The organism is Vibrio atypicus (assembly GCF_009811315.1).
Lineage (GTDB): Bacteria > Pseudomonadota > Gammaproteobacteria > Enterobacterales > Vibrionaceae > Vibrio > Vibrio atypicus.
The window spans coordinates 57672-234759 of sequence record NZ_BLID01000009.1 but is presented as its reverse complement, the minus strand read 5'-3'; the positions used below and the strand labels follow the sequence as shown (position 1 = coordinate 234759).

The following is a 177088-nucleotide window of genomic DNA, read 5'->3' as shown; positions in this document are numbered from 1 at the left end:
CGACAGCGCAAACCCAGCCAACAGCGCAACGTTCACCACCACGGTGGACGCGAACGGCAACTTCAGTGTGGACGTTGACCTGAGCGACAAAGGCTTGGTGGACGGCAACATTACCGTGACGGCGGACGTGACAGACCAAGCGGGCAACCCAGCGAGTGACACCGAGCAAGCGACATTGGATGCGGACAACGCGGATCTCCCAACCATCGACTTAGTGACGGTGGGCGATGGCAACATCAGCGAAGACGAAGCGGAGGCCGTGACCCTGTCGGGCAGCACGGAGAATGTCGAGCCGGGTCAGACGGTGACCTTAACCGTGATCGACAGCGCAAACCCAGCCAACAGCGCAACGTTCACCACCACGGTGGACGCGAACGGCAACTTCAGTGTGGACGTTGACCTGAGCGACAAAGGCTTGGTGGACGGCAACATTACCGTGACGGCGGACGTGACAGACCAAGCGGGCAACCCAGCGAGTGACACCGAGCAAGCGACATTGGATAGCAAACCAGTAGCACAAGACTTCACGATTCAGACTACGACTGACCAGGGTGTGCAAGTTGGTTTCAACGACCCAACTGGCCCTCATGGTGACAATATTTCTGATATCGAAGATGATGCTGCCAATAACGGCAATGCTGACCTTACAGTGATCATTACAGAACTGCCATCTGACGGTGTACTCATTTACACCGATGGAAATGGCGTTTCACGTGAAATTACCGATAGCGATGTGACAGGTGAAACACAGTTTGCGTCTGACGGTATTACCTACAAGCCAACGGAGAATCTGGGCTTCTTACTAGGAAGTAAAGAGGAATCTGATAGCTCTGACAGAACGGATGGTTTCTTAAATTGGGGTACTCAAGTTGATGCGGATGGTAAAGTTCGTGAATTGACTTTATCTAATGGCGACGTCATTCGTATTTCAAGCAATTCGGACCCACTAAATCAATGGGACAATGAAGAAGGTCATGTAGGTGATGGCGTCGCAGATAATGATGGCAACGGTATTGAGGTTGGTGAAGTCATCTCTGTAGATTTTGTCTCTGATCCAGTCACATCTGTAAATATAGGCTTAGATGGCTTAGGTGGATTGTACGTAGATGGACACTCAAATGCTGCTCTAATTACTATCAAGTACACAGACGGCAGTTCAGAAACGATTGAGTTCCAAAAACCTGCGGGCGTTGAAGGAAATGATGGTCTGTTCCAAGAATTCTCGTTTACTGCGCCAGCTGGAAAAGAAATTGCTGGTTTAGACCTATCAACCAAAGAGCAAGGTAACTGGGAACTTCGTTATGTTGAAGCACTTCCAACAGATGATAGTTTTGATTATAAAGCGGTTGATTCAGAAGGGCAGTACAGTGATGAAGCAACGGTAACTATCGATAACTCTAACCTTGATAGAACACCGGTCGCTGAAGATGCTTATGTAACGACCAATGAGGATCAAGCATACACATTTAGTTGGTCTGATTTTTCTGTTGCTGATGGCGACACGCTTCCAACAGATATGACAATTACATTTGAAAGCCTACCTGCAAATGGTCAGTTGACGCTTAACGGCTCTCCTGTCGTAACTGGTACTGCGATTTCTTACGCTGATATTGTTGACGGAAAGCTTGTCTTTACTCCAGCAGCAGATGAGTCAAGTAGCACTTCAGGCTCTCAAGATGGTGTTGATTCAGGTGACCAACATCAAGATTACGCAGAGTTTGATTTCAATGTGTCAGATGGTAATAGCACGAGTGAGACGCAGACAGTTGTTGTTGACGTAACACCAGTAGCAGACGCACCGACTGTTACCATCACGCTTGGTGAAATGGTTAAATCGGATGCGACTTCAATTCATCATACTGATGTTATTGCTGCTGTTGGTAAGACCGAAGCTGAAAATAATGACCTAGCAGTTGAGATGGGGCTAGACAATTCGCTACCGTCTCACTTAGGTAATAACAATGATTATAGTGATACCGATACTCTATTTGTTGGCGGAAATAACGTCGACACCATGTACGGTGGCGGTGGCGATGATGTCTTTGTTGGTGGCGCGCAAAACGATTCGTTCTACGGAGATGATGCAAGCAGTAATACCGCTCATGATGGTGTAGACACGGTTTACCTAACTGGTAACTTTGAAGATTATGAATTTACCTTCAAGGATAACCACGGTGGCGGTGTACCATATTGGATTGTATTAGATACTAAATCAGTCGATTCAGTTAACGATCATACTGGTCAAGAAGATCGTGGCGACCATTTGTATGAAATTGAGCGTGTGGTATTTGCTGACAAGATTATTGAACTTAATCCTGACGGCACATTCGAAGTACTTCAAGATAGAATGATTGCTGTTGATGTTGACGTTGACCTTGTTGATACAGATGGAAGTGAAAGCTTGGCCCAGACAGTTACGGTAGATGGCCTTCCTGAAGGTATTGAAGTTTATGTTAATGGGCAAGCTATTGATGCGGAAGCTGATGGTATATTCTTGGTTCCAATCGATTCAAATGGTAATGCTTCATTTGATATTAAAGTGCCATTTGACTACGAAGGTAGCCTTGACTTCCCATTGAGCGTTACTGCAACGTCGATAGAGTCTTCTAATAATGACAGCGCTTCTACTACTGAAACTGTCGATGTGACAGCGCGTGAATACGTAATGGAATCCGGTTCTCATGGTGACGACACAGTTACGGGCAGTGCTGATCATGATCTGATTGTTGGTGATGTTCAGGGAATCGAGATTGTTGCTGGTCAAGATTACAATATTGCTTTTGTTCTTGATACGTCAGGCAGTATGGGCCATTGGGTTGGTACCGCTAAAGATGAAATTCTTGATGTCTTTGATGAATTGTTAACTGCAGCTAATCAGGGTTCGGAGCCTGGTACCGTTAACATTATGCTTTCTGAGTTCTCTACTGGAGCATCGCAAGTTATTAGTGTTGATCTGAGTTCGCCTACAGCAAAACAAGATTTTGAGAATGCGCTGAACCAGATCGGTGACAATGGTGAGGGTTGGACTGACTACGAGTCTGGTCTTCAGACTGCTGTAGAGTGGTTTGATTCGTTCCCTGAAGGTGATGCAGAAAACATCACTTACTTCCTAACCGATGGTGCGCCTAACTACATCAACTACTTAGATGAAGCTTCTTTAGATAAAGTACTTATCGATGCGGGTTCAGATAAAGATGTTATCACGCTTGAAGATGTCTTGACTGACGGTAATTATCAGTTAGGAGATGAATTCTATTACAAGGGCCAACGTTTAGTTGATAGCCATGGAAACGTGACATCGCCATTGACTGGACAGAAGCTAGGAACAATCAGTATGGATAATGGCTCATTAGTCTTTACTGACCACAATAGTACAAGCCAGCAATCACAGCACATGTATCAATTGCTTGCACTGATGTCGAGTGTAGAAGCGATTGGTATCGGTAGTAATGTAAGTGAGAGCCTGCTTCAACAATACGACACTGATGGTGTTGTTGAATCAAATATCGATGTGACCAAGTTAGCTGAAACCATCTTAGGTCAAGATATTCCGTTAGAGCAGGGATCTGATATTCTTTCTGGCGGTGACGGTAACGATATTCTATTGGGTGACTTGATTGAGTTTGGTACTAATGAGCAAGGCTTAAGTGCGATTCAATCACATGTTGCTAGCGAAACTGGTCAAGATATATCAACGGTTGACGCAGAAGATATTCATAACTATGTGAAGGAAAATGTACAAGAATTCAACCAAAATCACTCAGGAGATAAATCAGATGTATTATCCGGTGACGATGGAGATGACATCTTGTTTGGCCATGGTGGTAACGATATCCTAATCGGTGGCGATGGCGATGATATTCTAATTGGTGGTGCTGGTAATGATACGCTTACCGGTGGAGCTGGCGAGGACTTATTCGTTATTGGCGAAGCTGATTTCGTTAATTCGCTAGATGTGATAACTGACTTTACGGTAACCGAAGATCATATTGATATTTCTGACTTGCTCCATAACGGTGAGAATATGGATGATCTGCTAGGTGACGTGACAGCTAAAGTTGTCGATAACAATGATGTTGAGCTGCATATTGATCGTGATGGTAAGCATCAAACTATCAAGTTGGAAGATGCCGTAGATCAGTTAGGTTATGTGGACGTTAATTCTGGTGATATTACAGGCCAGGCATTGAGTAATTTACTCAATGATGTCATCTACAAACCGCAAGACTAAAAATAAAAAGGGCCGAAAGGCCCTTTTTTACATTAATGTGTTTTGTAAACAAGCAGTTAGCTGAAACTTAAAGAACCTTACAAGCAAAGCCTTTTAAGTAGAAACCTTCTGGGTAGGCAGAAGCAGTTGGGTGATCTGCTGCTTGTTCGAAACGCTCTACAAATTTCACTTCACGACCTGAATCTAGTGCGGCATCAGCGATCACTTTTTGGAATAGATCTGAGCTCATTAAGCCGGAACAAGAGTAGGTGAGTAGTGTGCCACCAGGCTTTAAGATTTGCATGGCGAGCATGTTGATATCTTTATAGCCGTTAGCACCTGAGGTTAAGTTGTTTTTGCTTGATACAAACTTCGGTGGATCCATGATCACAACATCAAACTTCGTACCTTGGTCACGATATTCTCGAAGTAATTTGAATACATCTGCGTTAAGGAAGACGGCGCGCTTTTTGGATATATCAAATTCATTGAGCTCAGCGTTGTGCTTGGCAATATCGAGTGCAGGTTGCGATACATCGGCATTGATGACGCGCTTCGCTTCACCTTTAAGCGCATACAAACCAAATCCACCTGTGTATGAGAAACAGTTGAGAACTTCTTTGTTCTTAACGTATTTCATCGCTTGTTGGCGGCTGTCGCGTTGATCTAAGTAGAAGCCTGTTTTGTGGCCACCGACAATATCTACACTGATTTTTACACCATTCTCTTCAATAACTACAGATTTAGGTGGCTCGTCACCATGCAGTACGCCAGTAGTTTCTTCTAAGCCTTCTTTCTTTCGAACCGCAACATCCGAACGTTCATAGATACTGCATTCGGGAAAAACCTCAATTAGAGCATCAACGAGCGCCTGTTTTAAATGCTCTGCACCCGCGCTCAATAGTTGGCAAACAAGGTAATCCTGATACTTGTCGATGGTGATACCCGGTAGGCCGTCTGATTCCGCGGCAATTAGGCGGTATCCTGTTAAACCATCACGTTCAATAATGTCTTGACGAAGAAGCTGTGCACCTTGGATACGTTTGACGAAGAAAGATTTGTCGATCTCTTCTTTATCAAATGACCAAACACGAGCGCGAATTTGCGAATGAGGTGAGTACGCTGCTTTAGCCAGCCATTTACCATCGTGAGTAAATACATCAACTGTTTCACCAAGAGCAGGCTCCCCTTCAACTTTACTGATGCCACGAGAGAATACCCAAGGGTGTTTGCGGCGCAGAGATTTATCGCGGCCTTTTACAAGGTAGATAGCTGGAGTCATGTGTTTACTCAATTGATTGTTTCGAAAGGAGAGGTATTGTGGGAGATGTGATTAGGAAAATCAAATAAAAGAGCCGCCAGATTGGGCGGCTCGACTTGTTTAAGCTTTTAGACCGGTTAGCAAGGTTTCCATTGAATCACTTTGCCTGCGTAATTGATCAATGTTGCTGTTAGTTGCACTGATCATTTCACATACTTGGTTAGACTGGCCTCTGATCTCCTCAACACTTGCTGCAATATTGTCTGCAACAACACCTTGTTCTTCCGCTGCTGTCGCGATCTGGATACTGCTGTCAGAGATAGATTGGTTTTTATCTGCAAGAGAAGCGATTTCCGTGTCAACTTCAGCCATTAGAGTTTGACCTTCGTTCGCATTGAGAACCGTCGTTTCCATTAGTTTGGTTAACGATTGGCTATTGCGCTGTAGGGCTTCGATCATGGTTTGAATTTCGACAGTTGCTTGTTGCGTTCTTCCCGCTAGTGCTCGAACTTCATCCGCTACCACCGCAAAACCACGGCCTTGTTCACCAGCGCGCGCCGCTTCAATAGCTGCGTTTAGAGCGAGTAAGTTAGTCTGCTCTGAAATACCATTAATCGTAGTCACAACTTCATCGATTTGCGCAGCATTCGCATCGAGTTCTGCTACTGCTTCGGATGCTGATTGAACCTCACCAGAAAGAAGAGAAATAGAAGACAAAGTATGGCCCACTTTTTGTTGGCCCTGCTGAGCTACGGAGCGTGCATCTTCGGTTTGCGAGCTTGAATCGTGAGCTAAATTGGCTACTTCACGAATTGTGGACGCCATCTGCTCTGTTGCACTCGCTAGAGAATTAAGGTGCTCTTGTTGAGAATTTGAGATTTCGGCACTGTGCTGGTTCGATTGGTTTAAATCTGAGCTGATTTGCTGCATCAGTGCGATAGATTCTTGAATCGATAGCACCATGTTTTGTTCGCGCTCAGCTACCTTGTCGATTGTGATTGCAATTTCACTAAACTCATCTCGAACCTTGAAGAAGTTCATTCGACTAGTCAAATCACCACTTGATAAGGTAGTCAGTGCTTTGTTCATGGTGAACATCGCACCGCCAATGAATGTCATAATGTAGTAAACACCCATTGCGATTAAAAACAAAGTTATAGCAATGATAGTAACGTGCGTCGTAGACAGCGCATTCCAAAGGTTTTGGCTGTGGATTGCAACTAAGCTGAACTCACCATTGTTTACTGAGATTGAACCCATTCCGGAACCTAGCGCTATTGTGTCAGAATTCGCGATTAAGCTTGCAACTTGTGAACGGTTAAGGTCACCCGCTTCAATCAAGTTTCTCATCAGTACTAGTTCATCTTGGTATAGATGATTGAGCATGTTGTCTGCTGCGTTATCTAAGACCAGTGTTAATAAAATGAGTGCGATAACGGGAAGGAAGAAAAGCAAATAGAACTTTTCTTGTATTTTTAGATGAATGAGATATTTATCAATCCAGCGAAATGGTATTTCTTTCATAATTATTATTTCCGTGAGAAAACCCTATTTGTCCATAAGGGTTGAATAGAACAACATGCTAAATATAACACTGTCCGATGAAACGAGGTATCGAATATGATTCAAAAATGTGAGAAGTTCACAGTCTCTGGTCTAGTTCAAGGTGTCGGTTTTCGCTATCACACTTCATACCAAGGAATGAGGCTAGGCTTAGCGGGTTATGCGAAGAACCTGAATAATGGAGATGTGGAAGTAGTGGTTTGTGGGGAGGAAAGTGCAATTCTTTTGATGGCTGACTGGCTTCAAGAGGGCCCTAAGACATCACGTGTGGAGTCAGTTGTCTCAGAGCCAGCCTCATATAAACCCTATAAGGGTTTTAAGATTCTATAGATTTATAGGCACTTCGCAGGTTTTGGTAAACCTGCAAGCTTGGTAGCTTGTTTCGCAGGGCCTTGCTTGAATAGCTTAAATAGATACTTACTATTGCCTTTCTCTGGCCCGTGAGCTTTTTCCATCGCTTTGACGAGCATTCTCACTGCAGGAGAAGTATTAAACTCTTCATAAAATTTTCGTACAAAATGAACCACTTCGATATGAGCATCAGTGAGTTCAATTCCTTCTTGTTCTGCGAGTACTTGAATCATTCCCTCTTCCCATAGGGTAAAATCCAATAGGTAACCTTGGGCATCGGTTTCAATTTGTTTGCCGTTGTATTCGAACATCTTAATAAACCTAAAATCAACGATGGTAATAGGGTAGCGCAGCCCATAGTCATTTCACAATATCCACGAAAAGAAAAAGCCCGAAAGAAGAGTCTTTCGGGCTTTGTTTAACCAATTGCTGACTGAATTAGTCGTCGTTCATAATACCTAAAATGCTTAGTAGGCTAGTGAACAGGTTAAGGATGTTTAGGTACATAGAGATAGTTGCACTAACATAGTTAGTCTCTTCACCACGTACGATGCGGCTTGTGTCATAAAGAATAAAGCCAGAGAACACAAGTGCAGACATGCTACTGATCGCTAGTTGGCCAATTGTTGAGCCAACAAAAATATTGATAATTGCTGCAACGATTACGATGATTAAGCCAGCAATTAGGAAGTTACGCATGAAAGAAAAATCTTTCTTGCTGCTGATTGTGTAAGCCGATAGACCTAGGAACACCATACCAGTCAAACCAAGCGCTTGAGCAATGATAGATGGACCATTCGCGATAGACGCGTAGTAAGTCAGCATTGGGCCAAGAGCGCCACCCATTAGAGTCGTGAAAACGAAAGTCCAAACGATACCCATTGATGAGTTAATGCTGCGTGGTAATGCGAAGAAAAGGATACCAATAGCTGCTACTTGCATAACAATTGCCATCATCGGCGAGATACCGATAGCCATGGTTGCCATTGCTGCTACAGCACTTGTAACAAGTGTCATAGACAATAGGAAATAGGTATTCTTTAGAGTTTTGTTAATCTCAAGTGTATTTTGAGCACTTGTAGATCGGGTAAACATAGGGCTGTTCATGATCTTCCTCGTAAGGTTTTATGTTTATAACTACATTTATGAGGGCGAATGACCAAAAAATCAAGCCCTGAAGCAGTATGCAGCTAATGAAATAATAATAGAATTAGAATGTTAAGTAATTTGAAAGATGTAACACAATATAACACAAATAGAAAAGGCGACCGAAGCCGCCTTTTCATGCGATAAATAAAACCTTAGTGACTCAAAATCTGAGCTAAGAAGTTCTGTGTTCTATCGGATTGCGGGTTCTCAAAGAAGTCGACAGGATTGTTTTCTTCAATAATCTCACCGGCATCCATGAAGATCACTCGATCCGCTACTTCTTTTGCAAAACCCATCTCGTGAGTTACACAAAGCATGGTCATGCCTTCTTCAGCGAGCTCAACCATAACATCCAGAACTTCACGAACCATTTCTGGATCGAGTGCAGATGTCGGTTCATCAAACAACATCACTTGAGGGCTCATGCAAAGAGAGCGAGCAATAGCTACACGCTGCTGCTGACCACCAGATAACTGACCTGGAAACTTATCTGCTTGGTCCGGAATCTTAACGCGCTCTAAATATTGCATCGCCACTTTTTCCGCTTCTTCTTTTGGCATCTTCTTCACCCAAATTGGCGCAAGAGTACAGTTCTCTAGCACAGTAAGGTGAGGGAAGAGGTTGAAGTGTTGGAAACACATACCAACTTCACGGCGAACCGCTTCGATATTTTTTAAGTCTTCAGTCAGTTCATTGCCAGAGACAATGATCTGTCCTTTTTGATGTTCTTCTAGTCGGTTAATACAACGAATCATTGTCGATTTACCTGAGCCAGAAGGGCCACAGATAACAATTTTTTCGCCTTTTTTGACGTCTAGGTTGATATTCTTTAGTACGTGAAACTCACCGTACCACTTGTTCATATCCTTAAGTTGGATCATGTAATCTTGTTGTTGCGTCATAATACGTCCTTGAGCTCTGTGACTATCGTTTGTGACCGGTATGGAGTTTGTTTTCAAGCCATATCGAATATCTCGACATGCCGAAACAAAATACCCAGAACACTAACGCGACAAATACATAACTTTCAGTAGCAAAACCGAGCCATTCAGGGTCTGTGTTTGCTGCTTGGCCAATACCCAGTACATCGAACATACCAATGATGAGTACGAGACTGGTATCTTTAAACAGTCCAATAAAGGTGTTTACGATAGAAGGGATCGTGATCTTCAGTGCCTGAGGCAAAATAATCAGCCCCATCTTTTTCCAATAGCTCAATCCAAGCGCATCGGCTGCTTCATATTGACCTTTTGGTATTGCCTGTAAACCACCGCGCACAACTTCCGCCATGTATGCAGCACTAAACATAACCACACCGATTAAAGCACGGATGAGTTTGTCTGTCTCTGATCCTTCTGAAAGGAATAGAGGAAGCATTACGGATGCCATAAATAGAACGGTGATAAGCGGAACACCACGCCAAACTTCGATGTAAACAGTACAGATACTACGAATGATCGGCATATCTGAACGACGACCCAACGCTAATGCCACGCCAATAGGTAAAGACACGACAATACCGACTAACGCAATGATTAACGTAACGAGTAGTCCGCCCCATTTGTGCGTTTCGACCACTTCTAAGCCAAATACACCACCGTATAGCAAACCCGCAATGATGAAAGGGTATACGTTAACAAAGAATAACCAGATCCATAAACGTTTCGGAGTTTTTTCATACGCCAGTAATGCGGTGAAAATGGCTAAAGTGATGTAAAACAAACGAGGGCGCCATAGTTCTTCTTGTGGATAGAAGCCGTACATGAACTGCTCCCAACGCACACTGATAAACACCCAACAAGCGCCTTCGCGTGAGCAAGCGTCGCGAGTAGTGCCTACCCAATCGGCCTTAAGAAATGCCCAATCAAAAATTGACCAAAGTAACATCCCGCCAAGCACAGCAAGGATGACAGTAATAACGGAGTTTACAGGGCCGTTAAACAGGTTTTTACGTAGCCAGCCTACAACACCAACCGTACTGGCTGGCGGTGGTAGATCAGGCTGAAATTGATGTACTTTCATGCTATCTCTCCACCAATGCAACTTTGCGGTTGTATACGTTCATTAACGCTGAAGTTAATAAGCTTAACGTCAAGTAAACCCCCATAGTCATAGCAATGATTTCTATCGCTTGACCGGTTTGGTTTAACGTTGTGCCGGCAAATACTGAAACTAAGTCAGGGTAACCAATTGCCATCGCCAGGGATGAGTTTTTGGTTAGGTTTAAGTATTGGCTAGTGAGTGGAGGAATAATGATCCGCAGAGCCTGCGGTAAAACAACCAGTTTAAGTGTTCTAGAACGAGGAAGGCCTAAAGACATTGCGGCTTCCGTTTGACCGTGGTTTACCGCGTTAATACCTGAACGCACAATCTCTGCAATGAACGACGCAGTATAGATGCTTAATGCAAGTAATAGTGCGCCTAGCTCAGGAATGATGCTAATGCCACCTCGGAAGTTAAACCCTTTAAGTTCAGGAAGTTCTGCTGAGATAGGTGATCCCATTAGGAAGTAAACCACCACTGGAATGACAACAACCAATCCCAAAACAATACGACCCATTGGAGTCTGTTGCCCGGTCAGACGTTGTTTATTTCTAGCCCATACCCCAATAAAGATTGACGCAATAATACCAATAACAAAACTCGCAACAACAATCCCTGAACCTGCTTCAAACACAGGTGCTGGGAAGTACAAGCCACGAACGTTTAGGAAGATTGCTTCACCTAGACTTAAGCTCTGTCTTGCAGATGGTAACGCTTGAAGTACAGCGAAATACCAAAAGAAAATTTGCAAAAGTAATGGAACGTTACGGAAAATTTCGATGTAAATAGCGGCAAAGCGACTGACTAACCAGTTGTTAGAAAGTCTCGCAATACCCATCGCAAAGCCGACTACCGTCGCCAAAATAATGCCCAAAAAAGACACCAATGCGGTATTTAGTAAACCAATGACGAAAGTTCGACCGTAAGAGTAGGTTTCATCGTATTCAATAAGCGTTAGGCCAATCCCAAAGCCAGCTTCTTGATTGAGGAAACCGAAACCCGTAGCGATGCCACGTGCTTCTAAGTTGGAGAGTGCATTGTTGACAATGGTATAAAAGAAAAAGATCAGTGCGAGTATTGCAATAATTTGGAATATGACTGATCGAAAGGTGGGATTGTAAATAAGGCTAGCACCTGAAGACGGTCCGTTATCCGCTTTAGGCGCAACAGTATTAGTAGGTTTCATACAGCTATAACCTCAAATCCATTTTTGTAAAAAGGGCGGCCAAGACCGCCCATTTTGTTGTTATGTATTGCTTAACGGATTGGCGGAGCGTACATGAAGCCACCCGCATTCCATAGTGCGTTTACACCACGAGAGATTTGTAGTGGAGAGCCTGTACCAACAGTGCGTTCAAAGCTTTCTCCGTAGTTACCAACTTGTTTGACAACTTGGTAACCCCAATCGTCACGAATACCAAGGCCTTTACCTTTAGGACCATCGACACCAAGGATACGTTTGATGTTTGGATCTTTAGACTTAAGCATTTCATCCGCGTTTTTAGAAGAAATACCGTATTCTTCTGCGTTGATCATTGCGTTTAGAGTCCATTTCGCAATGTTAAACCACTGATCATCGCCTTGAAGCACTACTGGGCCAAGAGGCTCTTTCGAAATGATTTCAGGAAGAACTTGCGCAGAGCTAGGATCTTGAAGGTTCAGGCGCAGTGCATATAGGCCAGATTGGTCAGTTGTGAGAACGTCACAACGTCCTGCATCAAAGCCTTTCGATGTTTGTGCTGCTGTATCGAAAACAACTGGTTTGTATGACATGCCGCTGTTACGGAAGTAGTCAGCTAGGTTTAGTTCTGTCGTTGTACCTGATTGAACACAAACTGATGCGCCATCAAGCTCTTTTGCACTCTTAAGGCCAAGATCTTTCTTAACCATGAAGCCTTGACCATCGTAGTAGTTAACGCCAACGAAGTTTAGACCTAGAGCAGTATCACGGTGTAGTGTCCATGTAGTGTTGCGAGATAGAACATCGATTTCACCGGATTGAAGTGCAGTGAATCGTTCTTTCGCGGTTAGTGGTACATATTTAACTTTTGTTTTATCACCTAAAACTGCAGCTGCTAGTGCCTGACAGTACTCAACGTCGATACCTTCCCATTCACCTTTTGAGTTAGGGTTAGAGAAACCTGGAAGACCGGTACTTACACCACAAGTGATGAAGCCTTGTTTAGTCACTTTGTCCAGAGTGCTTTCTGCTGCTGAAGCGCTTGTAGCCATTAGAGCAGTAGATGCAGCTACAACTGAAGCAAGGAGTGTTAGTTTATGTGCCATTTGTATCCTTCCTGTATGATCCATGTTAAACCAGGTGACCCTGATACAACGAATGAAAAAAAGTTGTGTTTCTATATTTATAGGCGACTTACTAAGCTTATTGCTTTTATATAAATCAACCATTTATAAGCGTAGGAAAGGATTTGCGATTTCTCAAAGGTATAATTTAAAAAGAATTATGATTGAACTCACAAACCCGTTCAGTAATTAGAATGACGAAATGTTAACTTAATGTAAATAGCGCAACACTTCACAAAAATGGTGCAATAGGATTTAGTCTCCAAAGTCTGCTATTTACATAGTTGTAACATAATGCGATTGGAACTGGGCACAACAGATAAAACTATAAATAGTATTAAATTTGGTGAAAAATTACTCTGTTAAGCATAGGCTATTTCTGTCTTTGCCCTAACTTTGGTAGTATCAATGATTAGTTAGTTGATTTATTCAAGGAATGAAATGCAGTATTTTCCACTGTTTCTCGATCTTAAAGGTAAAGCTGTACTCGTTGTGGGTGGCGGTGAAGTCGCCAGTCGTAAAGTTGATAGCTTAGTCAGAGCAGGCGCTATCGTGACTATCGTGTCACCTCAGGTTGAACCGTTTTTACAACGATTGATTGACGAGCAAGAGTGCCTCTGGATACAGAATTTTTACTCGAATGAGTTAATGGACTCGAAATACGTTCAAGTGTGGGCGACGACGGACAACCCAGATTTAAACCATCAAGTCCATCACGACGCTAATGCTCGGGGCATATTGGTGAATGTGGTTGATGACCAACCATACTGTGACTTCATCACTCCTTCTATGATTAACCGTGGTAGGATTCAACTGGCTATTTCAAGCGGTGGTGCGTCACCGGTTTTGGTGCGTAATATAAGAGAGAAACTAGAAGCAGCATTGCCGCAAAATCTCTCTTTATTGGCAGACTTTGCCGCTTCAAAACGGACGGATATTAAACAAGCATTGCCAAGTGTCGACTTACGGCGCAAGTTTTGGGAGCGATTCTTTGCTTCGCCTCTTGTTGACCGCGCGAAGAGCCGGAATGAGCTAGAACAACAATACCAAATAATGATTCTTCAAGATGTGGTAGAACAAGGTAGCGTGACTTGGATTGATTTTGGCGATGATGTTGAGCTTCTACCAATGAAAGCGCTTAGAATTATGCAGGAAGCGGAGGTGGTATTATATCCTCCGGAATGCCCATTCGGCTTTATCGATTTGATTCGTCGAGATGCAGAGCGTGAAGCTTTTGGAAATGATGGCGAACTTGCTCGTAAACTACAAACAGCAAGAGAGCAGCAGTTAAGGGTAGTTGTTTTTGTTCCAATGAAGTCAAGTCAGTATAATTTACTGAGACAGCAAGACGTTCATTTGTCGTTGGCGAGTAGTAAGTAATAAAAAACCCGCGAATAGCGGGTTTTTTAATGGTGCGATGAAACTGCCGAGACTTAGTCGCGGAAGTTTTCATACTGAAACGGTTGACCAAGCTCTGCTTCGCGAATTGTTGCGATAGTAGCCTGAAGATCATCTCGTTTTTTACCTGTTACACGCACTTTCTCACCTTGGATAGATGCTTGAACTTTTAGCTTCTTATCTTTGATAAGCTTAACAATTTTCTTCGCCATTGGCGTTTCGATGCCTTGCTTAAATACAACGATTTGATGCCAGTTCTTACCAGAAGCTTCTTCGCCTTTCGCTTCCATTGCATTTGCATCTACACCACGTTTAGTCAGGTGAGAGCGCAACATGTCACGAAGTTGTTTCAACTGGAATTCACCTTCCGCATTCAGGCGTACTGACTCGTCTTTTTGTAATTCAAACGAAGCGTCAACACCACGGAAGTCAAAGCGAGTAGTCAGTTCACGAGATGCGTTGTCTACTGCGTTGCGTAGCTCAACAGTATCGATTTCCGAGACAATATCAAAAGATGGCATTTTAAAGTCCTTAGATTTTAATTAGCGCGATTTAACCGCATCAGCAAGTAGGGCAAGCATTTGTTCTGTATCTTCCCAGCTTAGGCATGGGTCGGTAATAGATTGACCGTAAGTGAGATTATTGATGTCATCCATAGGTTGGTTACCTTCAATAATAAAACTTTCAGCCATGATACCTGCGATCTGGTTTTTACCTGATTTGATCTGCTCACAAAGCGTTTTAGCTACGTCTAACTGTTTGCGATGCTGTTTCTGACAGTTGGCATGGCTGAAGTCAACGATTAGGCGTTGAGGTAGGCCAAATTCAGCTAATTGCTCACAAGCCGCATTGACAGATTCAGCGTCAAAATTCGGCCCTTTATCACCACCACGTAAGATAACGTGACCAAATGGGTTACCACTTGTACGGTAGACCGTCATGCGTCCATTTTTGTCTGGTGAATAGAAATAATGCGAAGCTTGAGATGCGCGAATTGCATCAATAGCGATCTTAATATTACCGTTTGTTGCATTTTTAAAACCAACAGGGCAAGAGAGCGCCGATGCCATTTCACGGTGGATTTGTGACTCTGTCGTACGAGCACCAATCGCGCCCCATGTGATCAGATCGGCAATATACTGGCCTGTAATCATATCAAGGAACTCTGTCGCCGTAGCAAGACCAAGTTTGTTGATATCTAGCAGAAGCTTACGTGCTTTGTTTAAGCCAGCTTCGAGAGCGTAAGAGCCGTCGAGGTTAGGATCGGTAATAAGACCTTTCCAGCCCACAACAGTACGTGGCTTTTCAAAGTAGGTACGCATTACAACAAACAGTTCATCTTTGTACTGTTCTTGAATTTGAGCAAGACGCTCTGCGTAATCTAGAGCTGCTTCTGTATCGTGTACAGAGCAAGGACCAACGATGACAAGCAGACGGTCATCTTGGCCAGTAATGATTCTTTCAATTTGACGACGAGACTCAGCGATGCGCTCTGCTACATCGTCTGTAATAGGGTGTGCGCTTCCAAGTTCTGCCGGAGTTGGCATTGGACCCAAAGGTTGGGTTCTTAATTCATCGGTTTTGAGTGGCATACCATAGCCTGTTCTTTTTATTGCGAAGCGCTAAAGATAACGGAAACGCTGCAAGGAATAAACCACTTATCGATATTCTTCATAGTGGTAAACTGTAAAAGTGAAAAATTATTCACTTTCAAGGACTAAAAATGTTAATTCCTCTTGTACTTATCAATATCAATGGGTATGTTCAGAGAGAACAAACAATAGTAGATAGCACGGAGCAGTAATGAGTTTAGAGACTTCAAGCAGTTTGCATCCAGCATTATCGTTAGGAGATACACTTCCTAGCGAAAATCCTCAAGAAAATGGTTCACATTTGTATGTGTCGATGTCTGAAATGATCATGGAACATATTTTCTATCATCCTGAGTTTAATCAAGTTTTAGATTCTCTAGATAGTGTTCAAACGACCTCGATTCAAGCGATTTTAGGTGACAGTTCTGTTGACGAACATTTTGTATCAACACTTGTTGAACAGATTAAAGCCGCGTCTAGTGACAGTCATACAACAATACGTATTGGGCTAAGTAACGCTGACAGTTATGCATTTAGTTCTCTACTTGGTGGCAGCGCTGATGTCACCGAAGTTAACCCTGCACTTGGTTTGCGAGGCGTGTCTCGTTATGCATCTGCTCAGTTTAGTTTAACGTTTGCGTTAGAATGTAAAGTAATTCAGTCGTTACAAGAGCAAGGCTTGACTGTTGAAATTGTCGTTCCTTTTGTTCGTGCGCTGTCTGATGCGGCCAAAATTATCGACTTATTGGCAGAGCAGGGGCTTCCGCGTGGCTTAAATGGGTTGAAGGTTCTCTATACTGTTGATGTTCCTTCTTCAGCACTGCTTGCTGAGCGATTGCTGCATTATTTCGATGGTGTAGTGATTAATTTAGAGAACTTAGCGCAGTTTACGTTAGGCGTTGATCGTTTAAACGAATCATTAGAATATCTGTTTGACCCGCAAAGTGAAGCGGTGATCGACTTGATTGATATGGCAGTTAAGTCTGCTCAGGCGAGCAATAAGCCTGTCATCATTGTTTCTAGTGGTTTAGCTAACTATAAAAAAATTCAAGAGTATATTGTCGAGAACGGTCAACTAGACGCGGTTGTGACGATGTAACGCACAATACGCTTAGGGTCACTATTGCAAAGGCTGATGTTAACAAAATGTTGACGTTGGCCTTTGTTTATTATGAACTGGTGTAAATATACTAATCGGACCAGTTTATGCTTTCTCCTATTGCCAAAGCAAACCTCTATCTAAAGTGGTTTGGCTTTTTTAAAGTGCCTTTTATTTGGCTTTGTAGACCTAAGATCCTTCAACTTGATGGAGAACGTGTCGAAGTCAAAATTCCCCTCAAACGTAGAACGAAAAACCATCTCAATAGTATGTACTTTGGTGTATTGGCGGTGGGCGCAGATGTCGCTGGCGGATTTATGGCGATGAGTAAGGCCCAAGAAAGGGGCAAGCAAGTCTCATTAGCCTTTAAAGCGGTAGAAGGCCAGTTTTTAAAACGACCGGAAGAGGATGTCCACTTTGTGTGCAACGATGGCAAGTTGATCGATGAGATGTTGGATGAAACGTTTCGTACTGGTGAACGAGTTAACAAGGCGGTAAAAATAACCGCCATTTGCCCATCATTACATGGTGATGAGCCTATGGCGGAGTTTTACCTTACTCTGTCACTGAAGAAAAAGGGTGACTGACCGATTCTACTTCTATCTGTTCAACGGCGACAATTTTGCTCCGGTTAAGAACGATCTTCCAACGGTAGAAGTTTGGTTGGCCATCATGATTGTCTTCTTTTACAATCAAGTTGATAAGGTGGCGTTTTTCGACCGACTCCTTGCTAACTTGGTTGTTGTTAAGCGTGTAAACTTTGTTTGAGCCTTTATCCATTAGACGCATTAAAGGTCTCATACTGATCAAGAGAGATTCACGAGTCTCTTCATAACCACTCATAAATTTCGAGGTCGACATTTCAACACCTGAGCGGTAGTGCAAGATGCTCTCTTCACGCTGCACGACACGCTTTTTACGAATGTTTTTAATCCGATCCGGCAGTTTTTCTAGGCTTGTATAGTCTAACCATTCGAGTTTTTGGCCGACTGCTTTTTTCGTAGTCGGGTCTAGATAGAGCTTACGCCATTTAGGCCGCCCTTTGCGCAGCCAACGCCACAATACATCACGAAGATCGTCTTTGAAAATCTCACGTAACGCGTAGACAAACGACATCAAAACGATGAAAGATACGGTGATTTCTCCCCAGTAATCGCGAGCAACAATGGCGGCAATGGTTACAAATACCATTACGAAACCTGTGGCACCACCTTTGACCATTCGCTGCATATTGCTACCAAGAGATTGGGTTTTCTCCTGTAATACAACTGGGTGCTCAATTAAACGGCGTAATAGTCGCATTTTATTACTGAGTCGCGTTACGTCGTCACGTACGTTTTTCGAGTTGTAGTTGTTGAGTTTACGATGGGCCGCTTCCTTTTCAACAATAGCGAGTAAACTCTCTTTAACTGATTTGTAATCACCTTCTCGTGGCATGTGTGCGACCAAAGACATTAAACGTTGGCCAGTGTACCAAGATAAGTAGTTATCAATGTTGGCGTAGTAACGCTTTAAGCTTTCTTCGTAAGGAGCACCACGACGTAACTTTTTAAGGATATCTAGTGCAAGAACAATAACCTCATCGACTTCTTCAGTTGTGACCGTTTCTTTATTGTGTTTATTGAGTTGATTGACGGCCTTATCTAACGCGATCACATATTGATAGGCGAATAGACTTAAGCTGACACGGTATTGAGTAGAAGAAAGGTGTCCACGTTTTGCAAGTCGGCTGTGCACCAAAGGAAGAAGCGTCTTGTCACTGTAATAGGCACGTTTTTGCACTAACGATTCGTAATAGAATTCGCTTTCTTTTAAAACGTCTGAAGATAAACCGAGTTCGCCAGGGACGAAGAAATAGAGGTCGAGAGTCGACTTTTTAGTCGAAGCCATTGCGTGCGAGACTTTTAAGGCGATGCCGTCGTGCTTATCAACGGTGATCAAGGAGGAAGCTCCTAAAAAAGTAAGAATAACTGGCGCAAGCATAACAGAGATTCGCTATAATCACCGCAAATTTAACAAGAGACAATTGAAATGATTAAAGTTGGTCAGATAAACCACTTAGAAGTAGTAAAGAAAGCAGATTTTGGCGTATTTCTTAATGCTGGTGATTACGGTACGACTTTGTTGCCGAATCGTTTTGTACCAGAAGGGACGGAAGTAGGTAGCTCAATCGATGCTTTTTTATACTTTGACTCTGACAGCCAAATTGTGGCAACAACTGAAACCCCAATCGCACAAGTTGGTGAATGGGGGCTCATGCAGATTGAAGGCGTAAACAGTACAGGTGCATTCGCGAACTGGGGTATCAAAGGCAAAGACTTACTGATTCCATTTAGTGAGCAGCGTTCTCGCTTTAGTGAGGGGCAAAATGTGCTGGTTTACGTATATACAGATAAAGCGTCTGGCCGCATTGTAGGCACAACCAAATTTAATAAGCTGCTTGATAAAACCCCCGCGACTTATACCAAGAATGAGCAGGTTGATTTGATTATCGCTGAGCGTAGTGATCTTGGTTATAAGGCGATTGTTGAAGGCAAACACTGGGGCGTTATCTTTAAGTCGGATGTGTTTGGTAAGCTCTTCATTGGTAAAAAGCTTAAAGGCTACATCAAGAACATTCGTGACGACGGCAAAATCGACCTCTCTTTGCAAAAAGTAGGCGTAGAGAAAATGGATGATTTGAGTGAAAAGATCATGGAGTTGCTAGAGAAAAAAGGTGGCTTCTTACCGCTCAATGATAAATCTTCACCAGAAGCAATTTTTTCAGCATTTCGTACTAGTAAGGGCACGTTTAAGAAATCAATTGGTGGTCTTTATAAGAAAGGCAAGATTGTTATCGACAAAGAAGGCATCCGCCTAGCGTAATGCTTTTTGGTAGAAAGGGTAGGTTGAGTTCGACCTGCCTTTTAATATCAAGCTATAGCGTAAAAAAAGAGGCCCAAAACCTTCCTGTTCTGGGCCTAGGGGAATGGCTCCTACAGAGCCTGCGCTAACTGGTTGCACTGAATTCGCTTTGATACTTAAAAGTCTAGTGCATCATTTTAAGTTAGCCAGATATTTGTAGAATTTCATACTATTGATTTAGTGCTCAAAATAAGTTCTTGTCACGAACTAACTCTCTCGGTAAGCCATTTTTTACTCGGTTTCCGACCCATTTACCTAAGCCAATCACATCGTTATCAAGCTTTACGATGACTTCACCTTTTCCCGGTTGCGCATTTGGTCTTACATCTCGCCCCATAAACCATTCGCGAGCTTCATCAATAGAAAGTGCTACACAGCTTTTCTCATTACCCGTCGCCAATGCGGTCGCGACTTGGTGTTGCCAGCGATACCCTTTTTTATGCGCCTCGGCAATTTTGATTCCCATTCGTGAAAATTTAAATTCGCCTAGCATGGTTTCGAGTGCATTTGGAAATAGCCACACGTCGTTGTCACGTAGCCAAACAGAACTTTCTGCAGGTAAGCCGATATCTAGAGTTTGCTGCAGCTGTTTTTCAATGTCGTCTTGGACTTTGCGCGAGGCTTTTTCGAAAGGAAATTTACCAAGACGTTTTTTAACCTGAGGCGCTTCTACAGCGGCTAATTTGCGTAGGCGAGCAACAAAGAAGCCTTCGCAGTCATAAACTTGTGGGAAAATATGTAAAAAGCCTTCATTTGTAACTGACTTGTCTGCATTTGGGAATAGGTTAGCTAAGCTTTCAAACTCGACGGCGTCACCAAAGGTCTCTTTTAGGTGATGGCAGACTTGTTGGTTCTCTTCGACGCTGAGAGTACATGTCGAGTACACCATGATTCCACCCACTTTTAGCGCGTGGAACGCACTCTCAATGAGATCTTTCTGAGTATCCGATATTTCGATAACGGATGCTTTGGACCAGTTTTTCATTGCATCTGCGTCTTTACGTACAGTACCTTCGCCAGAACAAGGCGCGTCAATGAGTACAGCTTCAAATTGCTCTGGTAACCAACCACTAAATACTCGGCCATCATAGTTACTTAGGGCTGCGTTGCGCACACCGCATCGCTCAATGTTAGCATGCAAAACTTTTACTCGGCTTGCAGAAAACTCGTTGGCAACCAAAATGCCTTCATTGCTCATCTGAGCTGCAATTTGCGTGGTTTTAGAACCTGGTGCTGCAGCCATGTCTAGGACGGCGCTATACTCATCGTCGCTGGTTTGGAAGAGGGCAGATACTGGCATCATCGAGCTGGCTTCTTGAATATAAAAAAGACCAGACATGTGCTCTGCTGTATTACCCAGTGGTACTTCGCTCTCGTCTGCTTCAATCCAAAATCCTTCTGTGCACCAAGGTACCGGGCTTAGCGTCCAGTTTTTTTCTGCTGCGCGTTTTAAAAAAGCTTCTACAGATATTTTGAGCGTGTTCACTCGAATGGATTTGCGTAAAGGGCGTTGGCAGGCTGCGACAAAGTCTTCCATATTGAGTTCTGAAGGAAGAATAGCGGCCATTTCATCAAGGAATTCTTGAGGCAGGTATACGTTAGAGTGCAATGTTCTTTCTCTAAGAGCGATAAAGTGGAGGGGAGTATACCGAATTCGATTAAAAAACGCAGCGTGAAGGCTGCGTTTTTGTTTGAGTAAGGCGTTAAGGTCTAGGGATGGCCGTTCGCCATTCTTTCCACTTATCTTGACCTTGTGGGTAGAGGTAGAAAGATTGCCCACTTTCAGCAATAGGTTGAAGTTGTTTGTCTTCCGGGGTGGAGAAAGTGATCCCACCACGAACTAAGCTGTCTACTGTTCCTGCTTTGATGTTGGCACCACTGATGCCAATAGAGACATCTAAGCCTGACGTGTTCCAGAAAATACTGTTACGTCTGACTAGGTAAGCATATTCAGGTTTAATCTGAATTGTGGTTAGTACGCGATCGGCGAACTCACCGAGCTCAACATTAGAGACATTGCCGACTTCAATTTCTCGATACAGTACAGGCGTACCTTCAGCAACAGAGCCACGAGTTTCACTTTGGAGAACAAATGAAATACCTGATTGTTCTTGTATATCCTCGTATAAAGTAAACTTCGTTTTAGCTTTGCCACTTCCTGGACGTACATTGATTGATTGGCTAAGTAAATTGCCGATGTTTTTTACACCATTTAAACCCACTTCAGCTTTCGCTATCCAGAAGTATGAGCCGGATATAGCAATCTTATCGGCAAACTCTGGCAAGATTCGCGCTTTAACTTCAACGTTATCGCGTGTGAAATCTGGCGTAATGAGCGTCACTTCTCCCACTTTAACGCCGTTGTACTTAATCGCTGTACCTTTAGAAAGCTCACTTTGACCATTTAAGGTGAGAGTAATCACTTGGCCAAATTTGCGAGCGGTTTTGAAGTCTTGATATAAGAGCCATTTGTCATTTTGCTTGTTGTCGACTCCGGGTAGAGAGTCAAAAGCAATGCCACCTTGGATTAGTGTTTTGAGTGGTGCCGCCTTAATACTGACACCTGCCAGCCCTGCATCTACTTCGACGCCAGAACGGTTCCAAAATACCGTTTGGTCGGTGATTAAATACTTGTATTGGTTCTCTACGCTAGCAGTAATGAGCACGCCACCATCAACCAGCTTGAAATTGGAAACGGAACCCACTTGTAAATTGCGATAAAGCAGTGGACTCCCTTTACTCACAGGCGGTAGTTCTGAAGCATATAAAGTGATTTTCGTAGAGCCCGATAGGTTGTATTTCGCTAGCTCTGCGAGTGATTTACTTTGATAGAGCTTGTACTGTTCTTCTGGTGACGCGGCCCCCTCGCTAACGAAACTGATAGAGCCTGTTAATAATTGTTTTGCAGGTGGCACGTTGATGTTGAGCCCGGATTCGGTTAGTTCGGCGCTCGCACTACCTGTAACAAAGAAGCGATTCTGAGATTTGATTAAATGAGCGTATTCGGCATCAACTAAGGTGTCAATATGGACTTCATCGTTCACCAGTTGTACACCTGCAACGGAGCCAACGGTAATACCTTTGTAAAGGATATTGGCGCCCTTATCTAAGCCGAATGAATTGTTTGAAATCAGTTTCACTTCAATCGAACGTGCTTGCTGTCGATCAAAATCGTTTTGTCTGATCGCGGTAAAAGTACGAGCGCGTTTACCTTCTCCCGGCACGATAGTCAGGAAGTTACCTTTCACTAGGTTTGATAGATTCTTCACGCCCGATAGGGATACTTTTGCTTCCTCTAAGATGAATCGAGAGCCAGAGGTTAACATATCGCTAAAGGCAGGCTGGATAGCCGCGGAGGCAATGATACTTTGGCGACCATCACGCAGCTGTAGATCGGTAACCTGACCAATTTCAATACCACGATACATAATAGGGGCACCAGAGGAGCTGATGTTATTGTCGTCTGGAAGTAGAATTTTGACTGCGATACCGCGACCCGCTGTTTTTAAGTCTGGATAAAGCGGGAATAGGGTATTGTCGTCGATGGGTTCTCCGCCATCAGGAGAATCCACTGCGATTGAGCCGCCTATTAGAGCGCTCAAGCTTTCTAAACGGACATCAACCCCATCAAAACCAATTTTGGTACCAATACCACTCACATTCCAAAAACGACTGTCATCAGTGATAATGTGGCGATATTCCTCACGGATAGCTGCTTGAATCAGAACGTTTTTTGAATCGCCATCAAGTTGATAACTGTACACTTCGCCAATAGGGATTTTGCGATAAACGATTTGAGAGCCAATCGAAACGCCGCCAAGATCTCGAGCTTTAAGGGTAATGGATAGACCTTCTTGTGCCAACAAGTCTGAAGGTGCGCGCTCTAGTGCTCTAAACACCGTTTCTGGCTCTGCTTCTTCTTCACTCGGTGCTATTGCGATGTAGTTACCCGAAACAAGCGCGTCTAAGCCAGAAATACCAGATAGGCTGGCGGTGGGCTTTACCATCCAAAAGCGCGTGTTTTCATTGAGCAGTTTTGTCGCTTCTGGGTAAATATCGGCATCTACATAGATACTTTGTAGATCTTCTGCGAGATTAATGTCCTTAACCATGCCGACTTCAAGGCCTTGATAGCGAATCGTTGTACGACCTGCCACCAGCCCTGATGCCTCTGAGAAATAGATCTGGACTCGCTGCCCAGCGTCTTGAATAGCTTTGAAAACCAGCCAACCCGCTAGAATCACCGTTAAGATGGGCAGTAACCAAAGAGGTGAAATACCTCGACTGGCTTTCACCTCTGGTGAGTACGAATTTTGTGATGGGGAAGGGTTACTCATTGATTGACTCTCTACTATCGATTGGGTCTTTGTAATTGTCCCAAATTAAACGCGGATCTATGCTTTCAGCTGCCAACATGGTGAATACGACAACCATACCAAAGGCTACAGCGCCATACCCTGGTGTAAAATCAAGAATTTGGCCACGGTCGACCAAAGTCATCATAATCGAGATAACGAACAAATCCATCATTGACCAGCGGCCGATCCATTTGACTATGAAATAGATAGCCATTCGCTGCCTATGAAAAATGCTTCGCTTGAATTTTATCGCTAACAATATGTATGACAGGCCCAGTATTTTAGCTACAGGGACAACGATACTGGCGACAAAAATGATCACAGCAATTCCCGTCATACCGGTCTTTACAAGGTTTGCTACACCCGAAAATATCGTATCTTCTAAGCGCTGGCCGTTAGTTATCAAAATGGAAATTGGGATTAAGTTAGCCGGGAAAATCGCAATTGTTGCTGCAATAAGGTACGCCCAAGTTTTTTGAATCGAATTGGGTTTTCGGTGATGGATAGGGCTTTTGCAGCGCAGGCAGTGCGTACCTTCTGGTTGAGAAAGGTGGCAGCTGTGACAGTGTAGCGTTTTCTTCTCTAACATGAGAGAGCGCTCAGGCATATAATCTTCCCAATAGCGACGAACACTAACACGGGTTACTAACAATACGGTTGCAACTTGAAGCAAGAGTAATCCGTATAGGCCAGGGCCAACGAAAATATCAGAGTAGTCTTGCAGCTTAAAACACGAAATGGCTAGGCTCACTAAGAAAACGTCAATCATTACCCAAGCTTTGACATGTTGGATGATACTCAAGGAGTGCTTTAAAAGGCGAAACGCGCGTTTTTTCGCTGCAAAATGAGCGACTACAACAGCCCCAGAAACCATTAGCGGGGCAATAGAACTGCAAAAAATAATCAGGAAAGAGAGAAGAACAAACCCTTCTTGAAACAACGACCAAACACCATGAGGCAGAGTGGCTGGAATCATTACACCAAATAATCGAATGCTGATGAAATTAAAAAAATGCGATGGAATGAAAAGTAACAAACAAGTGATGGCAATGGCTAGGTTGCCAGACAATGACGGTGTACCACCACGATACAATTGAGTACCACATCGTGGACAGTATGCATTTTTACCTTTCACCAAAGGGGTATTGTCGACAGGTAATTCGCAGCCTTGGCACAAACGAATGGAGGTCACATCAGCAGGATGCTTGCTAGATTCGATGGATGGAGAGTGACTCATTCACACTCTCCATTAAATTGGGCGTGGATGGTTTTAGCCGTGAGATTGCACACTGCCATAGAGGGTTTGATATAAGCCTTGTTGTTCAACCAACTCACCATGAGTTCCCGCTTGTGTCACTTGCCCATCTTCTAAAACATAGATGAGGTCCGCTTGTTTTACTGCTGAAAGTCTATGTGCAACGATCAAGGTTGTTCGACCTTGCAAAAATTCAGTCAGTGCTTTGTGAAGCGCTGCTTCTGTTGCTGTATCGAGCGCTGAAGTTGCTTCATCCAGTATCACGAACTTAGGATCGCTCAAAATCATACGCGCGATTGCTAAGCGTTGTCGTTGTCCGCCAGACAATCTAATACCGCTTCGACCAATCTGAGTGTCTAATCCATCACTCAGTTGATGAATCACATCTTGCAACTGGGCGACTTCTAATGCATGCCACAGTTTCAAATCATCATACTCAGCGCCGAGTGTCAGATTATGCCTTAAAGTATCATTGAATAGTATAGGCTGTTGTAAAACAACGGCTATTTGTTGCCTAATGATCTCAAAGCTGATGTCATCTGTGGTTTCACCATTGAAACGAATTGTCCCCGAATTGGCTTGATATACGCCAATTAGGAGCTGAATGAGCGTCGATTTACCACCACCACTTGCACCAACTAGGGCCACTTTTTTACCCGCAGGAATATGCAAATTTAGATGGTTAAGTACTTGGTTCTCTTCATTATACGAGAAGCAGACGTTATCAATTTTTATGTCAACGTTATCGCGGTTATTAAACGGGTTGACCTTACTTTTTGGTCGATGCTCTTCTTCAAGGTCGAGAAGGTTATTTATTCGACCTAAAGCTGCTTTGGCACTGTACCAAGCAAATTGAATCCCTAGTAACTCTTGTACAGGAGAGAGCATGAACCACAAGTAACCGAAGACAGCGAAGATTTGCCCGATGGTTAAGTCACTGAACAGTACCATTAGCATCGCAACGGCACGGAATAACTCGAACCCTAGCAAGAATAGAAGAAAGGAGACTCTACCCGCGGCTTCTGATTGCCAAGCGTATTTATCAGCGTCGACACGAATAGAGTCGGCATGACCTTTGAGTTGATTGAGGAACTCTTTTTCACGGTTTGCTGCGCGCAGCTGATAAATACCATCCAGTGTTTCAACTAAGCGATTTTGAAAACGTTCGAAAGATTGGTTTTCGTGTTTTTTGAGATGCTTGACCTTGCTACCGAGCTTTCTAGAGAAGTAAATAACAATAGGGTTGACCAGCAAGATGAATAACCCTAAACGCCAATCTAGCCACAGCAATACTCCGGCAGTACCAATGACAGTGAGCAAACTAATGAGAAATTTACTCAAAGTGGAACCGATGAATTGATCTATGGTCTCAACATCTGTAACCAAATGGGCATTGATGCCACCGCTTCCTCGTGTTTCGTATTGACGAATACTAATGCGGCCAAGCTTATCAATCATCTTGCTACGCATTTGGAAGGTGATGGTTTTAGACACCAGCGTAAATTGACGGCTTTGTAAGATGTTAAGCGCTTGGCTTGCACTGCGCATAATAATGACGAGCAATAAGGTTAAAAATATATAGCCTGTTGGTGTTTGCAAAGAAGCAGGGAGGATAGCATTCATTGCAGCAACACCAGATGCGGGTTGATCAAGCAGAACTTCATCGACCATTAATGGCATGAGTAGTGGAATTGGAACACTGATCAATGTTGCAAGAATGGCGATGAAGTTGGCAAAGACAAGTTTTGACTTGTGCATTTTTACTTGTGTTAATAACCAAGAACGGCTAATAGTGTTGTTACTACGATTCATTATAATGAGAATGCTTACTATTTAATGGTTTATGTGGATTGTACGTAAATTCATTGAGGAAGTCTCTAAATACAAACGGAACAACAGTAACTATGACATTAGAACAGTATCAGCGCTTAACCAAGCAAGCCATTGCGCTATTGGAAGATGAACCCGATCTTATTGCGAACCTTTCAAACTTGAGCGCATTGCTCAATATGGAGCTAGAAAAGCTGAATTGGGTTGGCTTTTATCTAACGCAAGGTGATCAACTTGTGCTTGGCCCATTCCAAGGTAAACCTGCTTGTGTGCGTATTCCGGTTGGTCGAGGCGTATGTGGGACTGCTGTAGCAACAAACAGTGTTCAGCGTATTTACGATGTTCATGAATTTGAAGGGCACATTGCTTGTGATGCAGCGAGCAACTCTGAGATAGTGATTCCATTTTCTATAAATGGAGAAATTGCTGGGGTGTTAGATATTGATAGCCCAGAAGTGGGCCGATTTAGTGAGATTGATGAGCAAGGGCTGACTTTTTTGATGGCAGAAGTAGAAAAGCTGCTTAATTCACACGCTATCAAGGCATAAATTGCTTTTTCACTGTGGTTTTTCCCATGCAGGTCACTATAATACCTGAAATATTTATCTTAATGCTCGCGGACAGTCCGCAATAACCAGGAACCCACATGGAAAACACTGAAAAGTTAAAAAACAGCAAAGAAATTATCGCATATATTGCTGAATGTTTCCCTAAGTGCTTTACTTTAGAAGGTGAAGCAAAGCCACTTAAAATTGGTATTTTTCAAGATCTTGCGGATCGTCTAACTGATGACCCGAAAGTCAGCAAAACACAACTTCGTGCAGCGTTAAGACAGTACACTTCATCATGGCGTTACCTACACGGTGTAAAACCAGGTGCGGTACGTGTGGATTTAGATGGCAACCCAGCAGGTGAGCTTGAAGAAGAACACGTAGAACATGCGAAAACAGCACTAGCTGAGAGCAAAGCGAAAGTACAAGCTCGTCGTAAAGAGCAAGCTCAGAAAGCACGCGAAGAAGGCAAAGCGAAAGCTAAGCCAGCTGCGAAAAAGCCACAAGGCCGTCGCCCACAACAAAACAAAGCGCAAAAAGCCGCTAAGCCAGTGGAAACACGCGCGCTGAATGCTGATGAAATTACAGTTGGCAACTCAGTAAACGTGAACATGGGCAAAGGAAACATGGCTGCGACTATCGTAGAAATCAATAAGGAAGATGTGCGTGTTCAACTGTCTAACGGCCTACAAATGGTTGTGAAAGCGGAGCACCTACGCGCATAAAGGAGATACTCCTACGCATGAAATGCCGTTCAAAATTGTCGCTGATTGCTGCTAGCTTATGGCTAGCAGCGTATTCAGCTCATGCTCTAGAAGCAAATATTGGTCTAGAAGATTTACCGACACTAGCACCAGAAGCTCAGCATGCGACAGCAAGTAAACGTGTCACATCTCGTTTTACTCGTTCCCACTATAAGCACTTTACCTTAAACGACCAGTTCTCTGATGCGATATTTGATCGCTACGTCAGCATGCTCGATTACAATCGCAATATTTTCACTCAATCTGATATCGATGAGATGGAGAAATCGGCTGCTGGTATCGATGATCAATTGAAGTCTGGCGAGAATCAGATAGCGTTTGACGCTTATAACCTCTCTATTAAACGCCGCTATGAACGTTTTCAGTATGCGCTATCTTTGCTTGATACAGAGATGAAGTTCGATACTGATGAAACAATCGAGTTGGATCGAAGTGAAGCCAATTGGCCGAAAGATACTGAGGAATTAGATGAGTTATGGCGCAAGCGTGTTAAATATGACGCTCTTAACCTTAAGATGACCGGCAAAGACTGGGATGAAATCAAAGAGGTATTGGGCAAGCGTTATAACAATGCGTTGAAGCGTTTAAGTCAGACGCATAATGAAGATGCTTTCCAGCTGTACATGAATGCATTTGCGCGTGAAGTTGATCCACACACGAGTTATTTGTCACCTCGCAGTGCTGATCAATTCCAAACAGAGATGAATTTATCGCTGGAAGGGATTGGTGCCGTATTGCAAATGACCGACGATTATACGGTGATTCGCTCGCTTGTTGCTGGTGGCCCAGCGTCGAAAAGCAAACAGTTAGCGGAAGGCGATCGTATTATTGGTGTCGGACAAGACGGTGAAGATGTCGTAGATGTTATTGGTTGGCGTCTTGACGACGTGGTCCAGCTAATCAAAGGTCCGAAAGGAACAAAGGTTAACCTGCAGATCTTGCCTGACGGTAAAGATACTAAAGCTGAAGTGATTACCATTGTTCGAGACAAAATCCGCTTAGAAGATCGCGCTGTGAAATCAGAAGTGATCGAAAAAGATGGTAAAAAAATCGGTGTCCTTGAAGTGCCAAGCTTCTACGTTGGTCTTGCTAAAGATACCGACAAGTTGATCACTGAGCTGAAAGAAAAGGGCGTTGATGGCATTATTGTTGATCTAAGAAACAATGGTGGCGGCGCTTTGACAGAAGCTACTGCTCTATCCGGCTTATTTATTACTAGTGGGCCAGTTGTTCAAGTTCGCGACAGTTATGGTCGAGTGAATGTAAACAGCGACACAGATGGTAAGATCAGCTATGAAGGCCCATTAACCGTTCTTGTTAACCGTTACAGTGCTTCAGCATCTGAGATTTTTGCTGCAGCGCTACAAGATTACGGTCGTGCCATCGTATTGGGTGAAAACTCATTCGGTAAAGGTACTGTTCAGCAGCATCGTTCATTGAATCACATTTATGATTTGTTCGATAAAGAACTTGGCTATGTGCAATACACCATCCAAAAGTTCTACCGCATTGATGGTGGTAGTACTCAAAATAAAGGTGTTGCGCCAGATATCGCATTTCCTACCGCGATTGACCCAAGTGAAACGGGTGAAAGCGTAGAAGATAATGCGTTGCCTTGGGATAGTATCGATAAAGCGAAATATGATGTGTTACAGCGTAACGAAGTATTAATCGGTAAGCTTCAAGCTAAGCACCAAGTTCGTATAGCAAAAGACTTAGAGTTTGGTTTCATTGCTGAAGATATTGAAAAATATAAAGCAGAGAAAGACGACAATACGCTTTCGCTTAACGAGAAAACACGTCAGGCTGAAGCTGATCAAGCAGATGAAAAACGCTTGGCTCGCATTAACCAACGACAGAAAGCCAATGGGGAAGCGGAGTTCAAAACCTTGGACGATGTGCCAAAAGATTATGAAGCACCAGACGCCTATTTGGATGAATCTGTTGCCATCATGGTTGATATGATTAAGTCGTAAAATCAATGTGTTAGAAAAGCGAGCCCAAGTGGCTCGCTTTTTTTATTCCAATAATTAATGTGATTTAGATCTAAAATTTTCGCTAAATAGTATTGACGTGCCTAAGCTTAAAGAAAAAGAGTGAGGATACGTTATGAGATGGATCGGAATAGTTTGCCTTTTTTTTAGTGTTTCGGTGTTTGCCAATTCGGCAAAAGACAACGCTGATTTAACCCAATTTGATCAACCATTTTTACTGGGCGATTGGTACTTAGTTAATCCTACTCCTGAAGATTCTAAAGAAAACTTTTTGGCTATAAAGTTAACCCTAAACTCAAACTATAGTTTCGTTATCGATATTCAGAAGAAAGACTATTCCGTCGATCACTGGGAAGGTTTATACAATGCGAATGACGATACTATTATTCTTGGTTTAAATACCTCCCAACCACAAGTCTATAACTATTCGGCAAATCACAATCTGCTCAACCTAAATGGGGTCACCTTCACTAAGGCGCTTTCCAATTCATTAGCGGGCATGTGGTCTAGCGCGCACCTAGCTGGGGATGATCTGTTAGCGAGTGACATACACCGTATGGATTTAGTCCTTCAACCTGATTTTGTCTTTACTTTCCGTGTCGCCAATGAAAGTGGAGAAGAGGCAATTCATCAAGGTGTTTACTATACAGAAGGTGATCATCTCGTACTGCTTTATGAAGATGGTGAACATGACACCCGATACACGCTCAACAGTGATGTATTAACGCTTGAAGGGGAAGAAGGTGGAATGTACGCAGTGTTGAATAGAATAAGGTAGCACGATACATATGACAGACAGTTAATATGATCAATGACCGTTTTATAGCCAATTTGTTTGATTAGCTTATAAACAATAGAGAAAATGCGAGGGATTTAATGATAATACCTCGTTTTTTTATACGTAGAGTTGTAAGCTAATCTCCAATTTGCGGATGAGACTCTTTTATCATTCGCGGTGCTCATAGAATGTGAGTAACCTCCTCGTATCAATTAGTCAGAAGGATTTCGACATGGCTCCGACTCCACAAGCCAAGTATCGTAAAGATTATTTATCGCCGTCACATACCATTACCGATTTGGATTTGACGTTCGATCTCCATGATAGCAACACCATTGTGACTGCCGTATCTCAAGTTGAGCAACTCGGTGATGAAACGACACTACGCCTCGATGGCGACAGCTTAAAACTAATCAGTGTTTCCGTGAATGGTGAAGCTTGGTCACAATACCAAGAGCTTGAAGGTGCGTTAGAGTTAACGGGTCTACCTGCTAAGTTTGAACTTATTATTGTTACGGAAGTTAACCCGGAAGCAAATACAGCCCTTGAAGGCTTGTATAAATCAGGTGGTGCATTCTGTACTCAGTGTGAAGCGGAAGGTTTCCGTCGTATCACATATTACATGGACCGCCCAGATGTATTGGCTAAATTCACGACTAAAATAATCGCTGATAAAGCAGAAAACCCATTCCTACTCAGCAATGGTAACCGTATCGCAGAAGGCGAGCTTGAAGGTGGACGTCATTGGGTTCAGTGGCAAGATCCGCATCCAAAGCCTGCATATCTTTTCGCTTTAGTTGCTGGCGACTTTGATGTTCTTCGTGATAATTATGTGACTCAATCTGGCCGCAATGTCGCACTAGAAATCTTCGTTGATAAAGGCAACCTTGATCGAGCGCCTCACGCGATGACTTCGTTGATCAACTCGATGAAATGGGATGAAGAGCGTTTTGGTTTAGAGTATGACCTAGACATCTACATGATCGTTGCCGTTGATTTCTTCAACATGGGCGCAATGGAAAACAAAGGCTTAAACATCTTTAACTCTAAATTTGTTTTGGCAAATGAGAAAACGGCTACGGATACGGATTATTTAGGTATTGAAGCGGTTATCGGCCACGAATATTTCCATAACTGGACAGGTAACCGCGTGACTTGTCGCGACTGGTTCCAACTTAGTTTGAAAGAAGGTTTAACCGTTTTCCGTGATCAAGAGTTCTCTTCTGATCTTGGCTCTCGCGCTGTGAATCGTATCAATAACGTACGTATTATTCGAGGCCCACAGTTTGCGGAAGACGCTAGCCCAATGTCTCACCCGATTCGCCCTGAAAAAGTGATCGAAATGAACAACTTCTACACGTTAACTGTGTACGAAAAGGGCAGCGAAGTGATCCGCATGATGCATACCTTACTTGGAGAAGAAGGTTTCCAAGCGGGTATGAAGTTGTACTTTGAACGTCATGATGGTACTGCTGCAACATGTGAAGACTTCGTAGCGGCGATGGAAGATGCATCGGGTGTGGATCTGAAACAGTTCCGCCTTTGGTACAGTCAGTCAGGTACGCCTACAGTTTCAGTGCAAAGCGAATACAACGCGCAAGAACAAACTTACGCGCTAACGATTGAGCAAACAACAGAGCCAACGCACGAACAGCAAGAAAAACAAGCGCTACATATTCCGTTTGATGTTGAGTTGTACGCGGCGAATGGTGATGTAATCGAGTTACGCCGTAACGGTGAGGGCGTAAATAACATTCTTAATGTGACTGAAGCGAAACAAACATTTGTATTTGAAAATGTATCTGAACAACCAGTCCCATCATTATTGAGAGAGTTCTCTGCACCAGTCGTTCTTGAATACGATTACAGTGATGATGAACTGATTTTCTTAATGGTGCATGCTCGCAATGAGTTTGCTCGTTGGGACGCTGGTCAAATGCTTCTTGCTAAGTACATTCGCAGTAATGTGACGGCAGTACAAAATGGTGAAGAGATCCAACTTTCAGAAGCCTTGATTGATGCGTTCCGCGGCGTATTGCTGTCTGATCAATTAGAGCCTGCCTTTATTGCTGAGATGATGGCACTGCCAAGTCACAACGAAGTGAGCGGTTGGTACAAGCAAGTTGATGTTGATGCGGTTGCAAAAGTACTTAAAGCGATCAAAGTGAAACTGGCTGTTGAACTACAAGACGAGTTTTCGGCGCTATACCATAGCTTAAGCCAAGCGGAGTATTCTGTTGATCATCCGGCTATTGGTAAACGTTCTCTTCGCAATACGTCGCTGGCGTTCTTAGCTTATACCGAGCAAGGTAACGACCTGGCGCAAAAGCAGTATTTCGATGCTAACAACATGACTGATACTGTTGCTGCAATGTCAGCGGCGAACGCAGCGCAACTACCATGTCGCGAAACCTTGATGAAAGATTACAGCGATAAGTGGAAACACGATGGTCTAGTCATGGATAAGTGGTTTGCACTGCAAGGTACCAACCCAGCAGAAAACGTGCTTGATGTGATTAAGCAGACAATGAACCATGAAGCATTTAGTCTTAAAAACCCGAATCGAACGCGCAGCCTAGTTGGTTCGTTCTTGAACATGAATCCAGTTCGTTTCCATGCGAAAAGTGGTGAAGGTTATAAGTTTGCTGGCGAAATTTTAAGAGAACTCAACAGCAGTAACCCTCAAGTTGCTTCTCGTTTGATTGACCCACTGCTTAAATTCCGTAAGTATGATGAACATCGTCAGGCTTTGATTAAAGCGGAACTTGAAACACTGAAATCGATGGATGATCTTGCGAAAGACCTATTCGAGAAAGTGACGAAAGCGTTAGAAGCTTAATCGATACGCAGAACAGTAGCACTTTTGAGTGCTACTGTTTATATATACAGTAGTTTTATTTGGTTAGAAAAAACGTTACTTTTTTGAACAATGCACTATTATTTTTTCTCGCTTAACATTTCATATCAAACATTTCTTTCTCACTACAATGGAGCGGCAAGTAACATTTTAGTGGTGACAGACAATGGCTTACGCCTACAATTGCCAGCAACTCGGTTCAGACCTTTTCTTACTCAAATGGGGGTAAAAGGGCGTTTTCGTTTAACAACTGACCAAAATAATAAGTTTCTAAAGTTAGAAGTTCTGTGAGCATCTGATTTTGTAGAAGTTTAAACAGTGCCTCAATCACATTCTCAAACATTTCACCTCCTACCACTCCCAAAAGAATTAACTATTTATCAATAAAGCTTTTACAATAAAGCGGCATTACCCGTGTTAAGCACTATGCTTACAACATCCCTACAAAAACAAACAATTCTAATAGTGGAGTGTGATTATGACCGCGCGTGAAACACTGATGCCGGTTCTGCTTGAAAAGGTCTACAAACTGATTCAAGACAAACTCGAGCTTGCTCATCAACCCCTAGTCACTCAACTTGCACAGCATTTATTTAGCAATATTTCGCAAGACGACCTCGTAGAACGTAACGAATCTGATCTTTATGGCGCTGTGGTTAGCCTTTGGCACCACATTAGCGAAAAGAAAGCGGATGAGGTTTCTGTTCGAGTCTTTAACCCAACGGTTAGCCGCCAAGGCTGGCAATCAACTCACACTATTGTAGAAATCGTTGTCCAGGACAGCCCATTTTTGGTGGACTCGATTAAAATGGCGTTGAGCCGTTTGGACTTAGCATCTCACTTGATGCTGCATGGTCCAACGCAAGTGAACCGCAATAAAAAAGGTGAAATAACCGGAATCAATGAAGGTGAAGGGGCTCTACAGTCACTTTTCCATATTGAAGTCGATCGCTTGAGTGATAAAGATGCAATGGCGTCATTAAAAGCCGAACTTCTCAGTATTCTTAAAGATGCAGGTCTTGTTGTGCAAGATTGGCTTCTAATGGTAGAGAAACTGGAACAGGTCACCAATCAAGTGGCTGCTCAACAAGATAGCGTAAAAGTTGAGAGAGATCGTTATGATGAAACGATCAATTTCTTGCGTTGGTTAGGCAAACACAACTTTACCTTTATGGGCTATAAAGAGTACGACTTGGTCTCTGTTGATGGCGACACAGAATTGCGTCCGACACCAGACAAAGGCTTAGGCTTATTTGCTAATCGCGATCGTGTACGTAGCGTTAAGCTATCTGATTTCCCGGATTCAGCCCGTCTTGAAGCGAAGAAACCTTTCCTTCTTATTCTGACTAAAGGCAATACACCTTCACGTATTCACCGCCCAGCTTATACCGATTACATCGGCATTAAGAAATTTGATAAAAATGGTAAAGTGATCGGCGAGCATCGCTTCACCGGCCTATATACTTCAGCGGTGTACAACCAAAGTGTTGAAGGCATTCCACTGATTCGTGAAAAAGTGGAGCGTATTCTGGAAGCGAGTAGCTACCGCGAAGGCTCATACTCGTACAAAGCGCTGCACAATATTCTTGAAAACTATCCTCGCGATGAACTGCTTCAAGCGAAAGAGGAAGAGTTACTTGAAGTCGGCATGGGTGTGGTGCAAATGCAAGACCGCGACATGCTTCGATTGTTTGTTCGCAAAGACCCGTTTGGGCGTTTCTTTAGTTGTATGGTTTACGTCACCAAAGACCGTTACAACACTGAGCTACGTCGAACTACCCAACGTATTTTAAAACAGTATTTTGGCTGTGATAAAGAAGTGGAGTTCACGACATTCTTCTCTGAAAGCCCATTGGCGAGAACACACTACATCGTTCGTGTAGACAACAACAATTCAGACATTAACGTTAAAACGATTGAGCAAAACTTAATGGAAGCATCTTCAACTTGGGATGATCGTTTATCTGATGCGATCGTGGCGAACTTTGGTGAGAGTAAAGGACTTCCTTTATCGAAAGAATACAACCGCGCTTTCCCACGTTCATACAAAGAAGATGTGATGCCTGGCTCTGCTGTTGCGGACATTGAGCGCCTTGAAGCGTTAAGTGATGACAACAAACTGGGTATGTTGTTCTATCGCCCTCAAGAGTTAGGTTCGGATTCGAAAGCCGTTCGTTTGAAACTCTATCACCAAGACGAGCCAATCCACCTATCTGATGTGATGCCTATGTTGGAAAACCTAGGGTTACGAGTGATAGGAGAATCTCCTTACGAAGTGCGTAAAGCGAATGGACAAGTTTATTGGATCCTTGATTTCTCTATGCTCCATAAGAGTGAGAAAACAGTGGATCTTCGTGAAGCTCGAGATCGTTTCCAACAAGCATTCGCTGCGATTTGGGCAGGGGATCTTGAGAGCGATGGCTTTAACCGCTTAGTTCTCGGAGCTTCGTTATCTGGTCGTGAAATTTCGATTCTTCGTGCGTACGCGCGTTACATGCGTCAAGTTGGCTTCCCATTTAGTCAACAGTACATTGAAGACACACTAAGTCATTATCCAGAATTAGCAAAAGCACTGGTTGGTTTATTTACCAAGCGCTTTGATCCTAAATTCAAAGGCAGCCAGAAAGGCCAAGCCGATCTTGTTAAGAAGATCACTGAACAGCTTGACCATGTAGAAAGCTTGGATGACGATCGTATCATTCGTCGTTACGTAGAAATGATCTCTGCAACGCTTCGCACCAACTACTACCAAGTTGATGAAAACAAGCAATCTAAGCCTTGGTTATCACTTAAGATGAAGCCGAGTGAGATCCCTGAGATCCCACAACCAGTACCTGCGTTTGAAATCTTTGTTTATGCACCAGACATTGAAGGTGTGCATCTACGTGGTGGAAAAGTTGCTCGTGGTGGTCTTCGTTGGTCAGATCGTCAAGAAGATTTCCGTACTGAAATCCTTGGCCTAGTGAAAGCACAGCAAGTTAAGAATACGGTTATCGTACCTGTTGGCGCAAAAGGTGGTTTCGTTTGTAAACGTCAGCACAACTTCAGTGGACGAGATGAGATCTTTGCGGAAGGTCAACGCTGTTATAAACGTTTCATCCGCGCATTATTGGACGTCTCCGATAACATTATTGAAGGTGAAGTAATTCCGCCAAAAAGTGTGGTTCGTCACGATGAAGATGATCCGTATTTGGTTGTTGCAGCCGATAAAGGTACCGCGACCTTCTCAGATCTTGCAAACTCAGTATCTGATGAATACAACTTCTGGTTAGGTGATGCATTTGCCTCTGGTGGTTCCAATGGTTATGACCACAAAGCGATGGGCATTACCGCGAAAGGTGGTTGGGAATCGGTTAAACGTCACTTCCGTGAAATGGGTATTAACTGTCAAACGACAGATTTTACTGCGATTGGTGTGGGTGATATGGCGGGCGACGTATTTGGTAACGGTATGTTGCTTTCGAAGCACATTCGTTTACAAGCTGCGTTTAACCACATGCATATCTTCATTGATCCGAATCCAGATTCTGCTAGTGGTTGGGAAGAACGTAATCGCTTATTTAATCTGCCACGCTCAAGCTGGGAAGATTACAACGCAGACCTGATTTCTCAAGGTGGTGGTATTTTCTCTCGTCGAGCGAAATCTATCAGTCTAACGCCAGAAATTCAGAAAATGCTGGGTACTAAAAAAGCGTCACTTGCGCCAAATGATCTGATCAAAATGATCCTAAAAATGGAAGTTGATCTGCTTTGGAATGGTGGTATCGGTACTTACGTAAAAGCGGCTTCGGAAACTCATACTGATGTAGGCGACCGTGCGAATGATGTATTGCGTATTGATGGCAGAGACTTAAAAGCCAAGGTTGTTGGTGAGGGCGGTAACTTGGGTATGACTCAACTGGGTCGTATCGAATATGCGCTTACGGGCGGCCGCGTAAATACAGACTTTGTCGATAACGTTGGTGGTGTTGATTGTTCAGATAACGAAGTCAACATTAAGATCTTCTTGAATGGTCTAGTCGCTAATGGTGATCTAACGGTTAAGCAACGTAACCAGATCCTTGAATCGATGGAAGATGAAGTTGGTGAGATCGTACTGGATGATGCTTACTGTCAGTCAGAATCGATTTCTGTTACTGAGCAGCAAGGTACTTCACTAGTCAAAGAGCAAATTCGTTTTATTCACACACTAGAGAAAGCAGGGCATCTGGATCGCGCATTGGAATACATCCCTGACGATGAAACCTTGCTAGAGCGTGAAAAGCAAGGCAAGGCGCTTACTCGTCCTGAGTTATCTGTGCTGGTGGCTTACGGGAAAATGGTATTGAAAGAGGAGCTTGTGCATGAAGACATCGCAAATGATGACTTCCACGCTCAGCAACTGACGCAATACTTCCCAACTGCGTTACGTCGTAACTATTCTGCACAGATGGATAACCATCCTCTACGCGCAGAAATCATCGCAACTGCACTTGCTAATCAGATGGTTAATGAGATGGGGTGCAACTATGTTACTCGTCTTCAAGAAGAAACAGGTGCGCATGTTGTCGATATCGCAAACGCGTACGTTGCTTCACGTGAAATCTTTGGTTTAGGCAAAGTGTTTGAAGAGTTACGCTCTTTAGACAATGATGCGACAACAGAAGCTCAGTACGACATGATGTTTTATGTTCGTCGCACGCTTCGTCGATTGTCACGTTGGTTGTTGCGTAACCGTAATGGCCGCCAATGTGTGAAAGCCCTTATCGAACTCTACCAAGCAGATGTCGAAACAATTAAAGCTAACCTAGATGATATGCTGGTGCCAGCGGAAGTTGAAGAACATAACGAGATGGCGAAAGCGTGGATTGAAAAGGGCATTACGCCTGAATTGGCGAGTTATGTCTCGCGTTTGTCTAGCTTATACTCGGTACTGGATATATCTACAGTGTCCCGTGAGAAAGGCAAATCGATTGAGCAAAGTGCGAAATTGTACTTTAACTTGGGCGATCGTTTGTCATTGCACTGGTTCTTGAAACAGATCAATACCCAGGCCGTTGATAACCATTGGCAAGCTCTAGCGCGTGCGGCATTCCGTGAAGATTTGGATTGGCAACAACGTCAGCTTACTGGCCAAGTGCTGAGCTGCGGTTGTGCTCCTGAAGATCTCGATGTGATGCAAGCGTTAGATGAATGGATCGCAAGTAATGAAGTATCACTGCATCGTTGGGAAAATATTCTCAATGAATTCAAAGTGGGTTCAGTTCATGAATTTGCTAAATTCTCGGTTGCATTACGTGAACTTATGCTGCTAAACCTCAATTGTTCAGCAAATGAGTAAACGTTTGCCATAATTAATTGAATTATTCGGTAAAACCCTTAATAATACAGCCCCGTTTATACGGGGCTTTTTTCTTTCGGAGGCACAATGCTTTACCGTCTAGCCAGATCTGGCTTTTTCCAACTTGATGCCGAAAAGGCACATGATTTAGCAATTCAGAATTTCAAGCGTTTCACCGGTACACCGGTTGATCTTCTTTATCGTCAGCAACTTCCTCACCGTCCAGTAGAGTGCATGGGTCTTACTTTCCGTAACCCTGTTGGTCTTGCTGCTGGTTTAGATAAAAACGGCGAGTGTATCGAAGCTTTCGATGCAATGGGGTTCGGCTTTGTTGAAGTAGGTACAGTCACGCCACGTCCTCAATCAGGTAATGATAAACCTCGTCTTTTCCGTTTGGTTGAGGCAGAAGGCATCATTAACCGCATGGGTTTCAACAACCTAGGTGTCGACAACCTGGTTGAAAATGTTAAGAAAGCGAAATATAACTGCGTTCTAGGCATTAATATCGGTAAGAATAAAGATACGCCGATTGAAAAGGGTGCGGAAGATTACCTTATCTGTATGGAAAAGGTTTACGAGTACGCTGGTTATATTGCGGTTAACATTTCTTCTCCAAACACTCCTGGACTTCGCTCTCTACAATATGGCGAAGCGTTAGATGAGCTACTCTCTGAGCTAAAAGAAAAACAATCAGAGCTAGCGGAAAAACACGGTAATTATGTTCCTTTGGCTTTGAAGATCGCGCCGGATCTTAGCAGCGATGAGATCAAACAGATCTGTGAATCTTTGCTTAAGAACAATATCGACGCAGTGATCGCGACAAACACAACATTGGATCGCACGGTTGTAGAAGGCATGAAACATGCGAATGAAGCAGGGGGCTTAAGCGGTCGTCCTGTTCAATCTCGTAGTACAGAAGTGGTTCGTTGTCTGCATGAAGAGCTTGGCGATAAGATCCCAGTGATCGGTGTCGGTGGTGTAGACTCTTACGTTGCAGCAAAAGAGAAGATGATGGCAGGTGCTGAACTTGTCCAGGTCTACTCAGGCTTCATCTACCACGGTCCAAAGTTAGTACGTGATATTGTTAAAAACCTATAGTAGGAACGTAACTTATTGATCACCGTGACAATGTCACACGAGAGTTACTGAGCTAAAATAGAGATTTATGAAGAGGAAATGAGATTTCATTTCCTCTTTTTTTTATTCAACCAGCTTATAGAATTCCAATATTGCTAGGAAAGGTAATTAAGCGTTTTACCTACACCATACAAATTTAGAGATTGGAATGATGCTTAAACCCAGTGACAAATGGACTTGGTATTACGATGACACAGAAGGGCACCTTATGCTCGATCTGGGTGATGGTATGCTTTTTAAGACCAATCTTCCTCGCAAACTTATTGTTGAATGTGCTATTGGTATTAATGAATTCTCTGTTGATGATGCTTCGGCTTATCAAACTTATAAAGAACAAATTGCACATCTTACTCTCTCTGAACCTCGTCAAGCAGAACTGGCTCTTTATTGCGTTGCAGCTAAACGTTTTCACAAACCTGTTCAGCCGAAGAGTTGGTTTTTTGACTCACTCTCAAATGGTGAATTGGGTTTAGAAGAGGGCGACTTTGTTCAGCTCTCCGCCGCCAACAATAATGGCATCTTTATCGTTCTAGAGGTCGGGGAGTGCGCCAGTTTATGCGTTTCAGTCTCATTAGAGGCGTTTGAGCTAAATGGGAGTAAATCTTTAGCGTTTGGCCAAGCGATTAAAGTGATGCATGACAGAATGCTATCAGCGAATCACCAGTTTCAAGTCCAACCGATTGCTTTGGTTGGTTAATTTTTCGTTCCTTTTAACATTTCCCATCGGCCTAATAGGCCGATTTTTTTTGCCTATCTTTTCTCTATCGTTCAAAGAGCACTCAATAATCGGATGATTCCTACTCTCGCAAACGTGAGAATCGTTCGGTTTCTAACCTAAACTTTCACGGCTTTTTCTTCATTTGTTACCGGATTGATAGCGCTGCATTGCCATTTATTCCTCCTTTATCGTATTTTTGTAACTTTATTACGCATTATTTGATTGCTGGTGTAGACCAGATTTGGTGTAAATAAGTATTCACTACTTCTCTAAGCCAAGAAAGTCGTAACACTAAAGATTGAGCGTAAGGCTATGATGAAAGTGGGCAACATTAGGAGGGTTGACTGATTTGTGGTCAGATAACGCGTTTAAAGTGTGATTAAAGCCATTTGCATTAACGGTATTAGTGCGTAGTCAGGTATAATGGGGAGTCATTTCTTAAAGAATAAAAGTTCACTATGCATCAATATCTTGCGGTTACTTCCAATGGTTTGGAAAACCTGTTAGTTGAAGAGTTAACAAAGCTAGGGATTACAAACGCTAAGCCTGTTCAAGCAGGTGTCCGTTTTAAAGCGTCAAATGAGCAGATTTATCGCTGCTGTTTATGGAGCCGCTTAGCGTCTCGATTCGTTCGCGTTTTATCTGAATTTACGTGTAACGATGATATGGACTTGTACTTAGCGACTTCTTCCGTGAATTGGGTTAACCATTTCCACAGTTCGAAGAAGTTTGTTGTCGACTTTAACGGTACTAACCGAGAGATTCGTAATAGCCAATACGGCGCGATGAAAGTTAAAGATGCGGTTGTAGACTGTTTCGAGAAAAAGAACCTCCCACGTCCATCGATCAGTAAAGATCTTGCTGATCTTCGCATTCACGTTCGTTTGCATAAAGACAAGGCCATTCTTGGCGTTGATATGGTCGGCGGTGGCTTACACCAGCGTGGATATCGTCCAGAATCAGGCCGAGCACCACTGCGTGAAACTCTTGCAGCTGCGATTATCCTGCGTAGTGGTTGGGATGAATCCAAACCAATGCTCGATCCGATGTGTGGCTCAGGTACATTGCTGATTGAAGCGGCAATGATGGCGGCGAATATGGCGCCAGGCGTGAACCGAAAGAAATGGGGCTTTGAGTCGTTAGAGGATTTTGAGCCTGAATTATGGGCTGAAATCAAGTCTGAAGCTTCAGTGCAAGCTCGTCGAGGTGTCAAAAAAGTTGACGCTAAATTCTTTGGTTTTGATAACGATGCGCGAGTCATTAAAACGGCGCGAGATAACGCTCGTCGTGCAGGTGTTGATTCGCTCATAGAGTTTGCAGAGGGTGACGCGGCAAAAGTTAAGCGTCCGGCAGGCTTTGAGAATGGTGTTGTTGTTTCAAACCCACCATATGGTGAGCGTCTAGGTACGCACCCAGGTCTTATTGCACTTTACACCGCATTTGGCGCACAGCTAAAAGCAGAGTTTGGCGGTTGCCAGGCGTCTATTTTCTCAAGTTCAGACGAATTGCTTAGCTGTCTTCGCATGCGTGCTGACAAGCAGTTTAAACTGAACAATGGTGCGCTACCTTGTGCACAAAAGAATTACTCAATTTCAGATCGTCCGGTTGAGTCTAAAGGTGACAATGTCACTGAATCTGTGATTGCTCCCGACTTTTCGAACCGTCTTAAGAAGAATATCGGTAAGATTGGTAAGTGGGCACGCAAAGAGCAGCTTGATTGTTACCGAATTTACGATGCTGATCTACCAGAGTACAACGTTGCTATCGATATCTACCTTGATAACCTTGTAATTCAAGAATACGCAGCGCCTAAAGATATTCCAGAAGAGAAGGCGAAACGTCGACTAACCGATATTATTCGAGCTTCTATTCAAGTTACTGGTATTGATGCAAATAAAGTGGTTCTTAAGGTTCGTGAGAAACAAAAAGGTCGCTCTCAATATCAAAAGCTGTCTCAAGAATCTGAAACCATGCACGTTAATGAATACGGCGTTAAGCTGATCGTTAACTTACATGACTACTTAGATACAGGTTTGTTCTTAGACCATAAGATCACTCGTCGTAAAATAGGTGAAATGGCGCAAGGTAAAGATTTCCTTAACTTGTTCGCTTATACGGGCTCTGCAACTGTTCATGCTGCATGTGGTGGTGCAAAGTCGACAACAACGGTCGATATGTCTAAGACGTATTTAGATTGGGCGAAAGAAAACATGCAACTGAATGGTCAAGTGGGTCGTCAGCACCGATTTGAGCAGGCAGATTGTCTTCAATGGTTAGAAACAACGACAGCTCAATTTGATCTTATCTTTATTGATCCACCGACGTTTTCGAATTCAAAACGTATGGAGCAATCATTTGATATCCAGCGTGACCACATTCAATTGATGAAGAACCTTAAACGTCTACTTAGAGCGGGTGGTACGATTGTGTTCTCAAATAACAAGCGTCATTTTAAGATGGATATGGATGCGTTGAGCGAACTTGAGCTAGAAGCGCGCAATATTTCTCATCAAACGTTACCGCTGGATTTCTCGCGTAACAAGCACATCCACAACTGTTGGATTGTGACTCATAAAGGATAAGTAGGTTTTAGTGATCACTTTATATAGTACAGAAGGGTGCCATCTTTGTGAGATGGCCTTTGAACTTTGTCAGCAGATAGGAATAGCCAACAAAGTCGAAACAGTTGATATCGCATTTGATGAAGAGCTGTTTTTACGTTACGGGGTCACTATTCCAGTCCTAAATTATCAAGGCCAAGAGTTAAATTGGCCTTTCGACTTGCAAGAATTACAACATTGGTTAGATAACAATGGCATTACTTACCGTTAATAACGGATTGCTCGCTTACGGCGATCACCCTTTACTTGATCATGCGGACTTTGCTCTGCAAGAAAACGAACGTGTTTGTTTGGTTGGCCGAAATGGTGCTGGCAAATCAACATTAATGAAAGTGCTTGCTCGTGAAGTACAACTTGATGATGGTAAGTTGACGGTAACGCAAGATGTTGTTGTTTCGCGTCTTGAACAAGACCCACCTCGAAATCAAGAAGGTACCGTACTTGATTACGTGGCTGGTGGCCTAGCCGAAGTCGGTGAGCAGCTTAAGATCTATCAAGATCAACTCGATCTGATTGCGATTGATCCATCTGAGAAGAACATCAATAAGCTAGCTCGTATTCAAGAGCAATTAGAGCACTCAGGTGCGTGGCGTTTTGAAGACCGCATTAACAACGTTTTAGCAGCTCTTAAGTTGGATGCTCACACTAAACTGACCGACCTCTCCGGTGGTTGGCAACGTAAAGCAGCATTGGCACGTGCGCTTGTGTGCGATCCTGATGTGTTGTTACTCGATGAACCAACTAACCACTTAGATGTCACTACGATCGAATGGCTTGAGAACTTCCTTAAGGACTTCCGTGGTTCGATTATCTTCATCTCTCACGACCGTGCTTTCATCAAGTCTATGGCAACGCGTATTGTCGATCTTGATCGCGGTAAACTCGCTTCATTCCCAGGTAACTACGATAACTACCTGGTTGAGAAAGAAGAGATGCTGCGCGTAGAAGAAATGCAGAATGCGGAATTTGATAAAAAGCTAGCTCAAGAAGAAGTTTGGATTCGTCAAGGTATCAAGGCGCGTCGTACTCGCAATGAAGGCCGTGTTAGAGCACTGAAAAAGCTTCGCGAAGAGCGTCAAGACCGCCGTGAAGTGCAGGGTAAGGCGAATATCCAAATTGATGATGGTTCTCGCTCTGGTAAGATTGTATTCGAAGCTGAGAATGTGAATTACAGCATCGAAGGTAAGACGCTCGTTAAAGACTTCTCTTTTAATATCATGCGTGGGGATCGAATCGCTCTAGTCGGTCCTAACGGCTGTGGTAAGAGTACGTTGCTTAAATTGTTACTAGACGATCTTAAACCTGACAGCGGTAAGTTGCGTTGTGGTACTAAGCTCGAAGTAGCGTATTTCGACCAATACCGTGAAGTTCTCGATCCTGAAAAGTCCGTTATTGATAACCTGGCGGATGGCAAACAAGAAGTGATGGTAGGCGGTCGTCAGCGTCACGCTCTTAGTTATCTACAAGATTTCTTGTTTGCACCTAAGCGTGCTCGTACACCAGTTAAAGCGTTATCAGGTGGCGAAAAGAACCGTTTACTTCTTGCGCGTATTTTCCTGCGTTCTAATAACTTATTGGTGCTTGATGAACCAACCAACGATTTAGATATCGAAACATTGGAACTTTTGGAAGATTTGCTTGCCAATTATCAGGGTACGCTTTTACTGGTAAGCCACGATCGTCAGTTTGTTGATAACACGGTAACAACAAGTTGGATTTTTGAAGGCAATGGGGTTATCGAAGAGTTCGTCGGCGGTTATCACGATGCTCAGCAGCAAAGAGCTCAAGCTCATAGTGCGAGAGTGGTTGAAAAATCGACGAAAATTGAAAAACAGGTTGAGGAAACTCCCAAAACTGTCGTTGCTAAGAATAAGCCTAAGAAATTATCTTATAAACTGCAGCGAGAACTAGAAGAGTTGCCGGCTAAGCTAGAGCAATTAGAGTCTGATATCGAAAACTTGCAACAGCAAGTGAACGACCCTGAGTTTTTCTCAAAACCAGTAGAGCAGACACAAACGATTTTAGATAAGCTAGCTGCAACTGAGCAGGAGCTTGAAATTGCATTCGAGCGCTGGGAAGAGCTCGAAGCAATGCAACAGGAAAGTTAACGTCTAATGAGTAGTAAGATTTTTAAGATTTCAATGGTTGCGGCAACAGTTGCCGCATCATTCAGTGCAAGTGCTGCGCTTTATAATGTTTATTCTTACCAGCCAGCAAATGGTGGTGAGACGTTTGGTTCAGCAATTGCTCCCGAAACGGCAACAGCAAGTTGTTGGACATCTGATTGTGGTCAAGCTGATTACAAGCTTGCCTATGAAGAGAAAACGTACCAAGAAGGCTTCAACTATCGCAACGAAGCTCCGTTTCTATTGGAAAATGGTTACGAATACTTAGAAGATGGTTACGATGGTTTTAGAAACTACTGTGACCGTTACTTAGACTATTCTGAACAGCTTTGTAAAAAATGGGCTAGCCGCCAATATTCAAGTGGCTATGCACAAGAAGGTTCGTTGAATAACTCCCTAGCTTTTATCGAAGGGACACAAATCCAAAGCGATAAAGACAACGTTATAATCAACCAAATAATAGATCCAGCAACAGACTCAGCTATCGGGACATACTATGGCGGAAGCTTGAAAGAGCGCACGCAACCTTTTGCCGATGTGACTATCGTTGACACTGGTGTTCAAGCTAAAGTGTTCTCTAAACTGCCAAGCCAAGATCTTTATGTAGGTAGTGTCTCCTTCACAACAAGTGATGCCAATGATTTCCGCTCTCAAGCTGCGATCTGGACTGGTGGTGGTGCGACACAAACTTTAATCACATCTGGTGGTAGTACTAGCAGCCGTTCAATTCCGCAGGGTAGTGCGCGAGACGTGGCAGATGTGACTGATCCCGATGTTACAACTCCTGGAGTTTATGCCGTCGGTTATGATGCGAATAGTGACGAATTACCTCAAGCTGCGGTGTTTAAAATTGATGGTACGACAGTCACTAAGACATATGTTTCTAACTATAGTGATGATGATAAGTACCTGAATTCACTGCTTACATCGGTTAATGATAAAGGTGTAGCAATTGGTACCGTTAAATATCGTGAGCCACTTGATGGGTCTTATGCAAACAAGCTTTTTTATGTCGGTGACGTAACAAAATCATCGCTAAGCGCTTCAAGCTTTTCAGGTGATATCTTCTTTACCAGTGCTAACGGCGTTGCTGGTGGGATTAATAACAACAGTGAAGTCGTTGGCCAAGTTGATTTCGAGCGCCACCAAGAATCAAATGGTGGTAAGCCAAGATCAAAACGCGCGTTTATTGCACCGATTTCTGCCGATGATGCAAAAGCGCCATTAGGTAATAAAGCTTGGTATATTGATGATCTTACCTACGGCATTGCATCTAACAACGATTACCGTGTCATTGACGCAAGTGATATTAACGATGCAGGCGTGATATCTGGTACTGCTTATTATTGTGCTGGTGGTTTTGATAGCTCAGCAATCGATGCTTCATGTAACGCAGGCTCTTCATTAGTAGCGGTTAAACTAGTGCCTGTTAATGGTGCTACAACGAGTGATATTCAATCTCGCCCACGTGAAGTAACCAAAGTAGAACGCCAAGGTGCAGGTTTTGGTATTTTGTCTCTGACACTGCTTGGTTTGCTAGGGTTCCGTAGAAAATAGACTAATTTTTAATCTAGGGCACAGGTTCACAGTTTTGGATCTGTGCCTTTTTTTTATCTTGTGAAAGCGCCAATTTTGATCGATTCTTAATTGTGGAGTCACAAAAACTCCACATAAATTTAATAGTAGTACGTTAGAAACACTTTCTTGTATGAGGACGACACTATGAAGAGACAAAAGCGTGACCGCATGGAAAGGGCGCAATCTCAGGGTTATAAGGCTGGTTTAAATGGCCGCTCTATGGAGGCATGTCCATATCAACAGATGGACGCCCGTTCCTATTGGCTTGGTGGTTGGCGCGACGCCAGAGAAGACAAACAATCTGGTCTCTACAAATAAAGACTTACTCTACATATACTGTACAAGGAATTAAGCCCCGAAAGGGGCTTTTACTGTTTTATAGCTCAGAACGTTCTACCACATAGCAACTTAGCTCTTAAACACCTTAGCGCACTATAACTAAATATTTTTATTACAAAAAAACGACTCAGGAGAGTCGCTTTTAAATAACACAGTAGAAATTAGAATGCAGATGTGTCTTGGAACAGACCAACTTTAAGATCTTTTGCTACGTAGATTTCTTTACCATCAACTAAAACGCGACCATCAGCCAGACCCATAACAAGTCTGCGGTTAACTACACGCTTCATGTGGATTTCGTAAGTCACTTTTTTAGCCGTTGGCAAGATTTGGCCAGTGAATTTAACTTCGCCAACACCAAGAGCACGACCTTTACCTTTGCCGCCAACCCAACCAAGATAGAAGCCAACTAGTTGCCACATTGCATCTAGGCCTAGACAGCCAGGCATTACTGGGTCACCAGGGAAGTGGCAATCAAAGAACCATAGATCAGGTGTGATATCTAACTCAGCAAGGATAAGACCTTTACCGAAATCACCTTCAGTTTCAGACATCTTGCTGATGCGATCCATCATAAGCATGTTTGGTGCTGGTAGCTGAGGGTAGCCAGGACCGAACAGCTCACCTTGGCTTGATGCTAGAAGATCTTCACGGTTATATGATTCACGTTTGTTTTGCATTATCAATGACTCCAAATTTTGATAGCAGCATGTTAGTGAACACGTGTACGCTAAACAACTCCAACCAGTCTCTTTCTAATGAAAATTTACATTATAGAAACCAGTTTTTGATGCGCTCCACAAATCCTTGCGGATGTTCATGTTTTTCAAAGTTTTCAATTCGTTCCGCTATTTTACGAATGACACTTTCTTCGTCATCACCGCGGAAAGGCTTACCCATAATTAATGGGATTGCTTCATCAACCGTCGATACAGACCAGATATGGAATTGACCATTCTTAATGCTGTCTACCACGTCTTGATTGAGGGCAAGGTGTTTGAGGTTTGTTTTCGGCAAAATGACGCCTTGCTCACCCGTTAAACCTTGATGCTTACATACGTGATAGAAGCCTTCAATTTTTTCATTTAAACCGCCTACCGCTTGCACACGTCCAAATTGGTCTACTGCACCGGTAACGGCAATTTGTTGATCAATTGGATATTCAGATAGGGCGCTCACAAATGAGCAAAGCTCAGCGAGGGTTGCACTGTCTCCATCAACTTCGCTATACGATTGCTCGAATACAACTGATGCAGAATAAGGCAGGGGCTCATCGAGTTGCAATGCGCTACTCACGAACGCTTGCATGATCATCATACCTTTTGCATGTAAATTACCGCCTAGCTCCGCTTTACGCTCAACGTCAGAGATATCACCATCGCCAAAGTGAATAACGCATGAAATTCGCGCAGGCTCACCGTAAGACATCGGGTGACCCGGAACATCAATAACTGTAAGGCCATTAACTTGCCCAACACTTTCGCCTTGAGTTTCGATAATGACTTGGCCGGCAGTAATATCAGCAAGCGCACGTTCTGGTAAGTATGACTCTCGGTGGTATTTATTGTTTAGCGCCGTATCAATATCTTTTGCTTCTAGCTGTTTTCCGTTGCTTGTTAAAGCGGCTTCTTGGAATAGAGCTAAATACCAAAGAGTTTCAATCGGCATATATTCTTGATCTTCGGTATAACGAGCACCGGCAATTAGTAAGCGGTGTAGGGCATTGAAGCTTAATGTTGGTAGTTGATTTTGTTGAATAATCCAAGAAAGGTAACTAAAGAGACGCTCAGCACTTTCTTCGTTAAAAGCCAATTCGTTCTCTATTTCTGTGTAGAGAGATAAGCCATTATATAGCTCAGAATCTAAATACTCTAAATCTGAAATCTGATGTCGATCGCCAACAATGATCGCTTTTACGTCAAAAGTCTGTGATGGTGTCTCTTTTGGGATACGACGAGGGTTAACATTTACAGGACTGCAGGCTTGGCCTAGTAGGGCTGTTTTCAATGCTTGCCAACTTACCGGATTGGCGAGAACCAAGTTAACAGGAATAATTAGATAGCCACCATTCGCTTTATGTAATAAGCCATCGTTGCGAGTAACTATATCGCCTTGCTCATTACAAAGATATGAACCGAGTAAACTCTCTGCTGTTAGAGATTCAGTAAGGTGTACATTACGCACTGACTCTTGTTGCTCGAGTGCTTGTTTGATGAGATCACGATAGAAAGCATTATCGATAGAATTGATAATGAGAGCTCGCGTGAATCCTTTCAGCTGAGTGAAGGTTGCAAGTGATTGTTTAAGTCTTGGTTGAATTTCAAGGAAATCAACAGGCTTTAACGAGTTAAATTGCTGAAGAAGGCCATCAAATTGAGAGTACTGCGGTGTTACAGAACACCAGCTTTCTTGATTCATCTATACGTATCATTAGTGACAAAATGACGGAAATTATATAGAAAAAGCACTAAATGAGATACTGGTAATTTTATCTAATGATCTTGATCGCTTTTCGATTACAATGGGGATTGTAACCTTTGTGACTTAGGGTTACGCTGTCACCTAGGACGATAACGGAATTTGCTTACTCATGAAATATCAACAGCTTGAAAACTTAGAATGTGGGTGGAAATGGACCTACTTGATCAATAAATGGAAAGCGGGTGAATCGATTACTTGCCATATTGATTCAAGTGAAGCGGATGCCGCGATAGCTGAGTTGCGAAAGATTGAACATGAACCGACTCAGGTGCTTGATTGGATCGAGACTCACATGGCGCCAGAGCTAGATAATAAACTGAAGCAAGCGATTCGTGCTAAACGTAAACGTCACTTTAACGCAGAGCAGATCCATACCAAGAAGAAGTCTATTGACCTTGATTATCGTGTATGGGAAAAGCTTTCTTATCGTGCGAATGAACTTGGCTGTACTTTGTCTGACGCTATCGAATATCTTTTATCAGAAGCCTCCCGCAGTGAAAAAGCCAGTAAAACCGTCAATAGCTTAAAAGAAGATTTATCCAAATTGCTAGACTAAGGAACGCTTATGCTTTATGTCATTCTGATTGCCGCAATCGTTATTTTTTGGCTTGTTGCCATTGATAGGCCCGTATTAAAAGTGAAGTTTGAAGAAGGGAAAATCAGCCAAGAAAAAGGGCACTTCCCGCCAACTTTTAAACACAACGTTATCGATATTGCTTCTCATGCTCCATTTAGCGGTGAACTGAAAGTCTATCAACAGCGTACCGGTGTTAAGTTCGTTTTCTCGAAACAAGTTCCGAAGAAAGTCCAGCAGCGTATCCGTAATGTCTTTCCTCATCAAGGTTTTAAGAGCAAAGGCAATAAAAAAGCCAGTTAAGATGCATATCAGTTTCACCAGAATAATTCTGTCTTCCCGTTTTAACTTTTGATTCCTTTTTATCCTCTGTCGCCTTGCTAAGGTAGCGGCAGAGGTGACCATATGAAATATCCTATTTTCCTATCTATATTGCTTATTTTTCCGTTAAATACCGTTAATGCCGACGACTCTGAACGAAACCCAATTGCCCAACAGATTAAAAAGCAAATTATTCAGCACGTTTCTAAAAAAGATATAAAGGGGTTTTGTAATGTTTTTATTGAGTTGAGTCATTCAAAGAATATTGCAACGGTGAAAAGGGTGACCGGAACAGGTGACTATCGAGTCTGTAAAGCAAGCAAAAAAGCGATTAAAAAAGGGAAGCGGTATAAATACCGTACACCAGAAAAATACTTACGAATACATATTGCAAACTAATCAATAGACCTACAAAATGTGTGCTAAATTAATAGTATAATCAATAGTTAATTAGTGCCCCTTTGTTAGTTACCAATCGTAAATACAACAGTGAAGCGACAGCTCTAGCTCAAAAAGTCGCGAATAAAACTAAAGAGCGCCATGCCAAATGGCTAGTCAGCCATAAATATATTTTAGATCAAAGCGATGTGGATTCTTCACTTAGTCGTCAAAGTGAATTTTGTGACAGTGTCATTTTAAAGGAAGAGGAACGCATTACGGACAATCAACGTTTGCTGTTAGAGTGTGAAAGTGAGCGCGTAGAGGAACGTCGCCAAGCGGCGGAAGATCGTCAGAAGATATACAGTACTGTTGTTGATGACATAGCGCAAGTTGCTGAGCAACTGATCAGCGAAACGCTTCTAAACCAAACAATCATTAAGTTGTTTGGTCGATTTCCAGATCTATCTTATTTTATTAGTTGTGCTTATTCACCATCTTTAACTTACAGCAAGCTTTCAGTCCTTACTACGAATGACAACCAGCTGCGAACAAGTCTATTAACTTTGGTGAACAATGAAAAATTTTGCGCGCGCATTGGGAAGTTAGCACGAGATATTAATGATCCTCTTATTGGTATTGGCACGCTCGGTATCGACAATTGTAAAATCCTGTTCCCAATATTAATGGTTAAACCAATATTGCGTTGGCATAACCCTTTAACGAAAACGATAGCTCCGAAATTGTGGCAACACATGATTTTAACGGCGAATGTGACACGTATGAGACTTGAAGATGCGGGAGTAAAAAATCCGGAACAGGGTATTTTGTTAGGTGTTTTACGCACGATTGGTCAATTTGCTATTGCCAATCAGTTCCCGCAACTATTCGAGGATGCGTTGGTTGATAAAATGCGTTTCTATCGAGAGAATCACCACAAAGATCAATACTATGCGTGTGCAGAGGTTAAACCTAATTTAAATCTATTACCTCAACTTTTGTTAAAGTTAGAGCAATCAATAACTAAACGTGTAATCGAAGAGGTGGAGTGGACACCAAGCACGAAGCATTTAAAACATGCTTTACTTGATGACTTGGAGGGTACTCCAGTCTTAGAAAGAAGTGAATATGGAGCCGCTCTTGCACAAGGTCAAGCTTATTCTATGTATGATATGTTGGACCGGAGTGGTGTATTTGTTGAAAAACACAAACCATTTTGGTTCGCTCACGTACAAATGCCAGCTGACGCTCTTCAGGATATTCGAAAAAAGCATCCTGGAAAAATTGCTTTGGTTAACAGCTAATATACATGATCGGGTTGCCGATTATGTATATTTTAACACACTATAACTAAATTTATTATTCCAAATTGGCATATACGGCAATCAAGAAGTTGATATATTATTAATGAGAATTATTATTACTAACTTGACTAGTTAAACGATGCGGTACAGCCAAATGATTAGTATTGATGTAATGACACCCAAGCATTTTGATGACGTGACGAAATTGAAGGTAAACCCAGACCAAATACCATTTGTGGGCACAACTAAAGAAATTATTGAGAAGATTAACGACCAGGTAATAGGGCACATTATTTATGAAAATAGCATTCTTGTTGGGTGCTTCTTATTAGATAAATCCTATAGTCGTGATTATGACTTTGCACCGAAAGGAACTCTGGGGTTAAGAGCTTATCTTGTTGATCATAAGCAACAAGGTAAAGGCATTGGAACTCGCGCAGTTCAAGTAATCCCAAGTTTTGTTACGTCACATTACCCAGAATTTAGTTCAATATTCTTAACGGTGAATTGCAAAAACCCAACGGCAAAGAAGTGTTATGAAAGCGGCGGATTTGTCGAGACCGAATCACTTTACCACGGTGGATCTGCAGGCCCGCAATATGTCATGAAGTTTGTGTTTTAGCTATTTCATCGAATAGCGTAAATTACGTTGTAACTTTACGTTTCATTTCAAGTTTAGTTACGTTGTAATACTGAAAATCTTCAGCAGTTTGCCTAAAGGAGTAAGACTTTAGGGGTATAGGCAAAGGTTCTTTTCCGTGGTTGTAGATAGTCATGAGTCATAAATTGACTAGCGTTTTTAGCCACAGTGAGTCTGATAAGCGTGCCGAATTCAAAGGCAATTGTAGATTTGATTAGATTGTTTAAACAAAAGCTTCAATGGTCAAAATATCTTTGGGTAGCTAGAGATATATCGGTAGTTAGTTGAAGAAAGTATTTGATTGTATAAAGGTTTTAATGCAATTAAATACGAATTAAAAAAGTTGAGCACTTCTTAAGGAAAATCTGGCGTTTATGATTGCGGAACAAATTGGTGGAGAACAAGAAACGGTTTTAATCTGCTTGGCAACAGATAAAGCGAAGATACCACAAGATCAGGCACTTTGGGCGAACATTGAAAAAGGTATAATGGACGCGGTTTACATGGAATATCAATAGCTTGCGGTGGGATTAGTAGCCCGCCTGATGCTATAGTTAAGTGCGCATTATGCGTCCTTATGTTAAGTGCAATTGATATCACTGAAATCGATAGATTTATAAACTCTCTTGTTTTTAAGAGAGTTGACAATGAAGTATCACGAAATGACCAAAAACTATATTTTTCGTGAATTTGAGTGTGGTTTATCAACAGAGACGACCGCAGAACTTTGTTTTAAAAGTGTGAGGACTATCAAAGAGTGGGATAAAGGAAAGGAGATACCGAAAGAATGCAAAAGGTTGATGCGGAAACATGCACGACTAGAGCTTTCATATGAAGATGAATGGTTTGGTTTTGAAATGCGATCAGGAAAATTACTTTTGCCTACAGGCCAGTTAATATCCCCTCAAGAAATACTCACAGCTGTAGCTTTATTGCAAATACAATCAGAGCTAGAAGTTACAATTAGTAGTGTTCTATTGCGCTATGCTAGAGCTATAGCAAGATTTAAATAGCAGAAAGGCTCCGATAACTGGAGCCTTTTACTTAATGCCCTAATGCGCGAGCTACCATTTTATTTACATTTTCATTCATATTTACAGGTATCAAGTTCATGTTAGGATTTTTATTTGCGTATACTCTAAAAATCTCATCTGCGAATGCTTGACCTACTGATGGAACATCTTCGAAATCAAATACTACATTCGTAAACCTTTCAACTCTTGCTAAAACACGCTTAGCTTGAGAGCGTGAAATTAACTTTTCATTGTCGTAGGTTGCTAATTTTAATGGAATAATTGTTTTATTAAATTGAAAATCATCTGGGCCATCAGTGTAGCTATCGAAAACTTTTTGCATATCTCTATCTGAATCTCGACATACGCGCATGTATACCATAGTTCCTTTTTCATGCGGTGGCATGATTTTAGAATCTAGCATAATGTCAAAAGAATCAGAATCATCATGAATAAAGTTAAGTCCCATAGAATCAATATCGAAGTTATCAAACATACGTGACGTGAAAAATACACCTTCACCAGAATGATTTTCCGGATCTGTCGTTAACTTTCCTTTTGAAAGCTCAAGAATTGACTGTCTCTCATCTACAAGGTCACACAGACGTTTAATACGCTTAAAAATGCCCTCACCATCATCGATAATAATTATGGTGATATGACTTTCTGTCCTAGATACTGAAATAAACACTTCATTACCTTCAGAGTGGTCAATTGCATTGTTAACCATCTCGGTAAAGCCGTAATAACATATTTCATTTACATTTTCTGAAATTCCATCAAGTATAAAGGCGAAGTGATCTCTCCATGCTCTATCCTCTGTAAAATCCTTATCTAGCTTGAATAATTGTTTATGTGCACGCTTATCTCCCAAAAAGTATGCCTTACCTCTACCAGTCCCTGTTGAAGACAAGAAATTCTCTTGCTCTAGTTTCCTAATATGGTTACTTGCGGCTTGAGGAGAAATCTGAAACAAACTAGCTATATGTTTACTAAGATCCCTTGGATGATGTTTTACATCTCTAAGGATTTGCTGGCGTATCAAATCGCCTCTGGTTTTGTTAGAAGCCATTTAGTTACCTATCTAATTCTAGTACTTCGAGGCACAATAATACTCTCTTTAAACAAGAAGAGGAAGTCATTTAAACAAGAACGAGCCACCACTTAAACAAGGATGGAGTGTTGTTTGAGAAAGTATAGAGTTACAAAATACTTTCACCCCGTATTACTATACGGGGCGGTCGAACCACGTGAGGCAGTCACTCGCATTTGCGCTTACAAGTCGTATTCGTCGTACGAATGAAGCAACAAGAAGTAGAGTGAGTATGAATCGCTTCGAGGTACTTCAAACGCACACTATTGATGCTTTTCATACCTAGAACTATCTTGGTACTTTGAGTTCGTATTTTAAGCTCCGCGAATACAACGAATATCTCTATAATTGATTAATGGGGCTCCCTGCAATTTCCATCAATCTGGAATCCACTAAGCCGAATTTCTCATTGGAGTTCGGTTTTCTTTTTGTTTAAGAGCAAGCTTTATCGATACGCACTAATATCAAACACGTTATTGTAGTAACGAGCTGGCTTCTTAGGTATGTAAGGTAAAGAGCGGGGAACCCCCTCAAAGAGAACGACATAGAACTCATTCCATTTAATGACTCCGATAACATAACTATCGGTATCAAAGCTTACCCAGTTGCGGCCCTCATCAGCGCTATACCCCGTAAACCCGAGCAGCTTTACTCTCTGAAACGAATCGCACTCTGTAGCATCAATGAACCCCCTTAATTTCATCAAATAATGTTCACCGTCCTTGAGCAAGCAAGGGACATCTATATGATTGCCCTTGTAATCAACGCCTTTTTCATTGATTACCGTTCCACACTGACTTTTTGTCCAACGAATAAGCATAAATCGAAACCACTGTATATATATACATATATTAGCTGTAAGGGTAGTTTTACTCAATATCTACAACAAAAATTGAACGCCCACACTGCTATGCTCGCTGCTCAGTCTTCGCGACTGCGCCTAGCGTGTGTTGCTATACATCAGGGTTGCAGTAGAACTTAATGGCCACTAGCGCGGTTAGTCTCTGGGAGGCTTGGCCTAGCAGGAAGGAGGGTAATTATCGCGTGGATAGTTGCTCGGATACAAAAAAGGCTTTCCTTTGTAGAAAGCCCGTCTCTTGATCGCTTCGCTCACGCATTCTGTATTGTTCGCACGCTCACAATAGAAACTTAACGGCACTTGAATCTAACTACACCGATGAACCAAAAGACACACGGCAGAGATACAGCGAACAAAAATAAACCCTTGTAAAATTCAATCATTTCAATCTCCATAAACTGATTTAAGTGACTAGAGAGCTAAGGAAAAAAGTAAATTCCCGACATCTAAAAGAGTTGCAAATTGGTACTTTGCACCTCTTTTTCCTTTCTCAATACCTCAAGCGGTTTGCAGGTAATGACTTTGGATTTATCGTCCCTGGTTAACTTCAATAAGCACTCATCCAACACCTGATAGGTGATGTCATAAGCCTTAAAGAAATCTTGGTTGATGCTGTAAATCCCATCACTGGCGACTGCTTCAACAGAAATATAGTGCTCAAAATGACGTTTGTTTGAACGTATTTTGATGGCGTGGTTTACGCCCGTTACAAAGGCTTTTTGTATTCCTTCAAGAGGGAGGATTTCGCCTATATAAACAGACGAAACATAGCCATTGTTATTAACTTGATTGCTATCCCGACCATCACGTAATAAGCCAGCACCTTGATTGCTCGTTTGAGTCCGGCCCTGAGTTTGCTCAAGTGAGGCATTGACCAGTTGCGACGCTTGCGTTTGCGTATTCGTCTCATCAGTACTAACAAAGCGGTTGGATATTTCATTGATTGCCCATCCCATGCATAGAAAAAATAAAAGGAAAACCCCAATTACCTTTGGGTTCCTGAATAGGGTATTCATTGCACCTGCTTTCTTGGCCACACCTGTACTGGTTGACTTGTAAAGTAAGAAAGCATCCAGTGGGATTTTCTGTGTAGTCAGATTAACGTCTTTGGTTTTGGGGATGACAGGCGTGGACACCGACTTATCATGTTTCCAAATAAAAGGTTTACGAACTGCCCAAAAGAATTGGTCGCGGCCTTTGTGGTAGAAGTTCTGCTCACCACATGCTTTGATGCCTGAATCTATTTGCTTCCAGTCAGGGGACAAGAGCTCAATATCCCAATTGTATTTCCTATGACGCATGAATCCCTCATTGAAAGTATGAGGGTAGATAATTCGGCCTTGTTCGTCGTATTCCGCAACGCCTCTGTCATCCGTTTCTGAAGCTTCGAGCGCAGACATATCAGCCGGAACATAGCGAGAATAAAAGAAGTTCTTATATTCCGCAGGAAGTAGACCGTCTTGGCATCCATCTTTTGTAATGAACTCTTCTAGAGGCTTGTACTTGACCTTTTTCATATCAAAGCCAATGTTCTTCGAATAGATGTCCTGACACTCATCAATAACAATCAAAGCGCCCAGAGGACACCAACAGAAAAAGTGAGTCCATAAGAATACGCCAGACTCATCTCGAGAAGTAATGCGGAATAGGCGAGAGGTGCTAGGGAACTCGACCCCCATTAATTTTTCAATTTCAGATAGAGGCTGCATACCTTCAATATTCGTCACCACGACTCGACCCGCTTTCAATGCGTTGTATATCCGAAAGTAGGCCGTATATGCCGATTTATAGGAACCATTGGCCCCCGTTCTTATTGTGATAGCCATTAGCGTGTCATCCTCATAACAAAAGAGGTGGTAAAGAAGTTGGCTAAAATGGAAAGACCTTGAGGGATACCAAACTTAAACGCATAGAAACGCAGTTCACTTGGCATGGCGTTGAATGTAGCGGCGAGAATATCGTTAAAGCCGATTTCCTCAAGGAGGATTTTGGCCGTATTGAATGAGAGTTGGATAAACCGAATTTGAGCATGAATTTTCATCTTAATGATGAACAATTGAATGTAGCTAAATAGGTCTTGTAGCATCAATGGAATCGATTCAAAGAAACTGACGATGATATCCACTTGCAACGATATCCAATTGAAAAAGCTATACAGAGTTTCCATTAATCACCCCCCAACATGCGAATGCCCATTAAAACGAAAATAAACAAAATGACCGCTTTAATGATCTCGGCGTTTTGTACGAGAGCATCAAGAACGCCCGTTTTAAAACTGTGGTTCCCATCCGACAACCTCAAATCAAGTGTGTGCTCTTTGTAGTCACCATCCAGAAACGAGTCTGTATCGATACTGAAAAGCGATTTGATATTGTCCATTTCATCGACCAGCTCAGTTTCTAGCCCTTTGATTTCCTGCTCGATTTGGGCTTTCTTCTCATCACTAAAAAGAAAGTTGTTTTGAAAAAGGTCGGTTTTCTCAGGTACTTGAAATTTACTGTCACCATCCAAAAGCGATTCAATATTAGTAAGGCTTTTTCCAATCCCATCAACATCAGCAGAAAGGCCATCAATAGAACCCTCCAAACTGTTGCCCAAATTATTAATGGCACCTGTAACCCCCGATAAATCAACGCTAGTCCCGTCACCACCACTGAGGTCTAAGTCATTAATCAATTGAGTAAGTGCATCCAGTTTTCCATCCACTGCATTGATTTGGTTTTTAGCCTCTTGGATTTTGGTGGCGTTCCCCTTGGCCGCTGACGCATTTTTCAGTTGGTTGACTTGAGTGCGTTTGAGCTTTACACCTCGGTCGAGTAAATCACTGACAGAGTTTGATACTTGCTGAGATACGTCACCGGGTAAGAACTCAATATTCTGTTTTATTTCTGACGTATCTCTCAGGATTGCACCCAACGCATTAGTATTGATTTGGTCGTTAATTTGCAGGGTAAAGGTATCGTTTTTAATGGCATTTAATGTTGCCTCTTGTTCAGGTGTGAGGCCTTGTGGTGTTTCGCTACCATCAGGAAAATCAATCGCTTTAATAGCTTCAAGCATTTCACCAAGTCGATAGTTGTAGACGCGCTTAGTGTCGTCCATCTCTGCGGTTTGCTGTCGAATTGCCGCCGCTAATTGCTTACTCATACTTTGAATGTCGTCTTTCATAACCGTTCCAGAGACAAACCCTTGAACCATACGTACAAGGTCAGCATTGTTTTTAGCAATATTGGTCATTTGCTGCGTGAGCGTTGCCATATGTTCAGGACATCCGGCAGTTGTACAGTTAACCTCTTGAATGTTGACCTCTGGATTGAGCTCTTGCAGGAAAGGCTCCAATTCATCTGGGATACCGTTTTGGTTTTCGTCAGTAAGGTATTGCACCTTTTGAAAGGGATCATCGTCTACTGAGTTAGGAATACCATCGCCGTCAAAGTCATCAATGTCATCATGAATACCATTGCCATTTAAATCATCACTGATAATAGGAGGCGGTATATAGCCCCCTGGTGTAAAGCTCGTTCCTTCGCATTCTTCACCCGTTCCAACGAAAGAGCTGGCACTGGCCGAATCATTGGACGGAAGTTCAACAATCAGTTGAGGATTGAATCGGCATCCATTTAAGCAAGCTTTTGGTTTAGTGCCGTATAGGCTTAGTTTCCAACTTTTTGCGACATTAAGAGCCTGACCTTGAACGCACTGAGGAGTGTCATCGGCATACGATGAACTCGCGAAGATAAGGCTTGTGAGTAGGTATGCACCGATACTGAAAAGCGGTTTAATGAGTAATTTCATTGTCTTCACGCCTTAAATAAAAAACGCCCCTTTAAGAGGCGTTGATTCCCGTATATACGCCGTATATAAAGGATGAGGCCATGACCACCCCCAAAAGGATGGTCACGACTTGAGACACTAGCTCGCCCATACTAGCCGCGCATCGCGCCCATGATGGCACGCAGACCGAAGCCCAGAGCACCAAGGCCAATCAGACCTACAACCACTAAGCCGTAGTTAGACTGACCGTTATTGATTGCGCCGTTGATGGCGGTAGTAACTGCGTTCTCTTCAGCAAAAGACACTGCTGAAACAAACGCAGTAGAAAGAGCAATGATTTTAGTCTTGACGTTTTTCATAAGATTTACCTTATATAGTGTGTGTGAAAAATGTGCCTAGAATTTACCTAGGCCTTTAAGGATCCGTCCTAGTACATGACCAGAAACGAAAGAAAACAGGAGCCAACCAGAGACCAAAGAGTAGAGTTCTGTATCAATGGTCAGCTCATAATCAGGGTTAGAAGCGGAGAGTGTTAAGCTCTGAAACTCGTTCACGCTAAGGCCATACATGCTGCAATTGGTGTCACCGTTTTGCAGAATGTAGATATCAGACGCGACTTGATTCAGACACTGAGCCATTACCTAATCCTTACGATTTCACTGGCTTAATATCGACGACGATATTACGAGCCGGATTTTGTGGGTCGGCGTCGAGAACCAGCTCGCACTTGCACGGAAATTCGGGTGCCATTTCTATGAACTGAGCGACAAGAGCAGGGTTAGGACTCATCGCGATTTGTTTCTGAGTGAGGCCAGACGCTTTACATTGACCTTTGGCTGATTTCCAACCCTCATTAGACGCAAGGTAATTGACCTGGGCAAAGTTGTAAGGCGTGTCATCTTTCTTTGATAAGCCTTGCGAGTGTTCGCAGCCGATCACGATTACAGTTAATGGCATAATTGATAATCTCCAGTTTTTTCTAGATGTAAGCCCCGTCCGACTGGATAGTTAATGCGGTCGGGAATGTCTGTGATGTCGAGCTCTTGAGTCAGGACATCAATAATCTTTTGGTCTTTGTCGTACACTTGGCGCATCAAGTTGATGAGCTTGCCGTATTGAACGCGCGCATGTTTGATGGCGTTCTCAAGCGTTGTGTTAAATAAGACGCGAACCGTTGAAATTCTTAGGGGTTCGACATCCGTAATCAGAGAGGCAAGGGCAGGGTAAGCACCTGCAAAATATTGGTCAGGATTGACCAACACATCAAAAGGGATCACACGGAATCGGTTACCAATTTGAACTTCAAAACGATTCCAGTTTGGGTATTCATCGCACTTGGTTTGTGCCGCCTTGTCATAAGCTCGGAAAATCTTGCCATTCTCACGAGCGCCTACATAAAACGTATGACCCGCATCAGGGACTAAGCCGCACTTTTTACGGTCTGTTGAGCTCATGCCTTGATAGCCAATAAACTCTCCGGCCTTTGGCGGAGTACCGCGAGTGATGAACTGACCATCAATGTATTTTTGCTTGATGTCTTCAATCGTTACGTTGCCTTCAAAGTCATCAAGGGCAATGTCCACGCGAGTCAACTTTGCGCCGACCATTTGTTTCAATGACTTATTCAAAGCTTCCATGTTGATGGCCTCGCAGCCTTTACCAGAAAACGACACGTAGTAACCAAAGTTCGACGCGCCCCAAGCCACGAGTCCTGCTTGCGTTCCGTTACACAGTAACTTTGCAGAATACTTGTAACCAGAGAAGCCACCGCGACGTTCTAGCGTCCATTCGTTTTTCTCGTAACCAATCTCATGAGTGAGCAATTCTAGAAACGATTCGATTTCGCCATGACAAAGGGTATCAAGCATATCAATCCCAATATTCCCGATAAGGCGTTGATAAGATTCATTAAAAGATAAGTCCGTATCCACAGTGACATCAGCATCAATCAGCTCTTTTTCCAACGCAGCAAAATAAAGATCCTTGTTAGCGAAGTCTTCAGACTCGATACATCCAAGGAGTTGAGCCAAGTTCTCAGCGAAATGTGCAATCTTGGTGTTTTCGCGGTCAGCGATAGCCACCACATTTTGAGATTCAAATGCGCCAACTTGCTCAAAGGCAAAGCGTTGTTTGGCCATTTCTTTGCAGCGTTCTAGCAGAAGTGGTGAGCCTGAAAAGCTCACGTAGTCGATAAGCGTTCTATTCATCATGAAAAATCCTATCGAATGCGCCATTTGAACGAAGTTCAGATTCGTTTTCGTGGGTAATTTCAATCAGCTCACGGTCAGACTCACACGCATATAAATACATTTCGTGTTTGGTTTTGAAGTATTCCGGTAGGCCGTCAATAGAACACCAATAACCATCGGCATGATGTTCAAAGTAAACGGGGCGATTGCGCTCGGGTTTGGAAGCAAAACTCATGATTAAGCTTCCTCCAAAGTTGGGTGAGTTCTAAAGCCCAAAAACTTAGAGAGAGTTTGAATCTGGGTAAAATTGAATGTTGAGAGAGTTACGCCATGACCAAATACAATAAAGTAGGTTTCGGTTAACTCATCAAAGTGAAACGAGATTTGAAAGCGCGTACATTCACAAACAACTTTGTAATTACCTGATTCAAGAGAGGCATTAACAACATTAGCACTAGGTTTTGAAAACGTTACGACGTCACCATGCGTTATAAGCCTTAGTGATTCAGGTTCTTTTTTGGCAGTGCAATGGCTCATGGTTAATCCCGTTGTAGAAATACCGATTTATGGGGATTCTAGTTGCCATTAATGGGGATTGTAAATAGCGCAAAATCGGGATTAACGCGCTAAGATAGTCGTATATGGAGGAGCTTTTATGTACGCCAATGAACTATTAGATGCCTATAAACAGGCCCAAAACTACATACAAGACAAGCAAATAGCACATGATTTAAATCTATCACCACAGAAGCTAAGTAAAATTAGAAAAGGTGTTCGCTATGTCTCTGATGAAGAAGCAATTTTCTTAGCCACAAATGCAGGTATCGACCCAGAGCTAGCTTTATTGGGTTGTCACGCTGATCGCAATGATAATCCGAGCATAAAAGCGATGTGGGAAAGCATTGCAAAAAAGTATAACGGGCTCGGTTTACGTGGAATATCAATGGTTTGCGGTGGATTAGCTATGTGGATTGGCAGCCCTGCTGACGCTATGGCTAAGTGCGCATTATGTACGTTATGTTAAATTGGATTTTGAGTAATATCATGCTGAATGTACCTTTTTCCTCCACTCTGTCCATCGATAAGTGTTCATTAAACATAACCATATTTACCATAAAATACCTAATAAACACATACAATAATCATAGATTAATGTATGTGTTTATTACTAAGAGATCACTGCTTGTATTGAACGTTCAATGTCTTTGCTTCTAATTGGCTTCGTTACAAAATCGTTCATTCCGCAACTTAAACACTGTTGCTTGTCTTGTTCCATAGCATGTGCCGTTAATGCAATCACGGGTATCCTAGGACAAAACTTTCGGATCTCTTTTGTTGCCGTTAACCCATCCATAATGGGCATTGAAATATCCATGAATACAAGATCGATGTGCTCCATGTTTTCTTTGATAAAGTCTACTGACTTAAGGCCATTATCCAGAATGGTAACGGTATGGCCTAACCTTTCAAGTAAGAGCCGGATTACCATTTGATTGGTTTCGGTGTCTTCGACGACAAGAATATTCAGTCCTTGTTTTGAGTTTAATTTGCGCTTTGGCTGTGTGACATTCGGCTGAGAAGAATGTTTAATCGAAATGGGTAACTCGATTGAAAATGTGGAGCCATGTCCTACTATGCTTTCTACTTTAATGGTTCCACTCATTAGTGAAACTAAGTGCTTTGATATCGTTAATCCTAAACCACTGCCACCATATTTGCGTGTAATAGAGTCATCAGCTTGCTTGAACTGAGAAAAAATAGTGTCTAATCGCGACGCTTCAATACCAATACCTGAATCTATTACTACGATTTTCAAACACTTGTTCTCAATCGATACGTTGAGTGTCACGTGACCATGATGAGTAAACTTGAGCGCATTTCCCACTAAGTTAAATACAATTTGCATAACTCTTGCAGAATCGACCCAAATCGATAGCGATTCGTTGAACTCAACATTAACATTGAGCTTCAGATCTTTTGCATCGGCTAGAGTGGTAAAGTGTTCCAGCATAAAGTTGAGTTCATTTTTCAGCTTAACCCATTGATATTTAATCGGGAATTCACCACTTTCAATTCTAGATAGCTCTAGAATATCGTTAATTAAAACTAAAAGTAGTTCAGCAGATGATTCCATTTTTTCGAGAATTTCTAGCTGATGATTGCAATCAACGTCACCAAGAAGAATATCAATATAGCCAAGTACAGCACTCAGCGGTGTTCTCAGTTCGTGGCTCATCATGGCTAAAAATCGAGATTTGGCCTCGTTGGCATTTTCAGCTTTTACTTGAGCGATCTTAAGTTGATGCGTTTTGACATCAACAAGCTGTTGAAGCTGCTCTGTGCGCTCTATGTCGATCAGTGCTCGCTCAAGCAATGGCCTAAAACGTGACAGTGTATCGCGAGATTCTAGATTGAACTGCCCTGCTTTGTGACCAATCATCACGATGACTGAATCAGTAATTGTTGCTCGGACACCGGTTACCAATGCACTTTGAATACAAGATTGAGAGGTAGAAACAACGCTAGAAAATTCTTCTAATTTGTTCGGTTCGAAAAGAATTATGCACTCACCAAGAATAGCGCGAGAAAACTTAGCTTTACTCGGCCAAGTTATATCTAAATAGTTTGGATTCGAAGAGAGTATCGTATTGAAACTGCTTTCGTCGCTATTCTTACTCAGTACGATAAAATCAGAAAAATTGATATAGAGAGATAGAACGTTTTTAAGTTCTTTGAATATTTGTTGTTTGTTCGTCGCCACTGTAATGCTTGAGATCGCGTCAAGAATTGCCCGGTTCTCTGAAAGCAATCTAGCTTCACGTGCTTGGCTTTGTTTCAACTCAATTAAAGCTTCATTAAGCTGCTCTTGTAATTTAAGACTCATAACTTCATCTAGTCTGAATAAAATGTTGCCGAAGAAATCATAAGATTTCCATGGCCATTATCACCATTAACAAAGCGTCCTTGTTCGCCAAAAGTAAACGGGCAAATAAATGGGATGTCTCCCATCTCTTGCTTTATCTTCTCATACACTTGCTCAATATCTTCCTCTAAATGGAGCATTGCTCCGGCACATATCACACAAACGGCACCCGTTACCTTCGCTCGATTGTTCGATTGACGCTTCGACTCCCGAATAACCCGAGATGGTCTGTCAATTAACTGCAATCGGTCACCGGACATAAGCGTAACTCGGTCTCCTTCTTCCATGTCGGTGAATAAGAGAACACCCTCGTTGTCGGTGGCGGTTATTGGGTGTGAGAGTTTGTAGTATGGCTGGTTGTAGAGAGAACCGGCGATTCGCCCTAGCGGGAATTGAGTGACGAGTTGGAATTTAAAATGTTCGGTCACATCTAGACCTGAATGTTGGAGAATCCAATCTCGATAGCGTTGTTGAGCCGGTATATTATCGATTTCAAGTAGCTCACGGCCTTGGCTCTTTGTGACGATTCCAGTCAGTTGCGTCGGAGAATATCCTGCGCTAAACCCAGTAGCCAGTGGTTTGGAAGGAAAAAGCAACTGTATCGCAACGCCTTTATAAGTCGATTCATCTTCATTGAAGATCGACCATTGTCCTTTAATCGCATTATCTGCGGCTGTCGCGCCAATCATGGGAATTGGCGTTTTAAAGACATTATCAAACGAGCGAATCAGTGATTCTTCAACTCCTGGTGTTGTATGAATGATGGCAAAGCTTGGAACCTCACCGGCTCTATCTGCTTTTTTCAATGCAATATCAATAGCTTGTTGAACGGCTTTTTCTGAGTCGCAGTTATCATCGAAGCTAATGAGTCCAGATCCATAAGCTTTGGAGCCTGAATCATAAATAGCGATAATTCCGACGACACTACCAAAATGTAAACCACGCTCGGTCATAATACCTTTGCATGTCGAACATCCTAAAATCGATACTTCTGGTAAGTGTTGCTTGAAAGCTAAACGAAGCTTTTCAACCCCATAGTTTTGAGTGAAATAACAGATCACACTGACTAGATTTGTCTTATCAATTTGGTTAGACAGTTCTGCGACAGCGTTTATTTCATTAAGTTGATTGGATACGTAAGTCTTAAAATCCATTACTCATACTTTTAAGGTGAATTAGTTGAGGCTTTTCATCATTTGAACTTACTTCAATCGATACGAGCAGGTTAGGATTCGAACGGGTTATTATCCACAAATCCCCTACTTTTTCCAATTGGACCTGTTCACTAACGGGCTCTATATCCCAATCATTTTTTTCGGATTTTAAGGTAATCACACCTTTTGAAAACTTGGCAGTAAAAAGCAAGTTATTTACATAAAAAACACAATCTTCATTTTGTTTACAGGCGACGTTTTTTGCAACTTCATTGTTATATGTACGCCAAATAAACGCAGTAATCAGTAGGGTTAACATGATGATTATTTGAACAAAACGACCTTTTGTCAGTTTTTCGGCTGCCATTCTGTGGTGTTCTCCGTGTAACAAACTTCAAAGTTTTAAAATAAAAGGTCAAAACCAGACCGACTGTAAGGTTACTACTCTGTCATTGAATTGTTAAATGCAGTATAGTTGGCGCCTGAAAATGCCACTTTTTTTAAAAACCGGCAAGAAGATTTAACCAACTGATACGGTGAAACTTTCTCAATGGTTTGGGTGGCATTACGACATGAGTCGTGTTGGAAGTAAAGTGTAGTTAATTAGAAATTGGAAGCATGCAAATGAGCCAAGAAAAGCAGCTTGAACAAAACTACAACTATACAGTCGTTCGTCAATTTACCCTCGTTACAATTTTGTGGGGAATTGTCGGTATGGCTGTTGGTGTTTTGATTGCCGCTCAATTAGTTTGGCCACAGCTAAACTTTGATACGCCGTGGTTGACGTATAGTCGCTTACGTCCTCTGCATACTAATGCGGTAATTTTTGCGTTTGGTACAAGTGCTCTGTTCGCAACGTCTTATTACGTTGTTCAGCGTACCTGTCAAACTCGTCTATTTGGTGGCCCTCTTGTTGCCTTCACCTTTTGGGGTTGGCAAGCAATTATTTTAGCCGCCGCAATCACCCTACCACTTGGTTTTACCTCGGGTAAGGAATACGCGGAACTAGAATGGCCGATTGATATTGCAATCGCAGTTGTCTGGGTTTCTTATGCGATCGTGTTCTTTGGGACACTGATTACTCGTAAGACATCTCACATCTACGTAGCAAACTGGTTCTTCGGTGCCTTTATCATCACAGTTGCGGTGTTACACATCGTAAACAGCATGGCAATCCCTGTCTCTATGGGTAAATCATATTCGATTTATTCTGGTGCGGTCGATGCAATGGTTCAGTGGTGGTACGGACACAATGCGGTAGGTTTCCTACTTACAGCCGGTTTCCTAGGCATGATGTACTACTTCGTACCTAAGCAAGCTGAACGTCCTGTTTATTCATACCGTTTGTCTATCGTTCACTTCTGGGCATTAGTTTCTCTATACATTTGGGCTGGTCCTCACCACCTACACTACACGGCGCTTCCTGATTGGACTCAGTCGCTAGGTATGGTGATGTCACTGGTTCTATTCGCTCCTTCTTGGGGTGGTATGATCAACGGTATTATGACGCTTTCTGGTGCTTGGCATAAATTGCGTTATGACCCAATCCTTCGTTTCCTAATCGTTTCTCTATCGTTTTACGGTATGTCTACGTTTGAAGGTCCAATGATGTCTATTAAGACAGTAAACGCGCTGTCTCACTACACTGACTGGACAATTGGCCACGTACACTCCGGTGCATTAGGTTGGGTTGCTATGGTTTCTATCGGTTCGGTATATCACCTAGTCCCTCGCCTATTTGGTCAAGAGCGTATGTACTCTGTTGGCCTAATCAATACGCACTTCTGGCTAGCAACTATTGGTACGGTTCTGTACATCGTTGCAATGTGGATCTCTGGTGTAATGCAAGGCCTAATGTGGCGCGCAGTTAACTCTGACGGTACATTGACTTATAGCTTTGTTGAATCAGTACAAGCGTCTTACCCGTTCTACTTCGTACGTTTCCTAGGTGGCTTTATTTTCCTAGCTGGTATGTTCTTAATGGCATACAACACGTACAAAACGGTAACAGCGCCTAAAGATAGCCTAAAAGCTATCCCACAACCGGCATAAGGAGATTAAAGAATGAGTTCAAATTCTAACAATCGCCACGAAATTGTAGAACGCAATGTCGGTTTACTAGCGATTCTTATCGTTTTTGCAATCAGCTTGGGTGCTCTGGTAGAGATCACGCCACTGATTTTCCAAAAGCAAACCACTGAGCCAGTAGAGAATTTACGTCCTTATACTGCGCTTGAAATGGAAGGTCGTGACGTTTACATCCGTGAAGGTTGTAACGTTTGTCACAGCCAGATGATTCGTCCATTCCGTTCTGAAACAGAGCGTTACGGTCACTACTCTGTTGCTGGTGAAAGTGTATATGAGCACCCATTCCTATGGGGTTCTAAGCGTACAGGTCCTGACCTAGCACGCGTTGGCGGTCGTTACTCTGATGAGTGGCACCGTGTACACCTAATCGATCCACGTGAGTTGGTTCCTGAGTCAAACATGCCTGGTTTCCCATGGCTTGAAGAAAATGTTCTTGATGGTAAGGACACGCAGAAGAAACTAACTATTTTCCGTGATCAATTTGGTGTTCCATACACTGATGAACAGATCGCAAACGCGTCTAAAGATGTAGAAGGTAAAACAGAGATGGATGCCATCATCGCTTACCTTCAGTCTCTTGGTCACGCAATGAAGTAATAAGGGGTAATTATGGATATCGGTACTATTCACAGTATTTGGACCATAGTGCTTTTCGTAAGCTTTCTTGGTGTTGTTTGGTGGGCTTACGGTAAAAGTCGTAAGTCTCGTTTCGACGAAGCCGCTAACCTTGTATTCGCTGATGAAGAGCAAGCACCTTCTAAAGAACAAGGAGTGACTAAGCAATGACTACATTTTGGAGTCTTTGGATAATCATCATTACGGTCGGTACATTAGTCGGCTGTGCGGTGATTCTTCTTTGGTGCCTTAAAGATAAAATGGGCGTTGAAGAAGGTGCAGATATGGGGCACGAATACGATGGTATTCGCGAGCTTAACAACCCACTACCGAAGTGGTGGACATATCTGTTTGTTGGCACATTCATTTTTGCCGCAATCTACTTAACGCTGTACCCAGGTTTGGGTAACTTTAAAGGCGTACTTGGCTGGACCAGTTCTGACCAAACAGTACGTACTGTAGAAGAGTCAAAAGCGTCGATTGCTGCAGCTCAAAGCAACAAGCAGCTAAACCAATTCGCTAAAGAGCTTGATGACGCAGAAACTTACTTTGGTGAAGCGTTCAAAAAGCTAGCTCATGTAGACGGTACAGATCAGCTACGCCCGATTCCTGAAATCGCGGCAGACTCTGAAGCAGTAAAAGTAGGTCAACGTTTGTTCCTACAAAACTGTTCTCAGTGTCACGGCTCTGATGCTCGTGGTCTGAAAGGTTTCCCTAACCTAACAGACGATGCATGGCTATACGGTGGTGAGCCCGCAGCTATCGTTACAACGGTAATGCAAGGTCGTATTGGTCAAATGCCAGCATGGAAAGACGCTCTTGGTGAACAAGGCGTTCAAGAAGTGGTGAGCTACACATTGAGCCTATCTGGTCGTAGTGTTAATGCACGTGAAGCGGAAGCGGGTAAAGCGCGTTTCGTGGTTTGTGCTGCATGTCACGGTACAGACGGTAAAGGTAACCCAGCGGTGGGTGCGCCTGACTTGACGGACCAATATTGGTTGTTCGGTGGCTCTCGTGCTGACGTAACAGAAACTGTTATGAACGGTCGTTCTGGTGTAATGCCGGCTTGGAAAGACATTCTAGGTGAAGACAAAGTTCAGCTTGTTTCTGCATACGTTTGGAGTTTAAGCAACTCGGAACAATAAGTTACATTTCTATAACAGCCCCTTACTTTCTATAGATGGTAATGGGGCTGTCTTTCCTTTAGAGTTAAATTCCTGATTCCATTTATTAATTGAGAACTTTTTTATGGTAAAGCCTTGGTATAAGCAGTTTTGGCCGTGGTTTCTAATAATTCTACCGCTTACTGTTGTTGTATGGACGATTATCACAGTTATCGTTTTCTCTCAGAACTCTGTGTCATTGGTAACCGAGGATTACTATAAAAAAGGTAAAGGCATCAATATTGATATCTCAAAACAAAATGTTGCCAAAGATTTAGGATTGAGTGCATCGGCTTTTTCTGATGGTAATGCCGTTGTAATTCAATTTGAAAAAGGTAAGTTGGAGCACTACCCTGCGATAACCGTCATGTTCGCCCACAGAACTTTACCGGATCGCGATTTTTCTCAACTACTGACTTCTGATGCGAAAGGCCAATACCGCTTGACGCTTGAAGAAGAGTTGCAAGGACCTTGGTTTATTGAGCTAACCCCACATGATCAAAAGTGGTTAGTCCAAGGACGCGTTACCTTCCCGTCTACGACGCCTGTTCAACTAGAAAACTAATCATTGTCTATGTGTAAATCGTGTTATCACTGCGGTGAAGAAGTACCAGTCAGCACGGATTTTAAAGTAGAAATCCTCGGTGAAATCAGAGCGATGTGTTGCCCTGGTTGCGAGACCGTAGCCCAGACGATTGTCGATAGCGGCTTGGTCTCTTACTATCAGTATCGAACGGCACCAGCTGAAAAAGCAGATTTAGTGCCTGAGCAACTTCAAGCTCTGATTCATTATGATAATGAAGAAGTACAATCAGAATTTGTTCGCAATGCCGATGATCGAGCCGAAGTCACTCTTTCACTTGATGGTGTCTCTTGTGCTGCATGTGCGTGGTTGATTGAGAAGCAAGTTTCCAACAAAACTGGCGTACTATCGATTCGAGTCAACACCACAACCAATCGTGCAATATTGGCATGGGATAAAAGTAAAACCCGCTTGAGCGAGTTACTTTCAGCAATTCATCAATTGGGATACAAAGCTGCTCCTTTTGAAGCTGATAAACAAGAAGCTGCTTATCATCAACAGATGAAGCAATACCTCTACCGCTTAGGGATTGCAGGGCTGGCAACCATGCAAGTTATGATGCTTGCGGTGGCACTTTATCTTGAAGTATTTGGTGATCTTGAACCCGAGTTTAAAAACTACTTTCGCTGGGTTAGCTTAATTTTTGCTACCCCGGTTATGCTCTACTCTGCTCTACCATTCTACATTAACGCTTGGCGTAGTATCCGTAGCCGAACCTTGGGTATGGATGTCCCGGTTTCTATTGCGATGATATTTGCTTACTTTGCGAGTTTAGTTGCGACTGTGACAGAGCAAGGTGAAGTCTTTTTCGAGTCCATTTCCATGTTCGCGTTTTTCCTTTTGGTTGGACGATTTTTGGAAATGCGGGCGAGACGAAAAGCGGCCGCGGCAAGTGGTAACCTACTTAAGCTGATACCTGCCATTGCAACTAAGCTCGATGGCGACCAAGTCCCGGTAAAAACTCTAAAGCTTGGCGATCAAATTCGAGTCTTGCCTGGGGAGCATGTTCCCGCTGATGGCAAAATCATTAAAGGTCGCGTGCATATTGATGAATCCATGTTAACGGGGGAATCTGTCCCCGTTGTCAAAACCGTTGATGATCATGTTTATGCGGGCACTTTGAATGGCGAGGAGTCTTTCGAGTTAGAAGTAATGTCGTCGAAAGCGGACTCTATGATTTCGAACATTGTCCGTCTTCAAGACGAAGCTCAATTGTCGAAACCAAAAATCGCAGAGATTGCTGACATTGTAGCGCGCTACTTTGTCGCCGTTCTTTTGGTTATCGCAGCAGGAACTTGGTTCTTCTGGCATCAAGCACGACCGGACGATGCGTTTTGGATCATGTTATCTGTCCTTGTAGCAACTTGTCCTTGTGCTCTTTCTCTTGCAACACCAACCGCGCTCACTTGTGCAACGTCTCGTATGGGTAATTATGGTATCTTGCTTCGTAAGAGCCATGTGTTTGAAACCTTGTGTAAAGTTAATCACCTGATTGTCGACAAGACAGGCACCCTGACTCATGGTGATATCGTAATTAGTCAGGTCAAAACTATGTCTGACTATAGTGAAGAACAAGTGAGCGCTATTGCAGCCTCACTTGAAGCGCACGCGAATCACCCTATCGCACGCGCATTTAAGCCTTATGTGAATCAAGACGTTGTAGTGGACAACGTAGAAAACGTGATTGGTTCAGGTATATCAGGCATTTATAACGGTAAAGAAACCAAGATTGGCAGCGCTAAATATATCTTAGGTAATGATGCCAAAGCAGAGCCTAACTCTGTCTATCTTTCTATCGATGGTATTCACGTAGCGACGTTTAACTATCAAGATCCTATCCGTAAAGAAGCAAAATCTTTCATTGAACGTTTTAAAACTGCGGGAATTAAAATCACCCTATTAACTGGTGATTCTAAAGCTAATGCTGATGTTGTTGCCCAAGAAATTGGTATTGATACCGTCATTGCCAGTGCTAAGCCGCAAGATAAACTTGAATACCTGCAAAGTGTAGATAGCAACGATGTAACCATGATGATTGGTGATGGTATTAACGATGCCCCAACTCTTGCAGGCGCGCATTTATCTGTTGCGATGGGCGGTGGTGCTGACGTTGCAAAAGCTTCTGCGGATATGGTTTTACTAGGTGACCACCTAGAGCGAATTTTGGAAGCGCGAAAACTTGCACTTCAGACTCGTAAAATTATTCGCGAAAACCTAGCATGGTCACTGGGCTACAACCTCCTGATCCTTCCTTTAGCTGTCGCAGGTCTGGTTGCGCCATATTTTGCGGTCGTCGGTATGTCTGCGAGCTCAATTATTGTAGTATCTAACTCTCTTCGTTTGCTAAAAGAGCAAGGTAAATAGATGGAAAGCCTATATATCCTCATCCCTATAGCGATTGTTTTGGTTTGTGTGGCTGTTGCAGTATTCTTGTGGGCAGTGAAAAGTGAACAATTTGAAGATCTTGAACGTCAAGGTCATAACATTTTGTTCGATGAAGATGAAAAGAACAAAGAAGAGAACACGCCTAAATGAGTCCTGACTGGATTGGTGCTTTTGTAATCGGTCTTGTCGGTGCTGGCCACTGCATGGGTATGTGTGGTGGTATTGCTTCTATGTTGACCCTAGGCCAAACGTCACCTTCTAAACTGACTCCCTTGTTCTACAATATTGGCCGCTTGCTCAGCTATGCATTGATAGGAGCGTTAGTTGGCGGTGCTGTTTCTTCTATCTCTGAAGTCACTCAGCTAAATAACATTCTTGTTTGGCTAAGACTAGCAGCGGCAGTTTTCATGGTTCTTCTCGCCTGTTATATAGGGCGTTGGTGGCATGGTCTTCTCTATGTCGAGAAACTGGGTCAGGTGATTTGGCGTCGAGTTTCTCCTGCCGGTAAATCTTTGCTTCCTCTTAAAAAGCCAGTTCACGCCATTCCATTTGGTTTTGTTTGGGGTTGGTTGCCATGTGGATTGGTCTATTCAACATTAACTTGGGCTGCGGTTTCAGGAAGTGCTTTAAATGGAGGCCTAATTATGCTTATGTTTGGCCTGGGTACCCTGCCAGCAATGCTACTTGTCGGCCATAGCGCGACGCTTCTACATAGATTGCAGAATTCTGTCATATTTCGTCATATTGCAGCGTTAATGATCTTAACTTATGGACTACATACTGGCTATACAGCATTAAGTCTCTTATCAATTACTTTTTAGGTTCCTGTTTTTTGGCCTTTTTTTCCACTACCCTTTAGAGTTAAGGAATGCTAAAATATTGATGTATATCAAATAGTGAAAGGTTGTTATGATTTCTGAAAAGCCTGCAACAAAGCGCATTCAATCTGGTGGCTGTGCCATCCATTGTCAAGACTGCAGCATCAGCCAGCTTTGTATTCCGTTTACTCTTAATGAGTCTGAGCTTGATCAGCTTGATCAAATCATCGAGCGTAAAAAGCCAATCCAGAAAGGACAAGAACTGTTTAAAGCCGGTGATGAACTTAAATCACTATATGCTATCCGTTCAGGCACTATCAAAAGCTACACCATTACTGAGCAAGGTGACGAGCAGATTACTGCGTTCCATCTAGCTGGTGATTTGGTTGGTTTTGATGCGATTACTGGTGACGCTCACCCAAGTTTCGCTCAAGCTCTCGAAACTTCAATGGTGTGTGAGATTCCTTACGAGATCCTTGATGACCTATCAGGCAAGATGCCTAAGCTTCGTCAACAAATCATGCGTTTGATGAGTAACGAAATAAAAGGCGATCAAGAGATGATCCTTCTGCTTTCTAAAAAGAACGCTGAAGAACGTCTTGCAGCTTTCCTTTACAACCTATCGACTCGCTTCTCTCAACGTGGTTTTAGCCCTCGTGAGTTTCGTTTAACGATGACGCGCGGTGATATCGGTAACTACCTTGGCCTAACGGTTGAAACGATTTCTCGTCTATTGGGTCGCTTCCAAAAGTCTGAAATCTTAAGTGTAAAAGGTAAATATATCACTATTATCGATCATGATGCGCTAATGACTTTAGCGGGCGTTTCATCAGAATCTTAATAACATCAATGATGTAGCTCACTTTCTACCTGAAATTGAGCTACATCATACTTCTCTCAACATCCTGCACATTTTCCTAAAACTCTTCGCTGAACTAAGCTACATTAATCATATGTTCCTCCTCATGTTAAAGGAGTCTATATGAGCATCTATAACAAAATATTAGTTGTTGCTGACATCAATAAAGATGAACAACCTGCATTGGCCCGTGCCATGCAACTTGCTGCCAAAAGTCGCTCTCCAAGCAAAGTGACCTTCTTTTTATCTATCTACGACTTCTCCTATGACATGACTTCTATGCTCTCTATTGATGAGCGAGATGCAATGCGCCGTGGCGTGATTGGTCAACGCGAACAATGGATGAAGAAAGTTGCAGACGAGTATCTTATAGAAGGTATTGAGTTTGATATCCGAGTGGTTTGGCATAATCGCCCTTACGAAGCCATCATAGCTGAGGTGTATGGTGGAGAGCATGACATTATTATCAAAGGTACTCGTAAACACGACGTCTTAGAGTCCGTCATTTTTACTCCGACAGATTGGCACCTATTGCGCAAATGCCCATGCCCAGTCTTGTTGGTTAAAAATGCCGATTGGCCTGAAAACGCAAGTATTCTTGCTTCTGTTCATGTCGGTTCAGAAAATGAAACCCACCTTGGCCTGAATGATAGCATGGTTGAGCAGTTAAATAGCTTAACGGAACGGCTTGGAGCAAGTCCTTATCTTGTCAACGCCTATCCTGTCACTCCGGCCAATATTACCATTGAGCTGCCAGAGTTCGATCCGGCGACTTATACTGACGCGGTTCGCGGCCATCATTTAACTGCAATGAAAGCATTGAGACAAAAACACGGTTACGATGATGAACAAACCGTTGTAGAGCAAGGATTGCCTGAAGATATTATCCCTGAAGTCGCTGAGCGATTAAATGCGGCAATGGTGATTATCGGTACAACAGGACGAACAGGTTTGTCAGCTGTGTTTATTGGTAATACTGCTGAGCATGTGATTGATAAAATCAATTGTGATGTTCTAGCATTGAAACCACAGGGTTATATCAGCCCTCTCGATCCTAAAACAGCGATCTAACTCCTAAGGCTGTATCTAAATGCGAAAAAGGAAGATAGTGACTATCTTCCTTTTTATTTGAGTGTTTGATGCGGTTTAGATGTTGGTTACATCGATAAACATTGACTCATCGATATTGGTTGAAGAGACAATCGCTTCGCTAAACTCATACTCTTCGCGGTTACCTTCTCGATCAAGAGGAAGGTTTACAAAATCAAATAGATTGCGATCGGCTAGCTGACTTGGACTTACGTTCTGAATTGATTTGAAAATTGCTTCAACGCGACCAGGGGTTTTCTTATCCCATTCAATCAACATTGCTTTGATGGACTGACGTTGCAAGTTCTCTTGCGAACCGCACAAGTTACAAGGAATAATTGGGAATTCTCTGTGCTCTGCGTATTTGATCAGATCTTTCTCACGGCAGTATGTCAGTGGGCGAATGACCACGTTACGGCCGTCATCAGAACGTAGCTTAGGTGGCATTGCTTTTAGACGAGAGCCGTGGAACATGTTCAAGAACATAGTCTCAACGATATCATCTAAATGGTGACCCAGTGCAAGCTTGGTTGCGCCAATCTTTTCAGCAAATGAGTACAGCGTGCCACGACGCAAGCGTGAACACAGGCCACAAGTCGTTTTACCTTCTGGCACCTTCTCTTTTACTACTGAATACGTGTCTTTGTCGACAATGTAGTATGGAATGTTCAAGGTTTCGAAATAGTCAGGAAGAATATGCTCAGGGAAACCTGGCTGCTTCTGATCTAGGTTAACGGCAACCACTTCAAACTTGATTGGTGCTGCTTTTTGTAGATTCAGCAGGATATCAAGCATCGCAAATGAATCTTTACCACCACTAATACATGCCATTACAACATCACCTTCTTCGATCATGTTGTAATCAGTAATGGCATTTCCAACGTTTCTTCTTAGACGTTTCTGAAGTTTGTTGAATTCTAGGGTTTCTTTTCTTGTATCTTTTTCTGTCATTGCGAGCTCTCACATCGTCGACAAGGTCGACTGAAGGACTTCCTAACGTGTTTTATTCGGGGCGAGGATTATACGAGCTTTTTCGCAAGGTTTAAACGGTTGTCGAACAATCGCTGAGGAAAATAATAGCTAGATGACGTTAAACAAGAAAGTGATAAGTGACAGTGTCGCTAAATGAGAGATGCAGGGCCGCTTGCAACGGCCCCATTTAAATTAATTTGCTTTCGGTAAGTAAGGTAAAACTCGAGCGGTTTCAGTTGGCAATGTCATAGAGCCACCCTCACCGATCTCTTCCAATGACACTTGCGCTTTACCGTTGACAATTGGTTTAGAAGTCCCGTTTGAGAATTGAATCATACCATTAAGGTTATCAGGAAACTCTAATGTCACGCCTTCAACATCTGGCGTAAACCAACTCGCAAACATTCCGCCTAGTTGTTCCAAAATTGCCTGCATTTGAGGCAGTAAAACTTTCACATCATCGTAGCTGACTTCACCGTTCATTGGATCTTTAGTCATGACTACCATAGAAAAGTCACAACGCATATCCATAGGTGTATGAACAAAAACCAAAGGATTGGCTGACTTCAAGTTGTTGTCTAGAGGTACAAGCACCTCGTTATACGGCGAAATCTGTAGCTCTTCGTAGTGTTCTTCTTTTTCCATCCACGCTTTTTCAATTTTACACAATTGCTTAGTATTAGCGTTCAAAAAGAAAAAGCCGACTTTGACGTCATCATGCCCTTCTTTGGCATTCTGTTTCATGTGAGAATACAGCTTGGAATAAGTAAACATGTATTCTTGAGCATAAGTTGGCAAAGCCGCAGACATAGAGACTGCTGCGGTTAAAAGTGCTAACGATAATTTCTTCATTGTTTTTATAATCTTATTGTGGAGTTTGAGAGGATTCCCAGAACGACTGATTATGACGGATCATACTTTGTAAATCGTTGACGTATGCCTCACCTCGTTCAGAGTATTTAAGCAATCCGTTGGTCAAAGCCATTGCCGCTTGAGTATCAACCAAACTTTCACCGTTCAAATGACGTTGATAACGAATATCACGCAAGTCTTCGTATGCCTTGTTTCGATTCACGTTCATGAAGTAACCATGAATAGATTGTTGAGCTGAAGAGAACTTCGCTACTTCGTGTGTCATGCCCTCACTTCGTTGCAATGGAACTAAACCACACCCTTGCGAGTAGCACCACTGGCCAAAAAAGTTATTCGCCTGTGTTGCAAAACGAGATGTTCCCCAAGCAGATTCATTGGCCGCTTGAACAAGAACAAGAGCTTCCGGAAGAACATCAACCCGATGAAGCATCTTATCAAGCCAACTCTGTGTCACACCCTCGGTCGTGAGTTTCACATTGTACAATCGCCCTAGTCGCTCAGCATAACTGATGTCTGAGCTTTCAAGTGACTGGGTATTAAACGCCTGTTCAATACTTTCTAATTTGATGCGTTCGTCAGCCACACGTTTATTTTCCAGCGCAATGCCTGGACGTAAATAATCAAAGAAAGCTTGTTTCTTTTGCTTGGTATCTTTAATGGCTGAGAAATCTGGCGCAGTGCCAACGGATTGAGCTGAATCGATGTTGGAAACTTGCGAACTTTTGCGACGCTCGCGTTCTTCAACTCTGTTTTGTTCGTAGCTATAAAAACTACAGCTGGCAATAAGGCCAACTGTAGCGATAGCAATAAATTCACTTTTACGCATTGAACACTTGTGAATTGCTGTCATTGTCGTCTTCATCTTTAGGGCGGTCAGAGGCAATAATCTTCAATTTAATGCCAAACATGTTGCGATAAACTATTCCTTTCACGTGTAAGAAGAAAGGAATTACAAAAATCAAACCGAGTCCGTAAAACATCGCACCGATGGCAAACATAATTACGACAAACGAGTAGATTCCAGCAAGAGGCAATATCTTTTTGTTTACAGCTCTTAGAGAAAGAAGCAGTGATTGCATTGGTGGTACTTTTTTCTCACATATGAGCAAGATTGAGTTGCTGAAAGCTAACGTTAAGTATAAAGACAGAAACGGCAAAATCATTCCAGCAATACCTTGAAGTACAAGGCTCGCAAGAGTAGCGATAATGACAGGTATGGTGAATTGTAAACCTTTACTAATATGGCGCGATTTAGTCGCCAACCCTGCTGCATGGCTCATTGCCATTAAGCTAATACCTGCATAAATAGGCGCACTGACCACTTCATAACTAAAGTTTGCGATCATAATGGCACTGAAAATACTTGGATCAAACTCTCCAGGAGTGATGAATGCATCCAGAACAACGGCAGGATTACCGAGCTGTAGCTTGAGGGCAATAAAAAAGATAGCGAGTTGAATCGCCATCAATAACACGACTGCCGGTGAAAAGGATAAGAAGTTTTTAATGGTATGATTCCACGCTTCTTTTAGGACTTCCCCTGCATTTAATTCATAGTCGCCAGACAATGCACGCTCTATGCTTCCACCTAAATTAAAGTCTTTCTCGATATCGTTATTCATTATTGAATCCGGAGCTTAGTGTTGAGCTAAGCTAACTTGTTGATTAATGCTACGTTGCAATTAAGAGACATTATACTAAAACGTCTCAAATCCTAAAATCAGATCATCGCCATTTGCTTGCTTTCTCGCTTGTATGGTCGATAATTGACCACTAAATACATTTGCGAATGCCTAGACTACTGATTCAGAGACGAAAATACCCTACTTGAAAGGGTGTAAAAGGTATAGAGAGAGTATGGTAAGAAAAGTTTACTTTTACCTACAAAATTATTTCTGTTTCAAGTAAAGAAAATGCTTTGAATTCACACTTTTGGTGATTATGATGCGCGCCTCTATTTTGTGTAACTACGGGTCATTTTCAAAATAAGCGAATAAATGACCAATGTGGGAGAAAAACAGACGTTGAACGCTAAACAACAAGCAGGAAAGCCCGTTATTCAATTGACGGGTATCAGTAAAAGTTTCGATGGTAAGGAAATCATCGGTAATCTGAACCTAGATGTAAACCACGGTGAGTTTCTGACGATTCTTGGTCCATCAGGTTGCGGTAAAACAACCGTACTACGAATGATTGCTGGTTTCGAAACCGCCGATAAGGGTGACATCATCCTTGATGGTCAGAACGTTACTCAAGTTCCTGCTGAACAAAGGCATGTCAACACTGTATTCCAGAGTTACGCACTCTTCCCTCACATGACTGTGTTCGAGAACGTAGCGTTTGGTTTGCGCATGCAAAAAGTGCCTGCTGCAGATATTGAACCTCGTGTATTAGAAGCTTTACGTATGGTTCGACTAGAAAAAATGGCGCAGCGTAAGCCGCACCAACTATCTGGTGGTCAGCAGCAACGTATTGCGATTGCTCGAGCAGTTGTGAACAAACCTAAAGTATTGTTGCTAGACGAATCTCTGTCTGCGTTGGATTACAAACTTCGTAAGCAAATGCAGATCGAACTTAAACAATTGCAACGTCAACTAGGTATTACCTTTATTTTCGTCACTCACGATCAAGAAGAAGCTTTGTCTATGTCTGACCGTATCATCGTTATGCGCGATGGTGTGATTGAACAAGACGGCTCTCCTCGTGAAATTTACGAAGAGCCTAAGAACCTATTTGTGGCTCGCTTCATTGGCGAGATCAACGTGTTTAACACCAAAATGATTGAACGTCTCGACGATAAGCGTATCCGCGCTGAAATCGAAGGTGTTGAGTCTGTGGTTTATTACGACCAAGAAGCACAAGCAGGTGAAAAACTGCAAGTCCTACTCCGCCCTGAAGACTTACGTATCGAAGAGATTAAAGAGTCTGAACATAAAGGCATTGTAGGTCACGTTACAGAGCGTACTTATAAAGGTATGACACTCGATTCTGTGATTGAGTTGGAATCTGGTATGCGCGTGATGGTTAGCGAATTCTTTAACGAAGATGATCCTGATGTGGATCACTCTCTTGGTCAAAAGGTTGCTATCACTTGGGTTGAAAGCTGGGAGGTGGTACTAAATGATAAGCAAGAAGATTAATCTTCAAAACGCGATCATTGCTCTCATTGTTGGATGGTTAACACTGTTTGTTCTAATACCAAACGTGATGATCATCGGTACGAGCTTTCTGACGCGCGATGAAGCTAACCTAATTGAAATGACATTTACGCTGGATAACTACCTGCGTTTAATGGACCCACTGTACGCAAAGGTGTTATGGCACTCTTTCTACATGGCGATTGTGGCTACTTTGCTTTGTTTGGTGATTGGTTATCCATTTGCTTATATTGTTGCGAAAATGCCTGAAAAATGGCGTCCAATCATGCTGTTTTTGGTGATTGTACCGTTTTGGACTAACTCTCTTATCCGAACTTACGGCCTTAAGATTGTATTAGGTACTCAAGGTATTTTGAATAAATCGCTGCTTGCAATGGAAATCATCGATAAGCCAATGCGCTTAATGTATACCGAAACTGCAGTCATGATTGGTTTGGTCTACATTCTGCTACCATTCATGATTCTTCCGCTTTACTCAGCGATTGAAAAATTGGATGAAACGTACACAGAAGCGGCAAAAGATTTAGGTGCAAACAAGTTCCAAATCTTTACTCGAGTAACCCTACCGTTAACCATGCCAGGTATTATTGGCGGTTGTTTATTGGTTCTATTACCTGCACTTGGTATGTTCTATATCTCTGACCTATTGGGCGGCGCGAAGAACCTACTGATTGGTAACGTGATTAAGAGCCAAGTATTGAATGCTCGAGATTGGCCTTTCGGTGCGGCAACCAGTATTGCCCTAACCGTTGCTATGGCCATTATGTTATATGCCTACTATAGAGCGGGTAAGTTATTGAATAAGAAAGTGGAGCTAGACTGATGGGTCGCACAGTTAGATTCAGCTTTATGGCGCTAGTTTACGCGTTCCTATATTTGCCAATAGTTGTTTTGATTGTGAACTCATTTAATGCCAATAAATTTGGTATGAAATGGGGAGGATTCACAACCAAATGGTATGAAACGTTAGTCAATAACGACAGCTTAATGCAAGCTGCGTGGCACTCATTGAATGTTGCAGTATTTTCAGCAACAGCAGCGACGATTATAGGTAGTTTAACTGCAGTTGCCCTATTCCGTTATAGCTTTAAAGGTAAAGGTATAGTTAATGGTATGCTGTTTGTTGTGATGATGTCACCTGATATCGTGATGGCGATTTCATTATTGGCGCTGTTTCTAGTTATGGGTGCTCAGCTTGGTTTCTTCACTTTGCTGGTTGCACATATTACCTTCTGTTTACCGTTTGTTGTGGTTACGGTATACAGCCGCTTGAACGGCTTTGATGTGAAAATGCTTGAAGCTGCGAAAGATTTAGGTGCCAGTGAATGGGTTATCTTAAAACAGATCATCTTGCCATTGGCAAAACCAGCCGTTGCTGCGGGTTGGTTGCTTAGCTTTACCCTATCACTAGACGACGTGATTATTAGTTCGTTTGTGACAGGTCCTACGTATGAAATTTTACCATTGAAGATTTACTCAATGGTTAAAGTGGGCATTTCACCAGAGGTGAATGCGCTCGCAACAGTAATGCTGATTGTTTCTTTATTCCTTGTGATCACTTCTCAGTTGCTTGCAAGGGAGAAAGTGAAGTAGAATCCGCATTCTGAAATGTGATACGGAATGGCATATAGTCATTCCGTTTTTTTATCTAATCTCCGTGATGGAGATACGTTTGGTTTGGAGCTAACGTCAATGAAAAAATGGGCTACTTTATTAGCTGGTAGTGCATGTGCGCTTTCTCTGTTCTCAGGATCAGTTGCAGCGGACGAAAACAAAGAACTTGTATTTATGAACTGGGGTCCTTACATCAACAGTAATATCCTAGAACAATTTACAAAAGAAACTGGCATCAAGGTTATCTACTCAACTTACGAGTCGAACGAAACTCTGTATGCAAAGCTAAAAACTCACAACCAAGGTTATGATTTAGTTGTTCCTTCAACTTACTTCGTGGCAAAAATGCGTGACGAAGGCATGCTGCAAAAAATCGACAAGACTAAGCTGAAAAATTTCGGCAACCTAGATACAAACTACCTAGATAAGCCTTTCGATCCAAAGAACGACTACTCTATTCCACACGTTGTTGCAATCACTGGTCTAGCAGTGAACGCTGATATACACGATCCAAATGACTTCCAAAGCTGGGCTGATTTGTGGAACCCAGAGCTTGAAGGTCAAGTAATGCTGATGGACGATACTCGTGAAGTGTTCCATATCGCACTGCGCAAACTAGGTTACTCTGGCAACACTACAGATCCAAAGCAGATCGATGAAGCATACGCAGAGCTACAAAAGCTAATGCCAAACGTTCTAGTATTCAACTCTGATAACCCAGGTATGCCATATATGTCGGGTGAAGTTAGCGTTGGTATGTTGTGGAACGGCAGTGCAGCAGCAGCTCAAAATGAAGGTATGAACCTGAAACTGGTATTCCCGAAAGAAGGCGGTATTGGCTGGGTTGATAACTTTGCTATCTCTTCAGGCGCAAAAAACGTAGAAGCGGCACACAAGATGATCGACTTCCTATTGCGTCCAGAAATTGCAGAGCAAATCTCTCGTGACACGGGTTATCTGACTGCAGTTGCAGCATCAAATGCTAAGTTCAAAGATGTAGCACCACTCTTCCCTTCTCAAGAAGATCTAGACCGCGTTGAGTGGCAAGATTCTGTTGGTGATATGACTGTTAAGTATGAGGATTACTTCCTTAAACTTAAAGCTGGTCAATAATCCAGAAAGGAATATTTAAAATAGGCAGCCTTGGCTGCCTATTTTCGTAATTGGCTGATATAATTTACCTTTGACTCGCTTGTTTTCGCTGACAAGCAAATAAACTCACGGCTTAATCAGAGTATATGACTTGGAATGGTCTTATGCTGCTTAAGCACATCAAAAACGGAAAAATAATGAAAAGTAAATTCTATGCAAGCGCACTGTGCGCAGCGACGTTGATCGCTTCTCCTGCAATGGCTGCTGATCAAGAACTCTACTTCTACAATTGGTCTGAATACATTCCAAGTGAAGTTCTTGAAGACTTTACAAAAGAAACTGGAATCAAAGTTATCTATTCAACTTACGAGTCTAACGAAAGCATGTATGCAAAGCTTAAGACTCAAGGTTCTGGTTACGATCTAGTAGTACCGTCTACTTACTTTGTATCGAAAATGCGTAAAGAAGGTATGCTTCAGAAAATCGATAAAGAGAAGCTGACTCACTTTGCTGATCTTGATACAAACTTCCTAAATAAACCGTTCGATCCAAACAACAATTATTCTATCCCTTATATTTGGGGCGCAACGGGTATTGGTATCAATTCTGATATGCTGGACAGTTCTTCTGCCACTAAGTGGGATGATTTCTGGGACAGCAAGTGGGAAGGCCAATTAATGCTAATGGACGATTCTCGCGAAGTGTTCCATATCGCATTAACTAAATTAGGTTATTCACCAAATACCACAGATCCAGATGAGATCAAAGCAGCTTATGAAGAGCTTAAGAAACTAATGCCAAATGTATTAGTGTTTAACTCTGACTTCCCTGCTAACCCTTACCTAGCAGGTGAAGTATCACTGGGTATGCTTTGGAACGGTAGCGCTTACATGGCTCGTCAAGAAGGTGCTTCCATTGATATTATCTGGCCAGAGAAAGGCACGATTTTCTGGATGGATAGCTTAGCAATCCCAGCAGAAGCGAAAAACGTTGATGCTGCACACAAGATGATTGACTTCCTGCTTCGTCCAGAAAACGCAGCGAAAATTGCACTAGAGATTGGTTACCCGACACCTGTGGCAACCGCTCATGACTTACTACCTAAAGAGTTTGCTAACGATACTAGCATTTTCCCTCCTCAAGAAGTAATGGATAGCGGTACTTGGCAAGATGAAGTGGGTGAAGCTAGCGTCTTATATGACGAGTATTTCCAAAAGCTTAAAGTAGATAACTAATCATTTTCGATTACACTTAATAAAGCGGCATTCGCCGCTTTATTTTTTAGGCGACTATGTACAGAATCTCGCTATGTTTTATATCACTCTTTATTGGTGCCCACAGTTTACTGTTCACCATTAGCCTCTATTTCCCTGTTGATTCTCGCTACGATCTGTTTTTTGAAACAAATACTCTTATCCTCGTCCTGTATCTCGCTTATGTCTCGTTACGTGCAATTAAATCCCACCCTTTTATCCGCTACGGGATCAATTGTTTAGTTATTAATAGCTTTTATGAAGTCACGACAGAGATAGACTATTTTAATGCGCTCGCTTCTCATTACCCTCTCATTGATTCTTTGATGGAAGATGGTCTCTTGCAGTTGTCTTTCCTATTTCTCGCTTTCGGTATTACCCAACTGATTAAATCAATTCAAGAAAGTGCAACGATTGACGAGCTGACAGGTTTGCACAACCGGACAAAGCTGGATTCTATTTCCCTTGCGGAATTTGATTTAATCTATTTCGATCTCGATGGACTTAAGTTAGTGAATGACACTCAAGGTCACGCCATGGGTGATGTGATGATAATTCGTTTTGCTCATGCACTTTCAGAGTCAGTTTCCTCCGGTGAACAAGCATTTAGAATTGGTGGAGATGAATTCTTGGTTATAGCGACTTTGACCACTGGTCAACAGTTTGTTGATAGAGTAAAGCGCCAATTAAAAGATCAAACCATTGAATTTAGTTACGGTATTGAATCGACAACAAAGCAACAATTTAGAGAAGCGTTAGTAAAAACTGATCAAGCGATGTATAAAATGAAAAATGCCCAGCGTGATAAGCGCTGAGCATTGAATGTTGAGGTGAATTTTTAGGCTTGTTTTACTTTGGGCTCTTGGAGCGCAAGAACCTCTTCTACTAATCTTGGCACTTCGATACTTGCTTTGCCATAGCGCTTTTCTTCAAATTCACTCTCTATTGCACTCGGCTCAAGATTGATTTCTATTGTATGAGCGCCATGCATTTTCGCGTCATGAACAAAGCCTGCAGCAGGATAAACAACGCCAGAGGTACCAATTGAGATAAACAAATCGGCCTCCTCCAATGATTGATATATCTCGCCCATTCTTAATGGCATTTCACCAAACCAAACAACATGTGGCCGCATCTGAGATGGAATTTGACAGCAATGGCACAGATCACCCGTTTTAATCTCACCTAACTCTTCAATGACTTGATTCGATTCACTGCAGCGTGATTTTAGTAGTTCACCATGCATATGGATTACATTGCTACTGCCACCTCGCTCATGCAAGTTATCGATGTTTTGCGTAATGATAGTCACTGACCCTTCCAGCTCTTGTTCTAATCGCCCTAAAGCGGTGTGAGCTGCATTTGGGTGAATCTTAGGGTCTTGGAGTTTGAGACGACGTTGATTATAGAAATCTTGTACCAAATCAGGATCGCGATCGAACCCTTCCGGCGTGGCAACATCTTCAATCTTATGATCTTCCCATAGGCCATCTTGAGCTCTAAATGTTTGAATGCCTGATTCTGCTGAAATGCCAGCACCTGTTAATATGACGACATTGCGATACGGAAATTTCATACCCACATCCTTATTCGGTTTCTTTGTCTGTAGCTTAGCATTTAGGAAATAACATCAGAAGCAATGGGGATTAGACCATAGTCGAAAAATGGCCTATTTATCGACAGGATTGTGATGAGAAACCACAAAGGGCAGCCAGTGCCACCCTTTGCTATTGTTGTTGATAATGATTAGTCATCACTTGTTGAAGATATTTTATGAATAGCTAAGTCAGCGCCATTAAACTCATCTTCTTCAGACATTCTCAGCCCAGTTAGCTGATTGATCACACCGTAAACGATAAGAGCTCCTGCCAAAGCAACGGCTATACCCAGTACAGTGCCTAGGAGTTGAACAGTGAAGCTTACGCCACCTAAACCACCAAGCGCCGTTTGACCAAATATACCCGCAGCAACACCACCCCAAGCGCCACATACGCCGTGTAATGGCCATACGCCCAATACATCGTCAATCTTGGTTTTGTTTTGCAGATAAGTAAACAGGTAAACAAATAGTGCGCCAGCAATGCTACCCGTAATCAATGCACCAATTGGATGCATGAGGTCAGAACCGGCACAAATGGCAACAAGACCCGCTAACGGCCCATTATGGATAAAGCCAGGGTCATTCTTGCCTGCGATAAGCGCAGCGATGATACCGCCAACCATTGCCATCAATGAGTTCATCGCAACAAGACCGCTAATACCATTTAGGGTTTGCGCTGACATAACATTAAATCCAAACCAGCCGACACAAAGAATCCACGCACCTAGCGCCAAGAAAGGAATGTTTGAAGGTGCAAAGTTGGTGTGTTTACCGGCACGTACCCGACCTTTGCGCATACCCAGAAAGAGCACTGCAACCAAAGCAATCCAACCGCCTACGCCGTGAACCACAACAGATCCAGCAAAGTCATGAAACCCATAACCAAATTGCGTTTCAAACCAAGCTTGAACGCCAAAATTGCCATTCCAAATCATACCTTCAAAGATTGGGTAAACGAGTCCAACCGTAAAGAACGTCGCGATGAGCACTGGATAAAAACGAGCCCTTTCTGCTATACCGCCGGAAACAATCGCAGGAATCGCTGCTGCAAATGTCAGTAAGAAGAAGAATTTAACCAGTTCATAGCCATTTCCTTGCGATAGAGTTTCTGCATCTGCAAAGAAATTCGCCCCATAGGCGACCCAATAGCCAATAAAAAAGTAAGCAATAGCTGAAATACCAAAGTCTGCGAGAATCTTTACCAAAGCATTCACTTGGTTTTTATGGCGTACAGTCCCTACTTCTAAAAAAGCAAATCCTGCGTGCATTAAAAACACCATAATGGCACCCAGTAATAGAAAAAGTGTATCGGAACTTTGGGTCAGGGTTTGTACTGCTCCATGTACCTGACTTGCGTCGACGCTCATTGTCTGTCTCCATGTCTTTTGCCCAACGTCTGTGCGTTGAACTTATTATGTCACCATCTTGGTGAATAGATTGTTGAGGCAGATTAATCGCAAGCTTTGTGCCAATTGATAATAGATTTATATAATAGGTGTAAGTGGCTGATATTTAGTAATTTAAATAAGAATTACGCAATGATTTACTGGAGTGAATGGATAGTTTGGTGCATAAAAATGCACTATGGTGGTGAAATCGCACCAATATAATGCGCTTCCTTTATGGTTGATAAAAAGCCCTGCATTGCAGGGCTCATTAGTTTATAGGTTTGGACCTTTAGTCATACTGAATCGCTCATTGGCTTTGAGCTTTTGCATTCCTTGATACATACGAACAAACCATAATAGAATTGCGGCTAAGCCAAACAACATGCCCACATAAGGTATGTAGTAAGCAATCTCATCAATAATATGACTGTTGTACCAGTAGTCATTCACCCCAATTAACACGCCATTTGCAGTGGCCACTGTGATGATCAAAACCACAAAGAAGGTCAGATTTAGAAAGAAAGTACGAATCAAACCATAGTAGTGTGAATCGACGATCTCGCCATCTTCCCCTTTATCTAAGCGATATCCTGCATAGATGATTGCCAGTACACCTGAGATTAAGCAAGTAAACGGAGTGAAGCAACTAAGGATGTATGCGACCCAAATACCATTGTTAGGCTTTTTCATTTGTGTTCGCTCCTTTATCCTCACCAGAAGCAGCCAGCTTTTCTTGGCGCTCCTTCTCCATCATTTCCTGATACCAAATGTCATGGTGTTCTTTCGCCCAAGTCTCATCGACTTCACCGGTCACCATGCCTTCAAGGGCGCCTTCCATACCAAATAGACCGATATAGATATGGAACACAAAACCACAGATAAGGATCAGTGCCGCTAACATATGAACAAGGTTAGACAACTCCATATCGCGGCGGGTCTGGCCGAAGATTGGGAAGTCAAGAACAAGGCCACTTAGTGCAACCACAATACCGACGACAATCAACAACCAGAAAAGTGCTTTCTCACCGGCGTTAGAAAACTCTGCAGAAGGGTGTGAGCCTTTGTGCTTACCGACCATACCGCCAAGTTTCATAAACCAACCAATATCCACCTTCTTGAAGATTGATTTGCGCCACCACTTAACAAGTACGCACATCAATAATACGAAGAAGATCGGGCCAATGTAGTTGTGGTATTGCTTCGCCAACATAATGATGAAGCCCCATAAATCGGATGGGATATACGGCTTCAAAAAGTGTTTACCATAAACGAGCATCAAGCCACTAAAAGCTAGCGTTAAGAATGTAAACGCCATACTCCAGTGCAGCGCCCTATCTAGGCGAGACCAGCGTTTAATCTTCTTACCTGTGCGAGGTGCACTTAACATCAGTGGACCGATGGCGATATACATCATGGTCACGAAAGCAATACTACCGAAAATTGCCACAGCTCCCGCTGGAGACATCCATTTTTCTTTCAATATGTACCAGGTTTGACCTGGAGTACTGATCAGCATTCCGTGCTCTGGGAACTGAGACGTCGTGTAGCCCTCTTCGCCTTGACGAACTTGACGCCAAAAATCGGCACCAGCCAATTGCGTCATTTCACGTTGTGCAACTTCAGACTCTTTTTGCTCAGCATGCGCAGGCAACGACAAAGCAAAAAGCAATGCTGCCATTAAAGACAGCATCGCAAGAGATGCACGTTTATATATTAAAAACATGAATCTCTCCGCTCTTAGCTTTTCGTTGCGTCATAAGACAGATCATTACCGTCTGTCCAACCAGCACCTTTCGCACCACGTTCAACCACACGCTGACGGAAGATATCAGAGACTTTCTCTGCGTCACCGGCAATCAGCGCTTTCGTTGAACAAAGTGACGCACACATTGGAAGTTTGCCTTCAGCAATACGGTTCGCACCGTATTTTTGGCGCTCTTCTAATGAACCAGGTTCTGTTTCAGGGCCGCCTGCACAGAACGTACATTTGTCCATTTTACCGCGCTCACCAAACGATGCTTGTTTAGGGAACTGAGGTGCACCAAATGGGCATGCAAATAAACAGTAACCACAACCGATACAAAGATCTTTGTTGTGTAGTACGATGCCATCTTCGGTATGCTCGAAACAGTCTGCAGGACATACCGCTTTACACGGTGCATCTGTACAGTGCATACAAGCTACAGAGATAGAGTTTTCACCCGGCTCACCATCGTTGAGGGTGACTACGCGACGACGTTGAATACCCCACTCTAGAGCATCATCGTTTTCATTTTTACATGCAGTGACACAGCCGTTACATTCAATACAGCGTTTGGTGTCACAAAGGAATTTCATTCTAGCCATCAGTTGACTCCTTACGCTTTGCGAATGTTACATAGGGTGACTTTGGTTTCCTGCATCTGCGTGACAGGGTCATAACCGTATGTCGTTGCAATGTTTGCAGATTCGCCAATTACGTATGGGTCAGCACCTTCTGGGTATTTTGCTCGTAGGTCTTCACCTTGGAACTTACCGCCGAAGTGGAATGGGATAAATGCAAGACCTGGTTTCACGCGGCGAGTAACCATTGCTTTCACGTGAATGCGGCCTTTCTCAGCACCCTCAACCCAAACCATATCGCCGTCCTTGAAGCCAAGATCGTTCGCATCTTTAGGGTTCACTTCAACGAACATTTCTTGTTGAAGCTCGGCTAGCCATGGGTTCGAACGAGTTTCTTCACCACCACCTTCGTATTCAACCAGACGACCAGAAGTCAGAATGATTGGATACTCGCCAGATTTGTCTTGATCTTGGATAGACTTGTACATGGTCGGCAAGCGGTAGATAGATTCACTATCATCCCAAGTTGGGTAATCTGCCACCAAATCACGGCGAGGTGTGTATAAAGGCTCACGGTGTAGAGGCACGCGATCTGGGAAAGTCCAAACCACTGCACGAGCTTTCGCATTACCGTAAGGAATACAACCGTGCTTAATCGCTACGCGCTGGATACCGCCTGAAAGGTCAGTTTTCCAGTTTTTACCTTCCGCTGCTGCTTTTTCTGCTTCAGTCAGATCATTCCACCAACCTAAATGTTTCAGCAGTTTGTCATTGAATTCAGGGAAACCATCTTCAAGCTCACAGCCTTTTGAGTAGCTGTCTTCAGCAAGTAGGTTTTTGCCTTCAAATTCAACACCAAAACGAGCACGGAAGTTACCGCCACCTTGAGCCACAGGCTTAGATGTATCGTAAAGAATGTGGGTACCTGGGTGTTTCATCTCTGGTGTTCCCCAACATGGCCAAGGCAGACCATAAGTTTCACCATGTGCTGGGCCGCCTTCAGCTTCCAACGATGTTTTGTGGAAAGTGTGCCAGTTTTGTTGGTGATCTTTTAAGCGCTCTGGGCTTTGACCTGTGTAACCAATTGTCCACATACCACGGTTAAATTCGCGAGTAATGTCTTCGATTAATGGTTGGTTGTTTTCTACTTTTACGTTTTTAAATAGCTGATCAGCAAAGCCAAGTTTCTTCGTTAGAAGGTACATGATTTCGTGGTCAGGCTTAGATTCGAATAGAGGCTGAACGACTTGGTCACGCCATTGAATCGAACGGTTTGATGCAGTAACACTACCGTAAGTTTCAAATTGAGTCGTCGCAGGTAGAAGGTAAACACCGTCAGTGCGATCGTTCATTACTGCTGCAACCGTTGGGTAAGGGTCTACGATAACCATCATATCCAGCTTTTGCATCGCCTTCTTCATCTCAACGCCACGAGTCTGCGAGTTAACCGCGTGACCCCAGTAGAACATAGCGCGGATATTATCGTTCTGTTCGATGTTGTCTTTGTTTTCCAACACGCCATCAATCCAACGAGAAACAGGGATACCCATGTTGTTCATTGGTTTCTTACCGCGGTATTCATTTTGGTCGAAGCGGTTTTGTACCCACTCGTGGTCAAGATCCCAAACTTTAGACCAGTGCTTCCACGCGCCGTCAGATAGGCCGTAGTAACCAGGAAGAGTGTGCGAAAGAACGCCAAGGTCAGTTGCGCCCTGTACGTTATCGTGGCCACGGAAGATGTTTGCACCACCACCTGACTTACCCATATTACCGAGAGCAAGTTCAAGGATACAGTAAGCACGAGTGTTGTTGTTGCCGGTTGTATGCTGAGTACCACCCATACACCAAACAACACAGCCAGGACGGTTTTCAGATAGCAGTTTAGCCGTTTGGTATACTTCCGCTTCTGTTACGCCAGTTACGCGCTCAACTTCTGCTGGGTTCCATTTAGCCACCTCTTCACGGATCTCATCCATGCCGAAAACACGTTGGCGGATAAATTCTTTATCTTCCCATTTGTTAGCAAATACATGCCATAAAACGCCCCAAATGAACGCCACGTCTGAACCCGGACGAAGAGAAACATAGTGATCTGACTTAGCCGCTGTACGAGTACGACGAGGATCCGCAACAACGATCTTACAGTTGTTCTTCTCTTTTGCGATTAGGATGTGCTGCATCGCAACTGGGTGCGCTTCTGCAGGGTTTGAACCAATGAATAGCATCGACTTACAGTTGTGCATATCATTGAACGAGTTAGTCATCGCACCGTAGCCCCAGGTATTTGCTACGCCGGCAACAGTTGTTGAGTGACAGATACGCGCTTGGTGATCGACGTTGTTGGTGCCCCAAAGAGACGCCATCTTACGGAACATGTACGCTTGCTCGTTGTTATGTTTCGCACTACCTAGCCAGTACACTGAGTCTGGGCCAGATTCTTTACGAATCTCTAGGGTTTTATTACCGATTTCCTCAATCGCTTGATCCCACGATAATTTTTTCCACTTACCGTTTTCAAGCTTCATTGGGTATTTCAGGCGACGCTCACCATGACCATGTTCACGCAATGCAGCACCTTTCGCACAGTGTCCACCAGCGTTAAATGGGTGGTCAAATGCAGGTTCTTGACCTGTCCAAACACCGTTTTGTACTTCTGCGTAGATACCACAACCTACAGAACAGTGTGAACAGATGGTGCGCTTCATTTCAGTTTTCGCACTAGGATCAACCGTTTTTGCTTCCGCTTTTTTGATCATTCCCGGTGTAAACAAACAAGCACCCGCAACCGCACCACCAGCTGCTAATGAGCTGTTTTTCATGAATGCGCGGCGTGAAATACCCAATTGATTTTGTTCTTTGCTCACAGAATCGGAGCGTTTTACTAATTTCATCACTCAGCTCCTATAGGGTTTCGTAGTAATCGCGGATATGTTCTGTTTCGCGATACCCCGTCTTCTTCACGTCTTTTTCCAATACAACAGTTTCAGAAGCGCTTGCTACTTTTGTTGTACCAGCAATTACGGCTCCAGCCACTGCTGCAGTCGTTAAGCCTTTGAGAAGATCCCTACGGCTTGTGTTTATTTCTTTATTATCTTTCATTTTGCTTCCTTACCTTTACGGTACTTGGAGACTTTTCGTCTCTCTTATCGACGCGAACTCGCTACAGCTGAGTTTGGTCGTACTCAGTGACGTTTTTCACATCAATCTTTAATTTGTTTTTGCTTGTCTGCATGTTTTCACTAAAACGCACTTGCTCTAGTGTTAAAAAAGCATCTAGAAGGTCGGCAACCGCAGCGTAAAAATCTGCATGCTCTGCTTGTCTGATTTGATTCACCAGTGACTTAAACCAAGGCCCAATGTGTTTATTAAAAAAGACTTGTTGTAGCCCTTCTTCTTCATTCGTCATCATCGCCATTACTTCACAAAGGGCGGCAATATGATCTTCAGGTTCTTTAACCTGCTCTTCACGTTCAAAGCCTAGCAGTTGAAGATCATGGCGAATTTCGGCTAAAGGTTTTTCCATCAGTGAGCCAGTGCGATGCCAAGACGCGAAAGGTACGACTTCACCGCGACCAATACCGATCAAAAGCTCTTGGTATTCATCACTAAGGGCTTCTGCTTGCGAATTTTTAGCGGCTGCTGAAATAGCTTGCCACGCTTTTTGCATTTCGCTTTGTTCAGATTCAGTTTCTAAATCAGCCAAAAAATCCAACATTTCTTGATTAGGACATTGGCGAAACAGCGCGGAAATCAACAAGTAAATCTCAGTGCGTAATGTTTGTTGTTCGTTTTCCAATTTGAACTCCTAGTACTTCAGTTGCTGCATCGGGTCTTGAGCCATTGACTCAAACATGTCGACAACACGGCAGTCTTCACACATCGCGATACGATTAATCGCCGCTTCATCAGAAAAATGAGAGTGACCGCGTAACTTATTTTGTAGCATGTCGATCATTGATTGCGGCGCGAATGGTTTACTACAACGGATACATTCCGCTGCTTTTTCTTGATGAAGAACTACAGGATTCTGACGAGTCTTATGATCCCAATTCATACGAGGAATTAGGCTGAGTGCATTTTCAGGACACGCCTTTTCACACAATCCACATTGAACACAATCTTGTTCGATAAATTGAAGTGAAGGTGAATTTCCATCAGTATGCAAAGCTCGAGTTGGACAAACTGCCACACAGCTCATACACAAAGTACAATCTTTGCTTTCACACGAGACCGTACCAAACGGTGCATTTGCTGGAAGGTCGACAATATTTTCGACAGGGATACGGGATTTCGCCATTGCATCTAAAGCCGTAAAGAGACGCTCGCGCTTATTCCCTTCTAGATCGCCCAATGCCAAATCAAAAGATTCAGTACATAGAGTTGGAAGTCCTTCTCTTAGAGATTCTAAGAAAAGAATGTCGATGGTCTCTTTTGCGATACCAAGCTGAGCGAGCAACTCTTGAGCAATCGCGACTTCGTTATTTAACACTCGAATAATTGTCGGCGGCATAAAGCGACTTGCTGCGAATAGTACCTGAGTAGCGTCATTCACTAGCGCAGCCAACCAACTATCAATCCCCACCGAAGGTAATTCTTCAACGACGATAGGGACAACGTTATCGGGTAGCGCTTTCAGAGCCATCACGTTGTATGACTCATGACGAGAGCTACAGATCAAAACGATAGGATTTACACCACCCGCTTGCTCATAGTTTGCCAGCGTGCGTTCAATGAATTTCTGCGTGTCTTGAGGATTAGGAAGAGCGTAATGAATGGCTTCTGTCGGACATGCCGTCGCACAAGTTCCTACACCTTGACAAAGATAAGGATTAATTTCGATACGATGACCGGTTTTCTCGCTACCTTCACTCGATAGCGCTCCAGCAGGACATGCATCAACACATCGCTCACAACCTTTTACACCGCGAGAGCTATGCGCACAAAGATCAGTATCTAAACGGAAGAATTTTGGTTTGTCGAATGTCCCCATCAGAGTAGGAATTTCTTCAAGTGCATCGGCTAACTTAGGATAACCGCGTCCAACAGGGTAATAGCCCGGAACTGGCACTTCTTCATTCATACAGCTATTGAGACAAAGATCGAGAACAATATCGAAGCAATCATGATTAATTGCAACTTTTGCTAGATTAGTTGTAATGCCGTTATTTTCAGTGACCACTTCAAACGTGCCGAGGAAGCCTGAAACTTGAACGCTATTGGCGTAATAAAGATTTGCGTGAGTTCCTTGAGTACCATCTGTTGATAGTAGCGTTAAGCTGTTCATCTGAGAGAGTTGCTCAGCCGCGCTCTCAATGATAGCCGTCGGCCCCACGATAAGAGTGTTACCACCGCTTTCATAACTGACAGTTGGCGGAATAAGGTTCGTCAATTCAACAGTATTCTCAAACGCAAAAAGTCGCGCTTTACCATTGGTCGACGTTGATTCTTGTAATAGTTGTTTAAGCATTGCTCTGTTCCAGTCCTAATCCGATAAGAACATGAATATTCACTCTGCTGAGTATTAGCAAATGCTGTACCAACTTTTAAAGTTCGTAATATCAGGTAGTTAGATGATTATTTCATCATTAAGGTGCAAATAAAAAGCGAGAGAGACAAAATGTCCCACTCGCTTAATCATCAATTTAGTCAAAATGTACCTATTTTTTGTGTGGTATATTTTGTCCCACTTCCTGTTCTAACTGCTCACTGATTTCGGAGGGAGTGGTTTCACTAGCATCCAATGTAGAAAGCTCTTCTTCAACATCTGCTTCAGCTTGCTTCATCTCAGAAACTTGCTCAACTTCAGTGTTCATGTCATCTGAGTTAGCCAGTTCACCATCGACGGGCTCCTCTTCTTGATTCATCCAATCACGCAGTTTTTCGGCGACTTCACTGGACAAGCTTTTTACTGATGCATAGTCGTGGTCATAGTCATTCATTCGATCCACTTCGCTAAACTCACCAGATAAAAACAACTTTCTTAGCGCCGCTTTTTTGATAGAAGAATCCGCTTCTGAAACCAGCAAACTTGCGACGCTTTCCTCTTTTGGTTCAATGACTTTGTTATCATCAACCTGAGGCTCAATTGTTATTGGATCATCAGCTTCAATCGAAGTATCTATCGACGTGAATTCTGAATCATCGAGGCTTTCAGTTTGCTCAGTCGCGCTAACTGCATCAGGTTCTGTATCTTCGCCTTCGAGCTTACGCTTAGACCAGCGACTTAAGAAATTAGTTGCCACTCGCGCGCCCTGCCCCTTTGCGTTTCTTGCGTCTCTGTTCGAGCAATTCTCCGTGACGGCCGATGAAAGCTTCCATCCATGCTTGAACAGGTAATGGCATGTCGTTAGAAAGCACCAAATAGTCTCCGTCCATATATTGGCTAGCAACACTTTGGGCAGCTGTTAGAGTCACGATATTTGGCTCTTCATCACTTTCTATTGAATCAAGCACAAGGAACAGCTTGGGTTGATGCGAACTCAAATTGAATCGATAGTCAGTACGCTCGTCACGATGAAGTTGTAGTGTCGCAACTCGTTGATTATACGACTCAGGAGACAATTCAAACCCAGCCAATTGCCATTGGGTTGTGACCCAAATACCAGTGGTAATCTCGTGAGAAACTAATCCACATTCAATCGACCAAAGCTCTTCGTTTTTTTCCAACTTAATATCAGCAGCCTGTTGTTTTGACATGATTTACCTGCCCAGTGTTATTGTTAACGTTGTCATAAGCAATATTTGTACCTAGCTCAACTCACTGTAGTGGCTTACTTAAGAATAAGGTAATATTTGTCTTGAGAAGTTTGACGTAACCTAAGTAAGGAATGGTATTTGCAAGCTTACTGTTCCAGAAATAATAACCAACTCTATCAATAGGAACGATCGTGGTTAAACCAAACATAATTAAAACCAGCGAAAATCCCCTGCAAACTATCGAAGTTGAAGTTTTTGACGAGTATGGCGAGAAACTTGTTAAGCAGATTGCTTGCGAGCGCCCTCTTACGGTCATGTTGAACTGGAAAGAAGTGGTGACTTTGATGACCTTAGGTTCGAGACCAGAGTCTTTAGTGTTGGGTTATTTGAAAAACCAAAGCTTTATCTCTGATCCAAATGCATTGGAGTCAGTCATTATCGATTGGGAGACTCATAGCGCTGCGGTGATTACCAAGGAAGATACTCAACAAGTAGAAAGTGCATTAAAGAAAAAGACCGTCACTTCTGGTTGTGGTCAAGGCACAATGTACGGAAATGTCATGAAGCAGCTTGAAAATTATCAAGTACCTCAAATTTCAATCAAACAGTCTGAAATCTACTCTGCGCTTGAAGCTCTCACCCATTACAATGACACCTACAAAAAAGCGGGCGCTGTTCATGGGTGCGCGGTATGTAAAGCGAATGAAGTGCTCTCTTTCGTTGAAGATGTCGGCCGTCATAACGCGGTTGATACCTTAGCTGGTGAAATGTGGATCAATGAAGAGAGTGGCGAAGATAAGATCTTCTACACAACTGGTCGTTTAACTTCTGAAATGGTGATTAAAGTTGCTCAGATGGGCATTCCTGTTTTGCTGTCTCGTTCCGGTGTGACCCAAATGGGTTTAGATTTAGCGCAGAAATTTGGCATTACCACGATTGCTCGAGCAAAAGGTCTAAGGTTCCAAGTATTTACTGGAGCTGAAAAGATTGACTTTGATGTAAAGGGCGACAACAAATAACAAGGTTTCTTGCAAAACACCTCTCATAAGCTATTAGTTTTATATCCATTGAAATAAAAGTGTCACAAATCAAAACAACTCAATGGCTATATCACGTCACCGGCTAAATATGGGAGGTGTCCATGAACGGATCACCTGAACACCAGCGCTTTTCGCTGTCTCTCTCGATCAGAATGAAGCTGATCCTTATCAATCTCACTCTTCTGCTTGGTGTAGGCTTATATGCCTACTATGAGCAAGCTAGTCTAAATAGACTCTCTTATTTAGAACATGCTGCCAATGAAAACCTAAGTAGCTCAGTTGATCTGCTCATGTTAAGACGCCACGAAAAAGACTTTCTTGCGCGAAGAGATACCAAGTACCTTACCCGTTTCGATGATACCTTCGAGCAGCTTTCTGGACGTATCAATCATCTTTCTGAAACCTTGAGCCACGAGGAGCTGACCGCAAACATTCAGAATGCAGAAATCGTCTCTACACTTAAACAATACCAACAGCAATTTCATCAACTGGCCAATCAGGTCAATGCAATTAATGGCTTAGGTTCTGATGCAAGCCTAACCGCCTTACTTAACTCATCTCGACAAGAATTAAAAACAGCGGTGTCCGAACAGCAAGACTTCCTACTCAAAGTCGCTTTGTTAGAACTCGTCGAAGCGGACTTGAGTTACCTTGCCTCACCATCAAAAGAAACGATCGAATCTTATCAAGACGCCCTGCAACGATTTAGCAGCTACTCTAGCTTGCCAAATGCTGTTGTGCCTATATTGGCTCGATACCAGACGCGAAGTGATGCCCATGTCGAGGGTATGACGCAGTTGGGTCTAACAGCTAGCGAAGGCCTTAGGGGGTCATTGCGCAGTAATGTGCACAACACAGAGAAAGCAATCACCAGTTTGCAAACTGAAATTAATAGCGCGATTGACGACGCGAGTGCTTCAATCAAAGAGCAACTTCATATGATGGGTGGTGCGATTGTTTTACTGATCTCTGCATTACTGTTTTTGATTGGCCGCAGTATTCTCAGCAGAATTAAAGCCATTAACCGCCTTATGGCACAAATAGCGAGTGGTAACGGCGATCTTACCGTCAGAATGAACGCCAAAGGTAATGATGAGCTAGCAGAGTTAGCAAATTCGTTCGATATGTTTATCTCAACCTTGCATGGCCATATTAAAGATCTCGCTGGCGTCATGGGGGTCTTAAGCGAAAGTTCCTGTAGTTCGGAAAGTGCAGCGGTACAAAGCATGAAGAATGCCGAACAGCAAAAGCTTGAATCTGAATCGGTCGCGACAGCAGTCAACGAACTCGTTATGACCACCAACGAGATTACCGCAAATATTGAGTCAGCTGCACACAACGCTGAGCGAGTCAAAAGTGAAGCAGATAAAGCGCTAGACAAGACTCATGCGACAGGAGATAGAATTGACTCTCTTGCTGTCAGTATTGAAGAATCACAAGCGCAGATCATGTCGCTTGAAGAGCAGAGCCGTGAAATCAATCAAGTCATATCAACCATCCAGAGTATTGCTGAACAAACTAACCTCTTGGCGTTAAATGCCGCCATAGAAGCAGCCCGAGCGGGCGAAAGCGGTCGAGGCTTTGCCGTAGTGGCAGATGAGGTGCGTCAACTCTCCCATATGACCAATGATTCGACACATCAAATAGAATCGACGATCCAAGGGTTAACTCAGGGAATTTCTCAAACAGTTGCTAAAATGGCATCAAGTGCCGATCAAGCACGTACCACCAACAGTCATACGCACGAGGTAGTCACTGCGATTGAAAGCATTAGCGCGCAAATTAGTGAGATGTTTGACATGAATACCCAAATAGCCACCGCGTCAGAAGAACAATCCGCGGTGTCTGCCGAGATCGATCGCAATATTACTGAGATTGCCCACTTAGCAGGTAACACCTATCAGATTGTTTCTGGTTCAGTAAAGTGTAGTGAGCAGGTGTCGGGTGTGAGTCATAAGCTTGAACACATAGTGGCGCAGTTTAAGTACTAGTTCGCTCATTCTCATCCAAATACTCCGGATACAAAAAGAGCCTCAAATCAGAGGCTCTTTTTTATGTTCGTCATCGCTGGAGATTAACCGTTGATGCCACGCGCTTTTAGGAACTCAGCGTACGTACCACGGAAGTCATGGATCTTGCCATCTTTGATTTCTAAGATACGTGTTGCTAGTGAGTCAACAAACACTCGGTCATGAGATACGAAGAACAATGTGCCTTTGTACTGCTCAAGTGCTGAGTTCAATGATTCGATTGATTCCATATCCATGTGGTTAGTTGGTTCATCCATCAATAGCATGTTTGGTTTATGCATTTGGATTTTACCTAGAAGCATACGACCTTGCTCACCACCAGATAGAACTTTTACAGACTTTTTAATGTCGTCTTGAGAGAAAAGCATACGACCAAGGAAACTACGAAGAACTTGCTCATCGTCGCCCTCTTGACGCCATTGTCCCATCCAATCCATTAGGTTCATGTCTTCTTCGAAATCATGAGCGTGGTCTTGAGCATAGTAGCCAATGTTTGAGTTTTCTGACCACTTGTACTCACCCGTACGAGGCTCAAGTACGCCAGCGAGTGTGTTTAGTAGAGTTGTCTTACCTACACCGTTTTCACCGATGATAGCTACACGCTCGCCCACTTCGAAAATCGCATCGAAGTTATTGAATAGATCGTTTTCAAAACCTTGGCTTAGGTTTTCAATCACAAGCGCGTTACGGAATAGTTCTTTTGATTGCTCGAAACGAATGAATGGGTTTTGACGACTTGATGCTTTTACTTCATCAAGTTGGATCTTATCAATCTGTTTTGCACGAGAAGTTGCTTGCTTCGCTTTTGATGCGTTTGCAGAGAATCGAGCAACGAAAGTTTGCAGCTCGGCAATTTGGGCTTTCTTCTTCGCATTGTCAGACAGTAGACGCTCACGAGCTTGTGTCGCTGCTGTCATGTATTCGTCGTAGTTGCCAGGATAAACGCGCAGTTCACCGTAATCTAAGTCAGCCATGTGCGTACATACTGAGTTTAGGAAGTGACGGTCGTGCGAGATGATGATCATCGTGCAGTTACGTTGGTTCAATGTATCTTCTAACCAACGAATAGTATCCATGTCCAAGTTGTTGGTTGGTTCGTCAAGAAGCATGATATGCGGGTCAGCAAAAAGAACCTGTGCCAATAGTACACGCAGCTTCCAACCTGGAGCGACTTCACTCATCAAACCATAGTGCTGTGATTCAGGGATACCTACCGCCAGAAGAAGTTCACCCGCTTTTGAATCTGCCATGTAGCCATCCATTTCAGCGAACTGAACTTCAAGATCAGCAACTAGCATACCTTCTTCTTCACTCATCTCTGGTAGTGAGTAAATACGGTCACGTTCTTGTTTAACTTTCCAAAGCTCTTTGTAACCCATGATAACCGTATCGATTACCGTGAACTCTTCGTAAGCAAACTGGTCCTGGTTCAATTTTGCAACGCGCTCGTTTGGATCGTAGCTAACGTTACCGCCCGATGGCTCTAGCTCACCACTTAGGATTTTCATAAAGGTTGATTTACCACAGCCGTTTGCACCAATCAGGCCGTAACGGTTACCTTCACCAAACTTTACTGAAATATTTTCAAACAGTGGCTTTGCGCCGAATTGTTGTGTGATGTTGTTAGTGGAAATCAATGTCTCGTTACCTATTAAATATGAAAAACCGCGCCACACTACTGTTTACTGCTGTTAACTTCAAGTGTTGTTTTAACTTTGTCACATTTTGAATTAATGACATCGTTATGACACTAGACGCAAAGTTAAGAATATAGTCGTGCGCCTAATATTTGGCGGCGATTCACTCGCTTTCATATCCAAAACAACTAAACTAACTCTAACCTTATAAGTTATAAGAGAATTTTATGCGTTTTTTCCTACGCTTTTTATGTGTGGTTGCTCTTTTTAGTGTGTATCCAGCTTTAGCAAGTTGGCAGTATGACCTTCAAGAGATCCCACAAATTGATACTGTCTCTGCAAGCATTGAACAAGAAGTCTCTGGCCTCCCAGAACCACTCTTTATGACTGACCAAGATAAACGTAAGGTCGGCCAGCTTCTTAATGCAGTGATTAATGAGCAACAAAAGCAGATCGCTTTGTTTGAACAACGTATCAAGCAATACCGTAGTCAAGGTGGTGATACTGCTTGGTTTGAAACTGAATCAAGCTATCTTACGCTGACGAGTTTAGGTCAAAGCAAAGAGCAGCTCATTGCCCTAACCGATAGCGTCAACCGTGACAAGCTTACTGGCTTTGGCCCGTACGGCGTGACTCAATTCAAACAAGAGCTGAAACAAACCCAGTTAAATATAGAGTACTTGGCTTATTTCCAATTGCGCAGCTTTAAATCGCTATTGGGCGAAGTGTTTATTTCTCCTATTCCCGTGATTTGGGCTGGGTTAAAAGTTCTATTTATCTACTTCGGTTTGGTTTGGTGGCTCGCGAACAGTAAACGTTTGATTGGCTTGTTTAAGCAGACTCAGCTTGAGAATAATCCCAAACCCGCTTTGTGGATTCGTCTCGTTTGGTATGTGAGCCGAGCGCATCGTGCGTTGGCGTGGCTGATCGCTATTACACTGTCTCTGCGCGTACTGTCTGAAATCCCTAGCTTGCAGCATTTGATCATTCTCGAGATCTTTACCTGGTGGGTGCTTGGCGGTTCTATTGCTATTAGCTTCTTATTGGAGTTTGCTTATCGCAACAGCAGCAGTTCTAGCCCAGAGGTGATTGCGTTACGTCTCTCAACCATTCGCCGTTATGTATGGAGCGCGATTGTTGCTGGCGTTATTTTGCAGATCTCAATGCGAACCCTAGGCAAAGGCACTATCTACTACTGGATATACAGTGCGCTTTACGCTTGGTTTGTGCTTGTCACCATTTCAGTCCTGAGATTATGGCGTACCAAAGTTTTTGATACGATTGCACACATCACCGATCGCCCTGTTTGGGTTAACTGGGCGGTTAGTCGACAAAATGCTTTCTTACTGAACATTCCTGCAACAGCCATCGCAATTGCTTGGTTGATGGTGCATAACTTTAAGCATCGCACTGTCGCGGCACTTTCAAATTACAGCTTCTTTAGTCAAGCATTGGCTTACTTGTTCCGTATCGAAGTGGCAAAGCAAACCGGCAACAACAACGGCCAGGCTAACTTGGTTCGTGTAAAGGGTAACGATGCCTTTGAATACGTCACTCCGGGCGGCTTCGACAGTACACTCGTTGACTATGCGACGGATGAAGTTAAACAGCTTTCGAAGTACTTGATGACAGACAGCCCTGCTATTTGCGTAGTTTCTGGTGAACGTGGCGTTGGTACCACAACGTTACTAAGATCGCTGCTAAACAAAGTTAAAAACGCAGAGCCAATTTACCTTAATTGTCCTTACGCTGGGTATGCTGAACTGCTCGCTCATTTTGCCGTAAGTCTTGGTTTAGAAGAGGAAGCCACTGAAATTCAGATCCTCTCGCATCTGCGTAAAAGCGAAACGACTTACCTTATTGCCGTGGATAATGCACAGCGTCTAGTCAAACCTATGGTTGGCGGATTAGCTGATTTGATTCGTTTGACCAACCTACTTCGCCGCTCTAAGAAAAATCATCGCGTAGTGATTGCGGTTGAAAAAGCGAGTTGGCGATTTGTCGATCGTGCTCGTGGTGAGCGTCTGCTGTTTGATTTAGTCAGCTTCTTACCGCGTTGGACTGAAAAGCAGATCCACCAACTGCTAGATACTCGCATTAATCAGCCTGAGCAGAAACAAGTCTCTTTTGAAGGCCTCGTGGTGCCGAAGCAGTGGGACCAAGAGGAAGTCACTGAAGAAGAGCGAGCGAAACAAGGTTTCTACCGTATTTTGTGGCATTACTCAGATGGAAACCCAACCGTTGCGTTGCGCTTTTTCCGTTTGTCGTTGAATAGAGATAAAGAAACAGAACAAGTTTATATCCGCTTGTTCCGCGCTCCTGAATCACTAGAACTAGAGAAGATGCCAAAACCGATGCTGGCTGTACTTCGCTCTATCGTACAGCTCGAAATTGCTTCTCCAGAAGTCTTATCTGAATGTACGCAACTAAGTATTGCCGAAGTGACGGGAACTCTGCGTTACTTCCAGAGTCGTGGTTACATTGAATGGTTGGAAGATAAGGCTCGAGTGTCTGATCACTGGTTCCGCCATATTACTAACGTTCTCGATCGTCAGCATTTATTGGTGAAATAACATGAAACGTATTCTATTTATTCTGTTTGCTTTAATTGTTTCGTCACCAGTATTGGCGACGGAAGAAGTTGCTAATGTTGAGAACATCGGCCAGATTGCCAGTCTAATTCGTTGGAGTGGCGTGTTTTTCTCCCTATTGGTCGTAGCGGCCACTTGGTTGCTACTCAAGTTCATTAATTCGATGGTTGAAAGCATCGGCAGCCAGTTTGCTCAATATCGAATGCTGTTGCAAAAGCTGCAATCTTTCATGCAGTTCTTCATCTACATGAGCGCGGGTATTTTGGTGTTTATGATGAGCTTTCGCATCAATGATCAAATCCTTGCTCTTATCGGTGGTACGTTAGCGGTATCGGTCGGTTTCGCATTGAAAGATTTGGCTGCTTCGTTCATCGCAGGTATGACCGTTATGGTTGACCGTCCTTTCCAAGTTGGTGACCGTGTCACTTTTGAAGGGAACTATGGGGATGTGATAGCCATTGGTCTTCGCTCAGTGCGCATGAGAACATTAAATGACGACATCATTACCATTCCAAACAACAAGTTCTTAAATGAAGTAACTGTGAGCGGTAACTATGGCGCCTTAGACATGCAAGTGGTGATTCCGTTTTATGTCGGCCTAGATGAAGACATCACGCTTGCTCGCGATCTGATACAAGAGGCTGCCTCTTCAAGTCGCTATATTCACCTACCAAAGCCAGTCACCGTTTTGGTAAGACAGACAATCACGGACAATTACTTGGCAATTCAGTTAACTTGCAAAGCGTACGTGGTTGATACCGCCTATGAAAAGCTATTTGAAACGGACATTACCTTGCGTGTAATGAAAGAGTTCAAAAAACACGGTATTCGACCGCCAAAAATTGCGGTTAACGCTGGATAACAAAAAGCGGAGCAATGGCTCCGCTTTTTCGTTGTTAGTTTTATTGTGATTACAGGTTTGTAATCTTAAGGTCCGATTCAGCGCGTTGAGGCAGATAGATACTAAAGGTGCTTCCCTCGCCCCAGTTTGATTCAACTTTAAGCTCACCGCCTGTTTGACTCAGGATACTTTGTGACACTGAAAGCCCTAACCCAGTACCTTCGCGCTTAGTGGTATAAAACGGCGAGAAAATTCGTTTCAAGTTTTCTTCTTTAATGCCACAACCTTCATCTTGAATATGAATAATGGCGCCAATACATGTGCCCTGCTCTAACCAATCTTCACTGCTTACCGTTAACTTACCCGCCCCATCCATCGCATGAATGCCATTCATTTGCAGGTTAACCAGAATTTGCAGCAGTTGATGTCGATTCACTTCCACAGAGCTTTTCGCGTGTAGATCAGTCACAAACTCAATATCGCGTTTCTTAGAGCCAGTTTTCACCAAGGTGATACTTTCTTCAATTATTGGGTTCACGTGTTGCCAGGTGATCTCATCTTGAACGCCGCCTTGCCTGCTGTATTGCAATAAGCTTCGAGTGATATTTCGAATACGATCAATCTGACCGTGAATCGCTTCAATTTCTTCTTTAACCCTTTCTGCATCAGGCCCAAGTTCAAATTGAATCAGCTCAACATTACCTAAAATAACCGCTGTCGGGTTGTTGATCTCATGGGCTATGCCGGCGGTCAGTTCCCCTAACGCGGCCAATTTTTCGTTTGTGACCAGTTTGTCGCGAGTCTGGTTAAGAAGCTGAATGTGAAGCTCAAGCTCTTCCGTCTTTTCCATCAAGCTAGCGGTTCGCTCTTCGACTTTGCCTTCAAGAACAATCGCTGAATTTCGAATTTCATTTTTCCGCTGTTTGAGAAGATCCAACATGTTATCGAACTGGCGGGCTAATTGGGCAAGCTCGTGGTTTTCATCCAATCCTAGCTGACCTATACGAGTCTCTTTTCCAATCTGAATCATCTTCACAACTCGGTGAATATGCTCAATTGGGTTAAACAGATCTCTAGAGCCACGGTAAACCATCAAACCAGAGATAAGCAGCAACACAAGCGTCGTAACCGAAATCTCAGCGATGTTGGTCATATAGGCTTTTACGAATGGCCACAGCAAGTAACCGGTATAAAGCATGCCGATGACATTGTCGTATTGGTCGCGTATTGGTTGGTAAGCAGTGATGTACCAAGCATCATATACAAACGCTTTGTTGACCCACTCTTTTCCTTCGAACAATACTGCGCGATTCACTTGAGAAGAAACGCGCGTACCAATCGCTCGCCCGACTCTATCGTTGCTATCTAAAGGCACGTTCGTACTGACGCGAAGATCATCAAGAAAAACGGTCAAAGTGCCTACAGGTCGAAGATTGTCTTCCTTAGATGGATAAATAAGATCGCGAATTTGATCCACCAGCACAGTACTGTTGTTAAGCAGTAAGCCGCCATCCAGAAAACCAATAATGTCATTCTTTTGGTTATAAATGGTAATAACCGTTCGACTCACTAAGCCGCGCTGTTCTAGCTTTTGGCTGTTTAAAATTGGGATTTGTGCGCGTTTAGCAAGATCCTTGTCTAATGAATCAAGTTCGTTTTGGTCAAGTACATCGAAAAATGATTCTTTACGGGTTAAATCAAGATAGCGAAACTTCTGTTCAATGGTATCTACGCGATGAAAGCGAAGAAAATCCAGTTTATAGCGAGACTTTTGTTCAGACACCCAACCCGAAAAATCATCAAAATCTGATAAGTGATTAATGCCGTAGACAAAATCAAACGATTCGGCAAATGCTTTAACGTGGTTTGCCTGCTTCTCTTGAATCAATTCAATACTGTTTTCAGCAACCCCTAAACGCTCAGAAACATCCAATAGCGCACTTTGCCATGTGTAATGGATAGACCAATAAATCGTAATACCGATCAGTGCCATCAAGGTTAAAAAGATTGGCGCTGAGGTAAGGATCATTAGTCGATAGCGCACCATGGTTTTGAACCGGTAGCGCCATTTAGACCAGAGACTGCCGCCGTTATTCGGCATAGCCCGACTCCTCTGTATCCCACTCTTTGTATTTACGTTCTAGCGTTTTACGCGCCACGCCAAGTTCACGCGCTGCCGCAGACTTGTTGCCATCATGCAAATCGACGAGCTGCTGAATATGTGCTTTTTCGACTTCTTTTAAAGTCCAACTATTTGGGTAGCCTTGTTTACTATCCAAACCTTGTGGCAGATCAATCAGCTCACAGCCACTTGATACCGTTACGGAAACATTTTGTTGAGGTGCGGCACCATTGATTTCTCTCCAATAGTGAGCTGGCGGCTTGCCAAGCAAAATGCATCGTTCAATAAGATTCTTTAACTCACGAATATTCCCTGGCCAGTCATAATCATTCATCGCAATGATATCTTCGTGAGCCCATTTAGGATCACCAATTCCTAACTCAGCTGCTAGCATGCGAGTAAAGAAAGGCACCAGATCAATCAAGTCAGTTTTACGTTCACGCAACGGCGCAACGTCAATTTTCAGTACATTGAGACGGTAAAAGAGATCTTGGCGAAAATGACCTTTGTTAACCTCTTCTTGTAAGTTTCTATTGGTTGCAGCGACAATGCGAACGTCAATGCTGATTTCTTTTTCGCTGCCCACAGGTCGAATGGTACGTTGCTCTAACACACGGAGTAGAGCAGATTGCATCGATAGCGGCATTTCACCAATCTCATCAAGGAATAGTGTTCCCCCATTGGCGACACGGAACATACCTTCGCGATTTTTCTTTGCGCCAGTAAACGCACCTGACGTATGACCAAACAATTCACTTTCGAGTAGCTCAGGTGCAATCGCCCCACAGTTGATTGGCACAAATGGGCCGCTACGTTGGCTCGCTTCATGGACTCCACGTGCAACAAGCTCTTTGCCTGTACCTGATTCTCCTTCAATCAACACCGAAGCACGTGAAGGCGCAAATTGAGTGATGAGTTGTTTAAGCTGCTTAGTCCTTTCTGATCCGCCGACAATTTCTGTTTTAATATGACGCTTAAAATCATGATGCAGAGCGTATTGGTGCCTTTCTGCTAACCGCTTATCCATACAACGCTGCACGGCTTGTAGCATCTGTTCAAGGTTAAATGGCTTGAGGATAAAGTCGGATGCCCCTAGCTTGAGCGCTGAGATAGCCGTTTCAAGGTCGGCATAACCCGTCATGAAGATCACGTCCGCTTTACGATCTTCATCAGTGAAAGCTTCTTCCCAATCAATTCCTGAACGCCCTGGTAGATTAATATCAAGAATGATCAAATCGTAATGGTTAGTGGTTCGAAGAATTTCCGCATCTTCGATACTGCCCGCGGTATCAACGCGAGAGAACCATTTACTCAACGCTTTGTTTAAAATCGCTTGCATTCCGACTTCATCATCAACCACCAAAACGGAAAATGCTTGGTACTGCGACACTTTATTAGGATCGAACGTTGGGGACATATTGACTCGTTGAATTGTATTGAGATTGGGACAGAGTGTACCAAGGTTTGCATGGATCAGATAAAACTAAATGCGACAATTTGTCTCAGGTCATATTTTGTTAATGTAAGTCATTGATCTATAGTTCTAAAATGGTGGAAAATTGTTGGCATTAAGCTTGCTTTATATGCGTGTCTATTTATAAAGGCTGAGTACCGTTCATGTTTTGAACGGCTTATACTCATTACCACCATCGAATGGAATGATAATAAAATGAAAGCAATTACAATTTCTCTTGCAACAGCGTCTTTAGCCCTTGTTAGTTATTCAGCGTCTTCTGCTGATGAAAATCCACATATCCGTTTAGCAACCACGACCAGCACTTATCACTCTGGTTTACTTGATTATCTACTTCCACAGTTTGAAAAAGATACAGGTTATAAAGTTGACGTTATTGCCGCAGGTACCGGTAAGTCGCTTAAGATGGGTGAGAACGGCGATGTTGATTTGGTGATGACCCACGCTCCAAAAGCAGAAGCAAATTTCGTTGAAAAAGGCTACGGCGTTCTACCACGTAAACTGATGTACAATGACTTCGTGATTGTAGGTCCTCATAAAGACCCAGCAAAAGTGCATGAGTCTCAGGACGTGGCGCAAGTATTTGAAAAAATCGCCAATATGAACATGACGTTTGTTTCTCGTGGCGATGATTCCGGCACGCACAAGAAAGAAAAAGGCATTTGGGAGCAAACCAAGATTGAACCAAACTTCGGCGGCTACCGCAGTGTTGGCCAAGGCATGGGCCCTACGCTAAATATGGCGAACGAGATGCAAGGCTACACAATGACCGACCGTGGTACTTGGTTAGCTTACAACAACAAACTTGACCTTGAGATCTTGTTCCAAGGTGACAAAAAGCTATTTAACCCATACCAAGTGATCTTGGTTAACCCAGAGCGTTACCCGACCATTAACTATCAAGGTGCAAAAGTATTTAGTGATTGGTTAGTAAATCCAAAGGGGCAAGAATTGATCAACAAGTTTAAGTTAAGCGGTAAGCAGCTGTTTGTTGCTAACGCAAACGAGAAGTAACCCTTCATGAGCCTTTGGCAAACCACCTTAGATGCACTCGCCTTATTGGTGAGTTTAGACCGAGAGCTTTGGGAGATCGTTGCGGTCTCCTTTAGCGTATCATTGACAGCAATTTCTCTTGTCCTACTGCCCTCGATTCTGTTTTCGTTCATTTTGGCGTATACCGATTTTCGAGGTAAATGGATATTCCTGTCGCTAGTAAATACGCTCCAGGCGATTCCTACCGTGGTTATTGGGCTGTTGCTCTATATGCTGCTTTCTCGGGCCGGCCCTATGGGTGATTGGCAAATGCTCTTTACACAAAAAGCGATGATAGTCGGTCAAATGTTGATCGGCTTTCCAGTATTGGTTTCGATGATGCACGGCGCACTACAATCAAGTGATAGACGAGCCATCGAAACCTCTATTACGCTTGGTGCTTCCATGACAAGAATCGCTGCCACTATGATCTGGGAAACGCGTTTTCCTCTGATGGCGGCGACGATAGCTGCGTTTTCTCGTATTGTGACGGAAGTAGGCTGCTCGACCATGGTTGGAGGCAACATAATGGGTATTACCCGTAATATTCCGACCGCTATTGCGATGGAAAGCCACAAAGGTGCTTTCGCACAAGGTGTTGCACTGGGCATGGTATTACTCGCGCTAGCTTTGGCTCTCAACTTTTTCCTTACCAGCATGCGCGGTAAAGGTTATTTAAGAACATAGGGACGCTGTATGACGATAAAAATAAACGCACAGCAATTGTCCATGCGCTTCAAAGAGCGTGTGCTTTTTCATATCCCTGCCCTTTCCATTGGCCCCAATGATGCTATTTATCTAAAAGGCGACAATGGCGTAGGCAAAACAACCCTACTTAAAATTCTTTCTGGATTAATGAAGCCGACTACCGGCAAGGTCAATGCTCCTAACGACAGTTGGTTGCATCGTGCTTTTAGCCGTACTGGCCGAAAAGATGTGATTTACTTGCATCAATCGCCTTACTTATTTGATGGAACCGTCTACCAAAATGTGGTGTATGGCATTCGTTACCAAAAAGAGTCCCCTAAAGATAAGCGAGCTCAAGTTATTACCGCTTTACGCATGGTAGGCTTGGAAACTTTAGCCGATGAGCACATTTCAGTACTCTCTGGCGGAGAAAAACAGCGTGTCGCGATGGCCCGAGCTTGGATTCTTAAACCGTCGATTTTGTTGATGGATGAACCGAGCGCTTCACTTGATCAAGAGTCGATTCAGCGACTGGTTGTCATGGCCAAAGATCTGCTTGAACGAGGTTCGAGCATTGTCATTACCAGCCACCAAAAAAATGCGTTAACCGACTTATGTCGCAAGCAGTGGTGGATAAAAGATACAACTTTGATAGAGTCTCCGCTGTTACAAGTTATTACTGATGCAACACAAGAGAACAGCTATGCTTCTTCCAACGCAAACTAGTTGGGTTATTTTGGCTGGCGGCCAAGCCAGCCGTATGGGCGGAAAAGACAAAGGTCTGATAGAGTTAAATCAAAAACCGCTAATACAACATGTTATTGAGCGCCTTTTGCCTCAAACTCCACAAATTCTGATTAACGCGAACCGAAATCAAGAGGCATACAGCCAATTTGGTGATGTGTTCAGCGATCAATTCGCCGATTACCCAGGCCCTATGGGTGGGATTCATGCCGGCCTTGTCCATGCGAAAACCGATTGGGTTGGTTTTGTTCCTTGTGACAGCCCACAGATCAATCGTGATCTCGTTGAGCGCTTTTGCTCAGAGGTTAACAATGAAACTGATATCTTAGTTGCTCATGACGGAGAGTTTAAACAACCCGTCTTCACGCTTTACCATAAACGTGTATTGCCTAAGCTGACCGCCTTTTTAGAACGTGGCGACCGTAAGATCATTCTACTTTATAAAGAATGCAACACCGCGTACGTCGATTTCAGTGATTCACCTGATTGTTTCCTCAACTTAAATACTCCAGAAGAACTGGCACAATTTGGAACTTTATCCGCATGAATTATTCTCTTCCTATTCCAATTTTGGGCTTTGCTGCGTATTCCGGTACCGGCAAAACGACACTTCTAGAAGCGCTACTACCTAAATTGACGCAAGCTGGATTACGTATTGGCATGCTGAAACACGCGCACCATAATTTCGATGTCGATAAAGAAGGCAAAGATAGCTACCGTCTGCGTAAGGCAGGAGCGTCGCAAATGCTTATCTCCTCCCGAAACCGTTTTGCTTTGATGACAGAAACGCCCGAGTCAGAATCAGAGTTTGACTACCTACTTAGCCGATTTGATACCGATAAGCTTGATGTGATTTTAGTTGAAGGATGTAAGAACATTGCTTTTCCTAAAATTGAACTGCATCGAGATGAAGTGGGTAAACCTTGGCTCTACCCAAATGACGACAACATCATTGCGATTGCTGCAGATAGTGACGTTACAGATACCTCTCTGCCAACAATGAGTATTAATGATCTGGATGCTATCGCTCAATTCGTGATTGATTACGTGAAACCAAAAGCAATAGAGTCAAGTTCGAAAGCTGCTTCGTCGTGTTGCGATATTCTTTCGCCTGCATTCCTTTCAGTCGCGCAAGGTCAAGAAAAGATCCTTTCTTTGGTTGATACCGTTTCAGGTGTAGATTCATGTTCTATTGAGTCAGGCTACGGTCGAGTTCTTGCAGAACGTATTGTTTCTCCTGTTAACGTACCGCAATACACTAATTCAGCGATGGATGGTTACGCCATTCGCGGTGATGATCTTGGACGAGAGCAATATCAAGTTGTCGCAGAAGTATTGGCAGGCCACGCTTATAACCAGCCTCTTGAAAAAGGTCAGGCAGTTAAAATTATGACTGGCGCTCCTACTCCGCTTCATGGCGATACAGTGGTGATGCGCGAGCAAGCGACTCAGACCGGTGACCTTGCCACATTTAATGGTGCGTCAGTCAAGCAGGGACAAAACGTACGTCAAGCAGGCGAAGATTTGGCGATTGGCAGTGACGTATTTGCGCAAGGCCAACGTTTATCTTCCGCTGAGATGGGAATGATAGCGTCACTGGGGTTTGGGGCATGCCCGGTTTATCGCAAACTGAAAGTTGCCGTATTCTCAACCGGTGATGAAGTTCAAGCGCCAGGTAGCGAACAAAAAGTAAACTCTATCTACGACTCTAACCGCTTCACCATTATCGGCATGCTGGAAAAGTTGGGCTGTGAAATCTTAGACTTTGGCATTTTAGAAGACAACGAAGCATTGATGATTAAAGCGCTAGAAGATGCTTCGGCACAAGCTGATATTGTAATTACTTCCGGTGGTGTATCCGTAGGTGATGCCGATTACATTAAACTCGCACTCGACAAGCTGGGACAGATTGATTTCTGGCGTATTAATATGCGCCCTGGCCGCCCACTTGCGTTTGGTCAGATCAATAACAAACCTTTCTTTGGCCTACCCGGTAACCCTGTTGCTGTCATGGTATCGTTTATCAACTTTGTTGAACCTGCACTACGCAAGATGCAAGGTGAGCAAAATTGGCAGCCATTAAAAGTTAACGCGATTGCGACAGAGAACCTACGTTCACGCCAAGGTCGGACTGAGTTCAGCCGAGGTGTCTACGAGCTTGATGCCACTGGTCAATTGACCGTAAGAACCACAGGTAAGCAAGGCTCCGGCATTCTTCGTTCTATGAGCGAGGCGAACTGCCTAATCGAAATCTCACCGGCTGTTGATACAGTAAAATCGGGGGAAAGCGTGACAATTATCCCACTTCAAGGCAGAATCTAGCCCATCACATATAAGGCCAGTGCTCTGGCCTTTATATCTAAGCAAATTTTGAGAGATTTTCATGGCTCGCACTATTCTTTACACCTACAAAGGTGAAGACAAAACGCTGACTTTTTCGTACCAACAGCATCGCAATATTCACGAAGCGGTTGCAGAAGCTGAAGGTATTGATATTTCAGAATTTCTAAAGATGGAACAGCAGATTGAAGCTGTGTCTGATACTAAAGCAATGCGTAACTATCGTGACAATCACTTTAGAAAACTAGGCTTTGAAAAACTTACGCTGAAGCAAAAAGAAAACTTAGGCGTCGGCAAAAAGCAAAAATAATTTTTTAGCGCGCTCGTATGAGCGCGTTCTTTAATTGTTACTCGATTGTGATTGAGTCGCATCCAACGACTTCCTCATGTAAAGCAATTCCCAATTCTCTCCCTCAAAACTTCGCGTTCCTAGCTCTCGCTTTATCTCTTCAAAGCCTAATTGTTGATAGCAACGTATTGCGCTGTCGTTATGAGAAAACACACACAAGTCGAGTGTTTGATAGCCACGAGTGATGGAAATCGTTTCGAGTTGCTCAAGCATCGATTTTGCCGCTCCTCGACCTCGAAACTTGGGTGAGACGAAAACCCGACATACTCTTGCTGTATCAGCACTGGTTTCAAACAGTTCAATGTAACCAATAGCTTCAGATTCATCTCGATATAAATAAGCCGAGACCTGAGAGTTAGACAAATGGTGCTCAATCTGCTGAATCGTCAGCGGAAAGTCATACACGGGTCCACCCCACAAATAATTAAGTTCGGGTGAGCTAATCCAATCAATAAGTTGCTGATAGTCCTGAGGACAAAACGCATCTAACGCCACATCAATTCCTTTTGACGAAAAAAAAGAGCTTACCTAAGCAAACTCTCAAATCTTGTTCATCAAATCAAGGTTATTTGATGTTTAGGAATGCCGCACCGCGCACACCACCGGAATCACCATGTTTTGCTTTGATGATCTTCGGACACTTAGCAACAGACAGTAAGTACTTAGGAATACGTTTAGGCATCTCTTCGTAGATAAGCTCAAAGTTAGACAAACCACCACCTAAAGCCACCACGTGTGGGTCATTACCAGTGAAGATATTGGCAAAACAGATCGCAAGTAGCTCCATGAAACGCTCAACGTGCTCGACAGCCTTCGTTTCGCCTTCCGCATGAGCCTTAATAATGTCGATCGCTTTTTTAGGCTCACCGTAATAGTGTTCGTAAATTAGTTCGAAACCACGGCCAGATAAATAGCTATCTAGGCAGCCCTTTTTACCACAGCCACAGCCCAGTAGTGGCGCGTTATCGCCTAAATGGAACCAAGCGTCAAGTGGTAAGCGCATATGGCCAAGTTCGCCAGCTACATTGTTACGGCCAGAGAAGACTTTGCCTTCATAGATCAAACCGCCACCAAAGCCAGTGCCAAGAATCAAACCCATTACGGATGGCGCGTCTTGTAGTTCTTCGTCCCATGCTTCAGACAGAGCAAAACAGTTCGCATCGTTTTCAATTTTAACTGAACGACCAATTTTAGCTTCAAGATCTGCACGTAGAGGTTTGCCTTTTGCTGCGGGCACATTCACCGTTAGTACAGTTGCGTCGTCGGCGTCTTCCATTCCTGGCAAGCCAAGTCCGATTTTTCCTTCACAACCAAACTCTTGATCATACTTTGCGACTAGGCCACTAATGGTCTCAATCAAAAGTGGATAATCGTCGGTTGGCGTTGGTACACGTTCCGTCGCGACACGTTCAAGTTTGTCATTAAATGCACCAAACTCAATCTTAGTGCCACCAACGTCAAAGCCGTAGTACATTGGTTTTCTCCCATCAATCAAAATTCATAAAATCAACAACTGATTCATTATCCATATAGCTACGCCTACAATCCGTGACCTATGATCGATTTAATTGCCGGCTCGTATTAAATGCTCAGACTATAGCCAACAAGCGATTAACTTTTAGAGGGGACTCTCGTTTTGGCTCATAGTTATGAAATCTTTCAGAGCTATTCTTTGCTCATCTACTTTGCCCCGACTCTTACTCAGCATATAACTTTCTTTGAAAGCTTCGAACCAATAGTGGAGCGTTTGCGCTGCGTTATGCTCTTTTACTTCATCCAAAACTAAACTTGCGACTTCAGCAGTGGCCAAATGTTGTTCGTTGTCTGAGCGGCGCATCATGTAACGAGATAGTGTCGAAGGAGAAATTGACAGTACAGGCAGTGAATCCAAGTAAGGAGATTTTCGGAATACACGCCTCGCTTCACGCCAACTTCCATCTAAGAAGATTAATAGTGGTTTCTTCCCACCACAAAATTCGCGAGCATCACCGAGAACCAAACGAGACTTATCATCGATGTACTCATCAGGGAACACTAAAATAGGTTGATACTGGCTATCTTCGAGTAGTGCCAACATCGCTTTATCAGGCTCGGTACGGTTCCATTGGTAAACGTAGCCTTCTTTAACGGTATCCAAAATTAGTCGCCCAGTGTTACTTGGCTTAAAGACCTCATTTTCAGATACGATCAGCACAACCGCCACATCACTCTCTATGCTTGGTTGATGCTCACAAATGCAATATTTGCTCGACACTTGGCAGTATTGGCAACGCTGGACTTTACAGCCCCTAGCGTTAAACGGCTTGGTCGAATTGTCTAAGCGATATTGGTAGAGGTGGTGAAAAGCGTGGACTCTCATGGAATTTCATTGATAATGACAAAGGCCGCAAAGTTTACCCTCACTAGTCAGAGTTGCAAGTCAATTAGAATGGAAGCCTAATATGCAAAACCCCGATTTTATTCGCTTGAGTTTCTTCCTCGCTGTATTAGTGTTGTGCGCCATTTGGGAATGGGCGACACCGCGCAAGCAACTCACTCAAAATAAAGCTTATCGCTGGATGAATAACTTAGGGCTTATTGCATTTAACTCTCTGTGCCTGAGCTTGTTTATGCCTATCCTTGCGTTTGAAGCCGCATTACAAGCATCTCAACAAAGTATTGGGCTGTTTAATTGGCTGAATTTACCTTGGTGGTTTGAACTCATCTTATGTGTAATTTTGTTGGATCTAGCCATTTACCTTCAACATTTGGTGTTCCACCGTATTCCATTGCTTTGGCGACTTCATCGTATGCATCACGCAGATCAAGACATTGATGTGACAACCGGAACGCGATTCCACCCTATTGAGATCTTGCTATCGATGTGGATAAAAGTGGCATTAATCTTTGTGTTAGGTGTTTCACCTGTCGCCATCGTCGTCTTTGAAATTGTGCTTAATGCCAGTGCGATGTTTAATCACAGTAATGCGAAATTGCCACTTGGATTGGATGCTGCGTTAAGACGCTGGATTGTCACTCCGGACATGCATCGAGTTCATCATTCGGTTAAAGTGAAAGAGACCCACTCCAATTTTGGCTTCTTTTTATCGGTTTGGGATCGCTGGTTTAAAACCTATCGAGCTCAGCCAGAACTTGGGCACGACAAAGTACAAATTGGCATTCCTCTTTTCCAAACTGAAAAAGACCAAAGGCTAGACCAAATGTTGGCGCAACCATTTCGAAACAAATAATTCTAAGCCAAGCGATATTTGTGTAACTGAGTTTGCTGTTGACCAGCAATGCTCGCCACTTGCTGCGAACTTTCGACCATCGATTCCAACTGCTGCTTAGTCTTAACGCCCTGATCCGACACTTCAGCAATAGAGTCACTAACCTCAGCGGTTGCTCGCTCTTGCTCTTGGGTTGCAATGGTGATCTTTTCTACCCTTTGGCGGATTTGGTTCACTGCATATTCAATATCAGCAAACGAGACTTTCACCGACTCACTCGATTTAAGGGCTTGAGTCATTTCAGTTCGCGAGTGATTAACGGCCTCTCTTGAATGCTCTGCGGCGGCCACCAGTTCATTCATACGCTCTCGAATATTGGATGTTTGCTGTGAAGTATCGCTGGCCAGTTTTCGAACTTCATCAGCTACTACTGCAAATCCGCGCCCTTGTTCTCCCGCCCTCGCCGCTTCAATCGCCGCATTCAATGCCAATAGATTGGTGCTTTCGGCGATACCTGCAATCATATCCACCATCTCGCGAATCTGTTTCACGCGGCTATCAAGCTCACTCATGGATTGATCATTGAGATCCAAAGACTGCTCTAAAGATTGCAAGCGTTGCTGATTCTGTTCAATGGCTTTTAAACCACGACTTGAATGTTGCGCCGCTAGCTTGGATTCTGTATAAGATTCATTCGTAACTGTCGCAATTTGATTAATTGACGCTTCCAGCTCAACAATAGTTTCAACCATGTTTGCTAACGATTGGTTTTGCTTGCTTAAACTGTGGTTTGATTCTTCAGCCGCACCATGGCTTATCTCTGCCGTTTGATACAGGGTTTCGCAGTTTCTTGTAACACCTGATATCGAATCTCTAGTGGAAGAGATCACTTGCGTTAACTTATTCGCTATCTCTTTCATTTCATATGGGCCACGAAGTTCGACTTCTCCAGTCATGTCATGCTCAGTCAGCCTATTCAAATGATGTAAGATATTTTTCAATCCTCGGTTGACCCAAATTCTTAAACACAACCAAGAAAATATAATAGCTACAACTAACGCGCTACCGCTGGTCATTGCGATATTGGCAAGATGGGAAATGGTTTTAGTCACTTCACTTTGACTAGTTTGTATTAGCCCTTCAGCGCTGTAGGAGATGGCATTTAGGATCTCGACCGTTTGTTCAGCCGCATCTGCAACCTCAACGGCCAACTCCCTTTGTTGCTCAATGAGTGCCAACTTAGCAAGCATCTGCTTTAGTACGCCTGTATCAGTAAAACCAGCGTTCACCATCTGATATGGCGCGGTTAAACTAGCAAATTCACTAATGTCTGGATGCCACTCTGCATAGTCATCGAAAGCCAATTGAATACCTGCAATCCTATTACGCATCTCTTGATAATCTTGCTGCGCTTTATCAAGTTCCGTCTGCATCATTAACCCTACAAACGTACTTTCCATTGAACTTGCACTGGCAATAAAGCGATTAGCAGCGTCAGCGGATTCGGGGTTATCCCCGGTCAAAAACGAGCTAATTCGATTCATTTCTGGACCTATTGAACTGATACCATAACGAAATTCCGTGACTTGATTGTCGATCACTCGCTGCATATTGATTAACTGCTGCTGATTACCCATTATCGTGTCGGTTAGGTATCTCAGCTTAGCCAGTTTACTTTCCAAACCCGACAAAAGATTGCCGTTAATAACACCATCAAACTCTGACGACGTTGTTAACACTTGCTCTTTTAATCTATCGCTTTGACTCTCAAGTCGTTCAATATTCTGTTTTGCTGTGGTTAGAGCATCGATTGAAGTCGCTTGGCTGCCATAGTTTAATTGTTTGACGTGCTCTAAAATCACCTGAGTCAACTTTGCATTGGTCATCGCCAATGGTAAGGCTTTTCCTGAAAGTGATTCAAATTGCGCACCGATTCTCTCTATGCCTCTAACAGAGGTGACAGATAAGGTGATGACCAGTAAAGTGGTGGTGAAGAAGATGGCGCTAATGGCTTGCAGTAAGGATAACGAACTTTTGGTTGCGGAAGTTTTCATGAAAGTGAAACCGAACTAATACATAAGTTTATGCTTGGATACTATGCAGTCGGCGTTACAAAAATATTTCATAATTAAGTCACTAATATTGCATGAACAACATTACGAGTCAGTTAACACTAGTTACACTTTTGGTCATGTTAAGCGGCTGTTCTTCTGCTCCAAAGAACAATGGCATCAATGAGCTAGTTCAAAACCAGCAAATGACCCCGTTTCACGCTGAAATGAAAGATTCTTTTTTGGATGTTTACCGCACTTGGCAAGGTGCGCCTTATCGTTTAGGTGGGACATCTCTCAATGGCATCGATTGCTCTGCATTTGTACAAGTGGCTTTTCAAGATGCTTTGCAACTCTCATTGCCAAGAACAACCAAACAACAAGTGCGCGTTGGAAGTGAACTAGACTATAGCGAAGCGCAAATTGGTGACTTAGTTTTCTTCAAAACATCTAGAAGCGTGCGTCATGTTGGAGTTTACGTCGGAAGCAAGCAGTTCATGCATGCATCAACGTCAAAAGGAGTGATTATTTCGAGGTTAGATAACCCGTATTGGGCTTCTAAGTTCTGGCATTTCAGACGAGTCATTGCCTCGCCTGAAATCAACTGATCATTTATCAGTCGTATTTAGCTACAGCGGTATCAAATAAGTTTTTTACCAATGCGATATATTCGTCAAGAAACAGTATCTGACCATTAGTCGCAGGTTTTCCCCATACACCAGCAAGGACCTCGCTTAAGTCTTCAACGACAGAGTCGGCCTCTTTCAGCAATTGGAATCGCACACTGGAATGTAACTCTGGATTCTGCTCAAAGATAGACATAATGTTGCTTGCTACCATATCAGTAACAACATCTTCTACACTCTCAGATCCTGTATCTCCTACATCTGATGCAAACACATCCAGATTGAAAGCTAAGTGCTCGATTAAAGCCAAGTAACCATCGGTCTCAACAACCACAGCTTATCTCCATTTATTGTCGTGTCGCCACAGTACTCTTTAATACTACGTCATATCAATGAATTTACACAACTCATCTAATATTGGTTGCTGATAATTTCTACAACAAACACAAAATAACGCACGATAACTAGTATATCCATAATCTATCTCAATTTTTATTGGCACTAATTACACATTATTCTGATTCTGTTAACCCGATTAGAATCACCGCATACATATATAAGCGACTTAGTTCACAGTTTATTCATCTGGTTATGAAAATATGCTAAATGATTGAATTTTTTGTACTCCAGACCAGTTTCATAATTAAGCATCTTCTACAATATGGTTAGTGCTTAACCTGTGAGGATAGAGTATGTGGCAAGCCATTTCTCAACAACTTTCTGACACCCTAATGTTTTCTTTTAATATTGAAGAAAAAGTCCGCGTCCAGGGAGGAGATATCAGTGAGTGTTACATGATATCCGATGGCGAACAGCGATATTTTGTCAAAGTGAACAACCGCAACTTCCTTACCAAATTTGATATTGAAGCGGAAAACATTCGCATAATGCGTGAAAGCAACAGCGTATTTGTTCCTGAAGTCATCCTGACCGGAAAATCAAAAAATAATGCCTTTATTATTCTCAACTATTTACCTGTAAAACAGTTAGACGATAGTAAAAACAGTTATCTATTTGGTCAGCAATTGGCTCGTTTGCACCAATGGGGCGAGCAAAAAGAGTATGGCTTTGATCAAGATAACTATATTGGTTCTACTCTACAGCCGAATAAATGGGATCGTAAATGGGCGCGCTTTTTCTCTGAACAACGTATTGGTTGGCAACTACAACTAGTGAGAGAAAAAGGCGTCGACCTCGTAGACATTAACGACTTTACCCAAGTGGTTCACGACCAGTTGGGTAACCATCAACCGACGCCATCTTTATTACATGGTGATCTTTGGCATGGGAATACCGCCAACTCTGTTTTTGGCCCCATTTGCTACGACCCAGCTTGTTACTGGGGAGATAGAGAGTGCGATATTGCAATGACGGAACTCTTTGGAGGGTTTCAGCCAGAGTTTTATCAAGGCTATGAAAGTATCACGCCAATTGATTATAAATACACTGAGCGAAAAGACATTTACAACCTGTATCACTTACTCAACCATTACAACCAATTTGGTGGCCACTATTTGGAGCAAGCTCAGAAAGTCATTCAGAAAATTCTTTCTTACTGACATACTGCTATACAAATAAACAACTTATCTTACATAGGGTTACAGGTGTGAATGGTAGTATTTGTCAATGGTTTCAAACACAACTATTGATGCATAACTTAGCTAATTGTGATTTTTATTAGCTAATTCAAAGTTTGCACTTAATTCACGTCTCACTCGAACTTATCGTCATAAGATTAAAAATGTCTACAAGGACGTCGTAAATCATAACCAACAGTGATGCTGGTTTGCCGTCATTAATCTCATCATGGTGTAAGGAAGAGAGCTATGCGAAACTATACCGAGAAAGTTGTATCATGCCCCCATTGTGGTCACTCAATCGCTATCACACTGGATGCTTCTAATGGCAGTCAAAATTTCTATGATGACTGCCCTGCTTGCTGTCATGCAATTCATCTAAATATGATGGTCAATGAGCAAATGGATTCTATTGAACTGTTTATTGACGCTGATGATGAACAAATATTCTAACGCTATCTGCTCGTTAACATGGATGTTAACGAGATAGGTTCCAGAAGCAACGTCTCGTACTGGAACCTACTCAATTCAATTAAAGCGCTTTCGCTGCTAACACTCGTTCTACCGTATCTACTATCGCTTGCGTCTGCGGATCAAACTCGACATTAATTTTATCGCCGACTTTACGGGCACCAAATAATGTTCGTTTCAAAGTTTCTGGAATCAAATGTACCGAGAATCGATTCTCTTCTACTTCACCAATCGTTAGTGAGCAACCATCCAAGCCAATATAGCCTTTTGCTAAAACATACTTCATTTCACTCTTTGGCAGTTCAAACCAAATTGCGCGGTTGTTCGGTGTATCGATGATTTCGTCGATGTGACCGACTAAAGAAATATGACCTGACATGCTATGGCCACCGATCTCATCACCAAATTTTGCTGCACGTTCGATGTTGACTGACTGACCGACTTCTAGCAGGCCGAGATTTGTCAGTTTCAATGTCGCTTGCATTAAATCAAACGATACGAGTTCATTTTCAATACTCGTCACTGTCAAGCAGCAGCCATTGTGCGCAACAGATGCACCAATGGTTAAACCTTGATTCATTGATGGGATTAATTTAATTGTATGAGTTTGAAAAGCTTCTTTCTTCTCAATGGCAACAACTTCAGCCATTCCTTGAACAATTCCAGTAAACATAGAAAGATCCGTCAGTTTTTGTTGGTGCTTAGTGTGACATTTAATTATCATGCGGCACAATAGCGCAAGCTTAAAACCTTATCCTCTTTTTGGCCTTAGTTGAAAAGATTTTACTTCTCTCGGAGCTCTTACGTGCATCGTTATAAACAAGAAACCAATACACTTGTGAAACTCGCTACCCCAGTGTTAATCGCCTCTGTCGCACAAACAGGCATGGGATTCGTCGATACCGTTATGGCTGGTGGTGTTAGCGCAACAGACATGGCTGCTGTTTCTATTGCAGCGAGTATTTGGTTACCTTCCATCCTATTTGGTGTTGGTCTTTTAATGGCGCTTGTCCCGGTCGTTGCTCAACTTAACGGATCAGGAAAGCAAGGGAAGATCCCGTTTGAGATCCAGCAAGGTATTGCAATGGCATTGATCATTTCAGTGCCAATTATTGGCGTACTTTTCCAGACTCAAACCATATTAGGATTAATGGATGTTGAGCCCTTAATGGCAGCAAAAACGAACGGTTACATGGATGCCGTTATGTACGCTGTACCCGCGTTTCTTTTATTCCAAGCACTTAGAAGTTTAACTGACGGTATGTCATTGACCAAACCTGCTATGGTGATTGGCTTTATTGGCTTAATGCTCAACATCCCTCTCAACTGGATATTTGTTTACGGTAAGTTTGGAGCGCCTGCGCTTGGTGGTGTTGGCTGTGGTGTCGCTACTGCCATTGTGTACTGGATTATGTTCTTGATGCTGTTGTTCTACGTGATGACCTCAAACCGAGTGGCGCACATCAACTTGTTTGGAGAATTTCATAAACCCCAGCTTAAGCCGTTAACTCGACTGTTTAAACTAGGTTTTCCAGTAGCGGCTGCGATGTTTTTCGAAGTAACGCTGTTTGCCGTCGTTGCCCTACTTGTTGCCCCACTTGGTCCTTTGATTGTGGCTGCCCATCAAGTTGCGATTAACTTCTCGTCTCTTGTATTCATGTTACCGATGAGTATCGGAGCAGCAACAAGTATTCGTGTTGGGCATCGCCTTGGTGAAGGCAACGTTGAAGGAGCCGCAATTGCTGCTCGAGTTGGTTTGATGGTTGCGGTAGCTTTGTCTCTCGTTACTGCACTAATGACAGTACTGCTACGAGAACAAGTAGCGCTGCTTTACACAGATAACCGAGCTGTTATAGAGATTGCTCTACAACTCTTACTATTGGCGGCAATTTACCAAGTCACAGATGCGATTCAAGTTGTTGCTGCAGGCGCGCTTCGTGGTTACAAAGACATGGCGGCAATTTTCAATCGAACCTTTATCGCGTATTGGATTTTAGGTTTACCTATCGGTTATATCCTAGGTATGACGGATTGGATTGTGGAACCAATGGGCGCTCATGGATTCTGGATGGGATTCATTATCGGTCTGTCATCGGCAGCAATCATGCTAGGTGTTAGGCTTCGTTGGATGCATAAACAAACTGACGATGTTCAACTTGCACTAGCGGCAAAATAGAAACCTACTCTTTATCAATAAAAATAAGGCCACTAGTTGGCCTTATTTTCTATTCGCAGTTCTATTTTATACCTTATACAACTACTCAACGCGCTCGCGAACAAATCGTGCAAACTTGGGGACGCCATTTTGCGTATGCCCATTAAAGCGAAAAGTGATGACAGAGCCAAGTGGTGGTGGTTCTCTACGTAGGTTGTCTGTAAACCCTGAACCAATATAAAATTGTAACCCAGATTCCAGTTGAACGAGCAGTGCACCCATTAAACCTTGGTATTTCCCCTTTCCAACTTTGTAGCCCACGACCACGGCTTCCGCATCTTGGTGTTTCTTGAGTTTAAGTAAATCATTGCTGCGGCCTGCTTGATAGCGACTGGTGATCTTACGAAGCATGACACCTTCCCCCTTCGCGGCTTCCACAGCATCTAAATATCCAAACAATTCGCTTTCACTTTTAATGGGTGAATGCTCGATGAACTTAATATGGTCTCTCTGGCTTCGCTGGGCAAAATGAACAACGTTGTAATATCGTTTTTGATAATCACCAGCGGCACTTGGCATATCAAATAACATAAAGTCTATTTTTCGCCATGCCTCATTAATCGGTACCTTATCTAACACTGTTTGCTGAACTAGGTGAAAGTTTCCACGCCCAGCCCACAACTCTCCCTCCAGTGGATGATTTGGTAATGGATTGATAAACCAATCGGGTGCGTGAATTTTATTTCCGTTTCTTGTTACTAAAGATTCGCCAGTCCAAACCGCTCGTATGCCATCTAGCTTTTCGCTTTTCCAATACTCTTCAACTTTGATCTCTTGATGATAGCTATGAGCTAAAGGAACAGAAATCGGTACAGTTTGATTTGAACCCCATTCAGCGTTAACAGGAAAAGTGGCAAATACAGCAATAGCCAAAGTAGATAGACGATAGTTCATAGTGGTAATCCAGAGAGTAGTTGTCGATATTTTGCCCACCATTGAGATTAAGGCAATCCATTCCAGAGCCCCTTTCGAGCTACCTCCTAAACAGGGCTAATCAACAAAACCATCAATTACACATTGGTCCGACACACTTAGAATCTGCAGCGATCGTTTTTCTTAAACATGACTATCAAATTGAGAACAACAGTTTCTCAATTTGAAAAATTAAACAATCAAAATTACAAGCTATTGAATAATAACAATTAAATAGTTGGCACATTCTCTGCTCTAGTTAAAGGAAATTACCGAGGAGATACGATCATGGAACTACGTAAAATTGAAGCGAACGACACAATTCTAACTCTTGTAATCAACGGTAACCTTGATGCAGACGGTAGCCGTAGTGCTCAACCTCATATTGACGAGATCATTGCTGATAAGTCAGATCGAGAAATCGAAATCGACTTTAGCCAAGTTCAATTTCTCGATTCATCTGGTGTTGGTGCGATTGTCTACTTGTACAAACGTTTAATTGAACGCCAACGTTGCATGCGTATTGAGAACGTTTCAGGTCAACCTTTAGAAATTATGAATCTACTACGAATTGACCAAGCTATCCCCGTAAATTCAAACAAGCACTAAACTAAATAATTATAACAACAAGGAAGTTGGCATGGGATCTCTAATCAAACACATAGCCCTAAGTTTATCTATCGCTGTTGTTCTGGGTTGTACTAGTTACCCAGAACACGGAAGCGGAGGGATTGCAGAGGCCTACATTCAATCTAATTTTACTCCTGTGATGCCAGATGAACCTCTTGGGCCAGAGCATGGGCTAAGATTCGATTGGCAATTGGCAAAACTGCATTTGGATTCGTTGATTCGTGAGGGTGCGCGTTGGTGTTTTCCTGCAGCGGTAGTCCAAGCGTTAGAAAAACAAAACAGAATTGCTCGCGAGCTAGAAGGAGGTTTATTACTTGATGCCGCTAACGATATTGTCATTCAACGTAAACGCCTAAACGAACTCGAACTGCAGCTTGATTACGTTACCTCTCAAGCCAAATGTGTGCCTCCTATGGATGAAGGGGCTTTCCAACAACGTTTAGCGATGATTGACCAACTCTTCAACCTACTAAACATTGATAATCAGTTTGCCTTCAACTCAGCTGAAATTAACCCCAAATACATGGGACATCTCGCAAGAGCTGCAAATATCTTGGCCGACCACCCTACTTTAAAATTGAGCGTAACCGGCCACGCCGATTCGGTCGGTGACATTCAATATAACCAGAAACTGGCTATGGATAGAGCCCAACAAGTTAAGCGCTATCTCTCTATTTTTGGTTTGGCCCCTACTCGCATCGACACACATTCCGTTGGCGACACCTTACCCCTTTATGACGGTGACAGTGACGGAGTAAGACTGACCAACCGCCGCGTAAGCATTGAAGTTATTGATACTCAAGAACAAGAAACCAAAATGCAAGGAGGCTATCATGCAATGGACTAAGTTACTGTTAGCACTGGTTTTATTTTTGTCTTTTGGTCAGCTACATGCACAAGAAGTACGCGTACAAGTTGGAGATTTAATTCAAGTTAACTTACCGGGTGAAAGCTCACTGAATAAAGGCTTTCAAGTTGATAAACGTGGTCGCATTACGCTTCCGGAAGTTGGAACTTTATATGTTGCCGGTTATACCGAGGAACAACTCAACAATGCAGTGACAGAAGCACTAGAAAAAGTGTATCGAGATCTCTCGTCTGCTTCGGTATTCATTGCAGAACAGCAAATCCTTATTTCAGTCCAAGGCTACGTTAACTCGCCAGGTGAATACACGTTAAGCAAAAGTGCTGATGTGCAAATGGCTCTACATGCTGCCGGTGGCATTCGTTCAGGCGCTCAACTCAACAACCTATTGATAAAGCGCGGTAAGGAAAAGATCACCTTTAACTACAAATCTTTTCTTGATACAGGCAATGAAACCTTACTGCCGCAACTTCGTTCACTCGATACCATTTTCGTCCCGACTTCGCCACTAGTGGGCAATATTGAGCAAGAGTTTGATTCAAGCAAGCTTGCGAACTCTGGAGACAGTGCCGATGGTCGCACCGCGATAAAAGTCTTTGGAGAGGTTAACGCACCCGGTTCGTTCAGCTATAAAAAGAACACCGATTTAGTGGATATCTTGATGCGCGCTGGCGGTGTAACTCGCTATGCCTCTGTTGAGCAGATTCGCGTTATTATTAACAATTCTCCCCAACTGTTTAATTTAAAAACCTATCTTGATAGCGGCGACGTTTCACTGCTTCCAACGCTTCAACCTGGCGCAACCATCTTTGTTCCTAAGCAAGAAGAAGAGATCAAAGCGGGCGCCAATGTCATCTACATTATGGGTGAAGTTGCCCACCCAGGCGCTTACGAAGGTAAAAAGAATGCGTCATTTATGGACATCTTAGCTAACGCCGGCGGTCCTACTCGTTTTGCTGAATCTCGTCAGATCCGATTAATCAAGAGTAACGGTAAAGTGGTCAAGTTTGACTTAACCGCGTTTACCGAAGGTCTAACAGGTCAACGTCCGCCAAAAATTGAAGCTGGTGACGCGATTTTTGTACCCGAAAAAACGGATATGAACGAAAAATCTTGGCTTAAAATCGCCCCTAATCGCGCCGTCAGCGTAATGGGTGAAGTTGTGCGCCCAGGTCGTATTGAGTGGTCTGATGAAATGAATCTAATTGACTTACTCTCGCATGTAGGAGGACCAACGTTACGCGCAGATACAACTAAAATTGAAGTTGTGACGCAGACTGGCAAGCTCCATGTTTTCAATCTTGACGAGTTTATCCTTAATGGAGCCCGCCCATCTGAGCTGCCTCTTGTGAGCGCAGGTTCTATTGTACGAGTTCACGATCTTCCTCAAGATCCGTCAGACAACAAATCGCAATGGGTGCGTCAAAGCTCCGATGCTTCAATCTATGTATTTGGTCAAGTGAATGCGCCAGGGCGTTATCGATTCACCAAAGACATGCATTTCCTCGATATTCTGTCAGCCGCTGATGGCCCGACAAAAGATGCCGACATTCACAACATCCGAATCACCCATAGAGATAAAAGTTATTCAAAAGTGAGTCGATTGAATCTTTCGCTCTACTTTGAAACTGGAGATGAAAGCCTACTACCTAACGTAACAATGGGCGACACTATCTATATCCCAGAAAAAGACAAGATCTGGCTGGATCGTTCTAAAGAGTCGACCGTCCGTGTGCTTGGCGCCGTTAATAAACCGGGACGATATGTGTTTGATGACAATATGACCATTCTTGATCTATTGGCTGAAGCAGGCGGCCCATCTGAACGCGCTTATCTTGAAAAAATTTCCATCGTCAATATGTCTTGTTGCCAAGGCCAAGCGCGAACCTTCGACCTAATTGACTTTAGTAAAACCGCCAACATTTACCAACTGCCTGTCCTTCGTTCTGGTGACACCATTTATGTGCCAGACAAAGGAGAAAGTTTGCTAGAGAAAGCTCGCGTAGGTCTTGAAGATATTCTGCGCTTAACGACGACGATTGTTTTGATAGGAGCCTTATAATGATTCCTGCAACCCATAGCGAAATTGAACAAATCTACCTCGCCGCAGAAATGAGCCAAAGCCGTGCGCTGTGTATCACGGCCTGCCAATCAGGTGACGGCGTAACATCCGTCACAACTGCATTAGCTGAGCGTTATCTGCTTGCTGGGCTTAAAACGTTAATTGTCGACTTAAACACTTTCCACCCAGCATTTGAATCAGCGGGGCTCAATTTAGGGGCATCACTATCTAAAGAAGAAACCGAATGCGGAATCTTGCTTGAACATAAAGAATCACACCAATTGTTTACTGGTCTAGTGGTTCCCCGTGAACAATCAGAGTTGCTATCTTTTCGTGACCCTACTCAGCTTTCAATGAATGTGACAAGTTGGCTAGAACATTTTGACCGAATCATCTGTGATACTTCCCCTTTACTTCAAGTCAATCGGAGCAATATTCCGGCGCAAGTCGTAGCAAGCGCCTGTGACCACACCATCTTAGTTGTGATGGGAGGCAAAACCACATCAGGCCAATTAGCAAAAGCGACAGAGATGCTGACTAATTCATCCATCCAACTCCTCGGCTCGGTACTAAACCTCAAACAACAAGCAACGCTAGGCCAAGAAATGGTACGCGAAATCAATCGCTTTACCTTTTTACCAAAACGATGGCGTGAACGTCTCACCCAGAAAATTTTACGCAACGAACTATTGGCGCATTCAGCCTAGGAGTTACTTATGAAATTACGTCATTTACTCATCGCACTGATGATCTATACCCCGCTCTCCTTTGCTGAGGTTTACACGTTTGGAATTGTGCCACAGCAATCAGCCAAGAGACTTGCGGCTCAGTGGACTCCCATATTGGATGAAATCAGCCGACAAACCGGCCATACCATAGTGTTTAGCACAGCCGCAGATATCCCGACTTTTGAGCAACGTTTAAAAGAAGGCGAGTATGATTTTGCGTATATGAATCCTTATCACTATACCGTTTATAGCCAGAACCCCGGCTATCGTGCAATGGCTAAAGCAAAAGACAAAAGACTCAAAGGAATTATAGTGGTTAAGAAAGGGAGCAATATTACGTCAGCATCTCAGCTCGAAGGCAAAACCCTCGCCTTCCCCTCACCTGCTGCCTTTGCCGCTTCAATTCTTACACGTAACTACTTAACCCAAGCCTCAGTTGAGTTTGAGCCTGAATACGTCTCCTCTCATGATTCCGTCTATTTAGCAGTTGCAAAAGGCTTCTATCCCGCAGGTGGTGGCATTTATCGAACCTTTAATTCATTGCCTGATGAAACAAAAAAACTACTGACGCCAATTTGGGAAACCAACGGATTTACTCCACATGCTATTGCTGCGCACCCAAGAGTACCAAAGAACATTGTAGAGGCAGTCTCCCTTTCTTTCTCTCAGTTAGGCGAGACCAAAGAGACCCAAAATATTATTAAGCCGCTACGAATTCAGAGCTTTGCTCTCGCTCACGACAGTGACTGGGATGACGTGCGCGAGCTTAATATCAATCTACTCGAATAGAGGTATCGGCTATGTCCTTACGAACCAAAACCGTACTCGGTATCGCCTTAATCGAAATAACTATTCTGATGATACTGACCTTCAGCGCGATGAGTTTTTTATCTGACTCGAATGAACAACAATTGATCAAGCGAGCAAATGCAGCAGCGACCTTATTCAGTCACGCAGCAAAAGACTCAGTTCTTTCGACTGATCTAGCAACGCTTAATGATCTGGTTGATGAATTTGCAGGGCTTGATGATGTGGCATATGTTCGAGTTCTACGTGATGGGAAAGAGATGGCTTGCGCTGGCGACAAAGACCTTTTAGATCGACAAATGCATGAAGATAAGACACTCGATGGTGTCTCTGATGGCGTATTTGACGTTCGAGTACCGATAACCGTCGGGACAACTAACTTTGCCATTGTTGATATAGGTTTCGAAACCACAATGATCAGCTCTATGCTCGCTAATGCACAAAAAGCAATTATCGCTATCGCTTCCATTGAGGTTGTTCTTGTCGCCATCTTTTCCTTCATATTAGGAACTTACTTAACGAGAGGTCTCACTAGGCTCACTACTGCTGCTAATAAACTGGGTCAAAGTGGCCCAGGTTACCAATTGAACCACAACAGTTCCGATGAACTTGGTGATGTCGCAAGAGCCTTTGACTCCATGTCGGCTAAACTCGAAAAAGACTATAGTGATTTAAGCTCGGCTAGAGCGGACGCTGAGCTCGCTTGCGATTCAAAAAGTCGCTTCCTAGCCTCCATGTCCCATGAAATACGTACACCAATGAATGGCGTACTTGGCATACTCAATATCTTAGAAGAAACTAACCTCAACAAGGAGCAAAAAAAGCTCGTTTCGACGGCAACCGAATCAGGCCATTTCCTACTCTCCGTAATCAATGACATTCTCGATTTCACGCGCATGGAGTCCAATACTCTCATCCTAGAAAACAAGGCCTTTAACGTTCATCGCTGTATTGAAAGCGTTGTTGATACTTTTCAGCCATCAGCAAACGCACAAGGGCTTGTACTCCACTGCTATATTGAGCAAGACGTCCCTAAGTACCTAGTCGGCGACGAAAATCGCGTAAAACAAATCTTACTTAACTTAATAGGCAACGCGATTAAATTTACTCAAGAAGGGAGTATTCAAATCAAGGTTGCCGGCCAAACGATTGAGCAAAACAGAGTCTCGCTAAATTGCATTGTGACCGATACTGGTATCGGAATTAGCAAAAATGCGCTCGACTATTTATTCGATGAATTCACCATGGTTGACCAAACCTACTCGCGCAGTAAAGAAGGGTCTGGATTAGGGCTGGCTATTTGTAAGCGACTTTGCACCCTAATGGATGGCGATGTGACGGTACAGAGCCAACCCCAATTAGGCAGCACTTTCTCTTTCAACATAAAACTCGAAGTTGCTTCTCAGGAAAGTGAAACAGAAGAAACATCAACGACACCCGATCTTGTTCGAAACGACCTTTCTATTCTTGTCGCTGAAGACAACCGCGCAAATCAACTAGTGATCAAAGAGATGTTCAAACGACTCGGGATTGATATTGATATTGCAGAGAACGGTTTGGAAGCATTAAAGAGAGTCGAAGAATATCGCTATGACTTAATATTCATGGATATTTCAATGCCACAAATGGACGGAATGCAGGCATGTCATGCGATTAGAGCGCTAGAAGATTCGAACACAGCAAGCACCCCTATTGTTGCTTTAACGGCACATTCTTTAGCGGGAGACAAAGAGAAGTTTCTTGCCGCTGGAATGAATGACTATCTTTCAAAACCGCTGCGATTATCACAACTTATTGAAAAAATTAACTTATTCGTAAGCAAACCATCACCAGAAGCTATGCAAACTTCTTTGGATGAGTCTATAGTAGATATGCAACCAGAGGAAACAAAGCTCACCCAAAATATTGAAGTTGAAACTAAACTTTGGGGTCGTAGAAAGGAAGACAAAGATTTGGAACTAGTAGATGAGAAAATTCTCCAGCAAATGATTGAAGATACCAGTGCTGAAGTGATCCCGCTGCTTATCGACCATTATGTTGAAGAGTCAAACCAGCGTTTAGACAAAATCTACATCGCTATGGATGCATCAGACAAAGAAACCCTAGAGTTCGAAGCGCACACCCTTGGAAGCTCTTCGCTCGCTTTAGGAAATCGCACTCTTTCGAATTTGGCTAGAAAGATTGAACATCTCTGTATTGAAGGACAACAAGAGAGTGCTTTCAAATTAAAAGAAGAATTACAGATCTTAGCAGATAACTCCTTAAACGCATTAGAACAGCGGAAATTAAAAGGATTCACTGAATCTGCAGGGTAAGTGGTAAAAGGAATCACCAATGAAACCAAAAGTATTGCTGATAGAAGATTCAACCTCACTGGCTATATTGTACAAACAGTATGTCAAAGATGAACCTTATGACCTATTTCACGTCGAAACAGGAAGAGAGGCCATCGCTTTTATAGAAAGAAATACCCCTCAACTTGTCATATTGGATCTCAAATTACCGGACATGGATGGCGAAGACATTCTCGACTGGATCAATGAGCAGCAAATACCAACATCCGTTATCGTCGCTACAGCTCATGGCTCAGTCGACGTCGCCGTTAGCCTAGTTCAAAAAGGGGCAAAAGATTTTCTTGAAAAGCCCATCAATGCAGATCGCCTTAAAACTTCTATCGCTTTACATTTGCAACAAGCAAAGCTTGAAAATCTAGTCGAAAATATAGAAAGCAAATTCGATCGAAACCGGTTCCATGGTTTCATTGGTTCTAGCCTTCCTATGCAAGGGGTCTATAAGATCATTGACTCAGTTGCTCCAACGTCTGCCAGCGTATTTATTATTGGTGAAAGTGGAACAGGTAAAGAAGTCTGTGCCGAAGCTATTCACCAAGAGAGTAAACGTAAAGATAAGCCATTCGTTGCGATTAACTGTGGCGCGATTCCAAAAGATTTAATGGAAAGCGAGATTTTTGGCCATGTTAAAGGAGCGTTTACTGGCGCAACGGGAGATCGAAAAGGAGCCGCTTCTCAAGCAAATGGTGGAACACTTTTTCTTGATGAACTGTGCGAAATGGAATTGGAAATGCAGAAAAAGCTTTTGCGATTCTTGCAAACCGGTACCTTTACCCCGCTTGGCGGTAGTAAAGAACTAAAAGTCGATGTCCGCATAATATGTGCGACGAACCGTGAACCGCTCCTTGAAGTCGAAGAAGGCCGATTTCGCGAAGATCTTTACTACCGTGTTCATGTCGTACCCATCGAGATGCCGCCGTTACGCGAACGTGGCAACGATATTGTAACGCTTGCGACACACTTCCTCAGACTCTATGCCAAAGAAGACAATAAAGCCTTTTCGAGTATCCACCGTGAGGCCGAAGCCATTTTAAAACGCTATGCATGGCCTGGTAATGTTCGTCAACTGCAAAATATTATTCGTAATATTGTTGTATTGAATGACGAAACTAAGCTTTCAGCAGCACATTTGCCTGCTCAAATGACCAAAGGTCGTAATCAACCAGCTAAACCTGTCCAGGCTGCACCTACTGCTTTTGAACCTTCAGCGGCTCCAATTTCAGAGATGACTGAAGTACTCGAAACGAATAATCATGATTCACCACCTCTAAAAAATGGAGATCAAATACGCCCAATGTGGCAAATCGAAAGAGAGACCATTCAACAAGCCATAGACTACTGTGATGGCAATGTACTTAACGCTGCCGTATTGCTTGAGCTAAGCCCGTCTACGGTTTATCGCAAGAAACAAGCGTGGGAAGCAGAAGATGAGCAACAATTCACGCAGTGAAATCTGGCTCATTATCGATAGTTTGACCTTTGGTGGGATCGAAAGCTACGTACTCGAACTTGCCAAAGGCCTCAAAAGTCATCAAATTCCGGTATTTGTTTGGCTAGTCAGAGATTATCGAGCATCTCCTCCTCTTTGCGAGTTGCTCGAAAAACATAATATTGACTACGGCTTCCTCAGCCAACGATCGTTTGCCTCTCTCCCTACCCTAATTTACAAGATCCAAAAATACCGTCCACTCGCAATACACGCTCATGGCTACAAAGCCAGTTTGTTAGCAAAGATGGCTAGAATGTTGACTGGCTGTCGTCAAATATCAACCTATCACGCTGGCGAAACAGCAGAGGGAGTGCTGAGAATATATGATGGTCTTGACCGTTACAGCGCTTTTATCTCTTCAGCATCGCTTACGGTCAGCAACCAGATACAAGCGAGAATCCCCTTCTCGACTCAATATCTAAATAACTTTATCGACACGACTCAAGTATCAGAATCATCGGGAAACCAAATTGCATTTGTTGGTCGACTCAGCAAAGAAAAAGCCGCTGATCGATTCCTTCAATTAGCCCAAAAGCACCCGACGAAAAACTTCGACATTTATGGAACAGGCAATGAGGAGCGTACCTTAAAGCAAGCGGCGAGTGACAATGTCACATTTCATGGTCACCAAACCAATATGAACCAAGTATGGGAAAGTGTCGGCTTTTTAATTATTTGTTCTCGCTTCGAAGGATTACCGATGACGGCACTCGAAGCGATGGCAAGAGGAATCATCGTTATTTCACTCGATATTGGCAATCTATCTAAACTCATTAGCCATCAAAAGAATGGGTTTATCTATGATAGTTTTGAGCAATTGTGTCGAGATTTCTCAACAATCCAAACTCTTCCTCACCGTCAACTTATCGAAATAAAACGTAACGCTCAGCAAACCATTCAAGATGACTTTTCACAACAAGCACTGATCCCCCAACTACTCAAAATTTATCATTCCAATTCTGTTCAATCTGACTATCAATTTGACAAATAGCTCCCAACAAAAATAAATCACTTATATTTCAACTAGTTACAATGTAATCTAATTGGCATCCCTTTTGCTCTTATCTCTTTACGTGGGAATTCATGCTCACTTTGATAATTAAGGGGAACGTTATGGCTAAGAATATTCTGTTTGTACACTATGGTGATGATTGGATTCGCGGCAGTGAACGTTGTCTATTGGATTTAATCAAGTATTTAGACTCTCGCGCCTATCGCCCTTTTGTTTGGACCAATAACAGAGAGCTAACGAAACAACTTGGCCTAATGAATGTTCCATCAGAATTGAATCACTTTCCGCTCATCGCAGGTTGGAAAGCTCCTCGATTCGATGTCGCGAGTTGGTTAAATCTCATCGAGTATGGGTGCAAATTGATTGAACGTGAAAATATCGATCTGATACACGTCAATAGCGCCGCGCCTTGTCAGTGGATGGTTGCTGCGGCACGTATCAAGCATATTCCGTTGGTAACTCAGCTGCATTGTGGCTACACCGTCAGAGATCGTCTCACATTAGGTGTTCATGCAAGCCCACACGTTATTTCAGTCAGTCGTCACGTTGCAATGCCATTACTCAGAGATGGTTACCCAGTAGAAAACCTATCTGTTGTCCACAATGGTATCGATGTAAACCTTCTTGAAGCGCAAGAAAAAGTGGATGTACGCCAGACACTCTCTATTTCTGAGCATGATTTTATCTTTGCAACAGTCGGTTCAATGATTCATCGAAAAGGCATCGATCGAATCATGACGGCACTGCGCCACGTAACACTAGAACACCCTAACGCCTGCTTGGTTGTTATCGGAGATGGACCATTAAGAGACAAGCTTGAATCTCAAGCCGATGCACTTCATTTAGGAGACCGAATTCATTTCATCGGAGAACAACATAATGTCGTCGGTTGGCTAAAAGGGTGTGATGCTTTCATTAGTGGTGCACGAAGCGAAGCGTTTGGATTAGTGCTTGCTGAGGCTGCTATTGCGCAAATCCCTATCATCGCTCCTTATGAAGGTGGTATTCCAGAATTCATTCACCACAAAGACACCGGCATTTTATACCCGAATCGTGGGATTGGCGGCATGACCAAAGCGATGCGCATCGTCGTGAATAACCCCAACCTATGCCGAGAACTTGCCACTAGAGCCTATCAATATATTCATACGCATCATGACCTAGAAATAACCTGCCGAAAGATTGAAAAAGTGTATGTGCAACTTTTGTCTCACGAACCTAAAACACAGCTCGGTTTTTTCCGAACATTCTTGCCTCTGAAAACCTTTGTTAGCAATCGCATCACAATGGGAGGTCAACATGGATAATCGACCAATCACGCTCATCTATGATCCAATCACTTTTAAAGGTGGCTCTAAAGTCGCAACAAGCGATGCGTTGGCTCTCTGCCCTACTACCGACCAAAAGTTTGTTGTCATCACCGCAGATAAACAATATTGGGAAAATACCGAATTTTGCCAACAAGATGACACCAGCGTATACCATTTACCTTTGGCTAAATGGCTGACACGCCACCACTACGGAATTCTTTATTGGATAGAACAATACATCGCTTCTTTGCTACTTCTCTTCTTCATCGCTCGCTTTTCTAAAGTGACAAAACTGATTGGTGCATCCGGCCCTGGTATTGATATGCCCCTCTATATTGTTCATCAGTGGCTCAATATTGAGGTTATTCAATGGGTACACGGAAATGTCGGTTGCTCTCGTTCTATTGGTCGCTGTTTAACACTCGCCAGCGCTGTGTTCTACCTGCCTTCTGCAAAAAAAAGCATGAGAATAGCGATTGAACATTATTTTAAAAGCAAGACTGACATTGAAGACATTTCAGCGATCGCAAGCAACTACCTTAGTTGTGACCACTACTATGAAACCATCAATGGTATTGCAGCCAGCCGCTGGCCAACCCGTTGCCAAACAGACTTTCCAGTTGGTTTTTGGGCAGCATCGCTTTTGAAATGGAAAGGGTTAGATACGTTAATTGATGCAATGAGACACGCGCAAATGATTAGGCCGCTGGCTTTGAATGTTTGCTTTATCCGTCCTAAAAACACCGAACTTCCAGTTTCTAAAGCGCCGGTTATTTTAAAATATACTACCTGGCATCAAGATCCTGACAATTTGGATGAAATACGGAGCCAATCCAATATTTTTATTTCCACCAGCCACAGTGAGCCCTTCGGTTTATCGATCTTAGAAGCGTTGGCATCTGGTATGTGCGTTTTGATTCCCGAAGATGGATCATATTGGGATCAAAAGTTAACCCATAATGTTAACTGCGTGAAGTACCAACCCAATGACCCAAACTCACTTTGCAATGCGCTGCTATACACCTTTAACCAACGTGAAGTCATGCAGCAATGCTGTCAAAACGCTCTGATCATCGCACAGACATATCAGGCAGAAAAACAGTACGCCAAATTTGCCCAGTACATGAATAGCCAACTCGTTACCGCTTAACTGGATGGGGACAACGTCATGAATAACACGCCAATAAAAAACATGAGTTTGTATGCTGTCAGTCTGTTTCTAATGAAAGGCGTATCGCTGTTTACCTTGCCGTTAATGGCCCATTATTTGACTCCAACTCAACTAGGTCAGCTTGAGTTCATTGGTGTAACAACGGTTTTCTTCGCTATGGTCGTGGGGTTAGCGATGCATGAAAACTTATATCGATTTATCGGAACGATCGAGTCTAAAAGTCAGAGAAGATTGAAAGCCGCCCAACTCTATTCCGCTTCATTGGTTATTTCCGCAACCTTGGGTATTTTAGCCGTTGTCGTATACAACCTACTCGACACGCCAATTGATGCAATATCGCGAACTCAATCTTTATTAATTGCAATGGTATTGTGTTATGAAGCACCGCTAGCCATTGGTCTTGCTTGGCTTCGATTACATAACCAAGCGGTATTGTTCTTCAAAATATGTGTATGTTCGGTCACGATTCAAGTCATCCTCGTTTTGTTAGCTCTTATCTATCGACCTGATGTTACGCTCATATTCGCCGCCAACGTTTTATGTACATTGGGTCAGTTCATCTTTCTTCATTTTTACCTAGGTTTTCGTATTCAACTACCGAAATTTAGTCAATTCAAAGTGTACCTTCTCTACTCTTCACCCTTGATGCTTTCAGCTATGGTTGCCTTTTGTTTAAGTGGAGCGGAGCGTTGGATTATTGCGGGCTACACAAGCTTAGAAACTCTTGGTATTTATGCGATCGCAGCAAAATTTGCACTTGGGGTCGGTATCTTAATTCAGCCATTTCATATGTGGTGGATGCCGAAACGGTTTCAAGTGCAAGAAACACAAGGCAACTGCAAAGTTGTTCATACTATTCAGCAAGGTACATTACTACTCTGCATGATCGCGGTTGGCACTGCATGGGCAAGCCAACTGTTTATTACCTTCGCACTTCCAAGTATCTATCATGCAGCCGTACAAATGGTAACGATGACCGTGCTGATAATGATGTTTAAGGAGTTGGCAGAGATGGTCAACATGGGCATTCTGTATGCAAAACAAACCTCTAAACTGTTGTTGATCAATCTTGCTTCTATTGCTTTTGCTTTCATCATTGGCGCATTGAACATCCACCTAGGCATTATGGCCATCTTGTCTGCTTTGCTACTTGGCCAAATTTGTCGGTTTTTCCTTGCCCTAATAACAAGTCAATCACTACTGCGTTTACCTTACAATATGGCCGCATTTACCGGACTCATTTTGTTAACGTCTCTTCTAATCTTAAGCGGAACAGTGCAACATTCCGACAATGTCACCTTCCTTATGCTCGTGCTTCAACCGCTCGCTATATTATGCTTTGCCCATCGAACTCAGCTTATCCACATTAAAGAGATCAAAGCGCAGCTATTTCCCACTCACACTGTGATTTCAGCTTCTACCAAACAAGATGTTGAGGAAAAGCATTATGGGTAGCATGGCGGCGCACAAAACAACACTGATACTGATGACCGCTTTGTGTGGCAGTTTGGTCGCTGTATGGTCTTTACTGCCTCATCCGGCACTTATCGCTGTGATCTGCATACTCCCTTTCGCCATTTTGTTTGTCCTTAACCAAACATTTTGGTTCGTAAGCCTATTTGTGCTCTTTTCATTTTTTAGAATACACGAAGCCTTTCCCGTCATTTATTCCTTGAAGATTCCACTGCTTCTTTCGTTAGGCGCGTTATCTGCTTTGATGTGGCACACCTTGATCAGTCAGAAAATGAACACTTACTGGCACCCTAGTATGACCCACTTAGTCATTTTCTGGGGCCTTGTAACCATAGGTTCAATTCTGGCTTCAAACCCCGGCCTATCCATTACCTACTTCAAGAACATTTATTGGAAGATCATTGTCATGACGCTTGCTATTGCCTGGTTGGTCGATAGCGAAGACGCAGTAAAAAAAATCGCCACCTTGATCATCATTTCTGGTGCGTTAATTTCTGGTGTCGCTATTTTTAATTCGCTCAACGGGATTGGACTTGTTGAGGGAACACGTGTGACTATCGGCCGGGATTTGGGGTCAGTATTAGGAGACCCAAACGATCTTTCACTAGTGCTAATGTTCCCACTCGCTTTCGCAATATCGTTCGCAACAACCCAACAGATTGGTATGGCGAGAATACTTGGCGTTGTAGGGGTAATACTCGCGGTATGGGCAGTGCTTGCAACGCAAAGTCGTGGTGGATTACTCGGCTCTTTAGCTGTATTTGGCATGTTTGGCTTGAGGCTCATTCGTTCCAAATCACTATTAATCACGCTTGGTATTATTGCAGCAACGGCTCTTTTCTTTATGGCAGGGATTTCAGATCGCCAATCTGGTGGGGCCGCTGAAGAAGGGATAGATGAGTCCGCGATGGGTCGACTCTACGCATGGGAAGCGGCATTTAAAATGGCTCTCAGTAACCCACTCACCGGCGTTGGTTTAAACAACTTTTATGCGAATTACTTCTTCTACAGTTCACATTGGGATGGGCTTAATCACGCTGTACACAGTACTTGGTTTGGCGTTCTTGCGGAAACCGGATTTCTTGGTCTCGGGGCATTTATCTGGTTGATTCGTGGATTAATCAAAACTAGCCGTGAAACGCTATCTACCCTTGATTCAAACCGAGCCAACTACTCCCCTTACCTTGTCGCGACAGCAATGGCAGTGTATGCCGGAATCGTTGGTACCATTGTCTCCGGGACTTTCCTCACACAAGGTTTTACATGGCCGATTTATATTCTATCAGCCCTTTGTATTGCGATATCTCGTATCACGCAAAACTCCTCTCAAAATGAGAAAACTCGTTAAATACCACTAGCAAAATCTATAACCTACTGTTTTTATTAATTTAAAATTCTGGCACGTAAACTGAAGTAACAAAGCAATACTCTAATAAATGAGGACTGCTTATGTTAGCTCACCAACTCAGTCACCTAAAAATTTGGCTTATAAATCACGAGAACCCGAACTATCGCAAATTGTTTGTCATTTTGAAAAACATGCGTGCATGCGACATTCCCACCCCTCATTGGCTTAATAAGTGCCTGCTTTCTCTCTACTTAATCATCCGCAATACCACTGCATCATTTGCTAGAGTGCTTTTTTTCACGCCTGCTTTTAAAGGCCGACTAAGCCGCTATGGCAAGCGACTGTATTTGTTTGGTGGTATCCCATTTGTCTCTGGACCCTTAGAAATTTCACTTGGTGATGATTGTCGAGTTTCAGGGCAAACAACATTTAGTGGCCGATCACAATCAGATCGCCCTCAACTTATCGTCGGAAGTAATGTTGATATCGGTTGGCAAAGCACCTTTGCCGTAGGGCGACAGATCATTATTGGTGACAATGTCCGCATAGCTGGTAAAGCTTTCTTGTTTGGTTATTCCGGACACTCCATGGATGCCGCATTAAGAGCCCAAGGAGCCGGAGATCGTGAAGAGGATGTAGGAGATATCATTCTCGAAAAAGACGTTTGGCTAGGTACAAATGTTACCGTTTGTCCAAACGTCACCATTGGCCAAGGTACTGTGGTTGGAACAGGGAGCGTTGTAACCAAAAGTCTTCCTCCTTTTGTCGTCGCTGCTGGCAACCCGGCTAAAGTGATTAAGCAACTAAAAGCAGAGGAGAATCATTATGCGTGATTTGATTGTTTTTGGTGAAGACTTTGGCGGCTTACCCTCAAGTACACAGCACCTAATCACCCGATTGGCGGATGATCGTAAAGTTTTATGGGTAAATTCGATAGGTTTACGTCAGCCACGGTTAAACATCCATGATATTAAACGTGCACTTGGCAAGCTAGTTGGTCGAGGAAAAAGCGGTTATCAGGCGGCGCAGCCTTTAAAAGACAATATCACTGTCGTTAACGTTAAAACGATTCCTGCACCAAGATCTATTTTCGCTCGTGCGATGGCGAAATCAATGCTATTGGCGCAGCTTCGCCCAGTTGTTGAAGAGCTTAAAATGGCAAGGCCTATTCTATGGAGCTCACTGCCGACAACGGCTGATTTATGTGGCGGATTTAACGAGTCAGCGGTGGTTTATTACTGTGGGGATGACTTTTCTGCCCTCGCCGGTGTTGATCATCAAGTGGTTAATCAGCACGAGCAAGCATTGGTCGCCCAAGCGGATATCATCCTTGCTGCCAGCCCTAAGCTTTGTCAAAAGTTCCCAATGCATAAAACTCATCTGCTCTCGCACGGGGTTGATCTTTCTCTGTTCCAAACCCCTACGGCACCAGCGAGAGACTTACCCAACAATGGAAAACCAACCGCAGGGTTTTACGGCAGCCTTTCAAATTGGTTAGATTATAATTTGCTGCAACAGTTGTGCACTTTACGCACTGATTGGAATTTCGTATTCATCGGCCCTCAGGAAATATCACCTTGCCCGCTGCCTTCATTGCCAAATGTCTATTATTTAGGGCCTAAGGCGCACAGTGAACTCCCTAGTTACAGTCAGCACTGGCAAGCCAGTTTGCTTCCGTTTGTTGCCAATGACCAAATTGCGTCATGCAGCCCGCTCAAGCTCATGGAATATTTAGCAGCAGGCCAACCTGTTATTTCAAGCTATTTTCCTGCGCTTAAACCTTTTCAAGAAAACATTCATCTCGCCTACGATGTTGCACAATTTAGCGCAGCTCTGACTTCAATCGAACAGAATCAAAGCAACGTATTGCCTGCACATTTAGAACAAGAAAGTTGGGATAACCGAAGTCATCATTTATCAAAATTGCTGGAGTCGTTATGAATGAACTAAAGCTGAGATTCATCGTGTTACTCAATGCAGCGTGGCGTCAACGCTATGTGATCGTTCTACCAATATTAATCTTCCCTTTTGCTGGTTATTTCGTTGGTAAAATGGCTCCGGCTAACTACGTGTCACACACCAGTATGTTGATTCAAGAAACCGCGAAAATGAATCCGTTTCTAGAAGATATTGCAGTATCGACCATGCTAAAAGAACGTTTGAACGCATTAAGTACACTATTAAAAAGTCGTCACGTTTTAACCGCAGTGGCTAAAGAACATCAGCTTATTGATGACACTATGTCTGCGCTAGAAAAAGACAGAGTCATTGGCCGACTCGCATCTAACCTTACCGTTAACCAGCCCGGTAAAGATTTCCTTAAGATTACTTTCTCTTCGTCAACGCCTGATGGAATGAAAGAACTGCTAGAGTCCATTAGTGAGCATTTCATTGAACAATTACTTGCGCCGGAGCGCTCTTCAATTAAGGATTCAGCTGAGTTTTTGGCCATCCACATAGAACAAAGACGTGAAGAGTTAGAAATTGCCGAACTCAAATTAGCTGACTTCAAAAACAGATTTTCAAGTATGACGCCAGAGATGCAGAGCCAAAGCTTAACTCGTCTAGCGGTACTCAAGCAGAGTTTAGCGGAAAAAGACGCTGAACTATCAGGGGTCAAGCGTAGCCTTGGTTCTCTAGATCAACAGCTCTCTAGAACCAACCCAGTTATCGGTAAAATTGAGGATCAGATCATTGAAACCCGAAGTGCATTGACCCTTCTCAGAGCAAAATACACCGATAGCCATAGCGCCGTTCAAGGTAAAGAGCGTGAATTGCGACGCTTGGAAAGTGAAAGATCACAACTGATTAATGTAGAGCAACCGAACGTTAATAGTAACCAGCTTTGGGACATTGCTAGCAGCAACAGCCTTGCTGAGCTTGGAGAAATGCAGCCGCTGCTTGTTACTCAGTTACACAACCTGCAGTTGGTTCGTAGTCGATACGAATCTCTTACTGAAGAGACAAAAAGCTTAAAAACCATGATTACTGAGCTGGAACAAAATGCCAACCAATTTGGTGATCATGCAAGAGCGCTGTACAAATTAGAGCGCGAAGCCAACACCAAACGTCAGCTTTACGATGAACTCGTACAACGCTATGAAATGGCACAACTTACAGGTTCATTAGGCGTCTTTGAGCAGAACAAGCGAGTTAAGATCATCGATTTACCTTATACACCAAGTCACCCTTCCAATTTACCGATCATCTTGTTTGTTATTGCAGGTCTATTCGCTGGTCTGGCTTTAGGTTGTGGTATCGCAACATTTATTGAGTTGTTTAACTCTTCAATTCGTCGAATAGAAGAAATAGAAACGATAACTAAAGCGCCAGTTCTTACTTATCTTCCAAATATAAAAATAAATCCTTCATTCCGCGATTCAATTTGAAACCACAATAGTGCCAAATTGAAATAACCACTTAACACACTGTTTTTATTGACAATATAAACTGGCACAGCCTATGCAATGTTAGATGATAACTAACAAAGTCAGTGATATAGGAGTATGCCATGACAAACAAACTAAAATGCATTGTCCATGTCGTTCAGCACCTCGCCCCCGGCGGATTAGAGTCCTTGGCCCTCAACATGCTTGCCTTTTCGGAGCCTGAGCAACGCGTTCTGATAGTCAGCTTAGAAGGCACTAAACTCGAATCGATAGCGAACTGGCCGAAGCTGGCTCAATACCAAGATCAGCTTATTTTTCTGAATAAACCCGCTGGTTGTAGTTTGAAAACATTGATGCAACTGTACAAATTGTTCAATGTGCTACAGCCTCATACTGTACACACTCATCATATAGGGCCAATGTTATATGGCGCCGTCGCTGCACGACTGGCTGGGGTGAGCAATCGCATTCACACAGAACATGACGCTTGGCACCTAAACTCGCGTAAACATCGCTCTCTACAAAAAGTCGCACTTAATGTCGCAAGCCCTCACCTTGTGGCTGACGCAACACTGGTCGGCGACCAGATTTCTCGACACTTCAATTATAAAAATATCACAGTGATCAAAAATGGTGTGGATTGTCAGCAGTTCAAGCCAGGTTCAAAATTCCTTGCGCGACAAACGCATAAACTCCCGACGAACGTTACCTTGATCGGAACTGCAGGTCGTCTAGAAAAGGTCAAAGGACAGGATGTGTTGATCAACGCAATGCCTTTGCTCAATAGTGACATCCACCTTGTGATTGCAGGGTGCGGAAATGAACGAACTCGCTTAGAACGTCAAGCAAGAGCGCTAGGTGTTTCCCATCGCGTCACTTTCTTAGGGCTAGTAGACGATATGCCCCGTTTTTATCAAAGCCTAGATTTGTTCTGTTTGCCTTCTCGTTCAGAGGGATTTCCACTTTCAACCCTAGAAGCACAAGCTTGTGGCATCGTCACTATTGCAACCAACGTTGGAGCTAGCGGAGAAACGTTAGACCCCGATTCAGGTCTATTAGTTAACAGTGAAAACCACCAAGAGTTAGCATCCGCAATCCAGCAAGCGCTTAAAGATTCTGACAGCGCTAACCCTAGAAGCTTTGTATTAAATCAACATGACATTCGCCAGATGATTGTTGCTTATAACTCACTAACCAAGGAGAAAAGCGCATGATTGATTTACTGTTAATTCTCACCTTCGCGTTAAGTGCTATTTTGATTGTTTACCATCATGTGGGCTATCCAGTCATTTTATCTTGGTATTCGAAGAGCCACCCGTTGAAAGCAATGCGTCATAAGTTGCGAGGCTTTCGCACTGACCTTTCCGACCAAAGTTGTGCCTCCGTAACCATCCTAGTACCGGCTTACAATGAGGAACAGTGGATAGCGGATAAGATTCGTAACCTAGCATCGCTCGATTATCCTAGGAAAAAGCTCAAAGTGATCATTGCCTGTGACGGCTGTACCGACAATACAGTGCTCATTGCTGAGCAAACGATTCAAGAAGCCTTTTGCTGTGATGTTCATTTTGAGATCCGCGCTCTAACACCAAACCGAGGTAAAGTCGCAGTCGTTAATGAACAGATGAAGACCATCGATAGTGACATTACTGCATTGAGCGACGTTTCAGCCATCATTTCACTTGATGCACTGTGGCTTGCAAATAAGCACTTTAAAAACCCAGATGTTGGCGTGGTAAATGGCCGTTATACGCTTTTTGACACGCGAAATACTGGTGAAAGTAATTACTGGCTTTACCAAAGCAATGTAAAAATGCATGAAGCGACACTGGGCTCAACACTTGGTGCACATGGTGCCTTTTATCTGTTCAGAACGGAGCTGTTTGAACCGCTTGCGAGTAATACAATCAATGATGATTTTATTATCCCTATGCGAATAGTGCGTAAAGGCTATCTTTCAGAATACGATAAAGAGATGACGGCATTAGAGCTTGAACCCTCTTCAACCAACGCGGATTTTAAACGTCGTTTACGTATCTCTGCAGGCAATATGCAGCAAGCCATTCGACTATCTGATATGTTTTTACCACGTTATCGCGGTGTCGCTTTTGCCTTTTTGTCAGGTAAAGGGTTAAGGCTCCTAACACCATATTTAATGATCGCATGTTTGATAACTTCAATCTGTTTAAGCCAGTATCCGGTGTTTATGGCAGCGCTCGTCGCACAGCTTGTTGTTTACTGTATTGCTTACCTCGCTTACCTATTCCCCTACATGTTTAGCCATAAAATCTGCAAATTACTGTTATATATCGTGGCAGGACATATCGCGAATTTCATTGGTGGACTTCGTTATTTATTGGGCTTAGAAACTGGAAGATGGTCGCGCGTGAACCATTAAGGAGATAATTATGAGTAACGTATCAACGCCAATGAGTATTTATATCGCTAAACGCCTATTTGATTTTTTGGGCGCCTTGTTTGCTCTGATCGCTTTAGCGCCTATTATGCCCTTCATCGCGATTGCTATTAAGCTGAGCTCGCCTGGTCCCATCTTCTATAAGCAATTGCGTGTCGGCAAATCAACCCCCGACAGAATGCTATTTTTCGACATCATTAAGTTCCGAACCATGTATCAAGATGCTGAACAGAGAACTGGGGCAGTTTGGGCAACGGAAAATGACCCAAGAATTACTCCGGTTGGCCGCTTTCTAAGAAAAACGCGCCTTGATGAAATTCCGCAACTGTTTAACGTAATTAGAGGCGATATGTCATTGATTGGCCCCCGCCCCGAAAGACCAAGCTTTTATAACAAATTGGAGCAAGCCATCCCATATTTTGCCGATCGCACCTATGGCGTCATGCCTGGAATCACTGGCCTTGCTCAGGTTAATCAAGGTTATGACACCTGCATTGATGATGTGCGCAGAAAAGTTGGGTTCGATCATAGCTACGCATTATCACTACGCTCACTAAGATCTTGGGTCGCAATGGACATCGATATTATCACGCGAACTATTGTCGTCATGTTTGATGGTCGAGGACGATAATTTTTCCGGCTAGCCTGATAACAAAGGCTAGCCGTTCCAATCCATCTCGAGTTCAAATAATCATTGTCTCTGGTTCGCGATAACGCTTTAATGAGAAAAACGACAAAAAGCAAAAGCGTATGAAAAACCTCTTTGAACAGTATCCTTTAATAAACCAACTCGTCTCATTAAAAGAGAGCGAGTGGTTTAATCCAAACACCACCACAGTAGACGCTGCCTTACCCTATGTCGGTCTGACTCAAGCAGATGTACAAGACGCATCGGATCGTTTGACTCGATTTGCACCTTATCTAGCCCAAGTTTTCCCTGACACTGCAATTAATGGTGGGATAATCGAATCTCCAATACGTGCCATTGAAGCAATGAAAAGCCAGCTTGAGAGCCAGTACGACCTACCTATTCCAGGCAAGTTGCTGTTAAAAATGGATAGCCATCTACCAATATCAGGCTCTATTAAAGCGAGAGGCGGTATTTATGAAGTGCTAACTCATGCTGAAAAACTCGCCATTCAGCATGGGTTATTGACGTTGACGGATGATTATCGTCAGCTCGATTCTGAAGAGTTTCGCTCCTTTTTCTCTCAATTCAGTATTGCTGTTGGTTCGACAGGTAACCTTGGCCTTTCCATTGGCATTATGAGTGCGAAGCTTGGATTCAATGTATCTGTCCACATGTCAGCAGATGCCAGAGAATGGAAAAAAGCGAAGCTAAGATCCCACGGAGTCAATGTAGTGGAATACCAAAGTGACTACGGTGTCGCCGTCGAACAAGGCCGTAAAGAAGCTGAGCAAGACCCTAATTGTTTTTTTATTGATGACGAGAACTCAAAAACACTGTTTCTCGGCTACTCTGTCGCCGGAGAAAGAGTAAAACATCAACTCGAAGCGCTAGACATTACAGTCAGTAAAGACCAGCCATTGTTTGTCTATCTACCTTGCGGTGTTGGTGGCGGCCCAGGCGGAGTAGCTTTTGGACTAAAGCTCGCATTCGGCGATCATGTTCATTGTATTTTTGCAGAGCCAACCCACTCGCCCTGTATGCTGCTTGGCGTTCATACAGGACTGCATGACCAAATCTCAGTACAAGAGATTGGCATCGACAATAAAACGGCTGCGGACGGGCTTGCTGTTGGTCGAGCCTCAGGTTTTGTTGGTAGAGCAATGGAACGAATGATTGATGGTTACTATACGGTCAGTGACAGTACCTTATTTAGCCAACTTCAAACGTTAGCTAAAACCGAATCTATTCAATTAGAGCCGTCAGCACTTGCCGGAATGAAAGGCCCGTTTGTCATTTACCAGCAAATTGACTACTTGGCGCGACTCAATTATTCAAACAAAGCACTTAAAAATGCGAACCATCTTGTTTGGGCGACTGGCGGCGGTATGGTGCCGCAAACAGAAATGGAAAAATACCTCACTATAAAAACTTGATTTGGCGCACATTTATTATCCTGCACGGTTTAAAAAAGCGCCTTTTTGATTAGATGTAAAGCAAACAGTTTCAAAACCAATAATTTACGCTTGCACGATTGAACAAGTCTCGGTAACATTCGTCACGTTCTTAAGGAATGGGTCCGTAGCTCAGTTGGTTAGAGTACTACCTTGACATGGTAGGGGTCGGCGATTCGAGTTCGCCCGGACCCACCATTCCTTCTGTTGAGTTTGTCACTCAACCTTGATTGATTTAGTCACAATCATGTATAGAAGCTTAAGTACATCGTGCGTCCGTAGCTCAGTTGGTTAGAGTACTACCTTGACATGGTAGGGGTCGGTGATTCGAGTTCACTCGGACGCACCATTATTTAAAAAAAGCCTGCTTAATAGCAGGCTTTTTTGTATCTTCCCTATCCTATTTTCATGTCATACCCACAGGGCTAAACCATCGTTGGGTCAGGGTCTAAGCCCATCAATTGTCTACCAAGAATCTGAGCACAAACATCATAATCCGTGTATGCATGCGCGCCAGTCATGTGTGAATCACGGAACAAACGCTGCCCTTCGTTATCACTAAACCATGCCATACCGCCCATTGCATCAAATAGACGATCTACTGCCGCGATACACATCTTAACCGCATAGGCTTGGTTAGTTCGCCAGTAAACGAGCGTATCTGCATCAGGGTACTCCTTACGCTCTCCATGCTCTTTATGGTCGTTCCATGTTTTCTCTAGTAATGCTCTTGCTGCCGCAACTTGATGGGTCGATTCCGCTAAGCGCATCAATGCTGGTGTTGCAACACCGACATTTGCGCCAGTGTAAGCCCGCACACGATTTTTCTGTTTCTCGGCGAATACAGTTAGCATACGCTCAGCAATGCCTAAGCCAATCGCCGCAAAACCACATGCGAAATAAGGGCGATAAGGAGTGTAGAAAATATCGCTATCCGGATACAAATCGAATCCAGCGGAGTGCCCTTCCATCATACCTTTGGCTGTTTCAATACGGTGCTCTGGAATAAACACATTATCCAATACTAATGTTTTGGTACCGCTTGATTTCATACCCGCCGCATACCAGTCATCAGTGATTTTGTATTCGTGTCTAGGGACCACACCAAAACAGTAAAGTTTATTCCCTGCCTCATCAACACGATTAAAGCCTAAGATTGCCCAATCAGCATGATCACACCCACTACTCCATCTCATATCACCATTAATGATGACGCCGCCTTCCGTTTCTTCAATTTTTCCAAATGGTGCAATGCTTGAACTTGCGGTGCCCTCTGGATTGCTTGCCCAAAACTCCTCTTGTGCTAGCTTAGAAAACATCGCCATCTGGTGGCTATGGGTAGCCAATAAGCTTGCCCCCCAAGCAGTACCGCCACAAGCTCCGGCCAATGCAGCAACACAATCAGTAAATTCTGGTAGTGAGATCTCTAAACCACCGTAAGCTTTTGGTTGGAACGCGCGGAAAAAGCCGATTTCTCGTAGTAGACGTATGTTTTCTTCAGGTGGCGTGCGGTCTTCTTCAGCCTGCAGAGCATTACTAGCAATAGTTGGCAAGATTGCATTTAGTTTTTCAAGTAGCGGATTTTGCTGTTTCATCATCGATTCCTTTTGATATAAACCCTGTTGTTCTGATCGGGATGTAGGGTTCATTATTGCCACACCAGAAAAGATGTTAAATGGATGTTACCTGTATTCACTTGTACTTTTCATGAGTATAGATAATATATTAACTAAAATTTGTTATGCTGAGTTTTAACTGGAATGATGGTTAAGGAAGAGATAGATGACGCAAATGGCGATACCCAATTTAGATATCGGTAAAGTTTATGATTCGCGTTACGATGATAGTGACTTCCATATCGAGCGACTCAATAGCTTGGCACTTTTCTTTGGTCGAAATATGCCAACGCACTACCATGATCGATACTATCAATTACATATTATTCTAGAAGGAACAACCCATGTATTGCTTGATGAGGCACACTACCTAAAAACCGGGACAACACTGTTTTTTACACCACCAACAGTGCCGCACTCTTTTGTTACCGATGATGATGCGAATGGCTACGTCATCACGGCCAGTCAACCTTTGGTATGGCGTCTACTTGATATCGAGATAGGTCGCAACGATGTCGCCTCGACCGCATTACAGCCCTTTTGTACTCAATTAAGCAATCCCTCAAAGTTAGTTTCATTGCTGGAAATGTTGCTCGCCGAGCAAGACAGTAGTGAGTTTATGTGCGATGTCGCCAAACAATCTCTGCTGCAACTGACTCTTATTGAAGTAATACGCCACGCTAACACTCAACCTGTGACGACTCAGTTTCGAAGTGCTGACGTCGCATTGTTTAATCGTTTTAATCAAATGATAGAAGTGAACTACAGACAGCATTTAACCCTTCCTGAATACGCGGAAGAACTAAGCTTAACCACGGCTAGACTTAATGATATATGCCGAAAAATTAGTGGGTTGTCATCCAAACGTTTGGTTGCTGAACGAGTGATGCAAGAAGCGCGTCGATTACTACTCCTCACTCCCATGCCTGTCTCTCAGGTCGCCTATGAACTGGGCTATCAAGATCCTGCCTACTTTGCGCGCTTTTTTAAGAAACAGATTGGTGAGACAGCGTCTGACTTTCGCCAAAATCAAAAAAGAGACAGCAACTAAGTCACTGTCTCTTCGTTTGGATTAAAAGACTCTCCATTATCTGTCGAGTCCCCCCATCAGCATGTATTTTAACTCTAAAAACTCATCCATGCCGTGGCGTGAACCTTCACGACCAAGTCCAGACTCTTTAACTCCACCAAATGGTGCTGCAGCCGTCGAAATTAACCCCTCGTTGATTCCCACCATCCCGACTTCCAACTCATCAGCGACACGCCAGGCGCGCCCAAGCGATTGAGTGTAGAAGTAAGCAGCTAACCCATATTCAGTATCGTTAGCTCGCTCAAGCACCTCTTGTTCATCATGAAATCTAAACAACGGTGCAACTGGGCCAAACGTCTCTTCGGTAGCCATTAACATGTCATCATTCATCTCGGTCAAAACGTAAGGAGCAACGAATAACTTCTCTTCATCCAGCAGACCGCCACACAATATATTCGCCCCTCTCGCCACGGCATCATCAACATGCTCTTGCACTTTTGCTACAGAGGATTGATTGATCAAAGGGCCAATACTGACGCCATCTTCAAAGCCATCCCCTACTTTGAGTTGCATCACGCGTGCAGCCAGTTTTTGAGCGAACTCATCGTATACTGCATCATGGACAAACAAGCGATTTGCACACACACAGGTTTGACCCGCATTCCGAAACTTTGCAATCATGGCGCCTTCTACCGCAGCATCGATATCTGCATCCTCAAAGACAATAAATGGCGCATTACCGCCAAGCTCTAGCGCGAGTTTTTTAATGGTCGAAGCAGACTGGTTCATAAGAATTTTGCCTACATTGGTTGACCCAGTGAACGAGACTTTGCGCACTCGTTTATCTTTAGTAAAAACGTCACCAATCGCATAGGAGTCACCAGTCACTACATTGAACAAACCTTTTGGTAATCCTGCTTCTTGCGCCAACTTGGCTAATGCCAGTGCAGTAAAAGGGGTTTCTTGAGCAGGCTTTAACACCATTGAGCAGCCTGCTGCAAATGCTGGTGCACATTTTCGAGTAATCATCGCTGCTGGAAAGTTCCATGGAGTGATTGCCGCAACCACGCCAATTGGCTCTTTGGTGACCACAATTTTCCCATTCTCACGGTGGCTAGGAACAATCTCACCATAAGCTCGGCGAGCCTCTTCGCTATACCATTGCACAAAGCTTGCAGCATAAGTGATCTCGCCTTTAGCTTCGTTGAATGGTTTTCCTTGCTCTAAGGTCAATATTGTTGCTAAATCATCGATATGTTCAATCATCAAGTCATACCAACGCCGTAGTACATCTGCGCGATGGTTGGCTGTAGTCTTTTTCCACTTTTCATATGCAGTTTGCGCAGCACTTACACACTGCTTAGCTTGCTCCTCACCAAGAAATGGAACTTCGCCAATCACTTGTCCTGTCGACGGGTTGGTCACCGCCTTAGTTTCACCATTTTCAGCAACCCACTCACCGTCAATGTAGCAGGCCTGCTGAAATAGCTCTGGGTAGTTTAACTTCATTCCTTACTCCGTTACTTCGAATACCACATTGACCTGACCAGTTCCTGAACTTGGGAAGTAGTCAGTTACAACGGTGCTTTCACCTTGATATTTGTCCCAGCCCAATGCGCCAAAAAGCATCGCGGTATCATGCATACCACCCTCTCCAGAACAGAGCGCTGCATAATCTGGGAGCATTTCAAGAAAGGTTTTGTAGTCACGGTTTTGCCATAGCTCAAGGACACGTAAGTCCACTTGGCGGTTGAACTCTTTTGAAATGGTAAATGTGCCGTTATTCGCTTCATATTCGTCGTTATCCCAAATACGATGCGATAAAGAGCCTGAAGCAAGCAACATCACCCGGCTTTCGCTCTGTTCAATCGCTTCACGGATCGCTTCACCAAGAATACGTGATGATTCGATGCTGTGTACTGTGCACCAAGCTGCCACTGAAACCACGTTAAAATGATTGTCTTGATTCATAAAGCGCATTGGGACCAAGGTGCCATACTCAAGATCCAATGAGTCCACTTGGTGAGAGAGAGTAAACACGCCCTTTTCCGTTGCCTTTTCTGCGATTAGATCACCCAGTGCGCGATTACCGCGATATTGATATTCAAGGTTTTGGATAAAGTGTGGAAACTCATGACTGGTGTAGTTACCTGAAAATGATTCATTTGAGTTGACGTGATAACCTGCGTTAACCAGCCAGTGGGTGTCTAATACGACAATGGTATCGACCTCCATCTCCTTAGCCATTTTGGCAATCTCTTTGTGACCATCAATAGCAGCTTGACGACAGCCATATAAACGCCCCGGTTGTTCTGACATGATCATGGTCGGGACGTGCGTTATTTTCGCCGCGATACAAAGTTTACCCATTATTAATTTCCTTTTACCTAGTGCATTGATAACTCATCACTTGCACAATGCTTCGTTAGTGTCTTGTACTTATAAAGAACAGATCTTATTGAAATAGTGTCAGAGCGAAGGTTGTCATAACGCTTACCGTCACCATCGCTAATAGAGTCGTAGGTAGCAGCACAGCCGCACACATCCCTCCTAAGTCGTACTTTTGTCCGATAACCGCATAGACGCCAAACATCGGCATGCTGGCGAGTATGACGGCCACTGCACTCATCGTCGGGTCTAATTCAAACCAGCTGATAAAACACAGCATCACCAGTAGTGGGTGCAGCAATAACTTCGCCAGCATCACCAAGCTTATCTCTTGCTTCATCCCTGATAACTTAACGCCAACGAGCCCTCCTCCTATGGTAAAGAGAGCGATACCCGTTACCGTGCTGGCTAACATGTCAATAATGCTCTGGGCCATTTTCGGAGCTCGCCAATCAAGGGCTGAACAAAACATACCGAGAACAATTGCAATCACTATCGGGTTACTGACCAAGCTTTTTGCCGTCTCGACGAGATTTCGCTTCAAGCTGGCTTGGCGGCTCTGATGCGACATGTCAGCGAGAGTCAACAGCAGCGGCAACATAAACAGATTTTCAACCACCAGTGTGAGTGAAAATGGAATCAAGGCTTTGGAACCAAACAAGAAATAGATGATTGGAAAGCCGATCAATAAACTGTTTGAAAAGCTGCCGCCAAGTCCCAAAACCACAGCGTGTGACGGAGATTTTTCGAGCTTAAACATCGCAATCGCCGCGACAATACCGAACGCTAATAATGATCCTAAGGTATAGGCAATGACATAATCCGTGTGCCAAATCTGGTCCAGTGATTTACTGCTCAGCGCACTAAAAATTGCTGCTGGCAAACCAAAATTAAACACAAATGCCGCGAGACTCTTATGACCATTGCGCGGGATGATTTCACGTTTAAACGCAATATAACCAACACCGATGACGACAAACACAGGCAATATCGTCATCACTACGTAGCTAAGTTGTTCCATCAACGATTACCTAATTCACGACTTCGATGCCTGCTGAGCCAGCTTTTGGTGAATATTGTTCTTCTTAAAATTCAGTTGTGGGTGAAGCTCAACCATCTCAAAACCGATGCTGAGATAATGTTTCTCGAAAGCCGGTGCTAAAAACTGGCAATAAACATCAAACACTCGCTGCGCTGCTTGCTGTAAGGTTTCGATGTCACGCCCGACTCCCACCTTTGCCGTAAGATGAATGAAACGATTTTCAGGATCTTCATCAGCAATCAAGTAGTAATCGCATTTAACTGCTCGTGTGCGAATTCCTCCTTTCGGAAAGACTCCGGTATCAATCGCTTCACGATGAATGGCCTGCATCAAGGCTGGGATATCGATATCAGATTCAACGTTCGGCGAATATTCCATGATAAAATGCGGCAATTTTCACTCCTTTCGGGCTCTAATGTAGAGCCCAGCTTTCAATTTTGTTTAATGGCTATCTACCCAGTACAGGGACTTTATGAAGATCATGTGCAATGCAAACGTTCTTCGTTTCCATATAGAAGTCAAAACTCCAATCGCCTCCATCACGGCCGATGCCTGACATCTTCACGCCTCCAAATGGCGAAGGTAAATTGCGATTATTTTCAGAATTTACCCAGATCATGCCTGCTTCTACTTTGCTCGCCATACGCATCGCTCGGCCAGTGTTAGACGTCCAGATATAACCTGACAATCCATAGTCAGTGTCATTCGCGATCTCTAGCGCATCTTCTTCACTATCAAAGCCGATACAAGTTAACACCGGGCCAAAAATTTCCTCACGCGCAATGCGCATCGTATTGTTTGCCTCGGTAAACAGCGTTGGAGTCAAATAATTCCCAGCGCCTTTTTCAGGAAGCTTACGACCACCAACCGCGATAGTTGCGCCGTCTTCCTCCGCCGCAGTCATATAACTCAAGACTTTGTTATAGTGAGATTGATGCACCAGCGGCCCCACTTCTGTTTCTGGGTCTAATGGATGCCCAACTTTCAGTGCTTCAACACGTTGTTTAAGTGCTTCGATGAACTTAGTCTTGATACCGTTTTGGATAAGCAGTCGACTTGAACTGGTACAGCGTTGACCATTTAAGCTGTAAATCATAAACACCACCGCATCGAGCGCGCGTTCAAAGTCCGCATCATCAAATACGATCACTGGGTTTTTGCCTCCAAGTTCAAAGTGCACACGCTTCAATGTTGGGGCTCCTTGAGCTTGAATCATTGAACCTGTTACCGTTTCACCAACAAAAGCGACCGCTTTTATTGCTTTATGCTCTGTTAGCGTTTTACCTGCGACTTCGCCAAAACCATTGACCATGTTCCACACACCATCAGGTAGCCCAGCTTCTTTCGCGCACTCTGCCAATATCGCAGCGGAGAGCGGGCTAAATTCAGCTGGCTTATGCACCACGGTACAACCAGCTGCGAGTGCAGGCGCAATCTTCCATGTTGAAAGCATGAAAGGTGTATTCCATGGTGTGATTACACCAACCGGCCCTATAGGTGTTCGAATGGTGTAATTGGTGTGTGCGTCTTGGTGCAACGACAAGCCATTTTTGGCCTCCGGTGACTTATCAGCAAAGAAGCGAAAATTAGCTGCTCCACGAACCGCGGCTTGACGCATAAATCGCAGTGGCTGACCACAGTCCATAGATTCGACCAGTGCGATCTCTTCTGCGCGCTCTTCTATTTTGTCAGCCAACTTATGCAAAATTTTCTTACGCTCAGATCCCGGCATGTCCGCCCACGCCGGAAATGCTTGCTGCGCAGATTGGCAAGCCGCGTCCACGTCTTCAGCCGTTCCCTTCACGACTTGACCCAGCGAGGTGTTGTCGGTTGGTGTTAAGTTGTCAAAAGTCTCCCCCTCTGAACCCAACGTCCACTCTCCGTTTATGAAGTGACCGGTTGTGTTATCACGAAAGCGCGCAAGATATTTTTGCGCTGTCGCTAGGTTTTGTTCAAGCTGTTGAGTCATGTTACTTCCTTACTGTTTTATAGTGCGGCGCGCATAAAATTCGTCTTCCGACAATACTGGGTTTTCAAGCTTGCCAATGCCTTCAATCGAGCAACAAACCACATCGCCTGGCACAATGTCTTTAAGGCCTTTCGGAGTGCCAGTTGCAATTAAATCCCCTGGTTTTAACGTCATGAAACTGCTGAGATATTCAATCAGAAACGGTATGTCGAAGATCATGTCTGAGGTATTACCCTGCTGAGTAAGCTCACCATTTACATGTGTGGTCAAAGCAAGGTTATTGATATCTTCAATGTCATCACAATCAACAATCCATGGTCCTATAGGGCACAATGAATCTCGGCTTTTAACTCTCAGGTTTGGACGGTAATAGTTTTCTAGGTAGTCCCGAATTGCATAGTCATTACAGATTGTCAGCCCTTGGACATACTCCATCGCCTGCTCACGTTTAACGTTACGTGCTTCCTTACCAATAACGGCAACCAACTCACATTCGTAGTGCATAAACTCAATGTCATTCGGGCGGTATGAAGGCTGTTGATTCGCAGTAAGCGTATTGCCGCCTTTAAGAAATACTAACGGCTCTTTTGGTGGTTCAAACGCCAATTCAGACGCGTGGTCGGCGTAATTCAGACCAAGCGCAAAAATGGTGCCTGGATTCTCTATCGGTGATAACCAGTTGAATTGGCCGGCAGGAATTATGCGACCATCTGAGGTTGTCGCATTGCTATCATCACCAATAGTAACGGACAGCACTTCTCCTAAATATTCGATACGCGCGTGCTTCATACTGCCTCTCCTTTTACCTGATTCTCCAACTCAACTGCTTCACCTAATTTAGAGTGCACAACATCACCAGCTTCAAGGTGGCTTCGCTCTCCAGCAAATCCAATCGCAATAACGTCGCCTTTATCCAATGTCATAATGTGCGAAATGAGTTCAATTAACTGTTCGGCAGCGCGCTCAAGGCGTGTAAGAGGAAAATGCTGTACTTGTTCACCATTCACATAGGTTGTAACCGCTTTCTGAGATAAATCGCCTATATCAGACAGCATGACGACTTGGCTAAGTGTCGCGGAGTTATCAAGACACTTACCTTTAATGTCAGGGCGGTAATAACTGGTTTCAGGTAGCGAAAAATCATGAAACAGCGCCACACCCCCGACATAGTCTAAGGCGGAGTCTGCTTTCACGCGGCAGCAAGGAGCACCAATGATCAAAGCAACACTCGCTCCAACGACCAACTGCTCATTATTAGGAATGTCGATCGGCAGGTGATCATGATTCCAAGTATTATGTGGTTTAAAATAGAGTACCGGTTGAGTCGGTAACGCTTTATATGGCGCTTGTTCAAAGGTAGCGCGCATTGATTGCAGTTGCTCGGCATCATTCAAGGCCACGCACACCACTTTTCCTTGTAGTTGTGTATTCATTTCTATTCTCTAGTTTCTAACTATGATGATCAGTAGACATTGTCGATGAACTTACTTGATTTAACTGACGACTGTTTCAGTGACTCTGCTAGGGATTCCGCACTGGTTCGAAGCAATAACGTATCAACACCAGCACCTATGAATTTCACACCCCGTTTGGCGTATTGCTGCGCCTGAATAGGATCTAAACTCAATATGCCTACTGCTTTACCGCTTGCTTGAATCACATTAATTGCATGATCGATCGCTGCGACCACCTCAGGATGAGAAGGATTACCTATATGACCCATCGAACCGGATAAATCAGATGGGCCAATGAAGATGCCATCAACCCATTCAACCGCTGCAATCTGCTCAATGTTTTCTATCGCTTGCTTAGTTTCCACTTGCAACAAAACACTGATTTGCTCGTTGGCTTGATGTAAGTAATTTGGAATTCGATTCCATTGCGAAGCACGTGCCAATGCGGCTCCTATTCCACGCTCACCAAGTGGTGGGTAGTAAGCCGCGCGTACCGCCTGCTCAGCTTGCTGTTTGGTATTGATCATCGGTAGTAAAAGTGTCTGTGCACCTATATCCAATAGACGTTTAATCAAAATTGGATTGGCTTCTTCTGCACGCACAATCGGTGATGCTGAGTGCGGAGCAAGCGTCTGCAAATGTAATTTGATACTGGTTAAGTCAAACGAAGCATGCTCGCCATCAATCAAGACCCAATCAAAACCAGCGCTCCCACATATTTCTGCGCAGCTAGTATCAGGCAGCCCAAGCCACAAACCCCAAAGAGGATTTGGTTGAGTCAGTTCATGCTTAAATTGATTAATTGGTAACATACCCACCCCTAAACAAAGTTCACTGAGATACCACCTAGTGGACCAAAATCAGCGTGGATCGTGTCGCCTGCTTTTACGGCGACAGGTCTAGTAAATGAACCTGCGAGAATGACTTGTCCAGGTTCAAGTGACACACCGTGAGGAGCAAAACGTTTACATACCCAGCAAATACCATTCGCAGGATGACCAAGAACGCCGGCTGCAAGACCTGTTTCTTCAATTTGGCCATTCAGATAAAGCATTGCCCCTGCCCAACGTAAATCAAACTCGGTTGGCTTTATCGGTCGCCCACCTAGAATGATGCCACCATTGGCAGCGTTATCTGCGATGGTGTCATAGACCTTACGCGTGTAACCTGTATTTGGGTCGGTTCGGTGGCAACGAGCCGCAATCAGTTCTAAAGCCGGCACTACATAATCGGTCGCATTGAGCACATCAAAAATTGTGACATTGTCACCTTCAAGTTTATCCTTAAGAACAAACGCCAATTCGACTTCGATACGCGGATCAAGAAAGTCCGCAGCTTTGATCTGCGCACCATCAGAAAAAAACATATCATCAAGCAATACGCCATAATCCGGCTGATCAATGTTGACAGCCATCTGCATAGCGCGCGAAGTTAGACCGATTTTATATCCCTTAATTTGAGCGCCTTCGCTTACTTTGCGTCCTACCCATTCACTCTGAATTTGATAAGCATCATCCATTGTCATTTCTGGGTATTCCAAAGTTAGCGCGGAGATTTGTTCACGCTGTTTCTCTGCGTGGTACAGTCGTTCAGCCGCATCTTGCAACTGCTCACTTGTTAACATTTCGTTTTCCTTTTTCTATCGACTGACATTCATTCACTAGTTCAGAGCTACTGTTTTTCCAACCAACAGTACGACTAGATGATAAATATATTTAACATGTTAATTACTTTATTTAATATATTAACTAATGTCCAGACCAAGATACAATTCACAATAAACACTTATAATTCAGTAAGTTATTCCAATCAGGATTTAACTGTGCAAATTTTGAAAATTCTCGTTACATGACATTTGTGACGTAAACCTCCAAAAACACCTCCTATGTCGACCATTTAAATAGGCGTTGGCTGCTGAAATCACCCAATGCAGCCAAATTAATTCTCAGAAATTGATCTAATTAACATATTAACTATATTTTCAACACAGAATTAACATTGCGGTTTGTCTTTGTCTCTTTTTAGTTAATATATTAATTAATATTCAATACGACTCACTCAGTGAGCAAACCCACCTAACGTGAACGAAAAAGGACTAACGTCATGCGAGTAAATAAAATCGCTTCTATAGCGACATCAGCACTTTTGCTAATGAGCTCTATGTCGGCACATGCACAACCAGAGAAAGTAATCAAAGTCAGTACTTGGGGGTCGCCAAATCACGGCATCAATAAAGTCGTGTGGCCTACATGGGGCCAATGGATTGAAGAAGCCACCGAGGGCCGTGTGAGTTTAAAAGTGGAGTATGATCTTGCCCCTCCCCACACACAAATTGATGTGGTAACCGATGGCATAGGAGATGTCACTTGGATTTTTCATGGTCACAAGGCCGGTCGTTTTAAACTGACTCAATTGCCAGAAATTCCAAGCTTTTCTGAAGGTAGCAGCTCTGAGCTGATGTCGATGGCGTATTGGCGCACCTTTGATAAGTATCTAAAACAAGGTCGTGAGCACCGTGGCGTAGAAGTGATGGGCCTGAGTGTTCATGGGCCGGGCCAACTTATCACGAAGGATCCTGTGCAATCTCTTAGTGACATTGAAGGTAAGAAAATCCGAGTTGGTGGTGGCGTTATGTCAACCATGGCTAAAGATATGAAAGTTTCACCCGTATTCATCCCTACTAATAAGGTCTACGAATCACTTTCACAAGGAGTTGTCGAAGGTGCGTACCTACCTTTTGAAGCACTCAGCTCATTTCGATTGGCAGAAGTTGCTGACAATACGCTGGTTGTCCCTGGCGGTTTATACCGAGGTAGTTTCGCCATCATCATGAATCGAGATACATTTGCCGATCTCTCTAAGCAAGATCAAGCAGCAATCCGGGCCGTCTCTGGTGAAAAACTTTCTCGCTTATTTGGCCAAATGTGGGATAACGCCGACCAAACTGCTTACCAAGCTGCTCTTAAAGGTGGTCATACATTTACCCCCGCTTCTACAGAGATGATCGCGAAGCTAAAACAAGCCAGTGAACCTTTAGTCGAAGATTGGTATAAGGTCGCTGAAAAACGCAAAGTTAATGGCCCTGAAGCACATCAGTTCTTTAACCAACAGTTAGCGAAAGGAATGTAATTCAATGTCTGGTTTTAGATTTTCTAAAGCCATTGAGCGAGGGCTTGGTTCCCTCGCTGCTTTGAGCTTGTTCTTAATGATGGTCGTGACCTTTGTGGATGTTGCGTCACGAAACCTACTGAATTCCCCAATTATGGGCTCTACAGAAATGGTTGAAATCTTGCTCGCGATTATGGTCTTTATGGCGTTTCCTTTGGTCTCTTGGCAAGAGGAAAACATCTGCGTTGATCTACTCGATAATTACTTCCCGAGTAAATGGGTGAGCGTTCGCCAGATCATCATCAATCTGATATGTGCCTGTTCTTTAATATTAGTCGCGACAACCAACTGGAAGCTTGCAGGTCGCTCATTGGAATATGAAGAAGTCTCTGAAATCCTTGAGATACCTCTTGGATACGTTACATATCTTATTTCTACTACCGGCTTCATTGGTGGACTCTTAACCCTATTCAATGCCTTTTATTACACCAAACAGATGTTCTCCAATAAACCCTCTGAGTCAGACATGAGCATTAAAGGCAAGGAGGCCTAAATGATTGAATCTATAGTTGGTTTTTCGGTACTTATCGCGCTGATATTACTACGCTTACCATTAGCATTCGCCATGGGTGTGATTGGCTTTGTCGGCTTCTGGTATATCAATGATTATAATTGGAACGCGGCTATGTCTATGGCGGCGCGACGTATCATCGACACAGGTCAAGACTACGGGCTTTCCGTTATCCCACTTTTTATTCTGATGGGTAATTTTGTAACCAAAGCGGGCATTTCAAATGAGTTGTACAAAGCGTGCAATGCCTTCGTTGGTCATCGCCGTGGTGGTCTATCGATGTCTACCATTCTTGCCTGCGGAGGCTTTTCGGCCATTTGCGGCTCTAGTCTTGCAACTTCTGCGACCATGTCCAAAGTCGCAATGCCACCAATGCGCAAATATGGATACTCAGATGGGCTTGCCTCAGCGTCTATTGCCGCTGGTGGAACCTTGGGCATATTAATACCACCAAGTGTCATGTTAGTCATATATGGCCTGCTCACTGAAACGAGTATTCGAGAGCTGTTTGCTGCTGGTTTTATCCCGGGACTGCTCGGCATCGCGCTTTATCTACTCGCGGTTCAGTGGGTTGTATCTCGTAAACCGGACAGTGCCCCTCCTGGCGAACGAGTCGATTGGAAAAATCGTCTAATTGCACTCAAAGGCATCTTCTCAACGCTATTGTTGTTTGTTGTTGTAATGGGCGGTATCTATGTTGGAGCATTTACCCCAACCGAAGCTGCGGGAATTGGCGCATGTGGTGCCTTTGCTTTGGCCGCCGCTCGGGGCAAGCTAAATTACTCTGTACTACGTGAAATTCTTATCGACACGGCAAAAACCTCTGCGTCTCTATTTGCCGTCGTTATTTCTGCGTTGATCCTTTCCAACTTCGTCAACCGTGCTGGCCTGCCTACCGCCTTGGTCGAGATAATCCAAACTGCCAATATCACGCCTATGATGGCGCTCGGGCTTATCTTACTCATCTACATTATTCTTGGTTGTGTATTTGAAAGCATGTCGATGATGTTGCTGACGGTACCTATCTTCTACCCCGTCATCGTCGAACTGGGTTTTGACCCAATTTGGTTTGGTATCATTGTCGTCGTTGTAACTGAAATTAGTTTAATTACGCCACCGGTCGGGCTTAATGTTTTCGTTTTATCCGGGCTGATTAAAGATATAAATACCGCAACCATTTTTAAAGGCGTGTTGCCATTTTGGGTTGCAGATATGGTTCGATTAGCATTGATTGTATTGGTGCCAGCTATCGCACTTTATCTACCAAATATGCTTTATTGATATTAGTAAGCTCTTTACTCGTTAAAGAGCTTTTTTTCGTCTAATTGCTCGAATACAACTCCCTAACTATTAGACCAAAGTTGTATCTTGTAATAGCATACAAACAGGGATGAGTCGTATTATCCGCAATGTTGGCTACAAATAAGATGAATAAGGTTAGTTTAGTGACTAAATACGAAAATTCTCTACCACTTCAATTGCTTAAAGCGAGAGATATTGCAATGCACTTCTTTCGCCCTATTTTGGCTCAGAATGACTTAACTGAGCAACAATGGCGCGTATTAAGAGTGATAGATACAAAAGGATCGATCGATTTCTCTACCCTATCAAAAGAGACCTGTATTCTAGGTCCTAGTTTGACTGGGATTATTAATCGCTTAGATAAGCAAGGGCTGGTAACAAAGCAGAAATCGGCACACGATGGTCGTCAATTCTATATTCATATGACAGACGATGCGACTACCTTAGTTGAACAGCTACGCCCACAAATTGAACAGCAATATGTAGCGCTTAAAGAGGCGTTAGGCGAGGCAAAATATGAGCAGCTATCCGATTTACTTAATGAGCTAATTGAGATTCAGACTAAATAACAAACGCCCACATCGAAGTGGGTGTTTGTTGTTATCGATGTGAATCCTCAATGCGGAATTAAGCAACGGCGGCCACGACTTCACGTGTCTCTACACTTTTGAACTCACGATCAAAGTAGATCAAGCCATCTTTACTGGTGGTCGTAATGGTATGCAGCTCAACAAAGAACACCGTATGGGTACCCACTTCCTGGCTTGAAGCAATTTTGCCCTCTAAGGTCGCAAGCGCACCATGCAGAACAGGCACCTGATCAGCGTTGTTTTTCCAGCCTTCTAATACAAAACGTTCTTCCATTGCTAAGCCTGTCATACCCGCAAAATGCATCGACATTTCTTGATGTTCGCCAGCGCAAACATTAATACACATATTGCCATTTTGTTTAAATATCGCATTTGATGCACTACTACGATTCACACACACTAATACCGTTGCAGGTGAATCACTCACTGAACAAACCGCAGTTGCCGTGATGCCGACTGTACCAGCATCACCACCTGTGGTGACGATATTTACCGCTGCGGCTAATTTAGACATAGCGTCACGAAAGTCCTGTTGTAGAGACATAGTAATTCCTTATTTATGTTGAGTACTGACTTATGGTTTTATTTATCGGTTTGCTTAATAGCTGTGATAATAATGCTAAAAAGAGGCTCTGGAATGAATAGACACTTGTTGTAAACGCTTGCACTTTTCGCAGCAGACACGAGGAAAAAAATGAATAAGAAAGAGAGGCTGTTCCAGGCGATTTTAGGCTCGCTTTTCATGGCAATGATGATGTCTGGCGTAATTACACTCAACAAAGTCGGGCTTAACTTACAATGGCTGAGTTTATGGCGAGATTCATTTTTCATCGCTTGGCCGGTCGCTTTTGCGCTCAACTTAACCGTCATGCCGAAGATACGTCAATTTGCCCATTGGCTCGCTCATTTAAGTGACCAGAAATCAAAATAGATTTAGGCGATCCAAGTACAGTACTTATCACCTTGTTTGGGGAATATTTGGGAGAAATAGATACCTTTTATTCAATTAAGCTATAAAAGGCATCTATTTAATTGGCCGGCAGACTACTATTTATTGGTATTCACGACTTGAAGTAGGCTGTTTTCAAGTAAACCTTCTAAGCCAAATTCGACACCAAAGCCCGACATCTTACAGCCTCCAAACGGGGCGTGAGGCAATACTTCAGCATGGCCGTTAATCCATACAGAGCCACATTCTAACTGAGAGGCCAGTTCACTTGCCTGCTCCACGTCTCCCCAGAGAGAACCACCCAAACCAACTTCAACACTGTTTGCTTCGGTGATGGCCTGATCAACGCTTTTGTATTTAATAACGGGCAATACTGGGCCAAATTGTTCTTCTTCGACGACTCGCATGCCACTACGCGCGTTACCGATGATAGTTGGCGGGTAGAAATAGCCAGCTTTATCTAATCTCGCGCCCCCAGAATAGATTACAGCACCCTGCTGTTTTGCCTCGTCTACCATCACAATCACTTTCTCTAGTTGCGCGCTATTTTGCACCGGACCAAAGGTTACACTGTCACCACAACCATCCCCTACCACTTGTTTAGTCGCAATATCAGCGAGTTTCTGACACAACTCATCATGTTGAGATTCATGTACGTAGAGTCGCTTTAAAGCCGCGCAAGTTTGTCCCATATTGATAAAGGCGGTTGCGAATAATCCTTCAGTAATGGCATCCAGATCTACGTTTGGCAAAACAATACCTGCATCGTTTCCACCCAATTCAAGTGTTAAACGTTTTAGGTTTGTCGCCGCCGCTTGCATGATGTTTTGCCCTGTCGGTGTCGAGCCAGTAAACACGAGCTTATTGATCTGTTGATGTTCACTCATTGCACGTCCAATATCGCCACCGCCAGAGATCACATTTAGAACCCCCGCAGGCAGTACGTCTTGCAAAAGTTGCCCAAGTTTAAGCGTGTTAACTGGCGTCAGCTCGGAAGGCTTCAATACCACGGTATTTCCCATTCTCAGAGCAGGAATAATGTGCCAGATCGCAATCATTAATGGCCAGTTCCATGGTGTAATGGATCCCACTACACCAATCGATTTTCGCCTTCCTTCAATGCGTTTATTCTCTGAGTCTTCATACACCTCCACTGGGATTTCAATACTGGCGGTATGCCTTGTCCATGCTACCGCTCCGCCCACTTCCATTTGAGCAAGCTGATTCGGTTTACCTTGCTCTTCCACGATAATACTCGCCAGCACCGATGCATTGAGTTCAATCACATCAGCAATCTTGTTGATGTATTCGTCACGCTTGTTTTGAGTGAGTGAGCTCCAGTTAGGGTACGCAGCTTTGGCGCTTTCAACCGCTTTATTGAGTTGAGCGACAGACGCCATTGGCGCTAAAAATGCTTGTTGCTCGTTGGCTGGATTGAGCACCATACTTGACGGTATTTCACCTTGTACGTCTTTACCGTCAATAGTCATTGCAAATTGATTCATTGTGAGTTCCTTTCGTTTCGACCTTGGTTATTGAATTTTGTGCGACTGTCTCTAGCCATACTAAAAATGAAAATGCCTACAGAAATAACGATCATGCTTAACAAAGCGAGGCTGATTGGCCTGTCCCAAAAAATAGAAAAATCACCATTAGAGACTCCCAACGCCTGTTTAGAACGTGCGAGAAAAACAGGCCCAAGCACTAAACCGAGAATGATTGGCACGGCTGGAATTTGCTCTCGCTTAAGAATGTAACCAAACACGGCAAATCCAAGAGCTATTAACGCATCAGAAAACTGGTAGTTTTGGCTATAGCTACCAATGAAGCCCAGCACCAGAATCAACGCGCCGATGAAACGACCACGAATTCGCGTTAAGTTTGCGATCCATTTGCTGCTCAAAGTAAGGTAGATAAATGCCACGATATTGATTAGAAATAGAGAGATGTATAGGCCAGAAATAAACTCCGGCCGCTCGGCAAATAAGGTTGGGCCCGGCGTATAGTTATGTACCATAAATACAGACAGCAGCATGGCCATCAAGGCATCGGCAGGAATACCAAATGCCAATAAGGGCACCATTACCGAAGCTGTGACCGCATTGTTCGATGTTTCAGACGCGATTAACCCTTCCTCTGCACCTTGTCCGAATTTGTCCGGTTGCTTTGAGAGTTTTTGCGCCAGTGTGTAAGAAAAAAATTGAGAACCAAATTCCCCAACCCCCGGCAATAACCCCATGACCACACCTAAGGATGCTGAGCGAATTGCCGTCCACTTATGCTTGATCACCACCAGCATTCCTGCAAAACGCCCTTTACCTTCATAGGTGACTACTTGAGAGTCATTGCCTTTTTGTGACAGCAAAACGAACGCTTGAGACATAGCAAACAAACCAATTACAGTTGGAACGAGTGGCACGCCAGCAAATAGCCATTCTTGGTTAAATGTATAGGTCATGGTGTTGTACGAACGGTCAATACCAATCGTTCCAAGGAAAATCCCTAAACCGAGCATCATCGCTGCTGCAAATGCTTGCTTGTAATGGGCCATTACGACAAAGATCATGCCGAGCGCAGCTAATATCGCAAACTCAGCGGAGCCAAAGTGCATCGCGATTTGAGATAAAAGAGGCGCGAGTAACACTAGAGACAACACACTAACCATGCCACCAAAGAAAGATGAAGAGTAAGCAATGGATAAAGCGCGCTTACCCTCGCCCTTTTGCGTCATCGGATAGCCATCGTAGGTGGTCAGCACCGCGACAGGTGTTCCTGGCGTGTTCATTAATATCGCTGGGATCGCACCGCCATACCAAGCACCACCATATACACCAAGCAGCAAGGTTATCGCCGGTAAGGGATCAAAACTGAATGTCATTGGTAACAAAATCGCCATGACACCCGCAGGCTCTAATCCTGGAATAGAGCCAATCGACACACCAAGAATCGCCCCAAAGACAATGGCGAGTATCACTTGTATGGTGAGTATTTCATTTAATCCGAGAAAAATTGTGTCCATATCTATACAACATCCAATGACTATAAATACATGTTGGCGAAGTCAGCCATTTCGTTAGGAAGAAACGCGAACAACCAGACATCAGGGAGCCACAGCGCAATAAAGACTCTAAATACCAATACGATGATGGCAATCGAGATAAACGCAGTGATCACCCAGAAACGAGTAAATAGGTTACTTATCCAGAGCATGGTGAGCACCAAAATAAAGCTCGATAGAGCAAAACCTATGATTGATAAACTGAAAATGTAGAGGAAAAAGAAACCACTGATGATAACCGCGGTGCGGTACTTGCTGATGGCGTTGAAGCTCAGTTCAATGGGATTTATACTTCTCAAACAATGAGAGTATTTAACGGTATTGACGAATAAGTAAATCCCACTAAATAGCGCAATAATCCCTAGCCCTAATAGTGGCGCAACATAAGGCTGCGAATACCAGCCGTGAGCATTCCCAACTTCTTTAGCCTGACTTGGCTGAAGCAATATCAAAGCTAATGAGCCAACAAATGAAAGCAGATAGAAATAATAGTGCGAAGGTAGGCTTTCTAAGGCGAGTTCTTCTTTTTCCTCTTGCTTGAGTGCTACTTCATTGATTTCAATCGTCATCGGCGTTCAACTCCCTGAAAAAAGGGTGAGTAAGTCAACCAGAGACATTTACTCACCCAATAGGACCTATTTCATGTAGTTAAGCAGTTCTTTGGCGCTTGAAAAATCATTCTCAATAACCTGTTGCGCTTGCTTACCGCCCATCCAAAACACGTTAGCACCTGTGTTTTGGCTAATAGCCGTTACTTTGTCACTCTGTAGTGCTTTTTGCGCAATATCAGCGATGACTTGTTTAACATTGTCCGGCGTTCCTTTTTTTACAAACAAACCGTTCCAGGTGGTTTGCGCTACGCCAGTTTGCTCTTTTAATGTCGCAACATCAGGGCTAATACTGAGGCGTTGGTGAGTAATGGAGGCAATAATTTTCACGTCTCCGGATTTCAAACAAGACAAGATCGTTTGAGTCACGGTATTCACCACGTCGGCGTCACCGTTGGATAACGTTGAACAGTTGATTGCATCAAACGGTGCATTTGATGAGAACTTAATCCCAACCTCATCAGCTGCTTTAAAGGTTATTGCAGTAGGCAACGCTTGATAGCCGAAATGAGCAAGTGAGACATTATTACTCTGTGAGTAGTCGGCGAGCTCTTTCAAGTTGTTGTATGGTGCGTCCGCTTTAGCTGCAATCACAAATGGGTAATCAAGAAAGATCCCTACTGGCTCAAATGTGGTTTGATCAAATGGCGCATTACCCGAAAGAATATGTGTCGTTAGAATATCGGCGACAAACGAACCAATCGTCAGGCCATCAGGGCGAGCTCGAGAAACTTCTGCAGCGCCAATGATTCCTGCACCACCCGGCTTATTCACAACGGTTGCAGGTTTACCTGTTTGCTTTGCCATCTCTTCTGCAATCAAGCGTGTCAATACATCTTCTAGATCGCCAGGAGGCCATGGCACGACATATTTAACCGGACGATTTGGGTAATCGGCTGCAACACTTGTGATTGGTGCAATAATCGACGCTAGCGCGATAGCTGTGATCAGTTTAGTCCTTTTCATCATAATTCCTTTTGTACTATTAAGCTGGCAATGCTCAGCATGTCTATTTGTTCGTTATTGGTACTATCAGTACTGGTACTTCACTTTTGTGTAGAACCTTATTCGCAGTAGAACCGAGAAATACTCTGGACAACTCGCTGGTTTTCCTATTCCCCATCACAATCAGTCCGGCATTAAACCGATTTGCCGTATTGAGGATCACCACTTCTGGGTTTCCGAACTGAACACATATCGAAAACTGGACTTCGATATCGAGGTGAGACAGCTTTTCTTCAATGTATCGATGTATTCGTGCTTTTAACTTTTCGATTAACTCGTTTCTGTGTTGAGCGGAATGCAGCTTTTCTATATCACTCGGTAGATAGGAATATGAGATATCCGGTGTCACAACGTCATTCTTACTCACCGCATGCACATAGATAATGGTTGCTTGGTGCTTAACGGCTTGGTTAATCGCAGCTTCAAAGGCGATACGGCTTCCTTTACTCGCATCTGATGCATACACAATTGCGTCAATATTTACAGCCATGGCCATACCCTACTTTCACGATTCAAAGTTCTTCTATCTCAGGAAATTAAACTCATAAACGATTAAACCGATATGGCGTCGGATTAATGATCGGTTCCCTTCCCGTAATAAGATCGGCTGCTAGATGCCCAGCAGCGGGTCCAGTCCCGAATCCATGGCCGGAAAAACCCGTGGCTAGCGTAAGCCCAGGGATCGTTTCAACATGGTCAATCACAGGGTTCGAATCCGGAGTGACATCAATTAATCCTGCCCACGCTTCTTCTATCTCCGCTTTTTCAAAAACGGGATAGGCGTTTCGCAAATTAGTCATTGCTTCATTTATTAAGGTCTGGTTAGATCTAGGGTTAAGTGTTCTCACATTTTCAAACGGCGCTTTTTGGTCAGAGCGCCAACTGCGAGGCATCCTTAAATCATCAACAAAGTGCTTCCCTAGTTTTATTCTTAAAAAGCTACGCTGATGTTTGAGCTGTTCGAGATATCGATGACCAATAAGCAAATGGTCAAGACAGACTGGCGCATCAAGGGCACCACGTTGGGTAATAACAAAACCACCATTGTGATGCTTACGAAAAGAGAAGTTTGACGCGCCCACTGCGATATCACTTGGCCCCGTCATCGGCTTGGTTCTTATCACAGAGCAGATGAGTGGTAACGTCGGTAATGATACGTCGAGATTTCCTAAGAAACGTCTGGACCACGCGCCACCAGCCAATAGCACCTGGTCACAATTGATTTCTCCTAGCTCAGTCACCACGCCACTCACTCGACCTGCCGACATCGAAAGGCTTCGCACGGCACAATTCTGAATAACCTTAACGCCCAATTGGATGGCTTTTTCGACTATTTTTGTCGTAGCGATACAAGGCTCAGCGCGTCCATCTGAAGGAGTGTAAATTGCTCCTTTCCAGGATTTGTTACTGCTACCTAGCATTGCGCTCACCGCACTGGCATTGAGTAGTTTTGAATCAAGGTCAAAAGCATCCACGGAGTCTAACCAATCTTGATAGATCTCCATTTGTTGCTCTGTGTCAGCAAGAAACATAATCCCTGCTTGCTTATAGCCAAGATCATGTCCCACTCGTTGGTTCATCTCTGCCCACAATCGATCAGCGGCAAGAGCCAAAGGTACGTCTTCTTTATGTCGACTGGTTTTGCGAATCCAACCAAGGTTTCTTGATGACTGTTCACCCGCTACATACCCTTTCTCAATCAAAATCACAGGGACGTTGTTTTCTGCTAGGGTCAGCGCCGTACTGGCACCGACAATACCTGCGCCAATAATCACCACACCTGTGGATTTAGGTAACGTGTTTTCTGTTTCAAGCCGAATGATATTTTTTGTCATGTTAAACCTCTCGCTCAATTCAATATGGGCAACGAATGCGCCACTACCTTGAAAGTACGATTTCCTCAACATCTGCCTGTGACGCGCCACGATATGCCGTAACTTCAATCTCAACTTGATAAATCGAAGAGCCCAAAGGTGGACAGGTGACCGTTGTGGTTGGGTTTACACCGCGATACTTACTACCCACTAACTCCATCACGGCCGGTACAAGATCTGGATTTTGAATAAAAACTTTAGAGCTGATGACATCTTTCAGACTTGCGTCTACCGATGCTAACGCAGCTTCAATATTGGCAAACACTTGCTCAGTTTGCTCAAATGCATCTTCCGGCATGACACCTGTAACTGGATTCCGACCAGCTGTGTTTGAAACAAAAATCCAGTTGTCTACTGCAACCACACGCGAATAACTTGCGACTTCTTCCAGTTTTGAGCCGGTCTTTACCTTGACGATACGAGTCATGGAGATTTCCTTTCTAAAATGAATAACCTAATGATCTGCGTTGTTATTTGAGCTCTGGTTGACTCCAAAGATTAAGATCAACACCAATGCCTCTCTCTATTGCATTGCGATATATCTTGGTTGCCCATGCAACGTCTTCTACTGGCATTCCGCCGACCGAGAGAATGATAATTTCCTCTTCATTACGACGTTTAGGTGATTCCCCCGCGACAATTGCACCTAGATCCTCGAGATCATTAATCGTCAATTTTTCTTCTTCGATCATGTCCATGAAGCGAACGCCAACGAGTGGAATAATATTGTGAGCAGGCTTAGGAACTTCTTCATACCACGCTTGATAAAGACCAGTATTGTCGAGGACTTTTCGTACATCGCTCTGTTCCATTCCTTCATCCAAACGACAACTTGCCGGCATTGCCAAAAACGCACCTGGTTTTACCCACTCTCGCTTCACTTCTGGATAAAGACTTGGATCACCTGTTTCACCTGAATTGCAGTAAGTAACAATGTCTGAGCCACGAACAACGTCTTCTACGCTATCCACGACTTCCACATTTGTGATTTGTGGAAATGTCACCGAAACCCAACTTAAAAAACTGTCTAAGCTTTTCTTACCACGGCCTTTGATTTTCAGCGTATCTATCTTGGGACATGCCGCCATAAACGCCGAAACTGAAGTTTTCCCCATCACTCCAGGGCCAAGAAGACCAATCACTTTGGCGTCTTTACGCGCAAGATATCTTGCCCCTACTCCCGGAATTGCGCCCGTGCGGTACGCTGATAGTAGATTTGCTGACATAACCGCAAGGGGCGCACTGGTTTCAATGTCATTGAGAATGAACATCAAAATTGAACGCGGAAGATCTTTCTCTCGGTTGGCAATGTTGGAGCCATACCATTTGACGCCGCATGTTCCAAAATCACCACCTAGATAAGCTGGCATTGCCATCAGTCGACGATCTGCAGTTGGTTTTGGCATCGTAGGAATGGGCGATTGTTCAGGAAACGTTATCATCGCGCCATGTGAATCATTATTTGGACCTGCCATGCGGTAGTCACCGTGGTGCAACAGCGCGAACATCTCTTCCATCGTGTCCACACATGCAACCATGTCTGTCACGCCAGCTTTAATCATGTCTGGTTCTGATAAGTAGATGAAATCGATTTTGGTATTAAACATACGTATTCCTGCTTCCCTGTATAAGTCTCAGTAAGAGGCGAATAAACGATTTCAATGCGTCTACGCCTCTGAGTGATTTATCTGTTAACACCGATATTAGAGAGAAGGTAGGCTTCGATATTGAATTTTTGCGACACACATCAATACGCAGATCACAAAACCAATTAACATATTAACAATATAAATTTACATTCAATTAACAAGGTGGGATTTTGATACTTTGTTGTATCGCGAGTAAACCGTATGTCTGACGCAAATCTTGAGTTTAAAATAGCCACCTTACACTCAGTTCAGCCCTGGTTTGTGTTAGGAGCAAAGCGTTTCAATTCGCTACTCACACCTGAGAGTGCTTTTACTTCGCATTTCTACTCGTTTGACGCCAATGATTGTACAAACTCCTCTATTGCTATACCGGACGGATGCATAGATCTGCTGTTTGATTGTAATTCTGATAACCCCAAGGCGTACGTCTGTGGCACTCCCCTAGAAGCAATAAAGGCTGACTTTAAACAAGGACACAGTTATTTCGGAGTTCGCTTTAGACCAGGTGTTATACCTGATTTGCTCAACCTTGATGTTGAAGAAGTAATTTCAAACCGACTGAATTTAGCTGATTTAGTTTATGAAGCTGACCGAATACTTGAGCAAGTTAGCGGTACAAATGATTTTTTGAGTAAAGCGCAAGCAGTGAATGAATTTGTTAGTCAATTTGATAGTCGCTCATGCTCTCACTTAACAATGGAAGTGATCACTCGAATTACTCATGCTCGGGGAAATATCCAAATACAAGATTTAGTTAATGACACCAACTATTCCGCCAGAACATTACAACGTACCTTTCGTAACGACATTGGTTTAACGCCGAAAGCATTCAGTCGCGCAATCCGATGCCAATCAGCGGTATACGAGATCAGCCACAACAACCAATTACTGCTTTCAGATCTAGCATTCGATTTAGGTTTTAGTGACCAAGCCCATTTCCAACGAGAGTTTAAAAAGTTAGTCAGTGTTACACCTATGACTTACCAGTCAATTACGCAGTCTTTAAACCCATGTCGAAATACAATAAGTTCCTTCCTGTAACGAAATGACCTTACACAGCCTTACGAAACTATTATCGATTTTATAAGCAAGCCAATTTAGAGTTTTAGCGTTCCGATTCATATGAGAAATATCGTTATGCTAAAGAAATCTCTCACCACTATTGCCGTTAGCACTCTATTTTCATTCCCCTCTTTTGCTGACAGCAATATTGTTTCTGACATGTCCCATATTGGGTTTGGTTACAAGCACGCTCATCTTAAAAATGGTGTGTTTGAACCCTATTCTGATGGCGAATATATCAATGACGAAGGTAAGACCTACGGGGGACTATATTTAGATCTTGGTCTGAGTGTGACTGAAACATTATTCCTAGAAGGCAACGCTGATTTCGTAACACGTTTTAGCTCAGGAATAGACTCATGGCGTTTAGGCGGAGGGGTGAATGTGCCCATATCACCAGTAGTCAGCGCGCCTTTTTCTTGTGGCGTCATCAACTACTGGGCGAATAGCGATTACTCCTCTTCTTTCTCCGAACGAGCCGGCTATTGTAAAGGAGGGTTAAGAGCTCAACTTGCAAAACACTGGATGATTGATGCGTCCTATCGTCACGATTTTCTTCATGTAGCCAAAGATACTTTTAGCGTAACGAATGTATTTCAATTCGGGTCAGTATTTGGATTTACGCTAGGCTTCGATTACGCCCAACGAAAGAAACCAGAAAGTGCTTTCACGGTTGGGTTACAGTTTACTCTTTGAATTTTAAGGCAAGTCGCACAATCCGACTTGCCTTTTTTGTGTGTGATGCCGCATATTTTATAAATCCAGATTATCCATTTCGTCAATTAATGACCATGCGACTTTTAATTTCGACGCTACCATGGTAAAAGGTATGGTGTATTGTTACTTTCGAATAGAGTGTTTATGAAAAAGACGACTGTTGCATTTTTATTGGCTTGTAGCTCACTTATTTGGACTCCACCAACTTTTGCGAGTAATAGCGAAACACTCACTTTAAATTATGGCGTCATCTCATCGAAAGCTAAAAAACGCATCAAAGATAGCTATCCTCTTTTTTCATACGTCGCCAAGCAATTGAACCATCTTGGCTATTCCGATGCCAAGATCAACGTGTATCCAACCATCGATGAATTGGTTTCTGCTTTGCAGCGAGGTGAAGTCGATATAGTTAGCTCAACGATTTATCCTGCACTCATCGTTAAGCGGCGTGCTCAAGCTGAACCTTTTCTTGTTCGTTGGAAAAAAGGAGAAGAAAGCTACAACTCAGTATTTGTCACTCATAAAAAAAATGAGTACAACGATCTGTCACAACTGCAAGGTAAAGTCATCGGCTTCGAAGACCGTGCTTCTACCAGTGGTTATTTCCTCCCTATGGTCACGTTACTGAGCCATGGGTTAGAGGTACAGCAACTGACTTCTCTTCAAAGCAAACCTGACGCCGATAAAGTGGGCTACTTTTTCTTTGATGACATGTTACGTGAAACCAACGAAGTCAATATGACAATGTGGACGGCGAAAGGTATGGTAGACGCCATTGCTTATAGTTCATCCAATTGGAACAACCCCAAAGACACCCCAGCGGCTCTCAAACAGCAATTACATACCTTTGCACGTACCAATGACTACCCGCGTTCAATCATGAGCATTTCTCATTTACTTGACCCTGTAGTCGCGACGCAACTCAAAGCGATCTTATTGGAGTTAGACCAATCACCAATAGGCTTAGAAGTATTAGAAAGCTACCAAGAAACAAAAAAATTCTCGGTTCTCAACAATCAAGCGAATGATCTGCTCTATGAAGCGGAACAACTCTTAACTAAATTTGATGCACACCAATAATTGATGAAAAGAATTGGATTCAAAGGACACCTGATTTTTGCCACAGCATTCGTTGTAACGATTGTCTGTGCTCTCAATTTTGTTCTATACAGCGTCGCGTATAAGCGTCAATCTGATCAGATTTTTGATCAAATCACCCACAATGTGGAGCAATCGCTGCGTAAGAAAGTTGAAGAACAAGCCGTTTCCTTAGCCAATGCGCTCAGTCAGCAAGCATTCGATCCCCTATATCACTACAACGTGTCCGAAGCTTTATACTTACTCCAGACAAATTTAAGCCAACCCAACGTAGAGCTAATACAACTCGTTGACAAAGATGGCATGATATTCCATGACGGTACACCAAGTATTGTTAACTTCGGGATGCCTCATAAAGAGCCAGAGCTTATCCGCGATGTCTTCCTTAATCAGCAAGTCATAAAACGCCATGTTAATGATCGCCTGCTCATCGCCGCTCCCGTCTCTGAATCAGAAATTCACATTGGCGTCGTCTACTTAGAGCTTAACAAAGACAAACTTGTTACTGAGCTCAAAAATAATGCCAAGCAGCTAGATACGTTAGGTCAACAAGATTTAGAACGAATGCGACAATGGCAATTGCTGTTTTCCGCTATTGGCATGATTTGCGGTGTGGCTATGGCATACAGTGTGGCAGGGTCATTCGCCAACCCGATTACACATATTATCCAGCAGCTAAAACACAATCGAGATGGTCGCTTTGAGCCGATTTCTAATACTACTCAGTACAAAGAGCTCGGGCGTCTCGTTGATGCTTTTAATGAGATGCAGAGCTCTGTAAAGAAGCACACTGAACATATTCAGCATATGGCTTTTCATGATCAACTGACTGGTCTACCTAATCGTTTTCGATTTGTACAATTGCTGGATGACATCATCATTCAAAAAAAACCAGATCTGCTAGCCGTATTCTTTATCGATCTCGACGATTTTAAATTCATCAATGACAATTATGGTCATCATATTGGTGATGATGTCATACAAAGAGTTTGCGATCGTGTCACCGCTCTTATCGAACATTCATTTTCTAATGTCATAAAAGGTTCCTGTTTACTCTCTCGAGTTGGTGGCGATGAGTTTCTTTTGATGGTGCCTTACACGCGTGAAACTCGGATCACCGCCATAGCTGATCAATTACTTCACGCTATTACCGAGCCTGTTGAACTTCAGAATTATAAGTTGGTTTGCAGCGCGAGTATCGGCGTCGCTTGTTATCCAGATTTTGGTCATCAAGCAGAATCACTTTGTCGCCATGCTGAATTGGCCATGTTTGAGCAAAAGCGCAAAGGGAAAAACGCATACAGTATTTACAATCATGAGATGAATAAGACGGTAGAGGAAAGACTTTACGTAGAGCGTGAACTGCGCAAAGCGATGGATGACTTATCTCAATTCGAACTTTGGTATCAACCTAAATTTGCTACGAATAACCGAAGTATTGTGGGCGCAGAAGCCCTCGTTCGTTGGAACCACCCTACTCAAGGTTATATTGGCCCAGACAAATTTATCCCCGTTGCAGAATCAACAGATATTATTCTCACGTTGG

Annotated in this window: 162 protein-coding genes and 2 tRNA genes (1 of these 164 running past the window's edge); 90 read left to right on the top strand and 74 right to left on the bottom strand. The window is 43.4% G+C overall.

Going from position 1 to position 177088, the window contains the following annotated elements; all coding sequences use genetic code 11:
- Window positions 1-4231: VWA domain-containing protein (locus tag GVO60_RS18480; RefSeq protein ID WP_159656710.1), on the top strand; the 4231-nt coding region annotated here is incomplete at its 5' end.
- A 67-nt stretch (window positions 4232-4298) separates the two neighbouring features.
- Here the strand turns inward: GVO60_RS18480 and GVO60_RS18475 are convergent.
- Complete coding sequence (locus tag GVO60_RS18475) at window positions 4299-5492, bottom strand: class I SAM-dependent methyltransferase (protein ID WP_159656708.1); 1194 nt, start codon at window positions 5490-5492, stop codon at window positions 4299-4301.
- A 99-nt stretch (window positions 5493-5591) separates the two neighbouring features.
- Window positions 5592-6995 (bottom strand): methyl-accepting chemotaxis protein, encoded by a 1404-nt coding sequence (locus tag GVO60_RS18470; RefSeq protein ID WP_159656706.1) that lies wholly within the window; start codon window positions 6993-6995, stop codon window positions 5592-5594.
- Window positions 6996-7091: 96 nt separating this feature from the next.
- Between GVO60_RS18470 and yccX the strand changes: the two genes are divergently transcribed.
- Window positions 7092-7364: an acylphosphatase gene (gene yccX / locus GVO60_RS18465; protein WP_159656704.1), complete on the top strand. Its 273-nt coding sequence runs from the start codon at window positions 7092-7094 to the stop codon at window positions 7362-7364.
- A gap of 2 nt (window positions 7365-7366) precedes the next feature.
- On the opposite strand, the gene GVO60_RS18460 is transcribed toward yccX, so the two are convergent.
- From GVO60_RS18460 to GVO60_RS18435, 6 genes are all read right to left on the bottom strand, one after another.
- On the bottom strand, window positions 7367-7696 hold the full coding sequence (locus GVO60_RS18460; RefSeq protein ID WP_159656702.1) for a TusE/DsrC/DsvC family sulfur relay protein: 330 nt from the start codon (window positions 7694-7696) through the stop codon (window positions 7367-7369).
- A 127-nt stretch (window positions 7697-7823) separates the two neighbouring features.
- Window positions 7824-8492, bottom strand: a complete 669-nt coding sequence (locus GVO60_RS18455) for a Bax inhibitor-1 family protein (RefSeq protein ID WP_159656700.1) — start codon at window positions 8490-8492, stop codon at window positions 7824-7826.
- A gap of 194 nt (window positions 8493-8686) precedes the next feature.
- The gene (locus GVO60_RS18450; RefSeq protein WP_159656698.1) at window positions 8687-9436 is read right to left on the bottom strand and encodes an amino acid ABC transporter ATP-binding protein; all 750 of its coding nucleotides are present in this window, start codon (window positions 9434-9436) and stop codon (window positions 8687-8689) included.
- 22 nt (window positions 9437-9458) lie between these two features.
- Window positions 9459-10556, bottom strand: coding sequence for an amino acid ABC transporter permease (locus GVO60_RS18445; RefSeq protein ID WP_159656696.1), 1098 nt, complete (start codon window positions 10554-10556; stop codon window positions 9459-9461).
- 1 nt (window position 10557) lies between these two features.
- The gene (locus tag GVO60_RS18440) at window positions 10558-11763 is read right to left on the bottom strand and encodes an amino acid ABC transporter permease (RefSeq protein ID WP_159656694.1); all 1206 of its coding nucleotides are present in this window, start codon (window positions 11761-11763) and stop codon (window positions 10558-10560) included.
- A 71-nt stretch (window positions 11764-11834) separates the two neighbouring features.
- Complete coding sequence (locus GVO60_RS18435; RefSeq protein WP_159656692.1) at window positions 11835-12863, bottom strand: amino acid ABC transporter substrate-binding protein; 1029 nt, start codon at window positions 12861-12863, stop codon at window positions 11835-11837.
- A gap of 459 nt (window positions 12864-13322) precedes the next feature.
- On the opposite strand from GVO60_RS18435, the gene GVO60_RS18430 reads away from it, so the two are divergent.
- A complete protein-coding gene (locus GVO60_RS18430) occupies window positions 13323-14261 on the top strand; it encodes a precorrin-2 dehydrogenase/sirohydrochlorin ferrochelatase family protein (RefSeq protein ID WP_159656690.1) in 939 nt (312 codons plus the stop codon).
- Window positions 14262-14314: 53 nt separating this feature from the next.
- Here the strand turns inward: GVO60_RS18430 and GVO60_RS18425 are convergent, their stop codons facing one another.
- Both GVO60_RS18425 and GVO60_RS18420 read right to left on the bottom strand, forming a co-directional pair.
- Window positions 14315-14800, bottom strand: a complete 486-nt coding sequence (locus tag GVO60_RS18425) for a YajQ family cyclic di-GMP-binding protein (RefSeq protein ID WP_159656688.1) — start codon at window positions 14798-14800, stop codon at window positions 14315-14317.
- 21 nt (window positions 14801-14821) lie between these two features.
- Window positions 14822-15871: a 3-deoxy-7-phosphoheptulonate synthase gene (locus tag GVO60_RS18420; protein WP_159656686.1), complete on the bottom strand. Its 1050-nt coding sequence runs from the start codon at window positions 15869-15871 to the stop codon at window positions 14822-14824.
- Window positions 15872-16082: 211 nt separating this feature from the next.
- Here GVO60_RS18420 and GVO60_RS18415 point away from each other — a divergent pair, with 211 nt between their 5' ends.
- Both GVO60_RS18415 and GVO60_RS18410 read left to right on the top strand, forming a co-directional pair.
- Window positions 16083-16970 carry a putative PEP-binding protein gene (locus GVO60_RS18415; protein ID WP_159656684.1) on the top strand — a complete coding sequence of 296 codons (888 nt, stop codon included), beginning with the start codon at window positions 16083-16085 and terminating at the stop codon, window positions 16968-16970.
- Window positions 16971-17077: 107 nt separating this feature from the next.
- Window positions 17078-17557, top strand: coding sequence for a PaaI family thioesterase (locus GVO60_RS18410; RefSeq protein ID WP_159656682.1), 480 nt, complete (start codon window positions 17078-17080; stop codon window positions 17555-17557).
- Here GVO60_RS18410 and GVO60_RS18405 read toward each other — a convergent pair.
- A complete protein-coding gene (locus GVO60_RS18405; protein ID WP_159656680.1) occupies window positions 17526-18911 on the bottom strand; it encodes a hypothetical protein in 1386 nt (461 codons plus the stop codon). The genes GVO60_RS18410 and GVO60_RS18405 overlap by 32 nt on opposite strands.
- Before the next feature lie 90 nt (window positions 18912-19001).
- On the opposite strand from GVO60_RS18405, the gene GVO60_RS18400 reads away from it, so the two are divergent.
- Window positions 19002-19835 carry a CvfB family protein gene (locus GVO60_RS18400; protein WP_159656678.1) on the top strand — a complete coding sequence of 278 codons (834 nt, stop codon included), beginning with the start codon at window positions 19002-19004 and terminating at the stop codon, window positions 19833-19835.
- A gap of 223 nt (window positions 19836-20058) precedes the next feature.
- Here GVO60_RS18400 and rsmF read toward each other — a convergent pair whose 3' ends face one another.
- The 4 genes from rsmF to GVO60_RS18380 all read right to left on the bottom strand — a co-directional run bounded on the left by rsmF (window position 20059) and on the right by GVO60_RS18380 (window position 27299).
- Window positions 20059-21483, bottom strand: coding sequence for a 16S rRNA (cytosine(1407)-C(5))-methyltransferase RsmF (gene rsmF, locus GVO60_RS18395; protein WP_159656676.1), 1425 nt, complete (start codon window positions 21481-21483; stop codon window positions 20059-20061).
- Between the two features lie 94 nt (window positions 21484-21577).
- Window positions 21578-24211, bottom strand: coding sequence for an MlaD family protein (locus GVO60_RS18390; RefSeq protein WP_159656674.1), 2634 nt, complete (start codon window positions 24209-24211; stop codon window positions 21578-21580).
- On the bottom strand, window positions 24204-25469 hold the full coding sequence (locus GVO60_RS18385; RefSeq protein ID WP_159656672.1) for a paraquat-inducible protein A: 1266 nt from the start codon (window positions 25467-25469) through the stop codon (window positions 24204-24206). The genes GVO60_RS18390 and GVO60_RS18385 overlap by 8 nt, the downstream gene beginning before the upstream one ends.
- A gap of 33 nt (window positions 25470-25502) precedes the next feature.
- Window positions 25503-27299, bottom strand: a complete 1797-nt coding sequence (locus GVO60_RS18380; RefSeq protein WP_159656670.1) for an ABC transporter ATP-binding protein — start codon at window positions 27297-27299, stop codon at window positions 25503-25505.
- A gap of 92 nt (window positions 27300-27391) precedes the next feature.
- Here GVO60_RS18380 and msrC point away from each other — a divergent pair, with 92 nt between their 5' ends.
- The 14 genes from msrC to rmf all read left to right on the top strand — a co-directional run bounded on the left by msrC (window position 27392) and on the right by rmf (window position 48079).
- A complete protein-coding gene (gene msrC, locus GVO60_RS18375; protein ID WP_159656668.1) occupies window positions 27392-27865 on the top strand; it encodes a free L-methionine (R)-S-oxide reductase MsrC in 474 nt (157 codons plus the stop codon).
- Window positions 27866-27963: 98 nt separating this feature from the next.
- Window positions 27964-28593, top strand: a complete 630-nt coding sequence (gene proQ / locus GVO60_RS18370; protein ID WP_159656666.1) for an RNA chaperone ProQ — start codon at window positions 27964-27966, stop codon at window positions 28591-28593.
- A gap of 17 nt (window positions 28594-28610) precedes the next feature.
- Window positions 28611-30608: a carboxy terminal-processing peptidase gene (prc, locus tag GVO60_RS18365; RefSeq protein ID WP_159656665.1), complete on the top strand. Its 1998-nt coding sequence runs from the start codon at window positions 28611-28613 to the stop codon at window positions 30606-30608.
- Window positions 30609-30741: 133 nt separating this feature from the next.
- On the top strand, window positions 30742-31404 hold the full coding sequence (locus GVO60_RS18360; protein WP_159656663.1) for a hypothetical protein: 663 nt from the start codon (window positions 30742-30744) through the stop codon (window positions 31402-31404).
- Window positions 31405-31636: 232 nt separating this feature from the next.
- Entirely contained in the window at window positions 31637-34243 is a 2607-nt protein-coding gene (gene pepN / locus GVO60_RS18355; protein ID WP_159656661.1) for an aminopeptidase N, read from the top strand.
- A gap of 90 nt (window positions 34244-34333) precedes the next feature.
- Window positions 34334-34552: a DUF2835 domain-containing protein gene (locus GVO60_RS18350; protein ID WP_159656659.1), complete on the top strand. Its 219-nt coding sequence runs from the start codon at window positions 34334-34336 to the stop codon at window positions 34550-34552.
- A gap of 187 nt (window positions 34553-34739) precedes the next feature.
- A complete protein-coding gene (locus GVO60_RS18345) occupies window positions 34740-39581 on the top strand; it encodes an NAD-glutamate dehydrogenase (RefSeq protein ID WP_159656657.1) in 4842 nt (1613 codons plus the stop codon).
- 87 nt (window positions 39582-39668) lie between these two features.
- The gene (pyrD, locus tag GVO60_RS18340; RefSeq protein ID WP_159656655.1) at window positions 39669-40679 is read left to right on the top strand and encodes a quinone-dependent dihydroorotate dehydrogenase; all 1011 of its coding nucleotides are present in this window, start codon (window positions 39669-39671) and stop codon (window positions 40677-40679) included.
- 190 nt (window positions 40680-40869) lie between these two features.
- The gene (locus GVO60_RS18335) at window positions 40870-41415 is read left to right on the top strand and encodes a cell division protein ZapC (protein WP_167522345.1); all 546 of its coding nucleotides are present in this window, start codon (window positions 40870-40872) and stop codon (window positions 41413-41415) included.
- A gap of 479 nt (window positions 41416-41894) precedes the next feature.
- Entirely contained in the window at window positions 41895-44018 is a 2124-nt protein-coding gene (rlmKL, locus tag GVO60_RS18330; protein WP_159656651.1) for a bifunctional 23S rRNA (guanine(2069)-N(7))-methyltransferase RlmK/23S rRNA (guanine(2445)-N(2))-methyltransferase RlmL, read from the top strand.
- A 10-nt stretch (window positions 44019-44028) separates the two neighbouring features.
- Complete coding sequence (locus GVO60_RS18325; protein WP_159656649.1) at window positions 44029-44268, top strand: glutaredoxin family protein; 240 nt, start codon at window positions 44029-44031, stop codon at window positions 44266-44268.
- Window positions 44249-46165, top strand: coding sequence for an ABC transporter ATP-binding protein (locus GVO60_RS18320; RefSeq protein ID WP_159656647.1), 1917 nt, complete (start codon window positions 44249-44251; stop codon window positions 46163-46165). The genes GVO60_RS18325 and GVO60_RS18320 overlap by 20 nt, the downstream gene beginning before the upstream one ends.
- Window positions 46166-46171: 6 nt before the next feature.
- Window positions 46172-47740, top strand: a complete 1569-nt coding sequence (locus tag GVO60_RS18315) for a DUF3466 family protein (protein WP_159656645.1) — start codon at window positions 46172-46174, stop codon at window positions 47738-47740.
- A 165-nt stretch (window positions 47741-47905) separates the two neighbouring features.
- Window positions 47906-48079 carry a ribosome modulation factor gene (rmf, locus tag GVO60_RS18310; protein ID WP_159656643.1) on the top strand — a complete coding sequence of 58 codons (174 nt, stop codon included), beginning with the start codon at window positions 47906-47908 and terminating at the stop codon, window positions 48077-48079.
- 182 nt (window positions 48080-48261) lie between these two features.
- Here the strand turns inward: rmf and fabA are convergent, their stop codons facing one another.
- Together fabA and GVO60_RS18300 are read right to left on the bottom strand one after the other, a co-directional pair.
- Window positions 48262-48780 carry a bifunctional 3-hydroxydecanoyl-ACP dehydratase/trans-2-decenoyl-ACP isomerase gene (fabA, locus tag GVO60_RS18305; RefSeq protein ID WP_159656641.1) on the bottom strand — a complete coding sequence of 173 codons (519 nt, stop codon included), beginning with the start codon at window positions 48778-48780 and terminating at the stop codon, window positions 48262-48264.
- 91 nt (window positions 48781-48871) lie between these two features.
- A complete protein-coding gene (locus GVO60_RS18300; protein WP_159656639.1) occupies window positions 48872-50518 on the bottom strand; it encodes an AAA family ATPase in 1647 nt (548 codons plus the stop codon).
- 172 nt (window positions 50519-50690) lie between these two features.
- On the opposite strand from GVO60_RS18300, the gene matP reads away from it, so the two are divergent.
- The 7 genes from matP (at window position 50691) to GVO60_RS18270 (ending at window position 54811) form a co-directional block, all read left to right on the top strand.
- Entirely contained in the window at window positions 50691-51137 is a 447-nt protein-coding gene (matP, locus tag GVO60_RS18295) for a macrodomain Ter protein MatP (protein ID WP_159656637.1), read from the top strand.
- Between the two features lie 9 nt (window positions 51138-51146).
- On the top strand, window positions 51147-51458 hold the full coding sequence (locus GVO60_RS18290; protein WP_159656635.1) for a DUF3634 family protein: 312 nt from the start codon (window positions 51147-51149) through the stop codon (window positions 51456-51458).
- Between the two features lie 102 nt (window positions 51459-51560).
- Window positions 51561-51875: a cell envelope integrity TolA C-terminal domain-containing protein gene (locus GVO60_RS18285; protein ID WP_159656633.1), complete on the top strand. Its 315-nt coding sequence runs from the start codon at window positions 51561-51563 to the stop codon at window positions 51873-51875.
- Between the two features lie 62 nt (window positions 51876-51937).
- The gene (locus GVO60_RS18280; RefSeq protein ID WP_159656631.1) at window positions 51938-53158 is read left to right on the top strand and encodes an HDOD domain-containing protein; all 1221 of its coding nucleotides are present in this window, start codon (window positions 51938-51940) and stop codon (window positions 53156-53158) included.
- Window positions 53159-53312: 154 nt separating this feature from the next.
- Entirely contained in the window at window positions 53313-53780 is a 468-nt protein-coding gene (locus tag GVO60_RS18275; protein WP_159656629.1) for a GNAT family N-acetyltransferase, read from the top strand.
- A 392-nt stretch (window positions 53781-54172) separates the two neighbouring features.
- Complete coding sequence (locus tag GVO60_RS22370) at window positions 54173-54316, top strand: hypothetical protein (protein WP_162596556.1); 144 nt, start codon at window positions 54173-54175, stop codon at window positions 54314-54316.
- A gap of 129 nt (window positions 54317-54445) precedes the next feature.
- Window positions 54446-54811 carry a regulator gene (locus GVO60_RS18270; RefSeq protein ID WP_159656627.1) on the top strand — a complete coding sequence of 122 codons (366 nt, stop codon included), beginning with the start codon at window positions 54446-54448 and terminating at the stop codon, window positions 54809-54811.
- 31 nt (window positions 54812-54842) lie between these two features.
- On the opposite strand, the gene GVO60_RS18265 is transcribed toward GVO60_RS18270, so the two are convergent.
- From GVO60_RS18265 to GVO60_RS18220, 10 genes are all read right to left on the bottom strand, one after another.
- Complete coding sequence (locus GVO60_RS18265; RefSeq protein WP_159656625.1) at window positions 54843-55883, bottom strand: STAS-like domain-containing protein; 1041 nt, start codon at window positions 55881-55883, stop codon at window positions 54843-54845.
- A gap of 466 nt (window positions 55884-56349) precedes the next feature.
- Window positions 56350-56724 (bottom strand): hypothetical protein, encoded by a 375-nt coding sequence (locus GVO60_RS18260; RefSeq protein WP_159656623.1) that lies wholly within the window; start codon window positions 56722-56724, stop codon window positions 56350-56352.
- A 485-nt stretch (window positions 56725-57209) separates the two neighbouring features.
- On the bottom strand, window positions 57210-58589 hold the full coding sequence (locus GVO60_RS18255; protein WP_159656621.1) for a zonular occludens toxin domain-containing protein: 1380 nt from the start codon (window positions 58587-58589) through the stop codon (window positions 57210-57212).
- The gene (locus GVO60_RS18250; RefSeq protein WP_167522343.1) at window positions 58589-58930 is read right to left on the bottom strand and encodes a DUF2523 family protein; all 342 of its coding nucleotides are present in this window, start codon (window positions 58928-58930) and stop codon (window positions 58589-58591) included. Before GVO60_RS18250 ends, GVO60_RS18255 begins: the two co-directional genes overlap by 1 nt.
- Window positions 58930-60558, bottom strand: a complete 1629-nt coding sequence (locus GVO60_RS18245; protein WP_159656619.1) for a hypothetical protein — start codon at window positions 60556-60558, stop codon at window positions 58930-58932. Before GVO60_RS18245 ends, GVO60_RS18250 begins: the two co-directional genes overlap by 1 nt.
- Window positions 60559-60689: 131 nt before the next feature.
- Complete coding sequence (locus tag GVO60_RS18240) at window positions 60690-60896, bottom strand: hypothetical protein (RefSeq protein ID WP_159656617.1); 207 nt, start codon at window positions 60894-60896, stop codon at window positions 60690-60692.
- A 36-nt stretch (window positions 60897-60932) separates the two neighbouring features.
- Window positions 60933-61175 carry a hypothetical protein gene (locus GVO60_RS18235; protein ID WP_159656615.1) on the bottom strand — a complete coding sequence of 81 codons (243 nt, stop codon included), beginning with the start codon at window positions 61173-61175 and terminating at the stop codon, window positions 60933-60935.
- Between the two features lie 10 nt (window positions 61176-61185).
- On the bottom strand, window positions 61186-61494 hold the full coding sequence (locus GVO60_RS18230) for a CTX-RstB family phage integration protein (protein WP_159656613.1): 309 nt from the start codon (window positions 61492-61494) through the stop codon (window positions 61186-61188).
- Complete coding sequence (locus GVO60_RS18225; protein ID WP_307761766.1) at window positions 61485-62747, bottom strand: replication initiation factor domain-containing protein; 1263 nt, start codon at window positions 62745-62747, stop codon at window positions 61485-61487. The genes GVO60_RS18230 and GVO60_RS18225 overlap by 10 nt, the downstream gene beginning before the upstream one ends.
- Window positions 62737-62961, bottom strand: a complete 225-nt coding sequence (locus tag GVO60_RS18220; protein ID WP_159656611.1) for a hypothetical protein — start codon at window positions 62959-62961, stop codon at window positions 62737-62739. The genes GVO60_RS18225 and GVO60_RS18220 overlap by 11 nt, the downstream gene beginning before the upstream one ends.
- Before the next feature lie 420 nt (window positions 62962-63381).
- On the opposite strand from GVO60_RS18220, the gene GVO60_RS18215 reads away from it, so the two are divergent.
- Window positions 63382-63750, top strand: coding sequence for a DUF3693 domain-containing protein (locus GVO60_RS18215; RefSeq protein WP_159656609.1), 369 nt, complete (start codon window positions 63382-63384; stop codon window positions 63748-63750).
- Window positions 63751-63894: 144 nt separating this feature from the next.
- Here GVO60_RS18215 and GVO60_RS18210 read toward each other — a convergent pair whose 3' ends face one another.
- From GVO60_RS18210 to GVO60_RS18200, 3 genes are read right to left on the bottom strand one after another with little or no spacing between them, the layout of a single operon-like run.
- Window positions 63895-65610 (bottom strand): response regulator, encoded by a 1716-nt coding sequence (locus tag GVO60_RS18210; protein WP_159656607.1) that lies wholly within the window; start codon window positions 65608-65610, stop codon window positions 63895-63897.
- Between the two features lie 8 nt (window positions 65611-65618).
- Window positions 65619-66803, bottom strand: coding sequence for an FIST signal transduction protein (locus tag GVO60_RS18205; protein WP_159656605.1), 1185 nt, complete (start codon window positions 66801-66803; stop codon window positions 65619-65621).
- Window positions 66793-67170 (bottom strand): hypothetical protein, encoded by a 378-nt coding sequence (locus GVO60_RS18200; protein WP_159656603.1) that lies wholly within the window; start codon window positions 67168-67170, stop codon window positions 66793-66795. The genes GVO60_RS18205 and GVO60_RS18200 overlap by 11 nt, the downstream gene beginning before the upstream one ends.
- A 257-nt stretch (window positions 67171-67427) precedes the next feature.
- Between GVO60_RS18200 and ccoN the strand changes: the two genes are divergently transcribed.
- The 10 genes from ccoN (at window position 67428) to uspE (ending at window position 76385) form a co-directional block, all read left to right on the top strand.
- The gene (gene ccoN / locus GVO60_RS18195; RefSeq protein ID WP_008079443.1) at window positions 67428-68855 is read left to right on the top strand and encodes a cytochrome-c oxidase, cbb3-type subunit I; all 1428 of its coding nucleotides are present in this window, start codon (window positions 67428-67430) and stop codon (window positions 68853-68855) included.
- 12 nt (window positions 68856-68867) lie between these two features.
- Entirely contained in the window at window positions 68868-69488 is a 621-nt protein-coding gene (ccoO, locus tag GVO60_RS18190; RefSeq protein WP_006878897.1) for a cytochrome-c oxidase, cbb3-type subunit II, read from the top strand.
- Between the two features lie 12 nt (window positions 69489-69500).
- Window positions 69501-69677 carry a CcoQ/FixQ family Cbb3-type cytochrome c oxidase assembly chaperone gene (locus GVO60_RS18185; RefSeq protein WP_006878898.1) on the top strand — a complete coding sequence of 59 codons (177 nt, stop codon included), beginning with the start codon at window positions 69501-69503 and terminating at the stop codon, window positions 69675-69677.
- Window positions 69674-70651: a cytochrome-c oxidase, cbb3-type subunit III gene (gene ccoP, locus GVO60_RS18180; protein WP_159656601.1), complete on the top strand. Its 978-nt coding sequence runs from the start codon at window positions 69674-69676 to the stop codon at window positions 70649-70651. Before GVO60_RS18185 ends, ccoP begins: the two co-directional genes overlap by 4 nt.
- A 103-nt stretch (window positions 70652-70754) precedes the next feature.
- On the top strand, window positions 70755-71234 hold the full coding sequence (locus GVO60_RS18175) for a FixH family protein (RefSeq protein ID WP_159656599.1): 480 nt from the start codon (window positions 70755-70757) through the stop codon (window positions 71232-71234).
- A 9-nt stretch (window positions 71235-71243) separates the two neighbouring features.
- A complete protein-coding gene (locus GVO60_RS18170) occupies window positions 71244-73616 on the top strand; it encodes a heavy metal translocating P-type ATPase (protein WP_159656597.1) in 2373 nt (790 codons plus the stop codon).
- The gene (gene ccoS, locus GVO60_RS18165) at window positions 73617-73787 is read left to right on the top strand and encodes a cbb3-type cytochrome oxidase assembly protein CcoS (protein WP_159656595.1); all 171 of its coding nucleotides are present in this window, start codon (window positions 73617-73619) and stop codon (window positions 73785-73787) included.
- Window positions 73784-74458: a sulfite exporter TauE/SafE family protein gene (locus GVO60_RS18160; protein WP_159656593.1), complete on the top strand. Its 675-nt coding sequence runs from the start codon at window positions 73784-73786 to the stop codon at window positions 74456-74458. The genes ccoS and GVO60_RS18160 overlap by 4 nt, the downstream gene beginning before the upstream one ends.
- 88 nt (window positions 74459-74546) lie before the next feature.
- Window positions 74547-75296 carry a fumarate/nitrate reduction transcriptional regulator Fnr gene (gene fnr, locus GVO60_RS18155; protein WP_159656591.1) on the top strand — a complete coding sequence of 250 codons (750 nt, stop codon included), beginning with the start codon at window positions 74547-74549 and terminating at the stop codon, window positions 75294-75296.
- Window positions 75297-75437: 141 nt separating this feature from the next.
- Window positions 75438-76385: a universal stress protein UspE gene (gene uspE, locus GVO60_RS18150; RefSeq protein ID WP_159656589.1), complete on the top strand. Its 948-nt coding sequence runs from the start codon at window positions 75438-75440 to the stop codon at window positions 76383-76385.
- Window positions 76386-76460: 75 nt separating this feature from the next.
- On the opposite strand, the gene ttcA is transcribed toward uspE, so the two are convergent.
- The 4 genes from ttcA to GVO60_RS18130 all read right to left on the bottom strand — a co-directional run bounded on the left by ttcA (window position 76461) and on the right by GVO60_RS18130 (window position 79870).
- Window positions 76461-77354 (bottom strand): tRNA 2-thiocytidine(32) synthetase TtcA, encoded by an 894-nt coding sequence (gene ttcA, locus GVO60_RS18145; RefSeq protein WP_159656587.1) that lies wholly within the window; start codon window positions 77352-77354, stop codon window positions 76461-76463.
- A 213-nt stretch (window positions 77355-77567) separates the two neighbouring features.
- Window positions 77568-78227: a DUF2987 domain-containing protein gene (locus tag GVO60_RS18140; RefSeq protein ID WP_159656585.1), complete on the bottom strand. Its 660-nt coding sequence runs from the start codon at window positions 78225-78227 to the stop codon at window positions 77568-77570.
- 13 nt (window positions 78228-78240) lie between these two features.
- Complete coding sequence (locus tag GVO60_RS18135) at window positions 78241-79074, bottom strand: glucosaminidase domain-containing protein (RefSeq protein ID WP_159656720.1); 834 nt, start codon at window positions 79072-79074, stop codon at window positions 78241-78243.
- Entirely contained in the window at window positions 79067-79870 is an 804-nt protein-coding gene (locus tag GVO60_RS18130; RefSeq protein ID WP_159656583.1) for a DUF2189 domain-containing protein, read from the bottom strand. The genes GVO60_RS18135 and GVO60_RS18130 overlap by 8 nt, the downstream gene beginning before the upstream one ends.
- Window positions 79871-80254: 384 nt before the next feature.
- On the opposite strand from GVO60_RS18130, the gene potA reads away from it, so the two are divergent.
- The 6 genes from potA (at window position 80255) to GVO60_RS18100 (ending at window position 86180) form a co-directional block, all read left to right on the top strand.
- Entirely contained in the window at window positions 80255-81388 is a 1134-nt protein-coding gene (gene potA / locus GVO60_RS18125) for a spermidine/putrescine ABC transporter ATP-binding protein PotA (protein ID WP_159656718.1), read from the top strand.
- Window positions 81369-82229: a spermidine/putrescine ABC transporter permease PotB gene (potB, locus tag GVO60_RS18120; protein WP_159656581.1), complete on the top strand. Its 861-nt coding sequence runs from the start codon at window positions 81369-81371 to the stop codon at window positions 82227-82229. Before potA ends, potB begins: the two co-directional genes overlap by 20 nt.
- Entirely contained in the window at window positions 82229-82999 is a 771-nt protein-coding gene (gene potC / locus GVO60_RS18115; protein ID WP_159656579.1) for a spermidine/putrescine ABC transporter permease PotC, read from the top strand. Before potB ends, potC begins: the two co-directional genes overlap by 1 nt.
- Before the next feature lie 99 nt (window positions 83000-83098).
- Entirely contained in the window at window positions 83099-84133 is a 1035-nt protein-coding gene (locus GVO60_RS18110) for an extracellular solute-binding protein (RefSeq protein WP_159656577.1), read from the top strand.
- Between the two features lie 176 nt (window positions 84134-84309).
- Window positions 84310-85347, top strand: a complete 1038-nt coding sequence (locus GVO60_RS18105) for an extracellular solute-binding protein (protein ID WP_159656575.1) — start codon at window positions 84310-84312, stop codon at window positions 85345-85347.
- A 56-nt stretch (window positions 85348-85403) separates the two neighbouring features.
- On the top strand, window positions 85404-86180 hold the full coding sequence (locus GVO60_RS18100) for a GGDEF domain-containing protein (protein WP_159656573.1): 777 nt from the start codon (window positions 85404-85406) through the stop codon (window positions 86178-86180).
- A gap of 23 nt (window positions 86181-86203) precedes the next feature.
- Here the strand turns inward: GVO60_RS18100 and cobB are convergent, their stop codons facing one another.
- The 11 genes from cobB to GVO60_RS18045 form a co-directional block, all read right to left on the bottom strand.
- On the bottom strand, window positions 86204-86941 hold the full coding sequence (gene cobB / locus GVO60_RS18095) for a Sir2 family NAD+-dependent deacetylase (protein ID WP_159656571.1): 738 nt from the start codon (window positions 86939-86941) through the stop codon (window positions 86204-86206).
- Window positions 86942-87111: 170 nt separating this feature from the next.
- A complete protein-coding gene (locus GVO60_RS18090) occupies window positions 87112-88332 on the bottom strand; it encodes an ammonium transporter (protein WP_159656569.1) in 1221 nt (406 codons plus the stop codon).
- A gap of 294 nt (window positions 88333-88626) precedes the next feature.
- Window positions 88627-89043 (bottom strand): hypothetical protein, encoded by a 417-nt coding sequence (locus tag GVO60_RS18085; protein ID WP_159656567.1) that lies wholly within the window; start codon window positions 89041-89043, stop codon window positions 88627-88629.
- Entirely contained in the window at window positions 89030-90076 is a 1047-nt protein-coding gene (locus GVO60_RS18080; protein ID WP_159656565.1) for a formate dehydrogenase subunit gamma, read from the bottom strand. The genes GVO60_RS18085 and GVO60_RS18080 overlap by 14 nt, the downstream gene beginning before the upstream one ends.
- Before the next feature lie 14 nt (window positions 90077-90090).
- On the bottom strand, window positions 90091-90699 hold the full coding sequence (fdh3B, locus tag GVO60_RS18075) for a formate dehydrogenase FDH3 subunit beta (protein WP_159656563.1): 609 nt from the start codon (window positions 90697-90699) through the stop codon (window positions 90091-90093).
- An 11-nt stretch (window positions 90700-90710) separates the two neighbouring features.
- Window positions 90711-93566: a formate dehydrogenase subunit alpha gene (locus tag GVO60_RS18070; RefSeq protein ID WP_159656561.1), complete on the bottom strand. Its 2856-nt coding sequence runs from the start codon at window positions 93564-93566 to the stop codon at window positions 90711-90713.
- A 10-nt stretch (window positions 93567-93576) separates the two neighbouring features.
- The gene (locus tag GVO60_RS18065) at window positions 93577-93774 is read right to left on the bottom strand and encodes a twin-arginine translocation signal domain-containing protein (protein WP_159656559.1); all 198 of its coding nucleotides are present in this window, start codon (window positions 93772-93774) and stop codon (window positions 93577-93579) included.
- 61 nt (window positions 93775-93835) lie between these two features.
- Complete coding sequence (locus tag GVO60_RS18060; protein ID WP_159656557.1) at window positions 93836-94471, bottom strand: TorD/DmsD family molecular chaperone; 636 nt, start codon at window positions 94469-94471, stop codon at window positions 93836-93838.
- 9 nt (window positions 94472-94480) lie between these two features.
- Window positions 94481-96142, bottom strand: coding sequence for a 4Fe-4S dicluster domain-containing protein (locus tag GVO60_RS18055; protein ID WP_159656556.1), 1662 nt, complete (start codon window positions 96140-96142; stop codon window positions 94481-94483).
- A gap of 190 nt (window positions 96143-96332) precedes the next feature.
- Entirely contained in the window at window positions 96333-96917 is a 585-nt protein-coding gene (locus GVO60_RS18050) for a DUF3306 domain-containing protein (RefSeq protein WP_159656554.1), read from the bottom strand.
- Window positions 96907-97371 carry a DUF3305 domain-containing protein gene (locus tag GVO60_RS18045; RefSeq protein ID WP_159656552.1) on the bottom strand — a complete coding sequence of 155 codons (465 nt, stop codon included), beginning with the start codon at window positions 97369-97371 and terminating at the stop codon, window positions 96907-96909. Before GVO60_RS18045 ends, GVO60_RS18050 begins: the two co-directional genes overlap by 11 nt.
- A gap of 191 nt (window positions 97372-97562) precedes the next feature.
- Here GVO60_RS18045 and fdhD point away from each other — a divergent pair, with 191 nt between their 5' ends.
- Window positions 97563-98390: a formate dehydrogenase accessory sulfurtransferase FdhD gene (fdhD, locus tag GVO60_RS18040; RefSeq protein ID WP_159656550.1), complete on the top strand. Its 828-nt coding sequence runs from the start codon at window positions 97563-97565 to the stop codon at window positions 98388-98390.
- A gap of 122 nt (window positions 98391-98512) precedes the next feature.
- Window positions 98513-100402 (top strand): methyl-accepting chemotaxis protein, encoded by a 1890-nt coding sequence (locus GVO60_RS18035; RefSeq protein ID WP_159656548.1) that lies wholly within the window; start codon window positions 98513-98515, stop codon window positions 100400-100402.
- A gap of 83 nt (window positions 100403-100485) precedes the next feature.
- Here the strand turns inward: GVO60_RS18035 and GVO60_RS18030 are convergent, their stop codons facing one another.
- Window positions 100486-102078, bottom strand: coding sequence for an ABC-F family ATPase (locus GVO60_RS18030; protein ID WP_159656546.1), 1593 nt, complete (start codon window positions 102076-102078; stop codon window positions 100486-100488).
- Window positions 102079-102305: 227 nt separating this feature from the next.
- Between GVO60_RS18030 and GVO60_RS18025 the strand changes: the two genes are divergently transcribed.
- Both GVO60_RS18025 and GVO60_RS18020 read left to right on the top strand, forming a co-directional pair.
- Entirely contained in the window at window positions 102306-104651 is a 2346-nt protein-coding gene (locus tag GVO60_RS18025; protein ID WP_159656544.1) for an ATP-binding protein, read from the top strand.
- 1 nt (window position 104652) lies between these two features.
- The gene (locus tag GVO60_RS18020; protein WP_159656542.1) at window positions 104653-105531 is read left to right on the top strand and encodes a mechanosensitive ion channel family protein; all 879 of its coding nucleotides are present in this window, start codon (window positions 104653-104655) and stop codon (window positions 105529-105531) included.
- 49 nt (window positions 105532-105580) lie between these two features.
- Here GVO60_RS18020 and GVO60_RS18015 read toward each other — a convergent pair whose 3' ends face one another.
- Both GVO60_RS18015 and GVO60_RS18010 read right to left on the bottom strand, forming a co-directional pair.
- Entirely contained in the window at window positions 105581-107611 is a 2031-nt protein-coding gene (locus GVO60_RS18015; RefSeq protein WP_159656540.1) for a sensor histidine kinase, read from the bottom strand.
- The gene (locus GVO60_RS18010) at window positions 107601-109049 is read right to left on the bottom strand and encodes a sigma-54-dependent transcriptional regulator (RefSeq protein WP_159656538.1); all 1449 of its coding nucleotides are present in this window, start codon (window positions 109047-109049) and stop codon (window positions 107601-107603) included. The genes GVO60_RS18015 and GVO60_RS18010 overlap by 11 nt, the downstream gene beginning before the upstream one ends.
- Before the next feature lie 252 nt (window positions 109050-109301).
- Between GVO60_RS18010 and GVO60_RS18005 the strand changes: the two genes are divergently transcribed.
- The 6 genes from GVO60_RS18005 to GVO60_RS17980 all read left to right on the top strand — a co-directional run bounded on the left by GVO60_RS18005 (window position 109302) and on the right by GVO60_RS17980 (window position 114219).
- Window positions 109302-110120, top strand: coding sequence for an ABC transporter substrate-binding protein (locus GVO60_RS18005; protein WP_159656536.1), 819 nt, complete (start codon window positions 109302-109304; stop codon window positions 110118-110120).
- A 6-nt stretch (window positions 110121-110126) separates the two neighbouring features.
- Entirely contained in the window at window positions 110127-110825 is a 699-nt protein-coding gene (locus GVO60_RS18000) for an ABC transporter permease (RefSeq protein WP_159656534.1), read from the top strand.
- 9 nt (window positions 110826-110834) lie between these two features.
- Complete coding sequence (locus GVO60_RS17995; protein ID WP_159656532.1) at window positions 110835-111551, top strand: energy-coupling factor ABC transporter ATP-binding protein; 717 nt, start codon at window positions 110835-110837, stop codon at window positions 111549-111551.
- On the top strand, window positions 111529-112116 hold the full coding sequence (gene mobA, locus GVO60_RS17990) for a molybdenum cofactor guanylyltransferase MobA (RefSeq protein ID WP_159656530.1): 588 nt from the start codon (window positions 111529-111531) through the stop codon (window positions 112114-112116). The genes GVO60_RS17995 and mobA overlap by 23 nt, the downstream gene beginning before the upstream one ends.
- On the top strand, window positions 112113-113891 hold the full coding sequence (locus tag GVO60_RS17985; protein ID WP_159656528.1) for a bifunctional molybdopterin-guanine dinucleotide biosynthesis adaptor protein MobB/molybdopterin molybdotransferase MoeA: 1779 nt from the start codon (window positions 112113-112115) through the stop codon (window positions 113889-113891). The genes mobA and GVO60_RS17985 overlap by 4 nt, the downstream gene beginning before the upstream one ends.
- A 61-nt stretch (window positions 113892-113952) precedes the next feature.
- Entirely contained in the window at window positions 113953-114219 is a 267-nt protein-coding gene (locus GVO60_RS17980; protein ID WP_159656526.1) for a DUF2960 family protein, read from the top strand.
- A 30-nt stretch (window positions 114220-114249) separates the two neighbouring features.
- On the opposite strand, the gene GVO60_RS17975 is transcribed toward GVO60_RS17980, so the two are convergent.
- From GVO60_RS17975 to GVO60_RS17965, 3 genes are all read right to left on the bottom strand, one after another.
- Window positions 114250-114753, bottom strand: coding sequence for a GNAT family N-acetyltransferase (locus GVO60_RS17975; RefSeq protein ID WP_159656524.1), 504 nt, complete (start codon window positions 114751-114753; stop codon window positions 114250-114252).
- Window positions 114754-114823: 70 nt separating this feature from the next.
- Entirely contained in the window at window positions 114824-115732 is a 909-nt protein-coding gene (gene nagK, locus GVO60_RS17970; RefSeq protein ID WP_159656522.1) for an N-acetylglucosamine kinase, read from the bottom strand.
- 144 nt (window positions 115733-115876) lie between these two features.
- A complete protein-coding gene (locus tag GVO60_RS17965) occupies window positions 115877-116617 on the bottom strand; it encodes a tRNA-uridine aminocarboxypropyltransferase (RefSeq protein WP_159656520.1) in 741 nt (246 codons plus the stop codon).
- Window positions 116618-116699: 82 nt separating this feature from the next.
- Between GVO60_RS17965 and GVO60_RS17960 the strand changes: the two genes are divergently transcribed.
- Window positions 116700-117488 (top strand): sterol desaturase family protein, encoded by a 789-nt coding sequence (locus GVO60_RS17960; protein ID WP_159656518.1) that lies wholly within the window; start codon window positions 116700-116702, stop codon window positions 117486-117488.
- 2 nt (window positions 117489-117490) lie between these two features.
- On the opposite strand, the gene GVO60_RS17955 is transcribed toward GVO60_RS17960, so the two are convergent.
- Window positions 117491-119521, bottom strand: a complete 2031-nt coding sequence (locus GVO60_RS17955) for a methyl-accepting chemotaxis protein (protein WP_159656516.1) — start codon at window positions 119519-119521, stop codon at window positions 117491-117493.
- Between the two features lie 92 nt (window positions 119522-119613).
- Between GVO60_RS17955 and GVO60_RS17950 the strand changes: the two genes are divergently transcribed.
- Window positions 119614-120126 carry a C40 family peptidase gene (locus GVO60_RS17950; RefSeq protein WP_159656514.1) on the top strand — a complete coding sequence of 171 codons (513 nt, stop codon included), beginning with the start codon at window positions 119614-119616 and terminating at the stop codon, window positions 120124-120126.
- A 7-nt stretch (window positions 120127-120133) separates the two neighbouring features.
- Here the strand turns inward: GVO60_RS17950 and GVO60_RS17945 are convergent, their stop codons facing one another.
- On the bottom strand, window positions 120134-120478 hold the full coding sequence (locus tag GVO60_RS17945) for a DUF3802 family protein (protein WP_159656512.1): 345 nt from the start codon (window positions 120476-120478) through the stop codon (window positions 120134-120136).
- Window positions 120479-120836: 358 nt separating this feature from the next.
- Here GVO60_RS17945 and GVO60_RS17940 point away from each other — a divergent pair, with 358 nt between their 5' ends.
- Both GVO60_RS17940 and GVO60_RS17935 read left to right on the top strand, forming a co-directional pair.
- Window positions 120837-121703 carry a fructosamine kinase family protein gene (locus tag GVO60_RS17940; RefSeq protein ID WP_159656510.1) on the top strand — a complete coding sequence of 289 codons (867 nt, stop codon included), beginning with the start codon at window positions 120837-120839 and terminating at the stop codon, window positions 121701-121703.
- A gap of 267 nt (window positions 121704-121970) precedes the next feature.
- Complete coding sequence (locus tag GVO60_RS17935; RefSeq protein ID WP_159656508.1) at window positions 121971-122174, top strand: CPXCG motif-containing cysteine-rich protein; 204 nt, start codon at window positions 121971-121973, stop codon at window positions 122172-122174.
- Between the two features lie 79 nt (window positions 122175-122253).
- Here the strand turns inward: GVO60_RS17935 and GVO60_RS17930 are convergent, their stop codons facing one another.
- Window positions 122254-122865, bottom strand: a complete 612-nt coding sequence (locus tag GVO60_RS17930) for a riboflavin synthase subunit alpha (RefSeq protein ID WP_159656506.1) — start codon at window positions 122863-122865, stop codon at window positions 122254-122256.
- A gap of 132 nt (window positions 122866-122997) precedes the next feature.
- On the opposite strand from GVO60_RS17930, the gene GVO60_RS17925 reads away from it, so the two are divergent.
- The gene (locus GVO60_RS17925; protein ID WP_159656504.1) at window positions 122998-124368 is read left to right on the top strand and encodes an MATE family efflux transporter; all 1371 of its coding nucleotides are present in this window, start codon (window positions 122998-123000) and stop codon (window positions 124366-124368) included.
- A gap of 81 nt (window positions 124369-124449) precedes the next feature.
- Here the strand turns inward: GVO60_RS17925 and GVO60_RS17920 are convergent, their stop codons facing one another.
- On the bottom strand, window positions 124450-125301 hold the full coding sequence (locus tag GVO60_RS17920) for a DNA ligase (protein WP_159656502.1): 852 nt from the start codon (window positions 125299-125301) through the stop codon (window positions 124450-124452).
- Window positions 125302-125607: 306 nt separating this feature from the next.
- Between GVO60_RS17920 and GVO60_RS17915 the strand changes: the two genes are divergently transcribed.
- The 21 genes from GVO60_RS17915 (at window position 125608) to GVO60_RS17815 (ending at window position 148801) form a co-directional block, all read left to right on the top strand.
- Window positions 125608-125928 (top strand): STAS domain-containing protein, encoded by a 321-nt coding sequence (locus tag GVO60_RS17915; RefSeq protein WP_159656500.1) that lies wholly within the window; start codon window positions 125608-125610, stop codon window positions 125926-125928.
- Window positions 125929-125959: 31 nt separating this feature from the next.
- Window positions 125960-126796 (top strand): OmpA family protein, encoded by an 837-nt coding sequence (locus GVO60_RS17910; protein ID WP_159656498.1) that lies wholly within the window; start codon window positions 125960-125962, stop codon window positions 126794-126796.
- Complete coding sequence (locus GVO60_RS17905) at window positions 126783-128876, top strand: SLBB domain-containing protein (RefSeq protein ID WP_159656496.1); 2094 nt, start codon at window positions 126783-126785, stop codon at window positions 128874-128876. The genes GVO60_RS17910 and GVO60_RS17905 overlap by 14 nt, the downstream gene beginning before the upstream one ends.
- The gene (locus GVO60_RS17900) at window positions 128876-129583 is read left to right on the top strand and encodes a P-loop NTPase family protein (RefSeq protein WP_174855898.1); all 708 of its coding nucleotides are present in this window, start codon (window positions 128876-128878) and stop codon (window positions 129581-129583) included. The genes GVO60_RS17905 and GVO60_RS17900 overlap by 1 nt, the downstream gene beginning before the upstream one ends.
- A gap of 9 nt (window positions 129584-129592) precedes the next feature.
- On the top strand, window positions 129593-130393 hold the full coding sequence (locus GVO60_RS17895; RefSeq protein WP_159656494.1) for a phosphate/phosphite/phosphonate ABC transporter substrate-binding protein: 801 nt from the start codon (window positions 129593-129595) through the stop codon (window positions 130391-130393).
- Window positions 130394-130404: 11 nt separating this feature from the next.
- The gene (locus tag GVO60_RS17890) at window positions 130405-132726 is read left to right on the top strand and encodes a response regulator (protein WP_159656492.1); all 2322 of its coding nucleotides are present in this window, start codon (window positions 130405-130407) and stop codon (window positions 132724-132726) included.
- Between the two features lie 19 nt (window positions 132727-132745).
- The gene (locus tag GVO60_RS17885; RefSeq protein WP_159656490.1) at window positions 132746-134212 is read left to right on the top strand and encodes a sigma-54-dependent transcriptional regulator; all 1467 of its coding nucleotides are present in this window, start codon (window positions 132746-132748) and stop codon (window positions 134210-134212) included.
- Window positions 134190-135242, top strand: a complete 1053-nt coding sequence (locus tag GVO60_RS17880; RefSeq protein ID WP_159656488.1) for a glycosyltransferase family 4 protein — start codon at window positions 134190-134192, stop codon at window positions 135240-135242. The genes GVO60_RS17885 and GVO60_RS17880 overlap by 23 nt, the downstream gene beginning before the upstream one ends.
- A 122-nt stretch (window positions 135243-135364) precedes the next feature.
- Entirely contained in the window at window positions 135365-136570 is a 1206-nt protein-coding gene (locus GVO60_RS17875) for a glycosyltransferase (RefSeq protein ID WP_159656486.1), read from the top strand.
- Window positions 136563-137723 carry a glycosyltransferase family 4 protein gene (locus tag GVO60_RS17870; RefSeq protein ID WP_159656484.1) on the top strand — a complete coding sequence of 387 codons (1161 nt, stop codon included), beginning with the start codon at window positions 136563-136565 and terminating at the stop codon, window positions 137721-137723. Before GVO60_RS17875 ends, GVO60_RS17870 begins: the two co-directional genes overlap by 8 nt.
- 18 nt (window positions 137724-137741) lie before the next feature.
- The gene (locus GVO60_RS17865; RefSeq protein ID WP_159656482.1) at window positions 137742-139199 is read left to right on the top strand and encodes a lipopolysaccharide biosynthesis protein; all 1458 of its coding nucleotides are present in this window, start codon (window positions 137742-137744) and stop codon (window positions 139197-139199) included.
- On the top strand, window positions 139192-140565 hold the full coding sequence (locus tag GVO60_RS17860; protein ID WP_159656480.1) for an O-antigen ligase family protein: 1374 nt from the start codon (window positions 139192-139194) through the stop codon (window positions 140563-140565). Before GVO60_RS17865 ends, GVO60_RS17860 begins: the two co-directional genes overlap by 8 nt.
- A gap of 101 nt (window positions 140566-140666) precedes the next feature.
- The gene (locus GVO60_RS17855; protein WP_159656478.1) at window positions 140667-141398 is read left to right on the top strand and encodes an acyltransferase; all 732 of its coding nucleotides are present in this window, start codon (window positions 140667-140669) and stop codon (window positions 141396-141398) included.
- Window positions 141391-142506, top strand: a complete 1116-nt coding sequence (locus GVO60_RS17850) for a glycosyltransferase family protein (protein ID WP_159656476.1) — start codon at window positions 141391-141393, stop codon at window positions 142504-142506. Before GVO60_RS17855 ends, GVO60_RS17850 begins: the two co-directional genes overlap by 8 nt.
- Window positions 142503-143954 (top strand): GumC family protein, encoded by a 1452-nt coding sequence (locus GVO60_RS17845; protein ID WP_159656474.1) that lies wholly within the window; start codon window positions 142503-142505, stop codon window positions 143952-143954. Before GVO60_RS17850 ends, GVO60_RS17845 begins: the two co-directional genes overlap by 4 nt.
- A 122-nt stretch (window positions 143955-144076) precedes the next feature.
- Window positions 144077-145168, top strand: coding sequence for a glycosyltransferase (locus GVO60_RS17840; protein WP_159656472.1), 1092 nt, complete (start codon window positions 144077-144079; stop codon window positions 145166-145168).
- The gene (locus tag GVO60_RS17835; RefSeq protein ID WP_159656470.1) at window positions 145165-146352 is read left to right on the top strand and encodes a glycosyltransferase family 2 protein; all 1188 of its coding nucleotides are present in this window, start codon (window positions 145165-145167) and stop codon (window positions 146350-146352) included. Before GVO60_RS17840 ends, GVO60_RS17835 begins: the two co-directional genes overlap by 4 nt.
- 10 nt (window positions 146353-146362) lie before the next feature.
- Window positions 146363-147001 (top strand): sugar transferase, encoded by a 639-nt coding sequence (locus tag GVO60_RS17830; RefSeq protein WP_159656468.1) that lies wholly within the window; start codon window positions 146363-146365, stop codon window positions 146999-147001.
- Between the two features lie 119 nt (window positions 147002-147120).
- Window positions 147121-148434 carry a D-serine ammonia-lyase gene (dsdA, locus tag GVO60_RS17825; protein ID WP_159656466.1) on the top strand — a complete coding sequence of 438 codons (1314 nt, stop codon included), beginning with the start codon at window positions 147121-147123 and terminating at the stop codon, window positions 148432-148434.
- A 139-nt stretch (window positions 148435-148573) separates the two neighbouring features.
- Window positions 148574-148650, top strand: a tRNA-Val gene (locus GVO60_RS17820).
- A 74-nt stretch (window positions 148651-148724) separates the two neighbouring features.
- Window positions 148725-148801 (top strand) — tRNA-Val (locus tag GVO60_RS17815).
- Between the two features lie 76 nt (window positions 148802-148877).
- On the opposite strand, the gene GVO60_RS17810 is transcribed toward GVO60_RS17815, so the two are convergent.
- Window positions 148878-150050, bottom strand: coding sequence for a p-hydroxyphenylacetate 3-hydroxylase oxygenase component (locus tag GVO60_RS17810; RefSeq protein ID WP_217358375.1), 1173 nt, complete (start codon window positions 150048-150050; stop codon window positions 148878-148880).
- 184 nt (window positions 150051-150234) lie between these two features.
- Here GVO60_RS17810 and hpaA point away from each other — a divergent pair, with 184 nt between their 5' ends.
- Entirely contained in the window at window positions 150235-151119 is an 885-nt protein-coding gene (gene hpaA / locus GVO60_RS17805) for a 4-hydroxyphenylacetate catabolism regulatory protein HpaA (protein WP_159656462.1), read from the top strand.
- Window positions 151120-151155: 36 nt separating this feature from the next.
- Here hpaA and GVO60_RS17800 read toward each other — a convergent pair whose 3' ends face one another.
- The 9 genes from GVO60_RS17800 to hpaH form a co-directional block, all read right to left on the bottom strand.
- Complete coding sequence (locus GVO60_RS17800) at window positions 151156-152607, bottom strand: NAD-dependent succinate-semialdehyde dehydrogenase (RefSeq protein ID WP_159656460.1); 1452 nt, start codon at window positions 152605-152607, stop codon at window positions 151156-151158.
- A gap of 3 nt (window positions 152608-152610) precedes the next feature.
- Window positions 152611-153468, bottom strand: coding sequence for a 3,4-dihydroxyphenylacetate 2,3-dioxygenase (hpaD, locus tag GVO60_RS17795; RefSeq protein WP_159656458.1), 858 nt, complete (start codon window positions 153466-153468; stop codon window positions 152611-152613).
- 85 nt (window positions 153469-153553) lie between these two features.
- Window positions 153554-154507, bottom strand: coding sequence for an AEC family transporter (locus GVO60_RS17790; protein ID WP_159656456.1), 954 nt, complete (start codon window positions 154505-154507; stop codon window positions 153554-153556).
- A gap of 15 nt (window positions 154508-154522) precedes the next feature.
- Entirely contained in the window at window positions 154523-154921 is a 399-nt protein-coding gene (locus GVO60_RS17785; RefSeq protein WP_159656454.1) for a 5-carboxymethyl-2-hydroxymuconate Delta-isomerase, read from the bottom strand.
- A gap of 55 nt (window positions 154922-154976) precedes the next feature.
- Window positions 154977-156497 (bottom strand): 5-carboxymethyl-2-hydroxymuconate semialdehyde dehydrogenase, encoded by a 1521-nt coding sequence (gene hpaE, locus GVO60_RS17780; protein WP_159656452.1) that lies wholly within the window; start codon window positions 156495-156497, stop codon window positions 154977-154979.
- Window positions 156498-156506: 9 nt separating this feature from the next.
- The gene (locus GVO60_RS17775; protein WP_159656450.1) at window positions 156507-157286 is read right to left on the bottom strand and encodes a fumarylacetoacetate hydrolase family protein; all 780 of its coding nucleotides are present in this window, start codon (window positions 157284-157286) and stop codon (window positions 156507-156509) included.
- Window positions 157283-157930 carry a fumarylacetoacetate hydrolase family protein gene (locus GVO60_RS17770; protein WP_159656448.1) on the bottom strand — a complete coding sequence of 216 codons (648 nt, stop codon included), beginning with the start codon at window positions 157928-157930 and terminating at the stop codon, window positions 157283-157285. The genes GVO60_RS17775 and GVO60_RS17770 overlap by 4 nt, the downstream gene beginning before the upstream one ends.
- 29 nt (window positions 157931-157959) lie before the next feature.
- Window positions 157960-158763: a 4-hydroxy-2-oxoheptanedioate aldolase gene (gene hpaI, locus GVO60_RS17765; protein ID WP_159656446.1), complete on the bottom strand. Its 804-nt coding sequence runs from the start codon at window positions 158761-158763 to the stop codon at window positions 157960-157962.
- An 8-nt stretch (window positions 158764-158771) separates the two neighbouring features.
- Window positions 158772-159575, bottom strand: coding sequence for a 2-oxo-hept-4-ene-1,7-dioate hydratase (hpaH, locus tag GVO60_RS17760; protein WP_159656444.1), 804 nt, complete (start codon window positions 159573-159575; stop codon window positions 158772-158774).
- Between the two features lie 479 nt (window positions 159576-160054).
- Between hpaH and GVO60_RS17755 the strand changes: the two genes are divergently transcribed.
- From GVO60_RS17755 to hpaR, 4 genes are all read left to right on the top strand, one after another.
- Window positions 160055-161080: a TRAP transporter substrate-binding protein gene (locus GVO60_RS17755; protein WP_159656442.1), complete on the top strand. Its 1026-nt coding sequence runs from the start codon at window positions 160055-160057 to the stop codon at window positions 161078-161080.
- Window positions 161081-161084: 4 nt separating this feature from the next.
- Complete coding sequence (locus GVO60_RS17750) at window positions 161085-161612, top strand: TRAP transporter small permease (RefSeq protein WP_159656440.1); 528 nt, start codon at window positions 161085-161087, stop codon at window positions 161610-161612.
- Entirely contained in the window at window positions 161613-162911 is a 1299-nt protein-coding gene (locus GVO60_RS17745; RefSeq protein ID WP_159656438.1) for a TRAP transporter large permease, read from the top strand.
- Window positions 162912-163075: 164 nt separating this feature from the next.
- Complete coding sequence (gene hpaR / locus GVO60_RS17740; protein WP_159656436.1) at window positions 163076-163501, top strand: homoprotocatechuate degradation operon regulator HpaR; 426 nt, start codon at window positions 163076-163078, stop codon at window positions 163499-163501.
- Window positions 163502-163559: 58 nt separating this feature from the next.
- Here hpaR and hpaC read toward each other — a convergent pair whose 3' ends face one another.
- Window positions 163560-164066: a 4-hydroxyphenylacetate 3-monooxygenase, reductase component gene (gene hpaC / locus GVO60_RS17735; protein WP_159656434.1), complete on the bottom strand. Its 507-nt coding sequence runs from the start codon at window positions 164064-164066 to the stop codon at window positions 163560-163562.
- A gap of 150 nt (window positions 164067-164216) precedes the next feature.
- Here hpaC and GVO60_RS17730 point away from each other — a divergent pair, with 150 nt between their 5' ends.
- Entirely contained in the window at window positions 164217-164453 is a 237-nt protein-coding gene (locus GVO60_RS17730) for a DUF2798 domain-containing protein (RefSeq protein ID WP_159656432.1), read from the top strand.
- Between the two features lie 116 nt (window positions 164454-164569).
- Here GVO60_RS17730 and GVO60_RS17725 read toward each other — a convergent pair whose 3' ends face one another.
- The 8 genes from GVO60_RS17725 to GVO60_RS17690 all read right to left on the bottom strand — a co-directional run bounded on the left by GVO60_RS17725 (window position 164570) and on the right by GVO60_RS17690 (window position 172623).
- Window positions 164570-165976, bottom strand: a complete 1407-nt coding sequence (locus GVO60_RS17725) for an aldehyde dehydrogenase family protein (protein WP_159656430.1) — start codon at window positions 165974-165976, stop codon at window positions 164570-164572.
- A complete protein-coding gene (locus GVO60_RS17720; protein ID WP_159656428.1) occupies window positions 165973-167490 on the bottom strand; it encodes a tripartite tricarboxylate transporter permease in 1518 nt (505 codons plus the stop codon). Before GVO60_RS17720 ends, GVO60_RS17725 begins: the two co-directional genes overlap by 4 nt.
- Window positions 167491-167510: 20 nt before the next feature.
- Window positions 167511-168098: a tripartite tricarboxylate transporter TctB family protein gene (locus tag GVO60_RS17715; RefSeq protein WP_159656426.1), complete on the bottom strand. Its 588-nt coding sequence runs from the start codon at window positions 168096-168098 to the stop codon at window positions 167511-167513.
- Window positions 168099-168164: 66 nt separating this feature from the next.
- Window positions 168165-169106, bottom strand: coding sequence for a tripartite tricarboxylate transporter substrate binding protein (locus GVO60_RS17710; protein ID WP_159656424.1), 942 nt, complete (start codon window positions 169104-169106; stop codon window positions 168165-168167).
- A gap of 40 nt (window positions 169107-169146) precedes the next feature.
- The gene (locus GVO60_RS17705; RefSeq protein ID WP_159656422.1) at window positions 169147-169632 is read right to left on the bottom strand and encodes a universal stress protein; all 486 of its coding nucleotides are present in this window, start codon (window positions 169630-169632) and stop codon (window positions 169147-169149) included.
- Between the two features lie 52 nt (window positions 169633-169684).
- Entirely contained in the window at window positions 169685-170977 is a 1293-nt protein-coding gene (locus tag GVO60_RS17700) for an NAD(P)/FAD-dependent oxidoreductase (protein ID WP_159656420.1), read from the bottom strand.
- Window positions 170978-171020: 43 nt separating this feature from the next.
- Window positions 171021-171443, bottom strand: a complete 423-nt coding sequence (locus tag GVO60_RS17695; protein WP_159656418.1) for a RidA family protein — start codon at window positions 171441-171443, stop codon at window positions 171021-171023.
- Between the two features lie 43 nt (window positions 171444-171486).
- A complete protein-coding gene (locus tag GVO60_RS17690) occupies window positions 171487-172623 on the bottom strand; it encodes an ornithine cyclodeaminase family protein (protein WP_159656416.1) in 1137 nt (378 codons plus the stop codon).
- A 243-nt stretch (window positions 172624-172866) separates the two neighbouring features.
- Here GVO60_RS17690 and GVO60_RS17685 point away from each other — a divergent pair, with 243 nt between their 5' ends.
- The 4 genes from GVO60_RS17685 to GVO60_RS17670 form a co-directional block, all read left to right on the top strand.
- Complete coding sequence (locus GVO60_RS17685) at window positions 172867-173706, top strand: helix-turn-helix domain-containing protein (protein ID WP_159656414.1); 840 nt, start codon at window positions 172867-172869, stop codon at window positions 173704-173706.
- Between the two features lie 96 nt (window positions 173707-173802).
- Window positions 173803-174423 carry a putative outer membrane beta-barrel protein gene (locus tag GVO60_RS17680; RefSeq protein ID WP_159656412.1) on the top strand — a complete coding sequence of 207 codons (621 nt, stop codon included), beginning with the start codon at window positions 173803-173805 and terminating at the stop codon, window positions 174421-174423.
- Window positions 174424-174588: 165 nt separating this feature from the next.
- Window positions 174589-175524 carry a phosphate/phosphite/phosphonate ABC transporter substrate-binding protein gene (locus GVO60_RS17675; protein ID WP_159656410.1) on the top strand — a complete coding sequence of 312 codons (936 nt, stop codon included), beginning with the start codon at window positions 174589-174591 and terminating at the stop codon, window positions 175522-175524.
- Window positions 175525-175527: 3 nt separating this feature from the next.
- Window positions 175528-177088, top strand: partial view of a bifunctional diguanylate cyclase/phosphodiesterase gene (locus GVO60_RS17670; RefSeq protein ID WP_159656408.1) — the 5' portion only. 593 nt of this gene lie beyond the right edge of the window; 1561 of the gene's 2154 nt are visible here — the first part of the coding sequence; it begins with the start codon at window positions 175528-175530; its stop codon lies beyond the right edge, outside the window.

Excerpts from the sequence above, each read along its gene's own strand:
- GVO60_RS18200 (WP_159656603.1), bottom strand. The coding sequence starts at position 67,170 with ATGGCAGCCGAAAAACTGACAAAAGGTCGTTTTGTTCAAATAATCATC.
- GVO60_RS17745 (WP_159656438.1), top strand. The coding sequence starts at position 161,613 with ATGATTGAATCTATAGTTGGTTTTTCGGTACTTATCGCGCTGATATTA.
- ccoN (WP_008079443.1), top strand. The coding sequence starts at position 67,428 with ATGAGCCAAGAAAAGCAGCTTGAACAAAACTACAACTATACAGTCGTT.
- GVO60_RS18290 (WP_159656635.1), top strand. The coding sequence starts at position 51,147 with ATGCTTTATGTCATTCTGATTGCCGCAATCGTTATTTTTTGGCTTGTT.
- GVO60_RS18455 (WP_159656700.1), bottom strand. The coding sequence starts at position 8,492 with ATGAACAGCCCTATGTTTACCCGATCTACAAGTGCTCAAAATACACTT.
- GVO60_RS18300 (WP_159656639.1), bottom strand. The coding sequence starts at position 50,518 with ATGAATCAAGAAAGCTGGTGTTCTGTAACACCGCAGTACTCTCAATTT.
- GVO60_RS18210 (WP_159656607.1), bottom strand. The coding sequence starts at position 65,610 with ATGAGTCTTAAATTACAAGAGCAGCTTAATGAAGCTTTAATTGAGTTG.
- GVO60_RS18255 (WP_159656621.1), bottom strand. The coding sequence starts at position 58,589 with ATGGCTATCACAATAAGAACGGGGGCCAATGGTTCCTATAAATCGGCA.
- GVO60_RS17725 (WP_159656430.1), bottom strand. The coding sequence starts at position 165,976 with ATGAATCAATTTGCAATGACTATTGACGGTAAAGACGTACAAGGTGAA.
- GVO60_RS18140 (WP_159656585.1), bottom strand. The coding sequence starts at position 78,227 with ATGAAGAAATTATCGTTAGCACTTTTAACCGCAGCAGTCTCTATGTCT.
- nagK (WP_159656522.1), bottom strand. The coding sequence starts at position 115,732 with ATGTACTACGGCTTTGACGTTGGTGGCACTAAGATTGAGTTTGGTGCA.
- ccoS (WP_159656595.1), top strand. The coding sequence starts at position 73,617 with ATGGAAAGCCTATATATCCTCATCCCTATAGCGATTGTTTTGGTTTGT.
- GVO60_RS18085 (WP_159656567.1), bottom strand. The coding sequence starts at position 89,043 with ATGAAAAAGCCTAACAATGGTATTTGGGTCGCATACATCCTTAGTTGC.
- GVO60_RS17705 (WP_159656422.1), bottom strand. The coding sequence starts at position 169,632 with ATGGCTGTAAATATTGACGCAATTGTGTATGCATCAGATGCGAGTAAA.
- GVO60_RS18100 (WP_159656573.1), top strand. The coding sequence starts at position 85,404 with ATGTACAGAATCTCGCTATGTTTTATATCACTCTTTATTGGTGCCCAC.
- GVO60_RS17940 (WP_159656510.1), top strand. The coding sequence starts at position 120,837 with ATGTGGCAAGCCATTTCTCAACAACTTTCTGACACCCTAATGTTTTCT.
- GVO60_RS18135 (WP_159656720.1), bottom strand. The coding sequence starts at position 79,074 with ATGCGTAAAAGTGAATTTATTGCTATCGCTACAGTTGGCCTTATTGCC.
- fnr (WP_159656591.1), top strand. The coding sequence starts at position 74,547 with ATGATTTCTGAAAAGCCTGCAACAAAGCGCATTCAATCTGGTGGCTGT.
- GVO60_RS17930 (WP_159656506.1), bottom strand. The coding sequence starts at position 122,865 with ATGTTTACTGGAATTGTTCAAGGAATGGCTGAAGTTGTTGCCATTGAG.
- GVO60_RS18105 (WP_159656575.1), top strand. The coding sequence starts at position 84,310 with ATGAAAAGTAAATTCTATGCAAGCGCACTGTGCGCAGCGACGTTGATC.
- GVO60_RS18245 (WP_159656619.1), bottom strand. The coding sequence starts at position 60,558 with ATGAAATTACTCATTAAACCGCTTTTCAGTATCGGTGCATACCTACTC.
- GVO60_RS17885 (WP_159656490.1), top strand. The coding sequence starts at position 132,746 with ATGAAACCAAAAGTATTGCTGATAGAAGATTCAACCTCACTGGCTATA.
- cobB (WP_159656571.1), bottom strand. The coding sequence starts at position 86,941 with ATGAAATTTCCGTATCGCAATGTCGTCATATTAACAGGTGCTGGCATT.
- GVO60_RS18460 (WP_159656702.1), bottom strand. The coding sequence starts at position 7,696 with ATGTTCGAATACAACGGCAAACAAATTGAAACCGATGCCCAAGGTTAC.
- GVO60_RS17865 (WP_159656482.1), top strand. The coding sequence starts at position 137,742 with ATGAATAACACGCCAATAAAAAACATGAGTTTGTATGCTGTCAGTCTG.
- potB (WP_159656581.1), top strand. The coding sequence starts at position 81,369 with ATGATAAGCAAGAAGATTAATCTTCAAAACGCGATCATTGCTCTCATT.
- GVO60_RS17915 (WP_159656500.1), top strand. The coding sequence starts at position 125,608 with ATGGAACTACGTAAAATTGAAGCGAACGACACAATTCTAACTCTTGTA.
- rlmKL (WP_159656651.1), top strand. The coding sequence starts at position 41,895 with ATGCATCAATATCTTGCGGTTACTTCCAATGGTTTGGAAAACCTGTTA.
- rmf (WP_159656643.1), top strand. The coding sequence starts at position 47,906 with ATGAAGAGACAAAAGCGTGACCGCATGGAAAGGGCGCAATCTCAGGGT.
- ttcA (WP_159656587.1), bottom strand. The coding sequence starts at position 77,354 with ATGACAGAAAAAGATACAAGAAAAGAAACCCTAGAATTCAACAAACTT.
- potC (WP_159656579.1), top strand. The coding sequence starts at position 82,229 with ATGGGTCGCACAGTTAGATTCAGCTTTATGGCGCTAGTTTACGCGTTC.
- GVO60_RS17700 (WP_159656420.1), bottom strand. The coding sequence starts at position 170,977 with ATGACAAAAAATATCATTCGGCTTGAAACAGAAAACACGTTACCTAAA.
- GVO60_RS18315 (WP_159656645.1), top strand. The coding sequence starts at position 46,172 with ATGAGTAGTAAGATTTTTAAGATTTCAATGGTTGCGGCAACAGTTGCC.
- GVO60_RS18435 (WP_159656692.1), bottom strand. The coding sequence starts at position 12,863 with ATGGCACATAAACTAACACTCCTTGCTTCAGTTGTAGCTGCATCTACT.
- GVO60_RS18445 (WP_159656696.1), bottom strand. The coding sequence starts at position 10,556 with ATGAAAGTACATCAATTTCAGCCTGATCTACCACCGCCAGCCAGTACG.
- GVO60_RS18160 (WP_159656593.1), top strand. The coding sequence starts at position 73,784 with ATGAGTCCTGACTGGATTGGTGCTTTTGTAATCGGTCTTGTCGGTGCT.
- GVO60_RS17810 (WP_217358375.1), bottom strand. The coding sequence starts at position 150,050 with ATGATGAAACAGCAAAATCCGCTACTTGAAAAACTAAATGCAATCTTG.
- hpaH (WP_159656444.1), bottom strand. The coding sequence starts at position 159,575 with ATGTTAACAAGTGAGCAGTTGCAAGATGCGGCTGAACGACTGTACCAC.
- fabA (WP_159656641.1), bottom strand. The coding sequence starts at position 48,780 with ATGCAAAACAAACGTGAATCATATAACCGTGAAGATCTTCTAGCATCA.
- GVO60_RS17775 (WP_159656450.1), bottom strand. The coding sequence starts at position 157,286 with ATGAAGCACGCGCGTATCGAATATTTAGGAGAAGTGCTGTCCGTTACT.
- GVO60_RS18000 (WP_159656534.1), top strand. The coding sequence starts at position 110,127 with ATGAGCCTTTGGCAAACCACCTTAGATGCACTCGCCTTATTGGTGAGT.
- GVO60_RS17790 (WP_159656456.1), bottom strand. The coding sequence starts at position 154,507 with ATGGAACAACTTAGCTACGTAGTGATGACGATATTGCCTGTGTTTGTC.
- GVO60_RS18440 (WP_159656694.1), bottom strand. The coding sequence starts at position 11,763 with ATGAAACCTACTAATACTGTTGCGCCTAAAGCGGATAACGGACCGTCT.
- GVO60_RS18170 (WP_159656597.1), top strand. The coding sequence starts at position 71,244 with ATGTGTAAATCGTGTTATCACTGCGGTGAAGAAGTACCAGTCAGCACG.
- GVO60_RS17680 (WP_159656412.1), top strand. The coding sequence starts at position 173,803 with ATGCTAAAGAAATCTCTCACCACTATTGCCGTTAGCACTCTATTTTCA.
- GVO60_RS17835 (WP_159656470.1), top strand. The coding sequence starts at position 145,165 with ATGATTGATTTACTGTTAATTCTCACCTTCGCGTTAAGTGCTATTTTG.
- GVO60_RS18215 (WP_159656609.1), top strand. The coding sequence starts at position 63,382 with ATGTACGCCAATGAACTATTAGATGCCTATAAACAGGCCCAAAACTAC.
- yccX (WP_159656704.1), top strand. The coding sequence starts at position 7,092 with ATGATTCAAAAATGTGAGAAGTTCACAGTCTCTGGTCTAGTTCAAGGT.
- GVO60_RS17830 (WP_159656468.1), top strand. The coding sequence starts at position 146,363 with ATGAGTAACGTATCAACGCCAATGAGTATTTATATCGCTAAACGCCTA.
- hpaE (WP_159656452.1), bottom strand. The coding sequence starts at position 156,497 with ATGACTCAACAGCTTGAACAAAACCTAGCGACAGCGCAAAAATATCTT.
- GVO60_RS17875 (WP_159656486.1), top strand. The coding sequence starts at position 135,365 with ATGGCTAAGAATATTCTGTTTGTACACTATGGTGATGATTGGATTCGC.
- GVO60_RS17675 (WP_159656410.1), top strand. The coding sequence starts at position 174,589 with ATGAAAAAGACGACTGTTGCATTTTTATTGGCTTGTAGCTCACTTATT.
- GVO60_RS18035 (WP_159656548.1), top strand. The coding sequence starts at position 98,513 with ATGAACGGATCACCTGAACACCAGCGCTTTTCGCTGTCTCTCTCGATC.
- GVO60_RS18430 (WP_159656690.1), top strand. The coding sequence starts at position 13,323 with ATGCAGTATTTTCCACTGTTTCTCGATCTTAAAGGTAAAGCTGTACTC.
- GVO60_RS17955 (WP_159656516.1), bottom strand. The coding sequence starts at position 119,521 with ATGAAAACTTCCGCAACCAAAAGTTCGTTATCCTTACTGCAAGCCATT.
- hpaI (WP_159656446.1), bottom strand. The coding sequence starts at position 158,763 with ATGTTACCAATTAATCAATTTAAGCATGAACTGACTCAACCAAATCCT.
- GVO60_RS17985 (WP_159656528.1), top strand. The coding sequence starts at position 112,113 with ATGAATTATTCTCTTCCTATTCCAATTTTGGGCTTTGCTGCGTATTCC.
- GVO60_RS18045 (WP_159656552.1), bottom strand. The coding sequence starts at position 97,371 with ATGTCAAAACAACAGGCTGCTGATATTAAGTTGGAAAAAAACGAAGAG.
- GVO60_RS17770 (WP_159656448.1), bottom strand. The coding sequence starts at position 157,930 with ATGAATACACAACTACAAGGAAAAGTGGTGTGCGTGGCCTTGAATGAT.
- prc (WP_159656665.1), top strand. The coding sequence starts at position 28,611 with ATGAAATGCCGTTCAAAATTGTCGCTGATTGCTGCTAGCTTATGGCTA.
- mobA (WP_159656530.1), top strand. The coding sequence starts at position 111,529 with ATGCTTCTTCCAACGCAAACTAGTTGGGTTATTTTGGCTGGCGGCCAA.
- GVO60_RS17855 (WP_159656478.1), top strand. The coding sequence starts at position 140,667 with ATGTTAGCTCACCAACTCAGTCACCTAAAAATTTGGCTTATAAATCAC.
- GVO60_RS18285 (WP_159656633.1), top strand. The coding sequence starts at position 51,561 with ATGAAATATCCTATTTTCCTATCTATATTGCTTATTTTTCCGTTAAAT.
- GVO60_RS18385 (WP_159656672.1), bottom strand. The coding sequence starts at position 25,469 with ATGAGTCACTCTCCATCCATCGAATCTAGCAAGCATCCTGCTGATGTG.
- fdh3B (WP_159656563.1), bottom strand. The coding sequence starts at position 90,699 with ATGGCTAGAATGAAATTCCTTTGTGACACCAAACGCTGTATTGAATGT.
- matP (WP_159656637.1), top strand. The coding sequence starts at position 50,691 with ATGAAATATCAACAGCTTGAAAACTTAGAATGTGGGTGGAAATGGACC.
- GVO60_RS18020 (WP_159656542.1), top strand. The coding sequence starts at position 104,653 with ATGAAACGTATTCTATTTATTCTGTTTGCTTTAATTGTTTCGTCACCA.
- GVO60_RS17685 (WP_159656414.1), top strand. The coding sequence starts at position 172,867 with ATGTCTGACGCAAATCTTGAGTTTAAAATAGCCACCTTACACTCAGTT.
- GVO60_RS17950 (WP_159656514.1), top strand. The coding sequence starts at position 119,614 with ATGAACAACATTACGAGTCAGTTAACACTAGTTACACTTTTGGTCATG.
- ccoO (WP_006878897.1), top strand. The coding sequence starts at position 68,868 with ATGAGTTCAAATTCTAACAATCGCCACGAAATTGTAGAACGCAATGTC.
- GVO60_RS18010 (WP_159656538.1), bottom strand. The coding sequence starts at position 109,049 with ATGTCCCCAACGTTCGATCCTAATAAAGTGTCGCAGTACCAAGCATTT.
- GVO60_RS18470 (WP_159656706.1), bottom strand. The coding sequence starts at position 6,995 with ATGAAAGAAATACCATTTCGCTGGATTGATAAATATCTCATTCATCTA.
- proQ (WP_159656666.1), top strand. The coding sequence starts at position 27,964 with ATGGAAAACACTGAAAAGTTAAAAAACAGCAAAGAAATTATCGCATAT.
- GVO60_RS18475 (WP_159656708.1), bottom strand. The coding sequence starts at position 5,492 with ATGACTCCAGCTATCTACCTTGTAAAAGGCCGCGATAAATCTCTGCGC.
- GVO60_RS18185 (WP_006878898.1), top strand. The coding sequence starts at position 69,501 with ATGGATATCGGTACTATTCACAGTATTTGGACCATAGTGCTTTTCGTA.
- GVO60_RS18130 (WP_159656583.1), bottom strand. The coding sequence starts at position 79,870 with ATGAATAACGATATCGAGAAAGACTTTAATTTAGGTGGAAGCATAGAG.
- GVO60_RS17905 (WP_159656496.1), top strand. The coding sequence starts at position 126,783 with ATGCAATGGACTAAGTTACTGTTAGCACTGGTTTTATTTTTGTCTTTT.
- GVO60_RS18390 (WP_159656674.1), bottom strand. The coding sequence starts at position 24,211 with ATGAGTAACCCTTCCCCATCACAAAATTCGTACTCACCAGAGGTGAAA.
- GVO60_RS18425 (WP_159656688.1), bottom strand. The coding sequence starts at position 14,800 with ATGCCATCTTTTGATATTGTCTCGGAAATCGATACTGTTGAGCTACGC.
- GVO60_RS18055 (WP_159656556.1), bottom strand. The coding sequence starts at position 96,142 with ATGCTTAAACAACTATTACAAGAATCAACGTCGACCAATGGTAAAGCG.
- GVO60_RS22370 (WP_162596556.1), top strand. The coding sequence starts at position 54,173 with ATGATTGCGGAACAAATTGGTGGAGAACAAGAAACGGTTTTAATCTGC.
- GVO60_RS18205 (WP_159656605.1), bottom strand. The coding sequence starts at position 66,803 with ATGGATTTTAAGACTTACGTATCCAATCAACTTAATGAAATAAACGCT.
- GVO60_RS18230 (WP_159656613.1), bottom strand. The coding sequence starts at position 61,494 with ATGCCATTAACTGTAATCGTGATCGGCTGCGAACACTCGCAAGGCTTA.
- GVO60_RS17895 (WP_159656494.1), top strand. The coding sequence starts at position 129,593 with ATGAAATTACGTCATTTACTCATCGCACTGATGATCTATACCCCGCTC.
- GVO60_RS17910 (WP_159656498.1), top strand. The coding sequence starts at position 125,960 with ATGGGATCTCTAATCAAACACATAGCCCTAAGTTTATCTATCGCTGTT.
- GVO60_RS17860 (WP_159656480.1), top strand. The coding sequence starts at position 139,192 with ATGGGTAGCATGGCGGCGCACAAAACAACACTGATACTGATGACCGCT.
- GVO60_RS17800 (WP_159656460.1), bottom strand. The coding sequence starts at position 152,607 with ATGAAGTTAAACTACCCAGAGCTATTTCAGCAGGCCTGCTACATTGAC.
- GVO60_RS18270 (WP_159656627.1), top strand. The coding sequence starts at position 54,446 with ATGAAGTATCACGAAATGACCAAAAACTATATTTTTCGTGAATTTGAG.
- GVO60_RS17840 (WP_159656472.1), top strand. The coding sequence starts at position 144,077 with ATGACAAACAAACTAAAATGCATTGTCCATGTCGTTCAGCACCTCGCC.
- GVO60_RS17690 (WP_159656416.1), bottom strand. The coding sequence starts at position 172,623 with ATGTTTAATACCAAAATCGATTTCATCTACTTATCAGAACCAGACATG.
- GVO60_RS18420 (WP_159656686.1), bottom strand. The coding sequence starts at position 15,871 with ATGCCACTCAAAACCGATGAATTAAGAACCCAACCTTTGGGTCCAATG.
- GVO60_RS17965 (WP_159656520.1), bottom strand. The coding sequence starts at position 116,617 with ATGAGAGTCCACGCTTTTCACCACCTCTACCAATATCGCTTAGACAAT.
- GVO60_RS18025 (WP_159656544.1), top strand. The coding sequence starts at position 102,306 with ATGCGTTTTTTCCTACGCTTTTTATGTGTGGTTGCTCTTTTTAGTGTG.
- GVO60_RS17870 (WP_159656484.1), top strand. The coding sequence starts at position 136,563 with ATGGATAATCGACCAATCACGCTCATCTATGATCCAATCACTTTTAAA.
- GVO60_RS18345 (WP_159656657.1), top strand. The coding sequence starts at position 34,740 with ATGACCGCGCGTGAAACACTGATGCCGGTTCTGCTTGAAAAGGTCTAC.
- GVO60_RS18415 (WP_159656684.1), top strand. The coding sequence starts at position 16,083 with ATGAGTTTAGAGACTTCAAGCAGTTTGCATCCAGCATTATCGTTAGGA.
- GVO60_RS18320 (WP_159656647.1), top strand. The coding sequence starts at position 44,249 with ATGGCATTACTTACCGTTAATAACGGATTGCTCGCTTACGGCGATCAC.
- GVO60_RS18090 (WP_159656569.1), bottom strand. The coding sequence starts at position 88,332 with ATGAGCGTCGACGCAAGTCAGGTACATGGAGCAGTACAAACCCTGACC.
- GVO60_RS18410 (WP_159656682.1), top strand. The coding sequence starts at position 17,078 with ATGCTTTCTCCTATTGCCAAAGCAAACCTCTATCTAAAGTGGTTTGGC.
- GVO60_RS18335 (WP_167522345.1), top strand. The coding sequence starts at position 40,870 with ATGCTTAAACCCAGTGACAAATGGACTTGGTATTACGATGACACAGAA.
- uspE (WP_159656589.1), top strand. The coding sequence starts at position 75,438 with ATGAGCATCTATAACAAAATATTAGTTGTTGCTGACATCAATAAAGAT.
- GVO60_RS18275 (WP_159656629.1), top strand. The coding sequence starts at position 53,313 with ATGATTAGTATTGATGTAATGACACCCAAGCATTTTGATGACGTGACG.
- GVO60_RS18005 (WP_159656536.1), top strand. The coding sequence starts at position 109,302 with ATGAAAGCAATTACAATTTCTCTTGCAACAGCGTCTTTAGCCCTTGTT.
- GVO60_RS17960 (WP_159656518.1), top strand. The coding sequence starts at position 116,700 with ATGCAAAACCCCGATTTTATTCGCTTGAGTTTCTTCCTCGCTGTATTA.
- GVO60_RS18065 (WP_159656559.1), bottom strand. The coding sequence starts at position 93,774 with ATGAAAGATAATAAAGAAATAAACACAAGCCGTAGGGATCTTCTCAAA.
- hpaC (WP_159656434.1), bottom strand. The coding sequence starts at position 164,066 with ATGTCTCTACAACAGGACTTTCGTGACGCTATGTCTAAATTAGCCGCA.
- GVO60_RS18235 (WP_159656615.1), bottom strand. The coding sequence starts at position 61,175 with ATGGCTCAGTGTCTGAATCAAGTCGCGTCTGATATCTACATTCTGCAA.
- GVO60_RS17720 (WP_159656428.1), bottom strand. The coding sequence starts at position 167,490 with ATGGACACAATTTTTCTCGGATTAAATGAAATACTCACCATACAAGTG.
- GVO60_RS18265 (WP_159656625.1), bottom strand. The coding sequence starts at position 55,883 with ATGGCTTCTAACAAAACCAGAGGCGATTTGATACGCCAGCAAATCCTT.
- GVO60_RS17695 (WP_159656418.1), bottom strand. The coding sequence starts at position 171,443 with ATGACTCGTATCGTCAAGGTAAAGACCGGCTCAAAACTGGAAGAAGTC.
- GVO60_RS17900 (WP_174855898.1), top strand. The coding sequence starts at position 128,876 with ATGATTCCTGCAACCCATAGCGAAATTGAACAAATCTACCTCGCCGCA.
- GVO60_RS18400 (WP_159656678.1), top strand. The coding sequence starts at position 19,002 with ATGATTAAAGTTGGTCAGATAAACCACTTAGAAGTAGTAAAGAAAGCA.
- hpaD (WP_159656458.1), bottom strand. The coding sequence starts at position 153,468 with ATGGGTAAACTTTGTATCGCGGCGAAAATAACGCACGTCCCGACCATG.
- pyrD (WP_159656655.1), top strand. The coding sequence starts at position 39,669 with ATGCTTTACCGTCTAGCCAGATCTGGCTTTTTCCAACTTGATGCCGAA.
- GVO60_RS18240 (WP_159656617.1), bottom strand. The coding sequence starts at position 60,896 with ATGAAAAACGTCAAGACTAAAATCATTGCTCTTTCTACTGCGTTTGTT.
- GVO60_RS17880 (WP_159656488.1), top strand. The coding sequence starts at position 134,190 with ATGAGCAACAATTCACGCAGTGAAATCTGGCTCATTATCGATAGTTTG.
- pepN (WP_159656661.1), top strand. The coding sequence starts at position 31,637 with ATGGCTCCGACTCCACAAGCCAAGTATCGTAAAGATTATTTATCGCCG.
- GVO60_RS17995 (WP_159656532.1), top strand. The coding sequence starts at position 110,835 with ATGACGATAAAAATAAACGCACAGCAATTGTCCATGCGCTTCAAAGAG.
- GVO60_RS18350 (WP_159656659.1), top strand. The coding sequence starts at position 34,334 with ATGCACTATTATTTTTTCTCGCTTAACATTTCATATCAAACATTTCTT.
- GVO60_RS17730 (WP_159656432.1), top strand. The coding sequence starts at position 164,217 with ATGAATAAGAAAGAGAGGCTGTTCCAGGCGATTTTAGGCTCGCTTTTC.
- GVO60_RS17715 (WP_159656426.1), bottom strand. The coding sequence starts at position 168,098 with ATGACGATTGAAATCAATGAAGTAGCACTCAAGCAAGAGGAAAAAGAA.
- GVO60_RS17850 (WP_159656476.1), top strand. The coding sequence starts at position 141,391 with ATGCGTGATTTGATTGTTTTTGGTGAAGACTTTGGCGGCTTACCCTCA.
- GVO60_RS18015 (WP_159656540.1), bottom strand. The coding sequence starts at position 107,611 with ATGCCGAATAACGGCGGCAGTCTCTGGTCTAAATGGCGCTACCGGTTC.
- GVO60_RS18380 (WP_159656670.1), bottom strand. The coding sequence starts at position 27,299 with ATGAATCGTAGTAACAACACTATTAGCCGTTCTTGGTTATTAACACAA.
- GVO60_RS17755 (WP_159656442.1), top strand. The coding sequence starts at position 160,055 with ATGCGAGTAAATAAAATCGCTTCTATAGCGACATCAGCACTTTTGCTA.
- GVO60_RS18225 (WP_307761766.1), bottom strand. The coding sequence starts at position 62,747 with ATGATGAATAGAACGCTTATCGACTACGTGAGCTTTTCAGGCTCACCA.
- GVO60_RS17935 (WP_159656508.1), top strand. The coding sequence starts at position 121,971 with ATGCGAAACTATACCGAGAAAGTTGTATCATGCCCCCATTGTGGTCAC.
- GVO60_RS18220 (WP_159656611.1), bottom strand. The coding sequence starts at position 62,961 with ATGAGTTTTGCTTCCAAACCCGAGCGCAATCGCCCCGTTTACTTTGAA.
- GVO60_RS18110 (WP_159656577.1), top strand. The coding sequence starts at position 83,099 with ATGAAAAAATGGGCTACTTTATTAGCTGGTAGTGCATGTGCGCTTTCT.
- GVO60_RS18360 (WP_159656663.1), top strand. The coding sequence starts at position 30,742 with ATGAGATGGATCGGAATAGTTTGCCTTTTTTTTAGTGTTTCGGTGTTT.
- ccoP (WP_159656601.1), top strand. The coding sequence starts at position 69,674 with ATGACTACATTTTGGAGTCTTTGGATAATCATCATTACGGTCGGTACA.
- msrC (WP_159656668.1), top strand. The coding sequence starts at position 27,392 with ATGACATTAGAACAGTATCAGCGCTTAACCAAGCAAGCCATTGCGCTA.
- GVO60_RS17980 (WP_159656526.1), top strand. The coding sequence starts at position 113,953 with ATGGCTCGCACTATTCTTTACACCTACAAAGGTGAAGACAAAACGCTG.
- GVO60_RS18080 (WP_159656565.1), bottom strand. The coding sequence starts at position 90,076 with ATGTTTTTAATATATAAACGTGCATCTCTTGCGATGCTGTCTTTAATG.
- GVO60_RS17845 (WP_159656474.1), top strand. The coding sequence starts at position 142,503 with ATGAATGAACTAAAGCTGAGATTCATCGTGTTACTCAATGCAGCGTGG.
- GVO60_RS17710 (WP_159656424.1), bottom strand. The coding sequence starts at position 169,106 with ATGATGAAAAGGACTAAACTGATCACAGCTATCGCGCTAGCGTCGATT.
- GVO60_RS17920 (WP_159656502.1), bottom strand. The coding sequence starts at position 125,301 with ATGAACTATCGTCTATCTACTTTGGCTATTGCTGTATTTGCCACTTTT.
- hpaA (WP_159656462.1), top strand. The coding sequence starts at position 150,235 with ATGACGCAAATGGCGATACCCAATTTAGATATCGGTAAAGTTTATGAT.
- GVO60_RS17750 (WP_159656440.1), top strand. The coding sequence starts at position 161,085 with ATGTCTGGTTTTAGATTTTCTAAAGCCATTGAGCGAGGGCTTGGTTCC.
- GVO60_RS18250 (WP_167522343.1), bottom strand. The coding sequence starts at position 58,930 with ATGGAAACTCTGTATAGCTTTTTCAATTGGATATCGTTGCAAGTGGAT.
- GVO60_RS17890 (WP_159656492.1), top strand. The coding sequence starts at position 130,405 with ATGTCCTTACGAACCAAAACCGTACTCGGTATCGCCTTAATCGAAATA.
- GVO60_RS18260 (WP_159656623.1), bottom strand. The coding sequence starts at position 56,724 with ATGCTTATTCGTTGGACAAAAAGTCAGTGTGGAACGGTAATCAATGAA.
- GVO60_RS18070 (WP_159656561.1), bottom strand. The coding sequence starts at position 93,566 with ATGAAATTAGTAAAACGCTCCGATTCTGTGAGCAAAGAACAAAATCAA.
- GVO60_RS18450 (WP_159656698.1), bottom strand. The coding sequence starts at position 9,436 with ATGACGCAACAACAAGATTACATGATCCAACTTAAGGATATGAACAAG.
- GVO60_RS18175 (WP_159656599.1), top strand. The coding sequence starts at position 70,755 with ATGGTAAAGCCTTGGTATAAGCAGTTTTGGCCGTGGTTTCTAATAATT.
- dsdA (WP_159656466.1), top strand. The coding sequence starts at position 147,121 with ATGAAAAACCTCTTTGAACAGTATCCTTTAATAAACCAACTCGTCTCA.